This window comes from Sphingobium sp. B2D3A, from assembly GCF_025961795.1.
In the GTDB taxonomy this organism is placed as follows: Bacteria; Pseudomonadota; Alphaproteobacteria; order Sphingomonadales; family Sphingomonadaceae; genus Sphingobium.
On sequence record NZ_JAOQOI010000001.1, the window covers coordinates 2846067 to 3074425 of the forward strand.

Annotated in this window: 212 protein-coding genes, 3 tRNA genes and 1 pseudogene (2 of these 216 cut by a window edge); 110 read left to right on the forward strand and 106 right to left on the reverse strand. The window is 63.1% G+C overall.

Features of this window, described 5'->3' with window-relative positions; all coding sequences use genetic code 11:
* On the reverse strand, window positions 1-182 hold the start of the coding sequence (locus M2337_RS13215) for a DUF1343 domain-containing protein (protein WP_264570625.1). The gene continues 1024 nt to the left of window position 1, outside the view; only the first 182 of its 1206 coding nucleotides appear in the window; its start codon is at window positions 180-182; the stop codon falls past the left edge of the window.
* The gene (locus M2337_RS13220) at window positions 179-733 is read right to left on the reverse strand and encodes a DOMON-like domain-containing protein (protein ID WP_264570626.1); all 555 of its coding nucleotides are present in this window, start codon (window positions 731-733) and stop codon (window positions 179-181) included. The genes M2337_RS13215 and M2337_RS13220 overlap by 4 nt, the downstream gene beginning before the upstream one ends.
* 63 nt (window positions 734-796) lie before the next feature.
* Here M2337_RS13220 and tyrS point away from each other — a divergent pair, with 63 nt between their 5' ends.
* The 3 genes from tyrS to M2337_RS13235 all read left to right on the forward strand — a co-directional run bounded on the left by tyrS (window position 797) and on the right by M2337_RS13235 (window position 2837).
* Window positions 797-2026, forward strand: a complete 1230-nt coding sequence (gene tyrS / locus M2337_RS13225; RefSeq protein WP_264570627.1) for a tyrosine--tRNA ligase — start codon at window positions 797-799, stop codon at window positions 2024-2026.
* Window positions 2027-2122: 96 nt separating this feature from the next.
* Window positions 2123-2449 carry a PilZ domain-containing protein gene (locus tag M2337_RS13230; protein WP_181559932.1) on the forward strand — a complete coding sequence of 109 codons (327 nt, stop codon included), beginning with the start codon at window positions 2123-2125 and terminating at the stop codon, window positions 2447-2449.
* Window positions 2450-2480: 31 nt separating this feature from the next.
* Window positions 2481-2837: a hypothetical protein gene (locus tag M2337_RS13235; protein WP_264570628.1), complete on the forward strand. Its 357-nt coding sequence runs from the start codon at window positions 2481-2483 to the stop codon at window positions 2835-2837.
* 3 nt (window positions 2838-2840) lie between these two features.
* Here the strand turns inward: M2337_RS13235 and recG are convergent, their stop codons facing one another.
* Window positions 2841-4907: an ATP-dependent DNA helicase RecG gene (gene recG / locus M2337_RS13240; protein WP_264570629.1), complete on the reverse strand. Its 2067-nt coding sequence runs from the start codon at window positions 4905-4907 to the stop codon at window positions 2841-2843.
* A 97-nt stretch (window positions 4908-5004) separates the two neighbouring features.
* Here recG and M2337_RS13245 point away from each other — a divergent pair, with 97 nt between their 5' ends.
* The 3 genes from M2337_RS13245 to M2337_RS13255 all read left to right on the forward strand — a co-directional run bounded on the left by M2337_RS13245 (window position 5005) and on the right by M2337_RS13255 (window position 9779).
* Window positions 5005-5271 carry a succinate dehydrogenase assembly factor 2 gene (locus tag M2337_RS13245; protein ID WP_264570630.1) on the forward strand — a complete coding sequence of 89 codons (267 nt, stop codon included), beginning with the start codon at window positions 5005-5007 and terminating at the stop codon, window positions 5269-5271.
* Between the two features lie 184 nt (window positions 5272-5455).
* Window positions 5456-8917: a transcription-repair coupling factor gene (gene mfd, locus M2337_RS13250; protein WP_264570631.1), complete on the forward strand. Its 3462-nt coding sequence runs from the start codon at window positions 5456-5458 to the stop codon at window positions 8915-8917.
* A gap of 466 nt (window positions 8918-9383) precedes the next feature.
* On the forward strand, window positions 9384-9779 hold the full coding sequence (locus tag M2337_RS13255) for a hypothetical protein (RefSeq protein WP_181559937.1): 396 nt from the start codon (window positions 9384-9386) through the stop codon (window positions 9777-9779).
* A gap of 47 nt (window positions 9780-9826) precedes the next feature.
* Here the strand turns inward: M2337_RS13255 and M2337_RS13260 are convergent, their stop codons facing one another.
* On the reverse strand, window positions 9827-10327 hold the full coding sequence (locus M2337_RS13260; protein ID WP_264570632.1) for a GFA family protein: 501 nt from the start codon (window positions 10325-10327) through the stop codon (window positions 9827-9829).
* Window positions 10328-10521: 194 nt separating this feature from the next.
* Here M2337_RS13260 and M2337_RS13265 point away from each other — a divergent pair, with 194 nt between their 5' ends.
* Both M2337_RS13265 and lexA read left to right on the forward strand, forming a co-directional pair.
* Window positions 10522-11418 (forward strand): bestrophin family protein, encoded by an 897-nt coding sequence (locus M2337_RS13265; protein ID WP_264570633.1) that lies wholly within the window; start codon window positions 10522-10524, stop codon window positions 11416-11418.
* Between the two features lie 125 nt (window positions 11419-11543).
* Window positions 11544-12248: a transcriptional repressor LexA gene (gene lexA / locus M2337_RS13270; protein ID WP_181559940.1), complete on the forward strand. Its 705-nt coding sequence runs from the start codon at window positions 11544-11546 to the stop codon at window positions 12246-12248.
* 24 nt (window positions 12249-12272) lie between these two features.
* Here lexA and M2337_RS13275 read toward each other — a convergent pair whose 3' ends face one another.
* The gene (locus M2337_RS13275) at window positions 12273-14345 is read right to left on the reverse strand and encodes a ComEC/Rec2 family competence protein (protein ID WP_264570634.1); all 2073 of its coding nucleotides are present in this window, start codon (window positions 14343-14345) and stop codon (window positions 12273-12275) included.
* 113 nt (window positions 14346-14458) lie between these two features.
* On the opposite strand from M2337_RS13275, the gene gltX reads away from it, so the two are divergent.
* Both gltX and M2337_RS13285 read left to right on the forward strand, forming a co-directional pair.
* A complete protein-coding gene (gene gltX, locus M2337_RS13280; protein ID WP_264570635.1) occupies window positions 14459-15916 on the forward strand; it encodes a glutamate--tRNA ligase in 1458 nt (485 codons plus the stop codon).
* Window positions 15917-15934: 18 nt separating this feature from the next.
* Complete coding sequence (locus tag M2337_RS13285) at window positions 15935-17221, forward strand: citrate synthase (RefSeq protein ID WP_264570636.1); 1287 nt, start codon at window positions 15935-15937, stop codon at window positions 17219-17221.
* A gap of 108 nt (window positions 17222-17329) precedes the next feature.
* On the opposite strand, the gene def is transcribed toward M2337_RS13285, so the two are convergent.
* The gene (gene def, locus M2337_RS13290) at window positions 17330-17860 is read right to left on the reverse strand and encodes a peptide deformylase (protein ID WP_264570637.1); all 531 of its coding nucleotides are present in this window, start codon (window positions 17858-17860) and stop codon (window positions 17330-17332) included.
* A 103-nt stretch (window positions 17861-17963) separates the two neighbouring features.
* Window positions 17964-18560: a recombination mediator RecR gene (recR, locus tag M2337_RS13295; protein WP_264570638.1), complete on the reverse strand. Its 597-nt coding sequence runs from the start codon at window positions 18558-18560 to the stop codon at window positions 17964-17966.
* Between the two features lie 65 nt (window positions 18561-18625).
* Between recR and fmt the strand changes: the two genes are divergently transcribed.
* The 3 genes from fmt to M2337_RS13310 all read left to right on the forward strand — a co-directional run bounded on the left by fmt (window position 18626) and on the right by M2337_RS13310 (window position 20815).
* Entirely contained in the window at window positions 18626-19534 is a 909-nt protein-coding gene (fmt, locus tag M2337_RS13300; protein WP_264572266.1) for a methionyl-tRNA formyltransferase, read from the forward strand.
* Window positions 19531-20280: a tRNA pseudouridine(38-40) synthase TruA gene (gene truA / locus M2337_RS13305; protein ID WP_264570639.1), complete on the forward strand. Its 750-nt coding sequence runs from the start codon at window positions 19531-19533 to the stop codon at window positions 20278-20280. The genes fmt and truA overlap by 4 nt, the downstream gene beginning before the upstream one ends.
* Before the next feature lie 79 nt (window positions 20281-20359).
* Window positions 20360-20815 carry a hemerythrin domain-containing protein gene (locus M2337_RS13310; protein ID WP_264570640.1) on the forward strand — a complete coding sequence of 152 codons (456 nt, stop codon included), beginning with the start codon at window positions 20360-20362 and terminating at the stop codon, window positions 20813-20815.
* Between the two features lie 6 nt (window positions 20816-20821).
* Here M2337_RS13310 and M2337_RS13315 read toward each other — a convergent pair whose 3' ends face one another.
* Window positions 20822-22075 carry a pyridoxal-dependent decarboxylase, exosortase A system-associated gene (locus M2337_RS13315; protein WP_264570641.1) on the reverse strand — a complete coding sequence of 418 codons (1254 nt, stop codon included), beginning with the start codon at window positions 22073-22075 and terminating at the stop codon, window positions 20822-20824.
* A complete protein-coding gene (locus tag M2337_RS13320) occupies window positions 22072-23616 on the reverse strand; it encodes an acyl-CoA ligase (AMP-forming), exosortase A system-associated (RefSeq protein WP_264570642.1) in 1545 nt (514 codons plus the stop codon). Before M2337_RS13320 ends, M2337_RS13315 begins: the two co-directional genes overlap by 4 nt.
* Before the next feature lie 143 nt (window positions 23617-23759).
* Here M2337_RS13320 and M2337_RS13325 point away from each other — a divergent pair, with 143 nt between their 5' ends.
* Window positions 23760-24065, forward strand: a complete 306-nt coding sequence (locus tag M2337_RS13325) for a phosphopantetheine-binding protein (RefSeq protein WP_264572267.1) — start codon at window positions 23760-23762, stop codon at window positions 24063-24065.
* Window positions 24066-24248: 183 nt separating this feature from the next.
* Window positions 24249-24545: a hypothetical protein gene (locus M2337_RS13330; RefSeq protein ID WP_264570643.1), complete on the forward strand. Its 297-nt coding sequence runs from the start codon at window positions 24249-24251 to the stop codon at window positions 24543-24545.
* Window positions 24546-24656: 111 nt separating this feature from the next.
* Here the strand turns inward: M2337_RS13330 and trxB are convergent, their stop codons facing one another.
* The 5 genes from trxB to M2337_RS13355 form a co-directional block, all read right to left on the reverse strand.
* On the reverse strand, window positions 24657-25628 hold the full coding sequence (trxB, locus tag M2337_RS13335; RefSeq protein ID WP_181559950.1) for a thioredoxin-disulfide reductase: 972 nt from the start codon (window positions 25626-25628) through the stop codon (window positions 24657-24659).
* A 163-nt stretch (window positions 25629-25791) separates the two neighbouring features.
* A complete protein-coding gene (locus M2337_RS13340) occupies window positions 25792-26538 on the reverse strand; it encodes a peptidase (protein ID WP_181559951.1) in 747 nt (248 codons plus the stop codon).
* Window positions 26539-26581: 43 nt separating this feature from the next.
* Window positions 26582-27421 (reverse strand): transglutaminase family protein, encoded by an 840-nt coding sequence (locus M2337_RS13345; protein ID WP_264570644.1) that lies wholly within the window; start codon window positions 27419-27421, stop codon window positions 26582-26584.
* An 18-nt stretch (window positions 27422-27439) separates the two neighbouring features.
* Window positions 27440-28372 carry an alpha-E domain-containing protein gene (locus tag M2337_RS13350; RefSeq protein WP_181559953.1) on the reverse strand — a complete coding sequence of 311 codons (933 nt, stop codon included), beginning with the start codon at window positions 28370-28372 and terminating at the stop codon, window positions 27440-27442.
* Between the two features lie 79 nt (window positions 28373-28451).
* The gene (locus M2337_RS13355; RefSeq protein WP_181559954.1) at window positions 28452-29858 is read right to left on the reverse strand and encodes a circularly permuted type 2 ATP-grasp protein; all 1407 of its coding nucleotides are present in this window, start codon (window positions 29856-29858) and stop codon (window positions 28452-28454) included.
* Between the two features lie 406 nt (window positions 29859-30264).
* On the opposite strand from M2337_RS13355, the gene leuA reads away from it, so the two are divergent.
* A complete protein-coding gene (gene leuA / locus M2337_RS13360; RefSeq protein WP_264570645.1) occupies window positions 30265-31959 on the forward strand; it encodes a 2-isopropylmalate synthase in 1695 nt (564 codons plus the stop codon).
* An 89-nt stretch (window positions 31960-32048) separates the two neighbouring features.
* Here the strand turns inward: leuA and M2337_RS13365 are convergent, their stop codons facing one another.
* Window positions 32049-32576, reverse strand: coding sequence for a cytochrome b (locus tag M2337_RS13365; protein WP_181561440.1), 528 nt, complete (start codon window positions 32574-32576; stop codon window positions 32049-32051).
* A gap of 91 nt (window positions 32577-32667) precedes the next feature.
* On the reverse strand, window positions 32668-34695 hold the full coding sequence (locus M2337_RS13370) for a TonB-dependent receptor (RefSeq protein WP_413716202.1): 2028 nt from the start codon (window positions 34693-34695) through the stop codon (window positions 32668-32670).
* A 122-nt stretch (window positions 34696-34817) separates the two neighbouring features.
* Between M2337_RS13370 and M2337_RS13375 the strand changes: the two genes are divergently transcribed.
* The gene (locus M2337_RS13375) at window positions 34818-35786 is read left to right on the forward strand and encodes a helix-turn-helix domain-containing protein (RefSeq protein ID WP_181559957.1); all 969 of its coding nucleotides are present in this window, start codon (window positions 34818-34820) and stop codon (window positions 35784-35786) included.
* Window positions 35787-35790: 4 nt separating this feature from the next.
* Here the strand turns inward: M2337_RS13375 and M2337_RS13380 are convergent, their stop codons facing one another.
* Window positions 35791-36783 (reverse strand): bile acid:sodium symporter family protein, encoded by a 993-nt coding sequence (locus M2337_RS13380; RefSeq protein ID WP_264570646.1) that lies wholly within the window; start codon window positions 36781-36783, stop codon window positions 35791-35793.
* 262 nt (window positions 36784-37045) lie between these two features.
* Here M2337_RS13380 and M2337_RS13385 point away from each other — a divergent pair, with 262 nt between their 5' ends.
* Window positions 37046-39055, forward strand: a complete 2010-nt coding sequence (locus M2337_RS13385; RefSeq protein ID WP_319799442.1) for a S9 family peptidase — start codon at window positions 37046-37048, stop codon at window positions 39053-39055.
* 97 nt (window positions 39056-39152) lie between these two features.
* The gene (locus tag M2337_RS13390; protein WP_264570647.1) at window positions 39153-39692 is read left to right on the forward strand and encodes a PEPxxWA-CTERM sorting domain-containing protein; all 540 of its coding nucleotides are present in this window, start codon (window positions 39153-39155) and stop codon (window positions 39690-39692) included.
* A gap of 177 nt (window positions 39693-39869) precedes the next feature.
* Here the strand turns inward: M2337_RS13390 and M2337_RS13395 are convergent, their stop codons facing one another.
* Entirely contained in the window at window positions 39870-41342 is a 1473-nt protein-coding gene (locus tag M2337_RS13395) for an aldehyde dehydrogenase (protein WP_264570648.1), read from the reverse strand.
* A gap of 209 nt (window positions 41343-41551) precedes the next feature.
* Here M2337_RS13395 and M2337_RS13400 point away from each other — a divergent pair, with 209 nt between their 5' ends.
* A complete protein-coding gene (locus M2337_RS13400; protein ID WP_264570649.1) occupies window positions 41552-41977 on the forward strand; it encodes an SRPBCC family protein in 426 nt (141 codons plus the stop codon).
* A 19-nt stretch (window positions 41978-41996) separates the two neighbouring features.
* On the opposite strand, the gene M2337_RS13405 is transcribed toward M2337_RS13400, so the two are convergent.
* The gene (locus M2337_RS13405) at window positions 41997-42881 is read right to left on the reverse strand and encodes an SDR family oxidoreductase (protein ID WP_264570650.1); all 885 of its coding nucleotides are present in this window, start codon (window positions 42879-42881) and stop codon (window positions 41997-41999) included.
* Window positions 42882-43042: 161 nt separating this feature from the next.
* Between M2337_RS13405 and M2337_RS13410 the strand changes: the two genes are divergently transcribed.
* Window positions 43043-43960 carry a ketopantoate reductase family protein gene (locus M2337_RS13410; protein WP_264570651.1) on the forward strand — a complete coding sequence of 306 codons (918 nt, stop codon included), beginning with the start codon at window positions 43043-43045 and terminating at the stop codon, window positions 43958-43960.
* Window positions 43961-43978: 18 nt separating this feature from the next.
* Here the strand turns inward: M2337_RS13410 and M2337_RS13415 are convergent, their stop codons facing one another.
* Complete coding sequence (locus tag M2337_RS13415; RefSeq protein WP_264570652.1) at window positions 43979-45319, reverse strand: HD-GYP domain-containing protein; 1341 nt, start codon at window positions 45317-45319, stop codon at window positions 43979-43981.
* 180 nt (window positions 45320-45499) lie between these two features.
* Here M2337_RS13415 and ybaK point away from each other — a divergent pair, with 180 nt between their 5' ends.
* Complete coding sequence (ybaK, locus tag M2337_RS13420) at window positions 45500-45973, forward strand: Cys-tRNA(Pro) deacylase (protein ID WP_264570653.1); 474 nt, start codon at window positions 45500-45502, stop codon at window positions 45971-45973.
* Between the two features lie 9 nt (window positions 45974-45982).
* Here ybaK and M2337_RS13425 read toward each other — a convergent pair whose 3' ends face one another.
* Entirely contained in the window at window positions 45983-47089 is a 1107-nt protein-coding gene (locus tag M2337_RS13425; protein WP_264570654.1) for an ATP-binding protein, read from the reverse strand.
* Window positions 47086-47787, reverse strand: coding sequence for a response regulator transcription factor (locus M2337_RS13430; RefSeq protein WP_264570655.1), 702 nt, complete (start codon window positions 47785-47787; stop codon window positions 47086-47088). Before M2337_RS13430 ends, M2337_RS13425 begins: the two co-directional genes overlap by 4 nt.
* A gap of 271 nt (window positions 47788-48058) precedes the next feature.
* Here M2337_RS13430 and M2337_RS13435 point away from each other — a divergent pair, with 271 nt between their 5' ends.
* Genes M2337_RS13435 through M2337_RS13445 form a run of 3 tightly spaced genes read left to right on the forward strand, consistent with a single transcriptional unit; the run spans window position 48059 to window position 53700 of the window.
* Window positions 48059-49105 (forward strand): efflux RND transporter periplasmic adaptor subunit, encoded by a 1047-nt coding sequence (locus M2337_RS13435; protein WP_264570656.1) that lies wholly within the window; start codon window positions 48059-48061, stop codon window positions 49103-49105.
* 16 nt (window positions 49106-49121) lie between these two features.
* The gene (locus M2337_RS13440) at window positions 49122-52271 is read left to right on the forward strand and encodes an efflux RND transporter permease subunit (RefSeq protein WP_264570657.1); all 3150 of its coding nucleotides are present in this window, start codon (window positions 49122-49124) and stop codon (window positions 52269-52271) included.
* Between the two features lies 1 nt (window position 52272).
* Entirely contained in the window at window positions 52273-53700 is a 1428-nt protein-coding gene (locus M2337_RS13445; protein WP_264570658.1) for an efflux transporter outer membrane subunit, read from the forward strand.
* On the opposite strand, the gene M2337_RS13450 is transcribed toward M2337_RS13445, so the two are convergent.
* Entirely contained in the window at window positions 53673-56153 is a 2481-nt protein-coding gene (locus M2337_RS13450) for a putative bifunctional diguanylate cyclase/phosphodiesterase (RefSeq protein WP_264572270.1), read from the reverse strand. The two genes, M2337_RS13445 and M2337_RS13450, sit on opposite strands and share 28 nt — an antisense overlap.
* Window positions 56154-56342: 189 nt before the next feature.
* Entirely contained in the window at window positions 56343-57116 is a 774-nt protein-coding gene (locus M2337_RS13455) for an enoyl-CoA hydratase-related protein (protein ID WP_264570659.1), read from the reverse strand.
* Between the two features lie 308 nt (window positions 57117-57424).
* Here M2337_RS13455 and M2337_RS13460 point away from each other — a divergent pair, with 308 nt between their 5' ends.
* Window positions 57425-58816: a helix-turn-helix domain-containing protein gene (locus M2337_RS13460; RefSeq protein ID WP_264570660.1), complete on the forward strand. Its 1392-nt coding sequence runs from the start codon at window positions 57425-57427 to the stop codon at window positions 58814-58816.
* A gap of 21 nt (window positions 58817-58837) precedes the next feature.
* Here the strand turns inward: M2337_RS13460 and gor are convergent, their stop codons facing one another.
* On the reverse strand, window positions 58838-60181 hold the full coding sequence (gene gor / locus M2337_RS13465; protein ID WP_264570661.1) for a glutathione-disulfide reductase: 1344 nt from the start codon (window positions 60179-60181) through the stop codon (window positions 58838-58840).
* Between the two features lie 249 nt (window positions 60182-60430).
* Here gor and M2337_RS13470 point away from each other — a divergent pair, with 249 nt between their 5' ends.
* The 3 genes from M2337_RS13470 to mltG all read left to right on the forward strand — a co-directional run bounded on the left by M2337_RS13470 (window position 60431) and on the right by mltG (window position 63074).
* A complete protein-coding gene (locus M2337_RS13470; protein ID WP_181559973.1) occupies window positions 60431-60664 on the forward strand; it encodes an acyl carrier protein in 234 nt (77 codons plus the stop codon).
* Window positions 60665-60834: 170 nt separating this feature from the next.
* Window positions 60835-62094 (forward strand): beta-ketoacyl-ACP synthase II, encoded by a 1260-nt coding sequence (fabF, locus tag M2337_RS13475; protein ID WP_264570662.1) that lies wholly within the window; start codon window positions 60835-60837, stop codon window positions 62092-62094.
* Between the two features lie 8 nt (window positions 62095-62102).
* Window positions 62103-63074 (forward strand): endolytic transglycosylase MltG, encoded by a 972-nt coding sequence (gene mltG, locus M2337_RS13480; RefSeq protein WP_264570663.1) that lies wholly within the window; start codon window positions 62103-62105, stop codon window positions 63072-63074.
* A gap of 7 nt (window positions 63075-63081) precedes the next feature.
* On the opposite strand, the gene M2337_RS13485 is transcribed toward mltG, so the two are convergent.
* Window positions 63082-63486 carry a sugar transporter gene (locus M2337_RS13485; protein WP_264570664.1) on the reverse strand — a complete coding sequence of 135 codons (405 nt, stop codon included), beginning with the start codon at window positions 63484-63486 and terminating at the stop codon, window positions 63082-63084.
* Window positions 63487-63571: 85 nt separating this feature from the next.
* On the opposite strand from M2337_RS13485, the pseudogene M2337_RS13490 reads away from it, so the two are divergent.
* Window positions 63572-64000 (forward strand): annotated as a pseudogene (locus M2337_RS13490) (2'-5' RNA ligase family protein); the annotation flags it as partial.
* 180 nt (window positions 64001-64180) lie between these two features.
* On the opposite strand, the gene M2337_RS13495 reads toward M2337_RS13490, so the two are convergent.
* Window positions 64181-66562 carry a TonB-dependent receptor gene (locus M2337_RS13495; protein ID WP_181559978.1) on the reverse strand — a complete coding sequence of 794 codons (2382 nt, stop codon included), beginning with the start codon at window positions 66560-66562 and terminating at the stop codon, window positions 64181-64183.
* A gap of 349 nt (window positions 66563-66911) precedes the next feature.
* Between M2337_RS13495 and M2337_RS13500 the strand changes: the two genes are divergently transcribed.
* Window positions 66912-67280, forward strand: a complete 369-nt coding sequence (locus M2337_RS13500; protein WP_264570665.1) for a MarR family winged helix-turn-helix transcriptional regulator — start codon at window positions 66912-66914, stop codon at window positions 67278-67280.
* Here the strand turns inward: M2337_RS13500 and M2337_RS13505 are convergent.
* Window positions 67277-68509, reverse strand: coding sequence for an NAD(P)/FAD-dependent oxidoreductase (locus M2337_RS13505; RefSeq protein WP_181559980.1), 1233 nt, complete (start codon window positions 68507-68509; stop codon window positions 67277-67279). The two genes, M2337_RS13500 and M2337_RS13505, sit on opposite strands and share 4 nt — an antisense overlap.
* A gap of 141 nt (window positions 68510-68650) precedes the next feature.
* Here M2337_RS13505 and M2337_RS13510 point away from each other — a divergent pair.
* Window positions 68651-68727: transfer RNA gene (locus M2337_RS13510), tRNA-Met, on the forward strand.
* Window positions 68728-68799: 72 nt separating this feature from the next.
* Here the strand turns inward: M2337_RS13510 and M2337_RS13515 are convergent.
* Complete coding sequence (locus tag M2337_RS13515) at window positions 68800-69915, reverse strand: NADH:flavin oxidoreductase (RefSeq protein WP_264570666.1); 1116 nt, start codon at window positions 69913-69915, stop codon at window positions 68800-68802.
* A 294-nt stretch (window positions 69916-70209) separates the two neighbouring features.
* Between M2337_RS13515 and M2337_RS13520 the strand changes: the two genes are divergently transcribed.
* From M2337_RS13520 to M2337_RS13580, 13 genes are all read left to right on the forward strand, one after another.
* Window positions 70210-73164 carry a M16 family metallopeptidase gene (locus M2337_RS13520; RefSeq protein ID WP_264570667.1) on the forward strand — a complete coding sequence of 985 codons (2955 nt, stop codon included), beginning with the start codon at window positions 70210-70212 and terminating at the stop codon, window positions 73162-73164.
* Between the two features lie 110 nt (window positions 73165-73274).
* Window positions 73275-73862 carry a NifU family protein gene (locus tag M2337_RS13525; RefSeq protein ID WP_181559983.1) on the forward strand — a complete coding sequence of 196 codons (588 nt, stop codon included), beginning with the start codon at window positions 73275-73277 and terminating at the stop codon, window positions 73860-73862.
* A 49-nt stretch (window positions 73863-73911) separates the two neighbouring features.
* Complete coding sequence (tsaB, locus tag M2337_RS13530) at window positions 73912-74574, forward strand: tRNA (adenosine(37)-N6)-threonylcarbamoyltransferase complex dimerization subunit type 1 TsaB (RefSeq protein WP_264570668.1); 663 nt, start codon at window positions 73912-73914, stop codon at window positions 74572-74574.
* A 26-nt stretch (window positions 74575-74600) separates the two neighbouring features.
* On the forward strand, window positions 74601-75068 hold the full coding sequence (locus M2337_RS13535; RefSeq protein ID WP_264588603.1) for a GNAT family N-acetyltransferase: 468 nt from the start codon (window positions 74601-74603) through the stop codon (window positions 75066-75068).
* A 109-nt stretch (window positions 75069-75177) separates the two neighbouring features.
* The gene (locus M2337_RS13540; protein WP_264570670.1) at window positions 75178-75597 is read left to right on the forward strand and encodes a MucR family transcriptional regulator; all 420 of its coding nucleotides are present in this window, start codon (window positions 75178-75180) and stop codon (window positions 75595-75597) included.
* A gap of 135 nt (window positions 75598-75732) precedes the next feature.
* Entirely contained in the window at window positions 75733-76164 is a 432-nt protein-coding gene (locus M2337_RS13545; RefSeq protein WP_181559986.1) for a Fur family transcriptional regulator, read from the forward strand.
* Entirely contained in the window at window positions 76165-76890 is a 726-nt protein-coding gene (locus tag M2337_RS13550; protein ID WP_264570671.1) for a lysophospholipid acyltransferase family protein, read from the forward strand.
* Between the two features lie 48 nt (window positions 76891-76938).
* Window positions 76939-78288, forward strand: coding sequence for a tRNA (N6-isopentenyl adenosine(37)-C2)-methylthiotransferase MiaB (miaB, locus tag M2337_RS13555; RefSeq protein ID WP_264572271.1), 1350 nt, complete (start codon window positions 76939-76941; stop codon window positions 78286-78288).
* A 114-nt stretch (window positions 78289-78402) separates the two neighbouring features.
* The gene (locus M2337_RS13560) at window positions 78403-79437 is read left to right on the forward strand and encodes a rod shape-determining protein (protein ID WP_181559988.1); all 1035 of its coding nucleotides are present in this window, start codon (window positions 78403-78405) and stop codon (window positions 79435-79437) included.
* Between the two features lie 158 nt (window positions 79438-79595).
* Window positions 79596-79931, forward strand: coding sequence for a nuclear transport factor 2 family protein (locus M2337_RS13565; RefSeq protein WP_264570672.1), 336 nt, complete (start codon window positions 79596-79598; stop codon window positions 79929-79931).
* A gap of 409 nt (window positions 79932-80340) precedes the next feature.
* A complete protein-coding gene (locus M2337_RS13570; RefSeq protein ID WP_181559990.1) occupies window positions 80341-81336 on the forward strand; it encodes a PhoH family protein in 996 nt (331 codons plus the stop codon).
* Window positions 81329-81871, forward strand: a complete 543-nt coding sequence (gene ybeY, locus M2337_RS13575) for an rRNA maturation RNase YbeY (protein WP_264570673.1) — start codon at window positions 81329-81331, stop codon at window positions 81869-81871. The genes M2337_RS13570 and ybeY overlap by 8 nt, the downstream gene beginning before the upstream one ends.
* Window positions 81872-81879: 8 nt before the next feature.
* Complete coding sequence (locus M2337_RS13580; RefSeq protein ID WP_264570674.1) at window positions 81880-82815, forward strand: hemolysin family protein; 936 nt, start codon at window positions 81880-81882, stop codon at window positions 82813-82815.
* A 45-nt stretch (window positions 82816-82860) separates the two neighbouring features.
* Here the strand turns inward: M2337_RS13580 and M2337_RS13585 are convergent, their stop codons facing one another.
* From M2337_RS13585 to yajC, 5 genes are all read right to left on the reverse strand, one after another.
* Window positions 82861-83388: a hypothetical protein gene (locus M2337_RS13585; RefSeq protein WP_264570675.1), complete on the reverse strand. Its 528-nt coding sequence runs from the start codon at window positions 83386-83388 to the stop codon at window positions 82861-82863.
* A 167-nt stretch (window positions 83389-83555) separates the two neighbouring features.
* The gene (locus M2337_RS13590; RefSeq protein ID WP_264570676.1) at window positions 83556-83936 is read right to left on the reverse strand and encodes an Mth938-like domain-containing protein; all 381 of its coding nucleotides are present in this window, start codon (window positions 83934-83936) and stop codon (window positions 83556-83558) included.
* Window positions 83937-83970: 34 nt separating this feature from the next.
* Window positions 83971-84945, reverse strand: coding sequence for a protein translocase subunit SecF (gene secF / locus M2337_RS13595; protein ID WP_264570677.1), 975 nt, complete (start codon window positions 84943-84945; stop codon window positions 83971-83973).
* 12 nt (window positions 84946-84957) lie between these two features.
* Complete coding sequence (gene secD, locus M2337_RS13600; RefSeq protein ID WP_181559996.1) at window positions 84958-86556, reverse strand: protein translocase subunit SecD; 1599 nt, start codon at window positions 86554-86556, stop codon at window positions 84958-84960.
* A 6-nt stretch (window positions 86557-86562) separates the two neighbouring features.
* A complete protein-coding gene (gene yajC, locus M2337_RS13605) occupies window positions 86563-86895 on the reverse strand; it encodes a preprotein translocase subunit YajC (protein ID WP_181559997.1) in 333 nt (110 codons plus the stop codon).
* A 303-nt stretch (window positions 86896-87198) separates the two neighbouring features.
* Here yajC and M2337_RS13610 point away from each other — a divergent pair.
* Window positions 87199-87275: transfer RNA gene (locus M2337_RS13610), tRNA-Pro, on the forward strand.
* 116 nt (window positions 87276-87391) lie between these two features.
* Here the strand turns inward: M2337_RS13610 and M2337_RS13615 are convergent.
* Window positions 87392-88291: an isopenicillin N synthase family dioxygenase gene (locus M2337_RS13615; protein ID WP_264570678.1), complete on the reverse strand. Its 900-nt coding sequence runs from the start codon at window positions 88289-88291 to the stop codon at window positions 87392-87394.
* A gap of 149 nt (window positions 88292-88440) precedes the next feature.
* Between M2337_RS13615 and pcaD the strand changes: the two genes are divergently transcribed.
* Together pcaD and M2337_RS13625 are read left to right on the forward strand one after the other, a co-directional pair.
* Window positions 88441-89250 carry a 3-oxoadipate enol-lactonase gene (pcaD, locus tag M2337_RS13620; protein WP_264570679.1) on the forward strand — a complete coding sequence of 270 codons (810 nt, stop codon included), beginning with the start codon at window positions 88441-88443 and terminating at the stop codon, window positions 89248-89250.
* 151 nt (window positions 89251-89401) lie between these two features.
* Complete coding sequence (locus M2337_RS13625; protein WP_264570680.1) at window positions 89402-90412, forward strand: isopenicillin N synthase family dioxygenase; 1011 nt, start codon at window positions 89402-89404, stop codon at window positions 90410-90412.
* 142 nt (window positions 90413-90554) lie between these two features.
* Here the strand turns inward: M2337_RS13625 and M2337_RS13630 are convergent, their stop codons facing one another.
* The 3 genes from M2337_RS13630 to M2337_RS13640 form a co-directional block, all read right to left on the reverse strand.
* A complete protein-coding gene (locus tag M2337_RS13630; RefSeq protein WP_264570681.1) occupies window positions 90555-92969 on the reverse strand; it encodes a TonB-dependent receptor in 2415 nt (804 codons plus the stop codon).
* Window positions 92970-93340: 371 nt separating this feature from the next.
* Window positions 93341-93640 carry a hypothetical protein gene (locus M2337_RS13635; protein ID WP_181560002.1) on the reverse strand — a complete coding sequence of 100 codons (300 nt, stop codon included), beginning with the start codon at window positions 93638-93640 and terminating at the stop codon, window positions 93341-93343.
* A gap of 34 nt (window positions 93641-93674) precedes the next feature.
* Window positions 93675-94625 (reverse strand): mechanosensitive ion channel family protein, encoded by a 951-nt coding sequence (locus M2337_RS13640; protein WP_181560003.1) that lies wholly within the window; start codon window positions 94623-94625, stop codon window positions 93675-93677.
* A 168-nt stretch (window positions 94626-94793) separates the two neighbouring features.
* Here M2337_RS13640 and M2337_RS13645 point away from each other — a divergent pair, with 168 nt between their 5' ends.
* Both M2337_RS13645 and M2337_RS13650 read left to right on the forward strand, forming a co-directional pair.
* Entirely contained in the window at window positions 94794-94970 is a 177-nt protein-coding gene (locus M2337_RS13645) for a hypothetical protein (RefSeq protein WP_181560004.1), read from the forward strand.
* A gap of 80 nt (window positions 94971-95050) precedes the next feature.
* A complete protein-coding gene (locus M2337_RS13650) occupies window positions 95051-97858 on the forward strand; it encodes a DUF3857 domain-containing protein (RefSeq protein WP_264570682.1) in 2808 nt (935 codons plus the stop codon).
* Window positions 97859-98046: 188 nt separating this feature from the next.
* On the opposite strand, the gene purQ is transcribed toward M2337_RS13650, so the two are convergent.
* From purQ to M2337_RS13670, 4 genes are all read right to left on the reverse strand, one after another.
* A complete protein-coding gene (gene purQ, locus M2337_RS13655; RefSeq protein WP_181560005.1) occupies window positions 98047-98721 on the reverse strand; it encodes a phosphoribosylformylglycinamidine synthase subunit PurQ in 675 nt (224 codons plus the stop codon).
* A gap of 25 nt (window positions 98722-98746) precedes the next feature.
* Window positions 98747-98980, reverse strand: coding sequence for a phosphoribosylformylglycinamidine synthase subunit PurS (gene purS / locus M2337_RS13660; protein WP_264570683.1), 234 nt, complete (start codon window positions 98978-98980; stop codon window positions 98747-98749).
* Between the two features lie 51 nt (window positions 98981-99031).
* Window positions 99032-99805 (reverse strand): nucleotidyltransferase domain-containing protein, encoded by a 774-nt coding sequence (locus tag M2337_RS13665; RefSeq protein WP_264570684.1) that lies wholly within the window; start codon window positions 99803-99805, stop codon window positions 99032-99034.
* Between the two features lie 288 nt (window positions 99806-100093).
* Window positions 100094-100564, reverse strand: coding sequence for a DUF6456 domain-containing protein (locus M2337_RS13670; RefSeq protein WP_264570685.1), 471 nt, complete (start codon window positions 100562-100564; stop codon window positions 100094-100096).
* Between the two features lie 96 nt (window positions 100565-100660).
* On the opposite strand from M2337_RS13670, the gene M2337_RS13675 reads away from it, so the two are divergent.
* Genes M2337_RS13675 through M2337_RS13685 form a run of 3 tightly spaced genes read left to right on the forward strand, consistent with a single transcriptional unit; the run spans window position 100661 to window position 101982 of the window.
* Entirely contained in the window at window positions 100661-101224 is a 564-nt protein-coding gene (locus M2337_RS13675) for a helix-turn-helix domain-containing protein (protein ID WP_181560009.1), read from the forward strand.
* Window positions 101225-101284: 60 nt separating this feature from the next.
* Window positions 101285-101515 carry a type II toxin-antitoxin system Phd/YefM family antitoxin gene (locus tag M2337_RS13680; protein WP_264570686.1) on the forward strand — a complete coding sequence of 77 codons (231 nt, stop codon included), beginning with the start codon at window positions 101285-101287 and terminating at the stop codon, window positions 101513-101515.
* Window positions 101512-101982, forward strand: a complete 471-nt coding sequence (locus M2337_RS13685; protein WP_264570687.1) for a PIN domain-containing protein — start codon at window positions 101512-101514, stop codon at window positions 101980-101982. The genes M2337_RS13680 and M2337_RS13685 overlap by 4 nt, the downstream gene beginning before the upstream one ends.
* Before the next feature lie 11 nt (window positions 101983-101993).
* Here M2337_RS13685 and M2337_RS13690 read toward each other — a convergent pair whose 3' ends face one another.
* The gene (locus M2337_RS13690; RefSeq protein ID WP_413716203.1) at window positions 101994-102245 is read right to left on the reverse strand and encodes a hypothetical protein; all 252 of its coding nucleotides are present in this window, start codon (window positions 102243-102245) and stop codon (window positions 101994-101996) included.
* A 76-nt stretch (window positions 102246-102321) separates the two neighbouring features.
* On the opposite strand from M2337_RS13690, the gene rpiB reads away from it, so the two are divergent.
* The 7 genes from rpiB to rpsD all read left to right on the forward strand — a co-directional run bounded on the left by rpiB (window position 102322) and on the right by rpsD (window position 108170).
* Window positions 102322-102774, forward strand: coding sequence for a ribose 5-phosphate isomerase B (gene rpiB / locus M2337_RS13695; protein ID WP_264570688.1), 453 nt, complete (start codon window positions 102322-102324; stop codon window positions 102772-102774).
* Window positions 102775-102827: 53 nt separating this feature from the next.
* Window positions 102828-104147: a serine hydroxymethyltransferase gene (glyA, locus tag M2337_RS13700; protein ID WP_264570689.1), complete on the forward strand. Its 1320-nt coding sequence runs from the start codon at window positions 102828-102830 to the stop codon at window positions 104145-104147.
* Between the two features lie 16 nt (window positions 104148-104163).
* The gene (locus M2337_RS13705; RefSeq protein ID WP_264570690.1) at window positions 104164-104370 is read left to right on the forward strand and encodes a hypothetical protein; all 207 of its coding nucleotides are present in this window, start codon (window positions 104164-104166) and stop codon (window positions 104368-104370) included.
* Window positions 104371-104832: a transcriptional regulator NrdR gene (gene nrdR / locus M2337_RS13710; protein WP_181560014.1), complete on the forward strand. Its 462-nt coding sequence runs from the start codon at window positions 104371-104373 to the stop codon at window positions 104830-104832. It begins immediately after the preceding gene.
* Between the two features lie 77 nt (window positions 104833-104909).
* Window positions 104910-106061 carry a TrmJ/YjtD family RNA methyltransferase gene (locus tag M2337_RS13715; RefSeq protein WP_264570691.1) on the forward strand — a complete coding sequence of 384 codons (1152 nt, stop codon included), beginning with the start codon at window positions 104910-104912 and terminating at the stop codon, window positions 106059-106061.
* A gap of 152 nt (window positions 106062-106213) precedes the next feature.
* Window positions 106214-107392 carry an acyltransferase family protein gene (locus M2337_RS13720; protein ID WP_264570692.1) on the forward strand — a complete coding sequence of 393 codons (1179 nt, stop codon included), beginning with the start codon at window positions 106214-106216 and terminating at the stop codon, window positions 107390-107392.
* 163 nt (window positions 107393-107555) lie between these two features.
* Window positions 107556-108170 carry a 30S ribosomal protein S4 gene (gene rpsD / locus M2337_RS13725; protein WP_181560017.1) on the forward strand — a complete coding sequence of 205 codons (615 nt, stop codon included), beginning with the start codon at window positions 107556-107558 and terminating at the stop codon, window positions 108168-108170.
* A 115-nt stretch (window positions 108171-108285) separates the two neighbouring features.
* Here rpsD and M2337_RS13730 read toward each other — a convergent pair whose 3' ends face one another.
* Window positions 108286-109515 (reverse strand): alpha/beta hydrolase family protein, encoded by a 1230-nt coding sequence (locus M2337_RS13730; RefSeq protein WP_264570693.1) that lies wholly within the window; start codon window positions 109513-109515, stop codon window positions 108286-108288.
* A gap of 513 nt (window positions 109516-110028) precedes the next feature.
* Here M2337_RS13730 and M2337_RS13735 point away from each other — a divergent pair.
* The 4 genes from M2337_RS13735 (at window position 110029) to M2337_RS13750 (ending at window position 114709) form a co-directional block, all read left to right on the forward strand.
* Window positions 110029-110949 carry a KpsF/GutQ family sugar-phosphate isomerase gene (locus M2337_RS13735; protein ID WP_264570694.1) on the forward strand — a complete coding sequence of 307 codons (921 nt, stop codon included), beginning with the start codon at window positions 110029-110031 and terminating at the stop codon, window positions 110947-110949.
* A 23-nt stretch (window positions 110950-110972) separates the two neighbouring features.
* Window positions 110973-111809 carry a 3-deoxy-manno-octulosonate cytidylyltransferase gene (locus tag M2337_RS13740; protein ID WP_264570695.1) on the forward strand — a complete coding sequence of 279 codons (837 nt, stop codon included), beginning with the start codon at window positions 110973-110975 and terminating at the stop codon, window positions 111807-111809.
* Between the two features lie 129 nt (window positions 111810-111938).
* Window positions 111939-113462 (forward strand): capsule biosynthesis protein, encoded by a 1524-nt coding sequence (locus M2337_RS13745; RefSeq protein ID WP_264570696.1) that lies wholly within the window; start codon window positions 111939-111941, stop codon window positions 113460-113462.
* Window positions 113459-114709: a capsule biosynthesis protein gene (locus tag M2337_RS13750; protein ID WP_264570697.1), complete on the forward strand. Its 1251-nt coding sequence runs from the start codon at window positions 113459-113461 to the stop codon at window positions 114707-114709. Before M2337_RS13745 ends, M2337_RS13750 begins: the two co-directional genes overlap by 4 nt.
* Here the strand turns inward: M2337_RS13750 and M2337_RS13755 are convergent.
* Window positions 114669-115784 carry a glycosyltransferase family 4 protein gene (locus tag M2337_RS13755; RefSeq protein ID WP_264570698.1) on the reverse strand — a complete coding sequence of 372 codons (1116 nt, stop codon included), beginning with the start codon at window positions 115782-115784 and terminating at the stop codon, window positions 114669-114671. The genes M2337_RS13750 and M2337_RS13755 overlap by 41 nt on opposite strands.
* A gap of 503 nt (window positions 115785-116287) precedes the next feature.
* On the opposite strand from M2337_RS13755, the gene M2337_RS13760 reads away from it, so the two are divergent.
* Together M2337_RS13760 and M2337_RS13765 are read left to right on the forward strand one after the other, a co-directional pair.
* Entirely contained in the window at window positions 116288-117898 is a 1611-nt protein-coding gene (locus M2337_RS13760; RefSeq protein WP_264570699.1) for a glycosyltransferase family 2 protein, read from the forward strand.
* Window positions 117895-118662 carry a DUF5672 family protein gene (locus M2337_RS13765; protein WP_264570700.1) on the forward strand — a complete coding sequence of 256 codons (768 nt, stop codon included), beginning with the start codon at window positions 117895-117897 and terminating at the stop codon, window positions 118660-118662. The genes M2337_RS13760 and M2337_RS13765 overlap by 4 nt, the downstream gene beginning before the upstream one ends.
* Before the next feature lie 12 nt (window positions 118663-118674).
* On the opposite strand, the gene M2337_RS13770 is transcribed toward M2337_RS13765, so the two are convergent.
* On the reverse strand, window positions 118675-119388 hold the full coding sequence (locus M2337_RS13770; RefSeq protein ID WP_264570701.1) for a hypothetical protein: 714 nt from the start codon (window positions 119386-119388) through the stop codon (window positions 118675-118677).
* Between the two features lie 93 nt (window positions 119389-119481).
* A complete protein-coding gene (locus M2337_RS13775; protein ID WP_264570702.1) occupies window positions 119482-119892 on the reverse strand; it encodes a hypothetical protein in 411 nt (136 codons plus the stop codon).
* Window positions 119893-120326: 434 nt separating this feature from the next.
* Between M2337_RS13775 and M2337_RS13780 the strand changes: the two genes are divergently transcribed.
* The 6 genes from M2337_RS13780 to M2337_RS13805 all read left to right on the forward strand — a co-directional run bounded on the left by M2337_RS13780 (window position 120327) and on the right by M2337_RS13805 (window position 131578).
* Window positions 120327-122867: a glycosyltransferase family 4 protein gene (locus tag M2337_RS13780; protein WP_264570703.1), complete on the forward strand. Its 2541-nt coding sequence runs from the start codon at window positions 120327-120329 to the stop codon at window positions 122865-122867.
* Complete coding sequence (locus M2337_RS13785) at window positions 122864-124585, forward strand: hypothetical protein (RefSeq protein WP_264570704.1); 1722 nt, start codon at window positions 122864-122866, stop codon at window positions 124583-124585. The genes M2337_RS13780 and M2337_RS13785 overlap by 4 nt, the downstream gene beginning before the upstream one ends.
* Complete coding sequence (locus tag M2337_RS13790) at window positions 124578-125210, forward strand: hypothetical protein (RefSeq protein WP_264570705.1); 633 nt, start codon at window positions 124578-124580, stop codon at window positions 125208-125210. Before M2337_RS13785 ends, M2337_RS13790 begins: the two co-directional genes overlap by 8 nt.
* Window positions 125211-125331: 121 nt before the next feature.
* Complete coding sequence (locus tag M2337_RS13795) at window positions 125332-127794, forward strand: glycosyltransferase family 2 protein (protein WP_264570706.1); 2463 nt, start codon at window positions 125332-125334, stop codon at window positions 127792-127794.
* Window positions 127791-129314, forward strand: a complete 1524-nt coding sequence (locus M2337_RS13800) for a hypothetical protein (RefSeq protein WP_264570707.1) — start codon at window positions 127791-127793, stop codon at window positions 129312-129314. The genes M2337_RS13795 and M2337_RS13800 overlap by 4 nt, the downstream gene beginning before the upstream one ends.
* A complete protein-coding gene (locus M2337_RS13805) occupies window positions 129311-131578 on the forward strand; it encodes a glycosyltransferase (protein ID WP_264570708.1) in 2268 nt (755 codons plus the stop codon). Before M2337_RS13800 ends, M2337_RS13805 begins: the two co-directional genes overlap by 4 nt.
* A 186-nt stretch (window positions 131579-131764) precedes the next feature.
* Here the strand turns inward: M2337_RS13805 and M2337_RS13810 are convergent, their stop codons facing one another.
* From M2337_RS13810 to M2337_RS13820, 3 genes are all read right to left on the reverse strand, one after another.
* The gene (locus M2337_RS13810) at window positions 131765-132682 is read right to left on the reverse strand and encodes an FkbM family methyltransferase (protein WP_264570709.1); all 918 of its coding nucleotides are present in this window, start codon (window positions 132680-132682) and stop codon (window positions 131765-131767) included.
* A gap of 23 nt (window positions 132683-132705) precedes the next feature.
* Window positions 132706-133602: a hypothetical protein gene (locus tag M2337_RS13815; protein ID WP_264570710.1), complete on the reverse strand. Its 897-nt coding sequence runs from the start codon at window positions 133600-133602 to the stop codon at window positions 132706-132708.
* Window positions 133603-133745: 143 nt separating this feature from the next.
* Entirely contained in the window at window positions 133746-134390 is a 645-nt protein-coding gene (locus M2337_RS13820; protein ID WP_264570711.1) for an FkbM family methyltransferase, read from the reverse strand.
* 266 nt (window positions 134391-134656) lie between these two features.
* Here M2337_RS13820 and kdsA point away from each other — a divergent pair, with 266 nt between their 5' ends.
* From kdsA to M2337_RS13850, 6 genes are all read left to right on the forward strand, one after another.
* Window positions 134657-135499, forward strand: a complete 843-nt coding sequence (gene kdsA, locus M2337_RS13825) for a 3-deoxy-8-phosphooctulonate synthase (protein WP_264570712.1) — start codon at window positions 134657-134659, stop codon at window positions 135497-135499.
* Between the two features lie 134 nt (window positions 135500-135633).
* Window positions 135634-136302 (forward strand): hypothetical protein, encoded by a 669-nt coding sequence (locus M2337_RS13830; RefSeq protein WP_264570713.1) that lies wholly within the window; start codon window positions 135634-135636, stop codon window positions 136300-136302.
* Between the two features lie 46 nt (window positions 136303-136348).
* On the forward strand, window positions 136349-137383 hold the full coding sequence (locus M2337_RS13835; RefSeq protein ID WP_264570714.1) for a GSCFA domain-containing protein: 1035 nt from the start codon (window positions 136349-136351) through the stop codon (window positions 137381-137383).
* Window positions 137384-137425: 42 nt separating this feature from the next.
* Complete coding sequence (locus tag M2337_RS13840; RefSeq protein WP_264570715.1) at window positions 137426-138475, forward strand: class I SAM-dependent methyltransferase; 1050 nt, start codon at window positions 137426-137428, stop codon at window positions 138473-138475.
* A gap of 22 nt (window positions 138476-138497) precedes the next feature.
* Window positions 138498-139631: an NAD-dependent epimerase/dehydratase family protein gene (locus M2337_RS13845; RefSeq protein ID WP_264570716.1), complete on the forward strand. Its 1134-nt coding sequence runs from the start codon at window positions 138498-138500 to the stop codon at window positions 139629-139631.
* Window positions 139628-140668 carry an FkbM family methyltransferase gene (locus tag M2337_RS13850; RefSeq protein ID WP_264570717.1) on the forward strand — a complete coding sequence of 347 codons (1041 nt, stop codon included), beginning with the start codon at window positions 139628-139630 and terminating at the stop codon, window positions 140666-140668. Before M2337_RS13845 ends, M2337_RS13850 begins: the two co-directional genes overlap by 4 nt.
* 4 nt (window positions 140669-140672) lie before the next feature.
* Here M2337_RS13850 and M2337_RS13855 read toward each other — a convergent pair whose 3' ends face one another.
* From M2337_RS13855 to M2337_RS13875, 5 genes are all read right to left on the reverse strand, one after another.
* Window positions 140673-141410, reverse strand: coding sequence for an FkbM family methyltransferase (locus M2337_RS13855; protein ID WP_264570718.1), 738 nt, complete (start codon window positions 141408-141410; stop codon window positions 140673-140675).
* Window positions 141411-141519: 109 nt separating this feature from the next.
* On the reverse strand, window positions 141520-142449 hold the full coding sequence (locus M2337_RS13860; protein WP_264570719.1) for a hypothetical protein: 930 nt from the start codon (window positions 142447-142449) through the stop codon (window positions 141520-141522).
* 51 nt (window positions 142450-142500) lie between these two features.
* Window positions 142501-143169, reverse strand: coding sequence for an ABC transporter ATP-binding protein (locus tag M2337_RS13865; protein ID WP_264570720.1), 669 nt, complete (start codon window positions 143167-143169; stop codon window positions 142501-142503).
* Window positions 143166-143981: an ABC transporter permease gene (locus M2337_RS13870; protein ID WP_264570721.1), complete on the reverse strand. Its 816-nt coding sequence runs from the start codon at window positions 143979-143981 to the stop codon at window positions 143166-143168. The genes M2337_RS13865 and M2337_RS13870 overlap by 4 nt, the downstream gene beginning before the upstream one ends.
* Window positions 143971-145068, reverse strand: coding sequence for a hypothetical protein (locus M2337_RS13875; protein ID WP_264570722.1), 1098 nt, complete (start codon window positions 145066-145068; stop codon window positions 143971-143973). The genes M2337_RS13870 and M2337_RS13875 overlap by 11 nt, the downstream gene beginning before the upstream one ends.
* A 347-nt stretch (window positions 145069-145415) precedes the next feature.
* On the opposite strand from M2337_RS13875, the gene M2337_RS13880 reads away from it, so the two are divergent.
* From M2337_RS13880 to M2337_RS13895, 4 genes are all read left to right on the forward strand, one after another.
* Window positions 145416-146642 carry a polysaccharide biosynthesis/export family protein gene (locus M2337_RS13880; RefSeq protein ID WP_264570723.1) on the forward strand — a complete coding sequence of 409 codons (1227 nt, stop codon included), beginning with the start codon at window positions 145416-145418 and terminating at the stop codon, window positions 146640-146642.
* Window positions 146643-146895: 253 nt separating this feature from the next.
* The gene (locus tag M2337_RS13885) at window positions 146896-147879 is read left to right on the forward strand and encodes an agmatine deiminase family protein (protein ID WP_264570724.1); all 984 of its coding nucleotides are present in this window, start codon (window positions 146896-146898) and stop codon (window positions 147877-147879) included.
* Between the two features lie 23 nt (window positions 147880-147902).
* Window positions 147903-148769, forward strand: coding sequence for an N-carbamoylputrescine amidase (aguB, locus tag M2337_RS13890; protein WP_264570725.1), 867 nt, complete (start codon window positions 147903-147905; stop codon window positions 148767-148769).
* Between the two features lie 24 nt (window positions 148770-148793).
* A complete protein-coding gene (locus M2337_RS13895) occupies window positions 148794-149084 on the forward strand; it encodes a putative quinol monooxygenase (protein WP_264570726.1) in 291 nt (96 codons plus the stop codon).
* 24 nt (window positions 149085-149108) lie between these two features.
* Here M2337_RS13895 and M2337_RS13900 read toward each other — a convergent pair whose 3' ends face one another.
* A complete protein-coding gene (locus tag M2337_RS13900) occupies window positions 149109-150056 on the reverse strand; it encodes a phytanoyl-CoA dioxygenase family protein (RefSeq protein ID WP_264570727.1) in 948 nt (315 codons plus the stop codon).
* 47 nt (window positions 150057-150103) lie between these two features.
* Entirely contained in the window at window positions 150104-150787 is a 684-nt protein-coding gene (locus M2337_RS13905; protein WP_413716204.1) for a uracil-DNA glycosylase, read from the reverse strand.
* 23 nt (window positions 150788-150810) lie between these two features.
* Between M2337_RS13905 and folK the strand changes: the two genes are divergently transcribed.
* Together folK and M2337_RS13915 are read left to right on the forward strand one after the other, a co-directional pair.
* Window positions 150811-151350, forward strand: coding sequence for a 2-amino-4-hydroxy-6-hydroxymethyldihydropteridine diphosphokinase (folK, locus tag M2337_RS13910; RefSeq protein ID WP_264570729.1), 540 nt, complete (start codon window positions 150811-150813; stop codon window positions 151348-151350).
* 74 nt (window positions 151351-151424) lie between these two features.
* Window positions 151425-151500 (forward strand) — tRNA-Lys (locus M2337_RS13915).
* Between the two features lie 324 nt (window positions 151501-151824).
* On the opposite strand, the gene fabG is transcribed toward M2337_RS13915, so the two are convergent.
* Together fabG and fabD are read right to left on the reverse strand one after the other, a co-directional pair.
* Window positions 151825-152565, reverse strand: coding sequence for a 3-oxoacyl-[acyl-carrier-protein] reductase (gene fabG / locus M2337_RS13920; protein WP_264570730.1), 741 nt, complete (start codon window positions 152563-152565; stop codon window positions 151825-151827).
* 20 nt (window positions 152566-152585) lie between these two features.
* Entirely contained in the window at window positions 152586-153521 is a 936-nt protein-coding gene (gene fabD, locus M2337_RS13925; protein ID WP_264570731.1) for an ACP S-malonyltransferase, read from the reverse strand.
* 150 nt (window positions 153522-153671) lie between these two features.
* Between fabD and M2337_RS13930 the strand changes: the two genes are divergently transcribed.
* The 4 genes from M2337_RS13930 (at window position 153672) to rplI (ending at window position 156418) form a co-directional block, all read left to right on the forward strand.
* Window positions 153672-154946 carry a chloride channel protein gene (locus M2337_RS13930; protein ID WP_264570732.1) on the forward strand — a complete coding sequence of 425 codons (1275 nt, stop codon included), beginning with the start codon at window positions 153672-153674 and terminating at the stop codon, window positions 154944-154946.
* A gap of 183 nt (window positions 154947-155129) precedes the next feature.
* Window positions 155130-155558, forward strand: coding sequence for a 30S ribosomal protein S6 (gene rpsF, locus M2337_RS13935; RefSeq protein ID WP_181560055.1), 429 nt, complete (start codon window positions 155130-155132; stop codon window positions 155556-155558).
* 13 nt (window positions 155559-155571) lie between these two features.
* Entirely contained in the window at window positions 155572-155796 is a 225-nt protein-coding gene (rpsR, locus tag M2337_RS13940) for a 30S ribosomal protein S18 (RefSeq protein ID WP_181560056.1), read from the forward strand.
* Between the two features lie 13 nt (window positions 155797-155809).
* Complete coding sequence (gene rplI / locus M2337_RS13945) at window positions 155810-156418, forward strand: 50S ribosomal protein L9 (RefSeq protein ID WP_181560057.1); 609 nt, start codon at window positions 155810-155812, stop codon at window positions 156416-156418.
* 104 nt (window positions 156419-156522) lie between these two features.
* On the opposite strand, the gene M2337_RS13950 is transcribed toward rplI, so the two are convergent.
* Both M2337_RS13950 and folE read right to left on the reverse strand, forming a co-directional pair.
* The gene (locus tag M2337_RS13950; protein ID WP_264570733.1) at window positions 156523-157293 is read right to left on the reverse strand and encodes an SDR family oxidoreductase; all 771 of its coding nucleotides are present in this window, start codon (window positions 157291-157293) and stop codon (window positions 156523-156525) included.
* Entirely contained in the window at window positions 157290-157895 is a 606-nt protein-coding gene (gene folE, locus M2337_RS13955; RefSeq protein WP_264570734.1) for a GTP cyclohydrolase I FolE, read from the reverse strand. The genes M2337_RS13950 and folE overlap by 4 nt, the downstream gene beginning before the upstream one ends.
* 359 nt (window positions 157896-158254) lie before the next feature.
* Here folE and M2337_RS13960 point away from each other — a divergent pair, with 359 nt between their 5' ends.
* The 3 genes from M2337_RS13960 (at window position 158255) to M2337_RS13970 (ending at window position 162665) form a co-directional block, all read left to right on the forward strand.
* The gene (locus M2337_RS13960; protein WP_264570735.1) at window positions 158255-159463 is read left to right on the forward strand and encodes an acetyl-CoA C-acetyltransferase; all 1209 of its coding nucleotides are present in this window, start codon (window positions 158255-158257) and stop codon (window positions 159461-159463) included.
* Window positions 159464-159622: 159 nt separating this feature from the next.
* A complete protein-coding gene (locus M2337_RS13965) occupies window positions 159623-161803 on the forward strand; it encodes a 3-hydroxyacyl-CoA dehydrogenase NAD-binding domain-containing protein (protein WP_264570736.1) in 2181 nt (726 codons plus the stop codon).
* Between the two features lie 268 nt (window positions 161804-162071).
* Window positions 162072-162665, forward strand: a complete 594-nt coding sequence (locus M2337_RS13970; protein WP_264570737.1) for a glutathione S-transferase family protein — start codon at window positions 162072-162074, stop codon at window positions 162663-162665.
* Between the two features lie 15 nt (window positions 162666-162680).
* On the opposite strand, the gene M2337_RS13975 is transcribed toward M2337_RS13970, so the two are convergent.
* From M2337_RS13975 to M2337_RS13990, 4 genes are all read right to left on the reverse strand, one after another.
* Window positions 162681-164105, reverse strand: a complete 1425-nt coding sequence (locus M2337_RS13975; RefSeq protein ID WP_264570738.1) for an ATP-binding protein — start codon at window positions 164103-164105, stop codon at window positions 162681-162683.
* Complete coding sequence (locus tag M2337_RS13980) at window positions 164102-165184, reverse strand: hypothetical protein (protein ID WP_264570739.1); 1083 nt, start codon at window positions 165182-165184, stop codon at window positions 164102-164104. Before M2337_RS13980 ends, M2337_RS13975 begins: the two co-directional genes overlap by 4 nt.
* A gap of 33 nt (window positions 165185-165217) precedes the next feature.
* Entirely contained in the window at window positions 165218-166447 is a 1230-nt protein-coding gene (locus tag M2337_RS13985; RefSeq protein ID WP_264570740.1) for a hypothetical protein, read from the reverse strand.
* Window positions 166448-166577: 130 nt separating this feature from the next.
* Window positions 166578-166889, reverse strand: a complete 312-nt coding sequence (locus M2337_RS13990) for an Hpt domain-containing protein (RefSeq protein WP_264570741.1) — start codon at window positions 166887-166889, stop codon at window positions 166578-166580.
* Between the two features lie 268 nt (window positions 166890-167157).
* Between M2337_RS13990 and M2337_RS13995 the strand changes: the two genes are divergently transcribed.
* Entirely contained in the window at window positions 167158-169344 is a 2187-nt protein-coding gene (locus M2337_RS13995; RefSeq protein ID WP_264570742.1) for a hypothetical protein, read from the forward strand.
* Between the two features lie 49 nt (window positions 169345-169393).
* Here the strand turns inward: M2337_RS13995 and M2337_RS14000 are convergent, their stop codons facing one another.
* The 20 genes from M2337_RS14000 to M2337_RS14095 form a co-directional block, all read right to left on the reverse strand.
* Complete coding sequence (locus tag M2337_RS14000; RefSeq protein ID WP_264570743.1) at window positions 169394-169678, reverse strand: DUF1467 family protein; 285 nt, start codon at window positions 169676-169678, stop codon at window positions 169394-169396.
* Between the two features lie 11 nt (window positions 169679-169689).
* Window positions 169690-171336: a ribonuclease J gene (locus M2337_RS14005; RefSeq protein ID WP_264570744.1), complete on the reverse strand. Its 1647-nt coding sequence runs from the start codon at window positions 171334-171336 to the stop codon at window positions 169690-169692.
* Window positions 171333-172121, reverse strand: coding sequence for a type III pantothenate kinase (locus M2337_RS14010; RefSeq protein WP_264570745.1), 789 nt, complete (start codon window positions 172119-172121; stop codon window positions 171333-171335). Before M2337_RS14010 ends, M2337_RS14005 begins: the two co-directional genes overlap by 4 nt.
* A 44-nt stretch (window positions 172122-172165) precedes the next feature.
* Complete coding sequence (locus M2337_RS14015; RefSeq protein WP_264570746.1) at window positions 172166-172885, reverse strand: biotin--[acetyl-CoA-carboxylase] ligase; 720 nt, start codon at window positions 172883-172885, stop codon at window positions 172166-172168.
* Window positions 172886-172985: 100 nt separating this feature from the next.
* Window positions 172986-174425 (reverse strand): NADH-quinone oxidoreductase subunit NuoN, encoded by a 1440-nt coding sequence (gene nuoN / locus M2337_RS14020; protein WP_264570747.1) that lies wholly within the window; start codon window positions 174423-174425, stop codon window positions 172986-172988.
* Window positions 174425-175972: an NADH-quinone oxidoreductase subunit M gene (locus M2337_RS14025; RefSeq protein WP_264570748.1), complete on the reverse strand. Its 1548-nt coding sequence runs from the start codon at window positions 175970-175972 to the stop codon at window positions 174425-174427. The genes nuoN and M2337_RS14025 overlap by 1 nt, the downstream gene beginning before the upstream one ends.
* Window positions 175969-178095, reverse strand: a complete 2127-nt coding sequence (gene nuoL, locus M2337_RS14030) for an NADH-quinone oxidoreductase subunit L (protein WP_264570749.1) — start codon at window positions 178093-178095, stop codon at window positions 175969-175971. The genes M2337_RS14025 and nuoL overlap by 4 nt, the downstream gene beginning before the upstream one ends.
* Window positions 178096-178099: 4 nt before the next feature.
* Entirely contained in the window at window positions 178100-178405 is a 306-nt protein-coding gene (nuoK, locus tag M2337_RS14035) for an NADH-quinone oxidoreductase subunit NuoK (protein WP_181560075.1), read from the reverse strand.
* A complete protein-coding gene (locus M2337_RS14040; protein WP_181560076.1) occupies window positions 178402-179016 on the reverse strand; it encodes an NADH-quinone oxidoreductase subunit J in 615 nt (204 codons plus the stop codon). Before M2337_RS14040 ends, nuoK begins: the two co-directional genes overlap by 4 nt.
* 30 nt (window positions 179017-179046) lie before the next feature.
* A complete protein-coding gene (gene nuoI / locus M2337_RS14045; protein WP_264570750.1) occupies window positions 179047-179529 on the reverse strand; it encodes an NADH-quinone oxidoreductase subunit NuoI in 483 nt (160 codons plus the stop codon).
* Window positions 179526-180572, reverse strand: a complete 1047-nt coding sequence (gene nuoH, locus M2337_RS14050) for an NADH-quinone oxidoreductase subunit NuoH (protein ID WP_264570751.1) — start codon at window positions 180570-180572, stop codon at window positions 179526-179528. Before nuoH ends, nuoI begins: the two co-directional genes overlap by 4 nt.
* Complete coding sequence (gene nuoG, locus M2337_RS14055; protein WP_264570752.1) at window positions 180569-182581, reverse strand: NADH-quinone oxidoreductase subunit NuoG; 2013 nt, start codon at window positions 182579-182581, stop codon at window positions 180569-180571. The genes nuoH and nuoG overlap by 4 nt, the downstream gene beginning before the upstream one ends.
* A 2-nt stretch (window positions 182582-182583) precedes the next feature.
* Window positions 182584-183924, reverse strand: a complete 1341-nt coding sequence (gene nuoF / locus M2337_RS14060) for an NADH-quinone oxidoreductase subunit NuoF (RefSeq protein WP_264570753.1) — start codon at window positions 183922-183924, stop codon at window positions 182584-182586.
* The gene (locus tag M2337_RS14065; protein ID WP_264570754.1) at window positions 183924-184589 is read right to left on the reverse strand and encodes a complex I 24 kDa subunit family protein; all 666 of its coding nucleotides are present in this window, start codon (window positions 184587-184589) and stop codon (window positions 183924-183926) included. Before M2337_RS14065 ends, nuoF begins: the two co-directional genes overlap by 1 nt.
* Window positions 184582-184773 carry a hypothetical protein gene (locus M2337_RS14070; RefSeq protein WP_181560082.1) on the reverse strand — a complete coding sequence of 64 codons (192 nt, stop codon included), beginning with the start codon at window positions 184771-184773 and terminating at the stop codon, window positions 184582-184584. The genes M2337_RS14065 and M2337_RS14070 overlap by 8 nt, the downstream gene beginning before the upstream one ends.
* Window positions 184770-185132 carry a nuclear transport factor 2 family protein gene (locus M2337_RS14075; protein ID WP_264572273.1) on the reverse strand — a complete coding sequence of 121 codons (363 nt, stop codon included), beginning with the start codon at window positions 185130-185132 and terminating at the stop codon, window positions 184770-184772. Before M2337_RS14075 ends, M2337_RS14070 begins: the two co-directional genes overlap by 4 nt.
* A gap of 11 nt (window positions 185133-185143) precedes the next feature.
* Window positions 185144-186379 carry an NADH-quinone oxidoreductase subunit D gene (locus M2337_RS14080; RefSeq protein ID WP_264570755.1) on the reverse strand — a complete coding sequence of 412 codons (1236 nt, stop codon included), beginning with the start codon at window positions 186377-186379 and terminating at the stop codon, window positions 185144-185146.
* On the reverse strand, window positions 186379-187266 hold the full coding sequence (locus M2337_RS14085) for an NADH-quinone oxidoreductase subunit C (protein WP_264570756.1): 888 nt from the start codon (window positions 187264-187266) through the stop codon (window positions 186379-186381). Before M2337_RS14085 ends, M2337_RS14080 begins: the two co-directional genes overlap by 1 nt.
* Before the next feature lie 10 nt (window positions 187267-187276).
* Complete coding sequence (locus tag M2337_RS14090) at window positions 187277-187843, reverse strand: NuoB/complex I 20 kDa subunit family protein (RefSeq protein WP_181560084.1); 567 nt, start codon at window positions 187841-187843, stop codon at window positions 187277-187279.
* Window positions 187834-188208: an NADH-quinone oxidoreductase subunit A gene (locus tag M2337_RS14095; RefSeq protein ID WP_181560085.1), complete on the reverse strand. Its 375-nt coding sequence runs from the start codon at window positions 188206-188208 to the stop codon at window positions 187834-187836. Before M2337_RS14095 ends, M2337_RS14090 begins: the two co-directional genes overlap by 10 nt.
* 214 nt (window positions 188209-188422) lie before the next feature.
* Between M2337_RS14095 and M2337_RS14100 the strand changes: the two genes are divergently transcribed.
* Window positions 188423-188653: a bacterioferritin-associated ferredoxin gene (locus M2337_RS14100; protein ID WP_264570757.1), complete on the forward strand. Its 231-nt coding sequence runs from the start codon at window positions 188423-188425 to the stop codon at window positions 188651-188653.
* Between the two features lie 161 nt (window positions 188654-188814).
* Window positions 188815-189294 (forward strand): bacterioferritin, encoded by a 480-nt coding sequence (gene bfr / locus M2337_RS14105; protein ID WP_181560086.1) that lies wholly within the window; start codon window positions 188815-188817, stop codon window positions 189292-189294.
* Between the two features lie 118 nt (window positions 189295-189412).
* Here bfr and M2337_RS14110 read toward each other — a convergent pair whose 3' ends face one another.
* Genes M2337_RS14110 through efp form a run of 3 tightly spaced genes read right to left on the reverse strand, consistent with a single transcriptional unit; the run spans window position 189413 to window position 191212 of the window.
* Window positions 189413-190237, reverse strand: a complete 825-nt coding sequence (locus M2337_RS14110) for an inositol monophosphatase family protein (protein WP_181560087.1) — start codon at window positions 190235-190237, stop codon at window positions 189413-189415.
* Window positions 190238-190286: 49 nt separating this feature from the next.
* Window positions 190287-190649: a hypothetical protein gene (locus M2337_RS14115; protein ID WP_264570758.1), complete on the reverse strand. Its 363-nt coding sequence runs from the start codon at window positions 190647-190649 to the stop codon at window positions 190287-190289.
* Entirely contained in the window at window positions 190649-191212 is a 564-nt protein-coding gene (efp, locus tag M2337_RS14120) for an elongation factor P (RefSeq protein ID WP_181560089.1), read from the reverse strand. Before efp ends, M2337_RS14115 begins: the two co-directional genes overlap by 1 nt.
* 190 nt (window positions 191213-191402) lie before the next feature.
* Between efp and M2337_RS14125 the strand changes: the two genes are divergently transcribed.
* On the forward strand, window positions 191403-191651 hold the full coding sequence (locus tag M2337_RS14125) for a YdcH family protein (RefSeq protein WP_181560090.1): 249 nt from the start codon (window positions 191403-191405) through the stop codon (window positions 191649-191651).
* Window positions 191652-191669: 18 nt separating this feature from the next.
* Here the strand turns inward: M2337_RS14125 and xrtV are convergent, their stop codons facing one another.
* The 3 genes from xrtV to M2337_RS14140 form a co-directional block, all read right to left on the reverse strand.
* Complete coding sequence (gene xrtV, locus M2337_RS14130; protein WP_264570759.1) at window positions 191670-192602, reverse strand: exosortase V; 933 nt, start codon at window positions 192600-192602, stop codon at window positions 191670-191672.
* A gap of 87 nt (window positions 192603-192689) precedes the next feature.
* Complete coding sequence (locus M2337_RS14135; RefSeq protein WP_264570760.1) at window positions 192690-193529, reverse strand: CmcJ/NvfI family oxidoreductase; 840 nt, start codon at window positions 193527-193529, stop codon at window positions 192690-192692.
* 150 nt (window positions 193530-193679) lie between these two features.
* A complete protein-coding gene (locus M2337_RS14140) occupies window positions 193680-194687 on the reverse strand; it encodes an acyl-CoA thioesterase (protein WP_264570761.1) in 1008 nt (335 codons plus the stop codon).
* Here M2337_RS14140 and M2337_RS14145 point away from each other — a divergent pair.
* The 3 genes from M2337_RS14145 to M2337_RS14155 are packed head-to-tail and all read left to right on the forward strand — an operon-like array spanning window position 194686 to window position 196963.
* Window positions 194686-195042, forward strand: coding sequence for a DUF952 domain-containing protein (locus M2337_RS14145; RefSeq protein WP_264570762.1), 357 nt, complete (start codon window positions 194686-194688; stop codon window positions 195040-195042). The two genes, M2337_RS14140 and M2337_RS14145, sit on opposite strands and share 2 nt — an antisense overlap.
* Window positions 195039-196397 carry a methylenetetrahydrofolate--tRNA-(uracil(54)-C(5))-methyltransferase (FADH(2)-oxidizing) TrmFO gene (trmFO, locus tag M2337_RS14150; RefSeq protein ID WP_264570763.1) on the forward strand — a complete coding sequence of 453 codons (1359 nt, stop codon included), beginning with the start codon at window positions 195039-195041 and terminating at the stop codon, window positions 196395-196397. The genes M2337_RS14145 and trmFO overlap by 4 nt, the downstream gene beginning before the upstream one ends.
* A complete protein-coding gene (locus tag M2337_RS14155; protein WP_264570764.1) occupies window positions 196394-196963 on the forward strand; it encodes a MarR family winged helix-turn-helix transcriptional regulator in 570 nt (189 codons plus the stop codon). Before trmFO ends, M2337_RS14155 begins: the two co-directional genes overlap by 4 nt.
* Window positions 196964-196984: 21 nt before the next feature.
* Here the strand turns inward: M2337_RS14155 and M2337_RS14160 are convergent, their stop codons facing one another.
* Window positions 196985-198571, reverse strand: a complete 1587-nt coding sequence (locus M2337_RS14160) for an FAD-binding protein (RefSeq protein WP_264570765.1) — start codon at window positions 198569-198571, stop codon at window positions 196985-196987.
* Window positions 198572-198737: 166 nt separating this feature from the next.
* Here M2337_RS14160 and M2337_RS14165 point away from each other — a divergent pair, with 166 nt between their 5' ends.
* From M2337_RS14165 to M2337_RS14190, 6 genes are all read left to right on the forward strand, one after another.
* The gene (locus tag M2337_RS14165) at window positions 198738-199031 is read left to right on the forward strand and encodes a 2Fe-2S iron-sulfur cluster binding domain-containing protein (protein ID WP_264570766.1); all 294 of its coding nucleotides are present in this window, start codon (window positions 198738-198740) and stop codon (window positions 199029-199031) included.
* A gap of 157 nt (window positions 199032-199188) precedes the next feature.
* Window positions 199189-200292, forward strand: a complete 1104-nt coding sequence (locus tag M2337_RS14170; RefSeq protein WP_264570767.1) for an aromatic ring-hydroxylating dioxygenase subunit alpha — start codon at window positions 199189-199191, stop codon at window positions 200290-200292.
* 208 nt (window positions 200293-200500) lie between these two features.
* Entirely contained in the window at window positions 200501-201580 is a 1080-nt protein-coding gene (locus M2337_RS14175; RefSeq protein WP_264570768.1) for a TAXI family TRAP transporter solute-binding subunit, read from the forward strand.
* Window positions 201581-201677: 97 nt separating this feature from the next.
* On the forward strand, window positions 201678-202307 hold the full coding sequence (locus tag M2337_RS14180; RefSeq protein WP_264570769.1) for a dipeptidyl peptidase 3: 630 nt from the start codon (window positions 201678-201680) through the stop codon (window positions 202305-202307).
* Between the two features lie 76 nt (window positions 202308-202383).
* Complete coding sequence (locus tag M2337_RS14185; RefSeq protein ID WP_264570770.1) at window positions 202384-203772, forward strand: MFS transporter; 1389 nt, start codon at window positions 202384-202386, stop codon at window positions 203770-203772.
* 12 nt (window positions 203773-203784) lie between these two features.
* Complete coding sequence (locus M2337_RS14190) at window positions 203785-205272, forward strand: carboxylesterase/lipase family protein (protein ID WP_264570771.1); 1488 nt, start codon at window positions 203785-203787, stop codon at window positions 205270-205272.
* A 32-nt stretch (window positions 205273-205304) separates the two neighbouring features.
* Here M2337_RS14190 and M2337_RS14195 read toward each other — a convergent pair whose 3' ends face one another.
* The 6 genes from M2337_RS14195 to M2337_RS14220 all read right to left on the reverse strand — a co-directional run bounded on the left by M2337_RS14195 (window position 205305) and on the right by M2337_RS14220 (window position 215380).
* Entirely contained in the window at window positions 205305-208115 is a 2811-nt protein-coding gene (locus M2337_RS14195; RefSeq protein ID WP_264570772.1) for a M10 family metallopeptidase C-terminal domain-containing protein, read from the reverse strand.
* Between the two features lie 323 nt (window positions 208116-208438).
* A complete protein-coding gene (locus M2337_RS14200) occupies window positions 208439-209602 on the reverse strand; it encodes a hypothetical protein (protein ID WP_264570773.1) in 1164 nt (387 codons plus the stop codon).
* Window positions 209603-209608: 6 nt separating this feature from the next.
* Window positions 209609-210157, reverse strand: coding sequence for a hypothetical protein (locus tag M2337_RS14205; protein ID WP_264570774.1), 549 nt, complete (start codon window positions 210155-210157; stop codon window positions 209609-209611).
* Between the two features lie 73 nt (window positions 210158-210230).
* Window positions 210231-213101, reverse strand: coding sequence for a TonB-dependent receptor domain-containing protein (locus tag M2337_RS14210; protein WP_264570775.1), 2871 nt, complete (start codon window positions 213099-213101; stop codon window positions 210231-210233).
* A gap of 84 nt (window positions 213102-213185) precedes the next feature.
* On the reverse strand, window positions 213186-213815 hold the full coding sequence (locus M2337_RS14215; protein ID WP_264570776.1) for a hypothetical protein: 630 nt from the start codon (window positions 213813-213815) through the stop codon (window positions 213186-213188).
* A gap of 131 nt (window positions 213816-213946) precedes the next feature.
* Window positions 213947-215380 (reverse strand): sialidase family protein, encoded by a 1434-nt coding sequence (locus M2337_RS14220; RefSeq protein ID WP_264588604.1) that lies wholly within the window; start codon window positions 215378-215380, stop codon window positions 213947-213949.
* Between the two features lie 135 nt (window positions 215381-215515).
* Between M2337_RS14220 and M2337_RS14225 the strand changes: the two genes are divergently transcribed.
* Complete coding sequence (locus M2337_RS14225; protein WP_264570778.1) at window positions 215516-216658, forward strand: alpha/beta hydrolase; 1143 nt, start codon at window positions 215516-215518, stop codon at window positions 216656-216658.
* Window positions 216659-216700: 42 nt separating this feature from the next.
* Here M2337_RS14225 and M2337_RS14230 read toward each other — a convergent pair whose 3' ends face one another.
* The 3 genes from M2337_RS14230 to M2337_RS14240 are packed head-to-tail and all read right to left on the reverse strand — an operon-like array spanning window position 216701 to window position 220885.
* Entirely contained in the window at window positions 216701-218374 is a 1674-nt protein-coding gene (locus M2337_RS14230; RefSeq protein ID WP_264570779.1) for a tannase/feruloyl esterase family alpha/beta hydrolase, read from the reverse strand.
* Between the two features lie 29 nt (window positions 218375-218403).
* The gene (locus tag M2337_RS14235) at window positions 218404-219945 is read right to left on the reverse strand and encodes a carboxylesterase/lipase family protein (protein ID WP_264570780.1); all 1542 of its coding nucleotides are present in this window, start codon (window positions 219943-219945) and stop codon (window positions 218404-218406) included.
* A 31-nt stretch (window positions 219946-219976) separates the two neighbouring features.
* On the reverse strand, window positions 219977-220885 hold the full coding sequence (locus M2337_RS14240; RefSeq protein WP_264570781.1) for a dienelactone hydrolase family protein: 909 nt from the start codon (window positions 220883-220885) through the stop codon (window positions 219977-219979).
* A 130-nt stretch (window positions 220886-221015) separates the two neighbouring features.
* Here M2337_RS14240 and M2337_RS14245 point away from each other — a divergent pair, with 130 nt between their 5' ends.
* Window positions 221016-222341, forward strand: a complete 1326-nt coding sequence (locus tag M2337_RS14245) for a sugar porter family MFS transporter (RefSeq protein WP_264570782.1) — start codon at window positions 221016-221018, stop codon at window positions 222339-222341.
* A gap of 8 nt (window positions 222342-222349) precedes the next feature.
* Here M2337_RS14245 and M2337_RS14250 read toward each other — a convergent pair whose 3' ends face one another.
* Together M2337_RS14250 and M2337_RS14255 are read right to left on the reverse strand one after the other, a co-directional pair.
* Complete coding sequence (locus M2337_RS14250; protein ID WP_264570783.1) at window positions 222350-222493, reverse strand: hypothetical protein; 144 nt, start codon at window positions 222491-222493, stop codon at window positions 222350-222352.
* Window positions 222490-222969, reverse strand: coding sequence for a hypothetical protein (locus tag M2337_RS14255; protein ID WP_264570784.1), 480 nt, complete (start codon window positions 222967-222969; stop codon window positions 222490-222492). Before M2337_RS14255 ends, M2337_RS14250 begins: the two co-directional genes overlap by 4 nt.
* Window positions 222970-223075: 106 nt before the next feature.
* Here M2337_RS14255 and M2337_RS14260 point away from each other — a divergent pair, with 106 nt between their 5' ends.
* Entirely contained in the window at window positions 223076-223963 is an 888-nt protein-coding gene (locus M2337_RS14260; protein ID WP_264570785.1) for an MBL fold metallo-hydrolase, read from the forward strand.
* A gap of 15 nt (window positions 223964-223978) precedes the next feature.
* Here the strand turns inward: M2337_RS14260 and M2337_RS14265 are convergent, their stop codons facing one another.
* Window positions 223979-224269 carry a YciI family protein gene (locus M2337_RS14265; RefSeq protein WP_181560117.1) on the reverse strand — a complete coding sequence of 97 codons (291 nt, stop codon included), beginning with the start codon at window positions 224267-224269 and terminating at the stop codon, window positions 223979-223981.
* Window positions 224269-225477, reverse strand: coding sequence for an aromatic ring-hydroxylating dioxygenase subunit alpha (locus tag M2337_RS14270; protein WP_264570786.1), 1209 nt, complete (start codon window positions 225475-225477; stop codon window positions 224269-224271). The genes M2337_RS14265 and M2337_RS14270 overlap by 1 nt, the downstream gene beginning before the upstream one ends.
* A gap of 189 nt (window positions 225478-225666) precedes the next feature.
* On the opposite strand from M2337_RS14270, the gene M2337_RS14275 reads away from it, so the two are divergent.
* Entirely contained in the window at window positions 225667-225960 is a 294-nt protein-coding gene (locus M2337_RS14275) for a hypothetical protein (RefSeq protein WP_181560119.1), read from the forward strand.
* A gap of 54 nt (window positions 225961-226014) precedes the next feature.
* Complete coding sequence (locus M2337_RS14280; protein WP_264570787.1) at window positions 226015-226608, forward strand: hypothetical protein; 594 nt, start codon at window positions 226015-226017, stop codon at window positions 226606-226608.
* Window positions 226609-226644: 36 nt separating this feature from the next.
* Here the strand turns inward: M2337_RS14280 and M2337_RS14285 are convergent, their stop codons facing one another.
* The gene (locus M2337_RS14285; RefSeq protein ID WP_264570788.1) at window positions 226645-227637 is read right to left on the reverse strand and encodes a protocatechuate 3,4-dioxygenase; all 993 of its coding nucleotides are present in this window, start codon (window positions 227635-227637) and stop codon (window positions 226645-226647) included.
* A gap of 198 nt (window positions 227638-227835) precedes the next feature.
* Here M2337_RS14285 and M2337_RS14290 point away from each other — a divergent pair, with 198 nt between their 5' ends.
* A protein-coding gene (locus M2337_RS14290) for an acyl-CoA dehydrogenase family protein (protein WP_264570789.1) crosses the window boundary here: on the forward strand, window positions 227836-228359 show its 5' portion. Its footprint extends 712 nt past the window's final position; the window shows 524 of its 1236 coding nt (coding positions 1-524); it begins with the start codon at window positions 227836-227838; its stop codon lies beyond the right edge, outside the window.

A 228359-nucleotide genomic window follows, 5' to 3' on the forward strand; every position in this document is an offset into this window, starting at 1 on the left:
TGCTGCGGCCCCATGGCGGCGGTCAGCCGGATGTCGCCACAGGCCGCCAGTGCATCGAGCGCGTGGGTGAGGTCCGCGGTGACGGAAGCGGGATGCGCCAGCAGACAGACGCGCTGGCCGGCAAGCGGCGCACGCAGCGCGGGGTCGGCCAGCAGGCGATCGAGACCGGTGAGAAAGCTCATGCCCGGTCCACTGGCGGAAGCCGCAGCGCGAAGCAATCCCGGTGGTGAAAGTCTGGCCGTCCGGGTGGATGCGCCAGCGCCCAATAGCTCAGAGTCCCGTTCGCCTCCTCGATGACCGCGCTGGCGCCGATCGCCCCTGATCGATCCCAGACCAGAGCGTCCTCGGCCAAGCGGATGGACAGTGACAGCCGCTCGGCATCTGCCGCCTGCACGATGCGCGGCGCCGGGATCTCGAGAGGCTTCATGCCGGTGCGATAATGGTCGAAATGATAGGCCGCGAAGGCGCCTGAAGGCGAGAAATTATACTCGGCATAGGCATCATCGTCCTGCGCCACGAACAACTCGAAACAAGTGGTGCGCCATAGCTCATCGGTATGAATGCCCGGTGCGGCCTCGGGCAAACGCAGATCGGCGATCCGGCCCATCGCCACGAAGCCGATCTCCCAGCCATGATCGTCCGCCAGAGCGATCTGCATGCCCAGCGCCGCCAGCGCATCGCAGGGCGTATCCGGATGGCAGACCAGAGCGGCGCGGGCCAAAATACTACTCATCCTTCCCATCCCATGCTAAGCGCCCCCGCGTTTCAATAACCCCGCGCTTCCCAAAGGGCGATCATGACAAGCTACAAGTCCGACCTGCTGAACCTGCTCGAAGAGCGGGGCTATATCCACCAGATTACTGACGCAAGCGCGCTGGATGCGCTCGCCGCCAGGCAGGTCGTTCCGGGTTATATCGGCTTTGATCCCACCGCGCCCTCGCTCCATGTCGGCTCGATGGTGCAGATCATGCTGCTGCGTCGCATGCAACAGACCGGCCACAAGCCCATCGTGCTGATGGGTGGTGGGACCGGCAAGGTTGGCGACCCCAGCTTCAAGGATGAAGCGCGCAAGCTGATGACCGTCGAGACGATCAACAGCAACATCGCGTCCATCAAGACGGTGTTCGAGAACTTCCTGACCTTCGGCGATGGTCCCACGGACGCGATCATGGCCGACAATGCCGAGTGGCTCGATGCGCTCGAATATCTGCCGTTCCTGCGGGATTACGGCCAGCATTTCTCCGTCAACCGGATGCTCAGCTTCGATTCAGTCAAGCTGCGGCTGGATCGCGAGCAGTCGCTGAGCTTCCTGGAGTTCAATTACATGATCCTCCAGGCCTATGACTTCCTCGAGCTTTCCCGTCGCGCGGGTTGCCGGCTGCAAATGGGCGGATCGGACCAGTGGGGCAATATCGTCAACGGCATCGAGCTTTCGCGCCGGGTGGATGGCGCGGAAGTCTACGGCGTCACCACGCCGCTCATCACCACGGCCGATGGCGGCAAGATGGGCAAGACGATGGCGGGCGCCGTCTGGCTAAACGAGGCGATGCTGCCGCATTTCGACTATTGGCAGTTCTGGCGGAACACGGATGATCGCGATGTCGGGCGGTTCCTGCGCCTGTTCACCGATGTGCCGATGGACGAAATCCGGCGGCTCGAAGCGCTGCAAGGCGCGGAGATCAATGAGGCCAAGAAAATCCTCGCCAATGAGGCAACGGCGCTTTGCCGTGGCCGAGCCGCGGCGGATAGCGCTGCGGAAACCGCCCGCCTCACCTTCGAGCAAGGCGCGGCAGCGGCGGCGGATTTGCCCACCGTTCACGTAGCCGAAGGCAGCATCGCCCTGGTCACCGCCCTCACCCAGGCCGGGCTGGCTGCCTCCAATGGCGAGGCGCGCCGCAAGATCGCCGAAGGCGCTGTCCGCGTCGATGACGAGCCTGTGCGCGACGAAAAGCATCTGATTGCGATTGGCGAGACGCCGGTAAAGCTCAGCCTCGGCAAGAAGCGGCACGCTCTGCTCAGCCGCTAAGCTGCCGGAGCGGGGCGTTCGCGCCTCGATTACGCCGAGTTTATCAGATGTTTACCGGTCCCTGACAGGATCAGACTCCGACTGGGAGTCTGATCCATGACGTTTGCCTTCTCGATGGACGAGCCGCGCCGCTACGAACGGGACGCCGTGGAAAGCCCCGTGCAGATCTGGGGGGGCACCCTCCCGCCATCGCCGGCCGTGCTCATCAATATTTCTCCGAGCGGCTGCATGATCCGCTGCGATCAACTGGTGTCGATCGGCGAAAGCCTCACCATCGATGTGCCGCAGATCGGTATGTTGCGGGGGCGCGCTATCTGGGCGAACAGTGCGCGCCTCGGTGTCGAATTCGAGTCAGCGATCGCGGACAAGGAGTATGACATCATGCTCCTGCGGCTGAAGGGCCCCGATCATCCCGGCCGCTGACCCTCACGCCAGCCGCGCCGGAGCCTGAACGATGGGCGACGAAGCGTGGAGCCGGGCTGTCCGATCCGAGCTGAGTCACAGCCGGCGCCGCGTCGTTTCACGCGATGCCATCTCCTTCAAGACCCATGTATCGCGGCCGCGCGGCGCGGACCCCATTGAGGTCGAGCTGATCGACTTTTCGGTGTGGGGATTTCAGGCCCGCTGCGGTTTCGCACGCTTCGAGCACGGCGAACCGGTCGCCCTTCGCCTACCGCTCATCACCACGCAGGATGCGCAAATCCGCTGGAGCCTGCGGGGATGCTTTGGCGCGCAATTCCTCCAGCCCATCGATGCGCGGGCCTATCTCGATATTCTGGCACGCATCACCCCGCCCCAGACCGACGGCTGACGCTCAGCCGCTGGCCAGCAGACTGATCGCCGCATCCCGCTCGAACAGATAGAGGCACAGCCGCGCGGCCTGCCCGCGCGGGGAGGCCAGCCCGCCATCACGGTCCATGAGCAGCCGGGCATCGTCATGCGCTGCATCCAGCAGAGACTGGATCTGTTCCGGGCTGGCCAGCCGGAAGCGCTGCTCGCCCGATTGGCGCGTACCGAGAATTTCGCCAGCCCCGCGCAATTTCAGATCTTCCTCTGCGATGCGGAAGCCATCATTGGTCTCCCGCATCAGGGCGAGACGCGAACGCGCCGTCTCGGAGAGGTTGCTCCCGTGCAGCAACATGCAGAAACTGCGCTGATCGCCGCGCCCCACGCGCCCGCGCAACTGGTGCAGCTGCGCAAGGCCGAAGCGCTCCGCCGCTTCCACGATCATCAGCGTGGCATTGGGCACGTCCACGCCGACCTCGATCACCGTCGTCGCAACCAGCAGCTTGAGCTGCCCGCGCGAGAAGGCCTCCATGACCGCATCCTTCTCCGGGCCGGGCATCTGCCCGTGGACCATGCCGACGACATCCGCGCCGAACCGCGCCTTGAGCATCGCTGCGCGCTCCTCGGCCGCCGCCTCGTCGCCATCCTCGCTCTGCTCCACCAGCGGGCACACCCAATAGGCCTGACGCCCCGCCGCGATATGGCGGCCGAGCGCCGAGACGATATCCTCCAGCCGATCATCGCCGATCACCCGCGTATCGATGCTCTGGCGGCCGGGCGGCATCTCATCGAGCCTTGAGACGTCCATATCGCCATATTGCGCCAGACAGAGCGTGCGGGGGATCGGGGTTGCCGTCATCACCAGCAGATGCGGCGTGCGCTCGGCTTTGGCGGTCAGCATCAACCGCTGAGACACGCCGAAGCGATGCTGCTCATCGATAACCGCGAGGCCGAGATTGCGATAGGTGACGGCCTCCTGAAAGATCGCATGGGTGCCCACGAGGATGTGGATGCTGCCATCGGCCAGCCCCATCAACGTCGACTCGCGTGCCTTGCCCTTGTCCCGCCCGGTCAGGATCGCAACATTCACCGGCAGGCCGGCCAGCATCGCCTGGAGGCTGGCATAATGCTGGCGGGCGAGAATTTCCGTCGGCGCCAGAAAGGTCGCCTGCGCACCGGCTTCCACCGCATTGAGCAACGCCATCAGCGCCACCAGCGTCTTGCCGGAGCCGACATCGCCTTGCAGCAGCCGGAGCATCGGCACAGCCTGCGCCATGTCGCCCTCAATCTCGGCAGACGCCCGGCGCTGGGCACCGGTGGGGGCGAATGGCAGGCGCAAGGCATCGCGCAAATGTCCGTCTCCAGCCAGGGGAAGCCCGCGCCGGCGACGGGTCGAGGCCCGCAGCAGCATCAGCGCAAGCTGGCTTGCGAACACCTCGTCATAGGCCAGGCGCTCGCGCGCGGGCTTTGCGCCGGGCGTCTCGTGCGTGGCCTTGAGCGCTTCCTGCCAGCTCGGCCAGCCCTTGTGGGCGCGCAGCCCCGGTTCGATCCACTCATCCAGAGCCGGCGCGCGCTCGACCGATTGCGCGACGAGATCGCGCAGCCGGCCATTGGTGATGCCGTCCGAAAGACCGTAGACGGGCTCGCAATCGGCAATCTGACCCGCCTCTTCCACCGGCACCACATGATCGGGGTGGACGATCTGCAGCTCGTCCCCGAACTGATCGAGGCGACCGGAGACAAAGCGCGGCTCCCCAAGCGGGAAGAGCTTGCGCGGCCATCCGCTGTTCTTGCCGAAATAGACGATGCTCACCGGGTCGCCGGCCATATCCACGGCGCGGATGCGGAACGGCGCCCGTGCCGTGCCCGAGGCGCGATACTCCTGCGCCGTCAGCACCAGCGCGACCATCCGCCCCGTCTCGGCTTCCGCGAGCCGCCGGACGCGCTGCCGCTCGATCCAGCTCACCGGCAAATGGAAGGCAAGGTCGACCACGCGCGTGAGGCCCAGGCGCTCCAGCGGCTTGGCCGAAGCGCTCCCCACGCCCTTGAGCGCCGTGCTTTCCGTGAACAGCGGATTGAGAATATCGGGCCGCATCGCTATCTGCCCTAGTCGAAGCTGGAGGGCCGGAAAAGTGCCCGCCGGCCAATCATGATAAATCGCGCACCCGAGCGCCGCGCGAAAAGGACCGGACATGATCGACGAGACCCGCCTGCGCCGCCTCAAATTCCGCGCCTGGCACCGGGGCACGAAGGAAGCGGATCTGATGATCGGCGGGTTCTTCGATGCCCACGCCGCGAGCTTCACGCAGGAACAAGCCGATCTGTTCGAGGCGCTGCTCGAGGAAGAGGATGTCGACATCATGGCCTGGGCCATCGGCACTCTTCCCTGCCCCGCGCGTTACGAAGGCGCGATGATGGAGGCGATGCGCAGGCTTGATTATGTCCCGATTGCGAAGTGAAATTTCTCTCATGCCCCGCCACCTCCGTTCGGTTCGAGCGTAGTCGAGAACCCGCCGGATAATACCTTCCTATTAGTGCTACCCGTGTCTCGAGTTCAGCCTCTGGCTGAAGTTTATCCTGAGCGCCCGCCCTGCGGGCAGTCGAAGGGCTCGACACGAACGGAAGGCAGAGTCGAACACACTAATGACCGACATTTCCCGCATCATCTCGGCCAAAGCCCCGCTCACGCTCTCCGGCGTGCCCGCGGGCTTCCTGCCCGTGCTGCTCGCCGACCTCGCTCGCGCGGCGAAGGAGCGAGCCTGCTTCATCGCCGCAGACGGCCAGATGGCCGATGCGATTGCGCAGACCGTCCGCTATTTTGCGCCGGAGCTGGAAGTGGTGAGCATTCCCGCCTGGGACTGCCTGCCTTACGACCGCGCTTCCCCTTCGCTGCGCGCCGCATCCGAGCGGCTGGCGGGCCTGCACGCCTTGCAGGGCAAGCCCAAGGGTCCGCAGCTGGTCATCACGACCGTCAACGCGGTCACGCAGAAGACGCTGACGCCTTTCCGCATCCGCCAGATGGTCGCCCGCCTGGCTCCGAGCGAGCGGATCGCCATCGACCGGTTGGTCAGCCTGCTCCAGTCCAACGGCTATGTCCGCACCGATACGGTGCATGATGCCGGCGAATATGCCGTGCGCGGCGGCATCGTCGATCTCTATCCCTCGGGCGAACCCGGCCCGCTGAGGCTCGACTTCTTCGGCGACGAGATCGAGACGCTGCGTCGGTTCGATCCCGCGACCCAGCGCACCACCGGTGCGGTCGATGGCTTCATGCTCCTGCCCGCCTCCGAGGCGCTGCTCGATGAGGAGAGCATCAAGCGCTTCCGCAGCCGCTACCGCGAGATGTTCGGCGCGACCGCCACCGGCGATCCGCTGTATCAGGCGGTGAGCGACGGGCGGCGTCTAGCCGGCATGGAGCATTGGCTGCCGCTGTTCGAGGACCGGCTCGTCCCGCTCGCCGAGCATCTGCCGGAGGGAACGCTGTGGATTCGCGAGGCCGGCACTGCTGGCGCGGCCGAGGCCCGCTTCGAGGCGATCCGCGATTATCACGCCAATCGCACGACCGCCGCGGCGGCCTCGCCGGGCAGCTATCGCCCGCTGCAGCCGGATCAGCTCTATCTGACTGCCGATCAGTGGGCGCAAGATATCGAGGCGCTGCCGATCCACCTCACCTCCAGCTTCCACGAGCCCGAGAGCGCCCATGTGCTCGATTTCGGCGTGGACAGCGCCCGCGACTTCGCGCCGGAGCGGGCGCAGGGCGGCAATGTCTATGAGGCGGTGGCCAAGCATCTGGAGCAAAGCCAGCGCAAGGGCCGCAAGCGCATCATCGCCAGCTACTCCATCGGCGCGCGCGAGCGACTGAAGGGCTTGCTTGAAGACCACGGCGTGCGCGGCGTTACGCTGGTCGATAGCTGGCAGGAAGCGCTCGGCGCCCCCACCGGCCGCGTCGCGCTGGCCGTGCTGCCGCTCGATCACGGCTTTGCCAATGCCGAATTGGAAGTGCTGACCGAGCAGGACATGCTCGGCGATCGTCTGGTGCGGCGTCAGAAGCGGCGCAAGAGCGCGGATGCCTTCCTGGCGGAACTCGCCACGCTCACCCCCGGCGATCTTGTCGTCCATGTCGATCATGGCATCGGGCGCTATGAAGGCCTGACCTCGATCCCGGTCGGCAAGTCGCCGCATGATTGCGTCGCGCTGGCTTATGCCGGCGGCGACAAGCTCTACGTGCCGGTCGAGAATCTCGACGTGCTCTCCCGCTACGGTTCGGGCGAGGATGCGGTCGCGCTGGACAAGCTGGGCGGCGAGGCCTGGCAACGCCGCAAGGCGCGGATGAAGGAGCGCATCCGGGAGATCGCCGGAGAGCTGCTTGCCACTGCTGCCCAGCGCGCTTTGCGCGCTGCCCCTGCCTATGAGGCGGAAAGCGCCGGCTATCCCGCCTTCGTCGACCGCTTCCCCTATGAGGAAACCGAGGATCAGGATCGCGCAATCAGCGATGTGCTGGACGATCTGGCCGCCGGCAAGCCGATGGACCGGCTGGTCTGCGGCGACGTGGGCTTCGGCAAGACTGAGGTCGCGCTGCGCGCCGCGTTCGTCGCCGCGATGGCCGGCGCGCAGGTCGCGTTGATCTGCCCGACCACCCTGCTTGCGCGCCAGCATCACCTCAATTTCGAGGAGCGGTTCCGCGGCTTCCCGCTCAAGGTCGCGCGCCTCTCCCGCCTTGTCGGCACCACCGAGACCAAGGCGACCAAGGACGGCCTGGCCGACGGCACCATCGACATCGTCATCGGCACCCATGCCCTGCTGACCAAGGGGCTGGAGTTCAAGCGGCTCGGGCTGGTGATCGTGGATGAAGAGCAGCGCTTTGGCGTGGTCCACAAGGAGCGCCTCAAGCAGCTCAAGGCGGACGTCCACGTCCTCACCCTCACCGCCACGCCGATCCCACGCACGCTGCAAATGGCGATGAGCGGATTGCGCGAGCTGTCCGTCATCCAGACGCCGCCGGTGGATCGCCTCGCCGTGCGCACCTATGTCATGCCGTGGGATGACGTGGTGCTTCGCGAGGCGCTGCTGCGCGAGCATTATCGCGGCGGGCAGACCTATTTCGTCGTGCCGCGCATCTCGGACATGCCGAACATGGAGGATTTCCTCCGAGAAAAGGTGCCCGAAGTGCGCGCCATTTCCGCCCATGGCCAGATGTCGGCCAGCGAGGTCGAGGAGCGCATGTCCGCCTTCTACGAGCGCAAATATGATGTGCTGCTCTCAACGACCATCGTCGAATCCGGTCTCGATATCCCGAGCGCCAACACCATCATCATCCATCGCGCCGATCGCTTCGGCCTCGCGCAGCTCTACCAGCTGCGCGGCCGCGTGGGCCGATCCAAGACGCGCGCCTATGCCTATATGACGACTCCCGCCGATCGGCTGACGACGGAGACGGCCGAAAAGCGGCTCAAAGTCCTGTCCGATCTCGATACGCTGGGCGCCGGCTTCCAGCTTGCGAGCCATGATCTCGACATTCGCGGTGCGGGCAATCTCGTCGGTGACGAGCAGAGCGGCCACATCAAGGAGGTTGGCTTCGAGCTTTACCAGTCGATGCTGGAAGAGGCGATCATGGAAGCCAAGGCCGGCGGTGCCGCGCTCGCCCCGGCACCGGACAAGTCCTCGCCGCAGATCAATGTCGAGGCGCCGATCATGATCCCGGAGGATTATGTGCCGGATCTCGACCTGCGCATGGGCCTCTATCGCCGCATCAACGAGCTGGAGGACAAGGGCGCCATCGAGGCCTTCGCCGCCGAGCTGATCGACCGCTTCGGCCCGCTACCGGACCCTACCCAGAATCTGTTGACCCTAATCGACGTGAAGCTCAATTGCCGCAAGGCCGGCATCGCCAAGATCGACATCGGCCCGCGCGGCGCGCTGGTGAGCTTCCAGAACGACCAGTGCCGCAATCTCCCGGGCCTGATCGGCTACGTCCAGAAACTCGGCGCTATCGCCAAGCTGCGGCCCGACAGCAAACTCGTCATCCAGCGCGCTTGGGGTGATCCCAAGGCACGGCTGAACGGGGCGCTTAAGTTGAGCCAAGGGTTGGCGAAGAGTATTGGGTGAAGGGTGGATTACAGCGGAAGTGCGCGATGTGGGGTATGTATTGGCATGGCGCTAGAGGGTTGGAAGCACAGAGCCGGCTGGGCAGCTTTGCTCGATCCTGAAGAGCCATTACGGCTCCTATCGATAGAAAAAAGCTATGGATACCGGCTTTCTTCAACCTTCCTCGTTCGTGCTGAGTAGGGTCTGAGGAGCGCCGCAGACGCGTATCGAAGACCCGTATCGAAGCATCGCAGCGCACGGGTAAGTCCTTCGATACGCCGCTTCGACAGGCTCAACAGCTACTCAGTGCGAACGCAGCGGCGCCACAACGGAGTCGAGTCCGTTCAGTCGGCTTTTAATGCCATAACCGCTTTGGAGCGGTGAAGAAGGACCCGTGAACGGCAAGTTTGGCCTGGAAGCAGACCTTCTGCTTCCGGACGATTGGCCGTACCTTGCGGACGTTTATCCCCAAAGGTAATATTGTGTGATGCGTGAGCCAGATTTTCAGATCGATGGGTGGTCTCTTGAGGACGGGGAAACCTATCATGCCGCAGCGCCAAAGACCTTTTGGATACCTGACCGCCAAAAACGAGAAAACCTTGAGCCCGGAGACCTAGCCAAGCTGATCTTTCGGATTAGCGTCGAAGATGCTGATGAGAATGTCGCGGTGGAGCGGATGTGGGTTCTCGTCAGAGAGCGCACAGCGGACGGGTATCTTGGCGTACTTGACAACGAACCAAGCTCCATTGCCGAAAATGATGAGTTTTGGCTGGGCACCGAGCTGCCCTTTTCGGCGAAGCACATAATCAACATTGAAGAGAAAGACGAGAACACCGTTGCGCTCTCCAGCCAGGAGCCGCGCAGGCGTTGGCCAGCACGTTAACTTGGGCCGTCCGCCTTTAGAGCGCGGCCGTATAAGGGGACGTCGTCCTATTCAATCCATAGCCCACGCGCCCGGTGCCAGTCTTCCAGCCCCTCGTCAGGATAGGCATCGAAGCACTGGTCATCCGACCCGATCTGCGGCTCGACCCAATTCGCCTTTGATCCGAGCATCATGTGCACCAGCGACGGCGGCTTGGGCAAATCGCCGTCGATCGCGGAAGCGAAAGGGTGGAGCAGCTCGGGATACTCCGGGCTGAACACCCAGAGCGCGCTCGCGCAGGACGGGCAGAAGTGCCGCTCGCCGGTGCTGACGCGGCATCCGCCCTCGCCCCCACCGCCGCCATCGTCCAGCGTTGCGTGATAGACGGCGGTCTCGCCTTTCACCTTGAGCGTGCGCTTGTCGGCGTGGAGATTGATGGCATAGCCGCCACCGCCGGCGGTCTTGCGGCAGATCGAGCAATAACAGCGCAGGAATGGCACCGGCGCGTGGCTGTCGACGGAAAAGCGCACGGCGCCGCATCGACAGGAACCTTCGAGCTTGAGGGGCATGGCACGGTCCTCTTGTGGTGATCGTCTCTCGAGCTGAACCGCTCTTATCTCCGCCGGTTCCATCAGCGCCCATTGCGCGCTTCCCCTTGCGGCCACTTAATCCTTGATCTGCGCGCGCATCCTCCGCATGGCGAGCGCGCCCGGTGCCCGGCCCATGTCCGGTGGCCGCGTGCCCTGGCAGGAGATGTCCGCCCGTGATCGTTCGCAACCGCCTTGGCTTGCTCGAAGTGCTGTTCGCCTATCGCGGCACGATCATGCCGCATATCCAGCATCGGCTGGCAGGCATCGCCGTGGCCAGCGTGGCGGCCATTCTGGCAGCGCGCGCCTGGCCAGGGCTATTCGCGCAGATCAGCGGCATTCCATTCGCCCTGATCGGCCTGTCGCTCTCCATCTTCATGAGTTTCCGCAACAGTGCCTGTTATGATCGCTGGTGGGAGGGCCGCAAGCAATGGGGCGCGCTGATCATCGCGAGCCGCTCCTTCGCGCGGCTCACGTCCTCGCTGCCTGAGGAGGAACGCACCCCGCTGCTCCGCGGCATCTGCGGCTTCACCAACGGTCTTGCCGCCCGCCTGCGCCAGCACGACGAGGCTGCCGCGATCGGCCGGTGGGTGAACGATGGACCGTGGCGCACCTCCCCGAACCCGACCGACACCGTACTCTACGAGATGGGCGCGCACTGCCTGCGCCTGTCCGCAGACGGGCGGATCAACCCGATCCATCATTCGCTCATCGAGGGGCAGCTCAAGGCGCTCAGCGATGTGCAGGCGGCCTGCGAGCGGATCGCCAGCACGCCGGTGCCGTTCACCTATTCGCTCATTCTCCACCGTACGACTTACGTCTTCTGCCTGTTGCTGCCCTTCGCATTGGCTGGCTCGCTGGGCTGGTGGGCACTCATTCCGGTGCTGGTGGCGAGCTACACCTTTTTCGGGCTGGATGCCTTGGGCGATCAGCTGGAAGACCCGTTCGGCTATGATCCCAACGATTTGCCGCTCGATGCGATGACGCGGACGGTGGAACGCGAAATGCTCGCCCGCCTCGGCGCGACCGACCTCCCCGCACCCATCGCGCCCGATCAGCACATCCTGACCTGATCGCTCGCCCGTGCGTGGGACGACACGCCAGCCACCGAGACCTGAGATATTTAGCCGATCCGTGTTGACGTGGCTCGATTCGTTTCCTAAACGTTCTCCGTCCGTTCCATATTGGGGAACCACTCATGTTGACCGCCAAGCAACAGCAACTGCTCAGCTACATCAAGCAGCATCTCGATCAGGGTGGCGTCTCGCCCAGTTTCGAGGAGATGAAGGAGGCGCTGGACCTCAAATCGAAGTCCGGCATCCATCGGCTGATCAGCGCGCTGGAAGAGCGCGGCTTCATCCGCAGGCTGCCCAATCGCGCGCGGGCGCTCGAAATCCTCAAACTGCCGGATGGCATGCCCGTGGCAGAGCGGACGGAAGAGCCGGCGGCGGCCACCAACGTGACCCCGCTGCGCAAGGCGCCCACCGCGCCGGCGCGGACGATCCCTATCGCCGCCAATGACGTGATCGAAATTCCGCTGCATGGGCGCATCGCTGCTGGTCTTCCCATCGAGGCGATGGAGAGCGACACCATGCTGCCGGTCCCGGCCGCGTTGCTGGGCGCCGGCGATCATTACGCGCTGGAAGTCTCCGGTGACTCGATGATCGAAGCAGGGATTTTCGACGGTGACTTCGCGCTGATCCAGCGGACCGAGACGGCGCGCGATGGCCAGATCGTCGTTGCCCTCATCGACGAGAATGAAGCGACGCTCAAATATTTCCATCATGACGGCCGCAAGGTGCGGCTCGATCCTGCCAATCGCGACCATGAGCCCCAAACCTATGAGGCGCGGCAGGTGCGCATTCAGGGCCGGCTCGCGGGGCTATTGCGGCGTTATAACTGAGGCGGGCGATATGGGACGCCGGCTCTAGCGCGAGCCGGTGCCCGCGATCCATGGATGGCGGCTGCGCGGATCGTGCCCCGGCACAATCTCCCGACTGTCGAGCAGGATCAGTGCACCGCCCATGGCGCTCAGCGCTGGCCGATCCAGCTTCGCCCAGCGCGGCACACATCCGGGCGGGAGGCGCCGGTCCGCGATCACGAGGTCAGCCTGTGCGCAGGCGGCCACCAGCTCGGGATAGGGAACGAGCAGGCGCGAGCGACTGATCAGCAGGTGAACCGGCGGCTGGTCAGCACGGCCCGGCAATGTCATCGCGCACATGTCCCGCGTGCATCGCGTGTCCGGCGCCTGCGCGAGGGACGCAAACTCGCCGTCATAAGCGCTCGCCTCGGCCAAAGTCGTCCGAACATAGTCCCCGCTCCGGTCCCGCAACAGCGCCATGCGCCCGTCGCCCAGACGCACCGCCACATGATGACCATCGGCGGTGACGAGCACGTCGGCGGACGGTGCCAGAAATGTCAGGAAAAACCCAAGCGCCGCCAGAGGCAAGCCCCACCAGCGGAGCGCCGTGTGCCAGAGCATCAGCCACAAGAGGCCGATCATGGCGAGCGCAAAGGCCAGTCCGCTGGAGACGGGCAGCGACAGCGTCGCAAAGGGCTGACTGGCGACAGTATGCGCGATCCACAGCAGGAACTTGAGCGCCACGCCGACGACCCACCAGACCGGCGCCCCCAGCCCCACAGCGTCGAGTACCAGCGCGAGCACTTCGGCCGGCATTACCACGAAACTTGTGAGCGGAATGGCAATCATATTGGCCGCCGCGCCAAGCAGGCCCGAGCGATGAAAATGGGCAAAGGCAATCGGCGTCAGCACCAGCTCCACCAGCAAACCTGTCGCCAGCAAAGCGCCGAGGCTGCGGGTCCAGCGCTTTATCCGCCCCTCGTCGCGTCGCTCGAACAGCCGCCGTGCGGGGGGATATTCGTAAAGCGCCACAATCGCGGTCACGGCGACGAAGCTCATCTGGAAGCTGGGGCCGATGACAGCCTCCGGCCAGAAGATCATCACGATCAGCGCGCCGGTCGCGATCAACCGCAGCCCGATGGCCTCACGGCCCAGGGCCATGCCCGCGATCACCAGCAGAGCGGCAATGCAGGAGCGGATCGTCGGTACCTGCGCCCCGGTGAACACAGTGTAGCCGATGCCCGCCGCACCGCCCACGCAGGCGGCGATCATCATCACCGGCCAGCGCAGCGCAAGGGTCGGCGACAGCGCAAGCAGACTGACCATGATGAGAATCACGCCGCCGATCAGCGCGGAGACGTGCAAGCCACTGATCGAAAGCAGATGGGCAAGCCCGCTGCGCCGCATCGCATCCGCATCCGCCTCGCTGATCCAGTTCTGATTGCCCGTGGCGAGCGTGATCGCAATCGTCCCTTCCGGCCCCGGCAACCGCGCGGCGATGTGGTGGGCGAGAGTCGCGCGCGCATCCCCGCCAGCGGTTGCCGCATCGAGGCGCTGCACTTTGCCGAGTGCCCGCCCGGTAGCGCCGAGGCCGGAAAAATAGGCCGTCCGCGCAAAATCATAAGCGCCCGGCAGGGCAGCCGGTGCAGGCGGCATTAGCCGCGCTCGGACGGCAATGCGGTCCCCTGCGGTAATCTCCTCTGCCATCTGATCGGGCGCCGCGTTGATGCGGACCCGCGCCGGCAGATCGGGCCGCGACAGCGGCGCGACCTCCAGCCGCACCAGTCCCCGGGAAGCCAAGGGCGTTGCCGAGAGGACTCGAGCCTCCATCTCCACCACCGCGGCGCGCGCAAGTGGCGGCTGCGCAACAAGAAGCGCTTTGGCCCAGATCAGCAGACAGCCCGCCGCCAGCAGCACCGCGCCAACGGCGAGCGCAGCAGGCAAGCGTCCTCCGCGCCCCACGGCGCCAAACGCGGCGGCGACGCCCAGCCAGAAGGCGATCCACGCCATCCACTGCGGTGGCGCAGGCAGGGTGAACCAGGCGATAATCCCGGCGCCCAGCAGGATCGGCACCCACAGTGGGAGTTGCGCCCGCTCAGCCTCCAGCACCGATTCCGCTCGCGCATGAAGCCGTCCCAACCAGACACTGCTGCGGCGCAACAACGGTATTTGTCGAGCCGGAAAAGGCGTGCTAGGGGCATTCTCGTTCACTAGGAAACCCACCCGCGACATAAGGGAAAAGCAGGCATAGCGTGGCAGAAGGACGGAAACAAACAGGCACGGTCGTCACCCGCTTTGCCCCCTCGCCTACGGGATATCTCCACATTGGCGGCGCACGCACGGCGCTGTTCAACTATCTTTTCTCCCGTCACCATGGCGGCAAGTTCCTGCTGCGCGTCGAGGATACCGACCGCGCCCGCTCAACCGAATCCGCGATCGAGGCGATCTTCGACGGCTTGAGCTGGCTGGGTCTTGCAGGCGATGATGAACCGGTCTTCCAGTTCGCGCGTGCGGCACGCCATGCCGAGGTCGCCAACGCCCTGCTCGATGCCGGCCATGCCTATAAATGCTTCGCGACGCCCGAAGAGCTGGCGGCCCTGCGCGAGCAGCAACGCGCCGCACGTCAGCCGATGCGCTATGACGGGCGCTGGCGCGACCGCGATCCCTCCGAAGGCGGCGATGCCCCCTATGTCATTCGCCTGAAGGCGGCCCGCGAGGGCGAAACCGTCATAGAAGATGCCGTGCAGGGCCGTGTGGTCGTGCAGAATGCCGAGCTCGACGACATGATCCTGCTCCGCTCGGACGGCACGCCAACCTATATGCTGGCCGTCGTTGTGGACGATCATGACATGGGCGTCACTCATGTGATCCGTGGCGATGACCATCTCAACAACGCCTTCCGCCAGCTCGGCATCATCCGCGCGATGGGCTGGCCCGAGCCGGTCTATGCGCACATCCCGCTGATTCACGGGCAGGATGGCGCCAAGCTCTCCAAGCGGCATGGCGCCATGGGCGTCGATGCCTATCGCGACGAGCTCGGCATGCTGCCGGAGGCCGTGAATAACTATCTGCTGCGACTCGGCTGGGGCCATGGCGATGATGAGATCATCAGCCGCGAGCAGGCCGTCGAATGGTTCGATCTGCCGGGCGTGGGTCGCTCGCCGTCGCGATTCGACCTCAAGAAGCTCGAAAATCTGAACGGCCATTACATTCGCGAGGCCGATGACGGTCGCCTCGCTCTGCTCGTCGCCGAACGGATGGATCCGCTGGACGACGATGCCGCGGCCCAAGCCCGTCTGCACCAGCTTGCGGCGATCATGCCCGCGCTCAAGCCCCGCGCCAAGACGCTGCTGGAGCTGACCGACGGCGCCGCGTTCCTGTTTGCCAAACGGCCGCTCGCGGTCGAGGAGGCTGCCGCCAAGCTGCTCGACGAGAATGCCCGATCTCTGCTCGGCACGGTGGTCGAACAGCTGCGGGCGCTGCCAGATTGGTCACTTGAGTCGCTTGAGGCGGCCATCCGCGCGATCGCGGAAGAGGCAGGCCTTGGCCTTGGAAAGATTGCACAGCCACTGCGCGTTGCTTTAACGGGACGGACGACGTCGCCCGGTATCTTCGACGTGCTACTCCATCTTGGTCGGGACGAAACCTTGGGCCGCCTGCAGGATCAGGCCGGACTCCTCCAGGCTTCCGGGTCCGGGCCGCAAATTTGAGCAATAAGGGGTGAAGGAATGAGCGACAGCACAGTCAAAATGACCGTCGAGGGCAAGGATCTCGAATGTAAGGTCGTGGAAGGTTCCGTCGGCCCCAAGGTCATCGACATTCGCAAGCTCTATGCCCAGACGGGCATGTTCACATATGATCCCGGCTTCACCTCAACGGCGAGCTGCGATTCGGCGCTGACCTATATCGATGGTGATGAGGGCGTGCTCCTTCACCGCGGCTATCCCATCGATCAGCTCGCCGAGCAGTCGAGCTTCATGGAAGTGGCCTATCTGCTGCTGCGCGGCTCGCTCCCCTCCAAGGACGAGTTCGAGCTGTTCGAGCGGACGATCACGCGCCACACGATGGTGCACGAGCAGCTCTCCACCTTCTTCCGCGGCTTCCGCCGCGATGCGCACCCCATGGCGATCATGTGCGGCGTGGTCGGCGCGCTCTCGGCCTTCTACCACGACTCCACGGACATCACCGATCCGCATCAGCGGATGATCGCGAGCCATCGCCTGATCGCCAAGATGCCGACGCTCGCGGCCATGGCCTACAAATATTCGGTCGGTCAGCCCTTCGTCTATCCGAGCAACGACCTGAGCTACACCGGTAACTTCCTGCGCATGACCTTCTCGGTGCCCGCCGAGGAGTATGTGGTCGACCCCGTCGTCGAGGCGGCGATGGACAAGATCTTCATCCTGCATGCCGACCACGAGCAGAACGCCTCCACCTCGACCGTGCGCCTGGCCGGTTCCTCGGGCGCCAATCCGTTTGCGTGCATCGCGGCGGGCATCGCCTGCCTGTGGGGCCCGGCGCATGGCGGCGCCAACGAAGCGGCGCTCAACATGCTCCGCGAGATCGGCACCGTGGATCGCATCCCGTCCTACATCGCCCGCGCCAAGAACAAGGACGATCCGTTCCGCCTGATGGGCTTCGGCCACCGGGTCTACAAGAACTACGATCCCCGCGCGAAGGTGATGCAGGCGACCGCCAAGGAAGTGCTGGACAAGCTGGGCGTCAGCGACCCCATCTTCGACGTCGCCCGCGAGCTGGAGCAGATCGCGCTGCACGACGAATATTTCATCGAGAAGAAGCTCTACCCGAATGTGGACTTCTACTCGGGCGTGATCCTGTCGGCGATCGGCTTCCCGACGGACATGTTCACGGTGCTCTTCGCCCTCGCCCGCACCGTCGGCTGGGTCGCGCAGTGGAACGAGATGATCTCGGACCCAGAGCAGAAGATCGGCCGTCCCCGTCAGCTCTACACCGGCCCGACGCAGCGCGATTATGTCCCGATGGACAAGCGCTGAGCCTCAGCTGGCTGATCCATGGATTAGAAAAAGGGGCGCCGGAAGCGCCTCTTTTTTTCTTGCCGGACAAATTCGAAGACCAAGCCGCGCCGCAATGGGCGCGGAAGCTCAAGCGGCTTTGCGGGTCTTGGCCAGCTTCTTGAGCAGCATGTCGCGCTTCAGGCGAGACAGATGGTCGATGAACAGAATGCCTTCAAGATGGTCCATCTCGTGCTGCAGGCAGGTCGCGAGCAGGCCTTCCAGCTCTTCCTCATGAATCCGCCCCTGCCGATCCATCCAGCTGGCGCGGATGCGCGCTGGCCGCTCGACCTCGGCATATTGGTCCGGCACGGAGAGGCAGCCCTCATTGTAGACCGAGCTTTCCGGAGACCCGTCGAGGATCTGCGGATTGATGAACACCAGCGGATTCCTGACCGGTGGTGCGCCTTCCTCCTCGGACTCGGGCTCCTGCAGATCGATCACCAGCACCCGCTTGGGCACGCCGACCTGAATGGCCGCCAGCCCGATACCCGGCGCATCGTACATGGTGTCGAACATGTCATCGATCAGCGTCTGCAAATCATCGTCGATCGCCTCGACGGGCGTCGAAATCGTCCGCAGAATCGGGTCCGGGGTCTCAAGGATCGGTCTAATGGCCATGCTGTCCAGATATGAAAGCCAAGGCGTGAGATCAAGCCGTTGTTAACGCTTTGTTCCGATCAGGCTGATCGAACGCGGCAGGATCTGCCCGCGTGTCCGCCCCTCAACCGATCGGCCGCCGCGCCCGCAGCGCCTGCGCCAGCGTGCCCTCATCGAGATAATCGAGTTCACCCCCAACCGGCACGCCATGGGCCAATTGCGTCAGCCGTACCGGATAGGACTCCAGCCGCTCAGCGATGTAATGGGCCGTCGTCTGCCCCTCCAGCGTGGCGTTCATCGCCAGCACCACTTCATCGATTCCGCCATCGGCGACGCGTTGGACAAGGCTGGCGATCGACAGGTCTTCGGGCCGCACGCCATCCAGCGCGGAGAGCCGGCCACCCAGCACGTGGAACCGCCCAGGAAACAGGCGCGACTTTTCCAGCGCCCACAGGTCCGCCACATCCTCCACCACGCACAAAGCGCGGGCATCGCGGCGAGTATCGGCGCAGATCGCACAGGGATCGATGGTGTCGACATTGCCGCAGACCGAACAATGCACCATCCGCTCGCTCACGCTTTCCAGCGCGCGCAGCAGCGGCACCATCGCCGCATCGCGCCGTTGCAGCAGGTGCAGCACCGCCCGTCGCGCCGAACGGGGGCCAAGGCCGGGCAGCCGGGCAAGCGCCTGCGTGAGCGCGTCGATCTCTGGCGAGGACATGACCGCCAAATAAGGGCTTGCGCTGCGATGATACAAGCGTTTCAGAGGGCCGCATGAAAGAGCCTTTGCGGATCGTCTTCATGGGAACGCCGGATTTCGCGGTGCCGACGCTCGATGCGTTGATTGATGCCGGTCATTCCGTGGTGGCGGTGTATACGCAGCCACCACGTCCGGCAGGTCGCGGCAAGGCGCCTCGCCCGAGCCCGGTGCAAGCCAGAGCGGAGGCGCTAGGCCTGCCGGTGCGGACGCCCCTTTCCCTGAATGACGCGGCCGAACAGGAGGTCTTCGACGCTTTCGAGGCGGACGTCGCCGTGGTCGCCGCCTACGGGCTGATCCTGCCGATCCCGGTCCTCCACGCCCCGCGCCTCGGCAGCCTCAACGTCCACGCCTCCCTGCTCCCCAGCTGGCGCGGCGCGGCACCGATCCAGCGTGCCATCCTCGCCGGCGACGAGCGTACCGGCGTCACCATCATGGCGATGGCCAAGGGTCTCGACACCGGGCCGATGCTGGCAAAGGTCAGCACGCCCGTGGACGGCAAGACCGCCGGCGCGCTGACCGACGAGCTGGCGCATGCCGGCGCCGCGTTGATGGTCAAGGTGCTCGATCAGATCGGGGCCTATCCGCCGATGATCCAGCCCGAGGATGGCGTGACCTATGCGGCCAAGATCGACAAGGCGGAGAGCCACCTCGATTTCACCGCCGGGCCGGTCGCGGCCGAACGGCAGGTGCGCGCCTTCAATCCCGCGCCGGGCGCATGGTTCGCGCACAAGGGCGAGCGCTACAAGGTTCTGGCTGCCTCAGTCGATTCTCAGCCCGGCCCCGCAGGAACCGTGCTCGACGAGGGTCTGCTGATCGGGTGCGGCGAACAGGGCTCGCTGCGCCCCACCCTCATCCAGCGCGCCGGCAAGGGCGCCATGGCCACCGCCGATCTGCTGCGTGGCACCGCCATTCCGGTCGGCACGCTTTTGGAATGACCCGCTTCGCTTTCACGGTCGAATATGACGGACGGCCCTATATGGGCTGGCAGCGCCAGGCCCATGGCCCGAGCGTGCAGCAATGCATCGAGGAAGCGCTGGGCCGCATCGCCGGCGGCGCGCCGATCGTCCATTGCGCCGGGCGCACCGACGCGGGCGTTCACGCCCTCGCCATGCGAGCGCATGTCGATCTGGACAAGGCGATCACGCCTTTTCGCCTGATGGAAGCGCTCAATGCCCATCTGCGACCCGAGCCGATCGCCATCCTGACCTGCGAAATCGTGCCGGAGGATTGGCACGCCCGCTTCTCCTGCGTCGCGCGCGCCTATGAGTATCGCATCCTTAACCGCCGCGCGCCGCTCACCTTCGAGCGCGGGCTTGTCTGGCGTGTGCCGCAGGTGCTGGACGCCGAGCGGATGCACGAGGCCGCACAGGCCCTGGTCGGCCGACATGATTTCACCACCTTCCGCTCCGCGCAATGCCAGGCGGACAGCCCCCACCGCACCCTCGCCCGGCTCGATGTCATGCGCGTTGGCGAGCGCATCACCGTTCACGCCAAGGCCCGCAGCTTCCTTCATCATCAGGTCCGCTCGATGGTGGGCTGCCTTGCCTTGGTCGGCACTGGCACATGGTCGCCCGATGACCTCAAGGCGGCGCTGGACGCGCGCAATCGCGCCGCGCTGGGGCATAATGCACCGCCGGACGGCCTTTATTTCATCTCGGCGGACTATCCCCTAACTGCCTGACAACACATTGTTAAAGCTCCCGGGCGCAGATTGGATGCTCAGATGGACATGCGAGCGGTGTCGCGAGGCAGGCTAAGACATGGAATTGGGGTATCTTCAGGCTGAACATATGGCGCTGCTCGAGCTGTGCCAGCAAGTTACGAGCCCGGCGACGCAGCGATCCGGCGCGGAGGTGGGCGAACTGATCGCGCTGCGCAGCAAGTTGAACCGCATCTTGATCCGCCATCTGGCCAAGGAGGACAAGCACCTCTATCCGGCCCTGCGCGCCAGCGGCAACGGCCGGATCGCCACGCTCGCCTCGCAATATCATGCGGAGACCGGCCATCTGGGCGATCTGTGGGCCGATCTGATGAAAGCCTGGCCGGACTGTCGGATTTTCCAGGAGCCCGACGCCTTTCGCGCCGCCCTCAGGCCCGCGCTGGAGGCTCTGGTCGACCGCATCCAGCGGGAAGAGCAGATGCTCTATCCGGCCTATCTGGAGTCGCAGGGCCTGAGTGGGATCGGGATTGCGCCCGATCAGACATCAGCCGCCTAACGCGTATCAATCCTCTTCGACTAGCAACTCAGCGGCCGGAGCATGACCCAGGAAGGCCGCCGGACTGGCGCTCGCGCCATAAGCGCCGGCCATGAACAGCGCGACGAGATCGCCGACCGCGACAGGCGGGAGCATCACGGCATCGCCGAGCCGATCCAGCGGCGTGCAGAGGCAACCGACCACATGGACCGGCTCGCTCGCCGGCGGCTCGTCGAAGCGGTTTGCCAGCGCAATCGGGTAATTGCGGCGGACCACCGTGCCGAAATTGCCGCTGGCGGCGAGCTGATGGTGCAGGCCGCCATCCACCACAGCGAAAGTCTCGCCGCGGCTTTGCTTCACGTCGATCACGCGGCAGAGATAGATGCCAGCCTCCGCCACCAAGAAGCGCCCCAGCTCGAGCGCGAACCGGCTCTCGCGCAGGATCGCGGGACGGTCGGCCAGCAGACGGTTCAGCCCGTCGCCGATGATGGAGATGTCGAGCGGCAGGTCACCGGGGAAATAGGGCACCCCGAAGCCGCCGCCGAGATTGACCAGCGGCGGGCTTAGCCCCACCTCCTCCGACAAGCGCGCGACAAGCTCCATGGTGGCCGACTGGGCCGCAACGATGGCCTGCACATCCAGCGATTGCGACCCCGCAAAGACATGCCAACCGCGCCATTCCGCTCCTGCGGCGATCAGGTGGCGGGTCAGTGCGGCCGCACGATCGGCATCCACGCCGAAGGGCCGCGCGCCGCCGCCCATCCGCATGCCCGAGCCTTTCAGCTCGAAATCGGGATTGACGCGCACCGCGAGCCGGGGCCGGACATTGGCGCGTGCAGCCAGCGCGAGTGCGCGCTCAGCCTCGCCTTCCGACTCCAGGTTGATCGTCACGCCCGCCGCAAGGGCGTCGTCCAGTTCTCGGTCGGTCTTGCCCGGTCCGGCAAAGCTGATCCGGCTGCCGTCCACCCCGGCTGCCCGCGCCATTTCCAGTTCTCCGGCGGAGGCAATGTCGAACCCGTCCACCAGCTCCCCCATGAGTGCGAGAAGCGGCGCGAAGGGATTGGCCTTCATCGCATAATGGAGATCGACCCCAGCCGGCATGGCCGCCCGCAGGGCCGCTACGCACTGGCGGAGCTTGCCGGCGTCATAGAGAAAGGCCGGCGTTTCCCCGATCTGATCGATCAGCGCGGCCACGCCCTGTCCGCCGACCAGCAGCACGCCGCCGTCGCTCTCATAACCGGGCGGGATCGGGCCCATCGGCTTGGGCTTGAGGGACGTCATGCCAAGCCCTCCCCGGCCAGCGCGGCGAGCGCCACGCGGTCGATCTTGCCATTGGGGTTACGCGGCATCTGCGACAAAATCCTGATCTCCGCCGGTTGCATGAAATTGGGCAGCGTCTGCCGCAACTGCGCGGACAGACGCTCGCCGAGCGCGTCGCGATCGGTCTCGCATAATGCCGCTTCCGCCCGCACGAACAGCACGATGGCTTGGCCAAGGCGCTCATCCGCGCGACCAAGCGCACAGGCTTCGGCCACGCCCGCGACGGCCACCGCCGCCTCCTCCACCTCGCTCGGGCTGATGCGATTGCCGGCGCTCTTGATCATCGCGTCGTCCCGGCCGACGAAGCGCAGCAGGCCCTCGCCATCGCGCACCACGGTGTCGCCGGACCATACCGCCATGCCGCGATAAGCGGAAGCAGCCGGCGCCGGCTTGAACCGCTCCGCCGTCCGTGCTGCATCCTGCCAATAGCCTTGCGCCACCAGCGGGCCGCTATGAACCAGTTCGCCGGGCTCATCATCGGCGGTCAATGTGCCATCGGGGCGCACGACGAGCACTTCTGCATCCGGTATCGCCTGGCCGATGCTGTCGGGGTGGCGATCCAGCAGCGCGGGGGGCAGGTAGGTGGAGCGAAACGCCTCGGTCAGGCCATACATGGCAAACACATCCACGCCGGGGAACGTCTCGCGCAAGCGGGCGATCAGCGGACGGGTAAGCGCCCCTCCGCTATTGGTGATCCGGCGCAAGGCTGCGCGGGCTTCCGGCGGCCAGTCGATCTCGGTCAATTGCACCCACAGCGGCGGGACGCCGGCCAGCGTCGTGATCGCATGCCGGGCAGCGACTTTCGCGACCTCGCGCGGCAGCAGATAATCGAGCGGCACCACACATCCGCCGGCCCACCATGTCGAGAGCAGTTGGTTCTGCCCATAATCAAAGCTGAGCGGCAGGAGCGCGAGAGTACGGTCCGTCGCGTCGAGACCGAGGTAGCCGGCCACTGACCGCGCGCCGATCATCAGATTGGCGTGGCTGAGCATCACGCCCTTGGGCCTCCCGGTCGAACCCGATGTATAGAGAATCTCGGCCAGATCGTCGGGGCGTCCCGTGCCGGGCGGCAACGTCGCGGCGTCCGCATCCTCAATCACAGCGAGCAGCGCGGCCTCTTCCACGCGCGCCACAGCCTCGGCCAGATCGCCTGGCTCCAGCGTCCCTAGCCGCGCTGGCTGCGAGATCAGCATCCCCGCGCCGCTATCCCGCACGATATGGGCAACCTGCGCCCGCTTGAGCAGCGGATTGATCGGCACATAGACATGCCCGGCCCGCACCACGGCCAGGGGCAGCAGCGCTGCCAGAAGGCCCTTGGGCAGCCACGCCGCCACCCGACTGCCGGCGGGCGCGCCTGCCCCGTCGAGACGCGCGGCGAGCAGGTGCGCGAGCCGCCCCACCAACTGCTCCATCGTCGCATAATCGACCGCGCCGAACTTGCCCGCCAGAGCAATGGCAGTCGGCTCGCCCTGCTGCGTCAGATGGTCGAGGGGCGGTGGCATCCTCCGCCCATATCACGTTCTTTCAAGGCATGAATAGGCGCGCACGTGGCGAACGTGGATCGGCCGCAACAGTCGGGCAAGATCGGCCCGGCCCCGCATCGCCATGCTTTCCAAAATGATATCGACCCGCTAGGGGCCCGATGATGCAGACGAGCCAGGATCGAGAGGGCAATGGCGCCTCCAACAGCGCGGCCAGCGATGCGTTGCGCGCATCGCTCGTGGATGTGCTCGGGCTCTCCCCGCAGCGTGTCGATCTGTTCGACGCCGACACGGGTCTGTTCGGGTCGCTGCCGGAACTGGATTCCATGGCTGTCGCCACCTTGCTGACCGATCTTGAGGATCGGCTCGATATCGTCATCGATGATGATGATGTGGATATGGACAGCTTCGAGACATTCGGCAGTCTGGCCGCCATGCTGAGCCGCAAACTGGACAGCCGCGCCGCCTGACAGGCGTACTCCTCCGTATCCGCTTTTCGCACGTAGCGCTGCACCGCGTCATCGGTTTGCATCAAATGCAATCGCTCCGCCGCTTTTTGCGTTTGTGAGCCATGGTGCAGCGCAGCACTATGACCACGGAAGAACATGGGATGCCGAGCAAGGCTCTTTTGCAACTGACAAAGGAGACTGTTCGTGAAAAATGCTTTTTTTGCCGCCGCACTGCTTTCGTTTGCCGTCGTCACACCCGGCCACGCGAAAGAGGCTGAGAAGACCTTCACGCATGAAGGCGTCAGCTACACCTACACCGTCACCGAACTCGGCGACAGCCGCCGGGTGATCGAGGGCCGCGCAACGCCCGGCTCGACCTTCCGTCTCACCGTCGCCAAGGGCCGCGTGATCGGCAGCGCCAACGGCATGCCGGTATCCTTCCGCGTGAAGGATGCGGTCCTGCTGAACGAGACGCCGCTGACCAAGGTTGCCTCGCGCTAATCGCGACACGTGACCCGTCTGGGCTCGCGCTCAGGCTCAGTACAAAGGAAAGCCGGGCAGACCTTCGCGGTCGCCCGGCTTTTCACATTCTAGTTCACCGTGATGCCGCGCTCAGGCCGGCACATGCTCGCGCTGAGATTCAAAGTCGGCTTCCGCGAGGAACCGCTCGGCATCTAGCGCCGCCATGCAGCCCATGCCGGCCGCCGTCACCGCCTGACGGTAGATCTTGTCCGTCACGTCGCCGGCCGCGAACACGCCCGGAATGCTGGTACGGCTCGTGCCTTTCTCGACGACCAGATAGCCTTCATCGAGCGGCAGCTTGCCCTCGAACAGCTCGGTTGCCGGCTTGTGCCCGATGGCGACGAACGCGCCGTCCGTCTCGATATGGCTCTTCTCGCCCGTCTCGGTATCGATCAGATCGACACCGACGAGACCTTCCGGATCGCCACCGCCGACAAACCGCTCGACGGCCTTGTTCCACACCACCTTGATGTTGGGATGGGCGAACAGGCGATCCTGCAGGATTTTTTCCGCGCGCAGACTGTCGCGGCGGTGGATCAGCGTCACATCATGGCTGTGATTGGTGAGGTACAGCGCCTCTTCGACTGCGGTGTTGCCGCCGCCGATCACCACCACCTTCTTGCCGCGATAGAAAAAGCCATCGCAGGTCGCGCAGGCCGAGACGCCCTTGCCCTGCAGCAGATGCTCGCTCTCCAGCCCCAGCCACTTGGCCTGCGCGCCGGTCGCGATGACCAGCGTATCGCCATAATATTCGGTGCCGCCGTCGCCAGTCAGCTTGAACGGGCGCTTGCTGAGGTCGACGTCGACGATCTGGTCGTACATCATCTGCGTGCCGACATGCTCGGCCTGCGCCTGCATCTCTTCCATCAGCCACGGGCCCTGAATGACCTCGCGGAAGCCGGGATAATTCTCGACATCGGTGGTGATAGTCAGCTGACCGCCCGGCTGCATCCCCTGCACGACAATCGGCGCCATGCCGGCGCGCGCGGCGTAGATGGCGGCCGAAAGACCGGCCGGCCCGGAGCCGAGAATGATCATGCGCGAGCTGTGCGTGGCGGTCATGGGTCGATGTCTTCCTTCGCGGAGAGATAGGTCAGATCGTCGCTGGCACTGCCTAGCGAACGTCATTCGCATTTAGGGTTTGTGGCGCGGAACTCAATGCTCGGCGGACGAGGTTGGCCTTCAAATCGCCCCTCCTCTGAAGAGGAGGGGCTCAGATTAGGCACTACGATCCCGCGCCGATCATCGAGGGCAGCGAATCAAAGCCGGACTTCAGCACCTCTCCCCATTGCCGGGAAATGGTCGAGAATTCCGGGTCGTCTGCTTCGATTCGGCGACGGACGCTGAACTCATATTGATCGCGTGGGATGATGCTCAGATCGAGCGGCATCCCGACCGACAGGTTGGAGCGCAGCGTCGAATCCATGGAGACGCACACCGCCTTGGCGGCATCCGAGAGCGACGTGGTCGGCTTGATCATCCGGTCAAGGATCGGCTTGCCATATTTGTGCTCGCCGATCTGGAAGAAGGGCGTGTCCGCCGTCGCTTCGATGAAATTGCCCTGCGAGTAGACCAGGTAAAGGCGGGGCTTGCCACCCTTGCGCTGCCCGCACAGCAGGATGCTGGCACTCAGCGACGGGCTCGTGCCGCTCATCCCCTCGCGCATTTCCTTCTGAACCGCCTTCATCGCCTCGCCGACCAGATGGGCGGCGCGGTGCATGGTGGCGCAGTTCAGCAGGGTCTCAACCTCGGGATTGTCGACCGCGTCCTTCATGGCGCGGGAGAGCTTGGTGCGCACTTCCTGCGTGACCGAGAGGCTCCCGGAACACAGCAGCGCAATCGCCCGCTCGCCAGGGCGCTCATAAGTGAAGGTCTTGCGGAACATGCCGATATTGTCGAGCCCGGCATTGGTCCGCGTGTCAGAGAGCATCACCAGGCCAGCCTCGACCCGCAATGCCACGCAATACGTCATTTTAAGCCCCTTTTTCATGCCCGCACCGAGCCGCCCGCCCGACTCACTGTTGCGTCTGCGATTGTGCGGTATCCTCAGATGGCAGACTGGCAATCTGCACGTCGTGCGACAATGCGGTTTCGCCCCCTGCGATCATCACGCCCCGAATCGGCGCGGCATCTGCGGCATCAAGGCCACAGCACAGGCGCACATGCCCCTCCACCGGGCAGAGGCCCAGGGTAATATCGAACCCGATCCAGCCCAGCCCCTCTACCCAGGCTTCCGCCCAGGCATGGGGCTCATGGTCGCTATCCGGCCGCTCGTCGTCCCGCAGATAGCCGACCACATAGCGGGCCGGAATCAACAGGCTGCGCGCCGCTGCAATGAAGACATGCGCCTGATCCTGGCACACCCCCGATTTCTGGGCAAAGGCCTGCGCGGCTGTGGTTTCCATGCTGGTGCTGCCGGATCGATATTCGATCTCATCGTGCACCAGATCAGAGAGGGCGTGGAGGCTGGCGAGCACGCCCTCCTCCCGTCGCGCGCGCTGGGCCAGATCGGCAATCGCCGGGTCGATCTCGGTCAGCGGTGTTGCGCGCAGGAACAACTGGGGCCGTACCGCGCCATCGGCAGGCTTGAGCACACCGGCGCGATCGACTGTCCGCACCGTCCCTTCTGACAGGATCGTGACGCTGTCGACCCGTCCGGGCGCGCGCCACACGGCCTCCGCATCGCCATAACCGTTGACGATCCAGCGTTCGATGGGCTGGCCGTTCGCTGTCACCGTCCATTGCTCGACGGTTTGCGCGTTGCTGGTCGCCGGCAGCAGGCGCAGGCGCATGACCACGCCGCCAGCCTCCTCCTCATACCGATAGACAGTCTCGTGACGGATCGTGATCCGCATGGCCCGGTCGCCTCCCGCTCAGCCGAAATGATAGGCTTGTGCGATTTCGTGCCCAAGCATGTTGCACTGGACAATCTTGCTCTGGACGGTTTCGTGCAAGCCCCGGCGGAAAATATCTCCGCTATTGGCCTGCGCGAGCGTCTCCACCATCTCCTCGCTGCGCAGATTGGCCGGCGTGCGCTGACCGTGCCAACTGGCCAGCCGCTGCAGCCGATAGGCGATCTGATCGAAGCAATAGAGCGTGCTGCGCGGAAACTGGCGGTTGAGCATCAGAAAATCGGTGATCTGCGCCGGCGTGTAGGAGCCACCATAGACATGGTGATAGGCGCGGCTGCCCGACAGCGCGTGCAGCACCGAGGTCCATTGATAATGGTCGCGGTGACCGCCGACCACTTCGGTCTCCGGCAGCAGGACGTAATATTTGACGTCCAGCAGCCGCAACGTCATCTGCGCCCGCTCCAGCGCGCCACCGACCCGCAGGAAATCATGCCCCTCGTTACGCAACTGGCCGCTCTCGGTGGCGCCGCGGAAGATCATCGCGCGGGTCTTCACCCAATCGATGATCTCGGCGAATTCACGGCGCGCATCGTTGACGCCATAGGTTTCCAGTTTGCGCCAGCCCTCGTTGAGCGCTTCCCACATCTCCTGGGTAAGCGCGGTGCGCACCGACTTGCCGTTCTGCCGTGCCCGCGCGAGACAGGCGCGGATGGAGGCCGGGTTATCGGCATTCAGGATGAGATGTTCGACGATGTCGCTCTCGCGGATAATGGCATCCTTGCCGAACACATCCTCGCACTCGGTGACCTGCACGACCGAGCGCCACTCGTCGCGCATCGTCGCGCCGGGCAGGATGGTCATCCGCTGCCCCATGGTGAGCAGCCGCGCGGTCGCTTCGGCGCGCTCCATGTAGCGGGCCATCCAGAACAGATTTTCGGCGGTCCGGCTCAGCATGGGCGGCCTCCCTTTGGTTGGACCTGCATGTCGCAAACGGCCTCGCGCATCATGGCCGCCTCTCTCATCGCAGCCCCCCTCACCGCAGCACCCACGTGTCTTTGACGCCGCCGCCCTGGCTTGAATTCACCACCAGCGATCCTTCCGCCAGCGCAACCCGCGTCAACCCTCCGGGCACCAGCCTGATCTCCTTGCCGACAAGGCAGAAGGGCCGGAAATCGACATGGCGCTGCACCAGCCCGACCGGCCCGAGTGTGGGCGCGGCCGAAAGGTCGAGCGTCGGCTGCGCAATGAACTCGGAGGGATTGGCGCGGATGCGCCCAGCATAAGCCTCGATCTCGCTCGCGCTGGCCTTGGGGCCGATCAGCATCCCATAGCCGCCCGAGCCGTGGACTTCCTTCACGACCAGCTCGGGGAGATGGTCCATCACATAGGCGAAATCGTCCGGCTTGGAACATTGCCAAGTCGGCACATTCTGCAGGATCGCCGTCTCGCCCAGATAGAAGCGGATCATCTCCGGAACATAGACGTAGATCGCCTTGTCATCCGCGATGCCCGCACCGGGCGCGGAGCAGAGCGTCACGCCGCCGCCGCGATAGGCATTGAACAGGCCCGGCACGCCCAGCAGGCTATCGGGCCGGAAGGCGAGCGGATCGATGAAATCATCGTCGATGCGCCGGTAGATCACATCCACCCGGCGCGGCCCGCGCGTCGTCTGCATGAAGACCAGCCCATCTTCCACGAAGAGATCGGCCGGCTCGACCAGCTCGACGCCCATCAGGTCGGCGAGATAGCTATGCTCATAATAAGCGCTGTTGAACGAGCCAGGGGTGAGCACCACGACCTGCGGCACGCCCTTGCAGGCGGGCGGCGCCACCTCCTGCAGCGAACGCAGCAGCTGGCTCGGATAATCGTCCACCGGCGCGACACGCTGCCGGGCGAACAGCTCCGGGAACATCCGCGTCATGATCTCGCGGTTTTCGAGCATATAGGAGACGCCGGAGGGTGTGCGGCAATTGTCCTCCAGCACCATGAAGTCGTCGAGCCCGGTGCGGACGATGTCGATGCCGACGATATGGCTGTAGACCCTGCCCGGCGGGGTGAAGCCGGCCATCTCCGGCTTGTAGGCCTTGTTCTGATAGACGATGTCGCCCGGCACGATCCCGGCGCGGATGATTTCGCCGCGATTATAGACGTCGAGCAGGAAGGCATTGAGCGCCGCCGCGCGCTGGCGAATGCCGGCTTCCAGGCGCGCCCATTCCGCAGCGGTGAAGATGCGCGGCAGCAGATCGAAGGGAATAAGCCGCTCTGGGTCGCCGCCCTCCCCGTACACAGCAAAGGTGATGCCGATGCGCCGGAAGATCGCTTCCGCCTCGCTCAATCGTCGGTGCAACCCCTCGATGCCGGTCTCATCCACCCATTGCTGAACCACCGCGTAACAATCGCGAACGTCTCCAGCCTCACCCAGCATCTCGGAACATGTCATCAGCGTATGCGTTTCTCTATCTTATTGTGCATTGCAGCATAGTGAGCCGGGGAAATTCAAAATCAAGAGTAAAAATCGCGGGAGGGACGATCGCGTTCCGCGCGGTTAAAAATATCTGGGCAAGGCGCTGCAGCGGATTGACGCACCGCGAAAAATATGGCCGATTACCGCCGTTTTCCTACTTCATGCTGGACGGATGGTGATTTTCCGTGCATGGGAGCGCGCATGGACTTTTGGCTGGCCCTTCGCCTTACGCGACTTACGCGCCCTTAGGCGCGATACCCGAGCGGTTGCCGCAGGCGGCCCGCTGCGCCTAAGGGCCTTTTAGCCACAGAATCAGATCCTCATCAGTGCAAATGGATAGCGCCTGCGTGCATTTGGCTGTGAACAATGAAATGTCCGAACCATGATGCTGAGCGACCCGTCACAGAAATACCGTCCCTTCCCGCAAGTGGACCTGCCCGACCGGCAGTGGCCCTCGCGCACGATCACGCAGCCGCCCCGCTGGCTCTCGACCGATCTGCGCGATGGCAATCAGGCGCTGATCGATCCGATGGATACCGAGAAGAAGACCCGCTTCTTCGAGCTGCTGACCCGCGTCGGTCTCAAGGAGATCGAGGTCGGCTTCCCCTCGGCCGGCGCGACCGAGTTCGATTTCATCTCCGGTCTCGTCAAATCAGGCCGCATCCCTGACGATGTCATTATTCAGGTGCTCACGCAGGCCCGCCGTGACCTCATCGAGCGCACCTTCGAGAGCCTGCAGGGTGCACGGCAGGCTATCGTCCACGTCTACAACGCCGTCTCTCCGGCGTGGCGGCGGATCGTGTTCAACATGGAGCGGCCGCAGATCAAGCAGATCTCCGTCGATGCCGCGAAGATCATTCGCGACGAAGCCGCCAAGCAACCGGACACTGACTGGCGGTTCGAGTACAGCCCGGAAACCTTCTCCACCGCCGAGCTGGATTTCAGCCTGGAGTGCTGCGAGGCGGTGATGGACATTCTCCAGCCCACGCCGGAGAAGCCGCTGATCCTCAACCTGCCCGCCACGGTCGAGGCCGCGACGCCCAATATCTATGCCGACCAGATCGAATGGTTCTGCCGCCATATCCGGAACCGCGACAGCGTGGTCATCTCGCTGCACCCGCATAATGACCGGGGCACCGGCGTGGCGGCGGCGGAGCTGGGTCTGATGGCCGGCGCCGATCGCGTCGAGGGCTGCCTGTTCGGCAACGGCGAGCGCACCGGCAATTGCGATCTGGTGACCGTGGCACTCAATCTTTACACGCAGGGCGTCTCGCCGGGCCTCGACTTCTCCAACATGGAAGAGGTCGTGCAGACGGTGACCTACTGCAACCAGCTCCCCGTCCACCCGCGCCATCCTTATGCGGGCGATCTGGTGTTCACGGCCTTCTCCGGCAGCCATCAGGATGCGATCAAGAAGGGTTTCGCCGCGCAGGAACAGCGCAATGACGAGATCTGGGACGTGCCTTATCTGCCCATCGATCCGGCGGATATCGGCTGCTCCTATGAAGCGGTGATCCGCGTCAACTCGCAGTCCGGCAAGGGCGGCGTCGCCTGGGTGCTGCAGCAGGACAAGGGCCTCAAGCTGCCTAAGCGGATGCAGGGCGATTTTTCCAAGGTCGTGCAGGACATGGCGGACAAGTCCAGCCGTGAGCTGCATGCCGCCGACATCTGGGAGGCGTTCGAGCAGCATTACTGCCTCGCCGGCGCACAGCCCTATGCGCTGGTCGATTATGTCGAGAGCGGCCCCGCCGGGAACCGCGTGTTCACCGGCAAGATCGTCCATGATGGCAAGGAGCGCAGCATTTCGGGCCGGGGCAATGGCCTGATTTCGTCGGTTCTCTCGGCCCTGCGCGATGAACTCGGCATCGGGCTCGACGTTGTCGACTATAATGAGCACGCCATCGGCACCGGCGGCAACGTCCGCGCAGCGGCCTATGTCGAATGCCGCACCGATGATGGCACCACATTCTTCGGGGTCGGCACGGATGAAGACGTGGCGACGGCATCGGTGAAGGCCGTGCTGTCAGTCGTGAACGCCTATCACCGCCGCCAGAATGCAGCAGCGAAGGCTGCCTGACAGGCCCGATCCTTCAGAACATCGATAAACCCGGCCGGAGCATCCTCCGGCCGGGTTTTTCATATCCCGCACAGGTTAGGCCCGCAGCGTCACACCATCCGGATAATCAGCCCATCCCGCCGGATGAACTGGTGCCACAGCGCCGCGCCGATGTGGCCGATCACCAGCGCCCCGAAGATGAGCCCAAGCACCTCATGCGAACCGGCCACAGTTACGATGGCATCGCCCCGCGCCACCGCAAATTTGGGCACGTCGAAGACGTTGAACCAGTTAAGCGGACGCGGACCGGCGGAGGACATGATCCAGCCGGTGAGCGGCATGAGGATCATCAGCGCATAGAGCAAACGATGCATCAACGCCGCCGCGCGCTTGGTGCGTCTGGATATGGTCGTCGGCAGCGGCGGCGGGCTGTTCATCAGGCGCCAGAGCAGCGCCAGTACGGACAGGACCAGCACAGTCAGCCCGATCGACTTATGGATATTCATGACGCCGGGGATCACCGCACCCAGCGGATCGTGCCCGAGGCCGATCGCGATATTGGCGATAATCAGCAGCGCAATGATCCAGTGCAGCCAGATCGCCACCATGGAATAGCGCACCCCCGCGTAAGTCCCCATCACGTCCTCCAACATGCCAATGAGGGGCAGAATGCGGACAAGGACCCCGCTGCGCAAGAGGCCGCTCAAATATGCGAGCGCGACGGAGGTGCTATCCTGCGATCTGGATGCCGATCCAGAAGGTCTGCGGTGTGCCCAGGTCTGTGCTCACGGCGCCGTTGGTCGAGGTGACCTGTCGGGTGACCACGCGCTCGTCGAACAGGTTCTCGACCCGGGCGACCAGCGCCACCCGGCCGGTCAGTGGCACGCGGGCATAGCCGTCGAGTGTCGTCGCGGGGGGCATCCGGTCGGCCTGCAGATCGTCCTCATATTGCGGGCCGACATGGCGGACGGTGAGCGCGAGCCGGGCATTGCCGGGCGCGTGCCAGCCCAGCGTGGCGCTGGCGCCATGGCGCGGGCTTTGTGCCGGTTGCAGGCCATCGAGCTGGGCCGCCGCGCCGCTCGCCTCCACGCGGCTGTCATTATAGGCATAGGATGCCGCGAGATCGAAGTCTCCGAGCGTCATCGTCCCGCTCACTTCCACGCCCTTCGCCACGATCGCATCGACGTTGCGGCGCTGGCGCAGATTGGTGCCGATCGTCACGTTCGTGACGGCATCGGCCAGATGATTGTAGAAGGCGGTGGCAGAGAGCGTCAGGCCGGGAGCCGGGGTCAGGTCGAACCCGGTCTCGACACCGCGCAACCGCTCGGGGGCGAGATCGGCATTGGCCTGCGTCGTCACCGGAAACACCGAGAAGCCGCGATACAGCTCGTTGATCGTCGGCAGGCGGAAGCTAGTGTAGCCCGCTGCACGCAAAGCGACTCCCGGCGTTGCCTGCCAGATCAGCCCCGCGCGGAAGCTGCCTTCCCAATCCTCGCGGTCGGCATAGGTCACCGTCCTGACCACCCCTGAGGCCGGCGTTCGCTCGGTGAAGCGCCCTCCGCTGATCCGCCAATAGTCGAGGCGCGCGCCGCCGGTCAGGATGAGGCGCCCGAGCGACCAGTCATCCTCCACATAGATCCCGCTCGTGACCTGCCGGCCACTGGCTTCACGCCGCGCGGTGGCGGCGCCAGTCGTGGCGTTGAGCGCCTCCTCATACATGTCTGCGCTCGCGAACCGGCTATCGGCGCCGATCCGCAGCAGATGATCCTCACCCACCGGCGGGCGCACCTCCAGCTTGCCGCCGAGCCCTGTCGACGGGGTGTTGCGCTGGTTCAACGTCGGGCGAAAGCTCGTCGCGCTGACCACGATGTTGCTGAAGTTGCGCAGTTGCACATAGCCCAGCGCCTCGACCTGCCAGTCGCCGCGCCCGACATAACGGAGGCTGGCGTCCTGCCCTTCCTGCGCGCTGTCGGCCCCGGCGAAGCGCAAGGTCCGGTCGTCGCGAAATAGGCCGATGCGCGCCTGAATCTCGCTCGACTCGCCCACGGCGGCGACACCGCGCGCGCTCACCGCCCATGTCTCGTAGGCCGCCGGTACGCTGGCCGCGACGCGCTGGTCCGCCGGCGTCGTCCAGAAACCATCGCCCCGCGCATAGCTGCCGGAGATGGAGACGAAGCCGTTGCCGAGATCGGGACTGACGCTGGCGTCGATCTGCTGGGCGTTGCGCGAGCCATGGAGCGCCCGGGCGCTATAGCGCGGCAACTGCGTGCGATCGGCACTGAACAGCTCGATGCTGCCGGCGACCGTGCCGGCCCCGAAACTCCCCGCACCACCGCCCCGGGTGATCCGCGCCGCGCCGATTCCGTCAAGCGGCAGGGCATTGAACGGAATGGAACCGAAGAAGGGATCGGCCAGCGGCACGCCATCCAGCAGCACGACCGCCCGGCTGGTCGCATTGCCGCCCAGCGCGCGCAGCGTGACGCCCTGCGCCGAAGGATTGGCCGAGCGGCTATCCGACCGGCGGAACTGCTGGAAGCCGGCGACATCGCCGAGCGCATGCTCGATCGTGCCGGAGGCGTCTTCCGCCAGCCGCGTCTTCTCGAGCGTGACCGATCCATAAGCCGGCGTGCCCCGCGGCAGTGCAAGCCCCTGCCCCAGCACCACCACATCCGGACCGGTTTCCTGCGCATGAAGGGGCATGGAGAGCAGCAGACTGGTGCTGCTGAGCAGCGCGACGAAACGGAAATGGGTCATCATGGGGCCGGGCCATGCCGGATCGGCCCGGCCTTGGCAACGCCGCGATAAATAAGCGGGGATGTCTGACCATTTGCTTTGACAAGGCCCGGCACCTGTCTCAATACAGGATTGGAGTTGAGGAGATGGAAGCAGTCAATCTCGAGGGTCTATCCTCGGTTGTCGACCTGAGCGGCTTTGATCGGGCCAAGCGCGCGGACATATGGGCTGGCGCGGCGCCGAATGTTTTTCCCGGCCTATGCGTACAGGCGATCGAGGCCAATCCCACAATCGGAGCGATCCTGCATCGCCGTGTTGGCCCGGGCGCGCTGTTTGCTGTGTCCTCCGCCCCTGCCGAGGTGACATACGCGCCCACCGGCAGCCCGGAATCCCACCAGTTTCTTACCATGATGTTGCAGGCTGAAGGCAGCTCTCTTGCCACCCAGCGGCAACGCCAGTGCGAGATGGCGCCGGGCGACATCTGCTTTATCGACGAGCGCTACCCATTCCGCCTGTGCGGGCTGGATTACAGCCAGCTGCTGCTGCTGCGCATGCCGCGCGCGCTGGTGATGAGCCGCTTTCCGGACATGGAGCATCTCGTCGCCACGCTCATTCCCGGGCGTGATGCCGGTACCTCCCTGCTCGCTCATACCGTGCTGCACCTGCTGCGCGTGGCGGGCGACCTGCGTGAGGCGCAGCAGCACGCGGCGATGAATGCCGTCATCCAACTTCTCGGCGCGACCTCCGGCCTCGCGGTAGAGCTGGAAAATGTCCACTGGCGCGTGCAGAAAGCGCTCGACTATATCGAGCTCAATCTCTCGATCCCCGGCCTGACCGCCGAACAGATCGCGCAGGCGCAGCATATTAGCCGCCGCCGGCTCGATCAGCTGATGCGCGATGCGCTCGGCGTCTCAATCACCGGGCAAATCTGGAATCGCCGCCTGCAGCGCGCTGCTGACGATCTGCGCGATGCACGCTGGGCGGGCGCCTCGATCTCGCAGATCGCTTTTGCCAACGGCTTCGAAGACCCGGCCCATTTCGCCCGCGCGTTCAAGCGCCGGTTCGAGACGACGCCCGGGCAGTGGCGCGCCCTCGCCCGGCCTTTGACTCACTGACCAGTCAGGATTCGTCCGGTGCCGCCGCAATCGCGCGGCGCTCATAGGCGCGCGCCAGAAACGCGCCGGTCACCAGCTGGACGATGTGGAACATCATTACCGGCAGGACGACGGCGCCGGCCATGGCTGCGGGGAAAAGCACATTGGCCATCGGCACGCCCGTCGCCAGCGATTTGACCGAGCCGCAGAAGACCAGCGAAGCCTCGTCAGGACGCGCCAGGCCGGTCAGCCGCGCCGCCAGCCGCAGCACGATGACGACCACGGCCAGAATGAGCAGGCAGAAGCCAAGCAGAATGGCGATGTCGATGCCGGAGATCGCCTGCCAAAGGCCGCCGGTGACCGCCTTGCCGAATGCCCCATAGACCATCACGAGAATGGCGCCGCGATCCACGAAGGAGGTCAGCATCTTGTGGCGCAGCAGCCAGGCGCCGATCCAGCCGTGCAGCGCCTGACCGATGGCGAAGGGGATCAGGATCAGACCCACGATTGCCCAGACGGCATCCATGTTGATCGCCGCGCTGCTCGCCAGCAGCAGGCCCGTCAGCAGCGGCGTAAAGACCACGCCAGCCAGATTGGAAGCCGCCGCCGCGCACACCGCCGCCGGCACGTTCCCCCGCGCGATCGATGTCAGCGCGATGGACGACTGCACCGTCGAGGGCAGACAGCAGAGGAAGAGAATGCCGGTAAACAGCATCGGCTCGATGACCGGTCCGGAGAGCGGCTTGAGGGCGATGCCGATCAGCGGAAACAGCGCGAAGGTCGCCGCGAGGATGAGCAGTTGCAGCTTCCACTGGCCAATGGCGCCGACCACCGCCTCGCGGGGCAGACGCGCGCCGTGGATGAAGAACAGCGCAATCACCAGCACCTTGCCGAGCAGGTCCACCGCCGGCACCAGACTGCCGCGCGCGGGCAAAAAGCTCGCCAGCAACAGCGTGCCCAACAGCATCAGCGTAAAACGGTCGATCTTCAGCCAGGCAAGGCGACCGGTCTTTTTCAATTGCTATCCCCCAATCGGATGAATGTCTGGCAGGCACCCTTAGGCCCATCCCGGCAAAGCCCATAGGCTCATGGCGCACAAATTCTAGTCGGCAAACCCCGGATGGTCGCCGCATGCCTTGGCCCGCCATCCAAAAGCCTCAGCCGGCTAGCCCGCCGCGGAACCATTCGATATGCTCGCGCTATTCCGAAACAGCCGGCTCCCCCTTTCCAGAGGATGACCGGCCCATCGAGAGACATGCTTTATGAAGAGGCCGACCTGCGTGACGACATTTGCCCTTGGTTTCATGCTGGCTGCCGGCGGCGTGCCCGCGACGGCGAGCTTCGCGCAGGATGCACCGATCATCGAGCGGCAGCGCCTGTTCGGCAACCCGGACCGCGCCCAGCTGCGGGTGAGCCCGGATGGCAAATATCTCTCCTGGCTCGCCCCGCGCGATGGCGTGATGAACATCTGGGTCGCGCCGGCCGACAATCCAGATCAGGCGAAACCGATGACCGCCGAGAAGGACCGGCCCATCGGCGTGCACTACTGGACGGCCGATTCCGCCATGCTGCTCTATGTGCAGGACAAGGGTGGGGACGAGAATTACCTGCTCTACGGGGTGGATGTCGCCACCGGCGTCGAGAAGCTGCTGACGCCCTTCGAGAAAACGCGCGTGATGATCGTCGGCACCTCTACCACGATCAGCGACCGCATCCTCGTCGGCATCAACAACCGCGACGAGCGCTGGCACGATGTCTATAGCCTCAACCTGAAGACTGGGGCGCTGACCGAGGTCATCCGGGGCGATGGCTATGCCGGCTTCCTCGCCGACAATAATCTCGTGCTGCGCATGGCACTGCGGCCCAATGCCGAGGGTGGCTATGATTTCTTCCGGGTCACGAACAACGTCGTGGAAGACAAGCCCCTCTCCCGCACCACGCTGGAAGATGCCCTGACCACCCAGCCCGCCGGCTTCACCACGGATGGCAAGACGCTCTACTGGCTGGACAGCCGGGGCCGCGACACCGCAGCATTGATCGCGCAGGACGTCACCACGGGGAAGAGCCAGGTGCTGGCCGCCAATGACAAGGCCGATGTCGGCGGCGCGATGGCCGATCCCGTGACCGGTGAGATCGAGGCTTATTCGGTGGAGTATCTGACCACAGAGTGGACAGCGATCGACCCGGATGTCGGCCAGTCGCTGGCATGGCTGCGCGAGCGACTGAAGGGCGATTTCCAGGTCACCTCCCGCACCCGCGACGATACCGTCTGGACGATCTACAACGATCCCGTGACGGCCCCGGCCGCGGCCTGGCTGTACGACCGCAAGAAGGGCGAGCTCACCAAGCTCTATGTCAGCCGTCCCGATCTGGAAGGCGCGCCGCTGGTGCCCATGCATGCACGGGAGATCCCCGCACGCGACGGCCTTACGCTGGTCTCCTACCTCACCCTGCCGCCCGGCAGCGATGCCAATGGCGACGGCGTGCCGGACAAGCCGGCGCCGATGGTCTTGCTCGTCCATGGCGGCCCGTGGGCGCGGGACAGCTTTGGCTATAACAGCTACCACCAGTGGCTGGCCAATCGCGGCTATGCCGTGCTGTCGGTCAATTTCCGGGGTTCGACCGGCTTTGGCAAAAGCTTCATCACGGCGGGCAATCTGCAATGGGGCCTCAAGATGCATGACGACCTGATCGACGCGGTCGATTGGGCGGTCAGCAAGGGCATCACAGCCAAGGACAAGGTCGCGATCATGGGCGGCAGCTATGGCGGCTATGCGACGCTGGCTGGTCTCGCCTTCACGCCCGATGCCTTCGCGTGCGGGGTCGATATCGTCGGCCCCTCCAATCTGGAGACGCTGCTGAACACCATCCCGCCCTATTGGACCGCCGGCATCGAGCAATTCCACCAGCGCATGGGCAATCCCAACACGCCCGAGGGGTTGGCGCTGCTCAAGGCGGCCTCGCCGCTGCACAAGGCGGGCCAGATCAGCAAGCCGCTGCTCATCGGCCAGGGAGCAAACGATCCGCGCGTGAAGCAGGCGGAGAGCGACCAGATCGTCGAGGCGATGAAGGCCAATAACATTCCCGTCACCTATGTGCTCTATCCGGACGAGGGCCATGGCTTCGCCAAGCCGCAGAACAATATCGCCTTCAACGCGATCACCGAGAGCTTCCTCTCGGCCTGCCTCGGCGGGCGGGCAGAGCCAATCGGCGCCACGGTCAAGGAGTCGAGTGCCAAGGTGCTGGCCGGCGCGGAGATGCTGCCCGGCCTGAGCGATGCGCTGAAGTAACTCGAAACAAAGGCAGGCCGGTGCCGCCCGGCCTGCCGCGCTCTAGGCGCATGTTCGAAAATGAGACAGTCTGGCGCATCCTTTAGGGAGGCGTTCCATGTTGAAGCCCATGCTCGCGGCCGCTCTGGCCGCCCTGTATCTCCCCGCTCATGCCATCACCCCATTCGAGATCAGCGGCACCGCCGATGTATACCGGATCGATCAGGTCGCGCAGACCACGACCTATCTGGGCAAGACGACGTTTTTCGCGAGTGGCGATCTCGCGGTGGGCGGCAATGGCGGCGGCACCATGCCCGGCGATTTCACCTATTCCGCCCTGTTCGGCCATGTGACGCGCTGGGACATCGGCTTTTCATTCGGGCCGGAGACGGCCGATCCCTTTGATGGGCTGTTTCACGCCACGCAGGGCGGCGGCGTTTTCATGTCCGGCTACGAGGTGTTTGACCGCGCCGAACTAACGATCACCAGCGCGCGCATGTGGCAAGATGAGAACTGGCCGGCCGAACCCTTCCCCGATATCCGCTTCGGCTCCTTCGTCCCCGAACCCGCAAGCTGGGCCATGATGATGGGAGGCCTGGCGCTGGTGGGTGCGATGATTAGGCGGCGGGAGATGTCGTTGAGCTTGGCGCGGGCCTGAGGACCAAACCTCCCGACCAGTACCACCCGTGCTCCTGCGAAGACAGGAGCCCAGGGCCCAACCGCAGCACACTATCGCCCTGGGCTCCTGCCTTCGCAGGAGCACGCGCTTTTCTTGCTTGTAAGTCCCTGATGCCAGCGCCCGCCCGCAACAATCGCGGGCGGGCGTCCGACCCGATCACGCGAAGTATACCGCCTTCGTCTCGGTGTAGTTTTCGAGACCTTCGATGCCGCCATCGCGACCGAGGCCGGACTGCTTGAAGCCGCCGAAGGGCATGTGGATGTCCACCATCATGCCATTGATCGTCACTGAACCCGCGCGATATTCGCGCGAGACGGCGAAGCCGCGCTCGGCATCCTGCGTGTAGATCGCGCCGTGCAGACCGTAGACGGTGTCATTGGCCTTGGCGATCATGTCCGCCTCATTGTCATAATCGACGAACGAGACGACCGGGCCGAAAATCTCCTCCTGGAAGATCGTCATGCTCGGGTCGACGTCGGTGAACACGGTCGGCTCGATGAAGAAGCCACGGTTGAGGTCGGCCGGGCGGCCGCCGCCGAGCGCGAGCTTGGCGCCCTCGGCTTTGCCCTTGGCGATATAGCCCTGCACGCGCTCAAGCTGGCGCTGCATGGTGAGCGGGCCCATGCCGGTATCGGCCTCGAACGGATCGCCGACCTTCACCTTGGAGACGGCGCTCGTATAGGCGTCGATGATCTCGCTCTTGCGGCTCTTAGGCACCAGTACGCGGGTCAGCGAGAAGCAGACCTGCCCGGTGATCGGCATGGAATAGGGCACGAGGCTCTTGAGCACATGGTCCATATCGGCATCGTCGAGGATCATCGCCGCCGACTTGCCGCCCAGCTCCAGGCTGACGCGGGCGAGACGCTCAGACGCGACGCCGGCAATGTGCTTGCCCGCTGCGGTCGAGCCGGTGAAGCTGATCTTGTCGATGCCCGGATGACGGATGAGGTGATCGCCCACCTCGCGCCCGGCCGGCAGCATGTTGAACACGCCGGCGGGGATGCCCGCTTCCTTGATCGCTTCAGCAAGGATGTGCGCGTCGATGGGCGTTTCCGGCGAAGGCTTGCAGACCATGGTGCAGCCTGCGGCCAGCGCGGCTGCGACCTTGTAGACCAGCAGCACCAGCGGGGCGTTCCAAGGCGTGACCGCCGCGACGACGCCGACCGGCTCCTTCACGACGCGCACCTTGTTGCCGCCCATCGAGCCGATGCGCTCATCGACGAACTTGTAGCTGTCGCACAGCTCGCCATAGAATTTGAACAGGCCGGGCACCTGATAGCTGGCCTTGCTGGAGAAGCCGATCACGGCGCCGACCTGGCCCGTCCAGGCCTCGGCCAGCTCGGGCATGCGCGCCATCAGAATCTCGGAGACCTTCTTGAGGTACACGCCGCGCTCCGCCGGCGCCATGCGCGGCCACGGGCCAGTGTCGAAAGCCTTGCGTGCGGCGGCGACAGCGACGTCCACGTCCGCCGTGGTCGGCTCGAAATAGGTGAGGACGGTTTCCTCGTCATGCGGGGTCACCACCGACAACTCATTGGTGCCGCTGCTCTTGCGCCATTCACCATCGATGAACAGCTGCGCCGCGCCGCGATCCTTTATGCCTTTGATCGTCTTGTTGAAATTTTCCATGCCGAATCTCCTAAGATCGAACGTCCTCTTCGTGGCGCCTTAATTGGCGATTGGCGCGCGAAGGCGCAAGCATGCGATGGCCACTTTCCGGATCGATCCCTGCCTCATGCTGCATTGACAGGGCGCCCGGCCGTGCCGAAGAAGGAGCGGAAAGGCATCGCGAACCGATGGGAAGGCGAACGCCTGCCGGCAAAGAGAGATCAGCCATCATGACCAGCGAAATGATCACCGTCGAAGCGCTTGTGGAAGCGCCCATCGATCATGTCTGGCGATGCTACACGACGCCTGACGACATCATACAGTGGAATGCGGCATCCGATGACTGGCATACGACGGTAGCTAGCGTCGACCTTCGCGAAGGCGGCGCATTCTCCTCGCGCATGGAAGCCAAGGATGGCAGCGTGGGCTTCGATTTCGCAGGCACCTACACCCGCATCGAACCGCAGCGCCTGATTGAATATGCGTTCGGGGAGCGCACCGCCCGCGTGACATTCGCGTCCGCAGCGAATGGCACCCATGTTCAGGTGCAGTTCGAGCCGGAGGACGAACATAGCCGCGACTTGCAGCGCGACGGCTGGCAAGCGATCCTCGACAATTTCGCGCGCCACGCCAAACAGGCGCATCAGGCGGGCTGACCCGCCCAATGGGCGGCGGTCAATCGATCACGTCCATCGCCATCAACCGCGCGACCGTCTCGTGCCGGAAGCGCTCGAAACTGCTCCGTGCCTCGGGCACCGGCAGACCGGTCACGAACGCGGTTTCCAGATCCTGATGCATCGCGCGCATTTCCGGCAGGAATTCGCTGTGCGTGAGGATGTGGGGGCGGTTCTCGCGGATCGCCTCGACCACCAGCCGGCCCATTTCCAAAGGGTCCATTGCCGCGCGCATCGCGGCCCAGAAGCGCTTGACGAACACGCCCTCCTCGCCCGGCGGGGCACTGCTGTCATCTTCCGGCACCGGCATCAGCGCGCTCTGCACGGCGCCCGGATAGAGGCAGGACACGCCGATGCCATGCGGCGCCAAATCGAGCCGGAGCGTCTGGGTGTAGCCGCGCACGGCATATTTGCTCGCGGCATAGGCGCCGGCGCCGGGCAGCGGCACCATGCCGGCCATGGAGGCTGTGTTGATGACATGGCCGCCCTCACCCTGCGCCTTGATGATCGGCACGATGATCTTGCAGCCGTTGACCACCCCGCCCAGATTAATCCCGATGGTCCGGTCCCAATCCTCAAAGTCTGGATCATCCGCCGCACCGCCGCCACCGACGCCCGCATTATTGGCCAGCAGGTGGATTTTGCCGAACACGTCCAGCGCTTCCTGCGCCGCTGTGCGCAGCGCCGCCCGGTCGGTCACGTCCACCCTGATAAAATGCGTGGCGTTGTTGCCCGTCATCAGGTCACGGGCGGCGTCGAGATGGTCCTGATTGTAATCGGCGATGACGAGCTTCATGCCTTCGGCCAGAAACGCGCGCGCCATGCCGAGGCCAATGCCACTCGCCCCGCCCGTCACGAAGGCCACCTTGCCCGCAAAATTCTTCATGCCCGCCTCTCCTCATGGTCCGTGCGCCTTTGAGCGTCACGCATTGCAAACAGGGTAACCCGCCGGAGGATCGGCGCCAAGCGGCTTGACCCATGCCGGACCGGACGCCATCAGGGCGGCGCGTGAAGGCTGCCGGGCAGCGATGGAATAAGGAGACGCAGGTGCAGTCCATTTTGGTGATCGGCGCGGGCTCGATGGGCTGCCTGTTCGCGGCACGTATTGCCGAGAGCGGCGCGGACGTGCTGCTCATCGACGTCGACAACACCCGCATCGAAGCGATCGACCGGGACGGCATCCACCTCACCGACGACAATGGCACGCGCACCATCTCGCTGCGGGCCGGGCTTGCGGCCGATGCCCAGCCGCCCATCGATCTCGCTCTGCTCTTCACCAAAGGGATGCACAGCCGCTCGGCCATCCAGTCGATCGCGCATCTCGCGGCCAGCGGCACCTATGTGCTCACGCTCCAGAATGGCCTCGGCAATCCGGAGATTGTGGCGGAGCGCTTCCCGCAGGACCAAATCCTCAAGGGGATCGCCGCACTTCCGGCCGACCTCCATGGCCTCAATGGTGTGGAATCCCACGGCACCGGCCATGTCGAGCTGGGCGCGATGACGCCGGCCGGCGCACATGCGGCGCAGGCCGCGACCGCCCTGCTCGCCCGCGCCGGTTTCGACGCGCGCTACAGCACGGACATCGATATCGCGATCTGGGAGAAGGTCGCCTTCAACGCCGCACTCAACCCGCTCGGCGCCGTCACCGGCCAGCCCAATGCCGGCGTGGACAACGCACCCGGCCGCCGCATCATCGCAGCGATCGTCGACGAGGTGGTGGCCACGGCCGAGGCCCATGGGGTGACGGTCGACCATGCGCGCATCACCGCCAGCATCGACCATGCCCTGGCCGAACATCGCGGTCACAAGGCTTCCATGCTGCAGGACATGATTGCCGGCCGTGCCAGCGAGATCGACTTCATCAACGGCGCCATCTGCGACCGCGCCCAAGCGGTCGGCGTCCCCGCGCCCAGCAATCAGACGATGGCCGATCTTGTCCGGTTGATGGAGCTGGCCCGGCGATAATCCGAGCTAAAACATCATTTATTGCAGCGCCTTGCAGGCTGCATTGAAGACCATTTCGCGCAGTGCCGGAAAATCGTCGATGCCGTAGTCGGCAGCGTCATCGCTGCAGGCGATCTCGACGCGGCCTTTCCACAGGCGCAGGTCGATATCTTCCGGCTTGATCACCCGGCGCGCGGCGATGTCGTAGAAGCTCCAGACGCGCGGCGTAGTATATTCGCCGACATTCTGCTCCACAACCAGCGCCAGGCGCCCGTTGCTCAGGCGCACCACCGAGCCGATGGGGTAGACGCCCACGCTCTCGATAAAGTGATCGAGAATCTCGTCATCCAGCTCGCCTTCCATGCCCCGCATCAGGCCGAGCGCGGCATTGGGGTCGATCCGTGGCCGATGCGGCCGGTCGGACGTCATTGAGTCATAGACGTCGCATACCGCCGCCATGCGGCCGAACAGGCTGATATTCTCGCCAGTCAGTTGGTTGGGATAACCGGAGCCATCGCAGCGCTCGTGATGCTCAAGGCAGACCAGTGCGACATCCTCGGCGATTTCGCCGCCCATCTGGAGGAACTCATAGCCAAGCGTGGTGTGCGTCTCGACGATCTTGCGCTCGCCCTCGCTCAAATCGTCGCTGATCGTCGCCACGTCGATGGGCAGATGGCCCATGCCCACGTCCATGAGCAGCCCGGCAAGGCCGGCTTCCTTCACCCGAGCATCATCGAGGCCCATCTGGCGGCCCAACGCGATCATCAGCGCGCTCACCGCCAGGCCGTGCGCATAGAGCGAACTATTCTCGCGGCGGATGCGCATCAGGCCGTTGAAGGCGTGCGGATTGCGCTGCACGGAGGCGAACAGATCCTCGATCACCGGCTCCACCTGCCCGCGCGAGATGGCTTTGCCCAGCCGCGCCTGCTCGAAGACGGCGCTCATCACGCGATTGGACCGCGCCACGACGGCCTTGGCATGGCCCACCTCCGCACCGACGCTCAAGGCGGTCGTGGAGCGGGGGTTGAACGGAACGACGTTCGATCCGCTCGCGCGCTCCGGCACCAGCTTGCGCAGCCGCTCCATGCGCACCCGCTCGGCAAGACCGACACCGCCCGAGGGGGCGGAGGAGCCCGCAGCCACGAGCGGTCGACGCAGCGTCGTCGCCGGCGGACGCGGACCGCCCGCACCCGCGACATCATCGCCCTTGTCGACGTCGATCATCACGCCCTCGACCTCGCTAGCGCGCAGGTCGGCAAGGATTTGGGGGTCGGTCAGCAGGAATTTCGTCCGCCAGAACGGGTGCTTGAGCCACGGCCCTTCAAGTTTGTGAATGAACATGCCGAGTTTCACGTCAGCAACATCGATTCTCTTGAGCATCTGGACTCCGCCGGTCAGGTACGAGCGACGACGATGGCGCCCGCACGATACTGAACGGCTAAGAGCCATGGTTATTTAATGGTTCGCCTTGTCCATGCACCATGATTGTCGGCCTTTTTGCGGCCAGGGACGAACCGGCGCTGCATTGACATCGTGAACAGGACGCAGCACGCAGCGCGCATGGCAAAGGAAACCCGCGCCACTCGGGCGCTGAGCAAGGCCGGCATCGCCTTCACCATCCATCTCTACGATTATGATCCGGCTGCCGCCCATATCGGCTTGCAGGCTGCCGAGGCGTTGGGCGAGCCACCCGAGCGCGTCTTCAAGACACTCATGACGCTGGTGGATGGCAAGCCGGCCTGCGCCATCGTTCCGGCGAGCAGCGAAGTGGCGATGAAGAAGTTTGCCGCGGCCCTCTCCGCCAAGAGCGCTGCGATGATGAAGCCGGCCGATGCCGAGCGCCTGAGCGGCTACAAGGTCGGCGGCATCAGCCCCTTCGGCCAGATGAAGCCCATCCGCGCGGTGATCGACGAGAGCGCTTTGGCCCAGCCGCACATCCATCTGAATGGCGGCCAGCGCGGCCTGCAGCTGTGCTTGGCGCCAGATCAGGCGATCGCCGCGCTCGGCGCAACGGTTGCGGCCATCACCGCCTGACGCGCAGGATCAGGCGAAATCGCCTTCCATGGGCGCCGATGGGCCGCGCGGCTTCCATCGCGACAGGGTGAGGGTGAAGCAGGAGCCGCCATTGACCGTGCGGTAGGTCGCTGCGCCCCCATGCGCCTCGGCGATGCCGCGCACCACGGAGAGGCCAAGACCGCTGCCTTTCGCCGCCCCGCCCTGCTCCATATACCGACGAAACGGATCGAAGGCGTGGCGGGCGAACTCCTCCGTCATCCCTGGCCCTTCATCGGTCACGCTCAGGAGCACGCTGGACGAAGAGATACGCAACGTCACGGCCAATTGACCGGGATCGGCATGGCGATGGGCATTCTCGAGCAGCGCCATCAGGGCCTGTCGAATACGTGCGGTATCGACATAGCATAGGCCGCGATCGACGACGGTGACGATGCGGAAGCCCGCGGTCTCCAGCTCGGGCTGCATCAGCCGGACGACCGTCTCCATTTCTTCGGCGAGATCGACCTGCTGGAAGCGCATGTCCAGCCGGCCGCCTTCCATGAGGCTCACCGTGCGTAGATCCTCGATCAAGCGGGTCAGGGCATTCACTTGCGTGACGAGCGAGCGCAGCAGCGGCGGATCGGGCGCAAACACCCCGTCGGCGAGGCCCTGGAGACGCCCGGAGAGGATCGTCACCGGGGTGCGCAGTTCATGCGCGATGGTCGCGTTCCAACGCCGGACGGCCTCCCCCGCCTGCTCCAGCCGGTCGGCCAGCAGATTGAAGTCCTCCACCAGCATCGTCGCCTCGGTGGGCGCCCGATCATCGCTGCGCGCACGGACCTTGATATTGCCATCCGCAATGATCCGCGCGGTCTGCGCGACCGAAACCAGTGGCTGAACGATCCGCCGGGCCAGCCGCGTCGCCACCAGCACGGCAATGCCGGTGGAGACGACGCAAAACAGCCCGATGAGCAGCCATTCGATGCCGTGCGGGCGCCAGTCGTCCGTCAGCGGAAACAGCATATGCGGCGCCACACGGATGATAACGCCATAAAAGATATAGAGGCCGATGATCGTGATCAGCACGGAAGCGACCGTGGAGATCACCGTGGACAACACGATCTGCCGCCCCAGACCGCCTGCCGGCTTCTTCATGAAATATCTGCCAGACGGAAGCCCACGCCGCGCACATTGTTGATGAAGCCGCGGGCGCCGGCATCCTCCAGCTTGCGCCGCAGCTTGCTCAAATGCGTGTCCACTGTCCGGTCGAGAGCGTCGCCGCCCGGCAGGCAGGCATCGACCAGTTCACCACGCGAGAACGCCCGCCGGGGTGCGCGCGCCATGTGCGCAAGAATGCGGAACTCGGTGAGGGTGAGAGACAGGCTCACGCGTTGCGGATCGTCCCCGACGATCACGCTGGCCAGATGGCTGTCCATATCGATTTCGATCGGCCCCACTCGCAGGGTGGAGCCCCGGCTGCCGCCGGACCGGCGCAGCACGGCGCGCGCCCTTGCGGCCACCTCCAGCGCGTTGAACGGCTTGACGACATAATCGTCCGCTCCGATGCGCAGCGCCTGCAGCTTGTCGATATCCTGATCGAGCGCAGTCAGCATGATCACGGGGGTCGAGCCACGACGCCGCAACTCGGCCAGCACGTCCCAGCCGTTGAGCCGCGGCATCTGCACATCGAGCATCACGAGGTCCGGCTTGAGCGCAAGGTGCAACTCCAGCGCGGTTCGCCCGTCGGCGGCACGGACCGTCCGGAAGCCTTCCCGCTCCAGATAGGCGGCGATGACATCGGCGATTTCCGGTTCGTCTTCCGCGACCAGCACGAGCGCGTTTTCGGCATCCATAGCATATCCTTCTGCCTGCAAGCCGTTATCGCAGTTCCAAACGGGGGGCCACCGGCCTCCACAATTTCTCTACACTTGACCAACACTGCCTCGACAAGCCAGTCCCAAAGGGCCAGCGCGGACAAGCAAAAATCAAGAGTCGGACATGATGACAAAATGCCCCCCCAGGCGCTGCGGCGCCTATATCGTTATCGCGTCGATGGCGCTTGTATTGTCCGCCTGCTCAGGAGGTGAAACCCCATCCTCGCCTCCGCCGCCAGAGGTATCGGTCGTGAAGGTCTCCCCCTCGCGCGTCGACGTGGCGGACGAACTGCCGGGCCGGGTGATGGCCTTCCGTGTGGCGGAAATCCGCCCGCAGGTGAATGGCGTCATCCAGCGCCGGCTGTTCGAGCAGGGCTCCGAAGTGCGGGCCGGCCAGCCCCTGTTCCAGATCGACGCGACGCCGTTCCGCGCGGATACACAGAGCGCCGCAGCCGCCGTGCAGCGCGCGCAGGCCGCCCTCAACCGCGCCCGCATCCAGGCCGAGCGCCTGGCACCGCTGGTGAAGGTCGATGCGATCAGCGGACAGGCCTATGACGATGCGGTGGCCGCGCGCGACCAGGCCGCTGCCGATCTTGCCCAGAGCCGCGCCACGCTGGCACGCCAGCAGGTCGATCTCGGCTTCGCCACGATCCGCTCGCCGATCAGTGGCCGGATCGACCAGTCCATGGTGACCGAGGGCGCCCTTGCCGCCGTCGGCGGCGCAGAACCGCTCGCCACCGTCCAACAGATTGACCGCGTCTATGTGGACGTGCGTCAGCCGGCCGCCCGCCTCGAAACGCTGCGCGAGGCGGCGCGTGCCGGCAATGCCGCCCAGGGTGCGCCCGTGGAGATCCTCTCGTCCGAGGGCAAGCCCTATGCGGCGACCGGACGCCTGCTCTTCTCCGGCATCAGCGTCGATCCCGGCACGGGCGAAGTGATCGCCCGGGTCGAGGTGCCCAATCCCACGCGGGCGCTGCTGCCCGGCATGTTCGTGCGCGCGCGTCTGCCCCGCATGGTCCTCCCCAATGCGCTGACGCTGCCGCAGCAAGCCGTGCTGCGTGATCCCGCCGGTCAGGCCAGCGTCCGGATTGTTGGGAAAGACGGCAAGGTCGAGCTGCGGCCGGTGCAGACCGGGGATGTGCGCGACGGAAGCGTCCTGATCACGCAGGGCATCAAGGCTGGTGAAACCGTGATTGTCGAAGGGCAGGATCGGGTCCAGCCCGGCGCCACCGTTTCGGCCAAGCCATGGCGCCCTGCAGCCGCCGCAAAGCCCGCCGCGCCCGCGGCCGCGCGCTGAAGACGAAAGCGAACCCATGCCCCGTTTCTTCATCGATCGGCCCGTTTTCGCCTGGGTGGTCGCCATCGCGATCATCCTTGCGGGCGTCATCGCCATCCCGCGCCTGTCGCTGGAGCGCTATCCGAGCATCGCGCCGCCAAGCGTCGAGATCACCGCGACCTATCCCGGTGCCACGCCGCAGACGCTGAATGACAGTGTCGTCAGCCTGATCGAGCGCGAACTCTCAAGCGTGCGCAATCTGCTGTACTTCGAGAGCTCGACGGACACCTCAGGTCAGGCGACGATCACCGCCACCTTCCAGCCGGGGACCAACCCGGAACTGGCGCAGGTGGACGTGCAGAACCGACTCAAGGCCGCCGAGCCGCGCCTGCCGCAGATCGTCCGCCAACTCGGCATCCAGGTCGATTCCGCCAATCGGAACTTCCTCAATCTGGTGAGCCTGGAATCGTCCAACGGCCAGCAGAACCTCGAGGAACTGTCGGATTATGCGGCGCGCTATGTTGTCGAGGAGCTCAAGCGTCTCCCCGGCGTCGGCCGTGTCCAGCTGTTCGGCGCCGAGCGCGCGATGCGCATCTGGGTCGATCCGGCAAAACTGGCGTCCTACGACATTGCGATGAGCGATATCACGGCGGCGATTGCTGCACAGAACACGCCGGTTTCGCCCGGCGTGCTGGGCGGCGAGCCGATTGCCGAAGGCCAGCGCGTCAAGGTTCCGATCACCGTCGAGGGCCAGCTGAAGACCCCCGAGCAATTCCGGGAGATCGTGCTGCGCGCCGGAACGGATGGCTCCGCCCTGAAGCTGGGCGATGTCGCCCGGGTCGATCTTGGTTCCGCGTCCTACTGGTTCCAGACGCGCCTCAACGGCAAGCCCGTGGCGTTGATGGCCGTCCAGCTCGCGCCCGGCGCCAATGCGGTCTCCACCTCCGCCCGCGTGCATGAGCGCATGGTCGAGTTGGCGCGGGCCATGCCCAGCGGCATGTCATACCGCATTCCGTTCGACACCGCGCCTTATGTGAAGATCTCGATCGAGAAGGTCATCGAGACCCTGGTCGAGGCGATGGTGCTCGTCTTCCTGGTGATGTTCGTCTTCCTCCAGAAATTCCGCTACACCATCATTCCCGCCGTCGTCGCGCCGATCGCCCTGCTCGGCACCTGCGCGGTGATGATGCTGGCCGGCTATTCCGTAAACGTGCTGACTATGTTCGGCATGGTCCTCGCCATCGGCATCATCGTCGACGACGCCATCGTGGTGGTCGAGAATGTCGAGCGCATCATGGCCGAGGAAGGGCTGCCGCCCAAGGAAGCCACACGCAAGGCCATGGGCGAGATTACGGGCGCGATCATCGGCATCAGCCTCGTCCTCACCGCCGTGTTCGTGCCAATGGCATTCTACAGCGGCTCGGTCGGCGCGATCTACCGGCAGTTCACCATCTCCATGGCGGTCTCCATCCTGTTCTCGGCCTTCCTTGCCCTGAGCCTGACGCCGGCGCTCTGTGCGACATTGCTCAAGCCGGTCACGGGCCATGAGACCAAGAAGGGCTTCTTCGGCTGGTTCGACCGCAAGTTCGACACGATGACGCACGGCTACCACAATTGGGTGACGCGCGCCCTGAAGCGCAGCGCGCGGATGATGGCGAGCTTCGCGGTCATCGTGGTGCTGATGATCGTCGGCTATACAAACCTGCCTTCCTCGTTCCTGCCCGATGAAGATCAGGGCTATTTCATGACCGTCTTCCAGCTCCCGTCGGACGCGACGTCCGGCCGAACGCTGGAAGCGCTGGAAGTCTTCGAAAAGCACACCGCGCAGCGCGCCGGCATTGCCGACACCATCTCGGTGCTGGGCTGGGGCTTCTCCGGCGCGGGCGCCAATGTCGGCCTCGGCTTCACGATGCTCAAGGACTGGAGCGAGCGTGACGGCGCGACCGCATTTGGCGAGGCCGGCGCGGCAAATCAGGCCACCGGCGCCGGCGTGCGCGAAGGGCTCGTGATGAGCCTCATCCCGCCATCCATCGATGGCCTTGGCACCACCGGCGGCTTCTCCGCGCGCCTTGAGGACCGCTCGGGCCGTGGGTTCGATGCCCTGATGGCCGCGCAGTTCCAACTGCTCGGCATGGCCGCGAAAAACCCGGCCCTTGCCGGCGTCTATCCGGAAGGCTTGATGCCCGGCACCAGCGTCGAGATGGTGATCGACCGCCAGAAGGCGCAGGCCATGGGCGTGCCCTTCGAGTCCATCACCTCCACGCTGAGCGGGGCCATGGGCTCGGCCTATGTCAACGACTTCCCCAATAATGGCCGTATGCAGCAGGTCATCGTGCAGGCTGATGCCCCCTTCCGCATGAACCTTGAGGACGTGCTCAAGCTGTATGTCCGCAACGCGGCCGGAAACACGGTCCCGCTCTCGGAGCTGGTCACGCCGCGCTGGGAGACAATGCCGCTGCAGCTGGTGCGCTATAATGGCTATCCCGCCATGCGCATTGCCGGCCAGCCCGCGCCCGGCCACTCCAGCGGCGAGGCCATGGCGGAGATGGAGCGGCTTGCGAGCCAGCTGCCGCCCGGCTTTGCCATCGAATGGACCGGTCAGTCGCTTCAGGAAAGGCTCGCTGGCAATCAGGCGATCCTTCTGCTGGGCCTCTCGATGCTGGTCGTCTTCCTGGTGCTGGCCGCGCTGTACGAAAGCTGGGCAATCCCGGCGGCGGTGATGCTGGTCGTGCCGCTCGGCGTGCTCGGCGCCGTGCTGGCGGTCACGCTGCGCAGCATGCCCAACGACGTGTTCTTCAACGTGGGCCTCATCACGATCATCGGCCTCAGCGCCAAGAACGCGATCCTGATCGTGGAATTTGCCAAGCATGCTTATGATAACGGCATGTCTGCGGTCGACGCCGCTTTGCACGCAGCGCGCCTGCGCTTGCGGCCGATCCTGATGACCAGCTTCGCCTTCACGCTCGGCGTCGTTCCGCTGATGCTCGCGGGCGGTGCGAGCAAGGAGACCCAGCGGGCCATCGGCACGGGCGTCTTCGGCGGCATGATCAGTGCCACCATTCTCGCGATCTTCTTCGTCCCGGTCTTCTTCGTGGTGGTGATGAAGCTGGTCGAGCGACAGAAGCGCAAGAAGCATGTCGATGGTTCATCGCAGACGCCCGCCGCCTACCCCGCATCGGAGAATTGAGATGCGTAAATTTGCCCTCGCGGCGCTGCTGCTGACCAGCGCCTGCTCGATGAACCCACGGCTGGAAACGCCGCCTGCCCCGGTTGCGCCGGTCTACCCGCTCGCCTCTCCCGAAGAGGCAGCCAGTGCCGCGGCGCTGGACTGGCACGAGATGTTTGGCGACCCGCGCCTGCAGCGGCTCATCGAGCTGGCGCTGGAGAATAATCGCGATCTGCGCGTCGCTACGCTCAACGTCGAGGCTGCCCGCGCGCAGTTCCGCGTCGCAAGAGGTGCGCAACTGCCGACGCTGGATGCCAGCGCCGCTTATTCCCGGCAGCGCGTCTCGGCGGCCGCCTCACAAACCGGCGCTGGGGCGGAGTTCAGCCAGTTCTCCGCCAATGCTGCGCTGACCAGCTTTGAGATCGATCTGTTTGGTCGCCTCCGCTCGCAGAGCGAGGCCGCCTTCGAGCGCTATCTCGCCACTGACGAAGGCCGCCGTGCCGCGCGCATCGCGCTGATCGGGTCGATCGTCGATGCCTATCTGGCCGAACGGCTCGCCGAGGAGCAGCTTGCCCTCACCGACCGCACGCTGGGCGACTGGCAGGATTCGCTCGCGATCACTCGCCGTCTCCAGCAGGCGCGGCAGGTCAGCGGGCTCGATGTTGCGCAGGCAGAGGGACAGGTGAGTCAGGCCCAGGCCGATCAGGCGATGCGCACGCGGATGCTGGCCGAGGCGCGCAACGCGCTGCAATTGCTGGTCGGGGCGCCCCTGCCCGCCGACCTGCCCGCCCCCATCGCGCTCATGGACCAGCCGATCCGCACCCAGCTGCCGGTCGGCCTGCCCTCCGCCCTGCTCGCCAGCCGGCCGGACATCCGTCAGGCCGAGCATGAGCTGGTCGCCTCCAATGCCGATGTCGGCGCCGCCCGCGCCGCCTTCTTCCCGCGCATTTCGCTCACAGGTCTGTTCGGCTTCACCAGCATGGCGCTGGACAGCCTGTTCGATAGCGCAAACCGCAACTGGTCGTTCACGCCGCAGATCACCCAATCGATCTTCAACGGCGGCAGTTTGCAGGGCCAGCTCGATCTGGCGAAGGTTCGCAAGTCGATCGCCATCGCAAACTACGAAAAGGCCATTCAGTCTGCGTTCCGCGAGGTCGCAGACGGGTTGGCCGGGCGGGAGACCTATACCCGCCAGATCGAAGCCCAGCGGGGCGTGGCCCAGTCGGCCGCGCGGCGCGCCGAGCTTTCCCGCCTGCGCTATCAGGCCGGGGTCGATGCCCGGCTGGAACTGCTCGATGCGCAGCGCAGCGATTATGCTGCGCGGCTCGCGCTGCTGGAGTTGCGGCGTCAGGAGCTCTCCAGTGCCGCCGGGCTCTACCGGGCCCTGGGCGGGGGCGATGAGCCGACCGCGCCGACTGCTGGTCAGCCGACGCCGCCGAACTCCCAGTGACCATAGGCTTTCCCTCGCAGCAGTGAGGGCACCTGTGACGCCGGAACCGGCTTACTGAACAAGAAGCCCTGCCCCAGCGTGCAGCCCCGCGCGCGGAGATAGCGGGCCTGCGCGATGGTTTCGACGCCTTCCGCGACCGTCTGCATCCCCAGGCGCCGGGCCATCTGCAACACGGCGTCGATAACGGCCGTCGCGCCGGGGGTGCTGTCCTCGATCCGGTCGATGAACGACTTGTCAATCTTGATCACGTCGACCGGAAATTGCTGGAGATGGCTGAGCGAAGCATAGCCCGTGCCGAAATCATCCAGTGCGACCATCACTCCAAGGCCGCGCAGCTCCTCGAGCATCCGCGCGACTTCTGGCCCCAATTGCCCGATGAGCACAGTCTCCGTCACTTCGATGTCGATCTGGGCCAGACCCTGCCGATGGGCCCGGGCGGCATCTTCCAGACGGGCCGGCAAACTCGGCGCGCGAAAGTCGCCCGCGGACACGTTGACCGCGATCCGCCCCGGCTCCAGCCCATCGGCCCGCCAGCGCGCAATGTCCGCAAAGATGCCGCAGATCATCCGGTCGGTCAGCCGCACCGACATTTCGGCATCCGAGAACGCCGCCTCGATGGCCGCAGGCGGCAGAACCTGGCTGTTCTCGGCCACCCGCAACAGCGCTTCCCAGCCGTCGATCTGCCCGGTCTGGAGGTTCACCTTGGGTTGGTAGAACGGCACGATGCGGTCCTCGTCCAACCCTGCGCGCGCCATGACGAGCATGCGGGTTCGCCTCTCGGATGCTACCTTGAGGGACGGGGAGAACTCCCGGACGGAGCCGGGCATGTCGGCCTTGGCTGCATAGAGAGCAAGGTCAGCCGCGATCAGGAGGTCCCCGGGCTCAAAGCCATCGCGCGGCCAGACAGCGACACCGACGGAAAAGCTGACCGGAATGCGCAGTTCTTCGATCTGCACCGGCACTTCAAAGCAGCGCTTCAAGGCGTCCGCTACCGGGCGATATTCGTCCGCCGCAGACAGGCCAGGCAAGATGATTGCAAACTCGTCGCCGCCCAGCCGAGCCGCTGTCGCCCCCTCGGGGATACAGGAGGACAGGCGCCGAGCGACCTCCACCAACACCCGGTCGCCTGCGGCATGGCCGAGCGAATCGTTCATTTCCTTGAATCCATTGAGATCCAGGATCATGAGCGCCACCGGATCACCGGAATCACATGCCGCGTCGATCGCGGCCTGAATACGAACGCCGAAGAGCGCCCGGTTCGGAAGCCTAGTGAGATGGTCGTGATACGCGGCCCAATTCAGTTCGGCCTGGGCCTGCTTCTGCTTGGTGATATCCAGTATCGATCCGACAAGCCGGACTGCTACGCCCTTGTCGCCGCGCACGATGACACTTCGCGCCTTGGTATCGATGAACGTCCCTTTGGCCGTGCGAAACCGAAACTCCTCGAGCCAGAACTTCTGGCCACTCTCCAGGGCCCGCCTCTGGTTGGCGAGGACCCGCTCCCGGTCATCGGGGTGAATACGCTCGATCCACCAATCGAAATGCGTGGCTTGATCCAGTTCCGGATAGCCCAGGACTTTTTTGTACGCCCCGCTCCAGGTCGTGATGCCGGTTGGCAGGGAGCAGTCCCATATGACGTCGTTCCCAGCTTCCGCCGCCAGGCGGTAGCGCTCCTCGCTCTGCCTGAGCGCGGTTTCGGCGATCACATGGTCGTGGATGTCTTCCAGCGTGCCATACCAGGCGAGGACTTTGCCATCTTCACCCCGGTGAGGCCGTGCGCGCGCCCGGTACCAGCGGTACATCCCGTTCGCCATGCGGATGCGATAGCGGACATCGGCGGCATCCGACTGATTTTTGACAACGTCCGCCCATAAGGCCTGAACGGTCGGAAGGTCATCAGGATGAACGGCCTGCGTCCATCCATATCCTAGCCCGGACTCTAGATCGAGGCCCACCTGTTCAGCCCAAAGTGGGCCAATTTCGGTGATGCGTCCCTCGGCATCGGCCATCCAGGCGATCTGGGGATTGAGCTCGACATAGGCGCGATGATGCGCTTGCACATGGGCTAGTTCATCGAGCGCCTCGGCAAGCTGGCCGTCATCCGCCGATGCCGCACTGCCACCAGTCAATCCACGCCAGGCCAGAACAAGGGCGGTCATGAAGAGCAGACTGGCCACGCCTTCGACGATGATATGATCCATGTCAGGCCCGGTAGTCGTTCCGGCACGCGCACCCAAGGCCGCAACCCCTGTCAGCAGGATCGCTGAAAAGGAAACGCCTGTCACCAGCCCCGCCATCACAAGCCAGGCCCGACGTATGCTCTGCGATTTCATGTTGAACGTATGACCGAGAATGGCCGTGGCCGTTAAAATGCCAGACCCGCAAATCGCCACAATGATCAGCATGCCCCGAATCTGCTGATCAACCACGACCAGATGGTAAAAGCTCTCCACGCCGTCCAATCGTCTCTGAGTTTAGGAGAGTGCTAAGCGTTCAAAGGTTAGTAAAACGTTGCCACAGGACGAAACGAACGGGCTATCGTCAGATCGATCAAATGGTGCTCACAAACCAGGAAAGATGACGCAAAGAAAAATCGCATTTTTCGGCTCGACCGATGAGCCGAATTCCGTAGCGTTTCTCGCTCAATCCCCCTGGAAGCGCGGCACCCGCTTCTCCAGAAAGGCCGCGACGCCCTCCTGAAAATCCGCGCTGTGGCCGGCCGCTGCCTGATTGGTAGCTTCGATGCCCATCGTCTCCGACAGGCTGTGATTGAGTGCGGCAGCGACCTGCTTACGGATCATGCCGATGGCGCGGGTCGGCCCTTGCGCGAGTTTGAGAGCAAGACCGCGTGCGGTTTCGCCGAGCCTCTCGTCGTCGGTCACGCGGGCGACCAGTCCGGCGTCCTGCGCCTCCTGAGCGCTCATCGGCTCACCAAGAAGCGCCAGTTCGAGCGCCTTGGCGCGCCCGGCGCTCTTCGCGACCAGCCATGTCGCCCCGGCATCGGGCACCAGCCCGATATTGACGAAGCCAAGCTGCAGATAGGCAGAGCGCGCCATCACCACGATGTCGGCGGCCAGCGCCAAGGCGACGCCGGCGCCAACCGCCGGCCCGTTGATCGCGCTCACCACCGGGATATCGAGCCCGGCCAGCCGCAGGAACAGAGGATGGTAATAGGTCGCCAGGGTTTCCCCGAGATCGGCGCCGATGCCTTCGCTATCGGCCAGATCCGCGCCGGAGCAGAACGCCCTGCCCGTCCCGGTGATCAACACGGCCCGCGCACCTGCACGCACGCCCTCATCGAGCTTGCGGGTCAGGTCTGCCAGCAGGCCGGTGGACAGGGCATTGAGCCGCTCGGGGCGGTTAAGGGCAAGGGTCAGCACCCCATCGTCCAGCGTGGACAGCACGATCTCGCTCAATCGATCCTCCCTTGCGGCGCGGTTGCCGACCGCTGTTCTGACTGGGCGCAGGCTAGCATCGTACCCGCGCGCGGCAAGCGTCGCGCCAGAGCGAGTATGGATCGGCAAACACGAGCAGCAATTTGCGGAATTGCGAAATGAGCTGGTTCCGCTACGGTGCGGGCGTCTTGAAGGACGTCCTGGTTTATCGGCACAGGCGCTAACCCGCGGATGAAAAATTTGCGGATCGTGCCCACTGTCCCGGCCAGTGCGGCGATCCCTCACCCCGACTCGTACCCCGGAGACAGTCCTTGCCACGCGGAAACAGATTGTTCGTTGGCCAGAAAGTGCGCGACCTGCGTCTGCAGAGCCGGCTCGATCAGGCGGACATGGCGCGGCTGCTGGGCATCTCCGTCTCCTATCTCTCGCAACTGGAGAATAACGACCGTCCCCTGACCGCACGGGTAAAGGCCGCGCTGGCGGCGGCCTTTCCGCTCGACTGGTCCGATTTCGATGCCCGGCCTGAGGAGCAGTTGCTCGGCGCCTTCAACTGGGCGCTCGCCAATCCCGGCCATCGCTCACCGCCTCCCGATCCCGAGCGGACCGAGCGGCTGCATGTTCAATATCCTGAATTCGCAGCGCGCTATGTGGAATTGCATCACGCGCTCCGACAGACCGAGGGTCGGCTGGCCATGGCGGAGCAGGCGCTCGGTAACGGCCTGCTGCCGGGCGCACGCGCGACTTTCGATCAGGTGAGCGATCGGCTGCGGCTGTTCGACAATTATTTCCACGATCTCGACACCGCCGCCGAGGATCTCGCCACCCAGCTCAGCATCGGCGCGCGCTCCGATGCGGAAGCCACCATAGCGGCGCTCAGCGCGGCACTGCGTGACGAGCATGATTGCGCTGTCAGTCGCGAACCACTCAAGACCACGCTGTTGCGCGCGCCCTCCCCCGATGGCCGGACTTTGCACGTTAACGATCGCCTGCCCGCCGCGAGCATCGCCTTCCAGCTCGCCAGTCATATCGTGCATTTGCGCGGGCTGGCCGATTCCACGATGCGCGCCATCATCGCCCAGCATCCGGTCGGCGCGCCTGCCGATGCCCTGCTGCATCACGCGCTCGTCAATTATGGCGCTGCCGCCTTGCTCATGCCTTATGGCCTCTTTCGCGAGATGGCCCGGACGCTCCGCCATGATGTCGATGCGCTGGCGGACTGGTTCGGCGTGAGCATCGAGCAGGTGGCGCATCGCCTCGCCACGCTGCAGCGACCGGGACAGCGCGGCATTCCCTTCTTCTTCTGTCGCATTGATCCCGCCGGCAACATCACCAAACGACACAGCGCGACGCGGCTCGACTTTGGCAGCTATGGCCCGCTCTGCCCCCGCCTCAGGCTGCACGAGGCGCCGACGCGGCCCGATTACAGCGGAGCGGAGCGCGCGGAAATGCCCGATGGCGTGCACTACATCCTGCTCGCCCGCGCCATCGCACGACCGGACCGCCGCCATGCCATCGTGCTCGCCTGCGAACGCGATTATGCCGCCCATCTCACTTGGGCGGACGGGCTAAACCTCGCCGATGATACCGCAGTCACCCCCATCGGGCCCGGGTGTCGCCTGTGCCCGCGCGAAGGCTGCCCGCAACGCGCCTTCCCGCCCATCGACCGCCCGATCCATGTCGAGCGGGATGGCCGGCACGTCATTCCCTACAGCATCGGCTGACGGGCGTGCCGGCCTGATCCTTCAGCGCATCAGCACCAGCTCTTCGGCCATGCTGGGGTGCAGCGCGACGGTGGCGTCGAAATCGTCCTTGGTCAGCCCTGCCTTCACCGCGATAGCCGCCGCCTGCAGGATTTCGGGCGCGTCCGGGCCGATCATGTGGATGCCGACCACCCGCCCCGTCGTTTCCTCGCACACCAGCTTGTAGAGGCTGCGCTCGTTGCGATTGGCGAGCGTGTTCTTCATCGGCCGGAAATCGGAGGTGTAGACCTTGACCGCTCCCAACGTGTTGCGCGCCTCGCCCTCGGTCATGCCGACCGCGCCGATTGGCGGGTGGCTGAACACCGCCGAAGGAATGCAGCCATAATCCACCGTCCGCGGATTGCCGCCGAACACGGTGTCGGCAAAGGCATGGCCCTCGCGGATAGCCACCGGCGTCAGTTGCACCCGGTCGGTCACGTCGCCCACCGCATAGATGCTCTCGACATTGGTGCGGCTATACTCGTCGACCTTGATCGCGCCCTTCACCGTCTCCACGCCAACCTTGTCCAGGCCGAGCCCGTCGATCTTGGGATTGCGGCCGGTGGCGAACAGCACCAGATCGGTCTCGATGGGGTCGCCACCATCGATAAAGACCTTGAGCGAGCCATCCTCCTGCTTTTCGATCTTTTCGAGCGGCGCGTTGAACCGGAAGTTGATGCCCTTGGCCATGCTGATCTGCAGCAGGCGGTCGCGGATCTGCTCGTCATAGCCGCGCAGGATCTGGTCGCCACGCAGCACCACCGTCACCTGACAGGCGAACTCGTGAAAAATGCCGGCGAACTCGTTGGCAATATAGCCGCCGCCGAAGATCGCGACGCGCTTGGGCATCTTTTCAAGATGGAAAACCTCATTGGAGGTGATCCCCAGTTCCGCGCCGGGCGCATCGGGCACATTCGGCCAGGCGCCGACCGCGATGAGGATGACCTTGGCGGCCACCAGCTTGCCGCTGGCCAGCCGCACCTCATGCGGCCCCTCCACCGTTGCGCGCTCATGGAAGGTCGTCACCTTGTTATTGTCGAGTGTCTGCTGATAGAGCCCTTCGAGCCGGGAGACCTCGCCGATCACATTGTCGCGCAGGGTCGGCCAATCAAAGCTGCAATCAGAGACATTCCAGCCAAAACGCCGGGCATCCTTGATGTCCTCGGCAAAGTGGGCGCCGTAGACGAGCAGCTTCTTGGGCACGCAGCCCCGGATCACGCATGTTCCGCCGACCTTGTGCTCCTCCGCCACGGCGACCCTGGCGCCATGCGCGGCCGCAATGCGCGAAGCCCGCACGCCGCCCGACCCAGCACCGATTACGAACAGGTCAAAGTCATAGTCGCTCATCAGGAGAGATCCTCGGATTATCTTGATCGTGTCCGCGCATATGGGCGTGAGCGCACCGCGCGCAAAGCAATTTTGCGAGGGGCGCCACCAGATTCGCTACGTCTTCCGGCGCCGCGCAACGCTGTGAGTGGACGGAAAGGCGCCGCGCACGGGGCAATTGCGCCCGCTATCGCTAGCCTCTTGTCACGCCCGGCCCTAGGCTCTAGGGCATCTCCAGATTGAAGACCAAAGTAAAGCAAAGGACCTCTCATGAGTGAGACCGCGGATCGCGTGAAGAAGATCGTCGTCGAGCACCTCGGCGTCGAGGCGGACAAGGTGACCGAAGACGCGAGCTTCATCGACGATCTGGGCGCTGACAGCCTCGACATCGTCGAGCTCGTCATGGCTTTTGAGGAAGAGTTCGGCGTCGAAATCCCCGACGATGCTGCCGAGAAGATCGCCACCGTCAAGGACGCGATCGATTTCATCGACGGCAAGCAGTAAGATAGCGGGAGCCCGGTTCGCGGCCTCGTCGCGGACATGCACCGGCCAGTGAATACACATGGATACGGCTCTCCGGTTGCGGGTTTGACTCGCCATGGGAGGGCCGTTCGTGTTTGATCAGCGCCCGGCGTTCCGGGCAACTGGCCGGGTGACTGGATCAGGAGAGTGAAATGCGTCGTGTCGTCGTAACAGGTCTCGGCATGGTTTCGCCCCTTGGCGGCGACGTGGAGACAAGCTGGAAGAACATCATCGCCGGCCGGTCGGGCGCGGAAACGATCACCCGTTTCGACGCGACCGATTTCCACACCAATTACGCCTGCGAAGTGAAGGCCCCGGATCATGAATTCGGCTTCGACCCGAACAAGCGCGTGGATCACAAGGTCCAGCGTCAGGTCGATCCGTTCATCGTCTATGGCATCGACGCGGCCGGCCAGGCCATAGAAGATGCCGGCCTGACTGAGATGAGCGAAGCCGAGCGTCTGCGCACCGGCTGTTCGATCGGCTCGGGCATTGGCGGTCTGCCGGGCATCGAGAGCGAATCGCTGGTGCTGGAGCACAAGGGCCCCAAGCGGGTCTCCCCGCACTTCGTCCACGGTCGCCTGATCAACCTGATCTCCGGTCAGGTCTCGATCAAATATGGCCTGATGGGCCCTAATCACGCCGTCGTTACGGCCTGCGCGACGGGCGTTCACTCGATCGGCGACGCGGCGCGGATGATCGCGCTCGACGATGCCGATGTGATGCTCGCCGGCGGCGCGGAAAGCGCCATCTGCCCGATCGGCATTGCCGGTTTCGGTCAGGCGCGCGCGCTGTCGACCGAATTTCGCGACGAACCCTGGCGCGCCAGCCGTCCGTGGGATCAGGCTCGCGATGGCTTCGTCATGGGCGAAGGGGCCGGCGTGGTTGTGCTGGAAGAATATGAGCACGCCAAGGTGCGCGGTGCGAAGATCTACGCAGAGATCCTCGGCTACGGTCTCTCGGGCGATGCCTATCATGTCACGGCACCCCATCCGGAAGGCTCGGGCGCCTATCGGGCGATGGAAATGGCCATGCGCAGGTCCGGGCTTTCGCTTGCCGATATCGACTATGTGAACGCCCACGGCACCTCCACCCCGCTCGGCGACGAGCTGGAGCTGGGTGCAGTGCGGCGGCTGTTCGGCCCGGCCCTGGAGACCATGTCGATGTCGTCCACCAAGTCGGCCATCGGGCATCTGCTCGGCGGTGCCGGTGCAGTCGAGACGATCTTCTGCATCCTTGCGATGCGTGACCAGATCGTGCCGCCCACCCTCAACCTGGATGATCCCAGCGACAGCTGCCAGGGTGTCGACCTCGTTCCGCACACGGCAAAGCAGCGGAAGGTCAAGGCCGTGCTCAACAACAGCTTCGGCTTTGGCGGCACCAACGCCAGCCTTGTGCTCAAGGCTCTCTGACGGCCGCAATGCGCCGCATCGTCCTCACGGTCGCTGCTCTGCTGCTGGCCGGATTGGCCGTTGCGGCGCTTCTCTTCGTCCATGGCTGGTCGAGGCCCGGCCCGCTTGAAGCCGACGCGACGATCATCGTTCCCGAGGGCGCGACGCTGCGCAAGGCGGCCGATGAGCTGGAGGCGCAAGGCGCTATCGGCTCCGCCACCGCCTTCCTTGCCCGCGCGCGGGTGCTGGGCGGCGATGGATCGATCAAGGCGGGCGAATATCGCATTCCCCGGCGGGCGAGCAGCGCCGACATTCTGGGCATTCTCCAGAGCGGCAAGACTCTCGTCCACCTCGTCACCATCCCTGAAGGGATGCCCTCCATCCTCGTACATGAGCGGCTGATGGCCAATGCCGAGCTGACCGGAGACATTCCCGTGCCCGAGGAAGGCTCGGTGATGCCGGACAGCTATGGCTACCAGAAAGGCGAGACCCGCGCGGCAGTGCTGGGCCGGATGCAGGCCGCGATGACGAGCTTCATTGCCGCGCAGTGGCCCAAGCGCTCGGCTGCAACGCCAGTCAAGACACCTGAGCAGGCCGTCACCCTCGCCAGCATCGTGGAGAAGGAAACCTCCATCCCCGCCGAGCGACCGACGGTGGCCGGTGTCTACGCCAATCGGCTGCGCGAGGGCATGATGCTGCAGGCCGACCCCACGATCATCTACCCGATCACCAAGGGCAAGCCGCTTGGGCGCCGCATCCTCCAGTCGGAGATTCGCGCGGTGAACGACTATAATACCTATGCGATGACCGGCCTGCCCAAGGGGCCGATCGCCAACCCCGGACGCAGTTCTATCGAGGCCGTCCTGCGGCCGGCGGCAACGAAAGCGCGCTACTTCGTCGCGGATGGCAAGGGCGGGCATATCTTCGCGGAGACGCTGGCCGAGCATAATGCGAATGTGCGCAAATGGTATGACATCCGCCGTCAACGCGGCGAAATGTGAGCTTTGCTCAGCGGAGCAAACCCCTGCTCCGCAACCGCAGCGCATAGCCCAGTTGCAGCAGCGCAATCAGCACGATGAAGGCCGGGAACAGCGCCGCACTGGTGCCCTTGACCGCCAGCAGATCGGTGCCGAGGAAGGAGTAGCTGAACTGGATCAATATGGCGATCAGCGCGATGAGCGAGAACCAGACGGCGGCGGCGCGCCGTGCCAGAATGGCAACGGCGCCGGCAAACGCGGCGGCAACGGCCACGCCGTAGCTCAGCCAGGCCCAGCGCGGCATGTTGGCCCAGATTTCCGCCTGATAGGGATCGGCCATGGCCAGCTCTTCGAGATTGGCGGTCGATTGGACAAGGAAGGCGGCGATGCCGATCAGGGTCCATATCAGAAACAGAATAGCCGGAATCCGCGACATGCTCCGGCTGCGATGGTCCCCCACACCCGTCATCACACACCCCCTCCCCATGGCTTGTTGCACGGCCATTTAGCCCGGTTCTGACATGACGCAAACTGTCCTCGAACTGCCCCGCGGCCCCCTCATCGTCACCGCTCAGTTGAGGAGCGCGGACCAAGCATGGGCCGACGGGCTGCGTCAGACCCATTATCCCGCCGCTCGCAATCAGGTGCCCGCCCACATCACCTTGTTCCACCATCTCCCGCCTTCCCTGCATGCCGAACTGCGGACGATGCTGAAGGGACTGGTCGATCGTCCCCCACCTCCGGCCAGTCTGGGCGAGCCGTTCGGGTCAGGCGGCCTTGTCGCGCTGGCGGTGGAGAGTGGCGAACTTCTCGACATACGCGCCATGATCGCCGAGCGGTTTGAGCGGCACCTCATCCCGCAGGACCACGCACTCAAGCGCCTGCACATCACGGTCCAGAACAAGGTCGCTCCCTCCGTCGCGAAGGAGACGCTGGCGCTGTTGCGGACACAGATCCGCCCTGCCCCTCTTGGCATCGCCGGCCTTGCGGTATGGGTTTATGAAGGCGGCCCCTGGTCTGCCCTGAGCCAGCACCGCTTCGTCGCTGATCGTCGTCACAAACGAAACGGCCCGCTTCATCACGAAGCGGGCCGCTGCATCAGCCGGGCCTTGCCGGCCGTTTCGTCACAATCAGAACGAGATCGACGCCTGCACATACCAGCTGCGCGGACGTGCGTAGATCTTCTCGGCATAGCCGAGCGTGCCGAGCGACGCATTGCCCTGCACCAGATACAGCTCGTCGAACAGGTTCTGCACGCCGCCGGTCAGCTTCCACCCGGTCGCCTTGTTGGCGAGCGTGACGGATGCATTGCCGACGAAATAGCCGTCCTGCTCGATCTCCGGCACGCTGCCGGTGATGAACTTGAGGCTGGCGCTGTAATTGCCGTCGAAGCGAGGCGTCAGCGTCACGTCGTCGTTGAGCGGGATCTCATAGCCGATGCCGAAATTGCCCTGGAAAGAGGGCGTGAACGGCAGGTCATCGCCCGGCTGAACCGTCGCCGTCGCGCCCGGAACAGGCGTGATGCTCAGGATCTCATCGTTGAGCGTGCTCGCCGCGATGTCGATCCGCAGGCCGTAAGCGCGCGGATGATAGCTCAGCTCGCCTTCAAGCCCGCGAATACGCGCCTTGCCGCCGTTGAACAGCAGCGGCACGACACCCTGACGGAAGATCAGCTGGATATTGCTGTAATCCGCCTGGAAAGCCGCCGCGTTGAAGCGGAAATCGCCGAAATCGAACTTGGCGCCGATCTCGTAGCTATCCACCTTCTCCTCGTCGAACGGCGTCGGCACATTGCCCGGAGGCGCCGCATTGTAGCGGGTGTTGAAGCCGCCCGACTTGAAGCTGCGCGAGTAGGAAATGTAGGTGCTGACATTGCGCGTCCACGAATAGCGCACGCTCGCCGAGCCGGTCAGCGCAGAGAAGCTCTGCGAATAGGGGCCCGGATAGATGAACAGCGGGCCACCCTGCGGGATCGCCAGCGTCGGCAGCGGATCCGGGTCCGGCAGCGTGGCTGGGAACAGGTTGAACACGATGCCGTGATATTTCTTCTTGTCCCGCGTGTAGCGCAAACCGCCAGAAATCTCGAGATTCTGGATCGGCTTGACCGAAAGCTCGCCGAATACCGCGATGGAATCCGTTTCCAGATCAGAAACCTGCAGGTCGCGCGAGCCGGGGCCGCCTGCCAGCAGGGACCCGATGACCGGCGGCGACGGCGGGAAGGCCAGCGGCACGGTCGCCCGCTCGTTGGTCTTCTCATTGAAGTAATAGCCACCGATGATGCCGTTGAGCACCGGCGATTCATACTGCAGCTGGAGTTCCTGGCTATACTGGTCGGACTGCGAGCCCACATCCGTGGTGATCAGCAGCAGCGGGGTATTGTCCGCATCGCGCACGCCGCGCGACTGGGTGGAGCGATAGGCGCTGATCGACTTCAGCAGGACATTAGAGGTCACATTCGCGGTGACCGTGCCCGAGACGCCCCAGACTTCCGAAGTACTCAGCACCGGGGCCGTGCCGCCATTGACGAACGGGCCCTTGTCCTGGAAATTGTTGGCGCAGCGAGCATCGTTGATCTGCGGCACGTTCGGCGCACCGAAGCGCGGATCGCCCGGCGTGAGCGGCGCGAACGGGATGGTCGCGCCGGGGCAGCCGGCCGCCACGCTCGCGATCGCCGCGACCGGTGCGTTCCGGTTCACGCCGGCGAAGACGAACGGCGCACCGTTCTCGTCCCGCTTGGTGTAGTCACCGCGGATGTTCACCTTGATGTCCGGGCTGGCTTCCCAATAGAGCGCGCCATTCAGCGTCGCGCTATCGTCATTGCCGAGATCAATGCCGTCATATTCGCGGATCACATAGCCATCGCGCTTGCGGAAACCGCCCGAGACGCGCGCCGCCAACGTGTCGCCCAGCGGAATGTTGAGGGCGGCAAAGCCTTCCATCAGACTGTCCGAACCAAGGCGCAGGCGCACATCCGCACCAAACCGGCCCAGCTCAGGTTGCTTGGTGCGCACGAGAATGGCACCGCCAATGGTGTTGCGGCCGAACAGCGTGCCCTGCGGGCCGCGCAGCACTTCAACGCCGGCGATATCGCCGAAGTCGATGGCGCCACCGACGGCGCGGCCGACATAGACTTCATCCAGATAGATGCCCACGCCCGGATCGACCGCCGCCGTGGGATCGAGCTGGCCGATACCGCGGATGAACACCACCGTCGCGGCGGAGTTGCCGGAGAGCTGGCCCGCCGTCTTGAACTGGAGGTTGGGTGTGATCGTCTCGAGATCGGACGTCTGGTTAATCTGACGGTCTTCGAGCACCTGCGCATCGAAGGCGGAGATCGCGACCGGCGTATCCTGCAGGGATTCGGCCCGGCGACGCGCAGTCACGATGATCGTGCCGGCATCCGATTCCGTATCCATCGCCTGGGGCGTCTGGGTCGCGGCCGTATCCTGCGCCAAGAGCGGCGTGGAGATCAGCGCGCCGAGCGCTGCGCCAATGAGAAATGGGGCTTTCATGATATCCTCCCTGTGGTTTCTTGGTCGGCGCAGCGGGGCCGCGCGTGCCCCGCAGGGCATTGACCTGGCCGCGAAAATAAGCCCATCATGCGCAACTAGCAATGCGGCATAACAATCAGTGCGCGGCTGTGATATACGCGCAACACACCCTTAGCTGGGAAATGATTTTCAGGCGGGAAGCCATGGCCATGAGGCAACCGCAAGCATCAGGAGGGGAGCCATCGACCAATCTGCCGAACCGTCCGATGCGCTTTCGCTCGGTCTTCTGGGCGATCTGGCCGGCTATCATCTTCGCCGCGCCTTCGCGGTAATGTCTGCCGACTTCTCCCGCACCTTTGCCGATAGCGACATGCGGCAAGTGCTCTTTGCTGTGTTGTCGGTCGTCTCTGCCAATCCCGGCATCAGCCAGGGCCGGGTGGGCACCGCGCTCGGCATCAAGCGCACCAATATGGTGACCCTGGTCAATCAGCTCGTCGCGCTCGATTTCGTGACGCGCCGGCCTTCGACAGCGGACCGCAGGGCGTTTTCCCTTACGCTGACGGACAAGGGCGCCGCCGCCTTCACCGAGGCCGCCGCACGCATCCACCGGCACGAAGCCCAGCTTCTGGCGCATCTCGATACACAGGAGCAACAGCTGCTGATCGATCTGCTGCGCAAGATCAGGCCGGCGCGCGCCGAGGGCTTATCCCCCTCGAACGCGTCCGACCTCAGCCGCTAGGCGACGCCGACCTCTTTCAACGGAATTTCGCCATCCGCCAGTTGCGCCCGGTCCAGGCGGCTCCCGGCGACGACATGGGCGCGGCCCTGCACATAATCCTTGGTGCGGTTGACGCAGTCGAGCGCGATGACATGCCCCTGCCGCAGATAGACGACCGAGAAGCTGCGCGAAGCCGGATCGCCGCGCACGATGCACTCGTCGAAATCCAGCGACAGGCCGATCGTCTGCAAGCGCAGATCATATTGGTTGGACCAGAACCACGGCACCGCCTCGTAGGGAGCGGGGTTACCCATGATATGCTGCACGGCCGTGCGTGCCTGATCATTGGCATTCTGCACCGATTCGAGCCGCATCCGGCGCCCCGCCGCAAAGCGGTTCTCATGCGCGGCGCAATCGCCGATCGCGTAGACGTCAGGCAGCGAGGTCTCGCAATATTGATCGACATCCACGCCGTTGCCGCCGCTCGCCCCCGCGAGAATCAGCGGCCCGGTCTCCGGCACAATGCCGATACCGACGATCACCGCATCAGCCGGGATCACCTCGCCATCGGCCAACCGAACGCCGGTGGCCTGCCCCTGATCACCGGTCTCGATGGCATCCACCGAGGCCGAGAGGCGCACGTCCACACCATGGGCGCGATGTTCCTGCGCGAAGAAGTCGGACAGTTCCGGCCCGGCAACGCGCGCCAGCAGCCGCTCCTGCGCCTCCAGAAGCGTGACCTGCTTGCCGAGCTTGCTCAGCACTGCCGCCGCTTCAAGGCCGATATAGCCGCCGCCGACGATGGCGAACCGCTCCGCCGTGGGCAGAATGGCCATCAACCCATCGACATCGGCGCGCGACCGCACGGTGAACAGGCCGCTCGCCGTCGAGCCCGGACAGGACAGCCGCCGGGCCGAGCCACCACCCGCCCAGATCAGCTTGCCATAGGAAAATTCCGTGCCCTTGGCCGTGACCACCTGATGCGCGACCGGATCGATCGTCTTGACCCGCTCCCCGAGGAACAGCGAAATCGCCTGATCCGTCCAGAAGTTGGCCGGGCGCAGCAGGATGCGCTCGAAGGTCTTTTCGCCGGCCAGATAGTCCTTGGACAGCGGCGGACGCTCATAAGGAAATTCCGGCTCATCGCCGATCAGGCCAACGGAGCCCTCATATTTGAGCTGGCGAAGCAGGATCGCCGCCTGTGCACCGGCATGGCCTCCCCCCACGATCAAGCAGTCGAAATGCTGCACGTCATCTCCCCAATGCAAATTACCCCGCGGCCTTGCCAGAGAAACGAAGGTGCCGCAATCGAACGGTCAACCATTGACCATCCGATTTCGCCTGCGTATAGCGCGCCGGCCTGACGCCGCAAGGCGGCAGCAAGCCCTTGGGGCGGAGTAGCTCAGCCGGTTAGAGCAGCGGAATCATAATCCGCGTGTCGGGGGTTCGAGTCCCTCCTCCGCTACCATCCTTCCAGCAACGTAGATCGCAAAGCCGAGGCTGGAAGAGCGCGCCATGGACGTGGCGCGCCCTCCCCTGCTCAGACGAGTTCCTGCAGGTCCGCCGGACTGAAACCCTTAAGGTCGCTCCAATCCTGCTGCTGCACCTTGCGGGGCCATTGCGGATCGCTGATCAGCGCGCGGCCTACGGCGATGAGGTCGAATTCGTCGCGCTCCATCCGCTCAATCAGGCGATTGAGCTCCACGCTTCTCGAGCTTTCACCGCCGAAAGCCGCCAGAAACTCGCCCGAGAGGCCGACGGACCCGACGCTGATCGTCGGCGCGCCGGTTAGCTTCTTGGCCCAGCCGGCAAAATTGAGGCCGGCCTCGCCGTCGATCTCCGGGAATTCAGGCTCCCAGAAGCGGCGCTGCGAGCAGTGGAGGATATCGACGCCGGCATCCACCAGCGGCTGCAGCCAATCCTCCATCTCGGCCGGTGTTGCGGCCAGACGGGCGGAATAATCCTGCTGCTTCCACTGGCTGACGCGCAGGATCACCGGGAAATCTGGCCCGACCGCAGCGCGAATGGCGGCGACGACCTCACCGGCAAAGCGCGCCCGCTCGCGGATGGTAGATCCGCCATATCGATCCTCGCGAACATTGGTACCAGACCAGAAGAACTGATCGATCAGATAGCCATGGGCGCCGTGGATCTCGATGGTGTCGAAGCCGAGGCGCTTGGCGTCGGCGGCTGCCTTGGCGAAGGCCGCCACGGTATCGGCGATATCCTCTTCGGTCATCGCGACGCCGCGCGGTTCGCCGGGGGCGAGCAGACCGGAGGGGCTTTCAACCGGCGCGTCCGGCTCCCAGCCGCTACCGGTGCGAGTCGAGCCGGTGTGCCAGAGCTGCGGCCCCATTCGCCCGCCGGCGGCATGGACCGCCTCGATCACTCCCGCCCAGCCGGCCAGCGCCGCCTCGCCATGGAAGAACGGAATGCCCGGATCGTTGCGCGAGGCTGGCCGGTCGATCACCGTGCCTTCCGAGAGAATGAGCCCTGCCCCGCCCTCGGCCCGTCGCCGGTAATAGTCCGCGTTGGGCTGGCCGGGGATGCCGCCAGGCGCCTTCGCCCGCGTCATCGGCGCCATCACGATGCGATTGGGGAGGGAGAGCGATTTGAACTTAAAAGGCCGAAAAAGTACGTCGCCAATGCCAGGCATAGCCGGTAACTCCAGGGTTCAGAGTGGGTCGTCGGCTTGGTAGATAGGCGCGCGACGCCAAATGCCAAATGTCGGAGAGGATTTGCCGGCAGCGCCCCATCAGGCAGACCCAGCCACAAGCGCGGTCATCTGGCGTTCAGGCTGGGATGCGATACCTGCGGCGTGCCGACCGACCGCCTGTACGCGCAACCAACCCGCGCGCTCATCTTCCGCGAAGGCCGGCATTCCTCCCCCGACCATCATTGCCCTGAGTTTCAGGGTGACCCCGCACGCAATGGGCAATAGACTGGCATCATGACCTTTTCCGATATCTTCCGGCCCATCGTTTCCGCGACCGTTGTCCTTGGCCTGATCGCTTCGGCGCCACTGGCCGCACAGGGCGAGGTGCCCGGCCTTCTCCAGCCGCAATCCAAGGCGGGCGAGCCGACGCTCAAGCCCACCGTTCCGGCCGAGCGCCCGTGGCTCTACGAGAAGAGCGACGTGCCCATCGACCCGGCATGGCAGTTCGGCGTGCTGGACAACGGCCTGCGCTATGCGGTCCGCCGCAACGATGTGCCGGCCGGACAGGTATCGATCCGCGTGCGGGTGGATGTCGGCTCGCTGATGGAAGAGCCTGCCGAAGCCGGCTTTGCGCATTTCATCGAGCATCTCTCCTTCCGCGGATCGCGGGATGTACCCGATGGCGAATCGAAGCGGATCTGGCAGCGGCTGGGCGCCGAGTTCGGCAGCGACAGCAACGCGCAGACCACGCCCACCGGCACCACCTATGCGCTCGATCTGCCGCGCGCCACCAACGAAGGCATTGACGAGAGCCTGCGCATTCTCGCCGGGATGATGCAGCAGCCCAACATCAGCAAGGCGCCCGTGGAGGCCGAACGCGCGGTCATCCTCGCCGAGCGGCGCGAGAGCCTTGGCCCCGGCGCCCGGCTGGGAGACGAAATCCGCGCTTTCTATTTCGCCGGCCAGCGCCTCGCCAGCCACAGCCCCATCGGCACCGAGCAGACGCTGCTCAAGGCGACGCCGCAGGCCCTGCGCGCCTTCCACGACCGCTGGTATCGCCCCGATCGCACCGTGATCGCCATTTCCGGGTCCATGGAGCCGGCCGCGCTCGAAGCGATGGTCCACGCGCATTTTTCCGGCTGGAAGGCCAAGGGCCGCGCGACGCCGCTGCCCGACTTCGGCAAGCCCGATCCCTCCGCCCCGGCCACCAAGGTGATCGTCGAGCCGAGCGTGCCCTATAGCGTGGGCCTCGCTTATCTGCGGCCATGGGTGTTCAACGAGGACACGATCGTCTTCAACCAGATGCGGCTGGCCGACATGGTCGCGCTGGAACTGATCAATCGGCGCCTCGAAGCCGTGGCCAGCGACGGTGCGTCGTTCGTGCAGGCCAATGTGTCGCTGGATAACAGCATGCGCTCGGCCAATGCGACCTATGTGACCATCGTGCCCAATGGGAGTGATTGGGAGAAGGCGCTGCAGGAAGTGCGCGCGATCATCGAGGATGCTCGCCGGGTTGCCCCCAGTCAGGTCGATATCGACCGCGAGTTTCAGGGCATGGAAGCAGGCTTCGCTGCGCTGGTAGCCAGTGCAGCCATTGAGGGTAGTCCCCAGCAGGTCGAGAGCATCGTGCAGGCGGTGGATATTCGCGAGACGGTCGTCTCCCCGCAGGACCAGCTCGCCATCTACCAGTCCTCCAAGAAATATATGACGCCCGAGCAACTGCTCGCGGCGACCAACCGGCTGTTCTCCGCTACGGTGGAACGCGCCCTGCTCAGCCTGCGCGCGCCCCAGGACAATGCCGAACAGCGCCTGCAGACTGCCTTCAGCGCGCAGGTAGAGCCCAATTCCCGCGCGCGCCTGAGCGATTCGCGGGTGACCATGGCCGCGCTGCCCAAGCTGCCCGCGCCGGGCAAGGTTGCCTCGCGCACGGACCTCGGTGTGCTCGGCATCCAGAACGTCACGTTCGAGAATGGTGTTCGCTTGCTGGTCGCCGGCAATCAAGCCGAACCGGGCAAGGTGCATATCAATGTGCGCTGGGGCCATGGCCGCCAGAGCTTCGCGCCGGATGAGCGCGCCGCCTTGTGGGCGGTGCCCTATGCGCTGACTGCCAGTGGCATCGGCGACCTCGGCCAGCGAGAGCTGAACGATCTGATGAGCGGCCGCCGCCTGTCGCTGAACTTCGGCATCGATGACGATGCGTTCACGCTCAGCGGCACGAGCAGCCCGCAGGATTATCCCGATCAGCTGCGCCTGTTCGCCTCCAAGCTGGCTTTCCCCCGCTGGGACGAGGCCCCGCTGCGCCGCTCCATGGCGATGCTTGAGGCTAGCTATGATCCGGTGCCGGCCTCCGCTGCGGAAGCCATTGGCCGCGATCTTGAATGGATGCTGCGTGACAAGGATGCCCGCTTCAGCCCGGCCTCTCCGGATGATCGCACGGCGTTGACGCTGGATACCTTCCGCAAGGTCTGGGCGCCCCGCCTCGCCAACGGCCCCATTGAAATCCAGGTGTTCGGCGATCTCGATGTCGAGCAGGCAATTGCCGCCGTGGCCGCCAGCTTCGGCGCTCTGCCCAAACGCGCCGACGCACCGCCACCGGCCCGCAACCTCGCGCTCAATTTCCCCGCTCATGTCGCGACCCCGGTTCGCATCGTCCATGACGGGCCGGACGAACAGGCCGCCGCGATCATCGCCTGGCCGACCGGCAGTGGCGTCGCCGACATTCGCGAGAGCCGCCAGCTTGAGATGTTGGCCCGCATCATCACCGACCGGCTGTTCGAGCGGCTGCGCTCCATTGACGGTGCGGCCTATACGCCCAGCGCATCGAGCAACTGGCCCGAACGCATGAACGGCGGCGGCTTCCTGGTCGTGCAGACCCAGCTCAAGCCCGAGCGCATTCCGTATTTCTATCAGCTGGTGGATGAACTGGTGCGCGATCTGACCACCAATCCGGTGACGGAGGATGAACTCAACCGTCAGATCGCGCCTGTCCGCCAATTGTTGACGCGCGCGGCTTACAGCAATGCCTTCTGGATGGACCAGTTGCAGGGCTTCTCCCGGGACGAGAACCAGCTCGGCTATGCGCGCGCCCTTGGGCGTGACCTCACGAGCATCACGCCGGCCGACCTGCAGGCGCTCGCTGCCCGCTATCTCGTGCCGGAGAAAAGCTGGTCCGCGGTGGTTCTGCCCGAGAGCGCGCCGGCCCCGGCGCTCGGCACATCGGCCGGATCGGCATCCGCTCCGACGCGCTAGGCGCCAACTCGCCCCTTGCACGAGCGCCGGTGACGGCCCAAATGGGAGCCAGTCGCATCCTTGGCCGGCGCGCGTTCAAGCCGGCCTCCGTCCTTCGCGCGAGAGCCAGCATGTTCATCGAAACCGAGCAGACCCCCAATCCCGCAACCCTGAAGTTTCTGCCGGGGCGCCCGGTCATGACCTCCGGCACGCGCGATTTCGCAAGCGCAGACGAGGCGACGGCCTCGCCGCTCGCCGAAGCGCTGTTCAACCTCGGGGATGTGACCGGGGTGTTCTTCGGCCGGGATTTCATCTCGGTCACGGCAGCGCCGGGCGTTGCGTGGAGTTCGCTGCGCACCGACGTAATCGCGATCCTGCTTGACCATTTCTCGGCGGACATGCCGCTGTTCGCGCCGGGCACAGCGCACGATATCCGCGTTCCGGCGGAGAATGAGGACGATGGCGCCATGCCCGGCGACGACCCGGCCGATGCCGACATCGTCGCGCAGATCCGCGAATTGATCGACACCCGCGTGCGCCCCGCCGTCGCCAATGATGGCGGCGATATCGTCTATCGCGGCTTTGAGCGCGGCACTGTCTTCTTGCGGATGCAGGGCGCCTGCGCCGGCTGCCCCTCCTCAACCGCGACACTCAAGAACGGCATCGAGCAGCTGCTCAAGCATTATGTGCCGGAAGTGACCGAAGTCCGGGCCGTCTGAGCCGATCGATGCGCCGGATCGTTCCCCCACGCGCACGATGAGCCAGCCCTTGGCGCAGCGCACGCTCATCATCGATTGCGCCACGCCGGCGCTCTCCATCGCCCTTTTCGATGGCGACCAGCTGATTGACGCAACGCATCGCGAGTTGGGGCGCGGTCATGCCGAAGAGCTGCTGCCCGCTATCGCCGCGCTGCCCGAGGGCGGCCGCGCTGACGCCATTCTCGTGAACATTGGCCCCGGCAGCTTCACCGGTGTGCGCGTGGGGCTGGCTGCCGCGCGCGCGCTGGGCTTCGCATGGCAGGTGCCTGTTTCCGGCTATGGCTCCCTCGATCTGGTTGCCGCCATCGCGCGCACCGAGTTGGCACCGACAGAGCCGTTCGCAGTGACGATGGTCGGTGGACATGGCGAAATCTTCTGGGCGGATGCGGCATCGCCTGTCACGCCCGACGGCCCGCCCCTCACCGTCCGATCCACGCCAATCGACGAACTGGCGGCGTCTCTCAACGTCGGCCTGCTCGTCGGCTCGGGTGCCCAGACGCTGGTCGATGCCGGCGCGCGGGGTCAGGCCGTTCCGCTGCTTCCCGATGCCCGCGCGGTGGTCCGCCTGCCCGTCACGCAGCGCACCCGCCCGCCCGTGCCCGATTACGGGCGCGGGGCAGACGCGAAGCCCATGGCTGCCTTAAGCAAGCCCAGACCAGCGCCGGTTCGCTGATGCAGGACAAGGAGGCGCTCCGCATCGTGGCCAGTCTCGATCCTTGTGTGGACGAGATCGGCGCCGCCATGCAGGTGATGTCGGCCGCCTTCCCACCGGAATTTGGCGAAGCATGGTCCTCTGCGCAATTGATGGGCATGATGCAGTTGCCCGGCTCCATTCTGGTGACTGGCTACACCCACGCCGGACCGGTCGGCTTCGGCCTGATCCGCAGTATTGCCGGCGAAGCGGAGCTTCTTTTGCTTGCCGTCCATCCGGATCATCGTGGGCGGACACATGGCCGCCGATTACTTGATCGCTGCATGACAGAGGCCGAGGGAACCGGCGCAGAAACAGTTTTTCTGGAAGTGCGATCAGGGAATCCAGCTCTTCATCTTTATATCAAAGCCGGCTTTCATCAGTATAATGTTCGACTTAACTACTATTGTGGATCGAACGGTTCCCGCTTTGATGCTTTGAGTTTGAAACTCGTTTTGGGACAGGGGACGTCCTGAGTCCGAAACTTCTCTTGCGCTCATCGTTCAATCCCCATAATGTTTAATGGTAGAATATAGCCTAAGAATAGTGATTCTACGGGTCGCAAGTTGATAATGGGAACTTCATATGTCCGATACTAACGCTCAAGACGAAGTGCTGATCACGCTCACCTCGGATATCGTGGCTGCCCACGTATCCAATAACAGTGTGGCTGTGTCGGACGTGCCGACGCTCATCCAGAATGTTTACAGTGCGCTGGCCGGTCTTCAGCAGGACGTCGCGCCGCCGCAGCCCAAGCAGGAGCCGGCCGTATCTGTCCGTTCTTCGATCAAGCCCGATTACATCGTGTGCCTGGAAGACGGGAAGAAGCTGAAGATGCTCAAGCGACATCTCATGACCCATTATCAGATGACGCCGGAAGACTATCGCGCCAAGTGGGGCCTCCCCGCTGACTATCCGATGGTCGCGCCCAACTATGCCGAGCAGCGCCGCACGCTGGCCAAGAAGATCGGTCTCGGCACCACGCGCAAGCGCGGCCGCAAGTAATTCCGCGCCCCGCGCGCGAACGCAAAAATCGAACGATGCCGCCTTTGCACAAGGGCGGCATTTTTCTTGTCCGCCAATCGTCAAAAAGCCGAAATTGCGGGTTCCAGAACGGGCAAATTCAGCTACACAGTCCCCATGTCCCGGACGATTGACATAGAAGCGCTGTGCGCAGAGCGCGGCCTGCGCATCACCGAGCAGCGGCGCGTGATCGCCCGCGTGCTTTCCGAGAGCGAAGACCATCCCGATGTGGAAAAGCTGCACGAGCGCGCCTCCGCGATCGACAGCAACATCTCCATCGCCACGGTGTATCGCACTGTGCGCCTGTTCGAAGAGGCAGGCATATTGGAGCGTCATGATTTCGGCGATGGGCGCGCGCGCTATGAACCCGCACCCGAAGCCCATCACGATCACCTGATCGACGTGGAATCCGGCAAGGTCGTGGAGTTCGTGGACCCGGAGCTTGAGCAGCTCCAGCGCCAGATCGCCGAGAAGCTGGGCTACCGCCTCGTGGATCACCGCATGGAGCTCTACGGCGTCTCGCTCGATCGCGATCGCAGCAAGGACTAAGTGAGCCGCCTGCGCGCGCTCGCGAGGCTTGCGCGCCTGATCGGCGTCGTCATTGCCTGCGTCATCCCGCATCTTCTCGCCCGTCGCCGCGGCGTTTCGCCCTGGCCCCAGCGCTTTCTCGCGCGCGCCGCGCACGCCACGGGCTTTGACGTCCGCATCGAGGGCACGCCCATGCTGCACGATGTGTTCTTCATCGCCAATCATGTGAGTTGGATCGACATTCTTGCGCTGGGCGGCGCGACCGGCACCGCGTTCATCTCGAAGGATGATGTACAGCGCGCACCGATCGTCGGCTGGCTCGCCGCGCAGAATAATACCGTGTTCATCACCCGCGAGCGGCGCGGCGCGGTGTCAGGTCAAATCGATGCAGTTCGCGCGGCGCTCGCGGCCCATCAGCCCATCGCCCTGTTCCCGGAAGGCACCACGGGCGACGGTAGGTCATTGCTGCCCTTCAAGCCGGCGCTCTTTTCGGTTCTGCTCCCCCCGCCCCGCTCCATCCTCATCCAGCCGGTGGTCATCGATTACGAGGCTGCCACGGCGCTGGTCGCATGGAAAGATGGCGAGAGCGGCATCGCCAATGCGCTGCGCATCCTGGGCGCACCGGGCCGGCGCACCCTGACGCTGCGGTTCCTCGATCCATTCGATCCCGGCGATCATCCTGATCGCAAGGCACTGGCCGCCAGCGCACGCGCGAGGCTTGCCGCGGCCATGGGCCTGGCCGGCTGAATGGCAGGCCGCAGCGGCCTGCCCTTCCCCCACCGTCCCATCGGCTGTATAGGCGCGGGCATGACCCAGACCCCACCCAAGACCTACCATGTCAAATCCTTCGGCTGCCAGATGAACGTCTATGATGGCGAGCGCATGGGCGAGTTGCTGGCGGCGCGCGGCATGACGGCGGCGGGCGATGGTGCAGAGGCGGATCTGGTGGTGCTGAACACCTGCCACATCCGCGAGCGGGCCGCCGAAAAGGTCTATTCGGACATCGGCCGGCTGCGGCGGGAGGATGGCACGCGCCCGATGATCGCCGTCGCGGGCTGCGTGGCGCAGGCGGAAGGGTCGGAAATCACCCGGCGCACCAAGGCGGTCGATATCGTGGTCGGCCCGCAGGCCTATCACCGCCTGCCCGGCCTCATCGACGATGTGGTGGCGGGTCGCGAAGCCGTCGATACGGACATGCCCGCCGATTCCAAATTCGACGTGCTGCCGGGTCGCGCGCGTCGGTCGGCGCCATCCGCCTTCCTGACGGTCCAAGAGGGCTGCGACAAGTTCTGCACCTATTGCGTCGTGCCCTACACGCGCGGCGCGGAAGTCAGCCGCCCGTGGAGCGCCATCCTAGATGAGGCACGCGCGCTGGTCGATGCTGGCGCCTGCGAGATCACCCTGCTCGGTCAGAATGTGAATGCCTGGTCCGGCGAAGACGAAACCGGTCGCCCGCAGGGGCTGGACGGGCTTATCCGCGCGCTGGACAGGCTGCCCGGCCTTGCGCGCATCCGCTACACCACCAGCCACCCCAACGACATGACGCAGGCACTGATCGATGCCCATGCCGAGGTACCGGCGTTGATGCCGTTCCTCCACTTGCCGGTGCAGGCAGGCTCGGACCGCATCCTTAAAGCCATGAACCGCAGCCACAGCCGCGACTCCTATCTGCGCATCATCGAGCGCGTCCGCGCCGCCCGGCCGGACATCGCCCTGTCCGGCGATTTCATCGTCGGCTTCCCTGGCGAGACCGGTGCCGAGTTCGAGGAGACGCTGAGCATCGTCAACGAGGCGCGCTATGCGCAGTGCTTCAGCTTCAAATATAGCCCGCGCCCGGGCACGCCCGCTGCCGATATGGAAGGCCAGATCGCGCCGGAGGTGATGGACGAGCGTCTCAAGCGCCTGCAGGCCGCGCTGAACGTTCATCAATTGGCGTTCAATCAGGCCAGCGTCGGCCAGCGCACGACCATTTTGCTGGAGCGCAAGGGGCGGCACCCCGGCCAGCTCATCGGCAAGACGCCCTGGCTCCAGTCGGTCCATATCGATGGCACGAGCGCGGCCATCGGCGATCTGATCGCGGTGGATATCCTCTCGGCCGGGCCCAACAGCCTCGCCGGCGCGCTCGCCAGTCCGCTTGCCGCCTGAGGTGGGCGGGCGCGGGCAACGGTCCCCTGAAAACACCGCTTCACCTCTTTGCAGAATACGCCACCGTGCCCGCGCGGCATGTGAACGGCTTCACTCAGTGACGATCTCGAGGGTATGAAGTTTTCCCGCTTTTTCAGCTTTTCCGGCCATGATCTCGCCATCGATCTGGGCACCGTCAACACCTTGGTTCACGTCGCCGGCAAGGGCGTCGTCCTGAACGAGCCGTCCGTCATCGCAATCGAGACGATCGCGGGCGTCGGCCATATCAAGGCCGTCGGCAATGAGGCCAAACTGATGCTGGGCAAGACGCCGGAAGGCGTGCGCGCCCTGCGTCCGCTGCGTGACGGCGTCATTGCCGACATCGAAATCGCTGAGCAGATGATCAAGCATTTCATTGATAAGGCGCTGGGCAGTGCCCGCATGGGCCGCAACCGCGTCGTGGTCGCGGTGCCCTCGGGCGCGACGATGGTGGAGCGCCGCGCGATCCGCGACGCCACCTCGCGCGCCGGCGCTGCCGACGTGCAGCTCATCGAGGAGCCAATGGCTGCCGCAATCGGCGCGGGCTTGCCGGTGGTAGACCCGATTGGCGCCATGGTCGTCGACATTGGCGGCGGCACCACCGAAGTGGCCGTGCTGTCGCTCAGCGGCATCGCTTACAGCGGTTCGGTCCGCGTCGGCGGCGACAAGATGGACGAAGCCATCTCCTCCTACGTCCGGCGCCATCATAATCTGATGATCGGCGAGATAACGGCCGAACGCGTCAAGCAGCAGATCGGTAATGCCATGACGCCCGACGGCGCCGGCATAACCTTGGGTGTGCGCGGGCGCGATCTGGTCAATGGCCGCCCGGTCGAGATCGAGATCAGCGAAGCCCAGATCGCCGAGGCCTTGCGCGAATCGATCAACCAGATCGTCGGCTCGGTGATGACCGCGCTGGAGGAAACCCCGCCGGAGCTGTCCGCCGACATTATCGATGAAGGCATCACCCTCACAGGCGGCGGCGCGCTGCTGCGGGGCATGGACGAGGCCATTGCGGTCGCGACCGGCTTGCCCGTCAAGATCGCCGAAAACCCGCTGATGTGCGTGGCGATGGGCGCAGGTCGGGCATTGGAAGATTCGATCTACGACGGCGTGCTGGCCCCGGCCTGAGGCTCAGCGCCCGAGCATGTGCCCGGGCACGCCTTCCAATCGCCATTTTACCTGTCGGTGGAACCCGCTAGTCCTGGGCGACACTGCTGGGGAGAGGATATGGCGCAGTCGCCGGAAGCCGCCGCGCTCGCGGCCAACAAGCAACTTGTGCTGGCGATGTGGCAGACGTCATCGACGGCCGCAACATCGAGGCTGCGGGCAAATATATCGCGCCCGATTACATCCAGCATTCGCCCGGCATCGGCCAGGGACTGGCCCCACTCATCGCCTTCCTGCGCACCGAATTTCCAGACATGCAGCCGTTGGAGCCCGGCACCTATCCGCTGACCCGGTTCGAGTTCGTCCTCGCCGAGGGCGACCTCGTCCAGCTCATGTTCCAGCGGCATGTGCCGGACCCGCACGATCCCGCGCGGCTCACGCCGGTCTGGTGGTACGACACCTATCGCATTCGCGATGGCCTGATCGTGGAGCATTGGGATTCGGCGCAAGGGTAAGGGGGGCGCCGCAAAGAAGCGAGTGCCGGCCGTTCAAGATCAAAATTTCGAAACGGCGATAGCGCTGATTTTGGATTTTTCCATCGTCATTCCCGCGCACGCGGGAATCCAGGTGCGACTGTGCGATGGGGAGTCATCTGCCGTCGACCTTGGTTTGCCGCCGATAGGGTAACTGGATTCCCTCGTTCGCGGGAATGACGAGAAATACTCGTCCCCCCTCACACCTCCCAGGGAAACCGACCCCGCCGCAAGATCACACCCGCGCCCTCACCCAAACCGCCGCCCCTCTTTTCGCCTCAAGGGCGAGACTTCGCGCTTGTCGCTCCCCCCGCCCTTCTGGCATGAAGCTTGGTAATGACAGACACTCTCATCGCGCCCCGCGCCCTGAGTCGACCGCTTGGTCGCCCGCTTGCCTAAGCGCCCCGTGCCAGCCCAGGCCGGAGAACGGGCCCGCCTCGAACTGGTCTTCGACAAGCCGTTTCTGCTCGGCGCCTTATTCGGGGAATATGACCAGAACCTCGTGGCCATCGAGAACCGCCTCGGCGTGTACATCTCAGCACGGGGGAACAAGCTGCAGATCGAGGGGAATGCGGAAGGCGCCGCTCGCGCGCGCGATGTCCTTCAGGGGCTCTATAATCGCCTCGCCGCCGGCCAGACGGTCGACAGCGGCGCGGTGGAGGCGGTGATCGCCATGTCCGCCGAGCCGACGCTCGATGGCATCATCCGGCATGATGTGTCGGAGCCGCCCAAGGTGATGATCCGCACGCGCAAGAAAACCATCGTGCCGCGTTCGGCCAATCAGGGCGTCTACATGGACGCGCTGGCCCGCCACGAGCTGATCTTCGCCCTCGGGCCGGCCGGCACCGGCAAGACCTATCTTGCCGTGGCGCAGGCCGTGAGCCAGCTCATCACCGGCTCTGTGGACCGCCTGATTCTCTCTCGCCCCGCCGTTGAGGCCGGCGAGCGACTGGGCTTTCTGCCCGGCGACATGAAGGAGAAGGTCGACCCCTATCTCCGCCCGCTTTACGACGCCCTCTACGACACGCTCCCCGCCGAGCAGGTCGAGCGGCGCATCGCCTCGGGCGAGATCGAGGTCGCGCCGCTCGCCTTCATGCGCGGCCGCACACTCGCCAATGCCTTCATCATCCTCGATGAAGCGCAGAACACCACCATCGCGCAGATGAAGATGTTCCTCACCCGATTTGGCGAAGGCAGCCGCATGGTCATCTGCGGCGACCCCAAGCAGGTCGATCTGCCGCAGCCCGGCGCATCTGGCCTCGCCGATGCGGTCGAGCGGCTGGAGGGCATTGAAGGCATCGCCGTCACCCGCTTCACCACGGCCGATGTGGTGCGCCATCCCATCGTTGGACGGATCGTCGCGGCTTATGAGGGCCCGAATGCTTGAAGTGCTGACCGAGGCCAGCCCGGAATGGGCCGAGAAGACCGACTGGAACGCGCTCGCTGATCGAGCCGTGCGCGCCGCGCTCGCGCAAACTTCGCAATCGGTGATCATCGACAGCGATGCTTGCGTCGAACTCTCCATCCGGCTGGCAGACGATGCCGAAGTCCAGCAGCTCAACGCCTCCTTCCGCGGCAAGGATAAGCCGACCAACGTCCTCTCCTTTCCGATGATCCAGAGCGATCTCATCGAATCCATCGAAAATAGCGACGATGGTGAAGTTCTGCTCGGCGACATCATCCTCGCCTACCAAACCTGCGCCCGCGAGGCGCTGGAACGCGCGGTTTCGCTGGAAAATCACGCGACACATCTCATCGTTCACGGCACGCTCCACCTGCTCGGCCACGATCATGAGAATGATGCCGAGGCCGAGGCGATGGAGCGCCTTGAAATACGAGCCCTTGAAACGCTGGGCATTGATGATCCATATGGGGATCGCGAGCCCGGCATGACCGGGCCGATTGACGAAACAGGGAATTGATCCAGAAGATGTCGGAGACATCCGCACCGTCCCCCTCCAAAGAGGGCGACAGTAGTAGTAGCAGCGAAGGCGGACGAATATGGCAGGGCCTCAAAGCCCTGCTTTTCGGCGATAATGGATCGACCAGCCTCAGGCACGAGCTTGAGAGCGTCATCGAGCAATATGACGATCAGGAAGATGAGACGTCCCGCAAGGGCGATCTCACCCCGATCGAGCGTCAGATGCTCCGCAACATGCTGCATTTCAGCGAGCATACGGTGGACGATGTCGCCGTGCCGCGCGCGGACATCATCGCCATTTCGCAGGATGCCAGCTTTACCGAGCTGATGGCGCTGTTCGCGCAGGCCGGCCACAGCCGCATCCCCGTCTACAAGGACACGCTCGATCATGTCACCGGCATGATCCACATTCGCGATGCCTTCGCCATTCTGGCACGCGGAGAAGCGCACCCGGAGTCGCTTGAGACGCTGATCCGCCAGCCGCTCTATGTGCCGCAGAGCATGGGCGTGCTGGACCTGCTCGCCGAAATGCGCGCCAAGCGCACGCACCTCGCCATCGTGCTCGATGAATATTCCGGTACGGACGGTTTGCTGACCATCGAGGATCTCGTCGAGGAAATCGTCGGCGATATCGAGGACGAGCATGACGAGGAACCGGAGGCACTGCTGGTGCCGCTGGAAGATGGCATGTGGGATGCCGATGCCCGCGCCGAGCTCGAAGATATCGCCCGAACCATCGATCCGCGCCTTGCCGAGGTCGATTCCGACGTCGACACCATTGGCGGCCTCGCCTTCGTGATTGCGGGGCGCGTGCCGGAGACCGGTGAAATCATCGAGCATGAGCCAAGTGGCTGGCGCATCGAAATCGTCGAGGCCAACCCGCGCCATGTCGCGCGGGTGCGCCTGCATCCGCCCGAGGCGCTGGCCGACGATCTGGAGCAGTAGGCCGAAGCCGCCGCGAGGTTCGCCGGCGGCCGGTCTTACGCGATCTTAAGCGGCGCGCGCCGCTGGCCTGGCCATTTCGCTCTCGGCAATCAGACCCGCCATAAGCTGGGCCAGCCAGCGCGCATCATCCTCGGCGCGGTGGCGCCGCTCCCGCTGACGATCCGCCGCGTCGAGCAGCCGCGTCAGAACGGTGCGATCCGTATCATGAAGCAGGCGAAGCTCGGCGAGGCAGCGGATCGGCAGATGCGTCGCTTCGCCCGCCGCTACAAAGAGCGTGCGCGACCACGCATCATCGAAATAGCTGTCGGCAATCACCTCATGCCCAGCCACGGCCGCGCGCAATTGCCGTGCGACGCAGCGGGCGTCCAGCCCATCGCGCTCAAGCTGCGCGCGCGAAATGCCGTGCAGGCACTCGGCTTCTTCGCTCCATTGCCAGTCGGCCCAGTCCGCATGAGGACGGATAAGCCAGGATCGGCTCCAGCCTTCGGTGCTGGCAATGCCGACTTCAATGGGGAAAGACCGGCCATATTGCGGCAGGCAGGACGCTTCAAAATCAACGGCGATGACGGCCATGCGACATACTCACACAAGGAGCTGCCCCATCACGCTCCATCCTCACCCGTACAGGACGTCCGTTGCCGGATTTTGTTCCTGCTTTTTCTGGCCCTGGGGCCGGTCTAGCGGACTGAGGTTAAGATTTCGCGTCATGCCCGGCGCTTCGGGCGCGGGCTGGCAGTTGCTCATCGATGCGGGAGCAGCGCTCCGACGATCTGCCGGTCTTCCTGCCGCAGCACACCCCAGGCGCGCGCCGCCGCGCGGCTGTCCATGGCCTCCACGCCGATCCCCATGGCTTCAACGGCGCGGACGAACGCTGCCGAGGGCCTGACCAGCCTGGGTCCAGTGCCGAGGAGGAGAAATTCCGCCGGCGGGTCGAGATTCAGGATCGGGCGCAGCATCTCGACCGTCAGTTGGTCGATCGTCGTGGGCGCGTCCCACGGGACCACGCCAGACGGATCAATCAGGATACCACTGTCGAACACATGATCGCGCACGCGAAAGCCGCGCCCGGCAAAGCCGGTGATGACCGGGCCCGCCGGCTTCTCGTCGCGGAGCAGTTCCATGCTCTTTCCTCCCCGCTCGACGGATGCCGCGAGATCAGCGCGGCATCGTCTCGTTCTTCAGGGTCCGCTCGGCGCCAGCCACCTGAGCGCCTGCCTTTGCGACGAAGCTGTCCGAGCCGACCTTGGTCCACACCAGCAGCGGTGCCGACATGTACATCGACGAATAGGTGCCGACGAAAATGCCGAACAACATGGCGGCGGTGAAGCCGAAGATCACTTCCGGCCCGAGGAGCAGCAGCACGACCAGGGTGATGATGATCGTCAGCGAAGTCATCACCGTGCGTGCGAGCGTCTCGTTGATCGAAAGATCGAGGAGCGGGATCAGCTCCATCTTGCGATATTTGCGCAGATTTTCGCGGATACGGTCATAGATGACGATGGTGTCGTTCAGCGAATAACCGATGATCGTCAGCAAGGCCGCGACGATGTTCAGGTTGAACTCCATCTGGGTGAGCGCGAACAACCCGAAGGTGAGCGCCACGTCATGGAACAGCGCGAACAGCGCGCCGAGGCCGAACTGCCATTCGAAGCGGAACCAGATGTAGATGGAGATCGCCAGCATCGCGAAGAACATCGACCAGGCACCGGTCTGGAACAACTCGCCCGAGACCTTGCCCGACACGGTGTCGACGCTGCCGAACTTGGCGTCCGGGTGACTCTTGAGGATTGCCGCCTTGAGCCGCTCGGCGGCCTGGTTCGCGGCATCCTCGCCGCCCTCGGGCAGCGACGTGCGGATGGAGACATCCTGGGCCGAACCGAACTGCTGGATATTCACCTCGCCGGCCACCGCTGCGTCGACCGTGCCGCGCAGCGCATCGAGATTGACGGGTTGCGAGAAGGTGACCCGCATCATCTGACCGCCGACGAAATCGACGCCCAGATTGAGGCCGCGCGTGGCCACCAGGGCAATCGACGCGATGATCGAGATCATGCTGATCGCCATGGCGACATGGCGCCACTTGAGGAAGCCGATGTTGGTGTTGTCCGGGACAAGCTTGAGCAAGCGCATTGGTCTTGTGCCTCAGATCGTCAGTGTCGTCGGCCGCTTGCGCAGCCAGAAGGAAGCGAACAGGCGCGTCACCGTCACGGCCGTGAAGACCGAGGTGAAGATGCCGATGGTGAGCACGACTGCGAAGCCCTTGATCGGCCCGGAGCCGAAGTAGAACATCAAAGCGGCAGCGATCACGTTGGTCGTGTTGGCGTCAAAGATCGCGCGCTGCGCTTCCTTATAGCCTGTCTCGACGGTCTGCATGATGCTCCGCCCCCGTCGCTGCTCCTCGCGGATGCGCTCGTTGATCAGCACGTTGGCGTCCACCGCCGCGCCGACCGTGAGCACGAACCCGGCGATGCCCGGCAGGGTTAGCGTCGCATTGAACAGCGCCATGATGCCGACGATCATCAGCACGTTGAAGATCAGCGCCAGGTTCGCGTAGATGCCGAAGCGGCCATAAGCCATGACCATGATCAGCAGCACCGCAGCCGTTGCCACGCCGCCGGCAATAATGCCCTTGCGGATGGAATCAGCGCCAAGATCCGGCCCGACCGTGCGTTCTTCTACCACCGTCAGCTTCACCGGCAGCTGGCCGGAGCGCAGCGCGATCGCCAGCTGGTTGGCGCTTTCCACGGTGAAGTTGCCGCTGATCTGCGCCGATCCGCCCAGAATAGGCTCGTTGATGTTGGGCGCCGAAAGCACCGTGCCATCGAGGATCATCGCGAACGGCTTGTTCACGTTCTGCTGCGTAGTGCGCGCGAATTTGTTGGCACCCGAGCTGTTGAAGCGGATGCTCACCACCGGCGCATTGGTCTTGGGATCATAGGATTGCTGGGCGTCGATCAGCTCATCGCCCGCCACCATGGTCTGCCGCTTCACCGCGATAACCGGCTGGCCGAGCGGATTGTCCGGATACGGCACCAGCACGCTGCCTACTGGCGCGATGCCGCGCGCCAAGTCGGCCGGATTGGCCGTCGTGTCGACCAGCTTGAACTCAAGCTGCGCGGTCTGGCCGAGCAGATCCTTGAGCTGAGCGGGGTCCTGAAGGCCCGGCACCTGCACGACGATGCGATTGCTGCCCTGGCGGATGATGGTCGGCTCGCGCGTGCCCATCTCGTCGATGCGCTTGCGGATGACTTCCGTCGCCACTTCCATGGCGCTCTCGACGGCGGCGTTGATGCCGGCCTCGGTCGGCGTCACGACGATAGTGCTGCCATCGCGCACCTGCACATCGAAATCGCGCTGGCCCGTGAGGCCGGCGCCGCGCGTCAGCGGGCGGATGCGCTCGACGGCGGCGTCCACCTGCGTGACATCGCGCACCATGAAGCGCAGCGCATCGCCCTGCGTGGACATCTCGCCAATGGCGATGCGGCTATCAGCCCGCCGCAGATCGACCCGGATCGCTTCCTCGATATTCTGGATGCGCTGGCGGGCCACGTCCTTCGTGTCCGCCTCGAGCAGAATGTGACTGCCGCCGGAGAGGTCGAGGCCCAGATTGACGCGCGCCTGCATGAAGCTCGGCAATTGCGAATAGGTCCGGTCGGGCAGGAAGCTGGGCACGGCATACAGGCTGCCGACGACCAGCGCCACAAGGACGAGCCAGATCTTCCAGCGGGGAAAGTCGAGCATGGCCCGTCAGTCGTTCGCGGGCTTGGCGGTCATCGGATCGACGACATCGCTCAGGGTCGCCTTGACCGCCTTCACCTTGATGCCCTGGCCGAGCTCGACATCCACATAGGTGTCGTCCACCCGGGTCACCTTGCCGACAAGGCCGCCGCCGGTGACGACCTGATCGCCCTTCTTGACCGCCCCGATCTTGGCGCGGTGCTTCTTCATCTGCTGCTGCTGCGGGCGAATGAGCAGGAAGTAGAACACCGCAAAGATCAGGATCAGCGGAACGAAGCTCATGAAGCTGGCCATTCCGGAAGAGCCCGGTGCAGCGGCGGCGAGTGCAAAAGTTGTGAACATTGCGATCCTTGAGCAGGGCAATCAGCAGATGGATGAACAGCGCGCCCCGCAGATGCGGCCTCACACACACTGTTTCAAGGGCGCGCGGCTAGCATATCGCCCCGGTGCAGGCAACCGAGATCGCCGGGCGCCCTTCCCCCGCGCTGCCGCCGCGCCGCGCGCCGACCGGGCAAAGCGCGCCGAACAATCGCCACGTCACCCCGCCCCGCCTGCCGGCCGCCAGCAAAATGAAAAATCATGCGCACGGAGGCGCCAACGGACCTTGCAACTTCCGCGCGATACGCCTAGGAGCGCACCTCCGGTCGGGACGTAGCGCAGCCTGGTAGCGCATCACACTGGGGGTGTGGGGGTCGGAGGTTCGAATCCTCTCGTCCCGACCAAATCAATCACATACATGGCTGGACTGACCGCGTGACACCTCGCGCGCCAGCGTTTGGGCGAGCTTTGAACACCGCCTTCAAGAGGGCGTTACAGGTCGTTCGCTGATCGCTAGACTTCAAAACCCCTGAGCTTCAAAGCCGTTTTTCAGGTGCTGAGCGACCGCTATGGGCGGATAGAGCGGCACTTCCCCATCAGCGAGGCAGGAAGGCAGGCACGCGATTTCCTGCTGCGGCGCACCGGTCAGGAAGAATGGCGCAGAATATCGATCCACACCTGCCGTGTTCACCACTCTGTGAACCGAAGATCTGTACCGGCCATTGGTCCAGCGCTCGAACAGATCGCCAACGTTGACGACGAGGCTCCCCGGCAAGGGGGTAGCGTCGATCCAGCCTGCGGCATCGCGATCAAACACCTGCAGGCCGCCGACATCATCCTGAACGAGCAAAGTCAGGCTTCCAAAGTCGGAATGCGCCCCTGCCCCGCGGGCGGCAGCGGAATAATGGACGAGCCGCACAGCAGCGATTGGGTCCTTACAGAAAGCCGAAAAATAATCGCGCGGCAGATCGAGCGAGGCAGCGAAGCCCGTCATGAGCCGCCGGGCGATATCGTGCATGGCAGTAACATGCGCGAGCATGAAAGCTTTGAAAGCAGGAAGCCCGGCCGGCCACAGATTGGCAGGCTCGTGCACGTCCTCACGCCCAAGATAATATTCTTCCTTCAGCGGTCGCTGGAGCGCGCCTTCGCTGGTGCGACCGCCCATCAGCGCATACCCGCGCCCACCCGGCGTTCCCTGGTTTGCAATGGCGCGTTTTTCGGTCTCCGACAGGGCGAACAGGGATTCGGCGTGTTTCAGCACCAAGCCCAGACGCTCCTGGCTGAGGCCGTGACCGACCAAATAGAAGAAGCCGTGCTGCAGGCTCGCTTGTTTCAGGCGCTCAACCGCGGTCCTTCTTATGCTGGTATCGTCGCTTTCCAGTGCCGACAGATCGATGATCGGAAGCGCAAAGTCACTCATCTAAGGATGCCCATCTTCATAGATACCAGCGCAGCCAAGTTAGCCTCATCTCGAAGAGGCCGGTTGTGCAATTTGGGCATGGTGACCGTACCGCTTTTGAAACAGCGGGTTGATCAGCAATATGCGAACTGGGACGGAAGGAGTCCCTTATGCCGTTTATCCGTTCGTTCGATCAGGCCCGGCTGAATGTCATGGTCGAGGGTCCGCAAGATGCACCAGCGATCCTCTTTGCGCACTCCGTCGGTTGCGATCTGACCTTATGGGACCGGCAAGCAGCAGACCTCAACGACCGATACCGCATCATTCGCTACGACACACGCGGACATGGCGCGAGCGATGCTCCCGAAGGGCCTTACAGCGTCCAGCAGCTTGCGGGTGACGCGAGCGCCATATTGGACACGCTTGGGGTCGAACGGGCGCATCTGTGTGGACTGTCACTTGGCGGAACGATGGGCCAGTTCATGGCCCTTAATATGCCGAAACGACTGGCCAGCTTGACGCTATGCGACACAGCGGCCCGGCTGGGAACGGTGGAAGGCTGGCAGCAACGGATCGACACTGCGCTTTCGGGCGGGATGGAAGCTCTGGTCGACATGTCGCTTCTGCGATTCTTCTCCGACGAGTTCCGCAGCAGCGATCCGGCGACAATCGCTGAGTTTCGCGATACATTCCTCGCCACCCCGGCGCATGGTTTCGCCGGATGCTGCGCGGTCTTGCGCGATTGCGACTTCACACAGGATCTCGCATCGATCGCCGTCCCGACCTTGGTGATGACCGGCCGGAACGATGTGCCCACGCCGCCTTCCGACAGTGAAGCCCTGGCATCCGGCATTCCCGGCGCGCAGCTTGTTCTGCTCGATGCAGGACATATCTCTGCTAGGGAGGACCCTGAAGCCTTCACCGAGGCGCTCCTCACCCATATCGAGCGCAATCAAGCCGTCGATCCAGCTGCGCGATGAGGTCGCCGGCCCAGCGAAGCCTAGCCCTGGCGCAACCTGACGCGTTGCAATTCGCGCAAGCAAACCGGACGGGAATAGCATTACCTGCTTCCGACTTGGCCTGTCACCTTATGCACCGGAATTCCAGGTGCAAAAAAATGGGTGAGCGAAAATGGACGCTATGATTCAGGATGAAGACCGCCTGATCGCACAGGCTGTAGAACTTTCCCAAGTTCCGCTGATCGACTTTTCGCCTTTCCTCAACGGCGACGCCAACGCGCGGCGTGAGGTGGCCCGACAGATCGCCGAGGCCTGCGCCACCATGGGGTTCTTCTACCTCACGGGCCACGGCGTGCCGACCGAGATGCGACAGGCCGTCTTCGACCGAGCCACGGATTTCTTCCATTTGCCGATGGAGGATAAGGAGGAAGTGCGCGTCAACGACGAACTCAACCGGGGCTGGATCTATGCGGGGGATCGGGAGAAGCTGAACGCGAACAGCCGGGTCTTCGAGCAGTACCGCATCCAGCGAGAGTTCGACCCTGACGACCCGCTGCTCAAAACCGGGAATCCCTTCTACCAGCAGAACAGATGGTCATCCAAGGTCGAAAACTTCGACAAGGATTGCATGACCTATTATGATATAATGTCGCATCTCGCGAAGGAATTGATCCACGCCTTCGCCTTGGGGCTGGACCTGCCGGAAGACCGTTTCGACCGCTACTTCCAGAACTCAACCTCGCAGATCAGCCTGATGTACTACCCTTCCCTCCCCGAAGGCGCAGGCAACGAGATCAAGAATCTGAGCGCCCATGTCGACGAAGGTCCGCTAGTGATCCTCGCCCAGGGTGAGATTGGCGGCCTTGAACTCAAGACGCTGGACGGGCGCTGGATTTCCGCCCCGCCGGTGCCTGGGGCCTTCACGGTCAACATCGGTAACATGATGATGTGGTGGTCGAACGGGCGCTATCGTTCGACGCTTCACCGCGTGCGCAATACCTCGCGCGTAGAGCGCTTGTCGGTGCCCTTCTTCTGGAACGCCGATCACGACGTGGTTGTCGAGCCGCTGGAGGAACTGGTGGCGCGTGACGGTGAAGCGAAGTTTACGCCGGTCCATGTCGGCGCCTTGCTTGGGCGGTTCTACAAATCTTCGGTCTACATACCGTTCGACGACAAGAAATAGGCGCCGCGAGTCACGCCACGCGCGGACGGTCGCGGTGTGGCTGATGCCAGAACGCAATCGCGCCCGGCAAGCCTGAGCCTGCCGGGCGCGATGTTGATCGGTTCAACCGGTCACGCGGCGGGGTTAGCCGCCGCGTGACCCCTTAGAACTTGTAGCCGACCGTCAGACCATAGGTGCGCGGCGGGAGCCAGGTCACGCCGAGAAGGCGGCCTGTCGCCAGAGCGAAGGTGCTGCTCGGGCGGAATACGTCGAACAGGTTCTTGGCCCAGAGCTGCGCGCGGATGCGGCCGTCGTTAGTCTCGTAGGCCAGCGAGGCATCGACCATGGTGTAGGCCGCGCTGCTCTCGATCTCGCGCATATACTCGCTGAAGTAGGTGCGGCTCTTATAGGAGACGTCCACGCTCGGCGTGAAGGTGCCGATGGGCGCGATCACATCATATTCGCCGTGCAGGTTCCACGACCAGCGCGGGCTGTTGCGCGTGTCGTTGCCGGCGAGCTGGATGTTGCCGCCGCTCGGGGCGCCGAAGGCCGTCGGATCGGGGTTGGTCACGGCATTGTAGGGCGTGCCGCCAGCGATATTGGCCGGGTTGAGCGGATCGAGCGTGAGATAGTCGACGAAATGCGCATCCGTGTAGGAGAGCGCACCGCTCAGGCGCAGGCCGGGCATCGGGCGCAGCATCGCGTCGAGTTCGATGCCCTTCGCGCGGGTCTTGGCCGCGTTCTGGAAGATCGTCGTGTAGCCCGTCGGTCCACCGGCGATCGTCTTGTTCAACTGCAGGCCGTTCAGCGTGTAAGCATAGCCCGCGAGGTTCACGGTCAGCATGCGGCCGAAGCTCGCCTTGATGCCGGCCTCATGGTTGAACATCTTCTCGGGGTTCACGATCGTGGTGCTGCCTGCGGCATTCTCACCCGAGCCGGCCTTGAAGCCTTCCGAATAGGTGTAATAGAGCAGGATATCCTGATTGGCCTTCCAGACCAGCCCGGCTTCCGGCGTGAAGTCGCGGAAGGTCTTTTCCACATGCGTGCCCGCGGCGGTGTAGCGCAGCACCGGCCCCACCCCGTTGCGGGTGATGATGATGGAGGGGTTCTCCGACTCCACATGCTCGCTGCTCCAGCGACCGCCCAGCTTCACGCTGAGGCCCGAAAGCGCCTCGCTGAACATGCCAAGGCCGATCTCATACTGGCCGAAGATCGAGAAAGCCTCGGTCAGCAGGTTCGAGCGCGTGCAGACGCGCTTGGGAGCAATGATGTTGCTGCCACCGGTCACGCCGTTGGGCGAGTATCCGCACAGGCCATAGGCCTCGTTCAGATCAATGCCCGCAGCCTGCAGCACGCCGATATTCTGCGCCATGCCGGTCCGGTTAGCGAGACCGACATTGTCGATCGGCCGCTGGCGCTCATGAAAGAAGAACACGCCGATGGTGCCGTTCACCCATTCGGACTGCAGGCCGAGGCGCAGCTCGTTGCTCCACTGCTTGCTGTCGATCCGGCGCTCCTGCACCGTGGTCGCCTGACCGTTGGTCGGCAGGCTGTCGATCACCGCCGAAAGGTCGAGGTCCTGGAACAGCGAGCTCTTGAAGGAGCGGTAGTTGGCGATGTTGGTGAGCGTCAGCGCATCGTTGAGCGGCACATTGAGCGTGCCGGTGAAGGCATAGGTCTCGGTCTCGGTGCCCGGGCTGGATTCCGTCGCGAGATCACGCGGATTGGTCGCATAGCCACCCACGCCGAGCGGGGCCAGACGCGCCACGCCGGGGAAGGATGCGCGCAGATAATGGATCGCGCCGGAAGCATCGCTCTGGCGGAAATATTCACCCGAAACCAGCAGCGTCGCCTCGCGGCCAAGATCGAACTCGAGCGAAGCGCGGCCCATGCGGCGGTTGAGATCGTCGACATCCTTGCCGGAGACCGGGTTGACGCCATAGCCGTCGCGGTTCTCGGTCTTGATCGCCAGACGGGCGCGAATGCCCTCGGTGATCGGGCCGCTGATGGCGGCTTCGGTCGTCAAAGCATTGTAATTGCCGTAGCCGATGCGGCCATAGCCGGAGAAGATGTCCGTCGGCCGTGCGGTGATCACGTTGATCGACCCACCCACCGCGTTGCGTCCATAGAGCGTGCCCTGCGGACCGCGCAGGACCTCGATGCGCTCCAGATCGAAGAGCGAGGTGAGTTGGGCCTCGGCGCGGGCCACGTAAGCACCGTCGACGTGGAAGGCCACGCCGGTGGAACTGCCCGTGGTCGAGGTGTTGGCACCCACGCCACGAATGAAGATCTTCGCCTGATTGAAATCGCTGCCGAAGTTCACCGACGGCACGATCGTCTGCAGGTCAGAAATGCTGTTGACGCCAGCGCTCGCGATCCGGTCGGCGCCCAAGGCACTGACGGCGGCGCCCACATCTTGCAGCGATTGCTCGCGCTTCTGGGCGGTGACGATGATCTCCATGCCGTCATCGGCGGCGGTCGCTGTCTGGGCGGCCTGCGGGGTTTGGGCGAGGGCGCTCGTCGAGGCGAGGAGCAGCGCGGGGATGGACGCTTGGATGGACAGGGAAATCCGTTTCATTCTCTCTCTTCCGTTTCTGTTATGCTGGCCCTGCGGGATGGGCATGCATGTTCAATGCGCCCGCACTCACTGAATGCAAGACCCGACTGCCCCAAAGGGCAGCCATATCATTCATTCGAGACACAGGTGTAACCTTTGCGCCACGGCTCGCTTTGACCCACGTCAAACCGCCCCGCGCCTTGTCGACACGCGTTGCAAATGCGCATCTGTGCTCGCGAAGGAGGGGCGCCATGCTGGCATGAAGAGCAGCCATGCGCAGTCCGGACGCTACGGAAACGGGAAGCGCCCGAGCCGGCGGTGGCCGGCTCGGGCGCTTGATGATCGGGCGGATCGTCCGCGACGATCCTCAAGAGAGGGAAACGGTGTCGGCGCTATTCGGGGATGGAGCCGTCCTCGTCGTCCATATTCTCCTCGCCTTCATAGGCGCCCATGTCGATGAGGCCGCTGCGATCCATCTGGTTCATCGTGTCCACCAGGTCCGGCGCATCGATGGGCATCACCTGAGCGGGATTCGGCTTGCCGCCATGCTCGGTTTCGGGCTCGCCGCGATAGGGATTGGCCTGCGCATCGGCGGCGACATCCTGCGCCTGCGTGCCGCTCTCATCCTGCTCGGCATTGTCCTTGTCGGGATCGTTGAAGTCCAGCGGCGGGGTTTTCTGACTCTGCGTCATGGATAGGCCTCCTATAATGCCGGGGACCAAGCCCTCAGCCTTCGGAGGAAGAACGCGCCCCTGCCCCATCGGTTGCCGCGCCCTGCCCCGGCCGCAAGGCGTCCAGTCCAGCCTCGCCCTCCTGGCCGAACAGGCCGCGCACCCGGATTTCCTGCTGCGGCAGCGGGATTTCGATGGCATTCTGGCGCAGGGCATCGTCGATCGCCCAGCAATAGGTCGCCAGCGTGCGCCCCGGCCGTTTGACGGCGGACAAGGTGGGCCAGACGACCAGCTCGAACTTGAGCGCGTTCTCGCCATAGCCGACTAGCCAGACCTGCGTGCGCTTGCGCCCGGCATCCGGCAAGGTCAGCGGCACGGCCTTGGCCGCCTCGATCACGGCGTCGCGCACCTTCTCCTTGTCCGCGTTAAGGGCCGTGCGAAACGGGATATGGACGCGGCGGGTCATGCGGTTGCGCGTCCAGTTGGTCACCTTGCCGTCGATGAGATTGGCATTGGGCACAAGCATGTCGACATCGTCGTTGGTCAGCACCGCCGTCGCGCGCGGCCCGATGGAGCGGACCTCGCCCATGGTGCCGTCTTCCAGCTCGACAAAATCGCCAACCTCGATGCTCCTGTCGAACAGCAGCACCAGACCGCCCACGAAGTTGCGCACGATATCGCGCAGCCCCAGGCCGATGCCGACACCCAGCGCACCGGCGAACAGGGAGAGCGCGGACAGGTCGACTCCCAGCGCCGACACCGCCGCTGCAAGCCCGAATGCGACGATGACATAGCGCGCGATCTGCCCGCCGATATGAATGGCGTGGGAGCGTTCCTCCCCCATGGTCTGCTGCGCGCGGCGCACGAACTTCTTGAGCAGCCACACCGCCAGCAGCGCCGTCGAGAAGACGACGATGGCCGAGATGATCGCGCCGATGGTGAGCCCGGACGCCCCGATATAGGCGATGGGTTGGGTCAGCAGTGCATCGGCGCCGTTCAAAGCCACATGGCCTCCTGTGGAGTGACCGCACCGTGAGGGCCGGCTATCGAGATGTCAAATCGGTGGCTTGGTCGAAAAGTTCCGGGCCTCCTCAAGTGCCTCACTTGTCCCGTTGCAAGACAAGCTGTCGCAAAACGGCTTCGCGCGAGGCCATGTCGTGCTATTCCGCAGGACATGGAAACCCGGCGTGATGCCATTTACTATCAGCAACTCGCCCGGGTGGCGCGCTTGAAGGCCGACAACTGTGGCGATGCAGACGTCGCCCGCCGCCTGCGCGAGGCCGCCATATTGCATGAGCGCACTGCCCGCCGTCTGCAGCGGGAAGGATCGCCGAGCCAGCCCGAAGAATAATGCGCGGCATCGACAGGGTCGATTGAGCCATTCGTCGCGATCAGCTAACGCCTCATGGCCTGCGCGATGAGGAGAGACGATTGAAACGGCGTATTTTTGCTTCAGCCCTGCTCTGTGGCCTCGCCCTCTCTGCGGTGGCGCGCGCGGGGGAGACGCCGTTATATCAGCCCTCGCCGGACTGGGTCATCCCCGCACAGCTTCCCGCGCCGTCCGCACTCGCCGCGAGCGGCCCCGCCATCCTGATCTTCGACCGCCAGCAGCGCATCGCAGACGGCAGCCTGTGGACCTACTCGGACACCGCGCAGCGCATCACCTCGGCCGAACAGCTTAACCAGCTCGCCAACCTCACCCTGCCCTGGCTGCCGGACAAGGGCGATCTCATCATCCACGAGCTGGCAATCGTGCGCGATGGTCAGAGCATCGATCTGCTGGCCGGCGGGCGCACGTTCACAGTCATCCGGCGCGAGCAGGCGCTGGAGCGGCGCGAACTCACCGGGCTCCTGACCGCGACCATGGCCGTCGAAGGCCTGCGCGTGGGCGACATCCTGCGCCTGCGCGCCTCCACCACCGGCAAGGACGCCGCGCTTGCCGGCCATGTCCAGGCACTCACGCCGTTGATCACTGCGCCGGTCACGCTCGGTCAGGGTCGCCTGCGCACGCTGTGGGACAATGACAGCCCGGTCAAATGGAAGGTCGGCATTACCGGCATCGAGGCCAAGCCGGTGCGCGGGGCGCGCTTCACCGAGCTGAGCTTCGCCCTGCCCGGCCCGCGCCAGACGGAGATTCCCTCCGATGCGCCCATCCGTTTCCAGCCGCTGCCACTGCTCGAGGTCTCCACGTTCAAGGATTGGGCCGACGTCTCCAGGACGATGTCCCCGCTGTTCGCGACGCAGGGCCTGCTCAAGCCTGGCAGCGCCCTGCTGCAGGAGGTCCAGGCGATCATGGCTGCTGAGCGCACGCCGCTCGGCCGCGCCCAGCGCGCCCTGCGGCTCGTTCAGGACCAGATCCGCTATCTGGCGGTCTCCATGGATGGCGGCAATTATGTCCCGCAAACGCCGGAACAGAGCTGGGCGCTACGCTATGGCGACTGCAAGGCCAAGACGCTGATGCTGCTCGCCATGCTGCGCGAAATGGGCATCACGGCAGAGCCCGTGCTCGCCCATGCCCAGCTCGGCGACGCCGTCGTAAATCGCCTCGCCAGCCCCGCTGCCTTCAACCACATTCTCGTGCGCGCGCAGATCGATGGCGAATCCCTGTGGCTGGATGGCACCGGCATCGGCTCGCGGATCGAGGATATCCACGATACGCCGCCCTTCCGCTATGTGCTGCCGCTGCGCCCGGAAGGCGCCGATCTCCTGCTGATCGAGCCGCGCAATGCCGGCCGCCCCGCCTTCGACCTGACGATGACCATGGATGAGACCGCCAGCATCGATCTGCCGAGCGTGTTCGATCTCTCGCTGGTGTTGCGCGGCCTCGCCGCCATGCAGCTCAACGTCGTGCGCACGCAGCTGGACAGCGAGAAGCAGCAGGAGGTGCTTGGCGAGTTCCTCTCCAGCGTGGTCGGCGACTCCCAGTTTGCGGACATCAGCCTCACGGGCGACGATCAGGCGGGGATCGTCACGATCAAGGCGCGGGGCGTCACCGATACGGAATGGGAATGGACGGACAAGACCATGCGCCGCGCGGTCGACAAGAGCATCTCGTCGATCAGCTTCGCGCCGGATCGCGCACGTGCGGCCTGGTCCACCATCCCGGTCGCCACGCCGGCGCCCGAGGGACGCCACGTTCGCACGACCATCCGCCTGCCCCAGCAGGGCGCGGGCTTCCGCGTTGAGGGCGAGCCTGCGCTCGCAGCCCGCATCGCCGGCTATGATTTCAACCGCGCGCTCAGCCTTGAGAAGGGCGTCCTCACCATCGATGAAGTTGTCGATTCCACCGGCATCGAGATCCCGGCCAGCGAGATCGGCGCCGAGAAGGACCGCCTTGCCACCGCGCAATCACAGGCGCCGCGCCTGATCGCCCCGGCCAATGCCCTGCGCTCGTGGGACATCACCGGCAAGGACCCCGCCGGCGCGACGCAGATCGCCGCTGCCCAAGCCGTCTACGCCAAGGCCATCGCCGCCAATGCCGACAAGGCCGCGCCCTATCGCGATCGGGCGACCTTCCTCCGCGCCATCAACGATCGCAAGGGCGCCCTGGCCGATCTCGGCAAGGCCATCACGATCGAGCCGGACATCGACCTCTATCTGATGCGCAGCCAGATCCACAAGGAAATGGGCGACCTCGAGGCAGCGCTGGCCGATGCCGAAGCCGGCCGCGCACTCGACCCCGCGTCCGTGGGCGCGGTGTTCAGGGTCGCCAACCTGCGCGCTGAAAGCGGCGATCTGGATGGCGCGGTTGCCCTGCTGGATCAACGCATTGCGCTGGGCGGCGAATCCCGCCGAACGTTCCAGGAGGGCAAGGCCGACATCATCGGCACTTATGGCGACCCGGCCACGGCGCTTGCGCTTGTCGACACGCTGCTGGAAGACCGGCCGGGCACGCCGTCACTGCTCAACATGCGCTGCTGGATCAAGGGGACACGGCAGGTCGAGATCGAAACCGCCGCGAAGGATTGCACATCGGCACTGGAGTTGAGCAACAGTCCCTATGGCATTCTGGATAGCCGTGCGGTCGTCTCCTACCGTCTCGGCCGATATGAGGATGCGCTCCGCGATCTCAATGCCGTGCTGAATGCCGTCCCCAATCTCGCCGAAAGCCGCTTCATGCGCGGCGTCGTCCTCGCCCGCTTGGACCGCGGCGCGGAGGGCCAGACCGATCTCGCCATCGCCCGCCGCATCAAGCCCCGCATCGACGCGGACTATGCGCGCTTCGGCATTGCCCCGTAAGGCAAGGAAGCGAGCATCGAGCACCAGCCTATCCCACCTTCGTCACCCCGGACTTGATCCGGGGTCCCGCTGCTTCAATGCGGCCGAAGGTTCAGGCATCCCAAGAAAGCTGGACCCCGGACCAAGTCCGGGGTGACGAGGAATGGGGAGCAAGCCCGCCCGTCGCTCCAACCGGCGCCCGCAAACCCTCAGGCGCGCGCGAGCAGGCCTTCGGTCAATCCCTCGAACATCCGGCGCCCGTCCGTACTGCCATGGGTCTTCTCGATCGCGCGTTCGGGGTGCGGCATCATGCCCAGCACGTTGCCGCCCTCGTTGAGGATGCCAGCGATGTTCCGGGCCGATCCATTGACGGCCTCAGCATAGCGGAACGCAACGCGGCCCTCGCCTTCCAGCCGATCCAGCGTCTGCGCATCGGCAAAATAATTGCCGTCATGATGCGCGACGGGGATGTTGATCGTCTGGCCGGCCTCATAGCCGCTGGTGAACGCGCTCTGGCTGTTCTCCACGGTCAGCGCCACGCTGCGACAAACGAAGTGAATACCGGCATTGCGCATCAGTGCGCCCGGCAGCAGCCCCGCTTCGGTCAGCACCTGAAAACCGTTGCAGATGCCGAGCACATAGGTGCCGCGCGATGCCGCCTGGGCAACGGCCTGCATGATCGGCGAGCGCGCCGCCATGGCGCCGGAGCGCAGATAGTCGCCATAGGAAAAGCCGCCGGGCACGCCGATAAGGTCCAGACCCTCCGGCAATTCCGTCTCGCGGTGCCAGACCATCTCGGGCTTGGCGCCGCTCACGGCCTCGAAGGCCACGGCCAGATCGCGGTCGCAATTGGAGCCCGGGAAGACGATGACAGCGCTTTTCATCGGAAACGTCCTTCCTGTCGCCGGCTCAGCCGATCGCCTCGATGCGGTAATTCTCGATCACCGTATTGGCGAGCAGCTTGCGGCACATGGCGTCGATCTCGTCTTCGCTGGTGCCGTCGGCCAGATCGAGCTCGATGAGCTTGCCGGCGCGGACATCATTGACGCCGCCAAAGCCCAGCCCTTCCAGCGCGTGCTGGATCGCCTTGCCCTGCGGATCGAGCACGCCGGATTTCAAGGTGACGAACACGCGGGCTTTCATCGGGACTGTCCTTGTCATGTTGATCGGTGATGGTGATCGGATGCGCCGGCCCTAGACCCGGTCTTTCGTCGCCGCAAGGGGTGAGCGCGTGTCGATGCGTTGCGCAGCCAGGGCATCGCGCCGAAACCCGTCGAAGCAGCGCCCGCCGACGCGTGCCAGTTCTGCTTCGCCCAGCTGCAGCACTGCTTCAGCCCGCCCGGCGCCGAACAGGTCGGCAAAGGCGGTCTCGTAGCGGCTTGAGAGGCCCAGTTGCGCGGCCTCCAGCTGGCGGGGCAGCCATTTGCCGGCGCCATTCCAGCAGTCGCGGGTGCGCAGGCTCAGTTCCGCTAGCAGCGGGTGGAGTCGCGCGCCGATGGCCAGCTTCTCGGCGCGGCTGCGCTCGCCGCGCAGATCGTCCAGGGCGTCCGTGATCTGGTAACGGAGGTCTTCGAGCGCCTCGGCACTCAGCGGCCTCGGCCCCGCCGCGAGCCGCGCCGCGACCTTTGCCTGCAGCACCTTGCCGAGCGCGATCCGCCGCCCGATCACTTCGCCCTCGGCCACCATAGAGAGCAAGGAGGGGCGCCCCTTGGCAATATCCTGCTCCATGAACCAGGCGAGCGTGGAGGGATCGTGCACGAACATTTCGACCGGCACGCCGTCGACCGTCTCCGATTCCCGATGCGCCAGCGGCAGCGCGCGATAGACCACCACCAGATCGATATCCGACCAGGCGCGCCCTTCACCGCGCATGATAGAACCGGCCACAAAGGCGTAATCGGCTCCGGGAAAGCGTTCGAGGAAAATGGACTTGGCAATGGCCAGCGCGCGCGCGGGATCGGTCATCATGATGGCGGCGCCTTATCAGCCCCGCGCGCGGAAGAAAATGCGCCTGAGCCAGAGCGGATCGGGTTTGAGGTGGCGGCGGGCTGGGGCGGATCGGAAGGACCTGGGCGCGGACAAGGTGGGCACCCCACCGAAGGAACGCGTCCCTCTCACTTCCTCCGTCATTCCCGCGAACGCGGAAATCCAGGTCAGCGCCGGCGCGTTAAGGCAACGTCGAAGCTGGATTCCCGCGTTCGCGGGAATGACGAGGGTGAGGGGCGCTATGCAAGCAACCGTGAAGCGGTGGCTGGCTTATCGAATCCGGTAAAAATCCCCTACCCGATCCAGCGCGAAGCCCAGCACCAGCTTGCCGGCCCGCGCCGGCCAGCCGAGCGCGCGTTCGGCGGCGACGAGGCTTTCGCACGCGCAGACGACCCGCCACAGGATATCCACCAGCCCGGGGCCGGCAGCCGCCAGCGCGCCATTCAGCCGGTCGCGCGCGCTCATTCTTGCGAGCGTCGGCGCTTGGCCGGGCGCCCCGCCCCGCCCGGCGCGGACCGGTACGGCCGCCAGATCCCAGTTCATCGTCACGCGCGCGCCCATGCCGGCCTGTTCCCAATCGCGGCGCAGCGCCTCAGCGGCATCGAACTGGCGCTGGCTCAGCATCCCACGGGCATGGAGCCAGCTCGTCGGCGATTCTGCGATGTTGACCATCACGCGCTCGCGCCGCCCATCGGGCCCTTCGATCACTTGTTCCACTGTCTTACCGCGCCGTTCAGCCATGCCCTGCGTCTCCCGTTTCGAGTCGCAAAGACCATTGCCATGTGGCGACAAATGTAGGACATAGCGAACCGATGAGGTTAACAATCAGGTGAGCCGATGATTACGAGGATCAGGGAAGTCCGCAAAGCGCGGGGCCTCACGCTGGAGGGAGTGGCGGCCCGCTGCGAACCCCCGACCACAGCCCAGACCATCGGACGCCTCGAAACAGGCACGCGAACCGTATCGGTGAAATGGCTCAACCGCATCGCCGCCGCACTGGATGTGCAGGCCAGCGATCTGGTCGATCTGCCCGCCAGCGAAAAAGTGCCCGTCGCCGCACTGGTCGGCCCAGATGGCGCCGGCGCGCCCAGCCGCCCGCTGACGCTGGTGCCGCCCGCCGTGCCCAAAGGCGCGCTTGGCATTCGCATGACCGCCGCCCTTGGCGATTACCGCGCCGGAGACGAATTGTGGTGCGAACCCCTGCCGCCGGAGCGGTTCGCCGACGCACTCAACCGCGACGTACTAGTGCCCCGCCCCGCCGGCCGCTTCCTCTTCGGCCGCCTCATCGGCCGCGACGGCGCCATGCTCCACCTCCTCCCGCTCGGCATTGGCATGCGCCAGCAAGTGGTGAACGACCCCGCCTGGATCGGCTTGCCGGTGCGGCTGATCCGGGATTTGTGAGGTGTACCGTTTCCGCTGAGCCAACTTGCCGAAGTTAGTGTTATCCACTAATTTGATCGGATGGACAAAGCGATCACCGCCAGCGAGGCCAACCAACATTTCTCAGAACTTCTTCGCGAAGTTTCGGAGGGCGAGAGCTTTACCGTGATGTCACGCGGACGACCCGTTGCCCGTGTCCTCCCCATCGATCGGCATCAGGAAGCACAGTCGGTCCGCAATTTGCTCGCATTTGTGGCCGATCTACCGGTCCGCCACGCCGGGGCATGGTCGCGTGACGATCTCTACGAATGAGCCGCGTTGCGCTCGACAGTAACATCCTCGCCTATCTCGCAGGGGTGAGCCGTGCCCCGGAGGATGACCCCAAGATCGCAAAGATCCGCGCATTGGTGGCGCAGCTTGCCGAGGTGGCAAGCCTCATCGCACCGGCACAGACCCTCGGCGAACTGTTCGTCGTCCTGCGCCGCAGCGGCGCCAGTGCCGACGAGGCCCGGGCCATCCTGCTTGAATTCGCGAGCGCATTCGGCACCTCGGCTTCCGAGGCGCGCACTGCTCTGGCGGCTGCCGATCTCGTGGTCGATCATAAACTGCAGTTCTGGGATGCCCTGATTATCACGGCGGCGGCGGAAGCGGGCTGCAACCTGCTCCTGTCCGAGGATATGCAACATGGCTTCGTCACGCGCGGTCTGACCGTTATCAACCCGCTGGCACCCACATGGCACCCGAAGCTCAAGGCCCTGTTGAAAACCGCGACCGGTTAACGCTGCAGCGCTTACTCCCCGGCGTTCGCCACGCCCGCCGCGCCCGGCTCCGCCACCGGGATCGTCCAGATCGCCACATTCATGAACATCACCACTGCCGCGATGATCATCAGCCAGCCGCGCTTGGCATCGTGCCGCCAGCCGATCATGTAGATGCCGCCCACGCCCAGCGCGATGCCGGCGAGCATGAGGATGGAGAGAATGGTCCCGCTCATGGCCGCCCGATAGCGCCAGCCGCGCAGCCACGCAATCCACGGTGGCATTCTGGGCCCGTGGATACTAGATAGCGGCGCGAAGCCGACTCGTTCAGATTCAGAGTTGGGCCGGGGACCTTCTGCCATGCGTATCGCCATCGCTTCCGACCATGCCGCCACCGAGCTCAAGGCCGCACTGGCCGATTGGTTGCGCGAGCAGGGTCATGATGTGAACGATCTTGGCCCCGCCGCGGGCGAGAGCGTCGACTATCCCGATTATGGCTACAAGCTGGCCACCGAGATCGCCGCCGGGCGCGCCGAGCGCGGCGTGGCGCTGTGCGGCTCGGGCATCGGCATTTCCATTGCCGTCAATCGCGATCCGACCTGCCGCTGCGCGCTGGTGAGCGAGCCGCTCTCCGCCCAGCTTTCGCGCGAGCATAATGATGCGAACGTGATCGCGATGGGCGCCCGCCTGATTGGGCCGGAAATGGCCAAGGCCTGCCTTACCGCCTTTCTCACCACCGATTTCGGCGGCGATCGCCACGCTCGTCGCGTCGGCAAGCTCGGCAATCCGCCGGCGCTCGCCACGACGGCGTGATGCCGCGCCCGATCCGTTGAACACAGACGTCTGATAACAAGGAACATCCGCTCATGACTGCCTCGCCAGCCGCTGCCGATCTCGACAACCAGCCCGCCATCCGCGCTCAGGGCTTTTTCTCGACCGGCCTTGCGGACGCCGATCCGGAGGTTTTCGCCGCCATTCAGGGCGAGCTCAAGCGCCAGCAGGACAAGATCGAGCTGATCGCCTCCGAGAACATCGTCAGCAAGGCGGTGCTGGAAGCGACCGGCAGCGTGTTCACCAACAAATATGCCGAGGGCTATCCCGGCAAGCGCTATTATGGTGGCTGCGAATGGGCCGACGTGGTGGAGAACCTCGCCATCGAGCGCGCCAAGAAGCTCTTCGGTTGCGACTTCGCCAACGTGCAGCCCAATAGCGGCAGCCAGATGAACCAGGCAGTGTTCCTCGCGCTGCTGCAGCCGGGCGACACCTTCATGGGCCTCGATCTCTCGGCGGGTGGCCACCTCACCCACGGGTCGCCGGTCAATATGTCCGGCAAGTGGTTCAACTGCGTGTCCTACGGCGTGCGCAAGGAAGACCAGCTGCTCGACATGGACGAGGTGATCGCCAAGGCGCGCGAGCACAAGCCCAAGCTCATCATCGCGGGCGCCACCGCCTATCCGCGCGTGTGGGACTTCGCGGCCTTCCGCGCGATTGCCGATGAAGTGGGCGCCTATTTGCTGGTCGACATGTCGCACTTCTCCGGCCTCGTCGCTGGTGGCGCGCATCCCTCGCCCTTCCCGCACGCCCATGTCGTGACGACGACCACGCACAAGTCGCTGCGCGGCCCGCGCTCGGGCATCATCCTCACCAATGACGAGGCGCTGGCCAAGAAGTTCAACTCGGCTGTGTTCCCCGGCTTGCAGGGCGGTCCGCTGGTGCATGTTATCGCCGCCAAGGCCGTCGCCTTCGCCGAGGCGCTGCAGCCGGAATTCAAGGCCTATGCGCATCAGATCGTCGCCAACGCCAAGGCGCTGGCCGCCAGTCTCGCCGACGCTGGCGTGGCCGTCGTCTCGGGCGGCACGGACAATCACCTGATGCTGATCGACCTGCGCTCGCGCAACACGACCGGCAAGGCCGCCGAGAAGGCGCTGGATCGCGCCTACATCACCTGCAACAAGAACAGCGTGCCGTTCGATACTGCGAGCCCATTCGTCACCTCGGGCCTGCGGCTCGGCACCCCGGCGGGCACCACGCGGGGCTTCCGCGAGGCCGAGTTCCGCCAGATCGGCGGCTGGATCGCCGAAGTGGTCGAGGGGCTGCGTCGCAATGGCGATGAAGGCGATGGCCAGATCGAGGCGCATGTGCGTGAGAAGGTGAAGGCCCTCACCGCCGCCTTCCCAATCTACTGAGCAAGGACCGCGACCGATGAGCAAGCCCGACGATCTCGCCCAGCGCGCCAAGGCGGAAGCCACCGGCATGGCCAAACAGGGGCTTGCCCATCCCTCCACCAAGCCAGTGCTGACCGGCGCGGCGATTGGCGCCGTGGCCGGGCTGGTCCTTCCGGTGGTCTCGCTGCCGCTCGGCCTTGTGGCCGGCGCCGGTATCGCCTTCTGGCAGAGGATTCGCCGCTAAATGCGCTGCCCTTATTGTGCCCATGAAGACAGCCAGGTGAAGGACAGCCGCCCCACAGAGGACGGCGCCGCGATCCGTCGCCGCCGCCAGTGCGAAGGCTGCGGCGCGCGCTTCACCACGTTCGAGCGCATCCAGCTGCGCGACATCGCCGTCGCGAAATCGAACGGCACCAGCGAACCCTTCGACCGGGACAAGCTCGCCCGATCCATCGAAATCGCCTGCCGCAAGCGGGCGATCGACACGGTGCGCATCGAGCGGCTGGTCTCCGGCATCCAGCGCCAGCTGGAAACCAGCGGCGAGACGGAAGTCCCGGCCGCCCGCATCGGCGAACTGGCGATGGAAGGGCTCAAGGGCCTGGACAGCGTCGCCTACATCCGCTTTGCCAGCGTCTATCGCGATTTTACCGAGGCGAAGGATTTTGAATCCTTTGCAGGGTCGATCCGTGAGGTTGGCCGGGAGTGAGGCACCACGTCGCCCTCACCCCGTTAGCCCTGAGTAGTCACTGAGCCTGTCGAAGTGGCGTATCGAAGGGCCTTGCCATGAGCTTCTACACCTATCTGCTGAAGTGCGCCGACGGCAGCTATTATGCCGGGCATACGGATAATCTGGACCTGCGCATTGCCCAGCATGAGTCTGGATCAATTCCCGGCTACACAGCAACGCGCTTGCCGGTCGCTCTTTCGTGGTCGGAATCGTTCGGAACGCGCGAGGAAGCATTGAGTGCGGAGCGACAGATCAAGGGCTGGTCACGCAAGAAGAAGGAAGCGCTGATCGCGGGAGATTTTGCGGCCCTCAAGGAAGCGGCGCGCAAGTCCTTCGATACGCCGCTTCGACAGGCTCAGCAGCAACTCAGGACGAACGGGGAAGAAACAGCCGCATTTCCTTCCGTCAGCGCTCCTGCCTCGCCTGCGCTCAGCTCGGCCCTTCGACTTCGCTCAGGGCGAACGGAGGAAAGTGAGCAAGTACAAGGGCATGACACCCCACGCCCCGTCATCGTCCTCGTCCGCCCTCAACTCGGCGAGAACATCGGCAAGGCGGCGCGGGCGATGCTCAATTTTGGGCTGACCGAGATGCGGCTGGTCACCCCGCGCGATGGTTGGCCCAATCCGGCGGCAGGCCCCGCAGCCGCGGGCGCGGACGAGGTTCTGGCCAACGCGCAGGTTTTTGAAACGCTGGCCGATGCCGTCGCGGACTGTCCGCATGTCTATGCCACCACCGTGCGCAAGCGCGGCGTGACCAAGCCTGTCGCGACGCCGGAAGAAGCCGCGCGGGATATCCACCTTGCGCAGGGGCGCAGTGCCATCGTCTTCGGCCCGGAGCGTTCCGGGCTCGAAACCGACGATGTCGCGCTTGCCCGGGCCATCCTCACGGTGCCGATCAACCCGGAGTTCGGCTCGCTCAACCTCGCGCAGGCCGTCATCCTGTGCGCCTATGAATGGTCCAAGCAGGCGGCGCTCAGCCAGCCGACCCACACCGACCTGCTGCCCCCCGCGCCCCAGGAAGAGCTGGAGGGCATGATCGCCCAGCTCGATGGAATGCTGGAGCAAGCCGGCTATTTCTACCCGCCCGATCGCGCCCCGGCGACACGTCGCACCCTGCGCGGCGTGCTCACCAAGCCCGGCTGGAACAGCCTCGAAGTGCGCACGCTGCGCGGCGTTCTTTCTGCGCTGGCCAATCCGCGCCCGCGCTGACAATCGGCGACGCTGACACCGCGCGACAGGCCCATTGAGGCCCATCTTGCGCGTCAAAACCGACGAACCTCCCTGCCATCGCGGCCAGCCGTGCCACCGCTCTGGTGCCCGAGCGCTTTCTTGTTCAAGGCTGGTGCGCGTCAGGAAGAAGAATGAGAACAGACGTTTCGGGTCGTGAACATCATTGGGACGCCATGCGCGCCCTGCTCATGCTGCTCGGCATTCCCTATCATGTCGCCATGGCCTACCGCGCCAATGACGTGTGGATCGTCAATGCCGGCGAAGGCGATCTGGTTTTCACTTGGATCGCCGGCATCATCCATCTGTTCAGAATGCCCGCTTTCTTTGTCATTGCTGGCTATTTCGCTGCACTTCTGCTGATGCGCCGCGCGCCCGGTGCGTGGATGAAGAATCGCCTGATCCGCCTCGGCCTACCCTTCATCGCGGCGCTGCTTACCCTCAATCCGCTGCTCAACCTGTTCACCGAGCTGTCCAATTTCAGTCTATGGGGCGCCTTGGGCTCGCTGGAGAAGAACAGCCTGCAATCCGGCGGATATTGGGTGCGGCATTTGTGGTTCATCATCGTGCTGCTTTATCTTTGCGGTGCGGCCGCCCTGCTCTGTCATCTCGCACCGCGCGCGGGGCAGGCTGTGCTTCCCGCGCGTCTCGATGACTGGCTGGGCCGGCATATGGCAGCGGCCGTGATCGGCCTCGGCGTCGTGATCGGTGCCTGGCAGGCTGGCGCGATCGAGCTCTTCTATGCCTGGGGTTTTGCCACCAACCTGCCCCAGCAAATCCTGCGGATCGACCAGTTGATCCAGTTCGCGCCGTGGTTCGCGCTCGGCTGGCTGGTCTGCCGCGCCCCCCAGTTCCGCGCAGCACTGCACAAGCCTTCCGCGTTGCTTGCGCTGATCGCCCTCGCCGCCACCCTGCTGTACCTCCAGATCGGGCGAGACGTGCATCCAATGACCGAGCGGTTCATCGGCACCATCGCGGCGATCACCATGACGCAGGCCCTCATTGCTGCCATGAAGCGACTGGCCGACAGGCCAAGCCGGGCGGTGCAGGCGCTGGTGAGCGGAGCCTTCGTGATTTATCTCGTCCATCTGCCAATCACGGCCGCCCTCGTCGTCCTCGGCCAGCATATCGCCATGCCGGTGGTGGTAAAGGCCGGCGTGATCACAGCGCTCACCATGGCGCTCAGTTGGGGCTGCTGGCGCATCGTCCAGACCTCCCCTACCCTGCGCCTGCTGTATGACGGCGTGGGGCCGGAGCTTCCGCGCCTGTCCACAGCCCCCGCGCGAAAGACCGCCACCGCGACGGCACCTTGACTTTCCGCCCCTCGCCCGCCATAGGCGCGCCTTCGCAATCGGCCCCGCACCCCGGTGCAGCGGCGGCCCTGCCTCTGAAAATGAGTGTCAGGCGAAGACCGGGATCGACGCCAAACCCTTTCAGGGCGCGGCAGACGTTGTTCGCAATTGAAGGAAAGTCATCATGACGAAGCGCACAAGCGCCAAGTACAAGCTCGACCGTCGCATGGGCGAGAACATCTGGGGCCGCCCCAAGAGCCCGGTCAACAAGCGTGAATATGGCCCCGGTCAGCACGGCCAGCGCCGCAAGGGCAAGATGTCCGATTACGGCATCCAGCTGCGCGCCAAGCAGAAGCTCAAGGGCTATTATGGCGACGTGACCGAGAAGCAGTTCAAGAAGAGCTACATCGAAGCCAGCCGCATGAAGGGCGACACCAGCCAGAACCTCATCGGCCTGCTCGAGCGTCGTCTGGACGCGGTTGTCTACCGCGCCAAGTTCGCGCCGACGATCTTCTCGGCTCGCCAGATCGTCTCGCACGGCCACATCTATGTGAACGGCGTGAAGTGCAACATCGCGTCGCGTCTGGTGAAGCCGGGCGACGAGATCACGCTCGGCAAGAAGGCGCAGGAAATGGCGCTCGTCCTCGAGGCGCAGAGCCTGCCCGAGCGCGACATCCCCGACTATCTCGCCCCCGATGGCGCCACCAAGATCACCTACACCCGCGTCCCCACGCTGGACGAGGTGCCCTATCCGGTGAAGATGGAGCCGAACCTGGTCGTCGAGTTCTACTCGCGCTGATCGATCGGCCTCTCAGGCAGATTTCAAAAAGGGCGGTCCGGCAACGGGCCGCCTTTTTGCATGATCGCGCGCCTGCTCTGCAACGCAGCCTCGTGGCCGAGGCCAAACGCCGCGCTCAAGGCGCGGCGTTCAGCGCTTTCTGCAGGAAGTTGGCGGACTGGACCAACATGTCTCTCCGCGCTTCACTGTCATCCAGGTAATGGTCCAGCTGCTCGTAGACGACCAGCGTCCCGTCCTTGCCAGCCTGCCGCAGCCGATCAGCCATCAACCGTGACTGGCCCACGTTCACGTTGCGATCGAAGGTGCCGTGGAACATGAGGACCGGCGCCTTGATGCGCCCCGCCTGCCGGGCAGGCGAACCCTGCTCGATATGAGGGCCGGAGCCGATGAAGTCCTTCTGCAGATAATAATTGCTCCAGCCGGACCACTCACCCTTCAGCCTTTCGAGATCGGTTCCGAATGAATAATGCCCCGAAGTCAGGGCAGGATCGATACCGCGGATCCGAATGCATCCATGCCCATCGCTGATGAATTCTTTGTTCACCGGGCGGGCGCGCTCGACCCGGGACACAGTGCGAAGTGAAACCGTGTCGATATGGTCGACGCCAAGCCCGTCGTCCGTGTGGGCAAGGCGCGTCCCCGTCAAAACCTCGGGGACATATGAGCGTAGCAGGAGCACATGGCCATCACGCCCTGTATTCCAGTCAAGTACCGAGCCCCCAAGCAGCCTATAGCCCAACGCGTCACGACCGGTGCCCGGAATCCGGATCGTCTGCATCCGCTTGCCATCCGCGTCCACGGCTATCGGGCGGCTGATATAACTGAGTTCAACACTGTCGAGCGAAACCACGCCATAGACGTTGCACAGCAGGCGACTGGTTCCACTCCATCGGCACCAGCCCAGCTCTCCGGGTCTCCCCGCGCTGCGACGATCGCGACTGGTCGGGGAGTCGGCACGGGTGAGGTCAAGAATGCGCACGTCGGCACCGCCGGCGCCAACACCCTCAACCGTCGCAAGCAACACGCCATCCGGCGACAAGCTCGCCTGCCGAACAGAAGAACGCACACCGAAGGCAGCAGCAGCCTGCTCCAGTTCCAGACGCGCATCCGCTGCCCAAACAGGCGTGACGCCACCCGCAAGACAAACAAATACGCTGAACAAGCTACTACCAGTCACGCGCGTGACCAGTCCTGCGGAACCCGTGGCAATCCCCCCTTTGTTCGCTGGCACGGTCAGTCCGTGATAGCATCGCCGGGTATCATGACTAGGCTGCTTGTTATTGAACTGGCAGCACGCACTGACATTGCGATCTGGGTGTTGCTTGTTGATGGATGATTTGCCCACGTGCGCCTCGCGCCGGGTGCTTGTCAGAACTGAACCGGGCTGACGGATCGGAGGTTCTGCAGATCTAATATCGGGTCGGCCGAAGACTTGCCGAGCGGCTTGCGCGGCCGAACTCACTTCGCACCGCTCAGTTGACGGTGATTCGGGAAATACTCGGATAGATGGCGAAATGTTAAAATAGACGTAACCAATTCTTAAGTGCCTTGACGCATTTTCGCTTAAAGTGGCGTTCTGAGACCAGTTGTTCGCATCAAGCGATGAAATGCTGCGAGGCAAAAAATGCCTTGCGCAGCTTTATTGCGCGGTTTAGCCATCCACCGACGCTTAAGGGAGTTAAATAGATTTATGGAAGCTCGGCATACTGCATCGGATTTCCGATCAACTCCTAGCAGCGGCAATCCAGCGACCAGCAGCGCTGAAGCCGAGCAAGCCCGAGCTTTCCACACGCTGAGACAGCCCCGCTCCTATGGGGAAGCATCGCCAGATCAATCGGTCACAGTCGGGCGGTCTGTCGTGCTGAAGGAAGCCGAAGCGCTCCACGTATTGGCAGATTCACTCGGCAGAAGCTTCAGCATTGCCGTTGAGAATGTTTTGGAGACAGAACGCCGCGTTGTGATCAGTGGCTTGGGCAAATCAGGACACATCGGCAAGAAAATCGCGGCGACGCTTGCGGCGACCGGAACTCCCAGCTTTTTTGTACATGCAAGCGAAGCTGCTCACGGCGATCTTGGAATGTTGGAGACGGGAGATCTTCTCATCGTCATTTCCAACTCAGGTTTCACTCAAGAACTGCGACCGCTTGTTGCGCACGCCAAGTCCATCAACATCAGAATCATCGCGATCGTTTCCAAGCTGGAATCGCCGCTTGCCAAAGCAGCCGATGTCGTACTGCAATTGCCGGCGATGGAAGAGGCGTGCCCGGTGAAGATGGCGCCGACCACATCGACCACAATGACGCTCGCGCTTGGGGATGCCCTTGCGATCAGCGTGATGCGGAGGCGTGGCGTGGATCGCGAAGCGATGGCCAAGTGGCATCCAGGAGGCAGCCTCGGCAATCGATTTTCCCCGATCGGTGACATAATCGACCGGCGTCGTCCGCTGCCGCTCGTCGGCCTCGACGCCCCCCTTCGCGATGCAATTTTCGAGATGACAGCGGTAGCGAAGGGTGCTGTTGGCGTCACCGATAATGCCGGGAAGCTTGTCGGCGTGATCACCGATGGTGATCTTCGACGCAATTTTCATTTAATCCATACCGGCCGCGCGAGAGACATTATGTCTCATTCGCCGAAAACCATCTCGAGCAGTGCAATTGCGGATGATGCGGTCAAGCTGATGACGGATGCGCGCGTCACCGTGCTCTTCGTGATGGACAGCCAGCAGCCCTCGCGCACGATTGGCCTTTTGCACATTCACGATTTGGGCCATCTCCTCTAAAAATAAGAGGAGGAATGACTGTAATGTCCCAAGTCGATTCTACTCGCGCTGATCCGTCAGATCCGGTGATCATCATTCCTGCCCGCTACGGATCCACGCGTTTTCCCGGTAAGCCCTTGACGCAAATTCGAGGGGCTGATGGCGTTGCGCGTCCCCTCGTTCAGTGGAGCCATCTCGCTGCCAAGCGCGCTGGGACCGGCGCTCATATCTGTGTCGCCACCGATGACGACAAGATCATTGACGTCGTTCGGTCATTCGGAGGCCAGGCAGTCGAAACGCCCGAAAGCTGTCGAAACGGGACCGAACGTGTCGCCGCCTGCCTAGATCTGTTTCCTGACGCTGACGTGTTCGTGAACGTCCAGGGAGATGCGCTGCTGACGCCCCCGGATTTTGTTAAGTCGCTCATCACCTATATGATGGACAATCCTGACGTACAGGTCTGCACGGCTGGGATCAGGTGTACCGAGGCCACCTATCGCCATCTCGCCGACGATGCGGAGGCGGGGCGCGTCGGCGGAACCACTCTTGTGATGAACGCTGCGGGCGAGGCACTCTATTTTTCCAAGCGTCTTCTCCCCTATTTACCATCCGGTACTCTGCCTGACGACGAGCGACCGATCTATCTTCATCTTGGCCTTTATGCCTATCGACGCGCGGCACTTGAACACTACGTTTCTCTAGACGTCACGATGCTGGAAACGGTTGAAGGCCTTGAGCAACTTCGATTCCTCGTGCACGGCATTCCCGTGAAGGTGCTCGTGTTCCCGGAACCCGATTTTGCGATGGTCGAGGTAAACAACATGTCCGACGTCGCAATCGTGGAGAAGATTTTTCATGATCGTGCGATGACGGCGGAATGAGTCGTCGGCAGTGGCGGCCTCTGCAAGCATGGATCTATTTCCTGACTGCATCTCTCTCGGGCCGCCAGCTACAGCGCCCTACCGGTTCCCACCCGCTTGGGTAGCCGAGGACCGCAGTCTGTGACTGGAGTGGCGCACACGATCTTTGCGATTCCGCCCTTTCCCGGCGCGAAGCCGTTTGACCACATCCGATCCGGCAGCGGCGCAACACAACGCGCGCGCCCCACCCTTTTGCTCGAAGAAATGCGCCGTCTGAAGGTCGGGGGACCATTCTGGCTCGAACATATGGCGCCAACCGCCCGCGAGGCCCCACAGCCTGTCGATTCCCCCATGCGGTATTCCGCGGCCGACCCCAAAGCCTTGCTGGCGGCAATCGGTGGTCAAAAGGTCCTCCTGAACGGTAAAGGTCCGTTTGAGGCCTTGTCCGGCATGGAACCTGGCGCCCCGGAAATGGACAGTACTCTCCATGATCTTATAGATCGCTTCCTGTTGGCCGACGTCAGTTATTGCAGCCCCTTCACTGGCGAGCCGATCAGCGCACTCGAACTCGTCGCTATTATTGGGGAATGGCGCGCGCTGATCGAGGCCAATCGCTCGATTGCAGGTGCGTTCGGCTTTGCGCTCTGGAAACGCGAAACGATCGATCCGTTGCTCTGGGCTGGGAAGCCTGTCCCGTTTCTTGCGCCGTCGCCTGAGGCACTGGCCACCATTCCTGAACAAGCAACCATCGCGGTTTGGAAGGCGCGCGTCCCCGCGCCATTTCTGGCCACGCTTGAAGCCGGGCCATGGCGGCTGTTAGAGGTGGAGGATGGTTTCATCAGGTCCGCCGGGCTCGGCGCAGATTGCATACCGCCGCTATCCATTGTGGCCGATGACCTTGGCGTCCACTACGATCCGACCCGCCCTAACCGGCTCGAAGAGATGCTGGCCTGCCATGATTTCTCAACTGAGGAGTTGGTGCGTGCAGGTCGGCTGCGTGATTGGATCGTACAAGGCGGGATCAGCAAATATGGTGTCGGGAAGGCCGCTCCACTTCTTCGCGCGGGGCGCGCAAGGCAGCATCTTTTAGTCATAGGGCAAGTGGAAGACGACCGCTCTGTTCAGTTTGGCGGCGGCGAAGTCCGCTCAAACCTGGAACTGTTGAAACGGGTACGTGCGAACGCGCCCGACGCCTGGATCGTCTACCGACCACACCCGGACGTCCAGGCCGGGCATCGCCGGGGCAGCATTCCACAGCGCTTGGCCTTTAATTTGGCGGATGCGGTCGAACCGGCAAGTCCCATCGGCGCCCTCATCGCGATGGTCGATGAAGTTCATGTCATTACATCGCTTGCAGGCTTCGAAGCGTTGCTGCAGGGCAAGCCCGTGACGGCCCACGGCACGCCGTTCTACGCAGGCTGGGGCCTGACCACTGACCTCGGGCCTCCGATGCCACGCCGCGGGCGCTCGCGCTCGCTTGACGACCTGGTCGCTGCCGTATTGCTGCGCTACCCACGTTATCTCGACCCTGTGACGAATTTGCCCTGCTCCGCTGAAATGCTCGTCATGCGATTGATCTCTGGTGTTCAGCGGCAGAATTTTGCACTAGTACCGATGCGACGGTTGGTGGGGTGGGCCAGACGCGCTTCGGCGCAGATTTTGGGATTACGATGAAATTCCAACCCATAACGCAGCGGAACTTTCTGTTCCTTCAAGGGCCTCCTGGCACGTTCTTTTGGCAACTAAGCCAACGGTTAAAGGGCTTTGGCTGCGGCATTTTTCGCATCAACCTAAACGGCGGCGATGCAGCAGACTGGCCGGGGCCCGCCACAAATTATCGCGGATCCCGCAAACGCTGGACCCTGTTCATCGACAGGTTTCTCAACGACCACGCTATCACTGATATCATACTCTTCGGCGACTGCCGTCCATTACACATGGCAGCCCACCGCATGGCGCAGTTGCGCAAGATCGACGTCCACGTTTTCGAGGAAGGCTATATCCGCCCCGACTGGCTCACGCTTGAGCCCAGCGGCGTCAATGGAAACTCGTCGCTATCTAGGGATCCGGCTTTTTATCTGCAGGAAGCAAAAGAGTTACCTCCTGTACCGGATCGTCCAACGATTACCGCCAATTTCGGTCGCCGCGCGCGTGACGCATATCACTATTATTCGCGCGTTTTTCTCGGCCGCCCATTCTATCCTTACTACCGCTCGCACCGGCAGGGTTCGCTCTTGGCCGAGGGCATCGGCTGGTTGCACAAATTCGCCCGAGAGAAGCAGGAAGCTGTCCGCACAGAGGCCGCAATATCCAGCCTTTCCGGAACCCCCTATTTCCTCTTCCCGTTGCAACTCTCCACCGATTTCCAAATTCGCGAGCATTCCCCTTTTCATGACATGAGAGAGGCGATGGACTATGTGCTGTACAGCTTTGCTCGCCGCGCCCCGGAGCACATAAGGCTGGTGATCAAGGAGCATCCGCTTGACAGCAGCTTCCGCAGCTGGCGCCGCCACATTGTCAAGCGTGCGAAGAAAATGGGTGTCTCAGATCGAGTGATACCCATAGCCGGCGGCAACCTTGGCGAACTTGCTGAAGCAGCAAGCGGCATGGTGACCGTGAACAGTACCTCAGCCTCGTTGTCGCTCGCTGCCGGCGTCCCGACTATTGCCCTAGGGAAGGCAATCTACAACATTCCTCAGATCACACATCAAGGTCGCCTGGACGAGTTCTGGGTTCACCCCCAGGCGCCGAACGCAGAGACTTATGAGGCATTTCGCCGCGTCTTGTATGATCGTTGCCTGATCTACGGCGGGCTGGCCAGCCAATCTGCGACCAGCACGCTCGTGGAGTCTGCCTTGGAACGACTGCTTGGCAGTCGTGTCAATTTGCGGACACAAGCCCCGATACAGGCATTTGGCTGATCTGGTTCAGCCACTCATCGACCTTGTTGAAGTGATCCGACCAGCTTGGCGGCTCCCACCCTCGCAAGCGCTCGAGCTGCGCCGACCTCCGGAAGCTCGCAGGACTCCCATAATCTTCGACGGCGTTCATCCAGCCTATTCCATCTATAGGACTTAGATAGTCGGGAATGGAACCGGCAAGCTCACGAAAGACGGGCAAGTCGCTTGCTATTACCGGCGTTCCCGCCGCTAGTGCCTCGACAAGCGGCAAGCCATAGCCCTCCGCGAAGGATGGAAAAAGCAAAGCGCGTGCACCCCGCATACAGGCGGCCAGCGTAGTGTCATCACAAGATGGTAGCTCAACGACGTGCTCACGGATCGCCTCACAACGATCGAGCATATCGATCACCTGCTCGCACTCCCATCCCCGTTGACCGATAATCACCAGTTGCGGGCATGCAGAGCCGAAACGACGCGCGAGTTCAGCCCATAAAGTGAGTAACAACAGATGGTTTTTACGAGCTTCGATGGTGCCCAGAACGACGAAATAGGGCCTGGCACGGCGTTGCGCTGGCACATCGGCTGCTGAAGGGCATTGCGGATCGGCCAGACCCAGCGGCGCCAACAAGGACGGTGGCGTCGACAGGGATTGCTGCGTAGCAAATCGGGTGACTTCATCGAGTGTGTGGCGGCTGTTCCCAATGATCCCCACGCCATGACTCAGCAGCGCCTGGAGGCGTCGGCGATGCTTTTCCGCCTCTCCGGGCCGGCAGTACTCTGGAAAGCGGATCGGGATGAGATCGTGAACGAAGTAGATCGGCCGAACCTGGGTGCGATGCAGCCAAGAGGCATGAACAGCCTTGTCGAGTCCCGTGTGGCCGACATTGAGATAGAGCCGGCCGGCTAACGCAGCGTCCCGCGCACCGATAAGGCTCGCTGGCAACATGGAAAGGAGCCGCCCGCGCACATCCCCCTTCCCTTGTTCAATGAGGCAGCCGTACAGTTGCTCGGTTGCCTTCGCAGTGAGCACGCGAGTCAGTCCGCCCCACTGGACAACTGCTTGTGAGCGACCCTGAAAATGCGCGGCATAGGCCAAGCAGGTCCGATCAATGCCTGTAGGCAATCTCCTGTACCAAGCCCTCCAAACGAGGCGCGAGACATCGAGAAGTGGGGAGCTGTGGGGCAACTTCAACGATTTTTTTGCGATGACTCTAGTCCTTAGTCATGCGAGCACCGAATAGGTGTGGTGGTAACGGGTGTCTCCGGAGACAAATGCATATGACTTGGCCACGCGCAACTGAATTTCTCCCGAACAACTGCGCTAGCGACCGATCAGTGCTAGACAAGTCTCCTGCTCTCATTATGGCTGGCGTGCGCAGCAGTCACCGAAGCGGCGCGCAACGACGATAGCAGAAAAGAACAGTCGCACAGGTTCCAAGAAAGCCCTCATGCCGCCGCACCCCATCACCTTCACCATGCCTGCAATCCCGCACTGTCCGTGCCTCGATCAAGGGTTGGGATGGCCAGCCTCAGTTGACTGCTGATGCTACGAAGCGGAAGCTCGACACCCCCAATCAGGTTTGGTGAAGGTCATTCCTTATGGACGTAATTGCTACCAAGGCGACCGCCCTTCAGCGTGCGTGGCTTACCGCGCGTGTCCACGTCGATGCATTTCGTGCCAGTCCTCGCATCTATATCGCTGCATTATGGTGGCGGCTGTTCCGGCGTCGTGTACGATCGCGCGCCATGCTCGAACCGCTACTTGGCGCTTCCTCACGCGCCTACCTCTTGTGGCAGATCCGAAATGACGAAACTGCTACCTGCATTGCCGCTCCCACTGCCAAGATGGTCATAGGGCTGGACGTCAGCCACGGTGAAAGCGGGCTCAGCAACACGCTCGCATCATTGGAACAGGCAAGCGGACAAATTGATGTCATACGCCTTGGAAGGCCTGGCCTTGCACCACCGCCGATCCCGGAACTTCCGTTCTGGCTCATTCCGCTGCTGCCAGGAGACCGGCTGGCCGCCAGTGCGCTCGCAGCCTATTCAGCCGCGGCAGCCAGGTCGCAAGCTACGATCATCTACGCAGATGACGATCTGTGCGATGAGCGAGGCTGGCGGTATAGCCCGCACTTCAAGCCGCGCTGGAATGAAGAACTTTTTCGGTGGCACGATTATCTGTCCCATGCGTGCGCGATACGCATCGACGAGGAGTCCGAACTCAAGGATATCGCGGAACGCGAGAACTGGCTTTCGCAATTGATCAGGCAGCGTATTGCGGCCAACCCAGCCAGCATTGAGCATGTTCCGCAGGTTTTGCATCATCGCCGCCTCAGGCCGGAACCGCGGCCGCCTCAGATCCGAGGATCGGATGACCGGAACAACGACTTGCCGTCAACCACCGTCATCGTGCCGACTCGAAACCGCGTCGAGCTGTTGCGGACCTGTTTGGAAGGCCTGCAACAAACCGCATATCCTCGCTTTGACGTCATCGTAATCGACAACGACAGCGACGACCCCGCAACGCTCGCCTACCTCAAGCAGATCCAGGGACTGCAGTGTCGTGTCATGGCGTTCCATGGGCCGTTCAACTATGCCGCCATGAACAATGCGGCTGTGACGCTGGCGAACTGCGAGCTCATCTGCTTCCTGAACAACGACATCGAGATGCTTGATACCGGCTGGCTCACGTACATGGCGCATCAAGCGGTCAAACCCGGAATTGGCGCGGTCGGCGCCCGTCTGCTGTACGCTGATGGATCGATCCAGCATGCCGGCGTTTCGATTGGTGTGGGAGGCGGCGCTGCCCACGCGCATCGCTACCTGAGGCCAGAAGACGAAGGCTATTTCTCCCGTCACAATCTTCCGCAATTTACAACGGCTGTCACTGCGGCTTGCCTGCTGGTCCGCTGCGATTATTTTCGAGCGGTGGGTGGTTTCGACGAGCAGAGATTTCCGGTGGCGTTCAATGACGTCGACCTTTGCCTGAAATTAAATGAGAGAGGCTGGCAGTCTTTCTACGAACCGCGCGCAACACTGATACACCATGAATCGAAATCGCGAGGCAAGGACAGCCACCATTCGAACCGCACCAGGTTTGCCGCAGAGCTCGCCGCGTTAAAGGAACGCTGGCATACAGACACAGCAATTGACCCCTATCATCATCCGTCGCTGAGCCGATACAGCGAACAATTCGTGTTGAAGTCATGAGCCTGCCCCGATCCCGTCTTCAACTCCCCGACGTCACGCTTTGTGCCGTCACATCGGTGAACGTGGAGGCGACCGTCAGTGCGCTGGGGCGTTGCCTCTCGATTGCCGATTTCGGCGAATGTCTGCTGTTTACCGACGCGCCTGTCGCGAGAGCCGACATTCGGGTCATTCCCATCGCCCCGCTTCTCAGCGCCAGCGCTTATTCACAATTCTTACTACAGGAGCTCGCCGCGTATGTCAGGACAAGCCACGTCCTGATCGTCCAATGGGACGGATTCCTCCTCGACCCCACCGCCTGGAGCGACAAATTTCTCAACTATGATTATATTGGAGCGGTGTGGCCCCAGTTTCAGACCGGCGGACAAGTCGGTAACGGGGGGTTCTCACTTCGTTCAAAGCGCCTGCTTCACGCCTGTCTGGACCCCGCCTTTCACGCTTCCCACCCCGAAGATGTCGCAATCTGCCGAGAAAACCGGGCGTGGCTCGTCGAGCGTCATGGCGTACGCTTTGCTGACGTCGATGTTGCGGAAAGATTCTCTTTCGAGAGGACCCGGCCAAGCAGGCCAACATTCGGATTTCACGGCGTCTTCAACATGCCCGAGGCGATCGGACGCGAAGAATTCTGGGCTATCTACCGGTCGCTTGACGAACGCAGCACAATAAAGCCCGATTTCCTTCCTCTCTTTGCTCAAATGATTGGAGGCAAGCAAGGGCTGAGGCGGGCAGCGACCATGCTGAGCGATCGCTGGCGCGGAAGCCGCTGAACCGTCGAAAGCTCAGGCTGCTGCGTCCGTCTCCCATGCGAGATAGAGATCCCGCTCGCGCATCCAGAGATCTGCAAAATCGACGTCCTGCCAATCGTCAAACCAGGGACCGCCGTTCGTATAATGGATTACGCGCGGCGTGGCCTCAGGCCGAGGATATTCGCCCTCAAGAAAGTTCCAGTCGAGGTCCAGCGCGCCGATCGCCGCATCATCGTGGATCCACTCGAACCTGTGAAGATACGCCGGCGACGCCGTATTGACGACTGCAGGTGTCAATGCCTGAACGTCCGGATGATCGCAGTTGAACAGCATGAACGACGACCAGTTCTTGCGAGGATAGATGGTCTGCGCCTTGCCATCCATCTTGATGCCGTGGGCCGGCTGATAATCATGCTGCACGCAATACAAAGCCTTGGAGGAATCCAGTCCCTCGAACACGCGGCGCACATCGACCGTAAACAGAAAATCGCAGTCGCAGAACAGCACCCAACCGCCACTCGCTGCCAGAAATGGCGTCAGGAAGCGGGTCAGCGAGAACTCAGTGGACGAAAGCGCATCGTAAGGACGTGTGTAAAGCTGGAGTTCGCGCAAGCTGTCCTGACGCAGGGGAATCACATCGAGGTCACCATCAGAATGGCGCAACAGCGAGTGGCGCGCGACCTGCCAGGCGATGTCCTCGCGGCTATCATACCCAACGAAGACCTTCTGCTTAATTGCCGCATTCATTCAAACGCTTCCTTGATCAGTCGACAAGTCTAACGGCTACCCGCTGTATCACGCATCCAACAGCGGGCCATAGTTTGCACGGCATATTACAACCTATGCACGACGGAAGGAAAGGGCACGCCTGAGCCATGTGAAGAACGTGCTGATCCCTCCCTGTCGTTTCAGTTTATCCAATTCCTGCTGGAGGGCAATTATTCGCTGGTTGCGGCGCTCAATCATGGCGACTTGCTCTTTGCGGCGAGCTGTCGCCTCTGCCAGTTCCCCTATCAGCCGCTGGGTCGCACCCTCGTCTCTACCGCAGTGCAAGAGATGTCGATCCAAGGAAGCTTGCAGCATTGCCGCGCGCGCTTCGGCGGCCTCGCTTTTCCGTCTGTAGCGATCCACCTGTACAGTGAGGACGTCCATTTCGCGCTCCCGCTGCGACAACCTCACTTCAAGCGATGCGAGCGCAAGACTTACAGGGTCAAGCGTGGAGTCGACTTGGCCGTTCGTCGGATTCTTCATTCCATTCCCATTATTCAACACAGCCAAACGAGACATGACTTCGACCTGAAAACCCGAAGGATTGCAAACTTTGAAAGGTCCAACGGACCATTCCTTAAACAAAGCAGGGGTAGAATAACCGCAACCAAGCGTCCATGTCCAATCGCTACCTAAATCCGACGCGCCCAGGTGGCAGGCGTGGGTCTACAGACAGACAAACCGATGTGGCCGCCTGCTCCGCAACTCCTCGACAACCGGTGGCATGATACTTGTGGTCATCCCAACTTGATGCCATAGACTTGCTGCCTCCAACGGGTTCGGATCGCCCATAGGAACGGCTTATGGAAGGTTGCCCGGTGCAAAATGTCGGTTATTCGTCCGTTGCATTGCCCCTAGGTTGCGTGGTTCCAGCACCAGTACTCCTTTATATGTCCAAGTTCCAATAAGCCTCGTTGATGACCACAAAAGTTGAAAAACTTGCCTCTGGCGGGCTCAGGATTCAATTTCCCGGGGCAGAACTGCTGCCGTCCAGGGGGACCACTGCTGAGAAGCCGAAATTTCGCATTGGCTGGTATCTCAAGGGATCAAGCGTCAGTTCGGCGAGCATACGATACCGGTGCTTTCATTTCGCCCGCGTTCTTGATCAGGATTTCGAGAATCTGTTTTTCTCTCGGTATCAAGATCTTAAAAATGACATAGACGACCTGGACGCCATCATAATCGTCAAACGACTGGATCGGTACACCATCGACCTGGCCGCGCTGGCGCGGCATTTGGGCAAGCCCCTGTTTTTGGATCTGTGCGACGATCTGGCTAATCCGAAAGACCCCACGCTCGACTACCCTTATTATGCATTGACGGCGCTGCTCGCGGCGGCACCCTCGTTAGCAGGAATTACTGTTCCGAGCGCCGAAATGGCGGTCAGAGTTGAAAAATATTTGAAAGACAACGGCCTGTCCGGGCCGGCTTGCCATGTCATCCCTGATATTGCCGAAACCCGAGAATTGTTTGTCGCCACTGAAAGATTTATTCGGCGAGTCACTGGCGTACCGCCATCACCGGACGTTCCCGACGGGGTGGCTGCCGTGGCAAGACCGACGGATTCCCTGCGCAGGATTATCTGGTTCGGAAACTACGGTGGATCGCACAGCAATTTCGGGATGTTCAGCCTTAAGCCGGTGTTCAAGCATTTGCGGGAATTCAACCGAACCTGCCCGATCGAACTGGTCATCGTCAGCAACAGCGTCACGATTTATGAGACTCTCGTAGCGGGCTGCAACTTTCCTACCCGTTATGTCCCGTGGACGCCTTCGGCTATTTATGACGAGCTTGATCGCGCGGACGCGGCGTTGCTGATGACGGGCTATGATGAATTCTGCACGGTCAAATCCTCCAACCGCATTCTTCAGGCGCTAGCGGCATCAGTGCCGGTTATCACCGAGAAGGCTCCCGCCTTGGTAGAATTTGAAGAGGTCATCTTTACCGGCCGTTTTCTGCGCAATCTTGAAGAGTGCGTGGGGTCAAAACGCGATACGACTGTGCCACCCCGGCTTGCGCTGGCCGAGCCGATCCTGCTGCGTTATACGCCCGAGCGCCTCTCGGCTCTTTGGTCTAATCTACTCAAGCAGGCTATTGGTCGTTCCCTGGTTCTGCGCTCGGCGAAAAGTCGTAGCGGGATACTCATGGTGCTCGATGTCGGCGATGACCCGGATTACGCGCTCGATGCAATCCTGATGTTGAACCGAACCGTCGGCCGCGATGGCGGGTTGCTCGTGTCGATAGACCTGCTGGAGAACGATCTTGTCTTCCGCCGGATCCTTCTGCGCGCCAAAGCACTACCCATGTTCTTTTCCGGGCGACTTAAGGGTTTGGAAGGCCAAATGATAGGCTGGTCAGCGGTTGCCCTGGGAAACCCTGAATCGACAAACGGCCGGCTCATAAGCGCGGTTGCGCGACAGGTGGGGATGGAGATTCTCACTCACGCAGACCTTGCGCAGGATGAACTCGAACGCTTTGCATCGTCATCCGGCAGACAGGCATTAATAGATCAGTCGGTCACACCGGGGCCATATCCCGAAAGGACTGATCTCGACGGATCGGTTGAATGGGCGTTCGTCATTCACGCTAAGGGCCGCGGATGGATTCTTGATGCGATCTGCCGTGAAATCGGCTCGCGTCAGACAGGAAGCTGGACAGTTGTTGATCACGCAGCTCCTCCGCCGGCGTCGCGGAATCTGTTTTTCAGCCATTTCTCGTTACTGGACCTGTTCGACAACAAATATCCCGACACGCTGGAGGCCAGCAAGATCTTCGTCTGGTACACCCATCCTCGCGACGAGGATGCCAACGCCATTGAACGCAACCTGCATCTTTTCAACAAGGCCACCCGGATCATCTTCACTTGTCAATCCAATCGGGAACTCTGGATTGATCGGGGGCTGGATCCGAAGAAGGCTGTGGTCGTCCTCGGCGCGGCGGATCCTGCTCTTTTCCAGCGGCACGAGCGAGGCGGCGGTGTCGTCGGGCTTTCCTCTTCATTTTATGAGCGCAAAAATCCAGATCTCATGCTCGACATCGTCAAGGCGCTGCCGCATCGCGATTTCGTGCTGCTCGGGCGAAACTGGAACCGCTATGCGCGCTTTGAAGAACTGCTAAGCCAACCAAATTTCACTTATCTGACCCGCCCTTACCGCGAATATCCAAGGATTTATTCGAGTTTCGATGTGTTTCTTTCTATCTCGAATCTTGAGGGTGGTCCCATCCCGCTGATCGAAGCAATGATGTGCAATGCGGTGCCGGTTGCCAGCAACACCGGCTTCGCACCGGACCTGATCGATCACGGACGTAATGGCTTTTTATTCGAAACCAGGGACGGAGCGGAGCGGGTCAGCACTCTGATCGAACAGGCTTTCGATCTTGATGGGGATGTGAGAAAGACGGTCGAGCAGTATAGTTGGGATCGATTCAGCGCCGAAATTGTAGGTCTGGCAAGATGACCGCGACATCCGCGATTGGTCTCTTTGCTGCCTTGCGGTTCCAGATGAAGCAGATCGCCCCGCACTGGCTGGAAGCGAATGAGGCGATCTGGAGTGGTTGGGTCCAGGCATCTCGCGCAAGGCTTCCTCTTCCGGGCCTGAGACAGATATTGATCGTCGCGCGCGTCCAATGCCGTGACGACATTGCCTTGCAACACGGGCTGCTGCGGTTGCTCTCGCTGGAAACTATTCAACCCCTTGTCCTTTTCGTTTTGCCAACCGCTTCGGCAGCGGCAGTCGTGAATGCGCGGGCGCTAAGGGAAGGATGGGCATCACTGGTCACGCTGATTGCGGAGGCCGAATTGGAGAGCCTGATACGGCAACTGCCGGGTGAAATGCCGATGTTGCTTTTGCCGGTGCCGGCACCAGTGACAGAGACGGTCGTGGCGCAAATCACCGCCAGCGATTTTTTGCCGGACGGTGAAACGAGCGCATATGGGACCTGTTTGAGTACGGTGGGCAATTGTCCGAGCTTACAGGGGTTCACAAACGCCTCATTAGACGAAGCATTCGTATCCAACGTCATAGGCATGCTCCAACGCACCAGCCTCCAAGCCCGGCCGGGCGAAACTGCTCCGCAACAGGACGATCCGCCCACGGCTCCATCAAAGTGTTTTGAGGATAGCGACAATGAAATATGGATCAGACCGGATCAACTGCAGCTGCCATTCGCCAGGGGGAATGAATTGGTGGTGGTCACCATTTTTGACGACCAACAGCGTGGCAAGGTGACCGCCGTTCAGTCAGCAAGGCTAACGCACCGGTTGAAAGGCATGCGCATTCCCATCCCCCCGCGCTATGCGTCCCCATCTCAGCGTCTCATGCAGATCAGCCTACTTGACGACACGGGCACTCAAGAGCACCACAAAATCGCCTTCAGCACGCCGCCGACGGCCATCGAGCCGTGGATGCTTAGCGCCTATCTGAACCGGGGTGGCGGCGGAAACCCGGTTATAAGGGCATTTGCGATGGGCACCGGCTGCCGACTGGCCTATACGGACGACGAGCCAGACGACCTGCGCGATATACCGGTCGTGTGGGGTGTCCTTCGCGGAAGCGACCGAATTCTGCAGCAGGCACAGTCCCAGAATCTGCATTATTTCTATGTAGACCATGCCTATTTCAACCGGGGTCATGGAAAATCATATCGCATCACCCGCAACAGATATGAAGCAGGCAAGGTTCGCAGGGTCGATGTCGATCGCCTAAAGCTCCTCAACCTGGACATCCAGCCGTGGCGCAAGAATGGCCGGTCCATCATTGTGTGCCCGCCAACAGAATATTTCATTGCAGCGCATGGCTGCGAGAACTGGATGGAAGCCACGCTGGCAACACTTCGCCTGGAGACGGATCGGCCGATTGTCGTGCGGGAAAAGCCTCAGCCCGGTCAGCCGTTTGTTCCGCTCGCTCAGGCCCTACGGGGTGCGCACGCCCTGGTGACACATTCCTCTAACGTCGCAATCGAAGCAGCTTGCCTCGGCACGCCCATATTCGTATCCCCGACCAGTGCTGCAGCACCCATCGGGCAAACGGATATGGGCCTCATTGAAACGCCACGCTATCCTGACCGCGATGAGTGGCTCGCTCATCTCGCCTACTCACAGTATACAATGAATGAAATCCAAGACGGGACCGCATGGCATCTTCTAAAGTATTTGGAGGACTGTGAGTTTGTCTGATAACGACTTCGTTTTCCTGGCCTGCCCAACGGATCTTGAGGATCCTACACCGGCGATCGACTGGCTTTGGCGCGCGTCATCCTGCACGGGGATGAAGGATGTCCCATGTTTTGTGGCCATCAACACCAAGTTCAAAGCTCCTGTGGGTGTGCGAACGATCAACGTCGAGGCGAATTACCCTCCCGAACTGGCCCAGTTAGCCACACATGCCAATTCGGCGGCGAGCCATGAGACGAATGCGAAGCGATATCTTGATGCCAGAGCGCTATTTTGCGTCCATCGGCTCATGAGTCTTCATCCCGATATCCTCAGGATTGTTCTCATCACCGCGCAGCCAAGTGAATGCCCCGATCTCGAGCGCCTGCTTGTGGCCTCGCCCTGGGAGCCTTTCCATTGGCTCAAGAGAAACGATCATGGCAGTGATGACACCCGCAATGGTCTAGTCCTGTTCAATCGACTGGATACAAGGTTTGACGTCGCAATGGATATAGCGCTGGATATTGCAACGACCGGCGCAATCTACGGTCTGGAGCCATATAGTTTCGGATGCCTGTTGAGCTTGTCGACCCGTTCGGCAGCCGTCGCATATAGCATGACGGCTATTGAACAAGGCCCGGCGAGATGAAGTCAAATGTCAGGCAATTTATGGTCGGTGCCAAGGCAGTCGACGCAGGACAGCACGCTCGCGGAACGCGCATGGCGCTAGCCACAGCAATAGAAAGCGTCGAGCAATGCTAAGGCGCACCTTGAACAAGCTGAAGCATCGCTTCACTGCCCGGCGGAGGGAAGAGGCGCGTTACAAGCTGGCGCACACTGTGATCAACCAGAGCAGGCTTTTTGATCCCGAATGGTATCTCGAATATTATCCTGACGTCGCCATGGCGGGTCTTGATCCTCTGGAGCATTTCATCCGGCATGGTGCGCAAGAGGGACGGAACCCGAGTGCCCGCTTCGACCTCCGCTTCTACCTCAAGCGCAACCCGGATGTTGCCCGAACGAACCTCAACCCCCTGTTTCATTATCTTACTTTCGGACGGGACGAAGGCCGCTCCATAAGGCCGGTAGGCTCGACCGAGTCCATCGACAGCGATCTTGATATGCGGTCGGGGCAGCGGCAGTCAAATGCTGGCCGGCAGTTGCCCAAGGCGTCACCCTACTCATCAGATTTCAGGTCGACATGGCGAGCTAGGCAGTTCGACTGGGCAGCCCTTTCAGAGCGACTGAATGACGCCAAGCGTCCTTCATCACCTGCCGAGCCAGATGTGTCGCCAGTCGACTGGTTGGCCACCCGCATGGGGGCCGCCGCCGAGGTCGAAACTCCAGAAAATTGCAGAATTCGGCTTTTCGAGGTCATGCGGCGAGATTCGCCCACCAGGGGCGCCGTGATATCAGCCGCACATCCGGCGAATCCCTCGCCGGACCGACAGTATGCCCATAAACTGTTGGTCACTCATGGTTTGGGCGCTGATGCGATCATCGACGGCTGGTTCGCCTGCCAGGGGCAACTCACGTTGCGGTTGAGCAGTCCGCATCCTCATGCGCGGCGGCTGCGTGCTTTTCAATATAACCCCGCCGGCGAGATTATCTGCTGCGCGCAAGCGGACGTCACGGGGAGCGAACTTGAACTGATTACCTTAAATCTGGATCAGGAGCTTTGCCCCGTCCTCTTGACTTGGCAAACACCTGATGGGGCTTTGGCTGCCAGCACATTGTTGCCCTTTCCCTCCCTCCTGCGAGGTGGGCTGCATCATTCTGAGATAGCCGCAAGTGAGGCGATGTCTGGCGAACGCCCGACATGGGAGGGCTACATGGCGCCTTTAGCGCTTCAGGCCTACTGCTGGGGGGGGGCAGAAAATTTTGCGATAAAGCGAATTATGGTCGATCTCGCTTGTGCGAATGGATCAGAGCCACTTTTCCGCGTGAACATCGCAACAGCGCTCGCAGCCCAGTTTGGTATCGAACTGCGGCAACACCCGTCCAATAGTGGCGGAGCAGCGTCGGACAGCCTTGGGCGATTGTTGCACACCGGCTTCGGTGGCCCTCGCACCGTAGCGCGTATGGCGGGTGGAGATACCTTGATCCTACCGGCAGACGGATTTCCGTCGCTAGCCTGCCTCGCCGCTCGGTCGGGTCAACATGCGCTAGGCTTCAAGACTTTCTGTGTGGTTGTTGCAGGAACCCGACAGCCGATGTCTCTCATCTGCCACCCTGCGATGCCGTCTCAGATGGATGCGTTTCGTCACCCCGCATTGCCGCTGCCTTATCCGATGCTTCATGCAGAGCCCTTAAGTTCGCCGGCGTTAGGGCAAGACTGCGGGGCGCCTATCATGATCCGGTTTCACGATGCCAAAGTCTGGCGGGTCGATGAAATCATGCCCGTGTCTCCAGATTCGATAATGCCTCCGCCCGCGATCGACCCAACAAAACCGCAGGCGCGGATAACAGTAATAATTGATGATTTCCTCCAGAGCGACCGCCTTCCGCTCTGCATCGCCTCGCTTGCCAATCAGACATTAGCCAACGACCTCGATCTGGTTATCGTCGGAGCCGAAAGCGCCTCATCAAACGCCGTCGAACTTTTCGGCGCATCGCGGGCGTGCTGGTGCTTGGCATCCGGACCGTCTCGCGCGGAGCGCCTAAACCAAGCTGCCTCTCTGGCAAAAGAGAATTATCTGTTGTTTCTAGACAGCGATGTCTGCATGCCGGATCCACGGACCCTCTCGCTTCTGCTTGAAATAGCATGCACAACGCAAGCTGGCTCCGTATCTTGTGCCATTGTTCGAGAAGATATTGCGGATGGCTCGACGCATCTCGACTGTGCGGGCATCTTTTCGGTGTGGGGACCGTCTCTCCCGTCGTCCGAAGGGCTGACCACGCAAAGCGAGATTCTAAGGCTTTTCCCCGCGTCAGCTTATCCAGTATTCGCTAACAGCTTGCGGCTATGCCTACTGCCGAGCGCCGTTTGGCGCGACCTCGGTGGATTGAGCGGAGATGATGATGTGGGCGATGGCAGCCTGGACATCGATTTTGGCCTGCGGGCGCGACTGGCGGGCCTTCAACATTTCTGCACTACCCAAGCCCGGGCTGTCTCGGTCATGTCCCAATCTGTCGCGCCAATGGGGATTATGCCTCTGCAGGGTGCCGTCCAGCAGGATCTTAAGGCAGCGATGTCGGAACAGACCTTGCGGATAAGAGAGCTGCTTCGATGAAAATTCAAGTTCTCGTCCGCTCGGCCGACTGGCTGCAAAGCGCGGGCACGCGCATTCGATATCGCCGGTTGCAGCCTTATTTTTCTCAGCTGGGATACAGCTTTGAGATCGACACGATAAGCAGCATCCGCGAAGGACTCAAACTGAATGCCGATGTTTACCTATTCAGCAAATGTACCGACGCGGGGGCCCTCATGCTGGCGGACATGCTTCGGGAAGCCGGAGCGCTGGTCGGGTTTGATTTGTTCGATGATTATGTCAGCGGCCAGTCGAGCGCCACTTTTTCGCAACGCCATTTTCAGCGCGCCCTAAACGGACGGGCGGACTTCCTGCTATGTTCTACCGAGCGCATGTCTACTGTGGTAAAGCGGATAAATCCGGCTGTCCCGACGCATGTTCTCAATGATCCCTTCAGAACCATATCGCGTGAGCGACTATTGCAACTCATTGAGTCTAAGATCAGACAGGTGCGGCAGACTGGGCGGCTGAATGTTCTCTGGTTCGGCCAAGGCAGTAATCCTCTGTTCCCGGTCGGGATTAGCGACCTTGTTGCGTTCAGCGATGCTCTCGCTCCGCTGAAACACACCGGACTCGACGTCCATTTGAAAGTGTTGACCAACACCGCTGCGCTCGACGCACAGGGTTTGGAAACGCTGCAAAACCTGCCTTATTGGGTCGAAGTCGTGGAATGGTCAGCGCAAGCTGAGGAGGCCAGCCTCGACGAGGCGGTGCTGGCATTTCTTCCTGTTAATTATCAGAGCTTCAGCGTTGCGAAATCTCTGAATCGGGCGGTAACCGCTCTGACGCATGGCGCCCAGATCTTGACAGTGGGCCACCCTCTCTACGCTGCGCTTGCTGACTTTGTTTATTCCAACGCCGCTGACTTTTCAACGGACCTGAAAGCGGATTCGATGAAGTTGAGGGGCGCAACACTTGTCAATCTCCAGCAATGTTTGGGCGCAATCGCCGACCCCGCGCAGGAGACAAGTCGCTTTCTTACCTTCCTCGCTGAACTGCCGATTGGCACCGTTGAAATCCCGGTAGACCAGCGGCCGTTTCGTGCCATCATTCACGGTGCGGCATCATCGCCTGCCATTCACACTCTGGGCCGATCGCTTGGCTGGCTTTCTCTCGCGTCGCCGTTTGCGCGCCAGACGCTACCCTTCAGCGCCCAGATAGGGTATTTCGATGGTGGTTCAACGCTGCAACTCCGGCTGATGCGGACCACGCTCGCGCGCCTGTCGGGCGAGTGGTCCAACCGCGCGGTGCCTCTCCCGAAAGTCGACTATGGCGAGTATAGCCATGTTTTGCCTCTGCCGGATAACCCACAGGGTCGGCTCCTCAACACATTGGCGCCCCAGATGATCGACACCAAGGCCGGAAGAATTATCTTTTACGAGTCCGTGATGGCAGCGACCGAAACCATCTTTCGCGAAATTTTTGGCGATATTTTGATGATGCGATCGGAAATGGAGATGCCGCTTCCTGGTGTGGCCAGCATTTCGGGGAGCATTGCATGAACCCCCTTATCCGGACGCCAGGCACTCCTAGGCCGCAGGCGGTCTTTCTCTTCGACCTTGTTCAGGACATCAGTGTTCTGCGCCCCATTATCCGTGTCCTAGCGACCGAAACCCGGCTCGATCTGCTCCTCTTGATTTCCCATAAGCTGGAGCATCGCGACCGCACCGGCGTCTGGATGGCAGAGCTCGAGGAACTCGCATCGCTCGTCCACGCCCGGATCGCGCGGTTTGACTCGCCGCTGTCAGCCTGCGGACAAATCCAGGGGCGGTCGGGGCTAATCTTCTCTGCCAGTGAGACGGATCTGGTTGCACATGAAGTGAACCACGAAGTGTTTCTCGCGGCGCCGAGCAGCTACGTGAGAATCACTGTGCAGCACGGCCACGAGTGTGTTGGATTCAGCCAGAATCAGGAACAAACCATTGCTCACGGCGAGCAAATCCGCTTTGCAGCGGATATTATATGCGGCTGGGCGCCTGCAGCAGCAATGAAGCATTTGTGCAGTTCCGAGCGCGCCAAATATTTTGAGCTTGGGCCACCAATGTCGTTGGATCGTCCCCACAGAGCACGACTGAGCCATAGGGCAGGCAGTACCGGTCTTATCTGCGAAAATCTCCATTCGGTCCGCATGCGAACCTCCGGCAATCTTCAAACCCATTATCTGGACACTATCAGAGAATTCGCCGCCATTCAGGCGATATCGGGCCGAACCGTCGCATTGCGACCGCATCCAGGTGGCCAGTTCGTAATCAAGAATAAGGTCGCCTTGCCGTCGAACGTGACGCTCGCCAATGCTGCCATGTACAAAACTGACCTGAAGCAGTTTGCTTACGGCATCTCCGCACCATCTTCAGTCATCGTCGACATGGTGATGGCCGGAATACCGACGGCCGTATGGCGCGACCCCGACAATATTATCGACACTTCCGGCTATGCCGGCCTGGTACAGATATCGTCCGTTGCGGACTGGGTCGATTTTGCCGAGGCGGCGGTTAGCGATCCCGAACCCATTCTCGCCCGGCAACGCGAGTTTCTCGCTCGCAATGCCCTCGATGTCCGCCCCGAGCAGATACGTGAGCGGCTTCTAAATTTAGTGGAAGGCGCTACCTTTCCTCTACGAGGCTCCCGGTCACTGCGTCGCCCACCCCGTGTGTTGCTGATCGCAAACGGAGTTGTGCCAACCCTTCATATCAGCTTCATCAAGCCACTGGCGCCGCTGGTTGATGCCGGCCTGCTCGAAACCAAGGTCCTCACGGAAGCCAGTATCCGTGCGACAGTGGCAGCTCAGACTGATATCGATAGGGTGACGAAACAGCCCAGCGCATTCGAGGAGATCAGTTCATTTGCACCCGATATTGCGGTCTTCTGCCGATATAGCGGCCCGGCAGCTCAAGATATTGTGGAGCAGCTACGCGCAGCGCAAGTTCCTGTATTGTTTCATATAGATGACGACCTTCTGAATGTTCCTCCGGAAGTCGGACCCAAGCACATCGAACATAATCGCATCGAACGAACTTCGACGGTGCGTTATCTTCTCCAGAATGCAGACCTAGTTTACTGTTCGACGCGACGCTTGCAGGACAAGCTTTATGCCGAAGGTTTTGTCGAACGACTTGGCTTCGGAGAGATCTATTGCAGCGGTGAAATCGTGGTGCCGGCCGAGAGGCTTCCTGTCCGAACTATCGGCTTTATGGGCAACGACAAGACACCTGAGTTGACGGACCTTGTCCCCGCTATTGCCGAGCTTCTGGACCGCAATCCTCAGGTCCGCTTCGAATTGTTCGGCTCCATGGCCATGCCGGAAGAGCTGCTTCGCTTCGGCGATCGCGTCATGGCAATTGGCCGCATCGGCAACTACGAAGAATTCGTCGCAAAATTCCGGAACCTTCGATGGGAGATCGGTCTAGCGCCACTGCACAGAACCTCATTCAATCTGGCGAAGGCCGACACCAAATGGGTCGATTACACCTCGATCGGTGCCGCCGTCGTGGCGAGTTACGGTGTGGCCTATGATGAGTGTTGTAGCGATGGCTGCGGCTTGCTGGCCCACGATCACGACGAATGGGTGGCGTCGGTCCAATCGCTGATAGATGAACCGGATGAGCGCTTGGGCTTGGTGATTGCAGCCCAGGAGAAACTTAGAACATCCTATTCAATCCAACGCCTTTCCGGGCAGGTTTTGAGTATGTTTGACCGGGCATCGCAGTCAGCCGCTGCTGCTGCTCGCGGTTCCGTAACTCAAGATCACGCTCCAACGAGCACCTAACGCAGTGCTCCGAGCCGCGCCGGGTGGCAGAAACCAGCGATATAGTCTCACTGTGGCCCCAAATCCGTCCTTCGACAAGGCGGCGATCTTCTGGTATCGTTCGCGTTTCCGGCGCATCTCACCACCGGTTTGATACTACCCCAAATGATCGCCGGCGCGCGAAGCCCGTACAGCCGATTAGTATCCTCAGGCAGTCACCTTGGCCACCGGTGGATTAGGCGGCACGAATGTCTCGGCGAACTCCTCGAAGAACCGAAAATATTCATCATCCCTGAAGAAAATGAAATTGGCGCCGCCTTTCCCTCGTTGCATCAGAGATTCCAGTTTTCCATCCGGCATATATTCGTGCTGATTAATGCGGAGCTGGTGGTCGGACGTTTTCCAGCCTTGCGAGCGCATATGGTCAACGAGTTGTAAGCTCTCGGGAATTCTGAAATCGACCTCCAGGAGAACTGTTTTCAAGTCAGGACTTTGAAGCGTCTTTGCTGCGCCGCGCACTACCTTGTTTTCAAACCCATCCACGTCGATCTTGATGTGGTTTGGCTGTGGCAGAACCTGGCGGGCGACGAGTTCGTCCAGCGAATAGGAGATGCAACCCTGTTGCGGCCGTTGTTCGCGTTTCACCAATCGATTTCCAATCGTCCGATCAGATTTCCACCAATTTTCTCCATAATCATGGTGCGAACCGGCAACGACGAATGCGCTCAGATGAAGCACGGAGACGTCCGCCTGATCGGAAATGGCCATGCAATATGCTGTCACCCTGCCATGGAGATTGTTGACGAAAATGTTCTTATTGAGCTCCGCGTAGTTCAAAGCCTCAGGCTCGAAAGCAAAAACGCGCGCACCGATCACGCCGGCATAGATGGCATAAGTCCCCACGTTTGCGCCAATGTCGACGAAAACCTCGCCCGCTTTCACGGTTGTAATCCACGGAATCGTCAGCGGCTCCTTAGTCAGGAGTGTGCGCGCGCGACTGCTTGAGTGACGTGAAGTCAACACATAGCGGACGATTTGACCACTCACATCCATCTCCAGAACCGGCAACGTGGTGCTTTCATCGCCAATCTCACGCTTTGTCGCTGACCGGATTTCCAATGGCATCTAAGTTCCTCTCGCTAAAATCATTAACCAGTCGCAAGCGACGCTTTTTTCGGTCCAGCAGTTCCAAAACGGGCGTGAAGCCGCGCAATGCGCGCATCAAATAGCAGTTCGGGGCTATCCATGGATGCTGGATCGCTAAAATACATCGTCGCGAAAGCGCGTTCGCCGTGGTAGATTTGATGGGAGATTTTCCTCGTTTCGCCAAGCCATACCTCCCCCGGCTCGAATGCAATATGGTGTTTCGGCAGTCGATCTAGACACGCTTTTTTCATTCCACCTAAAGCTGCAGAATTGAGATGACGAACCAGATCGTCGCCCGGTTTGTCCGCAAATTCGCTGAGTCCGAACTCGCGGTAAGCCGACTCTGCGTAATGCTCGATGCGATGACTCGTCCGCCAAAGCCGAGGCGACGCGGCAATATTGCTGAAGATGCGAACCTGATGAAAAACCTCAGGGATTCCAAATACGTCCCAATGCAAATTTTCATAAAGCGTTGAGGTAAATCTCCAGGTTTTCACTTGTCGATACGACGAATATTCAGGGAATATCTTCTTGTAGAGTGCATCGCACTGAACATTGCCCTTAGCCACCTGCTCTTTATAATAACCAACTTTGCCTGAGTCAGAACCGAAAATCTTCTCAAATACAAAGCGGTCGAGCGGCGCAGCGCTTGCTTCGTCGAGGGCGGCAATCTTGTTGTCGCCATACTTCTTGATTTTGCGGAGAAATTCCGGGGGTCCGTCCACGTCGAAATTCAGACTGTTCAAAAAGGCGTAATCGAGATCAAACCGCACGTTGCGAAGCAAAATGAGGTCACCGGCCTCGTAATGCCGACGAACTTCGGCGCACTCATCTTCAGTTTGGACCGCCAGTTCAAAGATATAATCTTCGACTAGGGGATCGCGAATAATCGTCGCCATTGCCTTCGCCTGCCTTCAACCAAAATTGGATAGCGCTATTGCGTCACGCTAGGCAGGCAAAATTTCCCCGTCAAGCAGACCATTCAAACACCGCCTAGGAATGAGCGGACTGAACCTTCGCCGTCAGAGGAGGTCCATGCGCCCTATGATCTCAGCATGACGAAATCCCATCCGCGGCCATCAACGGCCTCGGCTCGGTACCCAATGCTTTCCAGATAAGTCTTCGCCGAAAATTGCTTATCGCCTTCAAGGACGACCTGATTCTGCTCGATCACGATAACAGGATTGCAACGTTCAATGGTTTCCGCTGCTCCAAGGAGCACTTTTTTCTCGAAACCCTCAACATCAATTTTAATATAGTCGACGTTCTGGAATTCGAACATGTCGATCGTATAAACCGGTACAGTCTTCGTTTTCGCTCCTTCTCGACTGACGTGGCCACCACTATACATGACCGTTTCGCCGACCTCATCTCCAATGGCGCAGGTGAAATGAGTCACCTTGGAAAGGTCTACATTGTATCGAAAATTCGGCCAGAGATTAGGATCAAACGCAAAGACATGATCAAAATCGAGTTGAAGATATCTCGTATATTCACCCACACGACAACCAACATCTAGAGCCGTGCGAAAATTTCTTATGAATGCCTTGCTCAGATTATAAGTTAATTTACAACAATGTTCAGGATATTCTTTAGTACCATCGGCGGAATACAAGAAATCCCTGGCCGCCCACTCAGGCTCATAGGGGTTATCCTGCCAAATCGTGGGAGTCGGTAAATCTGTCATCTGAAACTCGCAAGCAGTTGCTATAAATCCAGTGCCGGTCGGCAGATTGGCTAGTGGTTATGTCTTACGACCCTGTTTTCGGCAAGGCGTTTGTCGAGAAGTGACGGAGCCTCGCGGCCAAACGGCCTACGATCCCCATCGGCATGCCTGACTGCAAAAGTTGGCGATTCTGCACCTTGCATTGCATAGCCATTGGGCCATTGTCATTAGCACCAGCGCAGATGCCGGACTTTTGGTCCGGGCATGAACGATACGAGGAGGAATTATTGGTAAAACAGAGTGTGAGCGTCGGCAATTTGATCTTCGCGAATGATGCACCATTTATCCTGATAGGCGGGATAAACGTTATCGAAGACGAGGATGTTGTTTTCGAAGTGGCCAGTCGGTTCGTCGCGGAAACGAGCGCTTTGGGAATCCCCTATGTTTTCAAGGCTTCGTTCGACAAAGCCAATCGATCGTCCATTGCGTCCTTTCGCGGCCCCGGCCTGGACAAGGGCTTACGCGTCCTAGCTGACGTCAAGTCCCGTTTCGGCGCGCCAGTGTTGACCGACGTCCATGAGCCATATCAGGCCGCGCCTGCAGCTGAGGTCGCGGATATTATTCAACTGCCCGCATTTCTCGCACGGCAGACGGATCTCGTAGTCGCCATGGCGCGCACGGGCGCAGCGATCAATGTCAAGAAACCGCAGTTCCTTGCGCCCCATGAAATGCGTCATATCATCGATAAGTGCCGGGAAGCCGGGAATGACCGGATCATTCTATGCGAGCGAGGATCCTCCTTTGGCTATAATAATCTTGTAGTAGACATGCTCGGAATGGACATGATGAAGGACATGGCGCCAGTCGTGTTCGATGCCACCCATGCGCTGCAACAACCTGGAGGCCGCGCGGACAGCGCTGATGGACGTCGCGCCCAGGCAGCAGCGTTGGCAAGATGCGGCATGGCGCTTGGAATTTCGGGCCTTTTCCTTGAAGCCCATCCCGATCCGGAACAAGCGCTTTGCGACGGCCCCTGCGCTCTGCCGCTCGCCGCCCTGTCCTCATATCTCGAGCAGATGCTGGCGGTGGACAAGCTGGTCAAATCCTTCCCAAGGCTGGTGACCGGGTGAGATTGCACGTGACGACGTTTTGGGAAAGATTGGTCAGCCTACCGCGACAGCGCAAGACTCCGCAGATCTACGTGTTCGGGGACAGCCACACCGTCGCCCTACTTCAGGCCCTCGCATATGAAAAGCGGGCGGACATGTTCAAAGAGATCACTGTTTTGCGCGTCCGAAAAAGCAAGGATGGCAAAGAACTCGGCGATGAGAGTGTGGATCAATTCTGCCGACGGATCGCTCGATTGAAAACGGATGATTATGTATTTTCGGCTATTGGCGGCAATCAATATGCCATAATCAGCACTATAAAGCACGAGCGGGACTTTATCGTTTTGGATCGGCACGGGAACCACAGCACAGCCGCCGAAGTCGTGCCGCATCGTGCATTGGGAAGCTATATTGAAAGTGGCGTACGGCATTCGGATGGCGCTGTGCTACGCAAAATTCGCGCGGCTACACAAGCGCGGTTGTACCATCTCTCGCCGCCACCTCCCAAATCCGACAACGAATTTATTCGCAAGTTCCACGAAACTCGATTCGCAGCCGCCGGCCTAGGGCTGCTTGAGCCGACAGATCCGGCATTTCGCCTTGCCTGCTGGAAGATGCAGCAAGAGTCTTTATCGACGCTCTGCGCCGACGTGAATGTAAAGCTGCTGCCTCCACCCGATAATGCCGTAACGCAGGACGGTTATCTCGGTCGCGCTTTTTACAGCAAAGATGTAACGCATGCCAATCGCCGATATGGTGAGCAAGTGCTCCGCCAGATACTAGAGGTCGTCCATAGCCGGAAGGATTCGGGGACTCATGCCTGATCACCCATATCTTGCTGCGCCCGATCATAATTTCTGGAGAAGGTCCGTGACCGACTGTCCACCTCATCTGGTGGACCCTGTTGGTGAATTTCGAGCCTGCATATCGCACAATACGAAGGTCGCAACGGCGGGAAGCTGTTTTGCCCAACATATCGCTCGCCGTTTGAGGGGCAGTGGATACAACTATTATGTCACCGAGCCGGGGCATCCGATCTTGCCAGAAGAGATCAGAGCCAGGAACAATTATGGCATGTTTTCTGCGCGATATGGAAATATTTATACAGCGCGGCAGCTCTTACAGCTGTTCCAGCGCGCGTACGGCGAATTCATTCCGATCGAGGATGTTTGGCGGGAGGAAGACGATGTCGTTCTTGATCCCTTCCGCCCGACAGTTCAGCCGGGTGGATTTGTTTCGGAGCTTGAAATGCGCCTAGATCGGGCCCAGCATTTCCATGCTGTTCGATCGATGTTCGAGGCAATGGACGTACTAGTCTTCACGCTCGGCCTGACGGAGTGCTGGGTGTCTAGTGCGGATGGAGCAGTCTTTCCGATTTGTCCGGGCGTAAGTGGAGGAAACTTCCATCCCGCCCGCCACGCCTTCTACAACCAAACTGTCGAAGACGTCGTTTCGGATATGACCGAGTTCCTGAGGCTACTTGCACGCGTCAATCCCAGTGCGCGTGTCATCATCACCGTATCTCCCGTGCCGCTGGCTGCGACCGCTCGCCCCGACCAGCATGTCCTGACTGCAACGACATACTCCAAATCAGTGCTACGGGTCGCTGCTGATATACTTGCCACCCGGTTCGCGCACGTTACCTATTTTCCGTCATATGAAGTCATAACGGGAGCCTTTTCCCGAGGGGCCTATTATGCGGAAGATTTGCGCAATGTGCGGGAGACTGGTGTCTCGCACGTGATGAGTTTATTTATGAAACATGCAACATTGGCACCAGAGTTCGCTTCGACCCAGACCAGTCAATCCGATTCCTCATCTGTCAGGTTGGCCCCTGGCTCGGCGATGTCTATGGCGGAGCTCATCGAGGTAGAGTGCGACGAGGCAGCGCTTGATCGTCGTTAAGTTGCGGGCGCCATGCCCGCCCTTTTTCACGGAATCCGTAATTTGAATCTCTTTGATATGGCCCGCCGCGGTGATGCGAATCTCGAAACTTCGGATGGTGTCGTCCTAGGTAAGAGAAACTACCCGGATGGCGACTGGCGCGGTCTCACGCTGACGCCAGGCGCGCATTTCAAAATATTGGATGCTCGCCGATTCGCTAGCTTGCGTCACTTCCCTACCACTTGTGGCTGGATGCTCGATGTCCCTAAGCACGCCACCTTAAGGGTTGCCGTGGTTTCGACATTGACCCAGGCGGTGCTCTCCGAGACGGTCTACGAAGGGGAGACGGGCTTTCAGCCGCTATACCTGCCTTGGCCGCATCAAATGTGTGGAAAGATCGATGTCGTCATTTCTAATGACGGGCCAAGCCGGACACCGGCGTTCGTTGCAAATCATCGCGCGCTTTCCAGGCAGTGGTTATATGATCTGTGCGTTGGGCAGGGCATGGAAATCGGCCCTGGCAGCACTCCTCAGATCCTTCCTGGTGAGCGCACCGACGTCCTGTATCTCGAGCAGATGCCAGCAGAGGAATGGCGTGAGCTGTATAGCGGCGGGGGCAAGTACGTTGTAAGGCCAGAGCTATGGGGCAACTACATTGTTGGAGAAGCATCCGCGCCGCCGACGGACGATAGTTCTCTCGACTTCATTTTCGGTAGCCATGTTTTTGAACATCTCGTCAATCCGATTGGCCATCTCGAACGCTGGCGCCGCAAACTGACGGCTGGAGGTAAGGTGATCATGGTGGTGCCCGACTTGAATGGCACGAAAGATTCGGTTCACCATCGCTGCTCTCTCGAAAGCCTCTTAGATGAACATCAACGCGAGATCTGGCTCCCCGAGAAGTTGCATTACATGCGCCATCTGCGGCGGGGCCCAGATGATAAGAAATTGATTGCGTTGATGGCGCGCATGGAATCCATCCATGCTCATTATTATGATAACATTAACTGTCAGATGATGCTTGACTTTGCGGTGCGCCAGCTAGGCTATTCCGACTATGTGATCGAACACACACCGAACCATAAAGACTTTCATTTTGTACTGAGCAACTAAGTTACATGATGAGCTATTTTATATGACTGGACTCGTCCTTATTACTGGTGGCGCCGGATTTATTGGTAGTCATCTCACTCGGCTGGCTAGTGATGCGGGCTATAGCGTTCGCGTTCTCGATAACCTCTCGCCACAGGTTCACGCGGGAAGCGCCGACCTCGCCCCCCCCCCAGGCGTTGAGTTCATCAAGGGTGACGTTACGAACCGCAGCGATCTTGAGGCCGCCATCGCCGATGTCGCAACGGTCGTTCATCTGGCCGCAGAAACCGGCACAGGCCAGTCCATGTACGAGATAGAGCGCTACTATAGGGTCAATGTTCTGGGGACGGCATTATTGTTCGATATTCTCGCTAACGACGAGAATAACGTGCGCAACGTAGTCCTGGCTTCCAGCCGCTCGGTTTACGGCGAAGGAGCATATCTTTGCCGGTCATGCGACCCGCTGGGGAAACGCTGTTTCCCGTTGCCGCGTACGCCCTCGCAGTTGGCGAGGCGGGACTGGGCACCGCGCTGTCCAGATTGCGGTGAACCCGCCGAGTGCACCGCCACCTGCGAAAGCGATGCGCTGCGGCCCGCATCCATCTACGCGGCAACCAAGCTGGCACAGGAAGAGCTAGTGCGCGTCGGCGCAACATCTCTTGGTCTTGCTCACTCCATTCTTCGCTTTCAGAACGTATTTGGCGAAGGGCAGTCGTTGTCGAACCCGTACACCGGAATACTCTCGATCTTTTCGACCCGCATTCGCCTTGGTCTGTCTCTTCCGATCTATGAAGATGGACAAGAAAGCCGCGATTTCGTGCATGTCGAGGACGTCACCCGTGCAGTACTGTCATGCATTCAACAGCCTGCCCAAGCGGGAGCGACACTAAATGTGGGTTCGGGCTACCCAACTTCCATTCTGAAGATGGCCCAGTTGCTAGCGGATTTCATGGGTGCTGAACAGCAGCCTCATGTTACGGGAGCCTATCGGGTAGGCGACATCCGGCACAATTTCGCTGACCTTTCCGCTCTCAAATCAGCCTTTGGAAATTATCCGACGATTAGCTTAGAAGATGGTCTTGAGCGGTTTTGCCGGTGGGTTTCGGGTCAGCCTGTTCCGCCCGATTTGCTGGAAAAGGCCAACGCCGAACTCAGTCAGCGGAATCTTGCAGGATGACACAGCGGCTACGTGCGCTCAGTCGACTAATACGAGCGGCGCGTCGGCGCCTTGTCGTCCAGCCTGGCGCCGAACGATCAAAAGCCGAACACTCGGTACCGGACACCCATCGGATCAAGAATAAATGGTTCGATCAAACCTTCGCTGAGGTGCCGCACGACGACGAGCAGATGAGATTCGCTACCACGGGAAGTTCCAGCGTAAAGCGAATCCGAAGCCTGTTCGATAAGGAGCCGATAACATTGGCCTGGATCGACAGTTTCGATCCGAATGAGGTGATGTTCGATATTGGCGCCAACGTCGGAATGTACACAATATATGCTGCGGTTATGCGCAAGGCTCAGGTTTTTGCGTTCGAGCCCGAAGCGCTAAACTATGCCGAGCTTAACAAAAATATCTTTCTGAACGACCTTCATGGCCAAGTTCTCGCTTATTGCTTAGCGCTGAGCGATGTCGACAAGACCGATCGCCTCCTGCTCAGCGACTTCGGCCTAGGCATTTCATACCATGATTTTGAGGAGAACAGTTGGTCGGAAGATAAGCAATTCGCGCCAGACTGGAAAGTGAGCCGTCACAATCGCAAGCCCCAAGGCTGCATGGGCCGGCGCGTTGACAGCTTGTTGGCCGATGGTCTTCCAGTCCCGGCACACATCAAGATTGATGTCGATGGCTTGGAACACAGAGTTATTGAGGGCATGCTGGAGACGCTCAAACAACCGGGCGTCAAGACCGTCTTGATGGAGGTTAATTTTGACAACAGCAAGAACCTCGACGCCATCGAAAAAATGACCTCGCTGGGATGGAAATTCTCGTGGGACCAACTAAAAATTAATCGGCACGTTCGGTTCACCGAAGAACAAATTAAAAAAGCTCATCGAAAAGCAGTAGGAGGCATGAACTATATATTCTACAAAGACAATTCATACGATGAATATTTTAAAATATTGAGCGAACAATACATACCTGGTACTCCGATAAATACTAAAGATATACTACAAAAACTGGATTTTAGATCTCCTTACACACAATCTCGCTAAAAATTTAATTTTCAAATATATAAAGTCTGTCTTTCTTCATTTTCTCTGGAGCATTGGGATGCTGGATCATTCCGAGGCTCTCAAGAAATGCGGACGCCTCATTCAATGGTAGCCCAAAGCATTTCTGTTCATTACCCGCTTGTTCGACCAATACCGCGGGCCGGCAACGCTTTATAGTCTCTGCAGCGCCGCGGACGACAGGTCCTTCAAATCCCTCCACATCGATTTTCATGAGTGAAACATCCTGAAATTTGAAGCTGTCTATTGTGCGCAAAGGAATTGGCCCCACTTTGCGCCACTGCGTATTCTCAATCGGCGCCCCGGTGGAGAGATGAGAAACCTGCCCATGCGTTGAATATTGAGTCAGAAATACCTTACCCGCCTCCTCGCCGATCGCGCATTGATGTGCTGTTGCATGCTCGTCTCCGGCGAGGTTTTTCCTAAGGGCAGCACAAAGATCATAAGCAGGTTCGAAGGCGTGAACTGTCTGAAAATGCTTAGAGAGCAATGAGGCAGTGGTCCCGATATTCGCACCTATATCGAGCGCGCAGGTATGAGGGGCTACGAGCTGAATAACTTTTTCGAGTTTTTTAACGTCTTGATCGGGTATGCCTTTATAGCGCGGCATCGCGGCATAACGCTGCATTTCCATTCGCGGAACCCAGAAGCCGTCAATCTCGACAATATCGTTGTGCGCTCCCTTCGCTCGGAAGAAATGCCTAATTCCATCAATCAAGCTCATGGCATGTTCCAGTACGGTGTTGCAGCATTGAGAAGGCCTATTCGTTTGGATAAATACATTAAATGAAAGGATAAATTTAAAGGTAATCACCGATGCCCTTGTGTAGGACTTATGTGTGGTAGGATCGACGCCCTGCCATGTCTCGATGAACCGCGGCAACCCTCTCATTAAAGCGGTTTTTGGGATTGACCATGTCTGTTGCCTTCATGAACCACATGAAGACCGCGGCTGCTTCACCATAGAAAATCTGGTGGGAAATCAAACGCGATTCACCGCTCCACACTTCGCCCGATTCAAAAGCGATCTTGTGCTTGGGAAGGTGCTCCATCCAGGTATCAGTCAGTCCGCCCAGCAGATCTGCATGGATATACTCAAGGAGTAGATTTGGGTCTTTGCCTGCAAACCGACCCAAGTCGAATTCATCATAGATCAACCGCAGATAATCATCGGAGTGATGGCTGACGTGCCATATCCGCGGACGGGCGTCGAGATTACCGAACAGCCGCGCCTGATGGAAATCATCATCAATCGAGTGGTTGTCCCAGTGAAGGTTCTCAAACAAGGTCTGCGTCAGGCGAATGCTTGGAATGAACCGGAAAGGATTGTAGCTTGGAAAACATATCCCGAAGATACGCAACATTTCATCGTGTGCGACTTTTAGGGCAGTCCGTGTTCGGTCAAAAATGTCCGGATCGCCCCTGCACAGAACATCAAAGACTGTTTGCCTTAGCCGATCATTAAACACTCGTGCAGGCCCGGTGCGATCAAAGATTGAGCGTCTGCGCGGCGGCTTGCCAGCGAGGAAAGCATCGTCGGTCAATTTCTTGACTTTCCTTCGGATGCCAAGATCGGAAATAACTTCTGCTCGCTTATCGAGCGCGTCAAAGGCTGCGTGATCTATCGGAAGTCGATAGTCCGCAAGAACAATCAACTGGCCGTCTTCAGACAGGTCAGCGACCCCTCCCCGCGCCTGAATCTCCCCCAAAGTCATTTCGACGATATAGTCTTTTACTTCGGGGTGACGATCAACCCGCGCCATGAAGCATTTCCTCTTTCCTTGATGGCCACTAGGATCGACATCTGTGCACAGTCAGAATGTCTGCGGCTCGCTCAATACCTGCTTATACTGAGCATACACTTCATCAAAGTCATCAAACTCTTCGATCACACCGTCTCGAAACAGCAGAAATCTATCGCATGTTCCCTTAAGATATCGGTGGCTGTGGGAGACGATCAGCATGGCTTTGTCTTTGCGTCTCTCCATTAATTCAACCTTGCACCGCTCCCGAAAAGTCTCATCGCCGACCGCCATCACCTCATCCATAAGATAGCAGTCAAAATCGATCGTCATGGAGATAGCAAACGCGAGCCGGGCCCTCATTCCCGAGGAATATACGGCCACTGGCTCATACAGATAGGAACCCAGTTCGGAAAAATCTTTGACGAACGCCAAACGGTCCTGAAAGTCGACACCGTAAATCCGGCAAATGAAGCGGAGATTATCAATCCCAGTCAGTTTGCCATGAAAGCCACCGGTGAAGGCGAGTGGCCAAGATACGCTCATGCTGCGCTCGACCGTGCCCGATGTTGGCGGTTCGGCACCGCTGATGATGCGGACCAGAGTCGACTTTCCCGCGCCGTTGCGTCCAAGAATACCAACACGCTCGCCCGGCAGGATCGTCAGGTTGATCCCCTTGAGGATCGTTCTCGTTCCTGCGTTGGACGGATACTGTTTCGTTACATTTGTCAGCCTTATCATTCGTCGGCCGTTACCAAGCGACTCGATCTTACCAGACCGAGGCCAAAAAAGGTCAGTAGAAGGTTAAAAACAGCTACATATTCCATGTCGTAATGGGCTGTAATTTTCGAGCCGAAATAGCCCTCTCGAAGAAACTCTATGCAGTTCAACATAGGCAGGTAGAGCAAAATCTCACGCATCCGTTCGGGAATACTGTCAGCGAGAAAGGCTGCGCCGGAAAATGGGAACAAAAAATACGAGAAAGGCGGCCAAATCCTCTCAACCAGGTCAGATCGCTCCGAAAGCGAGCCAAGCACTAGAGCGAGTCCAACGCCAAACCAACCAAGCATTAGCCAGCCGCCGAGAACTTGGAGGGCATCCTCCGGTGGCAACAACCATTCGAATGTCCAGAAACCGATGCCGAGAATCACAAAGCTGGCGGAAGTGCCGCCGAACTCCAGTAAAAGACGAGCGGCGTAGACATCCGTTGTCCTGACAACCCGATGAAATAATAGGGATGTATTGCTGTGGATCGCTCGGATACATCGATTTGGCATGTTCCGCCACATCAGCAAGGAGGAATAGCCAGTCAGTGCGAACGCAACGATGGGTAAATCCGAACCGTGGACGGAACGTGTCGCCGTCCAAACGATCGTGATTACGATCGTGAAAAGCATGGGTTCCACAAAAAGCCAGAGAAATCCGATGTTGTTGCGCCCGTAGCGCGTTAACATCTCCCTGATCAGAAGGGCATGAAGTACGCGTCCCTGAACAAACAGTCCGGCTCTGAAACTTGTCGGATCGAGATTACTGATCGTATTGTTACTGTGCATGTTCTTTGATACCTGCTACGAGCATCGATGCGATACCCCATGCGACCAGACCTAAAGCAAGCGTAGCGAGAATACCGCGCAGACGCCGCGGCTCAAGCGGCGCATCAGGCTTGTTAGGTAGTGAAATCCGTTCAACATACACCTGCTGCCGCCGCGCTTCATTTTGAGCGTCCTGCAATGACGCCAGCGCCGCGGCTACCTGCTTTTCCGAAAGCTCCTGCTCTAGGAAGTATTTTTGATACTGAACGGCACTCGCCGCAAGCGAGCGATTGCCGCCGGTCAGTGTCCCCATCATTTTCTGAATTTCCTGCTCGAGACTCGCGTTCCTATCTTCGAGGCTCTTGATTTGCGGATTGAGTGGGGTGAGCGTGCGTAATTGGCTGAGTTGGGTCCGGGTCACGATGATCTCGTCCTGAAGCTTGGAGATCATCGCCATCTGTGTGGTCGCCTGCAATTCGGGATCTATCACACCTTCCCGATTCCGGTAGGCGGCGAGCGCTAGCCCGGCCTGACGCGCGCGATCCTGTGCTTCATTCACCTCAACCTGCGCAAAACGGATCATGTCTTCCCGGCCTCGCAAGTTCATTTGATTGATGGTCTGCTCAGCCATATCGAGCAGTTGGGTATTGATGCGGTAAGCGTCTTCGGCTGTATAGGCGCGAACGGTCAGAGTAGAGATTGATGTAACCACATCGCTGTCGACCCGAACGCGATTCATATAATATTTGAACAGATCTTCAAACGACCCACCGTTGAACCGATCAATGATCGATATATCACCTCGCACGAAGGCCTTCTCAAATGCGCCATTCTTGTTGATCGCAGCGAGTGCGCCGCGAGATTCGACGAAGGACTTGGCGGCATGGGCTTCCTCCCCGGCGCTGGCGAAACCTGCGGAGGCTAAAACCAAACCGAGCCCAGACGTCGCCGCTTTGTCAGGACTGCGGACCACGTAGCGCGATTCGGAAATATAGACGTCAGAAGCAATAACCCCGAAGTAAATAGTGGAAACTAAAACCGGCAATATTACGAAGATTGCAAAAAGTCTATCAACCTTCTTAAAGTAACTGGACAGTCTAATCGCCATAAGAGAATCTTTTACCTTGGTTACGGTGTCGGCCCACCATCAAACCGGGCGGCCTAGTTGCGCGCAACAGGCCGAATTTGCAATCGCAAAAGCTCTCAGCTCGACGGCGTCTGCGGCGCACTTTCTGATGACCGCCAGCCCCCCCTCCCAATCGCCGCTTCCTTGACCCAGTCCGTGGGCCCGGGACTACGAACGTTTGCCCGGCCCTCTTCCGCTTCGCAACGGCTGATCGACTCCTCCCAAGGATCGGGACAGGACATGACCCATCCACTGCCCCATGTGGATTGATCCGGCTGCATCAGCGCTCTAGATGCACGTCACGCCTTCATAAACGGACGACCACAGAAATGACCGTTATCAGTTCAAACGTCAGTAGCATCCCGTGTCACAAAATAGGTCCTTCGATTGCCGCTTTAACCATGGTTATGATTGCCCTTGGCGGTTGCAGTTCGCTGGGCAGCAGCGGTCCGAGCACGGGGAAGGTTGTTCGCAGCAGCGCGTCCACCGTCAGTGACGCCGATATTCGCGTTATCGAAGTGAATGATGATATTGCCCGGCGCCTGCTCGCCACGGCGCAACCAACGCTGTTCTCCGATGTTCTTGGCGATGGTGCGCCCTCACGAACCGTCATCGGGCAGGGCGACGTACTCTCTGTGACGATATGGGAAACGCCGCCAGCCGTTCTCTTCGGAATGCTGGGAGCCGGTTCCGTTGCCTCGGCATCCTCGACAGGCATCACTACCGGGCTTAGTACCGATATGCCGCCGCAGATGGTCGATGACCGAGGGCTGATAACCTTACCTTTCATCGGCACCCTTCGAGCAGCCAACAAAACCCCGAGGCAGCTCGAGGAAGAAATCAGAACTCGCCTTGCAGGAATAGCGAACAGGCCGCAGGTCATGGTCGGCATGTCGCGGAATGCTAATACCAATGTCACTGTGGTCGGAGAAGTCAATCTGAGCGCGCACGTGCCCCTCACACCGCGTGGCGAACGCCTGCTGGACATAATCGCTAGCGCTGGAGGGGTTCGCCAGCCGGTTAACAAGACGATGATCCAGATCACTCGTGGATCGACCGTTGTAGCATTGCCAATGGACACGGTAATCCGGGATTCTCGTCAAAACATCCGCCTTCAGGCATCCGATGTCGTAACGGCGGTCTATCAACCTTATAGCTTTACTGCTCTCGGTGCGAGCGGAGCGAACGCCGAGATCGACTTCGAAGCAACCGGCATTTCCCTTGCTCAGGCACTCGGACGGATCAGTGGCTTGCAGGACAACAGAGCGGATGCCAAGGGCGTATTTCTTTTCCGCTGGGAAGATCCGGCTGCGTTGGATCCAACTCTTCTGAACGGCGCTCGGGCAGCGCCCAACGGCAAAGTGCCAGTCATTTATCGAATTAACATGACCGATCCCGCCACGTTCTTCATTGCCCAGAGCTTCCCAATCCACAATCGAGACATTCTGTACATTTCCAACGCGCCTGGTGTCGATCTTCAGAAGTTTGTGGGCGTCATCACGCAGACCACGTTCTCCGTCATCGGCATAACCAATGCCGTTACCGGAACCAACTGACGGCACAACTGTTAGCAGCCCGTTCAGATGCGTCTCGCCGGCGAGACTGATCGAGGTTGACTTGGCGCAAAAATTCTATGGCTATCCGTCACCACGCGCCCGATATGCATGATTATTGCCATGCAATGACAGAGGCTTATGAGAAAAATGTCACGATCCGTTGCTAGACTGACAATACTCCAGCCAAATATTTCGCCATTGGTTGCAAACCAAATCTAAGACGCACTCAATATGATCAGATGAGCAAGAAACCATGACGTTGCGCACTCCTGCCGAATGGGCGCCGCAAGAGCGCCTCTGGATCGGTTTTCCAGGCGATCCGACCGAATGGCCAACTGCCCTGCATCAGGCACAGGTGCAGGCTACGGAGTTCGCCAATGCTGTTGCAGATCACACCGAGGCCGTCATATTGCTCGCGCCAACTGCGAATACCGCCGATAGTGCCATCTCTCTTGCAACGAGCAATGTTGATGTCGTGCATCAGCCCTTCGGCGACATCTGGCTGCGCGACACCGGTCCAATCGGGCTCCTCGGCCCGAATGGCTCCCGCGCCCTCGTCGATTTCGATTTCAACGGCTGGGGCGGCAAGTTTCAGATGCCGGGCGATGAGGACATCGGCGCGCGCCTTGCCGCCACGACCGGCCTGCCCTGCCGTCACGTCCCCATCTTCCTGGAAGGCGGCGCGCTTGATACGGATGGCACCGGGCTCTTCGTGACGACCGAGCAATGTCTGCTCAACCCCAATCGCAACCCCACGCTGGATCGCAAGCAGATCGAGACGATCCTGGCCGGCACCCTTGGCCTGTCGTCCATGCTCTGGCTGGGTGATGGCTTGCTGAACGATCACACCGATGGACATGTCGACAATCTCGCCCGCTTCGTGGCGCCCGGCATTCTTGCCGTGCCGCAGGCCAGCAAAGGGGATGACCCCAACACCGCCATCTATGCCGATGCCACAGCGCGCGCCCGCGCCTATGGGCTGGAGGTCGCCGCAATGCCGTCGGTCGGCCGATACGAGATTGACGGGCACATCGTGCCAGCGAGCTACATGAACTTCTGCATCACCAACGGCGCCGTCATCGTGCCGCAATATGGCGCGGCCAATGATCAGGCCGCGCTGGATGCGCTCGCGCCATTCTTTCCGGGCCGGGCTATTGTCGGCCTGCCGTCCGATGCCATATTGCGCGGCGGCGGCAGCTTCCATTGCATGAGCATGCATCTGCCGGCCGCCGTCTGACCCCTTCCGCCGCAGGATCTATCATGTCTCATCTCACCGTCGCCGCGCTTCAGCTCGCCTTTTCGGAGGATGAGGCCGCCAATATCGCGCTGGTGGAAGAACATGTCGCCAAGGCCGCGGCGCGTGGCGCCAAGATCATCCTGCCGCCCGAACTGTTCGAGGGCCTGTATTTCTGCACGGTCGAGGATGAGGCCCTATTCTCCCGCGCCCGCCCGCTCACCGACCATCCTGCCGTGCTGGCGATGCAGAAGCTGGCCAAGACGCAGGGCGTCTACATCCCCACCAGCTTCTTCGAGCGGGATGGCCAGCACCATTATAACAGCCTCGCGATGATCGACGATCAGGGCGAGATCATGGGCGTCTACCGCAAGAGCCATATCCCGGACGGGCCGGGCTATGAGGAGAAATATTATTTTCGCCCCGGCAACTCCGGCTTCAAGGTGTGGGAGACGAAATATGGCACGATCGGCGTCGGCATCTGCTGGGACCAATGGTATCCGGAAACGGCCCGCGCCATGGCGCTGATGGGCGCAGAAGTGCTGCTATACCCCACGGCCATCGGCTCGGAGCCTTATGATGGCGATCTGAATACAAGCCGCATGTGGCGGCGGGCGATGCAGGGCCATGCCGTCTCCAACTGCATGCCGGTCGTCGCCGCCAATCGCATCGGCAACGAGCAGATCGCCGGCGCCACCGGCGAACAGAGCTTCTACGGCCACAGCTTCATCGCGGACGAATGGGGCGATCTGGTGGCCGAGGCGGAAGACTGGCAGACCGGCGCGCTCATCGCCACGCTCGATCTTGACCGCGCCCGCAAGCACCGCGCCGGCATGGGCTTTTTTCGCGATCGCAGGCCCGAGCTTTATGGACGGCTGGCACAGGATGTGTAACCATCGCTGCATAAGGAGATGTGTATGACCGTGGCTCGCCTCTACATCATTCCCGCCGCAGACGGCAAAAGCGCCGAGATGGAAGCGGCCCTCACGGCGCTGTCAGGCACGGTGAAGGCTGCCGATGGCTGTGAAGGCGTCGAGCTGATGCGGGACCTGGGCAACGAGCACCGCTTCATCTTCATCGAGAAATGGGCCAGCGAAGAGCATCATGCCAAGTCGCTCGCCTCGCTACCAGAAGGCGCCCTGGATGGCGTGCAGGCTGCCGCCGGCGGCCCGCCGGATGGCGCTTATTACGATTATCTGATGCGATAAACCCGGCGAGCGCGGCGGTGGCTTTCAGTCCCTCGCGTTCACCAGCCTCTTGAGCCGGGCCTTCAGCTTGGCGAGATAAGGCCGGTCAGCAATGTCTGCACCTTGAAACCTGCTTGGCTTGCGCTCTCCATCAACGACATTCGTGACATTGCGCAGTGCCAGCCGCCCAAGGGGTTCGTCCGAATAAGCCGGCGTGTAGTACACGCATTCGTCGAAGTAATAATGGGTCACCTGTGACCACCGGGTCCGCTGCCGATCGGTCTGCCGACTGCCGCCATGCAGCAGGTTGGCGCACCAGATGAGCGCCTGCCCCTTGCGGGCCTCGAACACTTGCGGCTGCACACCGCTGGCCGCGATCATCGCGTCCCATACCTTCTGATAAGGCGCCTGCGCCGACCGGAGTTCACTTCCCCACCCCTTCCGGTCGATGAGCACATTGTCGAGCAGTGGCCAACGGTGCGATCCCTGCACATAGACGAGCGGCCCGGCATCTGCGCCGACATCTTCCATCGCGAGCCAAACGCCGCACATGAACCGTTGGGGAATGCTCGAGAAATGCACAGCGTCCGTATGCGGCGCCTGCTGCGTCCCGACCCGAAAGTTCAATGTCTGAAAAGGAAAGGCCCGACGACCATAGAGCCTGCTCAGCAAGTCCAATATGTATTCGTTGGCGGCGATGGCTTTCACATCTTCATCGAAACGCCAGGCATCCTGAACGCGGGGACGACCGGAGGCAGGAGAGCCGCCGGCGGCCTGGACGCTACCATCCAGACGCGGGGCCAGTGCAGCCTTGATACGCTCGATCCGATCGTTGATCCCCTCATCGGGAAAATCGATGACAGCAAAACCGTTTTGATTCAACGCAATGGCGATTTCGCGCTCGTGGTCATCCAGACCCATCTTATCGATAATGTCAGGGAACACCGGGGATTCGACGAGGGGAATGCCCGGCAACAAAGGATCGGTGAACATGGCGCCCGCCTATCGTCAATTTTCACGCATCACAATGGACCATACGCCTATTGCTGGGCAGACATGCCATCCCGCAACGCCAGCGCCCGCTCGAAAACCGCCTCGAACATCTCCGCCGTCAGCCGCCCGGTGTTCGTATTGTAGCGCGAGCAGTGGTAGCTATCGATCAGCATGCGCCCATCGGGCATCCGGTGCTCGGCGAGATGCGCGAAGCGGGCCTTGGGCAGCCGTCCACCCAGCACTTTCACCGCGGATTGATGCGCGATCTGCCCGAGCGCGATGAAGATGCGCGCCTTGGGCAGCAACGTGACCTCCGCATCCAGAAACGGACGGCACGTGCGGATTTCCTCGGGGGTCGGCTTGTTCTGTGGCGGCAGGCATTTCACGCTCGCGAGGATCGCGCAATCCACCAGCTCAAGACTATCATCCACACGCGCGTCATATGTGCCACGCGAAAGACCGAATTTGTCGAGCGTGGCGAACAGGAGGTCGCCCGCATAATCGCCGGTGAACGGCCTCCCGGTGCGGTTAGAGCCATGTTTGCCGGGCGCCAGTCCCACCAGAACAATGCGTGCATCCGGATCGCCAAAGGCGGGGATTGGACTGTTCCACCAGTCCGGATACTCGATCCGACAGGCCTGGCGAAAGGCGACCAGACGCGGACATAGGGGACAATCGCGCGCCGGTTCGGCGCCGGGCACGGGGCTTATAACAGGACTGGTCATGGACATGCCCTGCGGATAGGCCCTGGCGGATGAACAAGGCAAGCATCCACCCTCTCGCGCGCGACCATCGGTCGCCGGAAACCGGCGAGCAGATCTACGCTGTTGGTATCGGCGCCAATCGTCCGATGGTGGGGATGCGCCCGCGCGACATCGTGCGCGCCGCCTTCGATGCCCTCGACTTCGCGCCCCTCAGCCTTGTTCGAGCCTCCCCCATCATCGACTCGCGCCCCCTGGGCCCGTCCGCGCGCACTTATGCCAATGCGGCAGCCATTGTGAGCACGAGGCTGCTACCGCTGGCGATGCTCGACCAGCTTCAGGCCATTGAGCGGACCTTCCATCGCCGCCGCCACCGCCGCTGGGGCGCGCGCACGCTGGATCTCGACCTGCTGCTCTGGTCTGGCGGCGCCGTGCGCAGCAAACGTCTGACCGTACCGCATCCGGCCATCGCAGACCGTGCCTTCGTCCTCGAGCCGCTGCGCGCGATCGCTCCGGATGCACAAGATCCTGTGTCCGGCCTCACCATCCGCCATCTGACCTCCCGCCTGCGCAAACCCACCCCAGCCAGATGATCGCGGCTGTAAAAGCCGCCAAGCCGGTTGACCGCCAGAGCCCGCACCTTTAGGGGATCGCGACACCCGCTTGGGGGCCCTTAGCTCAGTCGGTAGAGCAACTGACTTTTAATCAGTAGGTCGCTGGTTCGAACCCAGCAGGGCTCACCATATTCCACCGGTATTCCGTTTTTTGTCACAACCCTAGGCTTGGGCGATCCCCTCGCGAGATCGGCCACCACGGTTCGTGGGTTCAGAACTGAACAGCGCGTCAGTGCCAACGGAGAGCACTCACACAGCCGCCCCCACCAGCCCTCGCCACAAAAAAACGGCGACCTCTGGAAGGTCGCCGTTAAGGGGGTCCGCTGACCGGCGGGAGCCAGTCAGTGAAGGAATGATCGGCGCGGCATCGGGTTCCGCCTGCCGATAAAAAATCTCGCTCTGCCGTGATGACGAGCTCCAGATGAGCCGATCTCGCCAGAGACCGGCCAAAACTCAGATCATCGCCATGCCGCCATTCACATGCAGGGTCTGGCCGGTGACATAGCCCGCCTCGCGGCTGGCGAGATAGACCACCGCCGCGCCGATATCCTCGCCTGTGCCGAGCGCGCCGGCTGGAATGCGCGAGAGGATGGCGTCCTTCTGGGCGTCGTTGAGCGCGTCGGTCATGGCCGAGCGGATGAAGCCGGGCGCGACGCAGTTCACGGTGATGCCCCGGCTGGCCAGTTCCTGCGCCAGGCTCTTGCTCATGCCGATCAGCCCGGCCTTGGAGGCGGCGTAGTTGGCCTGGCCCGGATTACCGGTCACGCCGACGACGCTGGTGATCGAGATGATCCGCCCCGTGCGCGCCTTCATCATCGGCTTGGCGGCCGCGCGGATCAGGCGGAAGGCCGCCTCCAGATTGATCTTCTGGACGGTGTCCCACTCCTCATCCTTCATGCGCAGGATGAGGTTGTCGCGCGTGACGCCGGCATTGTTGATGAGGATATCCAGCTTGCCGCCCAGCGCCTCAACCGCCGCCGGCACCAGCGCGTCCACCGAAGCCGCATCGCTCAGGTCACACGGCACGCAGACGTGGTCGCCGCCCGACTCGGCGGCAAAAGCCTCCAGCTTGGCGACATTGCTGCCGGAGAGCGCCAGTCGCGCACCCTGCGCGGCCAGCGCCCGGGCCACGGCAGAGCCGATGCCACCGCTCGCGCCAGTGACCAGCGCGGTCATTCCATTGAGATCGAACATGATGCAGTCCCTCCTGTCTCTCACACGCGGCCGAGCAGCGCCTCGATGTCGTCCATCGAGATCACGCTGGTCACGGTCGCATCCGGCGCGATGCGCTTGACCATCGGGCCGAGCACCTTGCCGCCCAGCTCGACGAAATCGGTAATGCCCGCCGCCCACATGGCCGCGATGCTCTCGCGCCAGCGCACCCGGCCAGTGACCTGCTGGACCAGCAGATCGCGGATCGTTGCCGCGTCACTCACCGGCGCGGCCGTGACATTGGCATAGACGGGAATGAAGGCGCCGGGCGACTGCGTGTCCGCTAGCGCAGCCGCCATCGCATCGGCAGCCGGCTGCATCAGCGGGCAGTGGAAGGGCGCGGAGACCGGCAGCAGCACGCCACGCTTGATGCCATAATCCTTCACCAGCCCGATCGCGCGCTCGATGGCGCCGACATGGCCGGAAATGACGACCTGGCTCGGATCATTGTCGTTGGCGACGGCGCAGACTTCGCCCTCGGCCGCAGCAGCCGCGAGCGCCTCGGCCTTTTCGATGTCGGCGCCGAGCAGGGCAGCCATGGCGCCCTCGCCCACCGGCACGGCGGCCTGCATCGCCCGGCCGCGCGTCTTGAGCAGACGGGCGGTGGTCGCGAGATCGAAGGCGCCCGCCGCGCACAGGGCGCTATATTCGCCGAGGCTGTGGCCGGCCAGCGCATCCGCCTTGTCGCGGAGCACGATGCCGCCCTCCTTCTCCAGCACGCGCAAAGTGGCAAGCGCGTTGGCCATGATCGCCGGCTGGGCATTTTCAGTCAGGGTCAGGTCCGCTTCCGGCCCTTCGGTCATGATGCGAAAGAGATGCTGGCCCAGCGCCTCGTCGACTTCCTGGAAAATCTCGCGCGCCACGGGCGATGCAGCGGCCAGCGCCGACCCCATGCCCACGGCCTGACTGCCCTGCCCCGGAAAGATGAATGCACGCACGGCCCTGATCCCTGCTTGGTCTGTGAAGGCCTGCGCCCTAGTCCGGGGGGGCGCCCCGGGCAAGTCCTGTTGGCTTGACCGGCACGACGGCGCGCCTGGATGGACATTCGCCATTGTGCGCCCTGCTCACGGGGCATAGGGGAAGCCAGGATGTTAAAGCCACGGTTCTCCAACGCGATCGGTCGCGTGGACGCCCGCGTGATGCGGGGCCGCATCGGCGCGATCGGTGGCGCCTTGCTGCTCAGCCTCGTCGCGGTGCTGTTCGCCAAGCTGGGCGAGGCCGCACAAGGCGTGTTTACCGGCGTGGCCGATGCCTTTCCTTATGCGCCGCTGGCCATCACGCCCGGCCTGTTCGTCGCGGTGACCTATGTCACGCGGCATTGGTGCCCGGAGGCGCGCGGATCGGGCATTCCGCAGACAATGGCGGCGGCGCGTATGCCGGATCATCCACAATCCCGCCGCCTGCTCTCGCTGCGGACCGCGCTGTTCAAGCTGTTCGGCACGCTGGGGATGCTGCTCGCGGGTGGCTCAGTCGGTCGCGAAGGACCGACCGTGCAGATCAGCGCCGCCATCATGGCCGCGATGCAGCGCTGGCTGCGCGTGCCGGTTTCGGCCGGGGTTATCATTGCCGGCGGTGCGGCAGGCGTTGCCGCTGCGTTCAATACCCCGCTCGCCGGGGTCGCCTTCGCCATCGAGGAACTGGCCGCTGCCTTCGAGCAAAAGATTGCGATAGTGGTGATGGCCGCCGTGATGATGGCGGGCATCACGAGCCTGTGGCTCTCGGGCGATTACATCTACTTTGGCGCCATGCATCAATCGATGCCGATCTCCTCCATGCTGCTGCTGACGCCGGTCGCCGGGCTGGTCGGCGGCGTGGCGGGCGGCCTGTTCTCCCGCGCGCTGATCGCTCTTGCCTGGTCCCGCAGCCCGCTCACCCGCGCGATGCGGGCCAAGCCGCTGCTCGTCGCGGGCATTTGCGGGCTCGTCGTCGCCATCACGGGCATTCTCACCGCCGGAATCAGCTGGGGCACCGGCTATGAGACGACCCGCGCGCTGCTCGCCGGTGAAGAGGTGTCCTGGAGCTTCGGCCCCGCCAAGCTCGTCGCCACACTGGCCACGGCGCTGAGCGGAGCCCCCGGCGGCATCTTTGCGCCATCGCTCTCCGTCGGCGCCGGCCTTGGTCAGCTGCTGGGGCTGCTGATGCCGGACCAGCCGCACGGCGCCATCGTGCTGCTCGGCATGATCGGCTATTTCGCGGGTGTGGTGCGGGCGCCGCTCACCGCCGCCATCATCATGATGGAAATGACCGCAGACCGCACGATGATCCTGCCGCTGTTCGCTACGGCGATCTTAGCCAACTGGGTGAGCGGGCAGATTTGCAAGCCCAAGCTCTATCACGCGCTGGCCCGGCAGTTCCGGCCCTGATCGCTTATCGGCGAGAGCTGGCATTGCGCACTTGCCTTGCGGGCACTTTTCAGCCATAGGCCGCCCCTTCGCCGGGCAGGCTCTCGCTGCGCCCGCCGCGAAGCTTTGTTTGAGACGACAGCCGGAGGGGCATGCGCATGGGGCGTATGTCAGCAATCGGCCAAAAGACAGGACGCATGAACCATGCCCTATTATGAGCATGTCTTCCTTGCGCGTCAGGATCTGGCACAGGCCCAGGTCGATGCGCTCGCGGAAAATGCCACCAAGATCATCGAGGCCAATGAAGGCAAGGTGACGAAGGTGGAAAGCTGGGGTCTCCGCAACCTCGCCTACAAGATCGCCAAGAACCGCAAGGCTCACTACGTGATGCTCAACATCGACGCGCCGGCTGGCGTGGTCGCCGAGCTGGAGCGTCAGACGCAGATCAACGAAGACGTGATCCGCTTCATGACCGTCCGCGTTGAAGAGCTGGAGGGTGGCCCTTCGGTGATGATGCGCAAGAACGAGCGCGACCGTGAGCGTCGTGGTGAGCGCGGCGACCGTGGTGACCGCCCGGATCGCGGCGATCGCGCGCCCCGCCGGGACCGCGAAGAAGCCTCGGACGGCGAATAAGGAGACCTGACACATGGCACGCCCATTTTTCCGCCGTCGCAAGACCTGCCCGTTCTCCGCAAAGGACGCACCGCGCATCGATTACAAAGATGTGCGCCTGCTGCAGGGCTTCGTCTCTGAGCGCGGCAAGATCGTTCCCTCGCGCATCACGGCCGTCTCGGCCAAGAAGCAGCGCGAGCTTTCCCAGGCAATCAAGCGCGCCCGCCATCTGGGCCTGCTGCCCTACATCGTGAAGTAAGGAGGGCGGACCCATGGAAATCATTCTGCTCGAGCGTATCGAGAAGCTGGGTGCAATCGGCGACGTCGTAACCGTCAAGGACGGCTATGCGCGCAACTATCTGCTGCCCAACAAGAAGGCGCTTCGCTCCAACAACGCCAACAAGAAGGTGTTCGAGGCCAACCGCGCCAAGATCGAGGCCGACAACGCAGCCCGTCGTGACGACGCTGCCAAGGCCGCCGAGAAGGTCGATGGTGTTCAGGTCGTCCTGATCCGTCAGTCGTCGAACAGCGGCCAGCTCTACGGATCGGTCTCGGTCCGTGACATCGTGGAAGCACTCCACGAAGCCGGCCACACCAATGTGAGCAAGTCGATGGTCGTGCTGGAACGCCCGATCAAGACGCTCGGCCTGTTCGACGTGCGCGTCTCGCTGCACCCGGAAGTCTCCGTCACCGTTCAGGCCAACGTCGCACGTTCGCCTGAGGAAGCCGACCTTCAGAAGGACGGCGTGGACGTCATGGCCTCCATGTTCGAGAAGGACGAAGCCGGCTTCACCGAGGATTACGATCCCAATGCCGAGCCGGGCGAAATCGCGACCGAGGCTGCCGAGCCGGCTGCCAACGAGGATACGGAAGAGGCCTGAGCCCCTTCCCTCTGCAAGCTTTAGAAACCCCGCCGGACAGATCGTCCGGCGGGGTTTTGCTTTGGGGAGATCGGATCGGCCGTCACCGGGCGCTGCCGGGCGGTTCAGGTCTCCAGATGCAGAAAATCGCGCGCGTAACTGCGCATATGGGCACCGCCATCGACGATGATCGTCTGGCCGGTCACCGACTCCGCCCGCGCCAGGTACAGCACGGCCTCGCCCACGGCCTCCGGCGTCGGCAACACGCCGAGCGGCGCGTGGCTGGCGAGCCGCTCCAGTTGCTCGGGCGTATAATCATAGGTCGCGAGCGTCAGCCCCGGCGAGACGGCGTTGACCCGAATGGCAGGCGCCAGCGTGCGCGCCGCGATCCGCGTGAAAGCCTCCAGCCCCGCCTTGCCCAGCGTATAGGCGAGCTGGTCGCCATGCGGCTGGGCCAGGCGCTGGTCGAGAATATTGACGATCGAGGCGCCAGCATCATCGGGCCGGGCCGCGGCGGCAAAGGCCTGGGTCAGCAACACCGGCGCAACCGTGTTGACCTGATGATAATCGGCCAGCTGGCCGGCGCTGACATTGGCCAGCTCGCTCTCGCCGAACAGCGAGGCGCTGTTCACCAGCAGATCCGGTGCACGGCCGAAATGATCGATCACCGCCGGCATCAGCCCCTCGGCGGCCCCCGGCGTCAGGAAATCCGCGACGAAGCCATGCCAGCGCACGCCTGTTTCGGCGAGGCATTCGGACAGGAAGCGATGCGGCTCCGCATCATGCCGGCCATGGATCGCCAGCGCATAGCCGGCGCGCGCCAGATGCATGGCGATGCGCGCGCCGAGGCGGCGGTGCCCCCCGGTGACGAGCGCGAGCGGGGCCTGCGCCGTCATTTTACGCCCATGAGGCGCAGCACTTCCTCTCGGCTTTTTTCGTCGCGCTTGAACACGCCCATCATCCGGCTGGTGCGCATGATCGTGCCATGGGTGCGCACCCCCCGCCCGGTCATACAGCCATGGGTCGCCTCGATCACCACGGCCACGCCGAGCGGCTTGAGATTCTCCCAGATGCAGTCGGCGACCTGCGCCGTCAGACGCTCCTGCACCTGCAGGCGGCGAGCGAACGCCTCCAGCACGCGAGCGAGCTTGGAGATGCCGACGACATAATCCTGCGGCAGATAGGCGATGTGCGCCTTGCCGACGATCGGCGCCATGTGATGCTCGCAATGCGACTGGAACGGGATGTCGGTGAGCAGCACGATCTCGTCGTAGCCACCAACCTCGTGGAAAATGCGCGAGAGGTGATAGGCCGGGTCTTCGGCATAGCCCTCGCAATATTCCCGCCAGGCGCGCGCGACGCGCTTGGGCGTTTCAATGAGGCCTTCCCGCTCTGGATCGTCGCCGGCCCAGCGGATGAGGGTGCGGATCGCCTCCTCGACTTCCTTGGGAACGTCCGGCTTTGCCGGCTTGGGACTGAGTTCGTTCTGGCTGGCCATGCCTACCCCCGGGAAAAGGACAAGAAGACACGCGGGTGTGCATGTCGATATGCTGATGCGGCGCAGATAGGCCGTTGGAACTTTCTATTCAACCGCAGACGCCCGAGTCGGGCCGCTTGCGCCCAAAAGGGCAGCGCGGACTCGGCATGCACGGCTCGCCCTGGCGCTAAAGATAGGGAAATTATGCCCCGCCCGCGCACCTTCCGTTGACGTTAGGGTAAGGCCGAGGATTGGCGGATTTCTTGGGCTTGCATGGACCACGCAAGTGGCGAAGCCGGCAGCGAGCCCTTGCGCGAAGGCGATGGCATGGCCCATATCGGCCGCACCAAAGGCCCCGCCAGACCTATAGGAGAGCGACCATGGAAGCCTTCATCTATGATGCCGTGCGCACACCGCGGGGACGCGGCAAGCCGGACGGGTCGCTCCATGAGGCGACGCCGGTACAGCTAGCGGTCCAGGTTCTCCAGGCGGTGCGCGATCGCAACGCCATCGACACGGCGGACGTGGATGACGTGATCCTCGGCTGCGTCGCCCCGGTCGGCGAGCAAGGGACGGACATCGCCCGCATGGCGGTGCTGACCGCCGGCTATGCCGAGACCGTGCCGGGCGTGCAGATCAATCGCTTCTGCGCCTCGGGCCTGGAAGCGGTGAACATGGCCCTGGCCAAGGTGATCAGCGGCGAGGCGGAGCTGGCCATTGGCGGTGGCGTGGAGAGCATGAGCCGCGTGCCGATGGGCGCAGACGGCGGCGCCTGGGCCTCCGATCCCAATGTCGCCTATGCCAGCTATTTTGCGCCCCAGGGCATTGGCGCGGACGTGATCGCGACCAAGTTCGGCTTCTCTCGCGACGATGTGGATGCCTATGCGGTGGAGAGCCAGAAGCGGGCCAAGGCCGCCTGGGACGACAAGCGCTTCGGCAAGTCGATCATTCCTGTGAAGGATGTGATCGGCCAGGTGCTGCTCGACCATGACGAGCATATGCGCCCGGAAACGACGATGCAGAGCCTCGCCAGCCTCAAGCCCAGCTTTCTCGCCATGGGCGAGGAGATGCCGGGTTTCGACACCATCGCCCTACTCCGCTACCCGGAGCTGGAGCGCGTCAACCATGTCCACCATGCCGGCAACAGCTCCGGCATTGTCGATGGCGCGGCGGCTGTGCTGGTCGGCAGTAGGGCGATGGGGGAGAAATACGGGCTCAAGCCGCGCGCCCGGATGAAGGCCATGGCTTCGGTCGGCTCCGAGCCGATGATCATGCTCACGGGCCCGGAAAACATTGCCGACAAGCTCCTGAAAAAGTCTGGAATGTCGGTCAGCGATATCGACCTGTGGGAGCTGAACGAAGCCTTCGCCAGCGTCGTGCTGCGCTACATGCAGGCGATGGGGCTCGATCACAGCCAGATCAACGTGAACGGCGGCGCCATCGCCATGGGCCATCCGCTCGGCGCGACCGGGGCCATGGTGCTGGGCACTGCGCTCGACGAGCTGGAGCGCTCCGGCAAGGGCACGGCGCTGATCAATCTGTGCGTCGGCGCGGGCATGGGCACGGGCATCATTATCGAGCGGGTTTGAATCCAGAAGTCCGTTCGCCCTGAGTAGGGGCTGAGCCTGTCGAAGACCCGTATCGAAGGGTCTTTCCGTGGCTCGATCCTTCGATACGCCACTTCGACAAGCTCAGTGGCTACTCAGGATGAACGGAGGGAACAAAATTGAACGAGTCAGGAGGCACATATGGCTACGACCATCACGACCGAGATCGACGGCGACGGCATCGCCCTCCTCACCATCGACGTGCCGGGGCAGTCGATGAATGTCATCACGCCCGACTTCCTGACCGACTTCGCCGCCGCCATCGCGCGGATCGGCAGCGAAGAGGCTATCAAGGGCGCGGTCATCTGCTCCGGCAAGGACAGTGGCTTCATGGCCGGCATGGACCTCAAATATCTCTCGGCCATGCTGCGCGAGGCAACGAGCGGCGGCGCGGACATGACAGCACTGTTCGACAATGTCTTCACCCTCAACGACTTGCTGCGCAAACTTGAGACCTGCGGAAAGCCAGTCGCGGTCGCCATCGAAGGCACGGCCATGGGTGGTGGTCTGGAACTGGCGCTCGCCTGCCATCACCGCGTGCTCAGCAACAATCCCAAGGTGCAGATCGGCCTTCCGGAAATCCTTGTCGGCCTGTTCCCCGGCGGCGGCGGCTCGCAGCGCCTGCCCCGGCTGATCGGCATCCAGGGCGCGCTGATGTATATGCTGCAGGGCAAGAGCTGGCGCCCGGCCGAGGCGGCGGCGATGAAGGTCGTCGATGAACTGGCCGACCCCGGCCAGACCGTCGAAGTCGCCAAGGCCTGGGTGAAGGCCAATCCCGATGCCCACACCCAGCCATGGGACCTCAAGGGCTTCAAGGTCCCTGGCGGATCGGGCCAGTTCAACCCCGGCTTCATCCAGACAATGATGGCCGCGACGGTGATGACCACCAAGCAGACCCAGCGGAACATCCATGCGCCGCACGCCCTGCTCAGCGCGGTCTATGAAGGCATCCAGTTGCCCATGGATCGGGCGATCCGCGTCGAGAGCAAATATTTCGCCAAGGTGGTGGCCGATCCGCAGGCGGGCAACATGGTCCGCACGCTGTTCGTCTCCAAACAGGCCGCCGAACGCGGCGCGCGGCGTCCCGCTGGCGTCGAGAAGGCGCCGACCAGAAAGCTGGCCGTGCTGGGCGCCGGGATGATGGGCGCGGGCATCGCCAATGTCGCGGCGCAGGCCGGTATCGACGTGGTGCTGCTCGACCGCGATCTGGCCTCAGCGGACAAGGGCAAGGCCCATGCGCAGGCGCAGATGCAAAAGCGCATCGGCCGGGGCATGACGCCGGAGAAGATGGAGCAAGCCCTCGCCCGCATTACCCCGGCGGACAGCGTGGATGCGCTGCAGGGCTGCGATTTCGTGATCGAGGCCGTGTTCGAAGACCCGGCGATCAAGGCGGAGATCACCCAGCGGGTCGAATCCGTGCTGGGGCCGGACGTGATCTTCGGCTCCAACACCTCCACCCTGCCGATCTCCGGCCTCGCCAAGGCGTGGTCGAAGCCCGAGAACTTCATTGGCGTGCATTTCTTCTCGCCGGTGGAAAAGATGCCGCTGGTCGAGATCATCCTCGGCAAGGGGACCGGCGATGCCGCCGTCGCCAAGGCGCTCGATTTCGTCGCGCAGATCCGCAAGACACCCATCGTCGTCAATGACTCGCGCGGTTTCTACACCTCGCGCTGCTTTGGCACTTATGTGCAGGAAGGCGCGCAGATGCTGGCCGAGGGCATCAACCCCGCGCTGATCGAGAATGTCGGGCGCCAACTCGGCATGCCGGTCGGCCCACTCGCCGTCTCGGACGAGGTCTCCATCGAGCTGGCCCATAAGGTAACGCTCGCCGCGAAGGCAGCACTGGGCGATGCCTATGTGCCCGCGAAGGCCGATGATGTCGTCGCGCATATGGTCGAGATCGGCCGCCTCGGCCGCAAGAACGGCAAGGGCTATTATGATTATCCGGCGGACGACGGGAAAAAGGCGCTCTGGCCCGGCCTTGCGGCGGAGTTCCCCCGCGCTCTCAAACAGCCGACGCCGGCCGAGGTGCGTGAGCGGCTGCTCTACCGCCAATTGGTCGAATGCGCCCGCTGCTTTGCCGAGGGCGTGCTGGTGACGCCGCAAGATGGCGATATCGGCGCAATCTTTGGCTGGGGCTTCGCGCCCTATACGGGCGGCCCGTTCAGCGCGATCGACACGATCGGCCCCGCGAAGGTGGTCGAGGTTCTGGATCGGCTGACGGCCGCACATGGCGAACGCTTCGCGCCGCCTAAGCAGTTGCGGGACATGGCAGCGCGCGGCCATGGCTATTATGACGGCGCGCAGGGGAAGGCCGCCTGAGATGATCGCAGGGCGGTCACTCAGGAGCATCGGGTCGCCCTGTACCCTCCCCCCTTAAGGGAGAGGGAGGCGCAGGCTTGGCAGCGTGCTGCCTTAGTCGAAGCTGGGAGAGGGGTAAGCGATCCAAAGGATCGCGCGGATCAAAGATCCGCCACCCTCATCCAACTGCGCCTAGCCGCTCATAGCGGCAAGGCTCCGTATCCTTCTCCCCCAAGGGGAGAAGGATTAAGCTTGTCACAGCCTTTGCCGGCATCACGGAGGATCACCCATGCTCACGCTCTACATCGCCCCCGGCGCCAGTTCGATGGCCCCGCACATCGCCCTCGTGCACATCGGGGCGCCGTTCGAGCTACGTTCGCTCTCCTTCGCCAAGCGCGAACAGGCTGAGCCGGCCTATCTCGCGATCAACCCCGAGGGCAAGGTGCCGACCTTGGTCACCGAGGAGGGCACGTTGACCGAAGTGGCGGCCATCCTCTTCTATCTCGCGCGGCGTTTTCCCGAGGCCGGGCTGCTGCCGAACGATGCCATGGACGAAGCGCAGGCTCTTTCCTGGATGTCGTTCGCCGCGTCGACGCTGCATCCCTCCTTCATTGCCGGGCAAGAGCGCGCGGAGGCCGCGCTCGAACAGGCCGAGCATCGGCTGGCGGGTCAGGAGTGGGCGGTAGGCGGCCGGCTTTCGGTGGCCGACATCCACCTTTTCCGCCTGTTCTGGCGGATGCGGCACACGCTCGCCCTGCCAGTGGAGAACTGGCCGGGCCTCACCGCTCATTATGACCGGATGATGGCGCTGCCAGCCGTTCGCAAGACCTGCGAGATCGAACAGTCGATCGGCTATGAATTGCGAGGTCTGCGGATGCCCTGAGCAGGCAGCCTCCGCTCAGGCGTCAGCCCAAACCGGCAGATCGAGCGTGAAGCGGGCGCCCTGCCCCAGCGCGCTCTCGACGGTCAGATCGCCGCTCATCGCGCGGGCAAGGCGGCGCGAGATATAAAGCCCCAGTCCGCTGCCATCCCCGCCGGAGAGGCCCAGTCGCTCGAACCGCTCGAAAATGCGCTGGTGATCGGCAGGGTCGATGCCGCCTCCCTGATCCGCAACGACAACGCGGGCGCGCCCGCCCTCGCTATCGACGCGGACCCAGATGGTGCTGTCGCGCGGGGTATGCCGCACCGCATTGCCGATGAGATTGACGAGAATCTGCAGCACGCGGCGATACTCACCGCAAGCCATGGCGCTCTCGCCCAGCGGCGGTGTCTGGATACGGATGCCGCGCTCGCCGGCACGAACATGCAGCAGGCCGGCGGCTCGGCGCGCCAGATCGGCCAGATCGACGCGCTCCTTCGCCACCCGGAAATCGGGGCGCTCAATGGCGTGAAGATCGGATAGGTCATCGACCAGATCTAGCAGATGGCGGCTGGCCTGGGCGATGTCCGCGCCATAGCCTGCATATTCCTCGCGCAGTTCACCATGGGCCTGCGCGGCAATGCTGCCGGCATTGGCGATGATCCGCCCGATCGGCTGGCGCAGGGCGCGGTCCAGCCGGGGGGCGAAGCCGGCATCGAACATGCCATCGCCAAAGAGATCGTGGATCTCCGCCGACGGCGCCTCTGCCTCGAGGCGGGGTTCCTGTGCGGGCTGGCTCTCCTGCGGCACGGCGCGGCCGCGATAGCCCATCAGCGCGCCATGCTCATCGAACAGCGGCTCGCCGGATATGCGATAGGATACGGCATCGTCGGCCCGCAGGCGCGCATGCTGGTCCGTAAACGGCATGCGCAGCGCCAACGCCTCGACCAGCGGCATCGGCGACACATCGTCCGCAATGATCGCATCGAGGCGGAAATAGGCCGTCAGCGGCTCGCCATCGCGGGGCGGCTCATGCCCGATGGCGGCGGCCTCGGCAGCGACCTGCCGGAAGCGCAGTTGCGTATCCACTTGCCACGGCCAGCCCGGCTCGGCGGGCGGCAGACGGCGCGCCATCAGCACGCCCAGTTCACCGGGCCATTGACGCGGAGCGCGCACCTGCCAGTCGACGATGGACATGGAATAGCCTTCCGCCTCCGGGCGGATCTGCACCCACATGCTGAGATCGGCCTCGCCCTGTGCAGCCTGCACCGCGCGGGAAATCGGTATGCGCAGCCGCGCGGCGAGGCGGACGAGCGCGGCCAGCGCAGGAATGGCGAGCGGCCCATGCGTATCGCCGCCTGCATCGGCCTGCAACCGCGCAAGCGGCGCGTCGGCCGAGATGATGCGGCCGTCGCCGTCCAGCCGCGCCAGGATTGGCTCCGTGCCGGGGGGCGCGACTGTCATCGGCCGTCCAGCAGAGCCAGCTTGTCCGCCAGCGCGCGCGGGTTCATCCGGTCGAGCAGCCATTGCATGGCCTGTTCCGCGTCAAAGGCGCGGTAGCCCTCGACAAACGCGACGAGCGCGGCATCGCCCCCTTCGGCGAGACCGGTGACCGGGCCGAGCATCTCTGCGACCTGAAAAGCGCCGGGATCGTCCACGCCCATGACCCGCAACAGGGCGAAGCGATCGCGCTCCTGCGGGCCGATCAGGGCCTGCAGCACCTCGTCCAGCGCAATGCCGCCTTCGCACTCCACGATGGCGGCGAAGAGCAGCAGCCGTGCTTCCGCCAGCGCGTGCGGGGCGACGGCGAAGCGCTGATCCGAATTAAGCGCACGCGCGCAGCGGCGGGCCTGCGCGATGGCACCCTGCCCTTCATCATGCCGGGCAATCAGCCCCTCGGCAGCGCGCGCAATGGCCGTCGTCAGCATGGGATCGGTGCCGGCGGCTTGTGCGCTGCTCCCGTTGACCAGCAGCGCCGCGACGGTCCACACGAGATCGTGATAGAGCTCGGCCGGCAGATCCGGCAGCATCGTCGCGTCGAGCAGCATCGGCCCGCACCAGTTGCGCTCCGCCAGCGCGAGGCCTGCCAGGGCGTCGAGATAGCGGCCATTGTCGCTGGCCTCGCTCTCCAGCCGCGAACGATCGCCATGGCGACCCTCGAGCCGATATTGCCGCATCAGCAGCGACACGCAGGCACGATGACGCAGATGGCGCAGCAAGTCCGGCGAAAGCACGGCGATGTCCCGCTCGATCGCCTGCCGCGCATAACCGGCATCGGGCATAGCGGAGATCGAAGCCACGGGCTCGCGGGCCAGTCCGGCGACCAGCGCCTGCTCGACCGCGTTCATCAGCCCGGCAAGATGGATACGCGTTTCGGCCAGCAAGGCATCGGTCCAGCGGCCGGGCGCATCGTCGGCCAGCCGCGCGAGATCGGCACCATGGCGAACCTCCAGCGCCAGCCCGCGAGCAAAGCGCGCGGCAAACACCGCGCCTTCCCGCTCGCCGCCATGGCGTTGCTGAACCGGTTCACCCACGCCCGTCATGCCCCATCCCTAGCCAAACAGGCTTAACAGGCCCTAAAATTCGGACCTTCCCACATGGAACAGTCGCGCGGCCAGCAGACCGGCCAGAACCCAGCCGAGCAGCGCAAAGGCTATTCCCACATAGCCGACGATAACGCCGGCCAGCACCATCAGCAATGCCGCCGGGACGCCGGGACGAAGCTGCACTTCCCAAAGCGCGGTGGGCGGCGTTCGTTCCGACCCGAAGGTGAAAAGAGTGAGGAACAGCAGCACGAACAGCACCGTGGTGAGCGCCAGCGGATCCGCTCCTGCCGCCCGCAAACCGGTCATGCCGAGCAGCAGCAGCGCGCCGCCCTGCACCAGCGCCAACGGCCAACGCCGACCAGTCGCCCGCAGGGTCAGCTGGGCATAACGATTTGCCAGCGCCGCGATGCCGAGCGCCGGCAGCATGAGGAGCAGCGCCGGAAAAGCCCATCCGCTGAGCCCCACTGCCACACTGCCCGCGCACAGCAGCACGGCAAGCAGCGCGATATGCGCCGGTTCCGCCTGCCGGTGCATCAACTCGCGGAGCAACGTACGCGAGAGCGGCGCAAGCAAGGCCGCAACGCCGCCGCCATCGCGCCAGCTTGCGTCGGGGGCGTAATCGCTCAGCGCATTCAGCGCCAGATCGGCACTGGACTGATCGGTGAGGAAGGCCAGCCGCCCCTGCAGCACCGGCTCGGGCGGCAGCATGATCCGCTCCACGCCATCCTGAACGGCGCGACGGAGCAAGGTGAGCACCAGATCCCACTCGCCCAGCATATCCAGCGTTGCGAGCAGCCGTGCCCCGGAAACACAGAACGCCCCGCCCCACATGCTGCTGGCATCCAGCCGCTCGAAGCTGGCCGTGCTCGCGCCCGAGGGCAGCACCAGCACCGCCTCGCCCCCGCTGATCGTCAGGGCGTCGAGCGCTTCTGAGGGGATCACCGCGCCTTCCGCCATCAGCAGAACAAGGTCTTCCGGCCCAATCGTGCGGGCCAGTTCCGGCATGTCGCGCACGACGCTTACCGGGCAATCGGTCTCCCGCGCGATATGATCGGCCATGCGGGTGAGGCCGGGCAAGTCCGCCTCGGCCGCCGCCGCATCGGCATGGATGATGAGCTTTTCCGCGCCCGCGCCAAGCGCCAGCCGCGCCTGATACTCGATGAGGCTCTGGCCGCCAAAGTCCAGCAGCGCCGATGACACGGGCGACTGCAAACCGTCCCGTGCGGCATTGCGCGCACTGAGCAGAGCGACCAGCACCATGGATGCTACCTAGAGACCGACATTCGACACAGACCATCTGTCTGGCAATGCGGTGGCCCGATTGCAAGGCCCCCATTTCGACACAGGGGGATGCCGTGAGAGTGATCAGCCGACACATGCGGTCGGGCGGTCAGTCTTCGTTTTCCGCCCCGACCGTCGCGAGCGCCTGGGTGATGCGCCGCAGGATGACCGGATCGCCCGGCGCGCCGACCAGTGCCTCGTCGGCAAGGTTCATCAGGCGATTAACGCCAAAGCTGGCGCACAGCCCCTTGAGTCGCAGCGCCGCCATCGTCCAGTTCGCATCGCAGCGGGAACGGGCGAGAAGATCAACCTGCCGGCCTGCGCTTTCGAGGAATGCACGACGCAAATCCGCGATGAGCGCACGGTCGGAACCGACTGCCGCAGCAAGGGCTGCTTCGAGCGTGCCAGGATCATATGCCATGGCCATCTGATAACCTTCGAAAGGTGAACAGAGTGTAAAACCGGGTTCCCCCTCAGAGGGAACATGTTAAGGAAATGTCATGTCCGACGCCCGAAAAGTCGAAAATCCGTCCCAAAACGGTACGGATCGGCGGGACATCGACCAGATTAGCGGCATCAATAAGGGGCCAGAACACGTGAAACAGGACGGCGTCTCGCGCCGCAACGAGTCGGATGCAGGCTGGGACGCGCCCGCCTTTCCCGATCGTTCCTCTGAGGGAGATCAAGGCATGGCCACATCCTTCGCCAGCGGCGCCAAAGAGCGCGAACCGCTCAGCCCGGCGCGGAAAGCCGCTTTGGGGGGCTTGGGCGTCATTGCCGTCGGCTGGGTCGCGCTTGTGGTCGCCAGCGGGACCGATCCGGACATCGGCGCGCGCTCGGCATGGCTGATCAACCTGATCGCGGTCGCGACGGCCCCCTTGTTGATCCTTGGCGGTCTCGCCGTGGTCCTGATGCGACGCCCGGCCGCGGCTGTAGCCTCGCTCAGCGCCGACGACGCCGCGCTGATCACCAGCGAAGCGCACCAGGCCCTCACCATGCTCACCGACGTGAACGGCCAGCTTGCCGGCCAGACCCGCGAAACCGCCCGGGCAGCCGAGGCGGCGAGCGAGTCCCTGCGCCGATCCATGACGGAAATCGCCGCGCAAACCGACCTGCTCGGCCAGAACAGCACGACCTCGCTGTCGCGCGTGAGTGCCGTCGGCGACCGTCTCGCCGCGATGGTCGATACGCTGCCCAAGCTGGAGGACCGGCTGGCGACACTGGGCGAAACGCTCGCACGGGTCGGTGGCGATCTGGGCCAGCGCCACGACGCGCTCGATCATCAGTTGCAAGCGACAGCTTTGGTGGCGGAGGAAGTCCGCCTGCAGCTCACCGATGCCGGCAAGGCGCTCTCGGCGCAGATCTCCGGGCTGCGCGACGGCGCGCATGACGCGGGAGAAGAACTGACCAATCTCTCCGAACTCTCCTCCGCCCGTCTCGACCTCACCATCGACCGCGTGAAATCCGTGCTCGATGCGACCGAGCAGCGCCTCGATGCGCAGAACGCCGCGCTGGCCGCGCTCGTCGAACAGAGCGCCGCGGCGATCGACCGCGCATCCAGCGGCGGCCTGGATCGCTTCGCTTCCACCTGCCGCGAGATGGAAGCCCTGCTCGACGGTCTCGATGCCCGATTGGAAGGGCAGACCGGCAGGAGCACGCAGTGGCTGACCCAGACGAGCGAGCAAGCAGTCGCGCTTGCCCATTCGTTCGATGCGCTGGAGCAGGCCTCGCTCGCCCGCACCCAGCAGCTTTCCGGCACGCTCAGCCGGCTGTCAGGGGAAACCCAGGCCCTGATCGAGACTCTGGGGCGCGGCGATGGCCATGCCGGTCAGCTTATCCAGCGCACTGAAGCGTTGCTGCTCGCCCTCGACAGCAGCGTGCGCGAGCTGGACGAGAGCCTGCCTGCCGCGATCGGCCGGGTTGAAAGCCAGCTTGGCACGATGCACGAACGCATCCGCACGGCAGGGCCTGCGCTTGAAGCCGTGGAAGCGGTGGCGACCGGAGTCGTCAGCCAGTTGCGCGAGTCCGACAGGGCGACCAACACCCAGCTCAGCGTGCTTACCGAGGCTTTGTGCAAGTCTCAGGATGCCCTTTCCGCGCAGCGCCAGCAAATCGCGGCGCTGGCCGATGCGGTCGAGCAGGCAGGTCGTGGCATGGAGGTGCTTGGCGAGACGGTCGGCCCGCGTCTGGCGGAAGCGCTGGGCGAAGTCCGCAATGCCGCCGACGCTGCTGCCTCACGCGCGCGAGAAGCGATGGACAACGTGATCCCGGCAGCCGCGCAGGGGCTCGCAGTGGCCAGCGACAAGGCCATCCGGCAGGTGGTTGAGGCGACCGTCTCGAGCGAACTGGCCCGGCTGGCTCAGGCGGCCGACGAGGCTGCGCAGACCGCCCAGAAGGCCACCCACAAGCTGAGCGGCGACATGCTGACCCTCGCCGAAGCCGGCAAGACGCTCGACCTCGCCATCAGCGCACATCGCGAGAAGCTGGAGACGCAGGACCGCGATCTGATCTCCGAACGATCGGCCATGCTCATCGGCGCATTGGGCGAGCACGCCATCGATGTCGGCAAGTGGTTCGACAAGGATGTCTCGGACAGCGACTGGAACGCTTATCTCAAGGGCGACCAGGGCCTATTCGCACGGCGCGCGACCAAGCTGGTCAACAATGCAGAGGCGAAGCAGATCCACGCCCTCTATCAGGACGATGCCACCTTCCGCGAGCATGTGAACCGCTACATCCGCGACTTCGAAATGCTGCTGCGCACGGTGATGGCCGCCAAGGACGGCAGCACCCTGGCGCTGACAATGATCTCGTCGGATATCGGCAAGCTCTACGTGGCGCTTGCCCAGGGCATCGACCGGCTTCGGCCAAATTGAGGCCGAACTGAGCGGGGCGCGCGGCTGAAACCGCGCGCCCGCCTCCCGCTTATTGCCGGAGGCTCTCCGGCGCGTTCAAAAACCCGTCGAAGCTGCGTATGGTCACCCAGCCATATTCCCAGTTCGCGTAGAACAGCGCGAAGAACAGGGCTGAGAGCACCGTCGTGCGCAGGATCATGCGGAAGAAGCGGAACTCGTGGGGCGCGCTGTCCGCCTGCCCCGGCACCTTCTCCTTCCCAAGCTCGTCGCTGGTGCGCACGCCGAACGGCAACACCAGAAACAGGCTGAGAAACCAGATCAGAAAATAGATCGCCAGCGCGGAGCCGATTTGCATCCTCGCCTCCCTCAGCCGGCTTGCACGATCGTCACGTCGACGATCGGCTTCTTGCCGGTCCACTCGAACGCCACGCGCCGCGCGCCGATGCGCACCGCTTCCCGCAAGGATTCGACGTCCCCACTCGCCTTGCCCTTGGCAACCACTGCGCCCACAGCCTTGGCCGCATCGGCCAGGAACTGCTCGCGATCATCCTCGACCGGCACGCCCTTGGTGCGGATGTCCGGCGCGCCGAGCATCTTGCCCTTGGCGGAAATGGCGAGGCCCACGCTCATATGGCCGTGGATCATGATCTTGCGGCGCTCGTTCATGGTGTTGCCATCGGCCGGCAGGATCACATCGCCATCCAGCACGAGGCGCCCGGCGCGCGTCTCGCCGATCTTGTGCGGCCCATCGGGCGCGAGGCGGATGATGTCGCCATTGGTCTGCACGATGCCGCGCTCGATGCCCTGCTCCGCGGCAAAGCGCGCCTGCTCCGCCATATGGCGCAATTCGCCGTGCACCGGCACAATCATCTCGGGCCGGATCCAGCCATACATCGCCGCCAGCTCCGGCCGCCCGGGGTGGCCGGAGACGTGGATATGCGCGTCATTCTCGGTGATCATCACCACATTCTTGGCCGCCAGCGCATTCTGGATGCGGCCGATGGCCAGTTCGTTGCCGGGAATCTTGCGCGACGAGAAGATCACCGTGTCGCCGGTATCCAGCTTGATCGGGTGTTGATCGGTCGCGATGCGGGCGAGCGCGGCGCGGGATTCTCCCTGGCCGCCAGTCGCGATGATCATCGCTTCGCGCGGCGGCACCGCCATGATCGCGTCGAAGTCCAGCATCGGCGGCAGATTCTGCAGATAGCCGCAGCTCTTGGCGATGGTGATGATGCGATCGAGCGAGCGCCCGGCGACACAGAGTTTGCGCCCGGTGAGCCGCGCCACATTGGCCAGCGTCTGCAAGCGCGCGGCATTGCTGGCGAAGGTGGTCACCACCACCCTGCCCTTGGCGCCGGCAACCGTACTCAGCAGATCGGCCTGCACAGAGCCTTCCGAGCCGCTGGCCTCGGGATTGAACACATTGGTGCTGTCGCAAACGAGCGCCAATACGCCCTCGTCGCCCACAGCCTTCAGCTCCTCCGCCGTGGAGGGCACGCCGATCTGGGGCTCATCGTCGAGCTTCCAGTCGCCGGTATGGAAGATGCGGCCAAAGGGCGTCTCGATCAGCAGCGCATTCCCTTCAGGAATCGAGTGCGCCAGCGGCAGATAGCGCATCCGGAAGTCGCCGAGTTCGAAGCTCTCATCCTCCTGGATGACATGCAGCGTCACGCTGTCCGTCAGACCTTCCTCGGCGAGCTTGCCCCGCACCAGACCGGCGGTGAACGGCGTCGCATAGATCGGCACGTCGAGATCGGCCGCGAGATAGGGCACCGCGCCGATATGATCCTCATGCCCATGGGTGAGCACGATGCCGAGCAGATCCTTCTGCCGCTCCTCGATGAACGCGGTGTCCGGCATGATGAGATCGATGCCCGGGAAGGACGGATCGGAGAAGGTCACCCCCAGATCCACCATCAACCATTTGCCACGACAGCCATAGAGATTGAGATTCATGCCGATTTCGCCTGACCCACCAAGGGCCAGGAAGAGAAGTTCATCGCCTGGCGTCATGCACTTTTTCCGCTGCGTTCATAAAGGAGTGCCAGGCCGGTCAATGTGAGATCCGGCACGATGGCATCGAAGAGATCGGTCTTCTGGTCGAACAAAATGGCGAGGCCGCCGGTGGCGAGAACAGTCGCCGGGCGGCCGATCTCCTTGCGCATCCGCATGACCAGCCCCTCCATCATTGCCACATATCCCCAGAAAACACCAATCAGCATCTGGTCCTCCGTGGTGCGGCCGATCACGGAATCATTGTTGCGGGGGGATTCGATGGCGATGCGGGGCAGTTTCGCGGCATTGTTCACCAGCGCATCGAGCGACAGGTTGATGCCCGGCGCAATGATCCCGCCCTTATAGGCGCCGGTATAATCGATATAATCGAAGGTCGTCGCCGTGCCGAAATCGATGACGATGAGATCGCCTTCATAGGCGTCATGGGCGGCGATGGCATTGAGCGCGCGATCCGCGCCGAGCGTCTGGGGCATCGGCACATCGACATTGATATGCCATTCCACCGGCGGCTTGCCGGCGATCAGCGGCTCGACGCCGAAATATTTGCGGGCGAGCGTATCGAGATTATGGAGCGCGCGCGGCACGACCGTAGAGACGATCACCGCCGTCACATCCTTCATGCCCAGCCCTTCCAGCTGGAGCAACTGGTTGATCCACACGGCATATTCATCGCCGGTGCGGCGCGGATCGGTGGCGATCCGCCAGCGGGCGCGGATCGTGCGATCGGACGCGATCAGCGCGAAGACGACATTGGTATTTCCGGCATCGATGGCTAGCAACATGGGCTGATCCTCTCAGGCGGCGTTGCGCGTTTCCCGCGTCGAATTCAAGGCAATATGCCGACATCGCCGCTGTGCACGACGGCCTGCGAGCCATCCTCGCAGGCGAGCATCAGCGCGCCATCGCCGCGCAGGCCGGCAAAGCGCCCGTGCAGGGGTGCGTCTGCCGTGCCGGTGACGACCAGCGGCGTTCCGAGTGGATGCGCGCGGGCCAGCCAGGCCGGCACCAGCCCGGCCATGCCTTCTGCGCGCCAGAAAAGCAGCCACCGGTCGACCGCTAGGACCAGCGCGTCGAGGACGGTCTCGGCGGTCACGCTGGCCCCGCCGGGCAAGGCATTCAGCGCCACGGTCGCGCGGTCCGTGAGCAACGGCGCGCTGGTGATGTTGATGCCGACCCCGGCGATGATCGCCCGCCCCTCCCGCTCCAGCAACATGCCGGCGAGCTTCGCCCCGTCCGCCAGCAGGTCATTGGGCCATTTCAGCAGGATCGGCGCTGCCCCGGCGAGGCTCGCAAGCGCATCGTGCACGGCGATCCCCATCATCAGGCTGATGCCTGTGACGGGCGGATCATCCGGCCGCAGTGCGATCAGGGTCGAGGCATAGAGATTACCCGTCGGACTATGCCATTCACGACCGAGCCGCCCCCGCCCCCCCGTCTGGCGCTCGGCGCGCAGCCAGTGTCCGTCCGGCCAGCCATCGGCCTGCGCGCGCAGATCGGCGTTGGTAGAGCCGGTTTCCGGCACGACATGGATGCGCTCGCGCGGCACTTAGCCAAACCCCTGTTCAGCCATGCTGTGACTGAGGATAACGGACACGCTCGTCAGGCGCTGCAGCACCGCCCCGCTCACGAGGCGATGCCAAGCGATTTCAGAACAGCGAGGCCGCAGCAGCCGCGCTCGCGCGGTCAAGCCAGGGGTTGAGCAGATAGCCCACCACGATGACCGCCGCGCAGGCCGTCATCAGGCCATATTCCAGCGGGCTGCGCGCGGTCGCATAAGGCTCGGCCGGCTGGTCGAAGTACATCGTCTTGACCACCTTGAGATAATAGAAGGCGCCGATGACCGAGGCGGCAATACCGATGGCGGCGAGCGGGGTGAGGCCCGCACCGACCGCGGCATCGAACACCAGGAACTTGGCCCAGAAGCCGAACAGCGGCGGAATACCCGCAAGGCTGAACATGAAGATGGCCAGCGCAGCCGCCAGACCCGGCCGCGAGCGCGACAGGCCCGCGAGGCTCGCGATCGTCTCGACCGGATTGCCGTCCTCATCGCGCATCTGCAGCACGCAGATGAAGCTGCCGACCGTCATGATGATGTAGATGAACAGATAGCTCATCACCGCTGCAACGCCTTCGGCCGTGCCGGCCGCCAGGCCGATCAGCGCGAAACCGATGTTGTTGATCGAGGAATAAGCCAGCAGCCGCTTGATGTTGGGCTGGTTGATCGCCGCGACGGCACCCAGCACGATGGAGGCCAAGGCCATGAAGATGATGATCTGCTGCCAGGCGACGCCGCTCGGCCCCATCGCGCTGATCGCCACGCGCACCGTCAGCGCGAGCGCAGCGACCTTGGGCGCGCTGGCGAAGAAGGCGGTAACCGGCGTCGGCGCACCTTCATACACGTCGGGCGTCCACATGTGGAACGGCACCGCACTGATCTTGAAGGCAAGGCCAGCCAGCACGAACACCATGCCGAACATCTCGCCGGTGCTCAGGCCATCGGCCATCGCTGCGGCGACACCGGTGAAGCTGGTCGTGCCGGAGAAGCCATAAAGCAGCGACATGCCATAAAGCAGGATGCCGCTCGCGAGGCCGCCGAGCACGAAATATTTGAGGCCCGCTTCTGCCGAGCGCGAATCCTTGCGGGCAAAGCTCGCGAGCACATAGGCGGCCAGGCTCTGCAGCTCGAGGCCGATATAGAGCGTCAGCAGATCGGCCGCCGACACCATCATCGACATGCCGATGGACGAGAAGAGGATCAGCACCGGATATTCGGCACGCAGCCCACCGTCGCCATCGAAGAAGCGCGGGGCCACGACGATGCAGGCCGCAGCCGCGAAGAAGATCAGCGCCTTGGCGAAGCTCGCAAAGGCATCGGCGCGGTAGAGTCCCTCGAAGATCAAACCGCCGGCATTCACCGCAGGCGTGGCGAGCAGCAGCCCGGCCACGGCCAGCGCCAGCACCGAGAGCCAGCTCACCGTGCGACCGGCGCTGTCGCCTGCAAAGGCACTGACCATCAGCAGGACCAGGCCCGAGATCGTCAGCGTGATTTCCGGCAGGACCGAAGCAAATACGCCCAGGCTATCCATCAGTGCGCCCCCTCGGCGTGTTCTTCATGATGTGTTGTAGCGGCCTTGCCCGTGCCCTTGGTGAGGTGGGCGTCACCGGCGGGCTTCACCGCCTCTGTGCGGGCAACGATGCTGGCGACATTGCCGCGCATCGGCGCCAGGAAGCTTTCGGGATAGACGCCCATCCACAGCACTCCGGCGGCAATCGGCACCAGCAGCGCCAGTTCGCGCGCCGAGAGGTCCGGCATGGCGCGCACGTCATCCTTGACCAGATCGCCGAACACGACGCGGCGGTAGAGCCACAGCATGTAGGCGGCACCCAGGATGATGCCGGTGGTGCAGACCAAAGCGACCCAGCTCGATGCCTGATAGATGCCCATCAGCGACAACAGTTCGCCAACGAAGTTGCTCGTGCCCGGCAGGCCAACGGAGGCCATAGTGAAGAGCATGAACAGCAGCGCATATTTGGGCATGTTGACGGCAAGGCCGCCATAGCGACTGATCTCGCGAGTGTGCAGGCGATCATAAATGATGCCCACGCACAGGAAGAGCGCGCCGGAAACCAGGCCGTGGCCCAGCATCACCATCATGGCGCCCTCGACGCCCTGCTGGTTGAAGGCGAACAGACCGACCGTCACGATCGCCATGTGCGCGACCGAGGAATAGGCGATCAGCTTCTTCATGTCGCTCTGCACCAGCGCGACGAGGCTGGTGTAGACCACCGCGACCATCGAGAGGCCCCAGACCAGCCAGGCCAGTTCGGCCGAGGCGACCGGGAACATCGGCAGCGAGAAGCGGATGAAGCCATAGCCGCCCATCTTGAGCAGCACGCCGGCGAGAATCACCGACCCTGCGGTCGGCGCCTGCACGTGCGCATCCGGCAGCCAGGTGTGGACCGGCCACATCGGCATCTTCACCGCGAAGCTAGCGAAGAAGGCGAGGAAGAGCCACGTCTGCGCGTGCGGCGGGAAGTCATAGGCCATCAGCACCGGAATGGCGGTGGAGCCGGCCGTGCGGACCATCCACAGCATCGCGATGAGCATCAGCACCGAGCCGAGCAGCGTATAGAGGAAGAATTTGTAGCTGGCGTAGATCCGGTCCGCGCCGCCCCAGATGCCGATGATGAGATACATCGGGATGAGGCCGGCCTCGAAGAAGATGTAGAAGAGGAAGATGTCTTGCGCCGCGAAGACGCCGATCATCAGCGTCTCCATGAACAGAAACGCAGCCATATATTCGCCGACGCGGTCCTTCACGGATTCCCAGCTGGCGCCGATACAGATCGGCATCAGGAACACCGTGAGTGCGATCAGCATCAGCGCGATGCCGTCGATGCCCAGCGCCCAGGCGAACCGCCCGAAGATCGGCGCATATTCGGTGAACTGCCATTCCGCCGCGCCGGGCGTCATGTCGAAGCTCAGCCAGAGGATAGCGCCCAGCACCAGGTCGATCAGGGTCGCGGCAAGCGCGATCCAGCGCGCCGACTGCGCCGAGACGAACAGGCAGGCGATGGCGCCGATCATCGGAACGGCGAGCATCAGCGAAAGGATGGGGAAGCTCTGGCTCATTTCGGCATGATCGCCCAGGTGACTGCCGCGGCGAGGCCAATCAGCATCACCAGCGCATAGGAATAGAGATAGCCCGATTGCATGGCTCGCGTGACCCGGCTGCCGGCGACGACGACTGCCGCCGCGCCATTGGGACCGAACCGATCGATGACCCCCTGGTCGCCGCCCTTCCAGAAGACGCGGCCAAGCCACATGGCCGGGCGAACGAAGATGAGATCATACAGCTCGTCGAAATACCACTTATGCAGCAGGAAATCGTAGAGCATGTAGAACTGCGCCGTGAATTTGGCCGGCCAGTCGGTGTGGCGGATATAGGCCAGCCAAGCGATGACGAGGCCGGTGAGCATGACGACGGCCGGCGTCGCCTTCACCCAGAACGGCACTTCATGCGCGGCATGGACCAGATGCTCGTTGAAATAGAGCGTGCTGGCCGCCCAGAAGCGGGCGCCCTCCTCGACCCCGAAGAAGCTGTAGTAGAACACATAGCCACCCAGCACCGCACCAAGGCTCAGCACGATCAGCGGGATAAGCATGACCAGCGGGCTCTCATGGGGATGATAGCCTGCCGTGCCGGTCGCCTGCGCATCTACGCCATGGCCGTGCGGATCATGACCCGCATCTTCCTGCGCCGGCGGATTCTCCGCGCCATGCTCGGCATGGCCGTGCGCTTCGGCGTGGGCATGGTCGTCATGACCGTGGCCGTGGGCATCATGCCCATGCGCGTCATGCACAGCGTGCTGAATGTGCTCGCTGCCTGCCCAGCGGGGCTTGCCCCAGAAGGTCAGGAACATCAGGCGCCAGCTGTAGAAGCTGGTGAGCAGCGCAGCAAAGGCGCCGACGAAGAACGCGCCCGTGCCGTGGCCTCCCGCCGCAAAAGCGCTCTCCAGGATCGCATCCTTGGAGAAGAAGCCGGCAAAGCCGAAATAGGTGCCAGGAATGCCGACGCCAGTGATGGCCAGCGTGCCGAGCAGCATCGTCCAGAAGGTAATCGGGATCGATTTCCGCAGGCCGCCATAATAGCGCATGTCCTGCTCATGGTGCATGGCATGGATCACCGAGCCTGCACCGAGGAACAGCAGCGCCTTGAAGAAAGCGTGCGTGAGCAGGTGGAACATCGCGGCGCCATAAGCGCCGACGCCAGCGGCGAAGAACATGTAGCCGAGCTGCGAGCAGGTCGAATAGGCGATCACGCGCTTGATGTCGGTCTGCACCGTGCCGATGGTGGCGGCGAAGATGCAGGTTGCCGCGCCAACGATGGTAACCACCGCCATGGCCGTCGCGCTCGTCTCGAACAGCGGCGAGAGGCGGCAGACCATGAACACGCCTGCCGTGACCATGGTCGCGGCGTGGATCAGTGCGGAGACCGGCGTCGGGCCTTCCATCGCGTCCGGCAACCAAGTGTGGAGGCCGAGCTGCGCGGACTTGCCCATCGCGCCGATGAACAGCAGCAGACACAGCACCGTCATGGTGTCGAGGCGCATGCCGAGGAAGCCGATGGTCGAGCCGGCCATGGTCGGCGCGGCCGCGAGGATCGCCGGAATGTCGATCGTGCCGAACACCAGATAAATGCCGAAGATGCCGAGCATGAAGCCCAAGTCGCCGACGCGGTTGACGACGAACGCCTTGATGGCTGCCGCGCCCGCCGACGGCTTCTTGTACCAGAAACCGATCAGCAGATAAGACGCCAGTCCCACGCCTTCCCAGCCGAAGAACATCTGCAGCAGGTTATTGGCGGTCACCAGCATCAGCATCGCGAAGGTGAACAGCGAGAGATAGGCAAAGAAGCGCGGCTGATCCGGGTCCTCGTCCATATAGCCCCAGCTATACAGGTGGACGAGCGCGGAAACGCTGGTGATGACCACGAGCATCGTCGCCGTGAGCGAATCCACCCGCAGCGCCCAGCTGACGTCCAGCGTGCCGGAGCGCATCCAGGTGAACAGCTCGACAATCTGCGGCTGCGCATTGCCGGTAAGGTAGGAGATGAAGATCGGCCAGGAGAGCGCGCAGGAGAGGAACAGCGCGCCCGTCGTGATGATCTTGGACGGCACATTGCCGATGGCGCGCTGGCCCAGCCCCGCGATGATCGCGGCCAGCAGCGGACCGAAGACGATGATTGAGATCACGCGATCAGCCCTTCATCTGGTTGACATCGTCGACGGCGATAGTGCCGCGCTGACGGAAATAGATGACGAGGATCGCCAGACCGATCGCCGCTTCACCGGCGGCCACCGTCAGAACGAACATGGCGAAGACCTGCCCGACCAGATCGCCCAGATAGGCGCTGAACGCGACGAGATTGATGTTCACCGCCAGCAGGATCAGCTCGATCGCCATCAGGATGACGATGATGTTCTTGCGGTTGATGAAGATGCCGAGCACGCCGAGCACGAAAAGGATCGCGCTGACGACGACGTAATGACCCAGGCCGATCACAGCTCTACCCCCTTGCCCACCGGCTGATCGATGTTGCGCACGGCATCCTCGGGCCGGCGGCGGACCTGCTTGCCAATGTCCTGCGAGCGCACGCCGCCCCGGGCGCGATGCGTCAGCACGATGGCGCCGATCATCGCAACGAGCAGGATGAGCCCGGCCGCCTCGAACAGGAAGATGTAGCGCGAGTAAAGCAGCGCGCCGATCGCCTGGATGTTCGGCATGTCCGTCGGTGTCGGCGCAGCCCGCTGCGCGAGCGTGACCTCACCGGCCTGCCAGATGGCGATGCCCAGCACCAGCTCGACCAGCAGGATCAGCGCGATTGCGCCGCCCAGCGGGAAATAACTGACGAAACCGGCTCGCAACTCCGCGAAATCGATGTCGAGCATCATCACCACGAAGAGGAAGAGCACGGCGACCGCACCCACATAGACGATGACGAGCAGCATCGCGACGAACTCGGCGCCGAGCAGCACCATGAGTCCCGCCGCGTTGAAGAACGCCAGGATGAGCCAGAGCACGCTGTGCACCGGATTGCGCGCGAGAATGACCATCGTGGCGGATGCCACGACGATGCTCGCGAACAGGTAGAAGGCGAAAACTTGAACGGTCAAAACGTCCCCCTCTGGTCCCTTCGCGGCGCCTTAACGGTAGGGGGCATCGGCGGCAAGGTTCGCCGCGATTGCCCGCTCCCATTTGTCACCATTGGCGAGCAGTTTCGCCTTGTCGTAATAGAGTTCTTCACGGGTTTCCGTGGCAAACTCGAAGTTCGGGCCTTCCACGATCGCGTCGACCGGGCAGGCTTCCTGGCAGAAGCCGCAATAGATGCACTTCACCATGTCGATATCGTAGCGCGTCGTGCGGCGCGAGCCATCGTCGCGCGGCTGCGCCTCGATGGTGATCGCCTGCGCCGGGCAGATTGCCTCGCACAGCTTGCACGCGATGCAGCGTTCCTCGCCATTGGGATAACGGCGCAGCGCATGCTCGCCGCGGAAGCGGGGCGAGATCGGGTTCTTCTCATAGGGGTAGTTGATGGTCGCCTTGGGCTTGAAGAAATACTTCAAGGTTAAAGCGTGCGCCTTCAAAAACTCCCAGAGGGTGAAGGATTTGACGAGATGCGCAATCATGCGCCGCCTCCATAGCGGGTCAACATCAGGAACCCGGACACGAGGAATACGAAGAAGAGCGAGAGCGGCAGGAAGACCTTCCAGCCCAGCCGCATCAGCTGGTCATAGCGGAAGCGGGGCACCGTCGCCTTCACCCATGAGAAGATGAAGAAGAACACGAAGGTCTTGCCCAGCAGCCAGATGATGCCCGGCACAACGTAGAGCGGCGCCCAGTCGATCGGCGGCAGATAGCCACCCCAGAAGAGCAGCGCGTTGAGCAGGCACATCAGGATGACGTTGGCATATTCACCGAGCCAGAAGAGCGCGAAGCTCATCGACGAATATTCGGTCTGGTAGCCGGCGACGAGCTCGGATTCCGCCTCGGTCAGGTCGAAGGGCGCCCGCGCCGTCTCCGCCATGGACGAGATGAGGAACACCACCGCCATCGGGAAGAGCAGCGGGTTGAAGCCATGGCCGTTGAGGAAGCCATAATAGCTGCGCTGCGTCTCGACGATGATCGAGAGATTGAAGCTGCCCGACCAGAGCACGACGCTGATCAACACGAAGCCGATCGAGACCTCATAGGAGATCATCTGCGCACTGGCGCGCATCGCAGAGAAGAAGGGATATTTGGAGTTGGAGGCCCAGCCCGAGATCACCACGCCGTAAACGCCGAGCGAGCTGATCGCGAGAATATAGAGCAGGCCGACATTGATGTCCGCCAGCACCATTCCGGCATCGAATGGGATCACCGCCCAGGCCAGCAGTGCCACCGTGAAGGTGATGATCGGCGCAAGAATGAACAGGCCCTTGTTGGCCGCGCTCGGGATGATCGTTTCCTGCAGGAAGACCTTGAGGCCGTCCGCAAAGGACTGGAGCAGGCCAAAGGGACCAACAACGTTCGGGCCGCGACGCAGCGCCATCGCCGCCCAGATCTTGCGGTCAGCATAGATGATCATCGCCACCGCCAGCATGAGCGGCAGCGCGATGAGCAGGATGAGGATCAGGTTGGCGACGAACCAGCCGAAGCCCGTACCCAGATAGGTCTGGAAAAACTCGGTCATTCCGCGGCCTCCGCGAACTCTTCACCCATGACCAGTTCTGCCGAGCAGCGCTTCATCGTCGGGCTGGCCCGACAGATGGCGTTGGTCAGATAGAAGTCCTTGATCGGCAGGCTAATCGGGCCGGTAGCATTGCTCGCCAGCGACGGGGCCGACCAGCCAAAATCGACCAGGCCTTCCTGCGCCAGCGCCGGGACGGCGGCATACATGGCCGCACGCAGCGCCTCAAAGCTGTCGAACGGCAGCTTCTTGCCCAGCACGTCGGAAAGCGCGCGCAGGATCGTCCAGTCCTCGCGGGCATCGCCCGGCGCGAACACGGCCTTGTCGCCCCGCTGCACGCGACCTTCCGTGTTCACATAGGTGCCGGCCTTCTCGGTATAGGCCGCCCCGGGCAGGATCACGTCCGCTGCATGGGCGCCCTTGTCGCCATGATGGCCGACATAGACCTTGAAGCTCTTGCCGAAGAGGTCGAACGGCACATCGTCCGCGCCCATAAGGAACAGCAGCTTGGGCTCGCTCTGCGCGATCGCCTTCACCCCGCCCTGCGCGGCATAGCCGAGCATCAGGCCGCCCATCCGTGCGGCCGCCATGTGGACGACGTTGAAGCCGTTCCAGTCAGCCTTGATCAGACCCATCGTATTCACCGCCGCCAGTGCGGCGCCATGCACGCCCGCGGCCGCCAGCGCACCGCCGCCCATGATGAGCGCCGGGCGGTTGGCCGCAGCGAAGGCATCAAGCACATCCTTGGGCAGGTTCGCGAGCAGCGCGGCATCGTTGCCGAGCGAGGTCACCTTATAGGTCAGGTCCACATCGGGCCCGATGGTCCAGACCTTGGCGCCCTTCTTGATCGCCTTACGGATGCGCGTGTTGATCAGCGGCGCTTCCCAACGCAGATTGGTGCCGACCAGCAGGATCGCGTCCGCCGTCTCGATGCCGGCGAGCGTCGAATTGAAGTTCACCGCCGAGAGGCTGGAGACGTCATAATCAAGGCCGCCCTGACGGCCTTCCAGCAGCGAACCGCCAAGACCATGGACAAGCTCACGCGCGGCGAACATCGTCTCGCAATCGAGCTGATCGCCGGCGATCGCCGCGACCGAACCGTTGGCGCTTTTCGCCACGGCAGCGATGGCCGCAAAGGCCTCGTCCCACGTCGCGGCGACGAGCTGGCCGTCCTTGCGAACATAGGGCTTGTCCAGACGCTTGCGCATCAGCCCGTCAACGGCGTGGCGGGTCTTGTCGCTCGCCCACTCCTCGTTCACGTCATCATTGACGCGCGGCAGCACGCGCAGCACGGCGCGGCCGCGGCTGTCGATGCGGATGTTGGTGCCCACCGCATCCATCACGTCGATGGCGAGCGTCTTCTTCAGCTCCCAAGGCCGCGCCTCGAAGGCATAGGGCTTGGACGTCAGCGCGCCGACCGGGCAGAGATCGACCACATTGCCGGAAAGCTCGCTCTTGGCGGCATGCTCCAGATAGGTGGTGATCTGCATGTTCTCGCCGCGATAGATCGCGCCGATCTCCGGCACGCCGGCCACTTCCTCGGCAAAGCGCACGCAGCGGGTGCACTGGATGCAGCGGGTCATCACCGTCTTGACGATGGGCCCCATATATTTCTCGGTGACCGCGCGCTTGTTCTCGTCGTAGCGCGACTGGCCACGGCCATAAGCGACGGACTGGTCCTGCAGATCGCACTCGCCGCCCTGATCGCAGATCGGGCAATCGAGCGGGTGATTGATGAGCAGGAACTCCATCACGCCCTCGCGGGCCTTCTTCACCATCTCGCTGTCGGTGCGGATTTCCTGACCATCAGCGGCCGGCAGCGCGCAGCTCGCTTGCGGCTTGGGCGGCCCGGGCTTCACCTCGACAAGGCACATGCGGCAATTGCCCGCAATGGAGAGGCGCTCATGATAGCAGAAGCGCGGAATTTCCTTGCCGGCCAGCTCGCACGCCTGAAGCACGGTGGCTCCGGCGGGCACTTCGATGTCGATGCCGTCTACTTTGACTGTGGGCATGATTACTCCGCTGCCTCCAGCACAGGGGCGCCGCCGCGCTTGGCCGCGATGCGGCGCTCGATCTCGGGGCGGAAATGGCGAATGAGGCCCTGGATCGGCCAGGCGGCTGCGTCGCCGAGCGCGCAGATGGTGTGGCCTTCGACCTGCTTGGTGACCTGGAAGAGCATGTCGATCTCTTCCACCTCGGCATCGCCGCGCACAAGCCGCTCCATCACGCGCCACATCCAGCCGGTGCCTTCGCGACAGGGCGTGCACTGGCCGCAGCTCTCATGCTTGTAGAAGTAGCTGAGCCGCGCGATCGCCCGCACGATGTCGGTCGACTTGTCCATGACGATGACCGCCGCCGTGCCAAGGCCGGAGCCGAGCGCGCGCAGGCCATCGAAATCCATCGGCGCGTCCATGATCTCGGCGGCCGGCACCAGGGGCACCGAAGAGCCGCCGGGGATGACCGCCAGCAGATTGTCCCAGCCGCCGCGAATGCCGCCGCAATGGCGATCGATCAGTTCGCGGAACGGGATGCTCATGCTCTCCTCGATCACGCACGGCTTGTTCACATGGCCGCTGATCTGGAAGAGCTTTGTGCCGCGGTTGTTCTCGCGCCCGAAGCTGGAGAACCAGCCGGCGCCGCGCCGCAGAATGGTCGGCGCAACCGCGATGCTCTCGACATTGTTGACCGTGGTCGGGCAGCCATAGAGGCCCGCGCCCGCCGGGAATGGCGGCTTGAGGCGGGGCTGGCCCTTCTTGCCCTCGAGGCTCTCGATCTGCGCGGTTTCCTCGCCGCAAATATAGGCCCCTGCCCCGCGATGCACGAACACGTCGAAATCATAGCCCGAGCCGCAGGCATTCTTGCCGAGGAAGCCCTTGGCATAAGCCTCTTCCACCGCCGCGAAGAGCACCTTCGCTTCGTAGATGAACTCGCCACGGATGTAGATATAGGCCGCCCGCGCGCGCATCGCGAAGCCGGCGACGAGCGCGCCCTCGATCAGCTTGTGCGGATCGTGGCGGATGATCTCGCGGTCCTTGCACGAGCCCGGCTCGGACTCGTCCGCATTGATGACCAGGAAGCTCGGACGCCCGTCCTTGCTTTCCTTGGGCATGAAGCTCCACTTCATGCCGGTCGGGAAGCCGGCGCCACCGCGACCACGCAGGCCCGAGGCCTTCATGATGTCGATGATGCCATCCTGGCCGATTTCCAGCAGCTTCTTGGTATTGTCCCAATCGCCCCGCTTCATGGCGGCGTCGATGCGCCAGTCCTGATAGCCATGGACGTTGGTGAAGATGCGGTCCTTGTCTTCCAGCGGGCCGACAAAGGGCGGCGGCGCGGCGGGCGTTTCGTCAGCCATTACCATTCCCCCCGATAATCATGATTCTCGGTGACCATCGCCTTCGTCGCAGTCGGCCCGCCCTCGGGCGCGCTGGTCTGGCGGTCGATCTGCGGACCGATCTTGGGCTGCTTGCCCGCCGCAAGATCGTCGAGGATCGCCGTCATGCTCTCAAAGGTCAGGTCTTCGTAATTGTCGTCGTTGATCTGGACCATCGGCGCATTGGCGCAGGCGCCGAGGCACTCGACCTCGGTGAGCGTGAACAGGCCATCGGCCGTCGTGCCGCCCTTGTGAAGGCCCTTCGCCTTGCAGGCGGCCAGCACATCGTCGCTTCCGCGCAGCATGCACGGCGTCGTGCCGCACACCTGCACATGGAACCGACCGACCGGCGCCAGATTGTACATGGTGTAGAAGGTCGCGACCTCATAGGCGCGCATGAACGGCATATCGAGCTGGGCGGCGACATATTCGATCACCGGGATCGGCAGCCAGCCCTGCGTGTTCGTCTCCGCACCGACCTGCCGCTGGGCAAGATCGAGCAGCGGCATCACAGCCGACTGCTGGCGGCCATCGGGATAGCGCGCGATGACCTTCTTAGCCTGCTCGGCATTTTCCGGCGTCCAGGCGAAACCGCCCCAGCGGGCGCGGACTTCGGCTTCATCGGGGATCTGGGGCGCGTCAGCCATTCTCGCGGATCCGCTTGCTGTAGGCCGGTGCACCGAAGGTCAGCCAGAAATAGACCGTGGCGCATGCCAGCCCGGCGACCACGCCATCGGGAACATCGGCCATGCGGTCCAGCACGATCAGCACCATGCCGGCAAGGCTCAGCACCAGGATATGCAACCAGACGGGTGTTGCGTCGCCCCTCATCGAATGAACTCCACGCGCGACACCTTGTCGCCCTCGAATGAATAGACAGCGATCACGTCGAACGGCTCGACCAGCTCCGAGCCATCGCTGGCCGGGCCGCGCGTGACATGCTCGCGCATCAGCACATAGCTGCCGATGGCCTGCGCCTCGACGATCTCCGCATGGTTCTGCGGCCATTTGGCGAAAGCGGCGGCGAGGCCCGAGCGGGTCCCTTCCTTGCCTTCGCGCACGACCGCGCCGCGATAATTCGCCTCGCAGGCCTCGTCCGTCATCAGCTCGACATAGGCGTCGGCATCCTGACGATTGTAGCGCGCGATCATCTCGCGGGCGATGGCGATGCGCTCGTCAGCGGACAGCATGGTTGCAACGCTCACCGGTCGCACTCCCCGAACACGATATCCATCGCGCCGAGCACGGCGGTGGTGTCGGCCAGCATGTGACCCTTCATCAGGAAGTCCATCGCCTGCAGATGGCTGAATGCGGTCGGACGGATCTTGCAGCGATAGGGTTTGTTGGTCCCGTCGCTCACCAGATAGACGCCGAACTCGCCCTTGGGGCTTTCGGTCGCCACGTAGACTTCGCCCTCGGGCACGTGGAAGCCCTCGGTATAGAGCTTGAAGTGGTGGATGAGTGCTTCCATCGACTGCTTCATCTCGCCGCGCTTGGGCGGCACGACCTTGCGATCGAGTGAAGCGACCGGGCCGTCCGGCATCTCGTTCAAGCACTGCTTCATGATCCGCGCCGACTGGCGAACCTCTTCCACGCGCACCATGAACCGGTCGTAGCAGTCGAAGTTGGTGCCGACGGGCACGTCGAACTCCATGCGATCGTAGACATCGTAAGGCTGGGCCTTGCGGATGTCCCACGGAATGCCGGAGCCACGGAGCATTGGGCCGGAGAAGCCCCAGCGCAGCGCGTCTTCCTTGGAGCAAACCGCGATGTCGACATTGCGCTGCTTGAAGATGCGGTTGTCCGCCACCAGGCTGATCGCATCCTCGAAGAGGCGCGGCAGGCGCGTGTCGAGCCAGTCGCCAATATCGGTGAGCAGCTTGAGCGGCACGTCCTGATGAACGCCGCCCGGACGGAAGTAAGCCGAGTGCATGCGGGCACCGGAAGCGCGCTCGAAGAAGTTGAGGCAGTCCTCGCGGATCTCGAACATCCACAGGTTCGGCGTCATCGCGCCGACGTCCATGACGTGCGAGCCGAGGTTCAGCATGTGGTTGCTGATCCGCGTCAGCTCCGCAAAGAACACGCGCAGATATTGGGCGCGCAGCGGCACTTCGAGGTTCAGCAGCTTCTCGATGGCCAGCACATAGCTGTGCTCCATGCCGAGCGGCGAGCAATAGTCCAGCCGGTCGAAATAGGGCAGCGCCTGCAGATAGGTCTTGTGTTCGATCAGTTTCTCGGTGCCGCGGTGCAGCAGGCCGACATGCGGATCGCAGCGCTCCACGATCTCGCCCTCGAGCTCCATGACCAGACGCAGCACGCCGTGCGCAGCGGGATGCTGCGGACCGAAGTTGATCGTATAGTTCTGGATCGCGGTGTCGCCGAGCGCCGGATCGGCGTCGTCAACAAGATGCTCCAGCTTGTCGAGATATTCGGACATCAGGCGTCACCCTCGGGCGTCTTGGGCTTGCGCGTACGCTTCGGCTTGTTTTCCACCGGGGGCGTGTCTTCCACCGGCGCAGACGCAACCTCCGCCTTCTTGGCACGCGGCGCACGGGCCTGCTTGGTCGCAGCCTTGTCGGCGGGCGCACCGGCACCGGTATCCGCAGGCTTGTCCGTCGTCTTGGCCGTCTTTGCGTCCGGGGAAGCCGATGCTGGCGGGGGTGGCGGCGGAGGTGGCGGCGGCGTGGGCGCACCCGGCGCCTCGCCCTTGGCCTTCTCGTCGCCCGGCAGCACATATTGCGCGCCTTCCCACGGGCTCATGAAGTCGAAGCTGCGGAAGTCCTGGGCCAGCTTCACCGGCTCATAGACCACCCGCTTCTGCTCTTCCGAGTAGCGCAGCTCGACATAGCCGGTGAGCGGGAAGTCCTTGCGGAACGGATAGCCCTTGAAACCATAATCGGTGAGGATGCGACGCAGGTCCGTGTTGCCCTCGAACAGCACGCCATACATGTCGAACACTTCACGCTCGAGCCAGCCGGCGACCGGCCAGAGGTGCGTGACGGTCGGCACCGCATGATCCTCATCGGTGCGCACCTTAACGCGCAGGCGATGGTTCTTGGTCACCGAGAGCAGATGATAGCAGACCTCAAAGCGCTCGGCTCGCTCGGGATAGTCGACCCCGGCGATCTCCATGAGCTGCTGATAGTCGAAACGATCGCGCAGAAGCTGCAACGCATCGGCCAGCGCCTCGCGCTGCACGCCCACGCTCAGCTCGAAATGCGCATCTTTGACCGCCAGCACGGCATCGCCGAGCGCGGCGCGAATGGCATCGGCCAGACCCTCGATCGGCTCGACCCGCGGTGCGGAATGAACGGCTGTCACCATATCCGCCCCCTCAACGCTCTATCGTGCCGACCCGGCGGATTTTCCGCTGGAGCTGCATGATGCCATAAAGCAGTGCTTCGGCGGTCGGCGGGCAGCCGGGGACATAGATGTCCACGGGCACGATCCGGTCGCAGCCGCGCACGACGCTGTAGCTGTAATGATAATAGCCGCCGCCATTGGCGCACGAGCCCATCGAAATGACGTATTTCGGCTCGCTCATCTGGTCATAAACCTTCCGCAGCGCCGGAGCCATCTTGTTGCACAGCGTGCCGGCGACGATCATCACGTCGCTCTGGCGCGGAGACGCGCGCGGGGCAGCGCCGAAGCGCTCCATGTCGTAGCGCGGCATATTCACATGGATCATCTCGACCGCGCAGCAGGCGAGGCCGAAGGTCATCCACCAGAGCGAGCCGGTACGCGCCCAGTTGAACAGGTCTTCCGTCGACGTGACGAGAAAGCCCTTATCGCTCACCTCGGTGGAGAGCGCCTTGAAGAATTCGGGATCTGGCTGCGTGGCCGGCGGAACCCCGATCAGCGGAGCGCCCAGCGTGCCCGGCCGTTCAAGTTCTACTCCCAATCGAGTGCTCCCTTCTTCCAGGCATAGACGAGGCCGAGCACCAGCTCGAAAATGAAGATCATCATCGCGCCCCAGCCGGCCCAGCCGATCTCAGCCAGACTCACCGACCAGGGGAAGAGAAACGCCGCTTCCAGATCGAAGATGATGAACAGGATCGCGACGAGATAGAAGCGCACGTCGAACTGACTGCGCGGATCCTCGAATGCGGGAAAGCCGCACTCATATTCGCTCAGCTTTTCCGGGTCCGGCTTGTGCGATCCCGTCAGCCGGCCGACGGCCATGGGCAGGAACACGAACGCGCACGACAAGCCCAATGCGACAACCAGAAACAGCAGGATCGGCAGATATTGCGACAGATCGACCACTTGAATCCCCTAGGCTTAATAGCCTTTGATGGGGGCGCTTTAGGACTGCTGCACCTGCGAGGCAACCCTTGGACGGACTGAGAATGATTCGCAACAAATCGGCCGAGCCTGAGCCCCTTCCACCGGGCACAGGAGCGGACGGACGCCCAACCATTCGTCGCATTCGATCACGTCTGAGATTGCAAATGCCTCGCAACAACACTATCAACGAATCATGCTTGTCTGTATCTGTAATGCGATCACGGAACAGGAACTGCGCAGCGTTGCTCGCCAGGGTGTGACGTGTCCCGAAAGCGCCTACCGGGCGCTCGGCAAAACGCCGCAATGTCGCATCTGCCTCGATCATGCGGAAGATGTGATGGTGGAAGAGCAATCCTCCTGCCGGGCGCGCTGCAGCCGCAGCCTCAATGCGCCGAGCCAGACCGGCACCTGGGCAACGGCCTGAGCCGACCAGCCAAGCCCCATTCCTGACTATCATTGGCATTAGCGAAGAACTGCGCCGCTATTAAGAACCTATCGCACCCATGGTTGCGAGACGTTCTCGCGTGAATTATTGCCGCTTTGCTGCTAGTTCCGTTCCATCGACTGACGACATGGAGACAGAACATGAAGGGTGACGAAAAGGTCATCGAATTTCTCAATGGCGCGCTCAAGAACGAGCTGACGGCCATCAACCAGTATTTCCTCCACTACCGTCTTCTCGATCATTGGGGCATCTCGAAGCTCGCCAAGTTCGAATATGAGGAATCGATCGACGAGATGAAGCACGCCGACAAGCTGGCGGAGCGCATCCTGTTTCTCGATGGCCTGCCCAACTTCCAGCTGCTCGGGCGCCTGCGCATCGGCAGCACGGTCGAGGAAGTGCTCAAGGCCGACCTGGATACCGAACTGGAGGCGATCCCGCTGCTGCGCGATGCCATCCAGCATTGCGAGAGCGTGCGCGACTATGTCAGCCGCGACCTGTTCCAGCACATCCTCGACAGCGAGGAAGACCATGTCGACAAGCTGGAGACGCAGTTCGAGATGATCGAGCGCATGGGCCTGGCCAATTATATCCAGCTCAACAGCGAGGCCGTCGAAGGCTGACGCGCCGTCCAGATGCAAAAAGGGCGCCCCTGCTGGCCGAATGGCGAGCAGCGGGCGCTCTTTTTTGTTGGCCGGTAAACGGCGGCAGCGATAGTCGCCGGCGCCGGACCGTTCCGCATCACATGTTGCGTAGCGCTCCGGCGAGCAGCTTGTGGAGCTTGCTGTGGAGCACGTCATTGGCGGCCAGCACCTGGCGACGCTCTACGGGCTCGGCGCCACCCCGGAAATCGGTGACGAAACCGCCGGCCTCGCGCACCAGAAGAATGCCGGCCTGCACGTCCCATGCCGAGAGGCCGCTCTCCCAGAAGCCGTCATAGCGCCCGGACGCCACCCAAGCGAGATCGAGCGCGGCCGAGCCATAGCGGCGGATGCCCGCAACCGAGGGTGCGATGGCGCCGAAGATGCGGCTCCATTCGGTAAAATCGCCATGGCCGATGAACGGAATGCCAGTGGCGATCAGGGCCTCGGTCAGATCCCGACGAGCCGAGACACGCAGGCGCTGGTCATGCCGCCACGCGCCACGGGATTTCTCCGCCCAGTAGCTCTCGTCGGTGATCGGCTGATAAATCATACCGGTCGTCACTTCGCCCCAGCCCTGCCCTGAGCGATGCGGCTCCTGCACGGCGATGGAAATGGCGAAATGCGGGATGCCGTGGAGGAAGTTGGTGGTGCCATCGAGCGGATCGATCACCCAGCGCGGCTTCATGGGATCGCCGGCGATCTCGCCGCCTTCCTCAAGCAGGAAGCCCCAGTCCGGCCGCGCCTTGCTCAGCTCGGCGACCAGCGTATCTTCCGCCTTCTTGTCGGCGACAGTCACGAAGTCGGCCGGCCCCTTGCGGCTGACCTGAAGATGCTGAACCTCGCCGAAGTCGCGCCGCAGTTGCGGAGCCACCTTGCGGGCCGCGCGCTCGATGACCGTCAGCAGGCCGGAATGGGATACCATGTCAATCTGTCTCCTCCGGCGCGGAAGAGCGGCCGGTCAGGGAATGAAATCACTTCTTGGGCGGTGCGACCATCTCGGGCCGCAAACCGCAAACGGCCGCCATGGCGCTGAGCACCTGAGTCGGATTTTTGCGGTCCAGCTTCTTCTCGGTCATCAGCTTGTCGGTATTCTCGCTGATCTTGCTGAACGGATTCCCGTAGGCGCAGGTGAAGAGAATGCTCTTCACCGGCTGCGGAATCTTGTCGGACTGCAGACCGCTGACCATGATGCGGAAATTCTCCGCCGCGTGCTGAAGCTGGGCTTCGCTGGGCTGCCCCGCAGGCTTGGCGGGCTTGGCCTGCGCCAGCAGCGGCGCGGACCAGGCAAGGGACAGGGCCAGCGTGGACCCGGCGACGAGGCGGAGGGCGCGCATCAGTCGGCCCGCTTCACATATTCGCGCTCGTAGACATCGACGATGATCCGGGTGCCGGTGGTGATGTGCGGCGGCACCATCACGCGCACGCCATTGTCGAGAATCGCCGGCTTGTAGCTCGCCGATGCGGTCTGCCCCTTCACCACGGCGTCCGCCTCGACGACGGTCGCCTCGACCGTCTCGGGCAACTGCACGCTGATCGGGCGCTCTTCATACATTTCGAGCATGACCATCATGCCGTCCTGCAGGAACGCTGCGGCATCACCCACGAGATCGTTGGGCAGGTTGATCTGCTCATAGGTTTCCGTGTCCATGAAGACGAGCATGTCGCCCTCGGCATAGAGATACTGGAAATCCTTGGTATCGAGGCGGATGCGCTCGACCGTCTCGGCAGAGCGGAAGCGCACATTGTTCTTGCGCCCATCGATCAGGTTCTTCAGCTCCACCTGCATATAGGCGCCGCCCTTGCCGGGCTGGGTGTGCTGGATCTTCACGGCGCGCCACAGGCCGCCTTCATATTCGATATTGTTGCCGGGACGAATATCCACGCCGCTGATCTTCATGGGTCGCGCCTGTCTATTTCAAGGATGGAAAGAGCCGGTGCGCCCTCTAGCCGTGTTGACGCGCAACGGCAAGGGGCGCGGGCAATCCCGCCGCCCATGCGCTGGCGGTGGGCGACGAATTGATCTTGCGCAAGGCGCGCTATCGTTCCGTCCGGCACGATCGGATCATTGCAAGACCCAGGAGAGCAACATGACCCTTGATACCCGCGAGACGCTCGACGACCTGTTCCCGCACGACCATGAGGTGCTTCACGCTCTGAAGCTCCACAACGCGCATTTCCGCACCCTTGCCGAGCGCCACCACCTGCTCACGCGCCAGATCTACCGGATCGAAACCGACATCGAGCCGGCCTGCGACGAGCATCTGGAGGACCTCAAAAAGGAGAGACTGGCGATCCTGGACGACATGTCGAACCTGATCGCCCAGCAGCGCAGCTGAGGCACGCCGCGCCCGGCCTTAAGGCTGGGCGGGCTCAGCCGCTGGCTTCGCGACGGGGTCGCTTTTGCTGCCCTTCAGGCGCGGGAACAGCAGCCCGAAGAGATGATCGATCGCGAAGATGGTGATCAGCGCGGTCATGAACATCGTCAGCCCAGCGAAATCATGCAGGAAGCCCTGCGCCGCGGACTCGCCGCCGTGATAGGTCAGCAGCACGAGCAGCACGATCCGCACGAAATTGGCGAACACGGCGACCGGCACGATCGCCACGATCATCAGCAGCGCATAGCGCACATTGGCGTGGTGGCGCAGATAGACATAGAATAGCGAGATGGCGGAGAGCGAGATGAGCGAGTTGAGGCCCGCGCAGGCCTCCGCGACAAGCAGCTGATACTGGCCGACCTGAATGGTGACGCCCGACGAGGCGACCGGATAACCGACCAGATACAGGAAGCCGACGGCGGATTCGGACAGCATGATCTTGAGCGGATTGGTGACCATGGCCACCAGCGTCTCGGGCGGGGGCAGCACGAACAGCAGGTAGATGAGCGGGAACCAGAGCCGCTTGATCGCTTCCCAGCCGATGGCGCTGAACAGCGCCGCGACGACCAGGCCATACATGAGAAAGCCTTCCGTCTCGACAATGTTGCTGACGCGCGAGACGAAATAGAGCGGCAGGAGAATCGCAAAGGCGATGGCAATCGGAAGCCCCGGCGCCGGGCGCGCGACGACCGCGGCGTTCTGCCATTCCCGCCACAGCAGCCACAGACCGGTGGCCAGCACAATGGGACCATGCGCGCCCTGCTCCGTCGACCAGCTTTCCCGCGCGACGAGCAACAGCGTCGGAACGAGCACCGCGAGGATACCCGCCCCCAGAACAGGGTTGGCCATCAACCAGTTCAGCAGCTCGAAACGGGTTTTCTTTTCGGTAATCACAGGTGCATTCGTCGCCATTGGAACTCTCAGCTCTTTGACCTGCGCCTAACCCGAACAAGGTTAAGAGCTGATGATGATACGGTCAGTCATCGGGATAATTTTGGTTTACGGTAATTTACCTTTACCGCGATCCCCACCCTCTCGCCAATAGGCAATGGCGCGCGCCTCGACGCTGACGCGCGGCGGTGCCTCGTCATCGCACAGCGGATCATCGAACGCGACATGCGGCACGCAGCGGGCGACGCCTGCGCGGCTATCATGCGTCTTGAAGATGATCGCCTCGTCCGTCGTCATATCGGGAAACCAAAGCCAGCGATGCGCCGGATCGTGCGCGACGACATAGCCCTCGAAGCTCCAGTCGCCCGAGGGACTGTCGAAAATTGCATCGGCCAGCAGCAGTTCCTCGCCGGTGACCGACCGCGCATCGCAGATCGCCAGCGGCACATCCTGCGGGGCGGGCGAGAGAACGCGCCAGACATTGTAATGCGCAGCCCGAACAATGCCCTCCCCGGCGGGCTGACGCTGCGCCGAAAAACCGCGCGCCGTCGTGTCGCTGACATCGACATGGGCGAAGCGCGCGGGATGGCTGTTATCGCTGCTGCCGGCCTTGCCGGAGCGTTCCGAAAAGCGCAGGATCGGTGGCCCGGTGACGATCACCACATCCGCCCCCGTCTCGCGCAGCAGCAGCGCTTCGATCTCCTCGGCATAGGCCGGAGAATTGGCTTTGTCGGCAAAGTCGGTGACCGCCGTGGGCGCCTCAACCAGCGCTACGCCGGCCGTGTCGAGACCGAGCACCTCATGCCGTCCGTCGCTGGCGGCCATGCCGTGCTCCTCGATCACCACCGTGTCCCGACTGTGATCGTTCGCATAATAACGCGGCCGTTCGTCGGTGCGCGCGACATAGTTGATCGTCACAGAGGGCCGATCAGCCCGAATTCTGGTCATCCACTCCTCCGTTCCGCCCGGGGCGTGCCTTTGTCAGGCCCGGATCAATGCTGCTTTCGTGCGATGAACTTTGCCGTCAGCGCGGCTCGAACGCAACGGATGTCCTGATGACATGGATTATTGGGGGCCGACAGTCCAAAGGCGCGCGCATCACTCGGCCTCGCGGAAGCGGATCAGCCCTTCCTGCGCCACGCTGGCCACCAGGCGACCGTCCCGCGCATAAAAATGCCCGCGCGCGAAGCCCCTTCCATGCCCCGCCCAGGGACTGTCCGTGACGTAAAGCAGCCAGTCGCCGCACTCCACATCGTCGTGGAACCAGACGCTGTGATCGATGCTGGCACTGGCCACGCCGGGGCTACCGATGTGCAGGCCGTGCGGCCGGTAGGCCGTCGCAAGCAGCAGCATGTCGCTGATGAACCCCAGCATCGCCCGCTGCATTGGCTGCTCAAGGCCGAGCGGCCCCTCCCCCACGCGCATCCAGCACAGCTGCGGCGAGGCATCGTGCGTCTTGATGATGCCGGACTGGATATCTCCCACCGGACGGAAACGCACCGGGCTGTTGCGCCCTGCGATCCAACGCAGCACCGGACCGGCCGGGAGATCATGTTGCTCGATGAGATCGCCGAGATCCTTGAGATCATCGGGGTCCGGCACTGGCGGCATGTCGCTCTGGTGCGCCGGGCCGCGTTCGGGCTTATGGAAGGAAGCGATCATGTTGAAGATCGGCTTCTCCCGTTGCCAGGCCACGATCCGCCGGTTCGAGAAGGCGCGGCCGTCCATGTCCGCATCCACCTGATAGTCGATAGGGTAGTCCTCACTCCCGGGGCGCATGAAATAGCAGTGCAGCGAGTGGACAGGCCGGTCCGCCGCCACCGTCTTGGCCGCGGCCGCCAGCGCCTGGCCGACCACCTGCCCGCCATAGACGCGCCCTGCCCCGCCGGGCTTGCGATGGCCCAGGAAATGCCCGGGCTCTCCCGCCGGCTCGACATCAAGCAGGCGGATAAGCCCTGCGGTGAGCACGGACATGGGCGTGGCGTCGCTCGGCATGAAGAGCATATCCCGTTCTGTTTCAATCGATTCACCGGTTGGAATGCCCGTGTTTCGCGCCTCAAGGCAAGCGCTGGACGGCGCCGCGCCCATGCCGTAGCGTCGTTTCATGACAGAACTCTTCGCCTTCAAGCTGTTGCGCCCCGAGGAATGGTCGGCATGGCGCGACTCAGGTGTTTTTACCGGCGCGCCGGTCGATCTGGCCGATGGCTACATCCACCTTTCCGCCCGCGAACAGGTGCGGGAAACGGCAGCCAAATGGTTTGCCGATATCGATCCGGCCATCCTCGTCATGGTCGATCTGCCGCCGCTGGGCGACACCGTGCGCTGGGAAGTCTCGCGCGGCGGCGCTCTGTTCCCGCACGTCTACGGCACCATACCCATGAGCGCGGTTGCCGGTCACAGTAAGCTGCGGCTAGGGGCGGACGGGAAACATGCATTCCCGGCAGGATTTGAAGAACCATGACCCATCAGGTGCACATCATCGGCGGCGGCCTTGCCGGCAGCGAGGCGGCGTGGCAGCTCGCCCAGGCCGGCGTGCGCGTGCGCCTCTCCGAGATGCGCGGCAGCGGAGAGCAGACCCCTGCGCATGAGACCGATGCACTGGCCGAGATGGTCTGCTCCAACAGCTTCCGTTCGGACGATGCCAACAGCAATGCCGTCGGCCTGCTGCATCAGGAAATGCGCGCGCTCGGTTCGCTCATCATGGCGCAGGCGGACAAGTGCAAGCTGCCAGCGGGCTCCGCGCTGGCGGTGGACCGGGACATTTTCGCGCAGGGCGTGACTGCTGCCATCGAAGCGCATCCGCTGATCGAGCTGGTGCGCGAGCGCGTTGACGGCATTCCGGCGGAGGGCCCGACGATCATTGCCACCGGCCCGCTCACCGCCGCACCCCTGGCCGAGGCGATCGCGCGGACGACCGGCAAGGACCAGCTCGCCTTCTTCGACGCGATCGCGCCCATCGTCCATGGCGACAGCATCGACATGTCGATCGCGTGGAAAGCCAGCCGCTGGGACAAGGGTTCGCCCGACGGCGACGGCAAGGATTATATCAACTGCCCGATGGACAAGGATCAGTACGACGCCTTCGTCCAGGGTCTGCTCGATGGTCCCAAGACCGAGTTCAAGCAGTGGGAGAAGGACACCCCCTATTTCGATGGCTGCATGCCCATCGAGGTAATGGCGGAGCGCGGCCGCGAGACGCTGCGCCACGGGCCGATGAAGCCGGTCGGGCTCGACGATCCCCGCACCGGCCGCTGGCCCTATGCCGTCGTGCAGCTCCGGCAGGACAATGCACTGGGCACGCTGTGGAACATGGTCGGCTTCCAGACGAAACTCAAATATGAGGCGCAAGTCGCTCTGTTCAGGACGATTCCTGCGCTTGAGAATGCGCAATTTGCGCGGCTGGGCGGCCTGCATCGCAACACCTTCATCAAGAGCCCGGAACTGTTGGACGATCGCCTGCGCCTGCGCGCCATGCCGCATGTGCGCTTTGCCGGGCAGATCACGGGCTGCGAGGGCTATGTGGAGAGCGCCGCCGTCGGCCTGCTTGCCGGCCTGTTCTGCGCGACGGACCTGAGCGGACGTGACATGCCCCTCCCCCCACCGCAGACCGCGCTGGGTGCCCTGCTCGGCCACATCACCGGGGGCGCCGACGCGGAGAGCTACCAGCCGATGAACGTCAACTTCGGCCTCTTCCCGCCCATCGAGGACGAGAGCGTGCGCAAGAAGCAGCGCAAACAGGCCTACACCGACCGGGCGCGAGAAGCGCTGGCGGGTTGGAAGGCCGGCCTCCATGCCGATGCAATGCAAGTAATGTGACAAAAGACGGCGCGACTGCAGCCTCAGGCCTCGCACACCTGCGTGCGGAGAGTGAGGCGCATCGGCTGGATGCGGCAGTGGATGCGCTTGTCGGGGAGTGGCAGGCCGTCATTCCGGCGCTGGATTCCGATGTGCGGGCGATTGCGGCGCGGGTCGCGCGGATCGATGATCGGTTGCGCGCGGAGACGGCCGCGGTGCTCAAGGCGTCGGGGTTATCCGATAATGAGTTTCGTCTGCTGGCGGGCCTGATGCGCATCGGGGCGCCGTATCGCGCGGCGCCGACCGACCTCGCCGGGCGCTATGTGCCGGTAACCTCGGGCGGGCTGACCGGGCTGGCGCGGCGGCTGGAACAGCGCGGCCTGATCCGCCGCGTCTCACATGCCAGCGATCAGCGCTCGTTGCTCATCGAACTCACGCCCGACGGCATCGCGCTGGCCGGGCAGACGATGGCTGCCTTTACCGCGACGGAGCAGCGCCTGATGGGCAGCCTTTCGCAGGCAGACCGGCAGCGCTGCAATGCCATCCTGCGCACGCTGCTCCATTCGATCGAGGCCGCGCTGCCCTGAACGCAGGCGACCCGGCGCCAGTCAGGCGTCGGCGAGTTCGACCACCGGGATGGTATCGACGGCCACCGCGCCATCGCCTGCGTTCGCGAGGCGGACGTGGCGCACCCAGGCAGGGTCTTCCTGCGGGAAATCGGTGCGCCCATGGCCGCTGCGCGTCTCCTCGCGGGCGAGCTTGGCAGTCGCCACCAGTTCGGCGGTGAGCGCGAGATTGCGCAGTTCCTCGGCGGCGACCAGATCGGACTGATCGATATCGGTCGCGGCGATGCGCTGGATCTCCTGAAATTTGGCGATGGCATCGGTCAACTGGGTGCGGTTGGAGACCACGCCGACCTGCGCCCACATGATCTCGCGCACCCTCTCGAACAGGGCGACAGGATCCTGCGAGCCCGCGCTCCGCGCCAGTCGCGCTGCCTCGGCCTCCACCGCAGCGGGATCGAGCGCGGGCAAGTCAGTCGTCTTCGCCCGCTGGGCCGCGCTCTGCCCGGCGATTCGGCCGAAGGTCTGCGTCTCCAGGAAGCCGCAGCCCTGCATCCGGTCGCCGCCATGAATGCCCCCGGACGCCTCGCCCGCTGCATAGAGGCCCGGCACCGCCGTCGCAGCGGTCACATCGATGCGCGCGCCGCCCATCAGGCGCTGGAACATGAGGGTGATCTCCACGATCTGCCCGCCCTCATAATTGCCGACCGGCGCGCGGGAGCGGGCGACCTGCCCGTCCTCGACATGCCAGACGACCGGCCCGCGCCCCTCAAAATTCTCGGTATAGACGGCGCGCGCCATCATGTAACGCGGGGCGCATTCCATATTCTCGGGATCATATTTCTCCATGATCCGCTCGCCGAGCGCATTCACATAGGCGGCGCCGTAGATCGGCCCGGCAGGTGGCGAATCGCGGAACTGGACGAACTCCATGTCGATCAGCGGTGCGCCGGCATGGAACGCCAGGCTGTAGGAATCGCCCGTGGTGCGGCTGCCATGCTCGACCACTTCGTCGCAGAGCTTCGTGTAGAGCCGGTTCACCCCGCCCGAGGCAAGCACGACGGCCTTGGCGCGGATGATGAAGTGCTCGCCGTCCGGGCCGACCGCATATGCCCCCACGACGGCGCCATCGCTGAGCAGCAGGCGCGTGATCATGGTTCCTTCCTGCAGCGTCACGCCGGCATCGATCAGGCCGGTGCGCATGGGCGCGATGACATTGGCGTGCTTGCCCTTGCCCAGGCCCTGCGCCTGCAAGGTCCGGCGCACCGAATGGCCGGCGCGGCGGGAGATGAACCAGCTTCCATCGGCGTTGCGGATGAAGGGCACGCCGCGCTTTTCCATATCCTCGGCCAGAAAGCGCCCATGCTCTGCGCATTGGGCGACCAGATCGCGGTCGCAAATGCCGCCGCTGGCCTTGGCCCAATCTTCCACGAACAGCGCGGAGCTATCCGCCTCATCCAGCAGCGGCACGCTGAAGCCGACCAGCGCGTGCGGGCTGGAGCCGCTATCGCCGACCGTGCCCTTGTCCACCAGCATCACGGCGATGCCCGCCGCTGCGGCCTCCAGCGCGGCGCGCGTCGCCGCGGAGCCGCCGCCGATCACCAGAACATCCGTCACCATCTCGCGGGCCACTGCGCATCTCCTAAAACCATCATGGGGGCACCGAGCGCAGCAATGGCGCGTCCGGTGAGTTGGCCCTGAGGGTATTTTCGCCCTTGCCGCCTGTCAATATATCTTAGCACTAAGATAATTCTGGCGTATGACGAGCGGATGCAAAGCATGATAGAGACTGCCGGTCGTGACTGAAAAACAGCCCCTCCCCGATGGCACCATCATCGTCGAACTGGCCCGCTCCGGCCTGGAACTCACCGTGGCGCCGGGTCAGTCGATCCTTGAGGCGGTGCGCGAGGCCGGTGTGCCGGCCAGCTCTAGCTGCGAGCAGGGCACCTGCGGCGCCTGCGCAACGGAAGTGCTCGCCGGAACGCCCGAGCATTTCGACGCGGTGCTGACACCGCAGGAGAAGCGCGAGGGCAAGATGATGATGATCTGCTGCTCGGGCGCGCTTACCGAGCGGCTGGTGCTGGACCTTTGATGAGCGAGCGGCGGGGCGACTTGCCGGATGACAGCGGATAACTCGTATGGTATACATAATCGTCTACCAATGATTCAGGAGAGGTTTGCTGCGCCCGCCTCCTGGTCCTGTTGCGGAAGCCCCGGTTGCCGCGATCAAAATATTGATGGAGTGGTGAGTGCTCTCGATCCTGAAAAACACCTGGTACGCCGCAGCCTATTCCCATGAACTCGGCGGAGGCACGCTAGCCCGCACGCTGATCGACCAGAAGGCCGTGCTGTTCCGCGACAGCCATGGCGAGGCGGCCATGATCCTCAATCGCTGTCCGCACCGCTTTGCGCCGCTCTCCGCCGGCCGGATCATCGATGACACGCTGGAATGCCCCTATCACGGGCTGCGCTTCAACCGGGATGGCGAATGCGTGCTCAATCCGCACAGCAAGACCAAGGCCGGACTCCCTGCGGCGAACATTCGCGCCTGGCCGCTGCTGGAGCGCTACGGCATCATATGGTTCTGGCCCGGCGACCCCGCAAAGGCCGACCCGGCGCTGCTGCCGGTCATCGATTTCCTTGAACAGCCGGATGATTATGCCGTGGTGCGCGGCCTGTTGCACGTGAAGGGCCACTACGAGCTGGTGGTGGATAATCTGCTCGACCTTAGCCACGCAGCCTTTATCCACCCGCAGTTCAGCGGGGGCAATTACACGCCAGAGCAATTGCTCGCCGCCACCACGCAGCGGCTGGAGCGCGGCGATCGCTGGATCACCAATCATCGCATCCGCAGCGGCCTTGGCCCCTCCTCGGCGCATGTCGGACTGTTCGGCATGGACCCCAAGGTTGTGGTGGAGACCGACACCACCATGACCTGGCATCCGCCGGCGATGCTGGATTTCAAGCTGGGCAGCTGGGAGGTCGGTCAGCCGCGCGAGAGCGGCGCGCATATCCCGCAGCTCCATATCATCACGCCGGAGACCGAGTTCACCTCCCATTATTTCTTCGTCAACGGCCGCAATCGCCGCCGCGATGAGCCGGAGGTCGACCAAGCCCTGCTCGACTTCTTCGATATGGCTTTCCGCCAGCAGGACGAGCCGATGATCGAGATGGTGCAGGAGAATATGGGCGCGGTCAGCGACATCAACGAGCTGAACCCGATCCTGCTTGCGACGGATACGGCGCCGGTCTCCGCGCGCCGCATGTTGGCCGATCTCATCGCCCGCGAACGCGCCGAGGAGGCCTCCACTTCCCTGAATGCTCCGCGTGCACCCGCGGAGATGGCACACTGAGGCCCTCGCGCACCCGCAGGTCAAATATTAGAAAGCGCGCGACCACATGGCATTGACGGCGTCAGATTAGTATACTATTTTTTATATTGTTTGCTGCCTAGCCGAAGCTTTCCACAGAAGAAAGCGGGGTTGGACCAGCCGCTGTCTGTCCTGCGAGTCTCGCGACACACTGGATCAGGCGCCTGAGGGGAGACGGTCTTCAATGCGCATGCTGCTATCTGCAATCGCCCTGGCCCTGGCCGGCCTCACGCTGGCCATGCCGGCGCGCGCGGCAGAGCCGGAAAAGATCGTCGACTCAAGCTGGACCGATGTCGGCAAGACCGGTTACGCCACCAAGCGCCTCGTCCTCGCCTCCGCCTGCCCGGAAGCCTGCCCCTGGGGCGAACTGGGCGAATTCGTGCGCGATGCGATGGCGCCGGAAGGCTATGAGATCATCCTCTGCCGCAATTGCAACCGTACCGAAGGGCCGCGTCTGGTGGGCAAGGCCGCCCTGCCCCCGCCGCTGAAGGAAGGCGATGTGCGCCACGGCACGACCCAGCGGATCAACGCCCCCATCGACTTCGGCATCACAGAGGCATCAATGATGACCTGGGCTTATCGCGGCCAATATATCTACGCCAAGGATGGTCCCTACCCCGCCCTACGCCTCATTGCGCGGATCGAGGACCCGACCTATCTGCTGGTCGCGGTTAAGCCGGAACTAGGCATCAAGAGCCTCGCTGAAATCCGCGCCCGCAAGCTGCCGGTGCGCATTCTCACCGATGGCCAGCCGAGCGAGGCGCCCGTGCTCGCTTATTACGGCCTCGACAAGGCCAGCGTGGAGAGCTGGGGCGGCTCGATCCAGAGCCCGCACGACGTGACGGCGGAGACGCCGTTCGACGTCGTCATCTCCAGCCTCGCCAGCCCGGCGAACAATCCTGAGTCCTCGTTCTGGACGACGCTGACCGTCGCGCACAAACTCCACTTCCTCGATCTGCCGGACGATCTGCTCGACAAGATGGTCAAGGAGGCAGACATGGTCCGCACCACCGCCCGTTGGGGCGTGCTGCGCGGCGTCGATCGCGCGATCAAGACAGTCGGCCGCTCCGGCGAAGTCGTGTTCGGTCGCGTCGATATGCCGGATGACATCGCCTATGCCGCCGCACGCGGCATCGATCGGGCACGCGGTGAGCTCAAATGGTTCGTGCGGCCCTATTCCATCGATCCGCGCACGGTCGGCGACGGCAAGGGGGTTCCGCTGCATCCCGGCGCCGCGCGCTATTATCGGGAGATGGGCTACATCGACTGAGCGGGCGGCTCGCAAGCCCCGGACATGACCCGCGTATGACACCACCAACGACACAGGTCGAACGACCCCAAGGCGCTCGCCAGCAGAAAGAAGCATCATGACCTCGTCACCCAAGCCGCTGACCACTGGCTTCATCGTTCCGGCCGCGCTGAGCGGCGCCATCGGCCTCTATCTGGCATTCGGCAAGTTCGACACGTTCATGTTCTTCGGCTTCCCGATCCTTGCCGGCATCGTAGGCGCGCTGATCCTGCGGCGGCTGGACCCGAAGCGCACGACGGCGGACCATGTGACGGATGCGATGCGCATCTATTTCGGCCTGCATCTCATCTGGTCGTCCTCGCGCTACTGGCTCACCGACATGCAGCCGGTCGTGCCCCACCCCATCGGCGGACCGTTCATCCAGTCGCTGCTCGATATGGGCCTCTTCCCGGGCATCAAGGCCATGGAGGGCCTTGTCGGCATCGTGTTGCTGACCAACCGGTTCGTGCCGCTAATGCTGGTGCTGCAGGTGCCGACCAGCTTCACGATCTTCTACCTCAACGCCATCGTCGTCGGCCTGCCGCGCCAGCTCATCACAGGACCGCTGGAGATCGGCGTGAACTGCGCGCTGCTGCTGGCCTATTTCCGCTATTACCAGCCTTTCCTGACCGCGCGCGCCTACGCCGCGCCGCCGCGCTTCATGGGCGAGAGCGCCCTCGACACGCAGGAGCCGCCCCGCCCCCTTTGAAACCATCCGCCGTGAGCGCGCGACACCAGAATCGCCCCCGGCCACAGACCAACGCCTGACACGGAGAGAGAGCAGCATGGCATCCTTCACCCCAGCAGCCGGCACGGCACTGCCAGCCGAGCCCAGCGGCGCGGCGTCAGCTGTGGTATCGCATGATCTGGGCACGGCCATCGACAATGCGGCCTGGAGCCCGTTCCAGAAGCTGTTGCTCGGCTGCTTCGCGCTGGTCTTCGCGGTCGACGGGCTGGCCAACCAGTCTCTCGGCATCGTGCTGCCGGCGCTGATTGCGGATTGGGGCATTCCCCGTGGGGCGTTCGCGCCGGTGACGGCCGCCAATCTGGCCGGCGTCGCATTGGGCTCGATCATCGGCGGGATCATGGGCGACCGGATCGGCCGCCGCTGGGCCTTGATCGTTGCCATCCTCCTGTTCGGCCTGATGACGGTGGCAGGTGGCTTCACGCATGACGCTACGCAGTTGCTGCTCGTGCGCTTCCTCGATGGCCTTGGCATCGGCGCGGCGATCCCCAATGGCGCCGCACTTATTTCCGAATTCACGCCGGAAAAGCGCCGGGGCCGCGCCATTGCCATCGGCATGGTGTTCATTCCCATTGGCGGCATCATCGCCGGCGGGCTCGGCGCCTCGGTGCTGGAGATGTTCGGATGGCGGACCCTGTTCTTCGTCGCCGGCGCCCTGCCCATTCTGCTGGCCCTCGCCTTCATCGTCTTCCTGCCGGAATCGCCAAGCTTCCTGCTGCGCGCCGGCCGGCACGAGGATTTGGCGCGACTGCTCAAGCGTTGCCGCATCTCGCATGACCCGGCCCATCGCTTCGATGCACCGCCGCCAGCCAGCACGGTCATCGCGCCGCTGCGCCTGCTGCTCTCGCCGGCGCTGCGCCACCAGACCCTGCTGCTCTGGGGCGGTTTTTTCACCTGTCTGATGGCCTCCTACACCATCTTCAGCTGGGTCCCGACGATGCTGAGCACATTGGGCTTCGATCTCACCATGACCAGCCTCGGCATCACCACCTTCCATATGGGCGGCGTGGTCGGCGCGTTGTTCAGCGGCATTCTGCTCGATCGCACCGGATTCAGCCGCGCGCATATGGGTCTGGCGGGTGCCGCTGCTCTGCTCGCGGGCGTTCTCGCCGTGCTGCTCGGCAGTGATGTCGTCTCGGCGCTCATCATCCTGCCGGTGATGGTCGCGCTCGGCTTCTGCATGGCAGGGCTGCACAACACACTCTACACGCTGGCTGCCACGGCCTACCCAACGGCCGCGCGGGCGACCGGCGTAGGCGTCGCATCCGCGACCGGGCGACTGGGCGCGGTGCTCAGCTCGTTCACCGGCGTCATCTCGCTCGATCTGGGCGGCTCCTTTGCATTCTTCGCCGTCGTCGCCGTGCTGCTCGCCCTGTGCGGCCTGGCCGGATTTGCCGCCCGCGCCCGCCCCTCGGCCAGTGCGGCCTGAATGGAGATTCCCATGAAGACGATCCCTCTGCTGCGCCGTACCGCGCTTGCCGCATTGCTCCTCGCCAGCACTGCCGCGCCCCTGGCAGCCGACACCGGCGCCGCGCCGCAGGTGACGATCCGTCAGGGCGCGCTGAAAGGCGCGGAGGCGGACGGCGTGCGCAAATTCCTCAACATCCCGTTCGGCGCGTCGACCGCGGGCGAGCGACGCTGGAAAGCACCGGTCGCGGCCTCCGGTTGGAGCGGCCTGCGCGATGCAACGCAGTTCGGCCCGATCTGCCCGCAATGGCGCCCGCCGGTCGACCAGCGGCCGATGAGCGAGGACTGCCTTTCGGTAAATGTCTGGGCGCCGGCCGCTCACAAAGGCCCGCTGCCGGTGATGGTGTGGATCTATGGCGGCGGCTTCCTGGGCGGCTCCAACCGCGAGCCAGCTTATGACGGCACTGCGCTCGCGAAAATGGGTGTGGTGCTGGTTACTCTCAATTACCGCGTCGGCCCGCTCGGCTTCATGGCACATCCGGGTCTTACCGCCGAAGCACCTTACAAGGCCTCGGGCAATTACGGCATTCTCGACCAGATCGAGGGGTTGAAATGGGTGCGCGATAACATCGCGGCCTTCGGCGGCGATCCGGGCAACGTCACGGTGTTCGGCGAATCCGCCGGCAGCACCGCGATCAGCATCCTGCAGGCTTCGCCGCTGGCCAAGGGATTGTTCCACCGCGCGATCGGCGAGAGCACGTCCCAGTTCGATCCCGATGGCGGCCTCGTCGGTCGCAAGGAGATGCGCGAGGCGGAGGCTTATGGCTCGGACTTTGGCCGCAAGCTTGGCGGCGAAACAGTCGCGCAGCTCCGCGCGCTGCCGATGGACGCGTTCACCAAGGAACTGGCCTTCTTCTGGCCCACCGAGCGTGACGGCTATGTGCTGCCGGACATCGTCTACAACATCTTCGCGGCGGGCAAGCAGAACGACGTGCCCACGCTGGTCGGCTCCAACTCCATGGAGGGATCAAACATCCGCAAGGATTGGGTGCAGCGGTCGGACACGAATGGCGCGGCTTACGACCGGATTTACGGCGCATCCAAGGACCAATTGGGCCAATCCTCGACAGATGCCGTCCAATGGCAGATGCGCAGCTGGGCCAAGCTTCAAGCCAAGACCGGTAAGTCCGGCGCGTGGCTCTACTGGTTCGATCAGCCTTGGCCCGGCAAGCCGGAAATGGGCGCCTTCCATTCAGCGGAGATCGTCTATGTCTTCCGCAACCTGCAGGTCGAGGATCAACCGTGGACGCCTGAGGATCACAAGCTCTCCGACCTCGTCTCGCATTATTGGGTGAACTTCGCCCGCACCGGCAATCCCAACGGCCCCGGCCTGCCGGAATGGCCGCGCTATGACGACACGGCACCCAAATTGATGCGTCTCTCCCCGCAGCCGGCCGTCATCGGCACCCCGCGCGCAGAAGCGCAGGCCTTCCTCGACAGCTATTTCGATGCGCGACGCTAGCGATCCGCGTCCGGCGGCGGCGCCGGATCGGGTCAGAGGACCGCAAAAGATGTGGCTGTGATCGACTGCGGCTTGCTGAGCAGGATCGCGAAATCGATCAGCTCGTTTGCTTCGTCACGGTAACTGAGCGTTCCGCTGCCGGTATCGTAAATGACGAACAGGTCGGGATCCGCAGACTGGGTTGAATAACCGAAGTGACCGCTCAGATCGCTGAGGTTGCTGAGCCGGTCGAAAATACTCTTGTCGAGCGCGATGACGTCGCCTGCGCTGACAGAAAAGTCGCTTATGCTGTCGACATTGCTCGCTCCCAGCGCGGTATTGAATATGAACTGATCGGCTGCGCCGCCCCCGGTCAACAGGTTGGAGACATGGTTGCCGATGATCGTGTCGCGGCCTCCCCCGCCGACCGCATTTTCGATCACGGCCCCCGCAGCGATCGTATATCCTCCGGTTATCGCAAGATTCCGCGATACATAGAGCGTGGGGTCGATGCCGGCCGTGAGCGGATAGGCATTGAGGTTGATGACGCAGTTGAGCGAACTGCCCGCATTGCTGATCGTGTCCACGCCCCCCGCATCCCAGATGCATGCCCAGCCCGTACCCGACTTGCTGGCGGTGGGCAGCGTGTAGACGTCGTTACCGGTGCGGTATGAGAGATTGGCGCCATAGATCGCCTGTATCGCAGCAACATCGAAGACCATCGGCGTCTTCGACAAGCCCCATGCGTAACTGTTTGGCGGCGCCTTCACATCCCAGCCGAAATTGTAGGACATGATAGTCCAGATGCCCTGATTCAGGTCCAGCGTCCCGAGCGCATAGGCATCATTGGCCGCTACGCCCGGAAATTGGGTCTGCGTCACGCCGTTGATGGTATCCGTGAAGGGGTGGCCTAGGCCGAGGGCATGGCCAAGTTCATGCACCAGCGTGTCGAACGCGAGGCCCCCTTCGCTCAGATTCTGCCAATAGGAAATCTCATAGTTGAAGCGGCCGACCTGCGTGGCATTGTATCCGCCGAAGGGAATGGTGAAGTCGGCCAGAATTCCAGGCTCGGTCCAGGTCGAAGCGGGCGATTTTTCGAGAGCGATATTCGCGCCGCCCGCCGCTTCGCCATAGTCATCCGTCTCCTGAAAGTCCAAATTCGCGATATTCTCGTAGAGAGCCAATGCCGATCGCACGGCGCTTTTCTCACTTTCCGACCAGACCGATGCGCCCGAGCCGGCGGAGAAAGAATAAGTGATGATGCCACCGGACCAGCCGGCCTCGCCGATAATCAGAGCGTCGACATACTCACTGCCATAGCCGGAGGCCGCCACATCGTTGGTCGTGTAGGCTTGTGCATTGATCTGCAGCGGAACGGTGGTGCTTGCAGAATTACCCGCGTCATCGCTGACGGTGGCCGTAAATGCCTCCGCCCCGATGCCGAATGACACGATGTCCGCGTGCGTGAGATTCAGGGACCAGGCCCCCGCGACGTCCACCGTCACCACCCGCTGTTCAGAGGCCCCGAAGGTGACGACGACCTTGCTGCCGGCTGTGCCTGTTCCGTGCAGACTGGTCGCGCCCTGCTGAAGGACAGAAGCGCCAGCCACCGGGCTCGTCACGAGGTTGATGATCGCCCCCGTTGACGGGTTGATCGAACTCGCTATCGGATCGAGAAAGCCGGATATCACGGGCGCCACCGGCGGCGTGGAATCGATGGTCAGGACAGTCTCATTGTGCCCGGCTTCGGACAGGTTCCCTGCCGCATCGCGCTGCCGGACCTGAATCTGATCGGCCGCATAGGTTCCCGTAGCAAGGCTGAAGGTCTCCCCCTCGCCCTTGAGCCAGGTCTGTCCGCCGTCGATGCTGTATGTCCAGGATGCTCCCGCCTCCAGAAGCGTGACGAGAATATGGCCGTCATTGGTCAGGCCGTCCGTCTGAGATGTTCCGTTATCGTTGGCCAGCGATAGCCGGGGCGCAACGGGTGCGACCAGATCGACGAACACGCTCGGATCAAAGCCGGCGAGATCCGCTAGAGCGACGTTGGCATCCGCCTTCACCCCCTGGCCGGCCACCTGCGAGCGCACAGCCCCATCGGCGAACACCAGCAGATCGTTGAGCGTGCCGCCGCTTGATGCCACGACGACCGTCTCGACGTGCCCGCCTGCGGTGCGGGTGAGCGTCAGGCGCGCGCCGGTGAGGGTCTTGGTGTAGTCGGCCCATTGTCCCCGGAAGTAAACCACATCCACGCCGCCGCCGAGCGAGGCAGCGTCGATCGTGGTTCCCTCGGCGACGTACACCCTATCGACACCGGCACTGCCGAGGATCTGGAACGCGACGCCCGGCTTGGAAGCGGCGACAGTCTCACCAGCAGGGTTGAAGCATCCGATCTTCACTATGGCGTCCAGAACGGCACCGGGCGCCGCCGCGCCTTGAGGGGCTAGTGAGGTTTCGCCCGTCGGCACTGGAACGGCCGTTCCTTCTGCAACATGCGTGTAGAGGGCGTTCACGCTCACGCTGCCATCTGAAAACACCAGCACATCGGGTGCGGTCGTCGCGTTGGCGCCTGCCACATGGACGGTCTCCACTTTACCGTCCACCGTGCGCGTCAGGATCAGCGTCGCGTTATTGCGACTCAGCGTGTAATCGGAGAGCTGACCTTCGACATAAATGCGGTCCGCTCCGCCTCCTGTATTCAGAACATAGCTCGCCCCGGGGCGGACAAAAACAGCATCGATTAATGAGGAGCCGAGAAACTGGATGTCCTGACCATCCAACGCCAATCCACCATATGTCACAATGAAATCGATAAACGCGAGGCCATCGCCTCCGCTCTTCATCATGATGTATTTAGAGGTCGTCATTGAAATCCAGGTCGGTTAAGATCGTTATATTAAATTAACAATCGTTAAATAAAATGTTTGATTTATACTTTGGCTTCAGCCCTCTCTGACGCACAAAATTTCCGCAAAATTGCAGAGACAGTCATTTACATACATTGACTTTACATGTCAGGAAATAGACCATTATTTTCGTCGCCCTTGTCAATAAGCGCAATCCACCGCCACGCTAAGGGTGGGTTGCGGCGCTTTCGGAAAGCGGCAGGAAGCTGATTAGCGGGGTGTCATCGTCAGATCGGCGAACCAAGCTGCCGCGATGGGCTCCAGCACCGGCGACCCAGCTTGTTCTAAAGGTCGCGCTTCGCCAGCCAGCGGGCAATGAAATCGGCGATCAGATGATTGTTGGTCTCGGTCGGGAAGCCATGGGTGTTGCCGACGAACCCATGCGCGTCGAGCGGGACGAGGTCGACGGATACGCCCGCCTTCTCCAGAAACTGCGCGGTGCAGTGATCGTAACCGGCATGATAGGATGCGCCGCCGACCAGCACGATCACCGGCACCTGCGCCAGATTGACCAGCCGCGGCATTTTGCCCGCCACCGTCCAGCAGCCCACCCTGTGGCCATCCTCCGGCGGCAATTGCGTGAGCGGCCCGAAGTCGCGCAGATCGGTGACCGGCGGATCGAAGCGCAGGCCAGCATAAGTGATGCCGAAGGGCCGCGCGACCGGATCGCCCGGCGCGCCCATCGGCGGGGCGTTGTAAAAAGGCGGGCCATTCGGTTCGGCGGCGACGATGGCTTTCACAAGACCGGGCCGGGCATCTGCGATCTGCCAGCCTGTCGTCCCCGCCCGCGAATGCGTGACGAGAATGGCGGGGCCGATCCTGTCCAGCAGCGCGGCGCCCGCCTCCCGGTCCAGCCGGTCGACATAAACGCTGACCGCCAGGGCATCGCCGGGCGCGCCGAAGGGCACCTCGATGGTCGATTGGCGCGCGCGACGCATGTAGGCGGTGGCCGGATCGTCAGGGGCGTTTGTGCCGGGCAGATGCGCCGGCTTACTGGTCGGCGGGGGCGGTGCCGCCTGCCCTTCCCGCGCGGGAAGTCCGGCGGGAGGCATCAGCTTGCGCCCATCGACCGCCTCATAATGCGGCGAGCGGCCGAGCGTCGGGCGATCCACCACATAGACGGCATAGCCCTTGCGCAAGAACAGCGTCGCCCAGCCCTCGCGGCCATCCGGCGTACTCCAGAAGCTCGCCCCGCTGGAGGCGCCGCCGTGGAAGAATATCAAGGGATAGGGATGCGTCTGCTGGGCCGGGATCTGATATTCGACATACATGGCGCCGGCGATCACCGGCCCGTCCGGCGTCTGCGCCTCATGTCCGCCGACGAAAAAATTGCCTTGCCGCGCAATGACGAGCGGCTGCGTTGCAGCGGCGCTCTCCTGCCCGGACGCAGCAGAAAGCGGCAGCGTCGCCAGCAGGCAGGCGAGCAGCGAGAGGCGGATGGACCTCATACCGGCTCAGCGCCGAAGATAGACAGTGAGGTAGGTGATGCCGATAGCTGCGGCTATGCCGACAAGCGCGGCGAGGCCGTGCCGCGCGGGCACCATGCGCGAGCCCTGCGCGGCGGTTGAACCGCCGGGCGGACCTGCGCTCCACGCCAGCATCGGACGATAGCGGTGGAGATAGCCGAAAGACATGACCGCGTTCAGCCCGATAATGACGGCCGCCACACCCATGCCGAACGGACGGCCATGCGATGCCGTGACGAACGCAATCATCAACGTGATCGGCCAGGCGGCGACAACCGCCAGCGCCGCGAACAGATCGAGCAGCAGGGCCAGGCCAATGGTGACTTCCAGCGCCTTGACCAGCGCCATCACGCCGGATTCTGCCAGTTCAGGCACGAGACCCGGCCCGGGCTGGATCGACCGGTCCAGATAGAATTCCAGCCAGTAGTTCAGCCCGTGGAACAGGAACCAGCCGCCATAGAGAAACTGGCAGGCATAGACGACAATGCCGAAGGTCGTGCGCCCACCGGTGGGCGAAGCGACTGTGCTGGGTGCCATGGCGGATCGCCTCCGGTGCAACTGACGGACCGGACGAAGCCCTTGGGCTTCGTCCGGGCGCCCCCCTCAGCCGTTAGAACTTCTTCGAGAGCTGGAACGAGATGTACCGGCCCATCGAGCTGGAATAGCTGGAGTCGAACCGGATCGGCGTGGCGCCACCCGCATTCACCACCAGCGGCGGATCGGCATCGAACACGTTGAGCACGTTCAGCGATGCCGCCAGACCATTGGTGATCATCGATCCGGTTTCGTCGAAATTGTAGCGCAGGCTGAGGTCCACCGTCGTGATCGGATCGATATTCTGATACTGATCAGGCACGGCCGCCGGCAGGAAGTCGCGCGTGATCGTGCGCGAATTCACATAGTTGAGGAACACGGTACCGGAGAAGCCGCCGATGTCCACGCCCGCTTCTACCTTGCCGGTGAAGCGCGCCGGATAGCCAAAGTGGTTCACCTCATCCTTGAGCGCAACGCCGGGAACCGGCGAGGTCTTGTAGTGGAGGACATAGTTGGCCCGGGCGCCGAAGCGGAAATCGATGCCATTGCCGTAGAGTGTATAGTCGAGCGAGACGTCGAAGCCGTCCGTTTCCACCACGCCGCTGTTATTGCGGCGCGCGTCGACAATGGCGATGACGGTCGTCGGATCGACCAGGCCCAGCACCGGCAATTGCGGATCGGCCGTGATCTGGTTCCAATACGCGACATACTGGGCCAGCGTCTGGTTGGTCTTGTTCGGGAAGTAGACCGGGTTGAACACGATGAAATCGTCATAGGCGCCCGAGTTCAGCACCGCGCCGATGGGGGCGTTGTAGGCGGCCGTGTCGACCTTATCCTTGTAGACGATATTGTAGTAGGTCAGGCTGAAGTTAAAGCCCTTGGCCAACTCCGGCGTCAGGTCCATGCCCAGCGACCAGGTCGTGGCCGTCTCCGGCTTCAGGTCCGGATTGCCGCCAATCGGATAGACATATTGGAACGAGCCCGCAGCGGGCGACAGGCCGACGGCCGAGCCGCTGCCGGTGCGCGGCAGGAAGCCGGCGGTGGCATATTTGTTGACGTCGACCAGCGAGGGTGCGCGGAACGACGTGCCATAGCTGCCGCGGAACTGGATGCCGGATGCCGGGGCGTAGGTCACACCGAAGCGCGGATTGGTCGTCGAGCCGACGTCGCTATAGCGATCGTAGCGGACGGCGGCGTTGAACTCGAGCTTCTCCAGGCCCGGCCGAGCATTGTCGGGGCCGAACAGCGGCACATAGGCTTCTGCGTAGACCGAACGCACGTCGCGCTCGTTCGAGGTCGGCACGCCGGCGAAGGTATCGACATTCGCAGTGCGCGTGTTGGAGAGCTGGCCGTTGCCGAACAGATAGTCGAAGCGGATCTCACCGCCGACCGAGACGCGCACGTCACCGCCCGGCAGGCGGAAGAGTGAGCCGCCGATATTGGCCGAGCCGCCATAGCTGCGATTGAACACTTCAAGTTCCGTCTGCGCGCGGAAGAGCGCCAGAGTCGCCTCGGAATTACAATCGAACTGCTGCCCGTCGCAGAACGGATTGAAGAACGGCACACTCGCCGGCTTGGTGGTGCCGGCCACGGTGGCACCCAAGGCGCGGTTGAGGCCGTTGGTGTTGAGCTGGTTGGTCGCCAGGCTGTAGCCCTTGTTCTCGCTGTAATAGGCGTTGACGTTGGCGTTCCAGTCGTTGCTCAGCTTCATCTCCAGCCCGCCAGAGAGCGACCAGATCTGCTCGTAGCCGGTGATCGTGAGCGGACCCAGATCCTCAAGGAAGCTGTAAGGCACGGTCAGCGTGCCATTGGCCGGGCAATTGAGCGTGGCGCTATCGTCCACCTTGCCGGGCGCGCACGGGCTGAACGGGTTCGTGTTCGGCACCGAAAGCGTCGCCGTCGAGGCAATGCCACGGTTGGTGAGTTCGCGCCGCGAGAACAGTCCGTCGGCCACGAACGTCACGTTATCGTCGAAATCCTGGCGGAAGGTGCCGACCACCGTATGCCGCTTGCCGGAAGGAATGGCATCGGCGCCGATCCATGCATTCTCGCGATTGGGCGTCGCCGTCAGCTTGCCCAGCGTCACGTTCGTGCCATTCTGCCCGGCGGGAATACCATAGAAGCTCGACCCGAACTGAACATTGCCGGGATTGGTGAGCACCGGGTTGGGCGCGCCGCCATAAGGCGAGAGGTCGCTGTTATACAGGTTCGGCCGGTCGGCGGCTTCCAGCGCGGTGCGGTTCTGATACTCGTAGGCGAGGAAGAAGCCGCCGCTGGACCAGCGCCGCCCGAAGGCGACCGAGCCGATATACTCCTCGACGGAGTCGGCAAAACCGGCGCGGGCCTGCACCTCGAACACATTGTCCGGCCGGCGCATAATGAAGTTGACGACACCGCCGACCGCATCCGACCCGTAAATGGCCGAGCCGCCGTCCGCGACCACTTCGATGCGCTCCAGCGCGATGGCGGGGATGTTATCGGCGTCGAAGAGCTGGCCATTGGCGCCCTGCGGGGCGACACGGTGGCCGTTCACCAGGCTGAGCGTCGAGGCCGTGCCCAGACCACGCAGGTTGATCGACTTCGCAGCGAAGGAATTGAGCGAGGTGTTCTGGATGATCGATCCACCCTGCTGCTCGTTATTGCCGCCAAAGTTGACGATCTGGGGGAGCTTGCGGAGTGCGTCGTTGGTGGTGCTGACGCCGAGCTTCTCGATCTCCTCGCGACCGACCGGGATGACCGGCGACCCGACCGGCGCGACGCCCTTGATGCGCGTGCCGGTCACGATGATCGCGGCATCCGCGGCATCCGTGGAACTGCCCTGCTGCGGCGATGCATCCTGCTGCGCCATGGCGGGCGCTGCGCCGAGCGCCGCCAACACCAGAGCCGAAGCGGAGACCGCCAGTTTCAGACCCGTCCGTTCGCGGACAGAAAAATTCCGTGCCTTCATCTCATCTCCCTCCCCTTGCTCCCGATCATGGCCGGGATGCCTGAGCGACTGGCACCTCGCCAGACCGCCGAATTCATCGGTATATTAAATATTATTTGATTTTGTATAACTATATTGAGCCTTGTCGTCAAGGCGATCCTCGCGTTCCCAAGGCGGCGCAGCGCGCGGCTTTACGCGCAGCATCGGGCGGTAATGCTGGAAATAGGCGAGCATCAGCAGCACGTTTACGCCCAATTCGGTCGGCCCGGTGAGCAGGCCACTAAGCCGCGCAGTGATGAAGGTGTTGAGATAGAACACCGTCATGCTCGTCGGCACTTCCAGCACGAGGGCCAGCGGAACGAAACGGTTGCTCAGCAGCATTACGCCGACAATTCCCTCCAGCACCTTGACCGCCGGGAAAATGCCGGTCGCAAAGAGCGAGGCAACGAACGGCCCCGCAATCGGATGCATGGGCGCCCCGGAGGGTTGCATGTCCGTGAACCAGAAGCGCAGGCACGACCAGAGCAGATGCCCGCCAAAGTAGATGCGCATCACATCGGTCGCCTGGTCAATCGTCCGCCAGTCGGCATGGCGGCGCGTGTTCGCCCAGGCCACCGCAACACCGGCCACCATCGGCAGGCCGAAGAAGATGAAGGAATCAAAGCTCAGCAGATTGAACGAAAAGCCCGCGATGCAGATCAGTATCGCCGCGACGATCTTTGCCTGGTGCCCCATCGATGCATCCCCTCCAGCGCAGGATCAGGCAGGAGGCACTTCGTCCCCCTCACGCCTTGAGCGCTGATGGTCATGCTAGGGCCTTCCCCTGCATCGTGTCAACATTTTGAATTTAGTTTTGACTAACGATCTTATTTGTTCGGCGGCGGTAGGTCGCCCAGCAGCGGTGCCAGCGGAACGCGCGCATATATCACCTGCCCTGCCGCGCCTGCTGGCCAGCCTGTCCAGGCGGCGTGAAACGCGTCCCTCCCGGCGCCTAGACTGCTGATGAAGTCCCCGCCTGCGGAATAGTCCTTCACCAGCGCGTCCGGCACGCGGGATGAGGCGGGCGAGACGCGCTGCACCGGTCCGAAGCGCTCACCATCGGTAGAGGCCGCGATATAGAGGTCATAGCTGCCGTCGGCATGATAGCCCCGCCAGAGCAGCCCCAGCACGCCTCCGGGCGTATAGGCCAGCGCCGGCCGCGACGACCGCAGCACACCTTCAGGCGCGGCCGGGCCATCCAATGTCTGCCAGTGGGCGCCGCCATCCCGCGTGATGCGCACCGCTGGCGTCCCCGCGTTGTCGGACGCCAGCGCGAGCGCATATTGCCCAGCATGGGCCGGATGCGCGGCGATCGGCGGATAATGGACCAGCCGGTCGAAATATTCGACCTGTGTGACGAGGTGCCGCTGCACCGTCGCTCCGCCATCCGCGCTGGTGGCGAAGACCACGCACAAGCACTTGACGCCATCGACCGGCACGGCTTCCGCCAGATAGCTGTAGGCAAGCGTACCGTGGGCGACGACATAATGCCCGTCCCAGCGCTGCGGCCAGCCGGGCGCACCAAAGGCGCGGATCGGCCCCCAGCTTTTGCCGCGATCCTTCGAGACGGTGTAGAAGCGCTGCGAGCGCAGCGCCTCGCCCGGCGGGGCCGGATAGCCGCCGGAGAGGATGATTTCCCCGCTCACCGCGTCGATCACGCCGCGCCCCCCGTCCCATGGCACATGCGTCGCTTCGGCCGGGACCGTGGCATTGGCCTCGAACCGCGCCTCTTCCCCCGTCGCGATGCCGCTGGAGATCGGGGACCAATTATGGCCCCAGTCGGTCGAAAGGCGCATGACTACCCGCCCTGACGCATGCTCGCCCTCCGGCGCGTTCTGCGGCAGCACGCCCGCCAGCGTCGCGCCGATCAGCAACTCGCCCTGCGGACCAATGTCCACATAAGGCGAGTTGCACACGGGCGTGTCGGCCATCGTCCAGACCAGCGGCTGGGTATCGAAGCTGCGCCCACCGTCCTTGGACAGCGAAAGGTGGCACTGCATGCCCCGCTCGCCGGCGGGTTCGCCAGGTCTTGTCATGGCCAGATCCCGCCAGATGACCGCGACGCGCTGCGGGTCAGCGGGGTCGACCGCGATCTCCGGCACCGAGGCGGAAAAGGCCGCGCCGCCGGTGCTGAGTTGCTGGACCATCGGCATCTGCGCCTCCGTTCCTGACGCTACAGGATGACAGCCCGCCACCAGTGCCACTGCTCCTAAGCCAGCAAGCGCCCGCACCCCGCCCTTACCCTGCGCCAGACCGACCATATCCACTCTCCCTCGACCAGCAAAAAGACCGATTTGGACGGCCCCTTTACAATCGATTGTATTCATGTGAGTCTAACAATTCCAGATGCCAATTTGCGATGCGGCACAAAAAACCAGACTAAATGAGAGGTTTATATGGGAGAATCATTCGCCAAACGCCCGGCGTACAGCCTGTGGTCGCGACTAGTGGCGCTTACGGGCGCATCGGTGGTCGCGCTGGCCTTCCCCGCCGCCGCACCGGCCCAAACGGCTGACAAGGCGGACAGCAATCCAGTGAAGATCGATGCCGACGGCACAGTGCATGTGCCCGCGATGAGCGTACCGGTTTCCAGTTTCCTGACCGATGAAGCCAAGGCCTATCTGGCCGAGCATCTGCACGACATGCAGGACCGTGAATCGAAGACGCTGCCGGAAAATGGCGTCCCCTTCTTCATGAAGCCCTATATGGCCTCGGCCAAGGCGATGTTCCCGCTGGTCCGGCAGGAAACGACCATCGCAGGCGTGCCCGCCATCACTTACACGCCTACGCAAGGGGTCAAGCCGCAGAACCAGAAGCGCATTCTGCTCAACCTGCATGGCGGCGGCTTCGGCGGCTGCTACCCGGGTTGCGCCGAGTTGGAATCGATGCCGATCGCGTCGCTCGGTGGCTATAAGGTCATCACGATCGATTATCGCCAGGCGCCGCAATATCGCTTCCCGGCTGCCAGCGAGGATGTCGCCAGCGTCTATCGCGAACTGCTCAAGAGCTACAAGCCGGCTGATATCGGCATCTATGGCTGCTCGGCGGGTGGCATGCTCGTTGGCATGGCGATGGCCTGGTTCGATAAGGAGAAACTCCCCATGCCCGGCGCCATCGGCATTTTCTGTGCCGGCATGACGCTGGAGAAAGGCCCCGGCTTCGGCGGCGACGCGCATTATACCACCGCCGCCATCGGCGAGGCGAACCCGCCGGCGGAACCGCCGCCGCCGCTCGGCAAGGGTCTGCCGCCGCTCCAATATCTTGAGAAGGTGGACATCAAGGACCCGCTGGCCGCACCGGCCAACTCGCTCGAACTGCTCGCCAAGTTCCCGCCGACGCTGTTCATCACCGGCACGCGGGCCTTTGAACTGAGCTCCGCAGTCTACTCACATGGCCAGATGGTGAAGGCCGGCGCCGATGCCGACCTGCATGTGTGGGACGGCCTGTTCCATGGCTTCTTCTACAATCCGGTCATCCCGGAATCGCAGGATGCCTACAAGGTCATCGTCAACTTCTTCGACAAGAAGCTCGGCAAGTAGCGGGGGGAATGCGGCGCAGCGGTCTCCCCTCTGCGCCGCATGTCAGTAAGGAGCCGGCGGCGGGCCAGCCTCCATGCCGGCGCCCACCCAGTCGAACCGGTCGTCATGATCCTTGGCGATGGGCACCGGCGCAAAGCTGCTGGCGGCGTTGATGTCCCCCCGGCCCGTATAGCGTATCTGCACCGGGAACGGATAGGTCGGGCGGCGGCGGACTGTGCCATCCTTCAGAATGGCAGCGCCTTCCACCGCACCGGGCGCCGCGCCCCGCTCCACCCAATTGACCATCGGCCCGAGCAGGTCGTGCTGATAGCCGATATAGCCGCCAGCGCAGTGATAGACGCCGGGGAACATGTAGACCCGCATGAACGGATCGGTCCCGGCAAAGCCGCCCATCGCGTTCCGGACGCGCTGATAATAGTCCGGCAGTAGCCATGATCCTGCGGCATTGTCCGCCTCGCCCTGCCACATGATCAGCTTGCCACCGCGCGCCTTGAATGCCGCGAGATCGGGATTGCTGGCGTTATAATAGCCGCCCTTCTCGATCAGGTCGGCCAGGGCCGCCGCATCGGGCTTCCATGTGCGCCAGTCGAAATCCTGATGGGTTTCGCCATTGTAGATCATGAACTTGATCTGGTTCGCCGCCAATTGATAGCCGTCGGCCACGAAACTGCCCGGCCCGGTCCACAGCAATTCGGAGCCGTAAGGCTCGCCGCCAAAGAACAAGGGCCGGCCCTCTGCATCCCTCGGCCCTTCGTAAAGCCGGTGCATGGTCTCGGCCTGCTGCGCCGACACGCAATCGGTCCGCTGCCCCGGCTTGCAGACCAGCGTACGTGGATCAAACCGGCAGCGACGGGGATTGTCGATCTGGCCATCCTTGAGGCCATCAAGGCCGTCGCATGCCGCCATCACTGCCCGATGAAGCAATTGGGTGGATTGCGGCGTCAGAATGGGTTGGCCATCCGCACCCCTGGCAACCTGAGACTCATGGATGATGCGGACGACGCCCGGCGTGATCGACAAAGCGGGCGCGCCTGCGATGATGCCGTCGAAATCCTCAGGATAGCGCTGCGCTTCCATCATGGCCTCGCGCCCGCCATTGGAGCAGCCCATGAAGTAGGAGTAAGCCGGCTTGCGTCCGTAGAAGCGGGCGATGATCTCCTTGGCGACACGCGCCGTCACATGCGCCGCCCGATAAGCGAAATCCGCCCGCAATTGCGGGGCATGGGCGGCCCAGAGCGTATCACGCGCGTCCGGCCCGACATGGCCGCTATTGTTGAAGCTCACGGCAAATGCGCCGCTGAAGGCCGTCTGATTATCGCAGGAGGGCGACACCGTCTGATAGATCACGCCGCAGGCCCCGCCACAGCCACCCTGCAGGTAGCGACCGGTGTAGGTTTCCATAGGCAGGTGCAGCTCGAACTGAATCTGCGGCGCGATCATGCCCTTGATCCGGCAGAAGGCCACGCCATTGTCGCGCGTCTCCAGTGTCGCGCTGCTGATCCGCGCCGGCGCGCCCTCGATGGTCAGCAGATCCTCGGCGGGCAAGGCGTCGCAGGCCATGACCGGCATCACGACCGGCCGCACGGGCAGCGGCGTGAAATGGACCGGCGGCATCGGGGATTTCGCCGGTTGCGACTGAAGCGAGGCGCTGCTGACACAAGCGAGCATGGCACCCGCCGCGAGTCGTGCCAGCCGCTTGATCCAACCTGTCCGCATAAGCCTTCCCCTCTCCGATACCTTCGCGTTCAGCGCGGTTTTATGGTCTGATCCGCTTCCCCGCTCTCGCCGTGATAATGCCGGTCGATGAGGTCGAGCAGCACCGGCTCGCGCTCGCCGATTGGCGCAGCGCCCTCCGCGCCGAAGCGCAGCGCGACATGGGCCGGCACGCCATGAGCGGGCCATTGCGGCAGACCGGCTCCGTTGGGATTGCCGGTGCGCGCGAAGTTCAGCCAGTATCCGCTCAGCAGACGATGGATCATCTGCTCCTCGGCGTCGAGCGCCCGCCCGGCGGGCTGATAATTGCCGAAGATATAGGCCAGCTCCGCACCATGATGGGCCGTGCGGGGGCGCCCGGCCGGCTGGGGCGGCGCATAATCGAAGACATAGCGATAGACAGGCGCCCGGCCGGTCTTGGTCTGCAGGCCAGACCACATCGCGGCGGTGAAATTGCCCCATTCGACATTGGTCAGGCGCCAGCGGGCATCGGTGGGATTGGCCTGCCCATCCGCACCGATGGCGGCGGCGATAGCGGGCGCCAGCGGACCATATTCGGCCCGCAAGCCATCATTCAGCGCCTCCCGGCTAATCTCGGGCGGGCGCCCGAATTCCTGCGTGGTGCCACCGATGATCATCGGCACATCATTCTGCGCCCCGGCCAGATAGATCTCACGCACGCTGCGGGGCAGCAGCCAGCCATCGACATTGGGCTCATATTTCTGGTCGTCCGGGATCAGCAGCTTGTCCGTGGGCAGCTTGCGCAAGGCGGCGAGGCTGGTCACGTTGCGTTCCGCCATGAACGCTTTGCCCAGGGCCTCGGCCTTTCGCAGCGGCAAGGCCGCCCGCACCCCGAAGGACGAGCCGGATTCGCCGATGGCCTTGGCGAACAGCCCCTTGGCGAGCGGCGAGGCGGTGAGGATGTTGACTGTCTCGGAGCCGGAAGACTGGCCGAACACCGTCACATTCTGCGGATCGCCCCCGAAGGCAGCGATATTCTCCTGCACCCAGCGCAGCGCGGCAACGGCATCGAGAACCCCGTAGTTGCCCGAGGCCCCATGGGGCGATTCAGCGCTCAGCTCCCGCGTGGCGAGGAAGCCGAGCGCGCCGACCCGATAGCCAAAGCTCACCAGCACCACGCCCTGCTGCGCCAGCGCGCGTCCATCGAAGATCGGCAGCGCAGTCGATCCACCGCGAAAGCCGCCGCCATAGATCCACACCATCACCGGGCGCTTGGCCTGCGCGCCCATCTGCGGCGTCCAGACATTGAGATAGAGGCAATCCTCGGACGTATCCTTGCGCGCCGGCAGCCCACCGGGGCAGGCTGGCGCAAAGGTTGTCGCCTGCCGCGGCCTGGTCCAGCCCGCCGGCGCTGCAGGCGGCCGCCAGCGCAGGTCACCGGTCGGCGCGGCTGCATAGGGCACGCCCTTGAACGCCAGCACGCTATCATCGCGCGTACCGACGACGGGACCATAGGTCGTCTCGACGCGCGGTGTCTCCACTGAGGCCCCCTGCGCCTGAGCTGAAGTGGGCGCTGCCACGAGCGTGCCGGCCACCATCAGGGCTGCCAGCAAGCGGCCTCTCCCGGCGATCTTCCTCATGCGATCAACCATTGGCCCGGCCCCCGCTCGCGCAATCATGGGTCGCGAAGAAGTCGAGCGTCTGCGGCAGATAGCGCACCCAGGCGTCGCCATGCGTGCCCTCGGGGATCAATTCCATCCGCGCATCGACGCCGGCAGCTTTCAGGCGTTCCGTCAGCGTCTGCGTGTCGGATGCGTTCGCGCGATCATCTCTGCCGCCATGCACCAGCAGCACGCTGGAAATGGGCTTCAGCTGCTCGACCGGATAGTCCGGCCAGGGCGGCCCGCCGCTCGCGGAGATGGCGCACCAACGCTGCGGATCGGTCTGGGCGAAATGCAGCACGCCGGTCATGCCCATGGAATTGCCCATCAGATACACACGGCGCGGATCGATATTATAATCCGCCATCGCCTTGGCCAGCACGTTGCGCACGTCCGCCTCGGCCAGCGCGGATTGCTGCTCCGGCGTCATCGTCGCTTTCTTCCCCATGTCAGGCAGCGCCGAGGGGAGCGGGAGATTGGCGCCATAATCGGCCATGCCATTATAGCCATTGGGCGAGACCACCACGAAGCCATGCTTTTCCGCCTCCCGCTGAAGCGCACCCCCGGCATCGTCAAAGGGGCCATCCGCCGTGCTGCCATAGCCATGCAGAATGAGCACCATCGTCCAGTGCCGGTCCGCCCGCCAGTTTGATGGCAGAAAGACCCGGTACGCGATCTCCTCACCCTTGGCCTGCGGCATGGCATAAGTGAGCTTGAGATCGCCGGTCTGTACCGTGCTCGCATTCGCCGCGGCCGAATTGTTCTGCGCATCCGGCGCGGCCCCGTTGCACCCGGCCAGCAGCAAGCCCAGAGCACCGAGCGCGAAAAGCGCCTTGCCCCCGGAAAACCGCGCAGCTAGCTTGGCGTCAGGCCTTTGAAATGGGGGCATCATCGCTCTCCTCAATCCTCATCTTGCAATCCATTGCGAATCATCTTTATTCATGATCGTATAACAAAGCGAGATCGGCACCAGCGTTCTTCTGCATAAATTGACCGACCGCTAACCGGACAGGAGACGCGCCATGCCCAATCGCTCTATTTCGCTCTGGGCTTTCACGGCGGCGCTGGCCGGCCTGCTGTTCGGTTTCGACACCGCAGTGATTTCAGGCGCGGAAATGGCCATTCAGCGGACCTGGTCGATGGGCAGCGCGATGCACGGGCTCGCCATATCCTCTGCCCTGTGGGGCACGGTGGTCGGCGCCCTGTTCGGCGCGATCCCCAGCGATCGCTATGGCCGCAAGCCGACGCTGATCTGGATCGGCATCCTCTATCTGGTCTCCGCCATCGGATCGGCACTGGCGTGGGACCCGTGGTCGTTCATGGCCTTCCGCATTATCGGCGGCCTCGCCATCGGCGCTTCCTCGATCGCCGCGCCCGCCTATATTTCGGAGATTGCCCCGCCGGCCTGGCGCGGCCGGCTGGGTATCCTATTCCAGACGATGATCGTGCTGGGCATTCTCATCGCCTATGTCTCCAACGCGCTGATCAGCGGCGCACACCCGGCGGACTGGCGGATCATGCTCGCCATCCCGGCCATTCCCGCTGCGCTCTTCCTGCTCGCCACCGTCGTGCTGCCGGAGAGTCCGCGCTGGCTGCTGCTCCACAAGGGCAATGAAGCCGAGGCGCGGCGCGTGCTGGCGATGGCCGGCGGCGATATCCAGGCGATCCGCGCCACGGCCGACCCCGCTGGCGAAAGCCGGATGACACTGCGCCGCTTCTTCGACGGGCATCTGCGCCGCCCGATCATGCTCGCCTTCCTGGTCGCCTTCTTCAACCAGCTCTCCGGCATCAACGCGATCATCTATTATGCACCCCGCATCTTCGGCCTGACCGGCGCGGAGGCGAGCGCCACGCTATACGCCACGGTGGGCGTCGGCGTAGTAAATCTGGTCTTCACGCTCGTCGGCATGGCGTTGATCGACAGTGCCGGGCGCCGGAAGCTGATGCTGATCGGCTCGGTCGGCTACATCGTCTCGCTGGCCATGGTCGCTTATGGCTTCGCCAGCGCGCATTATACGCTGGTGCCGGTCTTCATCTTCCTGTTCATCGCTGCCCATGCCATTGGCCAGGGCGCGATCATCTGGGTCTACATCTCGGAAATCTTCCCGAACAATGCCCGCGCCACGGGTCAGGCGCTCGGCACCGGCACGCATTGGGTGCTCGCCGCCGCCCTCACCCTGATCATGCCCGCCGTGCTCGCCAGCGTCGCGCCGGTATGGATCTTCGGCTTCTTCGCCTTCATGATGGTGCTGCAGCTGGTCTTCACCCTGTTCATGATGGTCGAGACGCGCGGCCGCTCGCTGGAGGAGCTATCGGCGGATCTGGCGCGCGAGCCCGCCCGGCCCTGACGGCGAGGCTACTTTCCGATCAGGCCGACAAACAGATAGAAATTATAGGCCTGCAGCGCGATGGCGAACCAGCCGAACGCATAGAAGGCGATCCGCAGCCAGCGCCGGCTCTTGGACCGGGCCTCGCGAGGCGATGTGGTCTGCACGGTCATAGCCCGGCCTCCTTCGGCGTCGCTTTCCAGGCAAGCATGGGTCGATAATAATCAATGTAGCACCAGATCAGCCAAAGATGGATCAGCAGCACGCACAGGCCGCCGATGATCATGTCGCCGATGGCGGCGAGCACCTGCGCATTGGTCACCGTGCCCTGTATCCAGCCCCAGATATCATCGAGGATCAGGGCATCGAGCATGAAGGTGCCGAAAATCACCGGGAAGGCGACCACCAGCATCAGCGGGACGCCCCGGTTGAAAACCAGCGACAGGCCCAGCAGGATTTCGACCACCTTGGCCATCTGGAACATCCAGCCCGTGCGGATCATCTCGGTGATCACCACATGTTTCATCGGTGCATCGAGCGGCATGTAGATGCTCGGTAGCGGCATGAACCCAAAGAACCAGTTGAGACCGCTCAGCAGGCTGAAGATGCCGAGCAGCATCCGGGCAGAAACCACCATTGGCTTGAACATACTGTCTTCTCCCGCTCCGCGACCCCACCCGAATTGCGTCGATTCGAGTTGACAGCGCCCTTGTAACGCGCATGAATTGCTAGGCAATCATGTATTAGGATTTCTCATGACGCCGCAGACTCTGGGCCGGATGACGATCAGTCGCGTCATGGAAATGGAGGCGGCCATGCCGCTGGCGATGATCTTCCCGCAGGTGACGGCGGATGATCTCGCCGGCCTTGCGCAATGGTACCGCGATGACAGCCTGACCGGCGACCCGGCGACCTCCCTCGTCACGCTCAGCATGCACAGCTTCGTCGTCCAGCTCGATGGCCAGAACATCCTGATCGACAGCTGTAACGGCAATTGCAAGGCGCGCAGCGTGCCCGACATCCACATGCTCGACACGCCCTATCTCGAGAATCTGTCGAAGCTCGGCCTGCGCCCGCAGGATATTCACATGGTGCTCTGCACCCATCTTCACATGGACCATGTCGGCTGGAACACACGGCTGGAGAATGGCCGTTGGGTGCCGACCTTCCCCAATGCGCGCTACATCTTCGGCAAGCGCGATTATGATCATTGGTCAACCCAGCAGGATATTCCGCCCCATCGCGAGGCCTATGAGGATTCGGTCCTGCCGGTGGTGGAAGCCGGACTGGCCGATATCGTCGATACCGACGATCCCCGCGCGGCGTTCAAGGAGATCGGCGATGGCGTGTGGCTGGAGCCCGCCTATGGTCACTCGCCGGGCAGTTGCCTTGTCCACGCGCAGGGCGGCGGCGCGGCGGCGACATTCTGGGGCGATGTGATCCACCACCCCGTCCAGCTCCTGCGGCCCGACCTGCAGCTGATGTTCGATGACGACGGCAACGCCGCCGCGCAGGTGCGCCAGTCGCTGCTCGCACGGCTGGCGGATACCGACACTTTATGCTGCCCCGCGCATTTCAGGGGCAATTCCGTCGGTCATGTTCGCAGTGATGGCGACGCCTATCGCTACGATTTCGTCGGCTGATCGGCCTGTCGCCGGCTAGGCCGTAGGCGGTTTCATCGCGGCGATCCGGAACCGCCGGACCGAGACCAGTTCCAGCACGCCCGCCGCGACATAGGGGTCGGCCTGAGCCGCCGCCTGCGCGGCGTCGAGATCGGCAGCCTCGATGATGACGACGCTGCCGATGGGGCGCTCATCCTCGTCCAGCAGGGGGCCGGTCAGCGGCATGGCTGGCCCGAACCCCTTGCGATAGGCGATATGCTCGGGCCGCTTGGCCTCGCGAAGCTCGGCGGCGCCAAGCTCGCGATACTCGACCAGAAAATGCGCCATCAGGCTGCTGCGCCCACCGGCTGGAGATCATCGCCGAGCGGCTGGATGTCCTGCCACTTCTGCGTCGATTCGAAGTTGAAGGTCTCGGCCGTGATCTGACCCCAGTCGAACTGGCCCTGATCGGCTTCCGGCATCTCTCCGGTCTCCGCCAGCCGCCGCGCCGCCTTCAACATCATGCGCCGGAACGCCACGACAGCCATGTCCGAGCGCCCGAGATGCTCTTTCGAGCGGTCGGCGATCTTGCCCATCGTCTCGCTCACGGCATGATCCTGCAACGCCACACCGACAATGCCGGACATGTTCTGGTTGCGCATCATCTCGCGATCCTGATTGTACCAGACCGACATGCCGTTGGTCTTGAAGAACTGTTCGTCATGCGGCGTGTTCGCCTCGCCCATGCGGTGCTCGCGGTCAATGGTCTGGCCGGGATCGTAGAAGAACTGGATGTGCCAGGTGGTGTAGTCGTCACGCGGCACGAAGGCATTGACCAGCCGGCGATTGCGGCGGAATTCCGGCGCCTTGGGGCCATCGGGCGGAATGAAGGTGTAGAAGGGCAGCGGCACCTGCGTCATGCGGCCCTGCTTCTGCTCGCCATCGTTGCGGACGGCGCAATAGCGCATGCCGTAGCGGGTATATTCGATCTCAAGCTTGGGCCGCAGATCCTTCTCGTGCGGCCATTTCGCCGGCTGATCCCACGCGCTGTCGCGGTGCAGGATGCCCGCATGCGAGCTGTCGACCGCGCCTTCCAGCGCCTGCGCGTAGTTGCACTCGTAGATGACCTTGAAGGCCTCGCAGCTGCCCGGCGGCATATCGAACCAGGGGAAGTGCGGGAAGACCGGCTCCTTCTCCTTCGGCCCCATATAGGTCCACACCATGCCGCCCGCGACGCGCGTGGGATAGGCCTTGACCCGCATTGCCTTGGCCAGCTTGGAATTTTCCGGCTCGGCCGGCGTGTCCACGCACTGACCGGTCACATCGAACTTCCAGCCATGGAACAGGCAGCGCAGGCCGCACTCACCGTTCACGCCCAACGCCAGCGAGCTGCCGCGATGCGGGCAATGCTCATCCAGCAGGCCGATCCGCCCCTCGCTATCCATGAAGGCGACCAGCTCTTCGCCGAGCAGCTTGATGCGCACCGGCTTGCCGTCTGCCTGCAACTCCTGAGTCAGCAGGGCCGGCATCCAGAAGCGGCGCATCAACTCACCCATCGGCGTGCCGGGACCGATCCTGCAAAGGAGCTCGTTATCTTCGTGAGAGAGCATTTGACGCACCTGACATTGTTAGACAATAAGATATAAATATCGTGGCTCGCTCGAAAAGTCACTACCCAAAAGTTGCCGGCAGGCGCGCCGGCCCGATAAGGCGGAGCAGCCGCCGCACTGAACTGGAGATACTGCGTGGACCTGGACGATATTCTGCCGGTGGAGAACTTCTCGGACCTGACGATCCAGACGCTGGCCGACCGGCTACAGCGCAGCAGTGGCGCCGAACAATGCATCTACCGCGAGAGCGAGCTGGACGAACTCTGGCGGCTGATCGACATCGCCCTCAAGGCCGGCGGCGACACGCATTATGATTCCGAGCAGCTTCATCATCTGCGCGATCTGGTCCACCGCGCCCATGATCTGGTCGGCATGGAAGACCGCCCCCGGGAGGCGGCGGAAGTGCTGCGGGAAGCGTTGCTGCGGTAGAACGCCGCACCGCCAGGCCGGGAACGGCCAGCTGGCCTTGCGGGTTCTTTGGCCATGAACAGCGCCAAACTCATCCTCCTAATTCCCGCCTTCTCGCTCGCGGCCTGCGGCGGGGCGCCGCCGAGAGAAAATCAGACCATCGATCCTTCCAACGCGGGCAGCCCGGCAGCGATCAACGCGGGAGGTCCAACCGAGCCTCCGGTCGCCGAAGAAGCAGGTGCGGCTAGCAACCGCGCCGCTGCGCCCGACTTCACCCCGCCGGTGCTCACACCGGAAGCGGAACGCACCGTGAAAGGCGCGCGCAACGTGCTGATCTCCTTCGCGCGCGCGATCGAGCAGCGCGCGTTCGATCAGGCCTGGGCGTTGCTCGCGCCAGCGGACAAGGAAAAGTGGAGTAAGAGCGCGTTCGCGGCGCTCTTTGCCGACCTCTCCAATATCATGGTCGCAATGCCGGACGGCACGATGGAGGGCGCGGCGGGCTCCAGCTACTACACGGCGCCCGTCGCGATCACCGGCAAGGATCGCGATGGGCGACCAGTGCGCATGGAAGGCGAAGCCGTGCTGCGGCGGGTCAATGATGTGGATGGCGCGACGCCAGCGCAATTACGCTGGCATTTCCAAAGCCTGACGCTCGACTGGACGCACTGAGGCTAGGCGGGCGGCGCCGGCCGCCCTCGCCCGGGGTTACTTCCAGTAAACGAACCCCATCGCATTGCCCGTCCCGGCCTCGCTGCGATAGCAGGGCACATAATCGAGCACATGGCCCTCCAGCCCAAGCTGCGCCATCGCGCCGGCCACCGGCACCCAGTTCTTCATCTCGGACGTGCCATCGCGGAACGTCTCTTCGCCCATGTTGAAGACCGGATCGAAATTCTTGCTTTCCAGTGCGTTGAGAAACGTCTTGTCCACCGTTTCGTCAATGACGAAATGGGTCAGACCGCCACTGGCGATCAGCGCGACGCGCTTGTCGCTGTCCCAGCCGCGGATCGCTTCCAGCAGGGACTGGCCGAACTTGTAGCAGCGCCGCACGCCCGGCTGGTTGGGTGGGAAGAAGGTGTTCACCGTCACCATCACGCTCGGGCAGGGTCGGTCGCGCATGATGCGGCGATAGACGAACCCCCAGGCGTGGGGCGCCTCCGGGCGGGGCATGGCAGACATCGCGGCGACGTCGAACTCATCCGCCATTGCCTGCTCGATGATCTTGAGCGCCAGGTCCGGGCAGCCCGGATAATCCGCGCCGCCAGCGGGAATATAACCCTTGAGCGATGGGGCGATGCCCGGCGGCAGTTCGCTCAGCCGCTCCGGCGTAAACTCGTAATTGGTGATCGTGTCGCCATAATGCACCGCGAAGGCAGGGTTGAGCGTCTTGCGAAAGATTTCGTCCTGATCGTTGCCGACGATCACGGCCACGTCCACCCGCGCCTCCTCGAAAAGGTCGGCCAGCGCCTCGATATTCTGCTGGCAGCGCGCCTGCCGCTCGTCCCACACGGATTTGACAGTCTGCTCGCCCAGCCGCTCCCCGGCCCGTGCTTCCACTAGCTCATCGAAGGTCCAAGTGCCGCCCTTCCACGCATGCTTGTTGGCCTTGTCGGCGGGCACGCGCAGGCCCCAGCTCTCGGTTTCGGTGACCAGCATTGGGCCATGGCTCGTGCCGATACCAAGAACGATCTCTGCCATGCTCTGCTCTCCTGCCGATGCTCTTTTGTGGTCGTTGCACGGACGGGCAACGTGGGGTGTTGATGTCCGCCTCATTATCGGATACCTATTTGTATAACAATCCTGCATCGCGGGTCAATCGCGGGCAGAAGGGGCTGCGGCGCTCAATGAGCCGACGGAAGCCCCGAAGATGAACGCAATGGAGGAAGGATGACGAACATGGCGAGCCAGGCAAACGCGGACGTTGCGACGTTGGATATTGCGGGCCGTTACCCGATCGTCGAATCCAGTGCGGATGCGATTGCGCGCATTCGGGCGCTGCTCCCGCAGATCGCGGCGGCGGATGCCGAGTCGGAGAGCGCTCGGCGCCTCTCCCCGCATGTGGTCGATGCCATTCGCCAGACGGGCCTGTTCGGAATCGTCATGCCGCGGAACCTTGGCGGATCGGAGCTGGGCTTTGCCGATCTGGTGCGTGTCACGGCGGAGATCGGCACTATGTCAGGCTCGGCGGCGTGGATTTTCGGCGTACTGGCTGGGCATAGCTGGCTCATCAACCTGTTCCCCGAGCAGGCGCAGCGCGAGGTGATGGACGATCCCACCACGCTCATCGGCACCGTCTTCCGTCTCGGTGGCGAGGTCGTGGAGGAAAATGGCGGCTACCGGCTGACCGGTGGCGCCGGGCGCTTCTGCTCCGGCATCGATTATGCGAGCTGGGTGATCATCGGCAACGTCGTCAAGAAGGC

Excerpts from the sequence above, each read along its gene's own strand:
- M2337_RS13740 (WP_264570695.1), top strand. The coding sequence starts at position 110,973 with ATGTCCCAAGTCGATTCTACTCGCGCTGATCCGTCAGATCCGGTGATC.
- M2337_RS13350 (WP_181559953.1), bottom strand. The coding sequence starts at position 28,372 with ATGCTGAGCCGGACCGCCGAAAATCTGTTCTGGATGGCCCGCTACATG.
- M2337_RS14100 (WP_264570757.1), top strand. The coding sequence starts at position 188,423 with ATGCTTGTCTGTATCTGTAATGCGATCACGGAACAGGAACTGCGCAGC.
- M2337_RS13310 (WP_264570640.1), top strand. The coding sequence starts at position 20,360 with ATGGAATTGGGGTATCTTCAGGCTGAACATATGGCGCTGCTCGAGCTG.
- M2337_RS14005 (WP_264570744.1), bottom strand. The coding sequence starts at position 171,336 with ATGACGCCAGGCGATGAACTTCTCTTCCTGGCCCTTGGTGGGTCAGGC.
- M2337_RS13665 (WP_264570684.1), bottom strand. The coding sequence starts at position 99,805 with ATGATGACCGATCCCGCGCGCGCGCTGGCCATTGCCAAGTCCATTTTC.
- efp (WP_181560089.1), bottom strand. The coding sequence starts at position 191,212 with ATGAAGATCAGCGGCGTGGATATTCGTCCCGGCAACAATATCGAATAT.
- M2337_RS13855 (WP_264570718.1), bottom strand. The coding sequence starts at position 141,410 with ATGAGCTTGATTGATGGAATTAGGCATTTCTTCCGAGCGAAGGGAGCG.
- M2337_RS14140 (WP_264570761.1), bottom strand. The coding sequence starts at position 194,687 with ATGAAACGACGCTACGGCATGGGCGCGGCGCCGTCCAGCGCTTGCCTT.
- truA (WP_264570639.1), top strand. The coding sequence starts at position 19,531 with ATGACCCGCTTCGCTTTCACGGTCGAATATGACGGACGGCCCTATATG.
- M2337_RS13545 (WP_181559986.1), top strand. The coding sequence starts at position 75,733 with ATGTCCCGGACGATTGACATAGAAGCGCTGTGCGCAGAGCGCGGCCTG.
- M2337_RS13990 (WP_264570741.1), bottom strand. The coding sequence starts at position 166,889 with ATGGCATATGATCCTGGCACGCTCGAAGCAGCCCTTGCTGCGGCAGTC.
- M2337_RS14125 (WP_181560090.1), top strand. The coding sequence starts at position 191,403 with ATGACCCTTGATACCCGCGAGACGCTCGACGACCTGTTCCCGCACGAC.
- M2337_RS14190 (WP_264570771.1), top strand. The coding sequence starts at position 203,785 with ATGAAGACGATCCCTCTGCTGCGCCGTACCGCGCTTGCCGCATTGCTC.
- M2337_RS13905 (WP_413716204.1), bottom strand. The coding sequence starts at position 150,787 with ATGTCCATGACCAGTCCTGTTATAAGCCCCGTGCCCGGCGCCGAACCG.
- yajC (WP_181559997.1), bottom strand. The coding sequence starts at position 86,895 with ATGTTCACAACTTTTGCACTCGCCGCCGCTGCACCGGGCTCTTCCGGA.
- recG (WP_264570629.1), bottom strand. The coding sequence starts at position 4,907 with ATGCGGCCCGATATTCTCAATCCGCTGTTCACGGAAAGCACGGCGCTC.
- M2337_RS13800 (WP_264570707.1), top strand. The coding sequence starts at position 127,791 with ATGAAAATTCAAGTTCTCGTCCGCTCGGCCGACTGGCTGCAAAGCGCG.
- glyA (WP_264570689.1), top strand. The coding sequence starts at position 102,828 with ATGACTGCCTCGCCAGCCGCTGCCGATCTCGACAACCAGCCCGCCATC.
- M2337_RS14255 (WP_264570784.1), bottom strand. The coding sequence starts at position 222,969 with ATGTTCAAGCCAATGGTGGTTTCTGCCCGGATGCTGCTCGGCATCTTC.
- M2337_RS13405 (WP_264570650.1), bottom strand. The coding sequence starts at position 42,881 with ATGAAGAATTTTGCGGGCAAGGTGGCCTTCGTGACGGGCGGGGCGAGT.
- M2337_RS13780 (WP_264570703.1), top strand. The coding sequence starts at position 120,327 with ATGACCACAAAAGTTGAAAAACTTGCCTCTGGCGGGCTCAGGATTCAA.
- nuoH (WP_264570751.1), bottom strand. The coding sequence starts at position 180,572 with ATGACCGAGTTTTTCCAGACCTATCTGGGTACGGGCTTCGGCTGGTTC.
- M2337_RS14270 (WP_264570786.1), bottom strand. The coding sequence starts at position 225,477 with ATGGGTGAGTTGATGCGCCGCTTCTGGATGCCGGCCCTGCTGACTCAG.
- M2337_RS13525 (WP_181559983.1), top strand. The coding sequence starts at position 73,275 with ATGTTCATCGAAACCGAGCAGACCCCCAATCCCGCAACCCTGAAGTTT.
- lexA (WP_181559940.1), top strand. The coding sequence starts at position 11,544 with ATGTTGACCGCCAAGCAACAGCAACTGCTCAGCTACATCAAGCAGCAT.
- M2337_RS13260 (WP_264570632.1), bottom strand. The coding sequence starts at position 10,327 with ATGCCCCTCAAGCTCGAAGGTTCCTGTCGATGCGGCGCCGTGCGCTTT.
- folE (WP_264570734.1), bottom strand. The coding sequence starts at position 157,895 with ATGGCCAGCCAGAACGAACTCAGTCCCAAGCCGGCAAAGCCGGACGTT.
- pcaD (WP_264570679.1), top strand. The coding sequence starts at position 88,441 with ATGCCGTTTATCCGTTCGTTCGATCAGGCCCGGCTGAATGTCATGGTC.
- M2337_RS13425 (WP_264570654.1), bottom strand. The coding sequence starts at position 47,089 with ATGAAGAAGCCGGCAGGCGGTCTGGGGCGGCAGATCGTGTTGTCCACG.
- M2337_RS14280 (WP_264570787.1), top strand. The coding sequence starts at position 226,015 with ATGAACAGCGCCAAACTCATCCTCCTAATTCCCGCCTTCTCGCTCGCG.
- M2337_RS14245 (WP_264570782.1), top strand. The coding sequence starts at position 221,016 with ATGCCCAATCGCTCTATTTCGCTCTGGGCTTTCACGGCGGCGCTGGCC.
- M2337_RS13885 (WP_264570724.1), top strand. The coding sequence starts at position 146,896 with ATGACGTTGCGCACTCCTGCCGAATGGGCGCCGCAAGAGCGCCTCTGG.
- M2337_RS13995 (WP_264570742.1), top strand. The coding sequence starts at position 167,158 with ATGGCCACATCCTTCGCCAGCGGCGCCAAAGAGCGCGAACCGCTCAGC.
- M2337_RS14085 (WP_264570756.1), bottom strand. The coding sequence starts at position 187,266 with ATGGTGACAGCCGTTCATTCCGCACCGCGGGTCGAGCCGATCGAGGGT.
- M2337_RS13670 (WP_264570685.1), bottom strand. The coding sequence starts at position 100,564 with ATGGCTGAACGGCGCGGTAAGACAGTGGAACAAGTGATCGAAGGGCCC.
- M2337_RS14070 (WP_181560082.1), bottom strand. The coding sequence starts at position 184,773 with ATGAGGGGCGACGCAACACCCGTCTGGTTGCATATCCTGGTGCTGAGC.
- secF (WP_264570677.1), bottom strand. The coding sequence starts at position 84,945 with ATGCGCTTGCTCAAGCTTGTCCCGGACAACACCAACATCGGCTTCCTC.
- bfr (WP_181560086.1), top strand. The coding sequence starts at position 188,815 with ATGAAGGGTGACGAAAAGGTCATCGAATTTCTCAATGGCGCGCTCAAG.
- M2337_RS13760 (WP_264570699.1), top strand. The coding sequence starts at position 116,288 with ATGGACGTAATTGCTACCAAGGCGACCGCCCTTCAGCGTGCGTGGCTT.
- M2337_RS14265 (WP_181560117.1), bottom strand. The coding sequence starts at position 224,269 with ATGGCGCATTTTCTGGTCGAGTATCGCGAGCTTGGCGCCGCCGAGCTT.
- M2337_RS13960 (WP_264570735.1), top strand. The coding sequence starts at position 158,255 with ATGGAAGCCTTCATCTATGATGCCGTGCGCACACCGCGGGGACGCGGC.
- M2337_RS13895 (WP_264570726.1), top strand. The coding sequence starts at position 148,794 with ATGACCGTGGCTCGCCTCTACATCATTCCCGCCGCAGACGGCAAAAGC.
- M2337_RS13315 (WP_264570641.1), bottom strand. The coding sequence starts at position 22,075 with ATGACGTCCCTCAAGCCCAAGCCGATGGGCCCGATCCCGCCCGGTTAT.
- M2337_RS14145 (WP_264570762.1), top strand. The coding sequence starts at position 194,686 with ATGACAGAACTCTTCGCCTTCAAGCTGTTGCGCCCCGAGGAATGGTCG.
- M2337_RS13500 (WP_264570665.1), top strand. The coding sequence starts at position 66,912 with ATGCGGCAAGTGCTCTTTGCTGTGTTGTCGGTCGTCTCTGCCAATCCC.
- M2337_RS13220 (WP_264570626.1), bottom strand. The coding sequence starts at position 733 with ATGAGTAGTATTTTGGCCCGCGCCGCTCTGGTCTGCCATCCGGATACG.
- fabG (WP_264570730.1), bottom strand. The coding sequence starts at position 152,565 with ATGTTCGATCTCAATGGAATGACCGCGCTGGTCACTGGCGCGAGCGGT.
- M2337_RS13255 (WP_181559937.1), top strand. The coding sequence starts at position 9,384 with ATGCGTGAGCCAGATTTTCAGATCGATGGGTGGTCTCTTGAGGACGGG.
- M2337_RS13770 (WP_264570701.1), bottom strand. The coding sequence starts at position 119,388 with ATGAATGCGGCAATTAAGCAGAAGGTCTTCGTTGGGTATGATAGCCGC.
- M2337_RS14180 (WP_264570769.1), top strand. The coding sequence starts at position 201,678 with ATGACCTCGTCACCCAAGCCGCTGACCACTGGCTTCATCGTTCCGGCC.
- M2337_RS13900 (WP_264570727.1), bottom strand. The coding sequence starts at position 150,056 with ATGTTCACCGATCCTTTGTTGCCGGGCATTCCCCTCGTCGAATCCCCG.
- mltG (WP_264570663.1), top strand. The coding sequence starts at position 62,103 with ATGCGCCGCATCGTCCTCACGGTCGCTGCTCTGCTGCTGGCCGGATTG.
- M2337_RS13440 (WP_264570657.1), top strand. The coding sequence starts at position 49,122 with ATGCCCCGTTTCTTCATCGATCGGCCCGTTTTCGCCTGGGTGGTCGCC.
- M2337_RS13355 (WP_181559954.1), bottom strand. The coding sequence starts at position 29,858 with ATGACATGTTCCGAGATGCTGGGTGAGGCTGGAGACGTTCGCGATTGT.
- trxB (WP_181559950.1), bottom strand. The coding sequence starts at position 25,628 with ATGACCGCCACGCACAGCTCGCGCATGATCATTCTCGGCTCCGGGCCG.
- nuoG (WP_264570752.1), bottom strand. The coding sequence starts at position 182,581 with ATGCCCACAGTCAAAGTAGACGGCATCGACATCGAAGTGCCCGCCGGA.
- M2337_RS13970 (WP_264570737.1), top strand. The coding sequence starts at position 162,072 with ATGCTCACGCTCTACATCGCCCCCGGCGCCAGTTCGATGGCCCCGCAC.
- M2337_RS14010 (WP_264570745.1), bottom strand. The coding sequence starts at position 172,121 with ATGTTGCTAGCCATCGATGCCGGAAATACCAATGTCGTCTTCGCGCTG.
- M2337_RS14250 (WP_264570783.1), bottom strand. The coding sequence starts at position 222,493 with ATGACCGTGCAGACCACATCGCCTCGCGAGGCCCGGTCCAAGAGCCGG.
- rpsD (WP_181560017.1), top strand. The coding sequence starts at position 107,556 with ATGACGAAGCGCACAAGCGCCAAGTACAAGCTCGACCGTCGCATGGGC.
- M2337_RS13820 (WP_264570711.1), bottom strand. The coding sequence starts at position 134,390 with ATGACAGATTTACCGACTCCCACGATTTGGCAGGATAACCCCTATGAG.
- M2337_RS13815 (WP_264570710.1), bottom strand. The coding sequence starts at position 133,602 with ATGGCGACGATTATTCGCGATCCCCTAGTCGAAGATTATATCTTTGAA.
- rpsF (WP_181560055.1), top strand. The coding sequence starts at position 155,130 with ATGCCCTATTATGAGCATGTCTTCCTTGCGCGTCAGGATCTGGCACAG.
- M2337_RS14080 (WP_264570755.1), bottom strand. The coding sequence starts at position 186,379 with ATGTCCGAATATCTCGACAAGCTGGAGCATCTTGTTGACGACGCCGAT.
- gor (WP_264570661.1), bottom strand. The coding sequence starts at position 60,181 with ATGAGCGACTATGACTTTGACCTGTTCGTAATCGGTGCTGGGTCGGGC.
- M2337_RS13845 (WP_264570716.1), top strand. The coding sequence starts at position 138,498 with ATGACTGGACTCGTCCTTATTACTGGTGGCGCCGGATTTATTGGTAGT.
- M2337_RS13370 (WP_413716202.1), bottom strand. The coding sequence starts at position 34,695 with ATGATGACCCATTTCCGTTTCGTCGCGCTGCTCAGCAGCACCAGTCTG.
- M2337_RS14000 (WP_264570743.1), bottom strand. The coding sequence starts at position 169,678 with ATGCAAATCGGCTCCGCGCTGGCGATCTATTTTCTGATCTGGTTTCTC.
- recR (WP_264570638.1), bottom strand. The coding sequence starts at position 18,560 with ATGTCCTCGCCAGAGATCGACGCGCTCACGCAGGCGCTTGCCCGGCTG.
- M2337_RS13805 (WP_264570708.1), top strand. The coding sequence starts at position 129,311 with ATGAACCCCCTTATCCGGACGCCAGGCACTCCTAGGCCGCAGGCGGTC.
- M2337_RS13615 (WP_264570678.1), bottom strand. The coding sequence starts at position 88,291 with ATGAGTGACTTTGCGCTTCCGATCATCGATCTGTCGGCACTGGAAAGC.
- M2337_RS13645 (WP_181560004.1), top strand. The coding sequence starts at position 94,794 with ATGGAAACCCGGCGTGATGCCATTTACTATCAGCAACTCGCCCGGGTG.
- M2337_RS13345 (WP_264570644.1), bottom strand. The coding sequence starts at position 27,421 with ATGCGGATCACGATCCGTCACGAGACTGTCTATCGGTATGAGGAGGAG.
- M2337_RS13540 (WP_264570670.1), top strand. The coding sequence starts at position 75,178 with ATGTCCGATACTAACGCTCAAGACGAAGTGCTGATCACGCTCACCTCG.
- nuoN (WP_264570747.1), bottom strand. The coding sequence starts at position 174,425 with ATGGATAGCCTGGGCGTATTTGCTTCGGTCCTGCCGGAAATCACGCTG.
- M2337_RS14220 (WP_264588604.1), bottom strand. The coding sequence starts at position 215,380 with ATGGTCGGTCTGGCGCAGGGTAAGGGCGGGGTGCGGGCGCTTGCTGGC.
- M2337_RS13775 (WP_264570702.1), bottom strand. The coding sequence starts at position 119,892 with ATGAAGAATCCGACGAACGGCCAAGTCGACTCCACGCTTGACCCTGTA.
- M2337_RS13720 (WP_264570692.1), top strand. The coding sequence starts at position 106,214 with ATGAGAACAGACGTTTCGGGTCGTGAACATCATTGGGACGCCATGCGC.
- M2337_RS14110 (WP_181560087.1), bottom strand. The coding sequence starts at position 190,237 with ATGGTATCCCATTCCGGCCTGCTGACGGTCATCGAGCGCGCGGCCCGC.
- M2337_RS13850 (WP_264570717.1), top strand. The coding sequence starts at position 139,628 with ATGACACAGCGGCTACGTGCGCTCAGTCGACTAATACGAGCGGCGCGT.
- M2337_RS13930 (WP_264570732.1), top strand. The coding sequence starts at position 153,672 with ATGTTAAAGCCACGGTTCTCCAACGCGATCGGTCGCGTGGACGCCCGC.
- M2337_RS13580 (WP_264570674.1), top strand. The coding sequence starts at position 81,880 with ATGTCGGAGACATCCGCACCGTCCCCCTCCAAAGAGGGCGACAGTAGT.
- M2337_RS13340 (WP_181559951.1), bottom strand. The coding sequence starts at position 26,538 with ATGACGTATTGCGTGGCATTGCGGGTCGAGGCTGGCCTGGTGATGCTC.
- M2337_RS13585 (WP_264570675.1), bottom strand. The coding sequence starts at position 83,388 with ATGGCCGTCATCGCCGTTGATTTTGAAGCGTCCTGCCTGCCGCAATAT.
- mfd (WP_264570631.1), top strand. The coding sequence starts at position 5,456 with ATGACCGACATTTCCCGCATCATCTCGGCCAAAGCCCCGCTCACGCTC.
- M2337_RS13520 (WP_264570667.1), top strand. The coding sequence starts at position 70,210 with ATGACCTTTTCCGATATCTTCCGGCCCATCGTTTCCGCGACCGTTGTC.
- M2337_RS14135 (WP_264570760.1), bottom strand. The coding sequence starts at position 193,529 with ATGACCAGAATTCGGGCTGATCGGCCCTCTGTGACGATCAACTATGTC.
- rpsR (WP_181560056.1), top strand. The coding sequence starts at position 155,572 with ATGGCACGCCCATTTTTCCGCCGTCGCAAGACCTGCCCGTTCTCCGCA.
- M2337_RS13975 (WP_264570738.1), bottom strand. The coding sequence starts at position 164,105 with ATGACAGTCGCGCCCCCCGGCACGGAGCCAATCCTGGCGCGGCTGGAC.
- M2337_RS13245 (WP_264570630.1), top strand. The coding sequence starts at position 5,005 with ATGATCGACGAGACCCGCCTGCGCCGCCTCAAATTCCGCGCCTGGCAC.
- M2337_RS13875 (WP_264570722.1), bottom strand. The coding sequence starts at position 145,068 with ATGGCGATTAGACTGTCCAGTTACTTTAAGAAGGTTGATAGACTTTTT.
- M2337_RS13375 (WP_181559957.1), top strand. The coding sequence starts at position 34,818 with ATGGAAGCAGTCAATCTCGAGGGTCTATCCTCGGTTGTCGACCTGAGC.
- M2337_RS14065 (WP_264570754.1), bottom strand. The coding sequence starts at position 184,589 with ATGGCTGACGCGCCCCAGATCCCCGATGAAGCCGAAGTCCGCGCCCGC.
- M2337_RS13495 (WP_181559978.1), bottom strand. The coding sequence starts at position 66,562 with ATGAAAGCCCCATTTCTCATTGGCGCAGCGCTCGGCGCGCTGATCTCC.
- M2337_RS13965 (WP_264570736.1), top strand. The coding sequence starts at position 159,623 with ATGGCTACGACCATCACGACCGAGATCGACGGCGACGGCATCGCCCTC.
- M2337_RS14200 (WP_264570773.1), bottom strand. The coding sequence starts at position 209,602 with ATGAGGTCCATCCGCCTCTCGCTGCTCGCCTGCCTGCTGGCGACGCTG.
- def (WP_264570637.1), bottom strand. The coding sequence starts at position 17,860 with ATGGCCATTAGACCGATCCTTGAGACCCCGGACCCGATTCTGCGGACG.
- M2337_RS13785 (WP_264570704.1), top strand. The coding sequence starts at position 122,864 with ATGACCGCGACATCCGCGATTGGTCTCTTTGCTGCCTTGCGGTTCCAG.
- M2337_RS13765 (WP_264570700.1), top strand. The coding sequence starts at position 117,895 with ATGAGCCTGCCCCGATCCCGTCTTCAACTCCCCGACGTCACGCTTTGT.
- fabF (WP_264570662.1), top strand. The coding sequence starts at position 60,835 with ATGCGTCGTGTCGTCGTAACAGGTCTCGGCATGGTTTCGCCCCTTGGC.
- ybaK (WP_264570653.1), top strand. The coding sequence starts at position 45,500 with ATGGCAAAGGAAACCCGCGCCACTCGGGCGCTGAGCAAGGCCGGCATC.
- M2337_RS13985 (WP_264570740.1), bottom strand. The coding sequence starts at position 166,447 with ATGGTGCTGGTCGCTCTGCTCAGTGCGCGCAATGCCGCACGGGACGGT.
- M2337_RS13675 (WP_181560009.1), top strand. The coding sequence starts at position 100,661 with ATGATTACGAGGATCAGGGAAGTCCGCAAAGCGCGGGGCCTCACGCTG.
- nuoF (WP_264570753.1), bottom strand. The coding sequence starts at position 183,924 with ATGGCTGACGAAACGCCCGCCGCGCCGCCGCCCTTTGTCGGCCCGCTG.
- purS (WP_264570683.1), bottom strand. The coding sequence starts at position 98,980 with ATGAAAGCCCGCGTGTTCGTCACCTTGAAATCCGGCGTGCTCGATCCG.
- M2337_RS13395 (WP_264570648.1), bottom strand. The coding sequence starts at position 41,342 with ATGGAAAATTTCAACAAGACGATCAAAGGCATAAAGGATCGCGGCGCG.
- M2337_RS14260 (WP_264570785.1), top strand. The coding sequence starts at position 223,076 with ATGACGCCGCAGACTCTGGGCCGGATGACGATCAGTCGCGTCATGGAA.
- M2337_RS13880 (WP_264570723.1), top strand. The coding sequence starts at position 145,416 with ATGACCGTTATCAGTTCAAACGTCAGTAGCATCCCGTGTCACAAAATA.
- M2337_RS13980 (WP_264570739.1), bottom strand. The coding sequence starts at position 165,184 with ATGACGGGCGTGGGTGAACCGGTTCAGCAACGCCATGGCGGCGAGCGG.
- ybeY (WP_264570673.1), top strand. The coding sequence starts at position 81,329 with ATGCTTGAAGTGCTGACCGAGGCCAGCCCGGAATGGGCCGAGAAGACC.
- M2337_RS13630 (WP_264570681.1), bottom strand. The coding sequence starts at position 92,969 with ATGAAACGGATTTCCCTGTCCATCCAAGCGTCCATCCCCGCGCTGCTC.
- nuoI (WP_264570750.1), bottom strand. The coding sequence starts at position 179,529 with ATGATTGCGCATCTCGTCAAATCCTTCACCCTCTGGGAGTTTTTGAAG.
- M2337_RS14075 (WP_264572273.1), bottom strand. The coding sequence starts at position 185,132 with ATGCTGTCCGCTGACGAGCGCATCGCCATCGCCCGCGAGATGATCGCG.
- M2337_RS13865 (WP_264570720.1), bottom strand. The coding sequence starts at position 143,169 with ATGATAAGGCTGACAAATGTAACGAAACAGTATCCGTCCAACGCAGGA.
- xrtV (WP_264570759.1), bottom strand. The coding sequence starts at position 192,602 with ATGGCGACGAATGCACCTGTGATTACCGAAAAGAAAACCCGTTTCGAG.
- M2337_RS13625 (WP_264570680.1), top strand. The coding sequence starts at position 89,402 with ATGGACGCTATGATTCAGGATGAAGACCGCCTGATCGCACAGGCTGTA.
- M2337_RS13750 (WP_264570697.1), top strand. The coding sequence starts at position 113,459 with ATGAAATTCCAACCCATAACGCAGCGGAACTTTCTGTTCCTTCAAGGG.
- M2337_RS14215 (WP_264570776.1), bottom strand. The coding sequence starts at position 213,815 with ATGGGGCACCAGGCAAAGATCGTCGCGGCGATACTGATCTGCATCGCG.
- rplI (WP_181560057.1), top strand. The coding sequence starts at position 155,810 with ATGGAAATCATTCTGCTCGAGCGTATCGAGAAGCTGGGTGCAATCGGC.
- M2337_RS14240 (WP_264570781.1), bottom strand. The coding sequence starts at position 220,885 with ATGATGCCCCCATTTCAAAGGCCTGACGCCAAGCTAGCTGCGCGGTTT.
- M2337_RS13870 (WP_264570721.1), bottom strand. The coding sequence starts at position 143,981 with ATGCACAGTAACAATACGATCAGTAATCTCGATCCGACAAGTTTCAGA.
- M2337_RS13235 (WP_264570628.1), top strand. The coding sequence starts at position 2,481 with ATGGGCGACGAAGCGTGGAGCCGGGCTGTCCGATCCGAGCTGAGTCAC.
- M2337_RS14225 (WP_264570778.1), top strand. The coding sequence starts at position 215,516 with ATGGGAGAATCATTCGCCAAACGCCCGGCGTACAGCCTGTGGTCGCGA.
- M2337_RS13810 (WP_264570709.1), bottom strand. The coding sequence starts at position 132,682 with ATGCCATTGGAAATCCGGTCAGCGACAAAGCGTGAGATTGGCGATGAA.
- M2337_RS13515 (WP_264570666.1), bottom strand. The coding sequence starts at position 69,915 with ATGCCTGGCATTGGCGACGTACTTTTTCGGCCTTTTAAGTTCAAATCG.
- tyrS (WP_264570627.1), top strand. The coding sequence starts at position 797 with ATGACAAGCTACAAGTCCGACCTGCTGAACCTGCTCGAAGAGCGGGGC.
- M2337_RS13485 (WP_264570664.1), bottom strand. The coding sequence starts at position 63,486 with ATGTCGCGGATTCCGGCTATTCTGTTTCTGATATGGACCCTGATCGGC.
- M2337_RS13685 (WP_264570687.1), top strand. The coding sequence starts at position 101,512 with ATGAGCCGCGTTGCGCTCGACAGTAACATCCTCGCCTATCTCGCAGGG.
- M2337_RS13445 (WP_264570658.1), top strand. The coding sequence starts at position 52,273 with ATGCGTAAATTTGCCCTCGCGGCGCTGCTGCTGACCAGCGCCTGCTCG.
- M2337_RS13230 (WP_181559932.1), top strand. The coding sequence starts at position 2,123 with ATGACGTTTGCCTTCTCGATGGACGAGCCGCGCCGCTACGAACGGGAC.
- leuA (WP_264570645.1), top strand. The coding sequence starts at position 30,265 with ATGATGCTGAGCGACCCGTCACAGAAATACCGTCCCTTCCCGCAAGTG.
- M2337_RS13285 (WP_264570636.1), top strand. The coding sequence starts at position 15,935 with ATGAGCGACAGCACAGTCAAAATGACCGTCGAGGGCAAGGATCTCGAA.
- folK (WP_264570729.1), top strand. The coding sequence starts at position 150,811 with ATGAACAAGGCAAGCATCCACCCTCTCGCGCGCGACCATCGGTCGCCG.
- M2337_RS13325 (WP_264572267.1), top strand. The coding sequence starts at position 23,760 with ATGCAGACGAGCCAGGATCGAGAGGGCAATGGCGCCTCCAACAGCGCG.
- trmFO (WP_264570763.1), top strand. The coding sequence starts at position 195,039 with ATGACCCATCAGGTGCACATCATCGGCGGCGGCCTTGCCGGCAGCGAG.
- aguB (WP_264570725.1), top strand. The coding sequence starts at position 147,903 with ATGTCTCATCTCACCGTCGCCGCGCTTCAGCTCGCCTTTTCGGAGGAT.
- purQ (WP_181560005.1), bottom strand. The coding sequence starts at position 98,721 with ATGAAAAGCGCTGTCATCGTCTTCCCGGGCTCCAATTGCGACCGCGAT.
- M2337_RS13690 (WP_413716203.1), bottom strand. The coding sequence starts at position 102,245 with ATGCCACCGTGGATTGCGTGGCTGCGCGGCTGGCGCTATCGGGCGGCC.
- M2337_RS13950 (WP_264570733.1), bottom strand. The coding sequence starts at position 157,293 with ATGACGGCGCAGGCCCCGCTCGCGCTCGTCACCGGGGGGCACCGCCGC.
- M2337_RS14115 (WP_264570758.1), bottom strand. The coding sequence starts at position 190,649 with ATGCGCGCCCTCCGCCTCGTCGCCGGGTCCACGCTGGCCCTGTCCCTT.
- M2337_RS13590 (WP_264570676.1), bottom strand. The coding sequence starts at position 83,936 with ATGGAACTGCTCCGCGACGAGAAGCCGGCGGGCCCGGTCATCACCGGC.
- M2337_RS14195 (WP_264570772.1), bottom strand. The coding sequence starts at position 208,115 with ATGACGACCTCTAAATACATCATGATGAAGAGCGGAGGCGATGGCCTC.
- M2337_RS13320 (WP_264570642.1), bottom strand. The coding sequence starts at position 23,616 with ATGCCACCGCCCCTCGACCATCTGACGCAGCAGGGCGAGCCGACTGCC.
- M2337_RS13830 (WP_264570713.1), top strand. The coding sequence starts at position 135,634 with ATGTTCAAAGAGATCACTGTTTTGCGCGTCCGAAAAAGCAAGGATGGC.
- M2337_RS14285 (WP_264570788.1), bottom strand. The coding sequence starts at position 227,637 with ATGGCAGAGATCGTTCTTGGTATCGGCACGAGCCATGGCCCAATGCTG.
- M2337_RS13715 (WP_264570691.1), top strand. The coding sequence starts at position 104,910 with ATGAGCTTCTACACCTATCTGCTGAAGTGCGCCGACGGCAGCTATTAT.
- M2337_RS14175 (WP_264570768.1), top strand. The coding sequence starts at position 200,501 with ATGCTGCTATCTGCAATCGCCCTGGCCCTGGCCGGCCTCACGCTGGCC.
- M2337_RS13470 (WP_181559973.1), top strand. The coding sequence starts at position 60,431 with ATGAGTGAGACCGCGGATCGCGTGAAGAAGATCGTCGTCGAGCACCTC.
- M2337_RS13400 (WP_264570649.1), top strand. The coding sequence starts at position 41,552 with ATGACCAGCGAAATGATCACCGTCGAAGCGCTTGTGGAAGCGCCCATC.
- M2337_RS13390 (WP_264570647.1), top strand. The coding sequence starts at position 39,153 with ATGTTGAAGCCCATGCTCGCGGCCGCTCTGGCCGCCCTGTATCTCCCC.
- M2337_RS13560 (WP_181559988.1), top strand. The coding sequence starts at position 78,403 with ATGAAGTTTTCCCGCTTTTTCAGCTTTTCCGGCCATGATCTCGCCATC.
- M2337_RS14185 (WP_264570770.1), top strand. The coding sequence starts at position 202,384 with ATGGCATCCTTCACCCCAGCAGCCGGCACGGCACTGCCAGCCGAGCCC.
- secD (WP_181559996.1), bottom strand. The coding sequence starts at position 86,556 with ATGCTCGACTTTCCCCGCTGGAAGATCTGGCTCGTCCTTGTGGCGCTG.
- M2337_RS14230 (WP_264570779.1), bottom strand. The coding sequence starts at position 218,374 with ATGCGGACAGGTTGGATCAAGCGGCTGGCACGACTCGCGGCGGGTGCC.
- M2337_RS13430 (WP_264570655.1), bottom strand. The coding sequence starts at position 47,787 with ATGGATGCCGAAAACGCGCTCGTGCTGGTCGCGGAAGACGAACCGGAA.
- M2337_RS13680 (WP_264570686.1), top strand. The coding sequence starts at position 101,285 with ATGGACAAAGCGATCACCGCCAGCGAGGCCAACCAACATTTCTCAGAA.
- M2337_RS13705 (WP_264570690.1), top strand. The coding sequence starts at position 104,164 with ATGAGCAAGCCCGACGATCTCGCCCAGCGCGCCAAGGCGGAAGCCACC.
- nrdR (WP_181560014.1), top strand. The coding sequence starts at position 104,371 with ATGCGCTGCCCTTATTGTGCCCATGAAGACAGCCAGGTGAAGGACAGC.
- M2337_RS13635 (WP_181560002.1), bottom strand. The coding sequence starts at position 93,640 with ATGACGCAGAGTCAGAAAACCCCGCCGCTGGACTTCAACGATCCCGAC.
- M2337_RS13415 (WP_264570652.1), bottom strand. The coding sequence starts at position 45,319 with ATGCTCAAGAGAATCGATGTTGCTGACGTGAAACTCGGCATGTTCATT.
- M2337_RS13365 (WP_181561440.1), bottom strand. The coding sequence starts at position 32,576 with ATGGGGACTTACGCGGGGGTGCGCTATTCCATGGTGGCGATCTGGCTG.
- M2337_RS14205 (WP_264570774.1), bottom strand. The coding sequence starts at position 210,157 with ATGGCACCCAGCACAGTCGCTTCGCCCACCGGTGGGCGCACGACCTTC.
- rpiB (WP_264570688.1), top strand. The coding sequence starts at position 102,322 with ATGCGTATCGCCATCGCTTCCGACCATGCCGCCACCGAGCTCAAGGCC.
- M2337_RS13860 (WP_264570719.1), bottom strand. The coding sequence starts at position 142,449 with ATGGCGCGGGTTGATCGTCACCCCGAAGTAAAAGACTATATCGTCGAA.
- M2337_RS14210 (WP_264570775.1), bottom strand. The coding sequence starts at position 213,101 with ATGAAGGCACGGAATTTTTCTGTCCGCGAACGGACGGGTCTGAAACTG.
- M2337_RS14025 (WP_264570748.1), bottom strand. The coding sequence starts at position 175,972 with ATGAGCCAGAGCTTCCCCATCCTTTCGCTGATGCTCGCCGTTCCGATG.